This is a genomic window from Escherichia sp. B1147, from assembly GCF_001660175.1.
GTDB classification, from domain to species: Bacteria; Pseudomonadota; Gammaproteobacteria; order Enterobacterales; family Enterobacteriaceae; genus Escherichia; species Escherichia whittamii.
On the sequence record NZ_LFHY01000012.1, the window covers coordinates 1 to 230,686 of the forward strand.

Below are 230,686 nucleotides of genomic sequence, written 5' to 3' on the forward strand. Positions count from 1 at the left end.
GATTCGAACCTGCGACCAATTGATTAAAAGTCAACTGCTCTACCAACTGAGCTAACGACCCGAGTGGTGGGTGATGACGGGATCGAACCGCCGACCCCCTCCTTGTAAGGGAGGTGCTCTCCCAGCTGAGCTAATCACCCGATACTGCGCTGGATACTACAAACTATTTCCACCTAATCCACCGTAATTAGTGGTGGGTCGTGCAGGATGACTCGCTTCGCTCGCCCTACGGGCCGTTGCTGACGCAACGTTATCCTACACGCTTAACATCCGAGTTAGATGTTAAAATTGGTGGGTCGTGCAGGATTCGAACCTGCGACCAATTGATTAAAAGTCAACTGCTCTACCAACTGAGCTAACGACCCGGTGGTGGGTGATGACGGGATCGAACCGCCGACCCCCTCCTTGTAAGGGAGGTGCTCTCCCAGCTGAGCTAATCACCCGATACTACGCTGGATACTACAACTAACTATGTTAGTGGTGGGTCGTGCAGGATTCGAACCTGCGACCAATTGATTAAAAGTCAACTGCTCTACCAACTGAGCTAACGACCCACTTTTGCGTTGCTTTTGGTTTGTTTGATATCCCGTGGCAACGGCGGCATATATTACTGATTTCAGACTTGAGCGCAACAAAAATTTCGATGTAGATCACTCAACTGCTTATGATTCGCACGACACGACCAGAAATAATGCGACTTCTGGTCGCGTGTTATGCATTACATGGCGTTCAGACGTTTTTGCGCCTGTTTAGCGCCATCAGTACCAGGGTATTTACTGATAACCTGCTGATACACGGCTTTTGCTTTCGCAGTATCACCTTTATCCTGCATGATGACGCCAACTTTAAACATCGCATCTGCAGCCTTTGGTGACTTCGGATAGTTTTTCACCACCGAAGCAAAATAGTACGCCGCATCATCTTTCTTACCCTTGTTGTAGTTTAACTGACCCAGCCAATAATTGGCGTTGGGCAGGTAAGTTGAATCAGGATAATTTTTGATGAAATTCTGAAATGCCGCCATCGCGTCATCCTGGCGGGATTTATCCTGCACCAGCGCAATAGCTGCATTGTAATCAGTGTTTGCATCGCCGCTTTTCACCGGCGCACCAGCATTTGCAGCACCTGCATCAGCTGTCGGCGTCGTTGCCGCCGCCCCGCTTTGATCGCCGCTGGCTGATTGTGCCGCTGCGCCACCGCTGCTGAGGCTATCGATCTGCAACAGGATCTGCTTTTGCCGCTCCACGACCTGATTCAGTTGATACTGATTTTCCTGAATTTGACCACGCAGGGAATCAATATCGGACTGATTATCAGAGAGTTGTTGCTGGAGTTGGGTTAAAAGCTGGCTGTGAGCATTAGAAATACGCTCAAGTTGAGTGACACGGTCTTCGACCGAGCCTGAGCCGACACTACTGATTGGTGCCTGAGCAAAAGCGGCCCAGGGGGCCGCTATACCAACCAGTAACGACAGACTCAATAGTTGATGTCTGAAGTTACTGCTCATGCAATTCTCTTAGTAAACCAGTACCGCACGACGGTTTTTGGAGTATGCCGCTTCGTCATGACCCAGTACTGCAGGTTTTTCTTTACCGTAAGAAACGATGGAGATCTGGTCTGCAGAAACGCCTTTACCCTGCAGGTACATCTTAACGGCGTTCGCACGACGTTCACCCAGGGAGATGTTGTATTCCGGAGTACCACGTTCGTCCGCGTGACCTTCTACGGTGACTTTGTAAGACGGGTTGCTACGCAGGAAGTTTGCGTGTGCATCCAGCATTTGAGCGAAGTCAGAACGGATATCGTATTTGTCCAGATCGAAGTAAACGATGTTGTTCTGCTGCAGCTGTTGCATTTGCAGACGAGCCTGCTCTTCGGAAGACATGTTGCCATTTCCGCCGTTCGCATCCATACCAGTGCCGGCACCCAGCATGCCTTCGCTGCCGTCATTGCTGGCGTTCTTGTTGGAAGAACATGCCCCAATTGCCATAACAGGCAGAGCAATCATCAGCCCTTTCAGCACTTTGTTCAGTTGCATTTCAATGATTCCTTTACTATTCAATTAATTATTATCACAGATACGGCGACCAGGCAGGGAATTTGACCTGTCCATCAGTTGCCGGAAGACGCGCTTTGAAACGCCCATCTGTAGAAACCAAATTCAGCACGGATCCCATCCCCTGAGAAGAGCTGTAGATTACCATAGTGCCGTTAGGTGCCAGACTTGGCGTTTCATCCAGGAACGTTGAGGACAGAACTTGTACGCCTCCCGTTACCAGATCTTGTTTGGCAATGTGCTGCTGCCCACCATTGGAGCTGACCATTACCATAAATTTACCGTCGCTGCTGACATCCGCATCCTGGTTCTGCGAACCTTCCCAGGTAATACGTTGCGGCGCACCGCCGTTGATATTCACTTTATAAACCTGCGGACGACCGGCCTGGTCAGAGGTAAAGGCCAGGTTCTGACTGTCCGGGAACCAGGTCGGTTCGGTGTTGTTGCTGCGACCATCTGTCACCTGACGGATTTGACCAGAGGCTAAATCCATTACGTACAGATTCAGGCTACCGGTTTTAGACAGCGCGAAAGCCAGTTTGCTGCCGTCTGGCGAGAATGCAGGCGCACCGTTGTGACGCGGGAATGAAGCAACCTGACGCACCGCACCGTTAGCCAGCGTCTGGATAACCAGCGCGGAACGACCGCTTTCGAAGGTAACATATGCCAGTTTAGAACCGTCCGGTGACCACGCCGGAGACATCAGCGGCTGCGGAGAACGGTGAACCACAAACTGGTTGTAGCCATCATAGTCAGACACGCGCAACTCATACGGGAACTGGCCGCCATTGGTCTGAACAACATAGGCAATACGGGTACGGAACGCACCTTTAATGCCGGTCAGTTTTTCAAACACTTCATCACTGGCGGTATGACCAGCGTAACGCAGCCATTGCTTGTTTACTTTGTATGAGTTCTGAGCAAGTACAGTACCCGGTGCACCGCCGGTATCAACCAGCTGATAAGCGACATTATAAGAACCGTCCGGATTCGGAGTTACCTGACCTACTACGACAGCGTCAATGCCCAGCGCAGACCATGCAGCCGGTTGAACTTCCTGCGCGCTACCTGGCTGTTGAGGCAGACGAGCGCGATCTAACGGATTAAATTTACCGCTGTTACGCAAGTCAGCAGCAACGATGCCGCCAATATCTTCAGGTGCCGCACCTGGTCCCGCCCACTGGAATGGAACGACACCAATAGGACGACCGGAATCTACACCACTGTCGATCACAATGCGGACTTCAGCATGCAGAACTGACGCCCACAGTATGAGAAAACCAAATGCTACTCGTAATGCCTGCTTCATCATATCTCCCTTATCTGGACAGATAGCCCACGATAATTTAGCAGAATGTTAACAAACTCAAATACACAAAACTACCAGAACCCGACGATAACCGGTGTCTGATGTTGACCGCCGTGACGCCCAACATCGCGATTACGGTTTGAAGTCCAATGGTGCGTTCTTGAACACTTCATATACTGCCTGGCTTGGTGGTTTTGGGATCTTCGCAAGTTTAGCTGCTGCCAGTGCAGCCTGACAAAGTGCGGGATCGCCACCTTCAGGTTTGATATCCAGTAACATGCCATCTGGTGCCAGTTTTATGCGCAACGTACAGGTTTTACCTGCATAAGACGAAGCATCATAGAACTTACTTTCGATAGCAGATTTAATCTGCCCGGCATAGTTATTGATATCTGCGCCTGATGCGCCATTGTTTTTAGTATTACCACTCCCGGCAGGCGAAGCATTGTTCCCTTTCGCCCCTCCCCCCGTTTTCGGTGCATTCTTACCAGAGCTTAGTTCACCGAAAATATCATCTGCCTCTGCGGCAGCTTTTGCTGCAGCCGCTTTTTCAGCTGCTGCTTTTGCCGCTGCCGCTTTTTTGTCTGCGGCGGCTTTTTCTGCAGCGGCTTTCTTATCAGCGGCAGCCTTTTCAGCAGCCGCTTTTTCTGCCGCTGCTTTTTTCTCGGCTGCGGCTTTCTCTGCGGCTGCTTTCTTATCCGCAGCCGCCTTTTCAGCAGCCGCTTTCTTCTCAGCTTCTGCCTTCGCCTTTTCAGCAGCTTCAGCAGCTGCTTTCTTTCTTGCTTCCGCAGCGGCTGCTTCTGCCGCTTCCGCTTTCTTCTTCAGCGCCGCTGCAGCTTTGGCGGCTTCGGCCTCAGCTTTTTTCTGCGCTTCTGCTGCGGCTTTGGCGGCTTCTGCTTCTGCTTTTTTCTTCGCGTCCGCAGCTGCTTTCTTCGCTGCTTCTTCCGCAGCTTTAGCATCCGCTTCGGCCTTCGCTTTAGCATCTGCCGCAGCTTTCGCTGCCGCCTCTTCCGCTTGTTTTTGCTTTAACTCAGCTTGTTTAGCCGCTTCTTCAGCCTGCTTTTTCTGCTCCTGAGCTGCTAAACGTTCTTTTTCAATTTGCTTCAGGCGTTCCTGTTCTGCAGCTTGTTTCTCGCGCAACTCTTCAGCAGCCTGCTGCTCCTGTTTCTTACGCTGTTCTTCAGAACGCTGCGCACTTGATTCCTGGCTTTGCATGCGCTTGTACTGCTCAACTATTGCGCCTGAATCAACCATGACGGCGTCGATGGATGAACCACCGCCGCCACCGGCTGAAGCTTCTATGTTCTCATCGAACGAACTCCAGATCAGCGCCGCAAATAAAATGATATGCAGCACTGCTGAAATAATTATCGCCCGTTTGAGCTTGTCGTTTTGTTCGGTTGCCTTTGACACTCTCGGTTCCCAAAAACTGTTCGCCTGTTACCCGCTCTCTTAAAGCAAGGGAAACGCAGATGCTTAAATAGGCTGCGTCATTAAACCAACCGATTTCACACCCGCACTGTGTAACAAGTTCAGCGCTTTAATTATTTCATCGTAAGGCACATCTTTTGCGCCACCGATCAGAAAGACCGTTTTCGGGTTGGCCTTGAAACGGCTGGACACTTCCGCCACCACCTGCTCAGGTGGTAAACGCTCCAGACGATCTTTCTCAACCACCACGGTGTACTGACCAATACCAGACACTTCAACAATCACAGGCGGATTATCGTTACTGCTCACTGCCTGTGATTCAGTAGCGTCTGGCAGATCGACCTCCACGCTCTGGGTAATAATTGGCGCCGTTGCCATAAAGATCAGCAGCAGCACCAGCAGTACGTCCAGCAACGGTACGATGTTGATTTCGGACTTGAGATCGCGACGACCTCGTCCACGCGCTCTGGCCATGGCTTACCCCTTGTTGCTCTCGCTAACGGTAAACGCCTGGCGGTGCAGAATCGCGGTAAACTCTTCCATAAAGTTGTCGTAATTCAGTTCCAGTTTGTTTACGCGCTGGTTGAGGCGGTTGTAGGCCATAACCGCTGGAATAGCGGCGAACAGACCGATAGCTGTGGCAATCAACGCTTCTGCGATGCCTGGAGCAACCATTTGCAGTGTTGCCTGCTTCACCGCGCCGAGAGCGATAAAGGCATGCATGATCCCCCAGACTGTACCGAACAGACCGATATACGGGCTGATAGAACCCACCGTGCCGAGGAACGGAATGTGCGTTTCCAGACTTTCCAGCTCACGGTTCATGGAAATACGCATCGCGCGCGACGCACCTTCCACTACGGCTTCCGGTGCATGGCTGTTGGCACGATGCAGGCGCACAAATTCTTTGAACCCACTGTAAAAGATTTGTTCCGACCCCGAGAGATTATCTCGTTTTCCCTGGCTCTCCTGATAGAGGCGAGAAAGTTCGATTCCAGACCAGAATTTATCCTCAAACGCTTCTGCTTCACGAGCTGCGGCGTTAAGAATACGGGTCCGCTGGATAATAATGGCCCAGGATGCGATTGAAAAACCAATCAAAATCAACATGATAAGTTTAACCAGAAGGCTCGCCTTCAGGAACAAATCAAGGATATTCATGTCAGTCACTGCTTAAACTCCGCGACAATAGACTTGGGAAGCGCACGAGGCTTCATTTTGAGTGGGTCAACGCAAACAATCAGAACCTCGGCTTCATTCAGCAGAGTATTCTCAGCGTTGACAATACGTTGCGTGAAAACCAAAGAGGTGCCACGCATTGATGTTATTTCAGTCTGTATTTCGAGCATATCGTCGAGCCGCGCAGGTGCGTAATATTCCACCGTCATCTTACGCACCACGAAGGCAACGCGTTCAGCCATCAGCGCCTGTTGACTGAAGTGATGATGACGCAGCATCTCTGTACGTGCTCTTTCATAAAAAGCGATGTAACTGGCGTGGTACACCACACCACCGGCATCGGTATCTTCATAGTAGACGCGAACCGGCCATCGAAACAGCGTTGTATTCACTTTACATCCCGGTAATGCAACAAAAGTTAGAACTTTTAAACGCTGCTACTATACGCGTGCGATTGAGGTTTGGGAATGAGGGCAAGTTAAGGGAGCGTAAAAATTTATGGACTGTTGAAGGTCCATAAATTTTTAAAGAGAATTCTGATTTAAAAGAAGAAGAAAATCAGCCCGACAATGAGAACAATATCGGCAAGCAGTGGGCAAAAAATCCCTTGCCAAAGAACCTTCTGCGGACGAAAACCCACGCCGTGAATTACGCCTGCGCAGACGGCCCACATCAGCAATAATCCATGCCAGATTTCCAGTTCACTGGTCTTCGCGGCAAAACGTGATGGGTCCCAAAACATACATCCTGCTAACAGAAGTGCCATCACTAAGGAAAGCGCCCGCAAGGGGCGCTTTTCCATTACCGCATACAACGTTGCGATAATCTTACTCATTAGCTGTCTTCTTGACCGGCTTTACCTGATTCGACGTGCTCAAGCGCCAGCGCGGTGATTACCCCAAACGAACAGGCAAGAAGCGTTCCCAGAATCCATGCGAAATACCACATTATTAGCTCCTTACTTAGTACAGAGAGTGGGTGTTACGTTCAATGTCTTCTTTGGTGATACGTCCGAACATTTTCCAGTAACACCAGGTGGTGTAGAGAAGAATGATCGGAACCAGAACCACCGCAACCCAGGTCATAACGTTAAGCGTCAGCTGGCTGGAAGTTGCATCCCACATTGTCAGACTTGCATTCATCATGGTGCTGGACGGCATCACAAACGGGAACATTGCGACACCGGCAGTCAGGATGATGCAGGCCAACGTCAGGGAGGAGAACACAAACGCCCACGCGGCTTTATCCATACGTGCAGTCAGGATGGTCAGCAGCGGCAGAACAACACCCAGCGCCGGAATAGCCCACAGAATCGGCATATTGTTGAAGTTCACCAACCATGCGCCAGCTTCACGAACCACTTCTTTATTCAGCGGGTTAGAGGCTGCGTAATGGTCCATTGTCGATTTCACGACATAACCATCGATACCGTACATCACCCATACACCAGCCAGTGCGAAGCACACCAGTGTCACCAGCGCCGCCACCTGAGCCGTTGCACGGGTACGCAGGTGCAGTTCGCCCACGGTACGCATTTGCAGATAGGTTGCGCCCTGAGTGATGATCATCCCGACGCTCACCACACCAGCCAGCAGGCCGAACGGATTAAGCAGCTGGAAGAAGTTACCGGTGTAGTACAGACGCAGATATTCATCCACGTTGAACGGTACGCCCTGCAACAGGTTACCGAACGCCACGCCAATCACCAGCGGCGGAACGAAGCTACCAATGAAGATGCCCCAGTCCCACATGTTGCGCCAACGGGTGTCTTCAATCTTGGAACGATAATCAAAACCGACCGGACGGAAGAACAAAGACGCCAGCACGAGGATCATCGCGACATAGAAGCCGGAGAACGCAGCGGCATAGACCATCGGCCAGGCAGCAAACAGCGCGCCGCCCGCGGTGATAAGCCAAACCTGGTTACCGTCCCAGTGTGGTGCGATGGAGTTAATCATAATTCGACGCTCGGTGTCGTTACGACCGAGGAAACGGGTGAGCATGCCCACCCCCATGTCGAAACCGTCAGTGACTGCAAAACCAATCAGCAGAATGCCAACCAGCAGCCACCAGATAAAACGCAATACTTCATAATCGATCATTTGACGACTCCTGTCTTAGCGTGCCGGCTGAGTAGTCGTGGAAGACTGCTCAAAGTGATAGCGACCGGTTTTCAGGCTGCTTGGGCCAAGGCGTGCAAATTTGAACATTAAGAACAATTCTGCCACCAGGAACAGGGTATACAGACCGCAAATCAGTACCATCGAGAAGATGAGGTCGCCTGCGGTCAGTGACGAGTTCGCCACGGCGGTAGGCAGCACTTCACCGATAGCCCACGGTTGGCGACCATATTCAGCAACGAACCAGCCAGCTTCTACAGCAATCCACGGCAGCGGCATACCGTACAGCGCGGCGCGCAGCAGCCATTTTTTCTCGCCAATACGATTGCGGATGACACTCCAGAAGGAAAGCGCAATGATTGCCAGCAGCAGGAAGCCACACGCCACCATGATACGGAACGCGAAGTACAGCGGCGCTACACGCGGAATGGAGTCTTTGGTTGCCTGTTGAATCTGCGCTTCAGTCGCATCAGCCACATTCGGCGTATAGCGTTTCAGCAGCAGACCGTAGCCAAGGTCTTTCTTCATACTATTGAACTGGTCACGGACAGCCTGGTCGGTAGAACCAGAACGCAGTTGCTCGAGCAGAGAGTATGCCTTCATCCCGTTACGGATGCGTTCTTCATGCTGCACCATCAGCTCTTTCAGGCCGATAACCGGTGTATCCACGGAACGCGTTGCGATAATACCCAGAGCGTAAGGGATCTGGATCGCAAATTTGTTCGTCTGCTCATCCTGATCAGGAATACCGAACAGAGTAAAGGCAGCAGGCGCAGGTTGAGTTTCCCACTCGGCTTCAATTGCAGCCAGTTTGGTTTTCTGCACGTCGCCCATTTCGTAACCAGATTCATCACCCAGAACAATAACAGACAGAACGGCAGCCATACCGAAGCTGGCAGCGATAGCAAAGGAGCGTTTTGCGAAGGCGAAGTCACGGCCTTTCAGCATATACCATGCGCTGATACCGAGGATGAACATCGCGCCAGTCACATAACCAGACGCTACAGTGTGAACGAATTTCACCTGAGCAACCGGGTTAAGCACCAGCTCGGAGAAGCTCACCATCTCCATACGCATGGTTTCGAAATTGAAATCCGACGCGATTGGGTTTTGCATCCAGCCGTTCGCGACCAGAATCCACAGAGCGGACAGGTTTGAACCGAGCGCCACCAGCCAGGTGACACACATATGCTGAACTTTACCCAGACGATCCCAACCGAAGAAGAACAGACCTACAAAGGTGGATTCGAGGAAGAAGGCCATCAGACCTTCGATTGCCAGCGGCGCACCGAAGATATCCCCTACATAGTGGGAATAGTAAGACCAGTTAGTCCCGAACTGGAACTCCATGGTCAGACCGGTTGCCACGCCCAGAGCGAAGTTGATACCAAACAACTTGCCCCAGAACTTGGTCATATCTTTATAAATCTGTTTGCCGGAAAGGACGTAGACCGTTTCCATAATGGCCAGCAGGAACGCCATACCGAGCGTCAGTGGCACAAAAAGGAAGTGGTACATCGCGGTCAAGGCAAACTGTAAGCGCGACAGTTCGACTATATCTAACATCATGACTCCTTGCTCATCGCATGAAGACTCCGAGAGTGAACCCCGTTAGAAAGGGTCACACGCATGCCCCAATACAAATGTATTTGCTCGCCCCTATCGTTGCCACTTCATCAAAAGAGGAAAAGACAATGATAAAAAGTTACAAATATGTTAATGAATAAACCAAATTGATCCCGCAATTATATTACGCTGCAAAATCCTTACAATAAACAGGTTTTTATTGAGCAAATTTGCATTTTTCGACAGTGATCAATTTATAGCGAAATTGTCACTACCCCACCAATTTGATCTACAACAATTTATCGCATTTTACTGATTTTTTTCAAGATTTAAAAATTGATTTATATCAAAATCAATCAAATATGTTAATCACATGTAAACTATAGATTACTGATGATTTTATTGTTAATTTATTGTGATATATAAGTGCAAAATATTTATCCACCAGGAAAGATATAGATAAAAAACCAGTACTTTATTTAACAAAAGCACCTTGCCGACTTTTTATAATACTAATTGATTAGATTAGCCAATTTGTTTTCATTTTACATAACATATTTTTATCAAAGTTAATTGATTGTTGTCTTTATGAGCACCAATCTTTATCCCCGGAATGTTATTGTTTTCTTGCTAATAATCACATTAAAGGATTGATTTGTAGATTGCAGGGAGAAGAAAAGAAAATTTTTAAGCGAAATTGCATCTGATATAAGTATTTTTCCATTCTTATATTCAACGAACAGCTCAGTGACCCAACACCAAACAACATGAGATTCAATAACTAAGTTTATCCTGTGTTGTTATATGTAAATTATTTTTATTAGCCCAACTGCAAGGCGAGACAATGAAACGGTATTATATCTGAACGTTATTGAACACCAGCCCCCTCTAAGTAATACGCTCGACTGGTCCAGAATAATCATTTCATTAGAGATGATTAATTATGTCCAATGAATAGCCCCCCCAAATGAGTTATTAACCATTTGTTACTTTCAACATTACCGTTACAATTCTATGTTAATACGGCAGTAAATTGTATTAATAATGCACAGCCAACTTTATGGAACTGCTTTTATAACCAGCCCACTCTCACAAAAATGCAAATCAGATGTTGATCACAAATATATCAACACATTAAATCAATATAATTTGAAAAATTAAAATCAATAACAGCCATATATGTAAATAGTTGAAATAACTGTCATATTTAAAGCAACCACATAAACAAGCATTTTTCGAAAAATATTTTGAAAATAGATCAATTGCAACCTGACGACAGGACAAAGACACTCCAGTGTTATTAATCATGTGCCGCAGAAAACGGCCATAAATACGACGTGTGTAACTTATTTTACCCTCTCTCTGTCTTACAAAGGATTCCCCATGAAGAAAGCAACACTTGTGCTGGGCGTTATTGGTGCCGACTGCCATGCAGTTGGCAATAAAGTTCTGGATCGCGTTTTTACTTCCCACGACTTCAGAGTCATTAACCTGGGCGTAATGGTCAGCCAGGATGAATATATTGATGCCGCCATTGAAACTGGCGCTGACGCGATAGTGGTTTCCTCTATCTATGGACATGGTGATATCGACTGTCTGGGCATGCGTGAACGCTGCATCGAACGTGGACTTGGCGACATTCTGCTCTATGTAGGCGGTAACCTGGTGGTGGGTAAACATGACTTCGCCGACGTGGAAATCAAATTCAAAGAGATGGGTTTTGACCGCGTCTTCGCCCCCAGTCATGACTTAGAAGATGTCTGCCAGCTGATGGCCAACGATATCAACCAGCGTCATGGTGTTGAAACACGTATTTTCGAAGAGGCCATCTGATGCAAATCGTCTCTGTCGATATTGGATCGACGTGGACCAAAGCTGCCCTCTTTACCCGGGAGGGGGACGCGTTAACGCTGGTTAACCACGTTCTGACTCCAACCACCACGCGTCATCTGGCCGATGGTTTTTTCTCAAGCCTGAATCAGGTGTTAAACGTAAATAACGCCCTCCCCCTGTTAAAAAGTGGCGAAGTCGCATTGAAGTACTCCTCTTCAGCCAAAGGTGGACTGGCGGTTGCCGCAATGGGATTAGTGCCTTCTATTACCCTGGAATCCGCGAAAGTAACCGCTCACTCTGCTGGCGCTAAAATTGCGCAGAATTACTCCTACAAGCTGAACCGCCGTGATATTCAGGCGCTGGAAGAGTCACCACCCGATATCCTCTTGTTCACGGGCGGCACCGATGGCGGAGAAGAGAGTTACGGGCTAAATAACGCCCGTGTGCTGGCGGAATCAAAACTCGATTGCGCCATTATTTATGCCGGAAACCGGGATATTCAGGACAACATACAGGACATCCTCGGGCATAAAGATCTGACCATCGTCGATAACGTCCTGCCTGATCTTGAAAATCCCTCCCCTTTCGCCGCACGTCAGGCCATCTGCGACATTTTCCTCAAACGCATTGTTAAAGGAAAAGGGCTGGATGTAATTGTTGATGAAACGGGCGAAGAGCCGATGCCGACGCCGTGGACAGTTTTTGAACTGGTTAAGGCAATCAGTAATGTCGATAGCAGTTGGAAAGAGTTCATGCTGATCGACATGGGCGGCGCAACCACCGATATGTATTCTGCCTGTGCCAATAATCTTTCGCCCGACACCGTTTTACACGGCGTACCGGAACCATTCGTAAAACGGACCGTTGAAGGCGATCTGGGAATGCGCGTCTCAGCCATGGTGGTTGGTGAAAGCGCAAAAGACTTAGTTAATGTGCTCTTTTCTCAGCACCCCACACAGCAGGACGCTTTTTATCATTATCTCCGTCATTTAGTCGCACATCCCGATCATTTACCCACTAACGCAGAAGAAAAATATTTCGATACTGTGCTGGCCGGACTGTGCGTAGGTTACGCCACCGAGCGTCATGCCGGCACCAAAAAAGAGGTCTGCACCTGCGTCGGCAATGTCGATTTACAGATGGGACGCGACCTGACCACCGTGCGCAAAGTCGTTGGTTCCGGTGGATGGCTGTCGCGCGCCAGCCAGTTTGATATTCATCGTTGGTTGAAATACCGCGAGTTAAACGACGACGGCAAACGCATTCTCTTACCGACCGAATTTGAATATTACCGCGATTCACGGGGGCTATTTCCACTGCTGGCAAACGTCGCCAGAGTAGATCCACAGGCCGCCGCGCGTACCAGTATTCAATGCTTAACCCTATAACAATTAAGGCAGCAATCAATGGAACTTCGAAATAAGAAATTAACCCATGACGAATTCATGACCGAGCGGCAACAGGTACTGAAAACCTGGGAAACCGGCAAGGATGTTGAACACTTCGAAGATGGCTTTAAATATCAACAAACCATTCCTGATCATAAACGCTTTTCCCTTGCCCTACTGAAAGCAGACCTGGAAGGTAAAACACTTAGCCAACCGCGCGCAGGCGTGGCGTTGATGGACGAACACATCGAACTACTAAAAACTCTGCAAGATGAGTGTGATCTGCTGCCGAGCACCATCGATGTCTATACCCGTCTGAATCGTTACGAAGAAGCCGCGATAGGGATTAAGCCGGAACCTCTAAACTGAACGGTTTACCGGTGGTTAACCACGGCGTCGCAGCATGTCGTCGTCTGACCGAAACCCTGCAAAAACCGCTACAGATCCGCCACGGCACACCAGATGCGCGGCTGCTGGCTGAAATTTCAATGGCCAGCGGCTTCACCAGCTATGAAGGCGGTGGCATTTCCTACAATATTCCGTATGCCAAACGCGTGACACTGGAAAAATCGATCCGCGACTGGCAGTACTGCGACCGTTTAATGGGGCTGTATGAAGAGTACGGTATTCGCATCAACCGCGAACCGTTTGGCCCGCTTACAGATACCTTAATTCCACCGTTTATCTCGCACTCTATTGCGATAATCGAGGGCTTGCTGGCGCTGGAACAGGGCGTGAAATCTATCACCGTCGGTTATGGTCAGGTCGGAAGCCTGACGCAAGATATTGCGGCGATCCAGTCTTTGCGTGAACTCGCTCACGAATACTTCCAGAACCATGGCTATGCAGATTACGAATTAAGTACGGTGTTCCACCAGTGGATGGGCGGTTTCCCGGAAGACGAGTCAAAAGCGTTCGCGATTATCTCCTGGGGCGCGGCGGTTGCCGGAATGTCGGGCGCAACAAAAGTGATAACCAAGAGTCCGCATGAAGCCTGGGGCATCCCTACCGCTGCCGCCAACGTGCAGGGGCTGAAAGCCTCCCGCCAAATGCTCAATATGGTTAGCAATCAGAAATTCCCGCCGTGTCCTGCGGTGGAACTGGAAGTTGAGCTGATTAAGAGCGAAGTTCGCGCCGTGCTGAATAAAGTGTTCGAACTGGGGAATGGGGATATCGCGCGCGGTACGGTGCTGGCATTTGAAGCGGGCGTACTGGATGTGCCTTTTGCGCCAGCCGCCTGCAACGCGGGCAAAATTCTTCCGGTCCGCGACAACACCGGCGCAATACGCGTGCTGGAAGCTGGCGCCGTTCCGTTGCCAAAAGACATTCTCGACCTTCACCACGATTATGTTGCCGAACGCGCACGCGTTGAAGGACGCCAACCGACATTCCAGATGGTTGTAGATGACATCAATGCTGTATCCCACAGTAAATTAATAGGAAGACCATAATGAAAATAAAACAGGCCCTTTTCACCGCTGGCTACTCCTCATTCTATTTCGATGACCAGCAGGCGATAAAAAACGGAGCGGGTCACGACGGATTTTTTTATACCGGAGAGCCGGTTACGTCTGGTTTTAGCGCAGTACGTCAGGCTGGGGAATGCGTTTCAGTTCAGTTGATTCTGGAAAATGGTGCAGTCGCAGTTGGTGATTGTGCTGCGGTGCAGTACTCCGGGGCAGGCGGTCGCGATCCTCTGTTCCTCGCAGAGCATTTTATTCCTTTCCTTAATGACCATATCAAACCGTTACTGGAAGGCCGCGATGTGGATGCGTTTGTGCCGAACGCCCGTTTTTTCGACAAGCTGCGTGTTAACGGCAACTTGCTGCATACCGCCGTGCGCTATGGGTTATCGCAGGCGCTGCTTGACGCTACCGCACTGGCAACGGGTCGTCTGAAAACTGAAGTAATTTGCGATGAATGGCAGCTACCGCGCGTGGCGAAACCCATTCCTTTATTTGGCCAGAGCGGCGACGATCGGTATATCGCCGTCGATAAGATGATCCTCAAAGGGATCGACGTGCTGCCCCATGCACTGATTAATAACGTCGAAGAGAAGCTGGGCTTTAAGGGGGAAAAACTGCGCGAATATATCCGCTGGCTGTCAGATCGCATTCTGAGCAAACGCACCAGCGCTCGCTACCACCCTACCCTGCACATCGATGTATACGGCACCATCGGTCTGATCTTCGACATGGATCCTGTTCGCTGCGCGCAATACATCGCCAGCCTGGAAGAAGAAACACAAGGTCTGCCGCTGTACATTGAAGGTCCGATTGATGCCGGTAACAAGCCTGACCAAATTCGCCTGTTGACTGCCATCACCAAAGAGCTGACGCGCCTCGCTTCCGGCGTGAAAATTGTCGCTGACGAATGGTGTAACACCTACCAGGATATCGTTGATTTTACTGATGCAGCCAGTTGCCACATGGTGCAAATCAAAACGCCTGATCTGGGCAGTATTCACAACATCGTCGATGCGGTTCTGTACTGCAACAGCCACGGAATGGAAGCCTATCAGGGTGGCACCTGTAACGAAACCGATGTCAGCGCCCGTACTTGCGTCCACGTAGCTCTTGCCGCGCGTCCCATGCGGATGCTGGTGAAACCTGGGATGGGGTTTGACGAGGGCCTCGACATCGTGTTCAACGAAATGAATCGTACTATCGCGCTGATGCTGGCTAAGGATTAACAGATGGCTCGTTCTTTTAAAGTCTTATCACCTACTGCAATCCTCGGTTATGGCTTCCCTGAAGAGAGCTTCCGCAAAGCAATGGCGGAATCTCCCGACCTGATCGCCGTCGATGCCGGTTCTTCCGATCCTGGACCGCACTATCTGGGGGCGGGTAAGCCATTTACCGACCGCGCGGGGGTTAAACGCGACCTGCGCTATATGATAACCGCAGGGGTACAAAATAATATTCCGGTGGTGATCGGGACGGCAGGTGGTTCTGGTGCTGCCCCGCATCTTGAATGGTGTCGTCAAATTATTCACGAGATTGCGCAAGAGGAAAAACTTTCGTTCTCGATGGCGCTGATCCCGGCGGACGTTGACAAAGCCATCGTCCACCAGGCGCTGGATAACGGCAAAATCACGGCACTGGATTTTGTCCCGCCGTTAACACACGACGCGATTGACGAAAGTACCTATATCGTCGCGCAAATGGGTATTGAACCCTTCCAGCGGGCGCTGAAAGAAGGCGCACAGGTGGTGCTGGGCGGCCGGGCTTATGATCCGGCCTGTTTTGCCGCGCTACCAATCATGCAAGGCTTTGACGAAGGGCTGGCGCTGCATTGTGGGAAAATTCTTGAGTGCGCGGCAATCGCCGCAACGCCCGGTTCTGGCTCTGACTGTGCGATGGGCATCATTGATGACAACGGCTTTACACTAAAGACATTTAATCCGCAGCGTAAATTTACCGAAACGTCAGCAGCGGCACACACGCTGTATGAGAAATCCGATCCCTACTTCCTGCCGGGACCTGGCGGTGTTCTGAATCTGAAAGGCTGCACCTTCAAAGCCGTGAACGACGGTGAAGTTTATGTCAGCGGTTCTAAGCATGAAGAAACGCCATATGCACTGAAGCTGGAAGGCGCGCGGCAGGTGGGCTTCCGCTGCCTGACCATCGCTGGCACTCGCGACCCAATCATGATCGCCGGGATCGACAAAATCATTGAAGAGGTCAAAGCCAGCGTGACGCGCAACCTGTCACTGACCGATGACAGTATTCGAATGACATTCCACCTGTACGGTAAAAATGGTGTCATGGGCGACCACGAGCCCGTGGAAACTGCCGGACATGAACTGGGGATCGTCCTGGATGTGGTCGCACCGACGCAAGAAATCGCCAACAGTGTTTGCTCACTGGTGCGCTCCACTATGTTGCACTATGGCTATGAAAATCGCATCGCCACTGCGGGCAACCTGGCGTTCCCGTTCTCCCCTTCTGATATCCAGAGTGGCCCCGTATACGAGTTTTCTATCTATCACCTGATTGAAGCCAACGACGCACTGCGTTTTGATTTCCATATTGAACAGGTGACGCCAGAAGGAGTTCAGGCATGAAACAGTCTATTGTCTCACTGGCACAGGTTATCCGCTCGAAAAATGCCGGGCCGTACGAGCTGGTGTTAGATATTTTATTTAAAACGAAAGAAAACTATGAGCGCGTTAAATCATCCGGGCAATTAACCCCAGAACTGATTGCTGACTTATATCATGTTGAACCTGACTTTATTCATCGTATTGTCTGGTTTGATCCTTCTAATGCAGTAAAAATCGTCATGCCACGAGATATCATCTCCGGGAATGTGGGCGATAATGATGTTTATGGTGCGCAGCAGCACGCCCCTTTATTAAGCATTCATTTTGATATTTAGTAATTAATACTGTTTAGATTATCAATCCCATAAATGTACCTGCACAGATATTTATGTCAGGTGCATTTATCTAAACATATCAATAAAATAGATTACGATGCGCGCCAATATTATCACAGCAGGAATAAATAGTGGCCTACGTTCCCCTAAAAATCATAAAACAATCACTCGTAATTAAATAATACTTAAGTCAATACCGAATGACAACGTGATATAACTCATCCAGTCTCTGCGGGAAAAAAGGCCTGCCTTATCATTCGGTAAAAATAACCACAATGTGAGAACACATTATGTCTAAACCATTTATCTGGCAAGAACCGTTTTTACAATATAAAGACGCAACGGAATATAAATTAATCAGCAATCAATACATTACAGTAACGGAAATAGACGGCGAAGAAGTGATAAAAGTCGCCCCGGAAGCATTAACGTTGCTTGCCCGGGAGGCATTTTATGAAGCCTCTTTTTTCTTACGTCCCGCTCACCTGCAACAAGTCGCCAGCATTCTGAACGATCCGCAGGCCAGCAGTAATGACAGATATGTGGCCTTGCAGCTACTGCGCAATGCCGAAGTCTCAGCAAAAGGGATATTACCCAACTGCCAGGACACCGGCACCGCCACCATTGTCGCCAGCAAAGGGCAACACATCTGGACCGGAGGCAATGACGCCGAAGCCTTAAGCAAAGGTATTTACACCACTTTCCAGGAAAATAATCTGCGCTTTTCACAAAATGCGCCGCTGGATATGTATACCGAAGTCAATACACAAACCAATCTTCCGGCACAGATTGATATCAGCGCCGTCCCCGGCGACGAGTACCATTTTCTGTGTGTCAATAAAGGAGGTGGCTCCGCCAATAAAGCTGCGCTTTACCAGGAAACCAAATCTCTCCTGCAACCAGAAAAACTGACTGCGTTTTTAATCGAAAAAATGAAATCGCTGGGAACTGCCGCCTGTCCGCCCTACCACATCGCCTTTGTCGTCGGGGGACTTTCTGCCGATCAGGCGTTAAAAGTCGCCAAACTAGCGTCGACAAAATACTACGATAATCTGCCCACCAGCGGAAACGAGCAGGGACAAGCTTTCCGCGATGTTGAGCTGGAAAAAACCTTACTCGACGCCAGCCAACAATTTGGCATTGGTGCTCAGTTTGGTGGCAAATATTTCGCTCATGATATTCGTGTTATTCGTCTGCCGCGCCACGGTGGCTCCAGCCCAATTGCTATGGCGCTCTCCTGTTCCGCCGATCGTAATATTAAAGCCAAAATTAACAAGCACGGTATCTGGCTGGAAAAACTCGAACATAATCCGGGGCAATATATTCCAGCCTCAATGCGGGAAGAAAATCACGCACATAACGTACAGATTGATCTAAATCGTCCATTGCGTGAAGTAATGCATGATCTCGCCACATTACCGATCGGCACCCGTGTGTCGTTAAGCGGCCCCATTGTGGTGGAGCGTGATATCGCCCACGCCAAAATAAAAGAACGACTGGATAACGGCGAACCGATGCCGGATTACCTGAAGCATCATATCGTCTATTACGCTGGCCCTGCGAAAACACCGGAAAATATGGCCTGTGGTTCTCTTGGGCCAACTACGGGCGGTCGAATGGATGGTTATGTCGACGCCTTCCAGGCCGCTGGCGGCAGTCTGGTGATGTTATCGAAAGGCAACCGCAGCCAGCAGGTTACCGATGCCTGTCACAAACATGGCGGCTTTAATCTGGGAAGTATCGGCGGTGCGGCGGCGTTACTGGCGCAAGAATATGTCAAAAGCCTGCATTGCCTGGAATATCCGGAGTTGGGCATGGAAGCAGTGTGGATGATGGAGGTTGAAAACTTGCCCGCGTTCATTCTGGTGGATGATAAAGGCAATAATTTCTTTAGCCAGTTTGAGCAGCAACACCGCTGCGCCACTTGCCCTGCGGGGCATTAATGAAAGTGAACGTTACGATTTAGTCGTGCTGGATGAGCTGACCTTTATGCTGGCTTACCATTTTCTGGATACTGAAGAGGTGAACGCTTCACTGCCAAATCACCCGGTCAGGCACAGCCAGGTATCGACTGGTAATGACTGCGCCTGGCATCTCGCCAGGCGCAGGTTTTACATCTCCTCCGGTACGACCGATTTTGCAAACAACCACTCACGAAAGAGTTGCAAGTGCGGATAATCAGCCTTCTCTTCCCGCCACGTCATAATAAATCGATTGCCGGTGCGAATAGGCACATCACACGGGATCACCATATCACCGCTATCTAAATCGTGTTGAATTGCAAACCGAGGCAAAAGCGCCACACCGAGATTAGATCGCACGGCGGCAATCAGCATTGAAAGTAAATCAAAACGTGGCCCGTTATTCACCAACGGGCTACTAACGCCAGACAATGCAAACCACTCTTCCCAGCCAGTAATACGGGTACTTTGATGCAGCAGTGGTAGCTCACTTAATAGCTCTGCAACAGACAGTTTTTGGTCAGGAAGTGAAAGTAAACTGCCGCTGCATACCGGCAGGATCTCTTCCTCAAAGAGATATTCTACCTCCGACCAGGGCGCGCAAAAATTTTCACGCATAATGACGGCATCGTATTCCCGATTCAGAAAATCCCCGTTATTAGCCAATGAGTGAATATTGACAATAATATCGGGATACAATTTATTGAACTCACGTAAATTGGGGATCAACCAGTGCGTACTGAAAGTCGGATTGACAGCAAGCTCAATAACCTGAACCGTAGGCTGCCAGGTCATGATAGTATTTGTGTCACGTTCAAGCTTATTCAATGTTTCTTTAACAATTCCCAGATAATGCTTTCCGGCATCATTAAGAAATATTCTTCTTTTAGAATGCGCAAATAATGATATATGTAGAAACTCTTCCAGTGCGCTAACTTGCCTGAATACTGCACTTTGAGTTAACGCTAACTCCTCTGCCGCTCTGGTATAACTTTCATGGCGTGCGACTACCTCAAAAGTTACCAGCAATTCCGTTTTGGGTATTTTTCCTCTCATAATGCCGTCCCTTAAAAATAGTTTAAACTATCAAAAAATCATTACTTATTGCTAAGTAATGGCAACCAAAGCAGCGATAAATATTTTATAAAAATCATGAACGATATTTATAACCCACAAGCCCGGCGTGACAATTCTCTCAATCAGATAATAATAATCCGAAAAGCAAAGCGCCCTTCGGATTATTATGATTCGAGTTAAGTGAAGATTATTAAATTGATAGCAATTATCATATCTGTGGATATTATGATAAACAATCAACAAAAAATTTATTTTTGATTTATAGCATATCCTTCTAAGAATTTTTGCGAAGCTGCAATATCTGGGGTAAAGACCCGATCCTGGTCGACAAACGGCACGACTTTTCTATATTCGGTAAACATCGCTTTGGTGGATTTTCCTAATGCCAGTTGTGGATTGGCCTGCAACCGCAAATCGAGAGCCTGTGCGGAATGCATCAGTTCAATGCCATAAATCACGTTCAGATTATCGACAACCTGTTTCAATCTTCTGGCCGCGTGGTCGTTATTGGCACCGGTATCTTCAATACCTCCGGCAACGGGTTGAATATCGAAAGAAACAGGTAACGGGTACGCAGACGAAAGTCGATGCTACTTTGCTGTCACTCGATATTTAATGAACAAGTTTCCGCCAGAGTCACCGCCAGCGGTTGTGCGCGCCCATGCACCCCAGACCCGCAGTCAGGATCCATTTACCCATTATCCTTAAAATAATAAAAATTGGAGCGTGAGAGATAATTCGAAACAGAAAAAACAGGTATGCACAGAAAATTTTAAAATATGGTTCATGGAGAATATGAATTTTCATTTTCCACAAAATGACATCGTGAGGAAGCGCCTGTCGCTTTAAGGATATTGCTGCGGTTATCGACGCCCAGCAGAAAGCTGCCTGCGGTCAGATTTCAACCGTGGTAACGTTTAAGGCATAAAAAAAGGCCATCATAAGATGGCCAACCATGTCGAAACCGACAGCCCTTCGCCATTCCTGTAGAGGGAAGCGGCGAGGGCTATTTCTTATTACAGATATTTATTTCAGAACAGTTTTCAGTGCTTCACCGATGTCAGCCAGGCTGCGAACGGTTTTCACGCCTGCGGCTTCCAGGGCAGCAAATTTCTCATCCGCAGTCCCTTTCCCACCGGCAATGATGGCACCCGCGTGACCCATACGTTTGCCTTTCGGCGCAGTCACACCAGCGATGTAACCCACTACTGGCTTGGTAACGTGCTCTTTGATGTACGCCGCTGCTTCTTCTTCAGCGCTACCGCCGATCTCACCGATCATCACGATCGCTTCGGTCTGCGAGTCTTTTTCGAACATTTCGAGAATGTCGATAAAGTTAGAGCCAGGGATCGGATCGCCGCCGATACCAACACAGGTCGACTGACCGAAACCGTAATCCGTGGTCTGTTTAACCGCTTCATAGGTCAGTGTACCGGAACGGGAAACGATACCCACTTTACCCGGTTTGTGAATGTGACCCGGCTGGATACCGATTTTGCATTCACCCGGAGTGATTACGCCCGGGCAGTTCGGGCCGATCATACGAACGCCTGCTTCGTCCAGTTTCACTTTCACAGTCAGCATATCCAGCGTCGGGATGCCTTCAGTGATGGTGATAATCAGTTTGATGCCTGCATCGATAGCTTCCAGAATGGAGTCTTTGCAGAACGGAGCCGGTACGTAGATAACAGAAGCGGTAGCGCCAGTGGCAGCAACGGCTTCACGCACGGTGTTGAACACCGGCAGGCCGAGGTGGGTAGTACCACCTTTACCTGGGGTTACGCCGCCAACCATTTTGGTGCCGTATGCAATAGCCTGTTCAGAGTGGAAAGTTCCCTGGCTACCAGTAAAGCCCTGGCAGATAACCTTGGTGTTTTTATCAATTAAAATGGACATTATTTCCCCTCCACTGCAGCAACAACCTGCTGCGCTGCATCCGTCAGACCTTTTGCTGCAATAATATTCAGGCCGCTGTCAGCCAGTTTCTTCGCGCCGAGTTCGGCGTTGTTACCTTCAAGACGTACTACTACCGGTACGTTAACACCCACTTCCGCTACCGCACCGATGATACCGTCAGCGATCAGGTCGCAACGAACGATACCGCCGAAGATGTTAACCAGAACGGCTTTCACTTTGTCGTCAGAGAGGATGATTTTGAACGCTTCAGTTACGCGCTCTTTGGTTGCGCCGCCGCCAACGTCAAGGAAGTTAGCCGGTTCGCCACCGTGCAGTTTAACGATGTCCATCGTGCCCATCGCCAGACCTGCGCCGTTAACCATACAACCGATGTTGCCATCCAGCGCAACGTAGTTCAGTTCCCACTGTGCAGCCTGTGCTTCACGCGGATCTTCCTGCGACTGGTCGCGCATTTCGCGCAGATCAGGCTGGCGGAACAGGGCGTTGCCGTCAGCGCCCAGTTTGCCGTCGAGGCAGACCAGATCACCCTGTTTAGTGATGACCAGCGGGTTGATTTCGATAAGCGCCAGGTCGCGCTCCAGGAAAATGGTCGCCAGACCCATAAAGATTTTGGTGAACTGTTGAACCAGCTTACCTTCCAGACCCAGTTTGAACGCCAGCTCGCGCCCCTGATACGGCATCGGGCCAGTCAGCGGATCAAGCGCAACTTTGTGGATCAGGTGCGGAGTTTCTTCCGCCACTTTTTCGATTTCCACGCCGCCTTCGGTGGAGGCCATAAAGACCACGCGACGGGAACTACGGTCAACAACGGCACCGAGATACAGCTCTTTAGCGATATCGGTCGCTGCTTCAACCAGAATCTGGTTAACCGGTTGGCCATTGGCATCTGTTTGATACGTTACCAGACGCTTGCCCAGCCAGTTTTCTGCAAAAGCACGGATGTCTTCTTTGCTGTTTACAACTTTCACACCGCCCGCTTTACCGCGGCCACCAGCGTGAACCTGACATTTTACTACCCACGGACCGGCACCGATTTTTGAAGCGGCTTCTTCTGCTTCGCGCGGAGTAGTACAGGCATAACCCACTGGTGCTGGTAAGCCATAGCGGGCAAACAGTTGTTTTGCCTGATATTCATGTAAGTTCATGTGTTCTGTCCATCCTTCAGTAATCGTTATCTTTTAAACCGTAGACCGAATATGACGTATCGTTTCCGGGCATTGTCGGTCACCTGTAGGCCTGATAAAACGCGCAAGCGTCGTATCAGGCATCGCTTGTCGGATGCGGTGCGAGCGCCTTATCCGACCTACATTGGTGGTCCCCGTAGGCCTGATAAAACGCGCAAGCGTCGTATCAGGCATCGCTTGTCGGATGCGGTGCGAGCGCCTTATCCGACCTACATTGGTGGTCCCCGTAGGCCTGATAAGACGCGCAAGCGTCGCATCAGGCTTCAATTGCCGGAGAAGGCGATAATGTCTTATCCGGTCTACGGTGCAGGTGAAACTTAAACTACTACACGTCCAGCAGCAGACGCGTCGGATCTTCCAGCAACTCTTTGATCGTTACCAGGAAGCCCACAGATTCGCGACCATCGATCAAACGGTGATCGTAGGACAGCGCCAGGTACATCATCGGCAGGATCTCAACCTGACCATTCACTGCCATCGGACGATCTTTGATAGCGTGCATACCCAGAATTGCGCTCTGCGGCGGGTTGATGATAGGCGTAGACATCAGGGAACCGAACACACCGCCGTTAGTGATGGTGAAGTTACCACCGGTCAGATCTTCAACCGTCAGCTTGCCGTCACGGCCTTTAATTGCCAGTTCTTTGATTTTCTTCTCGATGTCTGCCATGCCGAGGGTATCGACATCACGCAGAACCGGCGTCACCAGACCACGCGGCGTAGAAACCGCCATGCTGACATCGAAATAGTTGTGGTAAACCACATCATCGCCGTCGATAGACGCGTTCACTTCCGGGTAACGTTTCAGGGCTTCAACCACCGCTTTCACGTAGAAGGACATAAAGCCCAGACGGATGCCGTGACGTTTTTCAAACGCTTCGCCGTACTGCTTACGCAGATCCATAATCGGCTTCATGTTGACTTCGTTGAACGTGGTCAGCATGGCGGTGGAGTTTTTCGCTTCCAGCAGACGCTCTGCCACACGCTTACGCAGACGAGTCATTGGTACACGTTTTTCGCTACGTGCAGCCAGTGCCGGTTGAGCAGTCGGGGCTGCTGCTGGTGCAGCGTCTTTCGCCGGAGCTTTCGCCAGATGTTTTTCCACATCTTCACGGGTCAGACGACCACCTACACCGGTGCCTTTAATGGCACTGGCATCGAGGTTGTGTTCAGCCAGCAGGCGACGGATCGCCGGGCTTAACGCATCGTTGTTTTGCTCTTCCAGAGAAGCCTGCTGGCGTTGCGCCGGAGTGGACGCTTTCTCTTCAGATTTGGCGCTGGTTTCTTTACCGGCGCTATTGCCTTCACGCAGGCGACCGAGGATCTGACGAGACGTTACGGTTGTACCTTCATCTTCCAGAACCGCATCCAGAATGCCGTCTGCTGATGCCGGTACTTCCAGTACCACTTTGTCAGTTTCGATTTCTACCAGCACTTCATCACGTACGACTGCGTCGCCGGGTTTTTTATGCCAGGTTGCGACGGTGGCATCGGCTACGGATTCAGGCAGGTCAGGGACCAGAATATCTACGCTACTCATTGTGTATCCTTTATTTATTCGACGTTCAGCGCGTCATTAACCAGATCTTGTTGCTGTTTCTGGTGAACGGACATATACCCTACCGCCGGGGAGGCGGAGGCCGGGCGGCCTGCATAACGCAGAGAAGCCCCAAATGGAATCACTTCACGGAAATGATGCTGGCTGCAGTACCATGCGCCCTGGTTGAGCGGCTCTTCCTGGCACCAGACAAAATCCTTGACGTGAGCATATTGCTGCAACACTTCCTGCATCGCTTTATGCGGGAACGGGTAGAGTTGCTCGATACGCACGATGGCGACATCGTGTTGATTGTTCTTACGACGTTGTTCCAGCAGGTCGTAATAAACCTTACCAGAACACATCACTACACGTTTAACGCCTTTCGGATCAAGTTCATCGACTTCACCGATGGCCGGCAGGAAGGTGCCGTTCGCCAATTCGTCCAGCGTAGAAACTGCCAGCGGATGACGCAGCAGCGATTTCGGCGACATGACCACCAGCGGACGACGCATCCCGCGCAGCGCCTGACGACGCAGCATGTGGTAAACCTGTGCCGGGGTCGACGGTACGCAAACCTGCATGTTTTGCTCGGCGCAAAGTTGCAGATAACGTTCCAGACGCGCGGAGGAGTGTTCCGGTCCCTGTCCTTCATAACCGTGCGGCAGCAGCATGACCAGACCACACATACGGCCCCACTTCTGTTCACCAGAAGAGATGAACTGGTCGATAACCACCTGAGCACCGTTAGCGAAGTCACCGAACTGCGCTTCCCAGATGGTCAGAGTGCGGGGTTCTGCAGTGGCATAACCGTATTCGAACGCCAGCACTGCTTCTTCAGACAGAACGGAGTCCCAGACGCGGAACGCGCCCTGACCGTTATGGATGTGTTGCAGCGGCGTGTAAGTGGAACCGTTAGACTGGTTATGGATCACTGCGTGGCGGTGGAAGAACGTACCGCGACCGGAGTCTTCGCCCGACAGGCGAACCGGGATGCCTTCATCAACCAGAGTGGCGTAAGCGAGGTTTTCCGCGCCGCCCCAGTCGAACAGTTTCTCACCAGCAGCCATTGCCTGGCGATCGCCATAAATCTTGGCAACGCGAGACTGCATTTCAATCGCTTCCGGCACCGTGCTGATGCGTTTAGCCAACTCCTGCAGGCGCTTCATCTCAACTTTATTCGGGTACTCTTCGTCCCATTCGTGGTTGAGGTATGGCGACCAGGTGAAGGAGTGCATGTTCATCGGACGCCACTCTGCCACTACGCAATCGCCAGCATCCAGCGCATCGCGGTACAGGTTAACCATCTCGGTGGCATCTTCCAGCGTCACCACTTTTTCCTGCTCCAGCTTGTCAGCGTAGATTTTGCGCGGCGTCGGATGTTTTTTGATTTTCTGATACATCAGCGGCTGGGTTGCGCTCGGCTCGTCGGCTTCGTTGTGGCCGTGACGGCGATAGCACACCAGGTCGATGAAGACATCACGTTTAAAGGTGTTACGGAAATCGAGCGCCAGACGGGTAACAAAGGCAACGGCTTCCGGATCGTCCGCGTTAACGTGGAAAATCGGCGCCTGCACCATCTTACCGATATCAGTACAGTACGGCGTAGAACGGGCATCCAGCGGGTTAGAGGTGGTGAAACCGACCTGGTTGTTGATAACGATACGTACCGTACCGCCAACTTCATAACCACGCGCTTTCGACATGTTCAGGGTTTCCTGAACCACGCCCTGCCCGGTCACTGCGGCGTCACCATGAATGGTGATTGGCAGCACTTTGTTGCTGCTCGGCTCATCAAGTCTGTCCAGACGGGCACGAACAGAACCGATAACTACCGGGCTTACAATCTCAAGGTGAGACGGGTTAAACGCCAGCGCCAGGTGAACCAGGCCGCCATCGGTCTGGAAGTCAGACGAGAAGCCCATATGGTATTTCACGTCGCCCGTGCCGAGGTGTTCTTTATGTTTACCGGCAAACTCGTCGAACAAGTCTTGCGGTTTTTTACCCAGCACGTTCACCAGCACGTTCAGACGACCACGGTGCGCCATCCCAAGAACCACTTCACGGGTGCCGCTGTTGCCAGCGTGGCGGATCATCTCTTTGAGCATCGGGATTAACGCGTCGCCGCCTTCCAGCGAGAAGCGTTTTGCGCCTGGGAATTTTGCGCCGAGGTAACGTTCAAGACCTTCAGCAGCGGTCAGTTCGCTTAAGAAGCGTTTTTTCTCTTCGCTGTTGAACGTCGAGCGACCGGACTCGATACGCTGTTGAATCCAGCGTTTTTCTTCGGTGCTGGTAATGTGCATATACTCGGCGCCAATCGGGCCGCAGTAGGTTTGCTTCAGGGCTTCCAGCAGTTCGCCGAGTTTCATGGTTTCTTTGCCGCTGGCAAATGAACCGACGTTGAAAGTCTCCTGGAAGTCAGCTTCGGTCAGATCGTGGAAAGACGGGTCCAGATCGGCCACTTTATCTTGCTGCCACAGTCCCAGCGGATCGAGATTCGCATGCTGGTGACCACGGAAGCGGTATGCGTTAATGAGCTGCAGGACTTTAACCTGCTTCACATTGGTGTCAGGGTCGGAGATCGTTGAAGAGTAACGTGAAGCATCTTTCGCCAGGCGGCGGAAATATTCACGCGTTTGAGAGTGAAATTGATCCGGTTTGACTCCCGTACCAGGTAACTGCTGGAACGTCGAACGCCAGTTAGCGTCAACCGAGTCAGGATCGGTTAAGAAGTCTTCATAGAGCTGTTCTATCCAGCTCTGGTTTGCGCCAGAGAGGTAAGAAGAGTCCAACCAGGCTTTCAAAGCGCTGTTCTGCATCGTGATCCCTTAAGCATCTTTTTTATGCTTACTTCGCCGTGGATACTACCACGCACATTTCACATCAGATGTGCGTGCCGGGGTTCACTTGTTGCGGACTTGTCGTGTTTTCTGCGTCCGCTAAGGAACCTTTAAAAACTGTCTTAGTGTCAGGGGCAGTTTTTAAAGATTTCCTGCATTTCTTTGTTACGCCTGATGCGCCGTGCTTATCAGGCCTACGGGTAATGACGTGTAGCTATGTAGGCCGGATAAGGCGTTCACGCCGCATCCGGCACTGGTTGCCTGATGCGACGCCTACGCGTCTTATCAGGCCTGGGGCTTACGCATTACGCTGCAATAACATCGACTTGATATGGCCGATGGCACGCGTCGGGTTCAGCCCTTTCGGGCATACACTGACGCAGTTCATGATGCTGTGACAGCGGAATACACTGAATGCATCGCTCAAACCGTCGAGCCGCTCGTCAGTCTCGGTATCACGGCTATCGATCAGGAAACGATACGCCGCTAACAAGCCTGCCGGACCGATAAACTTATCGGGATTCCACCAGAAAGACGGACAAGAGGTTGAACAGCATGCGCAGAGAATACATTCATACAACCCATCGAGTTTTTCGCGCTGCTCTGGCATCTGTAAATGCTCGCGAGCTGGCGGATTTTGCCCATTATTCAACAAGTAAGGCTTGATTTTCTCATATTGCGCATAGAATTGTCCCATGTCTACCACCAAATCGCGGACAACCGGTAAACCAGGTAACGGGCGAATTACAATTTTCTTACCCGGCTGGTTGAGTGCCGAAATCGGGGTAATACAGGCCAGACCATTCTTGCCGTTCATGTTCAGACCGTCGGAACCGCACACACCTTCACGGCAGGAGCGGCGGAACGACAGGCTGGGATCTTTCTCTTTCAACTGGATAAGCGCATCCAGCAGCATCATGTCGCGACCTTCATCCGCTTCCAGGGTGTAATCCTGCATACGCGGAGCATCATCAACATCCGGGTTATAGCGATAAATTGAAAACTCGAGTCTCATTTTCCTGTCTCCGCATTAGTAAGTACGAATCTTCGGCGGGAATGCCGGACGCAGTTTCGGTTCCATGTTGACTTGACGTCGCGTCATGGATTCCGACTCTGGCAGATACAGGGAGTGGCACAGCCAGTTTTCATCATCACGATCCGGGAAGTCGAAGCGGCTATGTGCGCCACGGCTTTCGGTACGGAAGTTGGCAGAAACAGCCGTTGCATACGCCGTTTCCATCAGGTTATCCAGTTCCAGGCACTCAACGCGCTGGGTGTTGAACTCGCTGGAAGTGTCATCCAGACGGGCATTTTTCAGACGCTCGCGGATCACTTTCAACTGCTCAAGACCTTTCGCCATCGCATCACCTTCACGGAAGACCGAGAAGTTATGCTGCATGCATTCTTGTAGTGCTTTACGAATCGCCACCGGATCTTCACCGTTACGGTTGTTGTTCCAGCGATTCAGACGATCGAGAGAAGCTTCTACATCAGACTCGCTGGCATCGCGCAGTGCGCCCTGCTCGGCGATAGACTCTTGCAGATGCAGACCTGCCGCACGACCAAATACCACCAGGTCCAGCAGCGAGTTGCCGCCCAGACGGTTGGCGCCGTGTACTGATACGCAGGCAATTTCACCTACCGCGAACAGGCCAGGGATCACCACATCTTCGCCCTTCTCGTTCACCGTCAGCGCCTGACCAGTCACTTTGGTCGGAATACCGCCCATCATGTAGTGACAGGTTGGGATAACCGGAATCGGCTCTTTCACCGGATCGACGTGAGCGAAGGTACGGGAGAGTTCCAGGATACCCGGCAGACGGGATTCGAGAACTTCTTTACCCAGGTGATCGAGTTTCAGTTTTGCGTGCGGTCCCCACGGACCATCACAGCCGCGACCTTCACGGATTTCGATCATGATGGAACGCGCCACCACATCACGCCCTGCCAGGTCTTTGGCGTTCGGCGCATAACGTTCCATAAAGCGTTCGCCATGTTTGTTCAGCAGATAACCGCCTTCACCACGGCAACCTTCGGTTACCAGTACGCCCGCACCTGCAATACCGGTCGGGTGGAACTGCCACATTTCCATATCCTGCACAGGTACGCCTGCACGGATAGCCATGCCGACGCCGTCGCCGGTGTTAATGTGGGCGTTAGTGGTGGACTGATAAATACGCCCTGCCCCGCCAGTCGCCAGCACGGTAGCGCGAGCTTTGAAGTAAACCACTTCACCAGTTTCAATGCACAGTGCGGTACAACCGACCACCGCGCCATCGGCGTTTTTCACCAGATCCAGCGCATACCACTCAGAGAAAATAGTGGTGTGGTTTTTCAGGTTCTGCTGATAAAGCGTGTGCAGCAGTGCGTGACCGGTACGGTCGGCAGCCGCCGCAGTACGTGCCGCCTGCTCGCCGCCGAAGTTTTTCGACTGGCCGCCAAACGGACGTTGATAGATACGACCATCATCAAGGCGCGAGAACGGCAGGCCCATGTGTTCCAGTTCCAGAATCGCTTCTGGCCCGGTTTTACACATATATTCAATCGCGTCCTGGTCACCGATATAGTCCGACCCTTTTACGGTGTCGTACATATGCCATTCCCAGTTATCTTCATGGGTGTTACCCAGCGCAACGGTAATGCCGCCCTGCGCAGAAACGGTATGGGAACGGGTCGGGAAAACTTTAGAGAGCAGCGCACAGGTCTGGCCGCTCTGGGAAATTTGCAGCGCCGCGCGCATACCTGCGCCTCCGGCACCAATCACAACTGCATCAAATTCTCTGACTGGCAATTTCATCACACACCCCACACCACAACGAATCCATAAATCACGTAAACCACCAGTGCAACGACAATCACCAGTTGCAGAATCAGGCGCACGGCCAGTGGCTTAACGTAGTCGGTCAACACCTGCCACATGCCTATCCAGGCATGGATCAAAATGGAAAACAGTGCCAACAGAGTGAAGACTTTAGTGAACGCAGAGGCAAAGAAACCAATCCAGACGTCATATGTCAGTTCGCCACTGATAGCAAAAAAACCGACCATATAAATGATGTAAAGCGTCAGGACGATAGCAGTAGCGCGAACGAGGATGAAATCATGTACGCCATTGCGTCCTAATGCGGAGGCGTTGCTTACCATACGAGGACTCCTGCAAGAATTGAAAGCACGACAGTAATGACAAAGGAGACTTTGGCAGAGCGTTTACCCGCTTCGAATGTTTCTTCCAGATGGCCAAAATCCATCATCATGTGGCGAATACCTACGACGACGTGATATGCCAGAGCGGTAAGGATGCCCCACATGATAAATTTCACGAAGAAGCTGCCCATAATGGCGGAAGCTTGCTCGAAACCTTCAGGGGAAGAGAGGCTGGTACCCAGAAGCCACAGTAGGATGCCCACTGCAACAAACGTAATCACACCGGAAACGCGATGAAGAATGGACGCTATCGCCGTGATGGGGAACCGGATGGTCTGTAGGTCCAGATTAACAGGTCTTTGTTTTTTCACATTTCTTATCATGAATAACGCCCACATGCTGTTCTTATTATTCCCTGGGGACTACGGGTACAGAGGATAACTTTCTGTTACCTGGAGACGTCGGGATTTCCTTCCTCCGGTCTGCTTGCGGGTCAGACAGCGTCCTTTCTATAACTGCGCGTCATGCAAAACACTGCTTCCAGATGCGAAAACGACACGTTACAACGCTGGGTGGCTCGGGATTGCAGGGTGTTCCGGAGACCTGGCGGCAGTATAGGCCGTTCACAAAATCATTACAATTAACCTACATATAGTTTGTCTGGTTTTATCCAGAACAGTGATCCGGGTCACGATAACAACATTTATTTAATTTTTAACCACCACATTTGACAATCATTCAACAAAGTTGTTACAAACATTACCGGGAAAAGCATATAATGCGTAAAAGTTATGGGGTCACTATTTCACCTAAGATTAACTTATGTAACAGTGTGGAAGTATTGACCAATACATTCGAGACAGTTATTAGTGATAGACAGGTTTAATAATTCGGATTGCTAAGTGCTTGATTCGCCGTTTATTCGTCATCAATGAATTCTTTACCTGCAAGCGCCCAGAGCTCTGTACCCAGGTTTCCTCTCTTCCACAGAGCGGCGAGCCAAATAACAAACGGGTAAAGCCAGGTTGATGTGCGAAGGCAAATTTAAGTTCCGGCAGTCTTATGCAATAAGGCGCTAAGGAGACCTTAAATGGCTGATACAAAAGCAAAACTCACCCTCAATGGGAACACAGCTGTTGAACTGGATGTGCTGAAAGGCACGCTAGGTCAAGATGTTATCGATATCCGTACGCTTGGTTCGAAAGGCGTATTCACCTTTGACCCTGGTTTCACTTCAACCGCATCCTGCGAATCTAAAATTACTTTTATTGATGGTGATGAAGGTATTTTGCTGCATCGTGGCTTCCCGATCGATCAGCTGGCAACCGATTCTAACTACCTGGAAGTTTGCTACATCCTGTTAAATGGTGAAAAACCAACGCAGGAACAGTATGACGAATTCAAAACCACAGTAACTCGTCATACCATGATCCACGAACAGATCACCCGTCTGTTCCACGCTTTCCGTCGTGACTCGCATCCGATGGCGGTCATGTGTGGTATTACTGGTGCGCTGGCGGCGTTTTATCATGACTCTCTGGACGTCAATAACCCGCGCCATCGTGAAATCGCTGCGTTCCGTCTGCTGTCGAAAATGCCGACCATGGCAGCGATGTGCTACAAATACTCCATCGGGCAGCCATTTGTTTACCCGCGTAATGACCTCTCCTACGCCGGTAACTTCCTGCACATGATGTTCTCCACGCCGTGCGAGCCGTATGAAGTCAATCCAATTCTGGAACGTGCTATGGACCGTATTCTGATCCTGCACGCTGACCACGAACAGAACGCCTCTACTTCTACCGTACGTACCGCAGGTTCTTCGGGCGCAAACCCGTTTGCCTGTATCGCGGCAGGTATTGCCTCTCTGTGGGGACCAGCACACGGCGGCGCCAACGAAGCTGCACTGAAAATGCTGGAAGAAATCAGCTCGGTTAAACACATTCCGGAATTTGTTCGTCGTGCGAAAGACAAAAATGACTCTTTCCGTCTGATGGGCTTCGGTCACCGCGTGTACAAAAACTACGACCCGCGCGCCACCGTAATGCGTGAAACCTGCCATGAAGTGCTGAAAGAACTGGGTACCAAAGATGACCTGCTGGAAGTGGCCATGGAGCTGGAAAACATCGCGCTGAACGACCCGTATTTTATCGAGAAGAAACTCTACCCGAACGTCGATTTCTACTCTGGTATCATCCTGAAAGCGATGGGTATTCCGTCTTCCATGTTCACCGTCATCTTCGCCATGGCCCGTACCGTTGGCTGGATTGCTCACTGGAGCGAAATGCACAGCGACGGCATGAAGATTGCCCGTCCGCGTCAGCTGTACACCGGTTATGAAAAACGCGACTTTAAAAGCGATATCAAGCGTTAATCGTTGATTGTCTGGCAGTAAATCTTTCTAACCCGTCTTTTCTATGGCGGGTTATTTTTTATATGCCTGCACGCAAAAAATTGTAAAGATGAAATCCATTATCGGACCAACATAGATATTGTAAAAAAATAACACCGTTCAATTTATAAGCAGACTAATTATTTTTTAATTACCCTCTCCTGATAGCAACATTTTTAACTCCATGAAAATGAGGAACATCTCTAATAATCCCGTCTCCTTTTTATTAAACAATTAATTCATCGCGTCAATTAATTAGACTTGCATTTAATAAAGTTAACAATATTTTAAAATAAAACTAAAAACATTTGATATTCAAATAAGTTATTCTGTATCGCTATATCTTTTTTTTATTTCCTCTAAGGACTCCGTTATGTTTAAAGGACAAAAAACACTGGCGGCACTGGCCGTATCTCTGTTAATTTCTGCCCCTGTTTATGCTGCTGATGAAGGCTCTGGTGAAATTCACTTTAAGGGCGAAATTATTGAAGCGCCTTGTGAAATTAAACAGGAAGACCTTGATAAACAAGTCAATCTTGGTGAGGTAACCAAGAGCCGCATCAACCAGGATCATCACAGCGCATTGACGCCTGTCGATATTCATTTAGTTAACTGTGACCTGCCAGGTTCAGATAACGGTTCAGGTACCCCAATATCAAAAGTCGCAGTAACCTTTGATAGTTCGGCGAAAACGACAGGAGCCTCCCCAATGCTCAGTAACACCAGCGCTGGTGAAGCCACAGGTGTTGGCGTGCGCTTAATGAACAAAGACCAGTCCAACATCACTCTGGGTACAGCAAGTCCTGATATTGGGCTGGAACCCACTGCCACAGAACAAACCCTGAACTTCTTCGCCTGGATGGAGCAGATTGATAACGGTACTCCTGTGACTGCTGGTGAAGTCACCGCTAACGCAACCTATGTTCTGGATTATAAATAATTATAGCGTTGTCATATTTTAGTCTATGCATATGACGGCTTGAGTGATTAAATGTATTATGGCGGCAAGTTAGCCGCCTTTCTTCAAATATTTACCAGGTATGGATGCCGTGAATATTTATCGATTTTCTGTTTTATCCTGCCTGACAATGACTATTTCATCTGCATTGGCGGTGGAGTTCAACCTTAACGTACTTGATAAATCGATGCGCGATAGCGTTGATATTTCTCTGCTCAATGAAAAAGGCGCTATCGTTCCCGGTGATTATTTTGTTAGCGTCGTTGTTAATAATATTCAAATCAGCAGCGGGCAAACTATTCACTGGCAAAAAAACAACGATCAAATAATTCCTTGTATCAATGATTCACTACTGGATAAATTTGGCCTTAAAGAAAAAATCCGCCAGACATTGCCGCAGGTTAATCAGTGTTTCGATTTTAGCAGCCTGCCGGAAATCAACTTTACGTTTGTTCAGACCAACCAACAGCTTAATATCACGATTCCACAAGCCTGGCTGGCATGGCATTCAGACAACTGGGCGCCGCCTGAAACATGGGATGCTGGCGTTTCGGGTATCTTGCTGGACTACAACCTGTTTGCCAGCACTTATCGTCCGCAAGAAGGGAGCAGTAATACCAATCTGAATGCTTACGGTACAACGGGTATTAACGCCGGAGCATGGCGGTTGCGTAGCGATTACCAACTCAACCAGTCCGACAACGGTGATGTGCACAATCAATCCGGGGCTATTTCCCGAACCTATCTGTTTCGCCCGCTACCACAAATAGGCTCCAGATTAACGCTTGGCGAAACCGATCTCAGCTCCAATATTTTTGACGGTTTTTCGTATACCGGTGCCGCCCTGACCAGCGATGACCGAATGCTTCCCTGGGAATTACGCGGATACGCACCGCAAATTAGCGGCGTGGCGCAAACTAACGCTACCGTCACCATAAGCCATACCGGACGCGTCATTTATCAGAAAAAAGTCCCACCGGGCCCTTTCATCATTGATGACATGAATCAGTCTGTTCAAGGCACACTGGATGTCAAAGTGACGGAGGAAGATGGCCGGGTTAATAATTTCCAGGTATCCGCAGCGTCAACGCCTTTTCTGACCCGCCAGGGGCAGGTGCGTTATAAACTTGCTGCGGGTCGTCCGCGCCCTTCTTTATCTCATCATACTGAAAACGAAACGTTTTTAAGTAATGAAGTTTCCTGGGGGATGCTCTCCAATACTTCACTGTATGGCGGGTTGATTCTCGCCGGGGACGATTATCATTCTGGCGCGCTGGGTATCGGGCAAAATATGCTGTGGCTGGGGGCGCTCTCCTTTGACGTGACCTGGGCTAAAAGTCGTTTTGATAATCAACCGGACGAGAAAGGTTACAGTTATCGCGTTAACTACAGTAAACGGATAGATGCCACCGACAGTCTTCTTTCGATAGCGGCGTATCGTTTCTCCGATCGCCATTTCCATAGCTACGCCAATTATATCGATCATAAATACAATGACGCTGATGCTCAGGATGAAAAAAAGACAATCAGCCTTTCCGCCGGGCAACCCATTGCACCGCTGAATCTCAACCTGTACGTCAACCTGTTGCGTCAAACCTGGTGGAATGCGGAGTCTTCCACAACCGCCAATATTACCGCTGGCTTCAACGTTGATATTGGTGACTGGAAAGATATTTCCGTCTCAACCTCGTTTAACACCACACATTACGAAGACAAAGCTCGTGATAACCAGATTTACCTGTCGATTTCATTGCCTGTTGGTAACGGTGGCCGCATTGGTTATGACATGCAGGACAGCAAAAATAGCACCTCACACCGCATGTCATGGAACGATACCCTGGATGACCGTAACAGTTGGGGAATATCAACCGGACTACAATCTGACCGCCCTGACAATGGCGCACAGGTTAGCGGCAATTATCAGCATTTTAGTTCTGCCGGCGAGTGGGATCTGTCTGGTACGTACGCCGCTAATGATTACAGCTCTGCCAGCACCAGCTGGAGTGGCTCCTTTACTGCTACACGCTATGGCGCTGCGTTTCATCGCCGTAGCTCCACCAACGAACCTCGTCTTATGGTCAGTACAGACGGTGTGGCCGACATTCCCATTCAGGGTAATCTCGACTACACCAACCGTTTTGGCATTGCGGTCGTACCGTTTGTTTCCAGCTACCAACCCTCAACTGTCACGGTCAATATGAACGACTTGCCCGACGGCGTCACGGTATCCGAAAACGTGGTCAAAGAAACCTGGACGGAAGGTGCAATCGGCTATAAAGCGCTGGCTTCACGTTCCGGAAAAGATGTTAACGTTATCATCCGTGACGCCAGCGGACATTTCCCGCCACTCGGCGCCGATATCCGGCAAGAAGAAAGCGGAATCAGCGTCGGAATGGTGGGGGAAGATGGCCACGCCTGGTTAAGTGGTGTGGGTGAAAGTCAGCGATTCACAATACGTTGGGGTGATCAACAGCGTTGTTTAATTCAGCTTCCTCAGCACCTGGAAGATATGAGTAAACGCCTGATTCTCCCCTGTCATTAATTAAGGAAAAGACAATGGCAATTTTTAAAGGAATGCCCCTTATTCTGCTGATCGTGAGCTTATGCAGCCATGCCGCCTTACAGCCCGATCGCACTCGTATTGTGTTTAACGCCAAAGATAAAGCGACCAGCCTGCGAATAGAAAATCGCAGCGATAAACTTCCCTATCTCGCATACTCATGGATAGAAAATGACAAAGGGGATAAAAGCGATGATTTCCTCGTCGCCTTGCCACCAATCCAACGTCTGGAAGCGAAAGCGACATCGCAGGCGCGTATCGTCAAGCAATCTTCCACCAGTCAATTGCCGACCGATCGTGAATCGCTATTTTACTATAACCTGCGTGAGATCCCCCCAGCCCCGGAAAAAGGAACCGGTCATGCCATCCTTCAGGTTGCTATCCAGAGCCGTATAAAGTTGTTCTGGCGGCCCGCCGGATTACGCAAAAAATCGGGCGAGCATGTGGAACTACAATTACAGGTCAGCCAGCAAAATAATCAGCTTACCCTGAAAAACCCAACGCCTTATTACCTGACCATCGCCTATCTTGGCCGCGACCAAAAAGGCATTTTGCCCGGTTTTAAAAGTACGCTCATAGCGCCTTTTTCTTCGGCAATCGCCAGTACGGGTAACTATAACGGCAACCAGTTTTATCTTGGTTATATGGATGACTATGGCGCGTTGCGTATGACTACGCTCAACTGTCAGGGGCAATGCAAAATGCAGCGCGTGGTGGAGAATAAACAATGAGTATAAGCAAAGGACTGTTACTCATTGCCTGTTTGTTATTTCTGCCCTTAAAAAACGCGTTGGCGATGGACTGTTATTTTGGCGCCTCAGGCGGCCCAGTGGAAAAATCAGAAACGATTATGTCATTCGCCGTCCCGGCTAACGCCAAACCGGGAGATAAAATCTGGGAATCCGATGATATTAAAATCCCCGTCTATTGTAATAACAATACCAACGGTGATTTCGAAAGTGAGCATGTTTATGCCTGGGTAAACCCCTACCCCGGCATGCAGGATCGTTACTATCAACTCGGCGTAACCTATAACGGTGCTGATTATGACGCCAGCCTCGGAAAAAGCCGTATCGATACTAACCAATGTATCGACAGTAAAAAAATTGACATGTATACACCAGAGCAAATTATCGCTATGGGATGGCAAAATAAAATTTGCTCTGGTGATCCTGCAGCTATCCATAAATCGCGAACGTTTATGGCGCGTATGCGACTATACGTCAAACTACGCGAAATGCCGCCGCACGATTACCAAAGCACCCTTAACGATTACACTATCGTACAATTTGATGGCGCTGGCAGCGTCAACGAAGATCCCTCGGCCAAAAACCTGAAATATCACATCTATGGGCTGGAAAATATTCGTGTTCTTGACTGTAGTGTCGACTTCGCCATTACTCCCGATAATCAGGTCATCGATTTTGGCAAATTTAACGTGCTGGATATTCGCCGTCACAATATGACAAAAACGTTTTCCATCAAAACGACCAAAACCCAAAATGGTGAGTGCACCGATGGCTTCAAAGTCAGTTCTTCGTTTTATACCGAAGAAACACTGGTGGAAGGCGATCAGGCGTTGCTCGTGGGTAATGGATTACGACTGCGTATGCTGGATGAAAATTCTTCACCCTATACATTCAATAAATATTCTGAATACGCCGACTTTACCAGCGACATGCTGGTCTATGAAAAAACCTATACGGCAGAACTGTCATCTATAAGCGGCACGCCAATTGATCCCGGCCCCTTTGATACCGTGGTGCTATTCAAAATTAACTACAACTGATTCTATTCACGCGGATAGAGCGTTGTATGTGTCACTGTCGTTATATTGTTATCAACGTTCTGGCCTTCTGGTCAGAACTTTTTTTAACCAGCAGAGTGAAAAACATACTCACCACCCTGCACTGCTTCCCTCGCGCGGAATTTTCTGATTTAGCCTATCTCTTTTTGCGCTCAGGTTGCTCATCGCAAGGAAATAGTACAAAAGTCTCTGGATAAAATGCCCCCGAAAAAAAATCACGGGGGTCATTCTCAATCAAAGCATATTACATTTATTATTCAAACCAGCAGCAAAGATATTGCCGGGATATAGGTAATAACCAACAGCAGTAAAATCAGACTTATCAGTAATGGCACCGCTTCACGCATAAATTGCCCGACAGAAACCTGCACGGTATTACATACCAGCAGCATCACTGTTCCGACAGGTGGTGATAACGTTCCTAACGATAAGTTGAGGATCATGATGATGCCAAAATGTACCGGATCAATGCCAAAATGAGCCACCACAGGTTTAAGTAATGGGACTAATATCAGCAGGATGGCGCTACCTTCAAGGAACATGCCAAGCACCAGCAGCAATAGATTGATAATCAATAAAAAGACATATTTATTATCGGTCAGAGTAGTGACAAACTCCGCAACCGTTATCCCTGCCCGCTCAAGAGAAAATATCCAGCCCAGCGCGGCACTTGCCATAATGATTAACATGACCGATGCCGTGGAACGCGCCGTCTCAGAGAGCGCAGTAAATACATGGCTGATTTTCAGTTCGCGATAAATCACAAAACCAATAAACATCACCAATAATACTGCTACGGCTCCGGCTTCTGTTGGCGTAAAGATATTTGCCCGAATACCACCGATAACCGCAACGATTAAGAACAGTGCTGGCCAGGCCTGCACCAGCGCCACTGACACTTCTTTCGGTTTTGGCCAGTGTTCGCTGGAAGGTTTTAAACCGCGCCGAATAGCCACCAGCCATACGGTGACAATCAACATCGCGGAGCACAGCAGGCCCGGCAGGATCCCGGCCATAAACATGGAACCGATGGAAACATCCGCTACCAGTCCATACAGGATCAGCGCAATACCCGGTGGAATGATTGGTGTAATCAGCGAACCACAAGCTGTTATTGCCGCCGCAAAGCCCCGGGAATATCCTTTCTGTTCCATTTCCGGCACCATCATGCGCGATAACATCGCGGCGTCCGCCAGGTTAGAAGCGCTGACACCGCCCATCATGGTACTGACCAGAATATTAGCCCCACCCAGACCACCGCGCATTCTGCCAATCAACACGTTGGCAATTTGCAAAATACGCGCGGCAATACCGGTATAGCTCATTAACGTGCCTAATAAGATAAAAAACGGAATAGCTAACAGCGAAGGGGTTTGTGTCGTGGCAATCAAACGCTGAATTGCCACCATTAACGGCACGTTTGAATAGCAAAGGAAGTAGGTCAGAATACCGCAAAACATCGCCAGCCATACCGGCATGTTGATAAATAAACAGATGAACATAAGCGGAATGATCATCAGCCAGTTATCCAGCCAGCTTCCTGCCAGTAATTCACTCAATGCTGTCATTATTCACATTCCTTGCGTGGAGTTTTCTTGATCAGGTGTAAGGCAGTAAAACAAGCGATACCGATAGCGCCAACCGTGACTGCAATATCGATCCAAAACCAGGATATTTTTAATATTTGCGTGGTCTTAAAGGCTGTCCCGGCAGCTAATTTCCATGCAGACAAGGCCATAACAATCAGTAAAACAATAGATATCAGAGAGACAAATAATGTTAAAACACGTTGCCCGCGTGGTGTCAGTGCATCAGCTAAAAATGGAATCGACAAATGGGTATTATCTCGTTCGGCAACGACCGCACCAAACATGACTACCCAAATCATTAATAAACCGGAAACTTCTTCTGTCCACTGCAATGGCATATTCAAACAGTAGCGCATTATTACCGCAGCAATGGTCATGATTACCAATATAAAGAGCGTTAATACCGCAGCAACTTCAATCACTTTCCCTAAAAGACGCATAAACACCTCTGCTCTTAACGGTCGGTGCCGAAACACCGACCTGTCCTTATGCCATGAAGTTATTTCAGCTGTTGCTGAATGGTGTCATATAAACCAGGGGTCCATTCCGGGAATTGTTGATAGACTTTTAACGCTTTTTCTTTGAAAGGGGACACGTCAGGGTAGATAATTTCCACGCCCTGCTCCTGCATGGTTTTCAACATTGCCGCATCTTGCTCAGTGGTAATTTTCTGGCTATATAAACCAGCTTCATACGCTGTCTGGTGAATAATATCTAGCTGCGCAGGTGTCAGGGTACTGAAAAACGCTTCGCCGCCCAACCATAATGATGTATTGGTCAGATAGTTCACCATTGACAGATATTTCGCCTGCTCATGCAGTTTTTGCCCATACAGAACAGAAACCGGGTTTTCCACACCATCGATCATCCCCTGCGTCAGCGCCGGATAAACGTCTCCCAGCGGCATTGGCGTTGGAGTTGCACCCATTGCTTCAATGGCTTTAATCTGCATGACGTTATTCGGCACGCGGATCTTCATCCCTTTCAGGTCTTCTGGTGTACGAATCGGTTTTTTAGCAATGATCTGTCGAGTGCCGTACAGATAGTTGCTCATGACAATATGCACACCTTTTTCCCGCAGTTTCTGTTCTTTTTGTTTAAACCAGTCACTGGCATAAATCGCAAACAGTTTCTGCGGATCTTCGGTTAAATATGGCCCAAACAATATACCCAGGTCTGCATCATAGTCAGTTAAAAAACCTACATCACTGATGGTGATAATATTCATCCCCATCAGTGCTTGTTCAGTAATATCTTGTTTTGAACCTAACTGTGAACTTGGGTAAAGTTCAAAAACAATATCTCCATTGCTTTTTTTCTTCACCAGTTCTGCCCAGTACTTCACTACTGTATCCGCTGGTTCGCCGGGGTTACTTTCATAGGCGATTTTGATAGTTACCGGTGCGGCATTCAGCATCGGACTTAATAAAGCGAAAAGAAATAAAAATGGTGCCAGTAATTTTTTCATTATTATTACCTGTAAGAGCTTTATCGATTAACGGGGATCTGCCCGACAGACTGCACTTTTGCTGTAATCAAATGCTTTATACGTTAAAACAAACTCCTGGTGTTCCAGTCGTTCTGCGGCACAATGTTTACCGTTGGCGACATTTTCAATCAATTGCATAATATCGTCTGCAATATCGTCGAGCGTTGCGCCTTCGCTAATAATACGTCCGGCATTAACGTCCATATCGTCAGATAAATGCTCCCACGTCTGCGGGTTATTACACACTTTAATAATGGGTGCGATCACGGAACCAATAACTGAACCGCGCCCCGTGGTAAATAACACCATATGACAGCCAGAGGCGATAAGTTCCAGTGCTTCTGAGGAGTCATTAATATTCGGATAACCAAAACGAGGTTCGCCATCAGGCACCACGTCCATCAACCAAAGCCCAGGAAAGGGCGTTTGTTGCGTCGGTAAAATAACGCCAGCAATCAGCGCATCGCCCGACTTGGTATAAGCCCCGAGGGATTTTTCTTCCTGAGTGGTTAAGCCACCTTCGGCATTACCGTTAGAAAAGCTCCCCAGCCCCATCAAACTGTAATAACGCTCTGCTTTTGCCATTGCCGCTTCGATGGCATCACGTGCTTGCGGACTACCCGCGCGCGACATCATATGTTGCTCACAGCCAAGCAACTCACCGCTTTCTTCAAAAATGCAGGTAGCCCCTTTCTCCAGCAACTGATTAAAGGCGCGCCCTACTGCCGGATTGCCCGTGATACCACTGGTGCCATCGGAACCACCGCAGATAGTGCCAACCACCAGGTCACTCCAGTTCAGGGTGCAACGCGGTGTATCCGCAAGCTGCTCCAGCATTCCAGCGACCAACTGCTTACCCAGCGTAATGGTGTTGGTCGTACCTTTATTTTCCTGAATGACCAGCGTATGGCACGGTCGCCCACTTTCTCGTACTTCTTGCTCCAGCCGACGGCGATCAAAATTCTCGCATCCCAGCGAAATAATCAGTACGCCGCCGACGTTGCTATGAGTCGCCAGATTTTTAACCAGCCGGTAGCCGTAATCACTGGGATAACAACCTGAAAAACCAAAATACTGCACATCATGACAAGGAAATCCCTCGGCAATCTTTTTAGCGACATGGCTGGCACACTCCACCATAAAGATTACCTGCACAGTATTACGAATACCCGGTCGGCCATTTTGCCGTACATAACCTTCCATTATGCTTTTTCCTCTGGCTGATAGCCGGCATCATCATGATGAAAAATGGCGATGGCATTGCTGGCAAGATTATGGGAATGCACGTGTTCACCCCGGGCAATATCGCGAGTGACATGGCCGATAATGGCGCCATATTTCAGAATCGAATCTCCCGTTTTCAGCGCTTCACTGGCCAGTTTGTGGCCCAGCGTCACGGAACTACAAGCCACCATTTCCCCCTCATCCCACCAGACAACATCGCCACTGGCGATGTCATTCAGCGCGACCACGCAATTATCTCTGGCATGAAGCTTTAACGCTCGTTTGCGCATAATTCCTCCGTACATCAGAAACCGATCAATGCGCCGCCATCAACCACCAGCACCTGACCACTGACAAACGCCGCTGCATCTGAAGCCAGATAAACCGCAGCCCAACCGATATCTTCCGGATTGCCGAATTTTTTCATCGGTGTACGACCAAGGATTTTGTTACGACGTTCGTCATCCCCCTCAATGGCCTTACGCAACATTGGTGTATCGATCCAACCAGGCGCAATGCCATTGACGCGAATCCCGTGTCCGGCAAGCTCCGTGGTCATACCGCGAATCATGCCGAGATAGGCTGATTTCGCAGCGCTGTAGCCAGTAACCAGAGGCTGCCCAAGAAATGAGGTCATAGAGGCGGTAAACAGAACACAACCTTGACCGCGTTGTTTCATATGCGGCACAAGGGCTTTGGTTAACGCAAATGCGCCGACTACGTGAACGTCGAGCACTGACTCAAAATCACTGACGCTCATCTCTTCAATCGGTTTTTTGCAGTGATTGCCTGCGTTATTGACCAGGATATCGATCGCCCCGTGTTCGCTAATAAGCGCATCAACTTTTTCCTGCGCGGCTGCGAAATCTCCGACATCCATTTGTATCCAACTCGCCTGCTCGCCCAGTGTTCCGGCTGTCTTTTGTGCCAGTTCACCGTTCAGGTCAGCAATAATGACTTTTGCACCACTGGCGATCATGCACTGTGCCATTGCCAGCCCCAGTCCACTGGCTGCACCGGTGATCAACGCGGTTTTGTTATGTAAAGAAAAAGCATTCATAGTGTCGCTCCTTAAAGGTCAATGAGGATTTTGGTATACGCGCCGGGATCACTTGCCCAGTCGCTAAAAGCGTGATCAGCTTGTTCCAGCGGGTAGTGAGCGCTCACCAGATTACTGACCGGATAACGCCCGGACTCCATCAATGCCAGCACGGCACGAAAATCCGCCACGGTGGCATTGCGGGAACCACGGATATCCAGCTCTTTCATCAGGAACTGCGCACTCTGATAACTCACAGGCTTTTTGGCGTAACCGACATAAACCACGCGACCGCTAAAGGCCACCAGCCCTGTAGCCTGTTCAATGGTTTGTTGATTACCCACCGCTTCAATCACCACTTCCGGACCGCGGCCGTCATTTAACAGCGCCAGTTCTGCCGCCACGTCACATTGCAGCGAATTAAGAAAACGTTGCGCGCCGCACTCCTGGGCAATGTTCTGCTTGCGATCATCAATATCGATAGCAATTACGCGCGCTCCCATAGCGGATGCAGCAGCAATAGCGCCAAGGCCAATTACCCCACAACCGATAACCGCTACCCATTCACCCACATTAATTTGCGCACGTCTGGCAGCATGTAGTCCCACCGCCAGCGGTTCTACCAGCGCTAACTCATCAACGCTTAAGGCATTACAGACAATGACTTTATGTGCAGGCATCGTTAGTTGTTGCGCCATCCCACCCTGACGTTGCACACCGAGAGTTTGGTTGTTCTTACAGGCGTTAGGGCGACCACTCAGACAGGAGCTGCACACGCCACACTCAGTGCAAGGCAGCACGACCACCCGGTCACCCGGCTTGACTGCACCTGCCATATCGCCAGTTGCCAGCACCGTGCCGCCAATTTCATGCCCCGGAATACAGGGATAATTAACCAGCGGATTCAGCCCCCGCCAGGTATTGAGGTCAGAGCCACACAGCCCGACACGCTCAACATTGATTAGCACTTCTCCTTTACCGCAGAGCGGTTCGGGGATATCAACAAATCGCGCCTGACTTCCCTGCTCAATTGTTAATGCCTTCATTCGTTGCTCTCCTTACATTACGCCGAAGGTTTCAAAGGCCTGTACCGTACTCATGCCATCACTGATGGCTTTGCGAACTTCGCTTTCGGTTGCCACTTTTTCCAGAGCCAGGGTAATAACTTCTTTCTCAACGGTCTGAGGAATGATCAGTAAGCCATCACGATCGCCAAACACGATATCGCCCGGATTCACCCGCACACCGTGAAATTCAATGGGTACGCCGAAGTCGATGACCTTGCCGCGCGGGCCTTGATCCTGGGCGTAAGTGCCATGACAAAAGGTGGGAAATTTCAGCTCAAGAATTTCAGCAGAGTCACGGGCGTAACCATCGAGTACCGCACCTGCTGCTTTCAGATGCATGGCACGGGTCGACATCAACCCGCCCCACAAGGCATAGCGCAGAGAGCTGCCAGTCGTGATGTAAACATCGTTCTCTTTGAGGGCGTCCAGCGCTTCAAACATGATGCCAAACGGTTTTTCGCCAATCGCCGTCTTACCCGACGTCGATTTGGTTTCGTAAACGTCGGACTCCAGCACCGGCATTGCCCGGCCTGCCACCACCATATTCACATCCAGCGGCTTGATCGCCGGAGAAACAAACTGGTGCATATAGCCCAGCGTGTCGAGAATATCGCCAACCACGGCGGTAAATAGCCGGGTTTTCATCAACGCAAATAGTTCGTTATCATTCTTCCACATTACTTTTACCTGTAAGCCTGTTTAACAGGTTTACAGGGTAAGGAGAAAAAGCGCACAATACTGCGAAGGGCGTCACGAAAAAATTGTGTATTTGCTATTTCTGCGTCACGCTTTGACGCAATATGTCTTTGATTCGTACTGCATGGCGGGCGCACAGGCGCATTAGTCTATTGATAATCAAGGGTTCTGGAGGAAAATATGAAGGATACAGCCCCGGCATTCTGGATTTTACCGGCCAGGAAAAAGTACAACAGGAGTAAAAATGAGTGAGAGTGCGTTATTGACCAGCGTAACGTTATCGTCACAGGTCAAAAATCATATTCTTAATCTGATCGCCGAACAAAAATTGACACCGGGGATGCCAGTTCCCAGTGAAGTCCAGTTGATTCAGAAACTGGGCGTCAGCCGGGGAATTGTGCGTGAGGCCTATCGTTCACTTGCTGCCCTGGGGATTCTGGAGACGCGCAGCGGTAAAGTGCCACGAATCAAAAAGTTTGATGATGAAGTGCTGCGTGTGGTGTTTGGATTTGCCCTGGCGACCGAACAAGTGACAACAGAGCAAATTCTGCAAGTACGCCGCTGGCTGGAGCTTGGGGTCGTGGAAGCGGCTGCCCGCAATGGCGAAGAGGAAGATTTTGCTAACCTACGGGCTGAAATGGCAAAAATCCGCGAACAGTTCGATGATGTCGAAAGCTTTATCACCCATGATATCCGTTTCCATCAGTTACTCGCCGTTGCCTCAAAAAATCCGCTTTTTATGATGTTATTGCAGGCATTGCATCAACAATTACGTCAATCCATCCAGGAGGGGTTAAACGCACAAAGCGATCAGAAAGAGTACGGTAATCACATCATCACACTACACCAGAAAATCTGCGACGCAGTGTGTGCCAGAGATGTCGAAACTGCGACTCAAGCCATGAAATCACACTTCGACAGCCCGGTCAGTGCACTGATCAATAATTCCTCGCCATAAGACTTATTTCAGTTCGATCGTTGACTCTTCCCTCTTTAACAAACGAGAGGGAGACAACGGTGCTTAATACGCCCTTTAGCCAAAATCTGTCTTTTTCTTGATTACCGCTATTTTTTCGTTAAGGCGCATTCTTTATGCTGTATCGATACACCAAAGGTAAGTTAAACAGGGAGTGATGGATGCCAGTGCTACAGTGGGGAATGTTATGCGTGTTGTCACTTCTCCTTTCTATTGGCTTCCTCGCTTTACATCTCCCGGCAGCGCTGCTGCTTGGACCGATGATCGCCGGGATCATCTTCAGTATGCGCGGGGTTACCCTGCAACTCCCCCGCTCCGCTTTTCTCGCCGCGCAAGCCATTCTTGGCTGCATGATTGCGCAAAACCTGACAGGTTCAATTCTCACCACGCTGGCGGTTAACTGGCCGATTGTGTTAGCTATTTTACTGGTGACGTTGCTTTCCAGCGCTATCGTGGGATGGTTACTGGTGCGCTATAGCTCACTGCCAGGAAATACTGGTGCCTGGGGTTCCTCGCCTGGCGGCGCGGCGGCAATGGTCGCAATGGCGCAGGATTACGGCGCAGATATCCGCCTGGTGGCGTTTATGCAGTATCTGCGGGTGCTGTTTGTCGCAGGCGCGGCTGTTCTGGTTACGCGGATGATGCTGGGCGACAACGCTGAAGCGGTTAACCAGCAGATCGTCTGGTTCCCGCCAGTCAGCATTAATCTCCTGCTTACGATTTTGCTCGCTGTCATTGCGGGTACAGCGGGATGCCTGTTGCGTATACCTTCCGGCACGATGCTTATACCGATGCTGGCAGGCGCGGTACTCCAGTCTGGTGAGTTCATCACGATTGAGTTACCGGAATGGCTGCTGGCAATGGCATATATGGCGATTGGCTGGCGGATTGGTCTTGGTTTCGATAAACAAATTCTTCTGCGAGCACTACGTCCGCTGCCACAAATTCTGCTGTCGATTTTTGCTCTGCTGGCTATTTGTGCGGGTATGGCGTGGGGACTGACCCGGTTTATGCACATTGATTTTATGACCGCCTACCTCGCTACCAGCCCCGGCGGGCTTGATACGGTGGCGGTCATCGCCGCAGGGAGTAATGCCGATATGGCACTCATTATGGCAATGCAGACCCTGCGTCTGTTCAGTATTTTGCTCACAGGACCAGCCATTGCGCGGTTTATTTCAACCTATGCGCCGAAGCGTACGGCCTAGTGCTGACAACCAGGGCACCAGTAAAACGGGCGCGATGACAGCGTGGTTTTCTCAATGATGCCGCCACAGCGTTCACACTTCTCGCCATCACGATGAAAAACCTTAAAGCGGAACAGCGCGCCGTGATGTTTATTTTCATCCACCTGCCCCCGCGTAGCATAAGAAAGACGCGGAATATCCAGTAGCGCGTGCGCGAGTGCATCCAGTTGCGCCGCGTTAAGATCTTTCGCTTTATGGCTTCCGGTCAACCCGACCAGCCAGAGGATCTCCACGCGCATGTAATTGCCAAGCCCTGCAAGAAACGCCTGGTCGAGCAGCAATCCGCCAAACTGACGGTTACGAAAGCGTGGCGACAATAACCGTTCTTTCACCACATCCGGCGTCAGATTCGGGTCGAGCACATCAGGGCCAACGCGTTGTAAGAACGGATGCGTTGTCAGTTGTTCCGCCGTCAACATCTCAATATCCGAGGCGCTATAAAGCAGAATGGTTTTGTCGGCAGTTTGCAGTTTTACCCGCAACACCCGCGTGGTCTGCGGCTCTTCGCCGGTATCAACTACGCGCCAGACGCCGTAAAGCTGATTATGGCTATAGAGCGTTAAACCGTCGGAAAAATGGGTCAGCAACGCTTTGCCGCGCGTTTCCACATAAGTGATATGCTGACCAATAAGTTGTGATTGATAAGGTTTTAACTGCGGGAAGGCAAACCAGACATCAGTTAGTGGTTTGCCTTTGATCGCCGCCTCCAGGTTATCCGCTGCACGGCGGATCTCCGGGCCTTCAGGCATGGTGATATCCTTTTTTCGTTCTTTGTTCAGTGGGATTATGCTGCGACAACAATCCCCTTTTTGGTAAATGTAGAGCGTAGTCGGCGGGCAAACGCCAGTGCATGCTTGCCGTCGCCATGCAGACAGACCGTTTGCGCCGTGACCTTTGCCCATTCTCCGGTGATACTTTTGACTCTGCCGTGTTGCACCATCTCCAGCGTTTGCGCCAGCGCCTGTTCTTCATCTTCAATCAACGCGCCCGGCTGGCTTCGCGGCACCAGCGAGCCGTCGGCCTGATATCCGCGATCGGCAAACACTTCCTCGCGCGTTGTCAGGCCATTACGCTTGCCTGCACGGATCAGCTCGCTTCCCGCCAGCCCAACAACAATCAATGTTGGATCGCAAGCGTAAATTGCTCTGGCGATGGCGTCCGCCAGTTGTGCGTCTTTCGCCGCCTGGTTGTATAACATGCCGTGGGGTTTAACATGACGCATTACGCCACCTTCCGCTCGGGCAATCGCTGCCAGGGCGCCAATCTGGTATAGCGTCTGGGCGTAAACCGTTTCCGGCAGCAGTTGCATGGCGCTACGCCCAAAATTTTCCCTGTCGGGAAAACTCGGGTGTGCGCCAATCGATACACCATTTTTTATTGCTTCACGCACGCAAGCCTGCATGGTTTGCGCGTCGCCTGCATGAAATCCACAGGCAATATTGGCCGAGGACACCAGCGTTAACAGTTCAGCGTCGCTGGCACAGCCTTCGCCCAGATCGGTGTTAAGATCAATCTTCATTGTGCAGCCGCCACGCTAATTGTTCGAAATAACGTTGCTGATCTTGCCGCGCTTTCAGTGCCTCTTCCAGTGAGCTCTGGACAAAATGAATGGGCTGACCGAGTGGAATTTGCGCCAGATGGTACATGTCGGCCTCAATGATGCAGGCAATGCGCGGATAACCGCCGGTAGTTTGCGCATCGTTCATCAGCACAATTGGCTGACCGTTATGCGGCACCTGCACCACGCCCGGCAGCAAACCGTGAGATAACAGTTCGCGATCGGTGGTGCGTTTTAAGATTTGCCCCTGTAAGCGATAGCCCATCCGGTTACTTTGTGGGCTAAGTTGCCAGGGCGAACGCCAGAATGCATCCTGCGAGGCGCGGTCAAATTCGTGATATTCCGGCCCCGGCAAGGCACGAATACGATTGCCCCACAGTAGCTGTTTAACGCCCTGTGCTTCCATAAAATCCCGCTTCGCTTTGCCAATGGGAAGCCTGTCACCATCCCTCAGTAAACGCCCTTCCAGCCCGCCAATCCCCACTTTGAGATCGGTACTACATGACCCCATCACTGGCGGGACATCAATACCGCCCGCCACCGCCAGATAGCTACGAACACCATGTTGCGGACGTTTAAGGGTTAAACGCTGGCCTGCTTTCATCGGCAAGCGCCAGCCAGTCCACACGGCGTTATCATCCAACCGCGCTTCGCAGCCTGCGCCAGTCAGGGCAAACCAGCCATCGCTTTCAAATTCAACCGTTAGCTGACCGAGCGTGATCTCAAGTGCAGGCGCGTTAGCATCATTGCCCACCAGCAGGTTAGCAATACGTAGCGCAGGCATATCCAGTGCACCGCAGTGGCTGATACCCGACTGACGAAAGCCGTGACGACCGCCATCCTGCACGGTGGTGTACATCCCCGCACGAATAATCTTCAGCATACTCCCCCCTTCTGCGGCACAAAGCGCACGCTGTCTCCCGGACGTAATAAGATAGGTTCGTCACGCGCCGGGTCAAACAAACTGAGCGAGGTATGGCCTATCAACTGCCAGCCACCCGGCGTTGCCAGCGGATAAACACCGGTCTGCGACCCGCCGATCCCGACAGAACCTGCCGGAACGAGCAAGCGCGGTTCAGCGCGTCGCGGCGTGTGTAGTTGTTCCGGCAAGTTCCCGAGATACGGGAAACCCGGTTGAAAACCTAAAAACCAGACCACGTATTCTACGGAGGAGTGCAGTTCAACGACCTGTTTTTCGCTCAACCCACAATGCGCCGCGACCACCGCCAGATCCGGCCCGCCTGCGCCGCCGTAAACCACCGGGATTTCGATATAGCGTGACTCTGGTTCCAGCGCCTCACTCTCCTCCCACCAGCGTTGCAAACGCTCAATGGCATCCAGCGCCAGCGACTCAGGATTACGCAAAATCACCGTGATATTGTTCATGCCAGGAATAGCTTCAACGACATTCGGCATATCCACCAGACGCTGGGCCAGCCGCCAGATCCGTTTCTGGCTGGCCAGCGTCACCGGCGGTTCCAGTTCCAGCACTACCGCCGTTTCACCTATCAGATAACAACGCGCTCGTTGCACTTTCGATCCCTCTGACTATTCGTTATGCAGGATTAGGAATATCAATAAAGGTCACATCAAGATCGGTATTTTCATTCAACCACTCACTCAACGCGCGAATACCGCCGCGTTCTGTAGCGTGATGACCCGCCGCATAAAAATGCAATCCTTGCTCGCGAGCCGAATGAATGGTCTGTTCAGAAACTTCGCCAGTAATAAAAGCATCCACGCCAAAACGGGCGGCGCTATCGATAAAACTTTGTCCGCCACCGGTGCACCAGGCGACGCGTTTCACCACCTCAGGTCCGGTATCGCCACACCACAACGGCTTGCGTCCCAGACGCGCTTCAATCCATGATGCCAGTTCCAGCCCCGGCACCGGCATCGTCAGTTCGCCCCACGGCACCAGTGGTTCGATCTCGCCCATTACCGTAATCCCCAGCAATGCCGCCAGCTGTGCGTTATTGCCAAGCTCAGGATGCGCGTCCAACGGCAGATGCCAGCCATACAGGTTGATATCATTCGCCAACAATGTTTTTAAGCGGTTACGCTTCATACCGCGAATTACTGGCGATTCCCCTTTCCAGAAATAACCATGATGCACAATGACCGCATCCGCGCCCAGGCGTACCGCTTCATCGAGTAGCGCCTGGCTGGCGGTGACACCGGTAACAATTTTTTGCACCGTCTCTTTGCCTTCCACCTGCAAACCATTCGGCGCGTAATCACTTATCGCCGCGCTGTTCAATTTCTCATTAATCAGTTGTTCCAGTTCGGTGTTTTTCATCATTGCGCCTTCCATATTCTGATAGCTACTCCGTTAACATAGCGTTACCTCGCCTGTTCGTCGATAGTCAATCTTTCGACATATTAAGAAACAAACCCATCGCCAAAAGGCGCAAATTGTTTATCTCATAAATGCATAGTTCATGTATATTTATGCAATCAGACAGCATATTGCATAAATAATCAGATCTGTATCAAAGTTTTAACTTTAAGGAAACACACGCACGCCGCGCAACTATTACGTGGTGTCGCATCCAACCGCGGAATTACTATGAATAAACACGCATCACAGCCGCGCGCTATCTACTACGTTGTCGCGCTGCAAATCTGGGAATATTTTAGCTTTTACGGCATGCGTGCCTTGCTGATTCTCTATCTCACCAATCAACTGAAATACAACGACACCCACGCTTACGAGCTATTTAGCGCCTACTGTTCGCTGGTGTATGTCACGCCGATCCTCGGCGGTTTTCTGGCGGACAAAGTGCTCGGCAACCGCATGGCGGTAATGCTGGGGGCATTGTTGATGGCTGTCGGGCATGTGGTGCTGGGTGCCAGTGAAATCCACCCGACATTCCTCTATCTGTCGCTGGCGATTATCGTTTGTGGCTATGGCTTGTTTAAATCCAACGTCAGTTGTCTGCTTGGTGAACTGTATGAACCGACCGATCCACGTCGTGATGGCGGTTTCTCGCTGATGTATGCGGCGGGTAACGTGGGGTCAATTATCGCCCCTATCGCCTGTGGCTACGCTCAGGAAGAGTACAGCTGGGCAATGGGCTTTGGCCTGGCAGCGGTTGGGATGATCGCGGGTCTGGTCATTTTCTTATGTGGCAATCGTCATTTTGCTCATACCCGCGGCGTTAACAAAACGGTGCTGCGTGCGACAAACTTTCTTCTGCCAAACTGGGGATGGTTGCTGGTTCTGCTGGTCGCAACGCCTGCGCTGATTACCGTGTTGTTCTGGAAAGAGTGGTCGGTATACGCCTTAATTGTCGCTACTATTATTGGCCTTGGCGTACTAGCGAAAATTTATCGTAAAGCAGAAAACCAGAAACAGCGTAAAGAGCTGGGGCTGATTGTGACGATCACCTTCTTCAGTATGTTGTTCTGGGCCTTCGCGCAACAGGGCGGCAGCTCAATCAGCCTCTATATCGACCGTTTCGTTAATCGCGATATGTTTGGTTATACCGTTCCGACCGCTATGTTCCAGTCGATTAATGCCTTCGCGGTCATGCTGTGCGGAGTGTTCCTGGCGTGGGTGGTAAAAGAGAGCGTCGCGGGTAATCGTACCGTGCGCATTTGGGGGAAGTTTGCTCTTGGCCTCGGCCTGATGAGCGCCGGGTTCTGCATTCTGAGCTTAAGCGCCCGCTGGTCTGCAATGTATGGTCATTCTTCTCTGCCACTGATGGTGTTAGGCCTGGCGGTGATGGGCTTTGCGGAACTGTTTATCGACCCGGTTGCCATGTCGCAAATTACGCGCATTGAAATCCCCGGCGTGACCGGCGTATTAACCGGCATTTACATGCTGCTTTCCGGCGCGATTGCTAACTATCTGGCGGGCATCATTGCCGATCAGACATCGCAAGCTTCGTTTGATGCTTCCGGGGCGCTCAATTACTCCATCAATGCATATATTGAAGTGTTTGATCAAATCACCTGGGGTGCGCTGGCGTGCGTGGGACTGGTACTAATGATTTGGCTGTATCAGGCGCTTAAGTTCAGAAACCGCGCACTGGCACTGGAGTCTTAATAAGTCAACACCGATGCCTGATGCGACGCTGACGCGTCTTATCAGGCCTACAAACACGTTGAAATTTCAGGTTTTGTAGGCCGAATAAGGCATTCACGCCGTATCCGGCATCTGGGCACGATTGCCTGACGCATCTGTTATTTCCCCTTCCTCGCCGCCTCATACGCTGCCAGCGTTCGCAGCCTTACCTCTTTGTGATCGACAATGGGTTGCGGATAATCCAGCTTCACGCCTGTTTTCTCCGCCCACTTCCACGGTTCATGCACCGCTTTCCCTGGCACATCGCGCAACTCCGGTAACCACAGGCGGATAAACTCGCCTTCGCGGTCAAATTTCTCGCCCTGAGTTGTCGGATTAAAGATACGGAAATAAGGGGCCGCATCGGTTCCGGTAGAAGCAGCCCACTGCCAGCCGCCATTATTGGCAGCCAAATCACCATCAATCAGCTGCGACATGAAATACCGCTCCCCTTCCCGCCAGTCGATCAACAAATCTTTCACCAGAAAGCTGGCTGTGATCATCCGCAGACGGTTATGCATCCAGCCAGTGCTGTTAAGCTGACGCATGGCGGCATCGACAATCGGGTATCCGGTTTTACCTTCCTGCCAGGCCTTTAAATGCGCGGGATTGCTTTGCCACTGTACGCGGTCGGTCCAGGCAATAAACGGATGATGTTTACACAGCGATGGGTGATACGTTATCAGGTGACGGTAAAACTCGCGCCATATCAACTCATTAAGCCAGACACTACCCGGTCCACCTTCCAGCGCCTGCGGTTGTTCCGCCAACAGGCGATGCAAGCACTGGCGAGGCGATAACCCGCCCGTTGCCAGGCTGGCGGACAAACGGCTGGTACCATCCACTGCCGGAAAATCTCTCTGTTGCTCGTACTCTCCAGCACCGTTCTGGCAAAACTGGCGTAATTGCGCAATCGCTGCTTTTTCTTCCACCGGAAAATGTGCGGTTTCGAAAGACTGACGGGGATAATTCAGCGCAATTGGCGCGCCTGCTGCTATCGCCCCGCATGGGCGCACTTTTGGTGCAGTGACACACTCCGGGAGCCCTTCCCGCAGCCGTTTCAACCAGGCGTTTTTAAATGGCGTAAAGACTTTGTACATCTCGTGATTGCCGGTCATCACCGCGCCTGGCGACAGGATCACGCTGTCATCAAATCCTTCACACACCACGTTACGCAGCGCTCTCTCAACCTGCACATCCCGCGCCCGCTCATTCACTTCATACTGATAGTTATAAAAAAGATGGGTAACGCGGTTTTCCTCGCACACCTGTTTAACTATTTCGACGCTGGCGGCAAAGTCATCCACTTCACGGAATAATAAAGGAATACTTTTTTCCGCCAGTGCAATTTGCAGTGCATTAAGTTGAGCATTGATAAATTCAGCCTGACGCGGCGACATGTTATGCGCTGCCCACTGACGTGGTGTGGCGATATACAGCGCCACCACACGTGCAGACGAATTACGGCAGGCGGCAGCCAGCGCGAGATTATCGTGCAGACGTAAATCCTGGCGAAACCAGACCAGATGGGTGGTCATAAAACTCCTGCATGGCGCAAGTTAATAACACGCGGCCAAAGTTCGAAATAACGCTGCCCTGAAAGCCAGGCGTTAGGGTAAAGCGCCATATAGTGTTTGATACGCATCAGCGGCGCAAGAAGAGGTTGCTCGCCACGGCGATAACTGTCGATAAGCGCAGCCAGGTGCTGCCGTTCCGTGGAGTCAAGATGGGGACGGAAATAACCCTGAACGTGCATCAAAACGTTGGTGTGATCGCGCGAGTTGGCGGAGTGAGAAAGCAAAACAATTACGCGCTGGCGGTACTGATTGTAATAGTCATTAAGATTTTGCCACTGGTGAATATCAGCCACAAACGGGCCAAGTTTGCGGTACTCAGGCTGGGAATGAGCCAGAAATACGAGCTTATAGCGGCTGTGATAATCGAGAAGCGCCCCGCGCGTTAAGCCTCGCTCTTTGAGATTATGTAACTCATGCAAAACAAAAATGCGGATAAGGGTGCTGTCATCTAATAGTTGGTGATCCATTACTGCTCCTGAACGGTTTACAGGAGTAAGTGTAGACGATGGGGAATGAGATTTGTGGGGCTAATCCTGTTGTAGGAATGCGTGAGTGTGCTAAACGAGAATTAAATAATAAAAATCCGGGAAGATTTAATTTCTTACCCCAGGGCAAGATTACGAAAGCCCGCACCCCGCAAGGACTGACGCGAGGTAGTCTATGTCCATAGATGCTTTTCTCATCTTACGTCTTAACCCAGCCTTGAATACCTTATCTTTCGCCAAAATATTAATAGCGATGTGCCGTATACCTGAAAATAATTCTGCTGCGTTTCCTCTTCTTATTTTGCAGTCGTCTTCATTCATTACCTCGTCAAGGCGCCAGTGCAGCTTATTCTCCACGTTCCAGTGATTTCGAATCGCTGTCGCAATCTTCTCTGCGGTTAAATCAGCAGATCTGATATAATATCTGACCATCATTTCGGGCTCTTTCTTTTGTTCTGTTGTTATTGAGCGAAATGAGACTGCCATGCATAATTTCTTCAGCCCTTTCCATTCAAACGTGAAATCAATAAGTTCATCCGGGACGTCGCAAACAATATGAAGATGGGTTTCTTCTCTATCGTGACTCTTTTCACTTATTGCATAACTGTCATATTCAGGATTATTTAATTCTTTAAGCGGAAATTTTCCCTCAAAGGCTTTCTTGAGCCGTCCCTGATTTCCTTTTACAGCGAATAAGTAATCGGCCACCTTGTTGTTGTATCTTCGCTGCAATATCTTTCTGGCATCCCATTGCATCAGTTGTGATGATTTTTTCCTTAATATCCATCATGTTAAGAAGTTCAGGAATCGCTGTAATCTCATTGGATTTCTCATCCGTCTTGATCTGCCCGAGAACCAGACTATGCATTGTTGAGAACGCACTAATAACGTGAATAGCTCCCCTGCGACGACTTTTATCATGCGAGTGCCGGAGTGTTTTTCCATCAATTGCAATGACGTCTTTATCATTTGATGAATGGCAGTCACGCATCCAGTTAATAAAGCACTCGTGAAATTTTGCAGGACTGATACAGGATACAACTCTGGCAATGATATCGTGAACAGGAATACCATTTTCAAAATCACCATATTGTTTTAAAAAATCGAGATGTGTTTCCCCAAAATCCTCTATATCTTCCCAACCTTCTGCCCCAGAAATGACGGCACAAATAGTCAACAGTAGAATATCTGACAATTTATGTTCCACTTTCCAGGCTTGTCTGTAATCGGGGATAATAGAAATATGTTCCATCAATTTTTTAAGTTCCATTTTGCTCTCCTTATTTATGTAAGGAGTATTTGATTATATATAAGCTATGAAAAACAGTTTTAGGTAATAAGGAATATCTCAATTATTGAACATAAAATGCGAATCATTTAGTACAATAAAGCAGCGTTACGTGATCTTTCCCTGACTCATCTCCCTGTTCTGCTGCACGGCTTATTGAGTCAAACGCTTCCGGCACCCATCCTTCGTACGGGCTGTACGTCATATCACCGCTGCTGTTCTCCTCCAGCGGCTGAAAACCCAGCTTCAGTAAATCGTACTGCCCGGCCTCTTCAACATCCTTCTGTGGCAGCCAGCCGGTTCCGGTGATATTAAACCACCACTGCTGCGATTCATCCGTAACCGGTGTCGTGGCTTCCCGCGGAAGAACGCGCTGAGCACCCAGTGTGGCTGCGGTTGCGGTAAATACCTCCTGTCCCGAAACGGCCTGACGGGTGTATAAAATTATCCCTTTTGGTGCCAGAACAGTCCGTTTTTCTCCCTTAACGCCTGCCGGGTTGGATAAGAACTTTGGCATATTCGGGTCTGTACTCAGAACCTCCAGATGGACGAACCACTCGCACTCAATTTCACCGCTTCCCTCGCCGGGATAATCCTCACATCCCATAAATCCGACCGGTGTTCCGGCACTGACCTTCCACTCTTCCGTTTCGTCGACCGTCTGTACCGAGTCAAAAATGCCTTTCGCCTTCGCCTTCTGCATCCACTCAGGCATCAGCATCTGTATTTCGCCATCTGACTCCATCAGTTCCGGAGCCAGGGTCACCCAGTACTGCTCATTCCCCGGTTTATCGCCTTCCAGCAGGCGAACCAGTCCGAATGTCGTCAGAACCGGCTGGCCGTTATTGGTCACGTAAAAACGTCCGGTCCGGGATGACACAAACCGATCTCCCGCATTAAGCGTCCTGTTTCCGCTGATTTTCGGGGGTATCCGGTACGTGGCATGATCTCCGCTTTCCTGCCCTTCCGGAAGACCGTTCTTTCCCGGGACGTATTGATGCAGCAATATGCCGCCATGCCCGGTTTTAACTTTATAACAGGGGGAGCCGGGATAATCGTTCACCGGGGCCAGATGCATATAGAGGCAGTAAAAATCCAGCCAGCTTTCTTCCTTTTGCGGGTCTGGCTGGCACTGCGATTTCACCAGAACAAATGTGCTGCTGTAACGGAGCTCCTGCCCTTTATAGGAGGCCTTCAGATAATCATTGTTTATCCGGTATGCCGCAATAGTGCCATCGACCATAAACTGAAGAGGAACCGGCTCCCCGGTAGCGGCGGTATCCGGTTTCAGGGCTGATAACGGATTAGACACGTCACTGATATGTATCCCGCCGTGCCACAGCCCGTTTCCACCCAGCAGCTAGGTTCCGTGCGCTTCTGCGTCAATAAGCCGCATTATCTCATCCAGTGAGCGGAACTCTTTGCCTTCTTTATCCCTGATGGGATAGCTGATTTTCATGTTCAGTCCTTATCGTGAGAATCTTCCAGGCCGTTGTGGCGGTACCTTATCCTGCCGGGGAGGATCAAAGGCTTCCTGTACATTTTTCCGTGGCGGCTCCGCCCCTTCAGTTCCAGGTCCGCCATTATCATCTTCTTTCAGCGCCTTCAGCACCGCCGGTCGTAACGTCGGCACCGGCGTTCCCGGACTACCACCGCTATTGAGATTGATTTTCGGCCCGACGATGTCCACTCCGCCTGAATGGATGACCACAAACGAACCACCCACTTTCAGCGTGATTTTACCGACGCTCTCCAGTACGATTTCATCCCGGACCTTCATTCCCAGCGCACCGCTCACCTTTTCCGCCAGGTCGCCCTTCACCTCCAGGCTGTGCTTCCCCTCCACCAGGCTGATATGGTTCCCCGTCGTTTTGTGCTCCTGCTTCCCTTCTACTGTCACCTTACGGTCATTTCTGACATACAGTCCGTCATCGTGACTCACGCTCACCGTCCGGTCATTCGTCGCCTTCAGCGTCTGGTCATTACGTATCGTGATACACCGGTCATTCGCCACCGTTACCAAAGCCTGCCACCACGCCTGTGACATAACGCAGCGGGATGACGCCCTGCCAGATGGTCAGCATCGCCTTCTTCTCCAGCAGCATCTCCGCCGTCTGCATAAACGAGTCGCTGGCAACATCCACACTCATCACAAACGGATAAGACTGGTTCTGGATTAACCTGAAATTCACCACTGCAAAGGTGTCCGGCTCCTGACCGTCAACCTCCAGCGTAAAGCGAAGACCTTTTAAGGACATAAATACCTCTCAGACATATCAGCCTATATTTACCGTACCGCACCGATAACCCCCCCCCACAGTCGATGGCATCGCCGGTTCTGGCGGCGGGCAGGCCGTCAATAAAGACGGTTGAAGAACCTCTGGCGATTTTACGGGGATGAGGGGGATGCTTCGGTTTATCATGCGGCGTCAGCGGATCTCCCTGACGGGCTGCGGGGAGACCATCGATAAAAACGGTGGATGACCCGGCAGTGATGACGGTCTCATAATAACCGTCATGCCGGGTACCTTTGTCGGTGAGTTTGGCGGCTAAGGGCATTCTGGTTCTCCAAAATTAAATAACGGGCACAAATTCCCCATTAATTAAAGAAAATATTGGTGCGAAGTAGTTTATTGCATTGTTACCTTTTTTGTTAACATAATGGTATGTTAAAGGAGAATATCTTGGCTCAGATTTATTATATAGCTGAACCATTCTTCCATTATTCATGACTCTAACTTCATAATTATCCCATTTTATAGGATCGATTTTAGCTATGCCTCCCTCTAGTTTATCTTTAGGGTAGAGTGATAGTAGTATATCATCCTCACTATCCCCTGTGGTTGTAGACCATGCCTTAAGAGCTATTTGGCTGATTTTTTTTAATTTTTCTCGATCTCTATTATTAATGACATCAGCCATTTTTATATATGCCACACGTAATTTTTGCATTTGCTCATCGCTACCATTAAATGGGGTCGCGTGTATCCACTGCCATTCTGGTATGCCGCTTATATTGATTTTTTTTGTAAATTGATAAACTATCATTTGGGGTGGGTAATATTTTTCCCAATAAAATTTAGGTTCTATATGGCCAGGTATCGCTTGTTCTGCAAATATCTTCTTCCGTATAATCGTACTCTTATCGTTTGAGTTAACTTCAGGAATACCATCTTTGTTGATAGTTACATTTATTGATGCTAGATTTACTTGGTTTTGTTTATCTATTCGTACTAAATCTACTTTACATCCAGATTGTGTGTTGAAATGTGAACGTTCTTGATCGCTAATGTTTTCTCTTGAAAACCACCCTAATGCACCAATTTCCAAGCTTATCTCATTCTCACCATTTTCAAGAAACATCATAGCATTAGTGCTGGAACTCCCCCCTCCTCTACCCGCATATGCAGATTTACGATTATCCATTCCTAAAACACCATTGGTTTTTATAGAACAAAAAGCATATTTTATATCAAAAAGACTACGAATTTTCTTTTCACTTCCAATTGCATCGCTAGACGAAATCATGACGCCTCCAGTTAATAAATACATTAATAATGGCAATATGGTTTTCATATTTTTCCTTTTCATATACATGATTGATGAGTTCAGTAATTTTCCTTGGTTGAATTAAAATATTAATTTGAGGGAGGTGTTATAGCTGGTTTGGAAATTTGTCGGATTTTTCCATATAGGTTAGCCCGCAATGGAGATTCACTCGCTTTGAGGGGATCTGCCAACTGCCACTCTGTTTCTGTTTTATTTTCATGAGTAGAGGTGCCTTGTTCTTCTTTTCCATCGTCGCCATCGGCAAATGCCACATCGTACGAAAACGCAAAATATCCTTTAATACCATCGTGATAGCCTACAAGGTCAATTCCATCATCATGAGAGTCTACCTCAAATCCAGCCTTGGCCTCGATGCGGCCTTCGGCCCCGAGACTTAATTCGACACACATTACTTCTGCTTCAAATGTTGCACTAACAACCCCTTTTATACCTAAGTAAAGCTGGTTTTTTTCTAATATACCAATGGACCATTCATCATTTTTACTTTTATATGAAACACCTAAGTTAATATTAATACCTAAAAGTATTTCAATATAACACTCGACGCTAACACCATGCTTGTCTAAGTATTTTCTGCATTTATTTGCAAGATGATCTATTTTACAATAAGCACATATAAACTGAATGATATCAAACCTTAAACCACCTTCTAATAAGGGTTCTCCATATAGACCAAAAAAATGACAAGGACCATCATGAACATCTGTATATTGATAAGCATATGAGACCCCCAATGTTACCGGCTCTAGATTTGTACTAAATACTTCATATTCACGAGTTTTATTGTTATTATCAGGATCTGGTGCAAAATATTTATTTACACAACCCAATAGTTTATCAATCGAACTGGAGTGTATTGATGATGCTGTTGTAATTTTATTTTTGATATTTTTTTTATATTCTTCTGTATATTCAGTGTTACATATTTTTAATCCATAATCAAAAGTCATATCTAATGAATTAGTTAACTTAAATTTATCTGTTGCATATGTCCAGCCATCACGTAGTTTATTACCATTTTTAGGTTTTGTGTTTTCCATCGTTAAGCGAGACTTTATCCGTTCATCTCTGCGTTCTTTGATGCTCCTCTCTTTTATATCAGCGCCTAATTCATAACTTAAACCTAAACTCGCACGGAGTTCAATAGTTGGCTGAACATATATTGTAACATACTGCCCCCACTCGTAACATCCATTTGCAACCACAATATATGTGGCTGGCCCCTCTGAAAAACTTGCTGGAGGGATGATTGAAGTTAAATAATAATATGGCGGAAAAAAACAATCTATTATATCTGTTATATTTGTTAAGCATGACTCTTGTCCTTTGTAAGATAACTTGACTTTATTCGGAACTCCATCAGATGTCAGTGATTCAGATGTTCCTCCTGCAATCTCCTCCATCCATGCCACCGGACATCCACTTTTATTGCATTTACTAATGATAGTAATAGTTCCATCACATCCATCGCCTTCATCCAGTAAATTTAAATAAATAGAACCTTCTTTTGACCATGTATGATGTTCTTTATTGTTGGGGAAATCAGTAATTATATCCAGTAAGCATGTGTCTGGTATATTGCACTCCACACAGACCTTTCCGGCAGTTGCTGAAGGTGTTGTCATATAGTTCCCTTACTGAGGTATAAATCCCAGCTCCTGTAAAAGTAACATTTCAACCCGGTTGTATGCGGGCCTTTCCTTATTATTCAGTATATCCAGCCATTGCTGGGGAATATTGGTACTATCGGTTATGGTGTTTTTTAATAGTAAAAATACAATCCCTCTGACAGAACGATCGTCGGTAATATCCAGAGACTGACAAAGTAAAAAATAATCTTCAGCCTGTCGATTTATGCATGCGTAATCTTTGTCAGAAAAATAATTGGATGATGTATAATAATTATGAATATACCGAGTTAATTTCTGAATGTAATTATTCTGAGCCTGCCTGTTAAGGTTTTCATATTGTCTGTGGCTGAATGTCAGTATGGTGTTATTTTTCGATGGTATTCTTCTGGCATCAGGTCGACGAAGTGATGAAAAGTTATCTTCCCGCTCTTCTCCTGCATACCAGGTGCTGATTTTATCTATTGGGTCAATAAACAAAAGTAACTCCCGTGGGGTCAGTACGCTGACCAGCGACCATATGTTCCGTGGGTCATAAAACCGGAACAAAACTGGTTTGCTTCTTTCAGGTATATTAACCCACAGATAACGGCGAAAATGCTGCAGCACTACATGGATTTTACTGTATGAGGAGACATATATTCCCCACGGTGTATCTTTCGTACCCAGCCACGCAGTCACTTCCGGCGTTACCTCCACCAGCCAAGGAGCCAACGCCTCTAAATCTGGTTGTACAGGCGGCGGAAATAAGCAGCAGTGTGGAGGTTTTTTTTCCTGTAAAAAATCCAGCAGTCCTTCCTCCACAGCACCATCAACAATGGCGTACTGTATGGGTGCCGTTTTCATCACTTATCCTCCTTCGGGCAGTGCGCCACAAACATCGAACCACTCCCGGCTGCGGCTTTCAGGATCACCGGGCGCATCGGTAGGATCACGTCACCCGGACTGCCTCCGCCGTTAAGATTGATTTTCGCGCCCTTAATATCCACGCCACCGGAATGGATCACCACAAATGAACCGCCCACCCGCAGACTGATTTTGCTGTCGCTCTGTAACACAATATCGCCCTGTACGCTGATACCCAGTGCGCCGCTTATTTTCTGTGCCAGATCGCCTTTCACCTCCACTCCCTGATTGCCCTCTGTCAGGCTGACATGGTCTTTGGTGGTTTTATGGTCCTGTTTACCTTCAACCGTCACTTTCCGGTCATTTGCCACCACCAGGGATTCATCATGCCCGATGCTGACCGTCCGGTCATAGTTGACCCGCTTGTCTTTACTGTTCAGCACAACGACCTGCATATTTTTCTGTGCATGGATATACACCAGCTCACTGTCCGTGGCGTCTTCAAACCGCAGCTCGTTAAAGCCGCTTCCTTTATAGGTCTTCGACCGGATGGTCATCTGCGTCTTCGTCCCCGGCAGGTCTCCCGGCGAACGGTTGTCCTCATGGTAGGTCCGGCCCATGATTATCGGCTGGTCCGGGTCACCGTTCAGAAAGTCCACTATCACTTCCTGACCCACCCGCGGTATCGCCAGGTTGCCGAACCCCGGTCCCGCCCACGCCTGCGACACCCGTATCCAGCATGAACTCTCCTCCGTCATACCGTGATAACGGTCCCAGTGAAACTTCACCCGCACCCGGCCATGTTCGTCGCAGAATATCTCCTTGCCCTTCGGACCGGTGACGATGGCACTCTGCGGGCCGTCCACCTTCGGCTTCGGCAGCGGTGCGTGACGCCACGTCCTGTCTGCCGGTATCACCTCAAACTGGTTTATCAGCGTCGTTCCCTTTCCCTGACTCCCGTGCAGCGCCTGCGGCTGTTCTCCCAGCAGCGTACTTCCCACAACCTGCCATTCCCGGTTCAGCATCTTCTGCGGATGCCCCGTCAGCGTGAACCGCGTTCCCGGCCACAGCCGTGCCGTGTTACACACCCCGCTTGCCGTCTCCGACCCGTTCCGCCACCCTTCCGTCTGGTAACGCGCAAAGTCCCGCCCGTGCTGCTCATCCTTGAACCGTCCCGGATAATCAAATATCTCGTACTCCGTGTGCTGCCCGTTCAGGCTCTCCCCGTCATGGCGGTAGTACCCCGGCCACCCCGGCGTTTTGAACGTATAATCCTGCGTCTCCACCGACGCCACGCTTATCTGCGCCCGGTAACGGAACTCGCTGATATACTCCGTCGTTCCCCCGGTCGTGGTGTTCGGGTTAAACGCCAGCGCCCCCATTCCCGTCAGCCCCGCCACATCATCACACACCGCCAGCTTCTGCTCCGGCCCTTCCTTTGCGCAGCGCTCATAAAAGAAGATGCCTTCCTCCGCCCACAGTCGTGTCAGAAACGCCAGGTCGCTCTCTCCGTACTGCACGCAGAACTCCCGCGCCGGATGCTCCTCATAGAACAGCGGCATCCATGCCGTCACCCCGTTCTCGTCAAGAAGCTGGGCTGATATTGTCCGGATGTCCTGCTGCTGGAAGATACGGAAGTTCTGCCGTAACCCTGCCCGCCACAGCGGCGGGCTGATGCTCAGGGAATAACGCATCTGCCAGCCGTTATTCACCCCCGGCGACACCCCGTTCACGATACCGCTGACGTAACGCTGCGGGATATCACCCTGCCAGACCGTCAGCACCGTCTTCTTCTCCAGAAAATCCTCCGCCGTCAGGTCGGAACAGCCCGCTGGCAATCTCCACTTCCAGGATGAACGGGGTGCAGTGGTGCTGGTACAGACGGAAGCTCACCACCGCCGTCGCCATCTCCACAATGCCGTCCACCGACAGGGTGAAACGTAATCCTTCTGAGGACATATAAACCCCATAGCTACCGCACTCATGGTTCTCACTCTAAAGACTTATAAGAAAGCCTTAAGTGAGATACCCGTCAGATAGCAGCAATTAGGAAAATATTTATATATATTTCATGAATATATATTTCAGTTGGGTAATGCAGTGTATAAATATTTATCTGAACGTCTTCCTGATACAAAAAAACCGCCAGCGTTTCCGCTGGCGGTTTTCAATGTATTCAAGATTCAGCAATCAATAAAAATCACCGGTTGCCTTTTCGGCCTGATCCATCCACACCGGTTTATCGCTGGTTTTCGACCAGACGCGGTGCAGGTAGCTGTAAAAGCGGGCGCGGTCTTTCCAGAAAAGCATGAAAGGCAGCGCCAGAACGCCCGCAGCAACCGCATAAGTACGGCGTAAAAAGATAAGCCATGCAGGATATTCTTTATAGAGTTCCATACTTTTCTCCCCCTTTCTTGTATCTACCCGGTGAATGGCACCGGCAAAATGAATATGTTTATCTGATGAAAATAGTACCGCCTTTTGTGTAATTTTACCACTCATCCGACCACTTATTTTTGCTTATTGATGGTTTATTTACATTCACCGCGTAATTAAGTTACAAAAAAGTTAAAACAATACTAACCATTAGTTAGATTATGGCTTTTGCCATTTTTATACTTTTTTTACACCCCATCCGCAGATTTTTGCGAAATCTTTGCAGCCAGAATTCTACCCTTCCGGTATCACTTTTAGGCCACTGGAGGTGCACTGTGAGTGCAGGCGTGATAGCCGGCGTGTTGCTGGTGTTTTTATTACTGGGTTATCTGGTTTATGCCCTGATCAATGCGGAGACGTTCTGATGGCTGCGCAAGGGTTCTTACTGATCGCCACGTTTTTACTGGTGCTAATGGTGCTGGCGCGCCCTTTAGGCAACGGGCTGGCACGGCTTATTAATGACATTCCTCTTCCCGGTACGGCGGGCGTTGAGCACGTACTCTTTCGTGTACTTGGCGTCTCTGACCGAGAGATGAACTGGAAGCAATATCTCTCTGCCATTCTCTGTCTGAATATGTTGGGGCTGGCGGTGCTGTTTTTTATGTTACTCGGTCAGCACTATCTGCCGCTTAATCCGCAGCAGTTGCCGGGGCTGTCGTGGGATCTGGCGCTCAATACTGCCGTCAGCTTTGTCACCAATACCAACTGGCAAGCTTACAGCGGTGAAACGACGTTGAGCTATTTCAGCCAGATGGCGGGCTTAACGGTGCAAAACTTTCTTTCTGCCGCCAGCGGGATTGCGGTGATTTTTGCCCTCATCCGCGCATTTACCCGCCAGAGCATGTGCACGCTCGGCAATGCCTGGGTCGATCTGCTACGCATTACGTTATGGGTGTTAGCCCCTGTGGCGTTGTTGATCGCCCTGTTTTTTATTCAACAAGGTGCGCTGCAAAACTTTCTGCCCTATCAGGCGGTGACGACCGTCGAAGGAGCACAACAACTGTTACCAATGGGTCCGGTGGCTTCTCAGGAAGCGATCAAGATGCTCGGTACTAACGGCGGTGGCTTCTTTAATGCCAACTCATCGCATCCGTTTGAAAACCCGACCGCACTGACCAACTTCGTGCAAATGCTGGCGATCTTCTTGATCCCAACGGCACTGTGCTTTGCCTTTGGCGAAGTGGCAGGCGATCGTCGTCAGGGACGCATGTTTCTATGGGCGATGTCGGTCATTTTTGTCATCTGTGTGGCCGTGGTGATGTGGGCAGAAGTTCAGGGTAATCCACATCTGCTGACGCTCGGCGCGGACAGTAGCATCAATATGGAAGGTAAAGAGAGCCGTTTTGGCGTGCTGGTCAGCAGCCTGTTTGCAGTCGTGACTACGGCGGCTTCCTGCGGCGCGGTGATTGCGATGCATGATTCGTTTACCGCTCTCGGCGGCATGGTGCCAATGTGGCTGATGCAGATTGGTGAAGTGGTATTCGGCGGTGTCGGTTCTGGTCTTTACGGCATGATGCTGTTCGTCCTGCTGGCGGTGTTTATTGCCGGACTGATGATTGGTCGCACACCGGAATATCTGGGTAAAAAAATCGACGTGCGCGAGATGAAACTGACCGCGCTGGCGATTCTGGTCACTCCAATGCTGGTGTTGATGGGCGCGGCGCTGGCGATGATGACCGACGCCGGACGTAGCGCCATGCTCAACCCTGGCCCGCACGGTTTTAGCGAAGTGCTGTACGCCGTGTCGTCCGCCGCTAACAACAACGGCAGCGCCTTTGCCGGATTAAACGCTAACTCTCCGTTCTGGAACTGTTTGCTGGCGTTGTGCATGTTTGTCGGGCGCTTCGGGGTGATTATCCCGGTAATGGCGATTGCCGGTTCGCTGGTGAGTAAAAAGAGCCAACCCGCCAGCTCCGGCACACTGCCAACGCACGGCCCGCTGTTTGTTGGCCTGTTAATCGGCACCGTGTTGCTGGTTGGCGCACTGACCTTTATCCCTGCCCTGGCGCTTGGTCCGGTGGCTGAATATCTCTCCTGATGATATTGAGTGAGTACTGAATATGAGTCGTAAACAACTGGCGCTATTCGAACCAACACTTGTCGTTCAGGCGCTAAAAGAAGCGGTGAAAAAATTAAATCCGCAGGCGCAATGGCGCAATCCGGTGATGTTTATCGTCTGGATCGGCAGTCTGCTGACTACCTTTATTAGCATCGCGATAGCGAGCGGCGCGATGCCTGGCAATGCGCTGTTTAGTGCGGCAATTAGCGGCTGGCTGTGGGTCACCGTACTGTTCGCTAATTTCGCCGAGGCGCTGGCAGAAGGCCGCAGTAAAGCACAGGCCAACAGTCTGAAAGGGGTGAAAAAAACCGCCTTTGCCCGCAAGCTGCGCGAGCCGAAATATGGCGCTGCGGCAGACAAAGTTCCTGCCGATCAACTGCGTAAAGGCGACATCGTGCTGGTAGAAGCAGGCGATATTATCCCCTGCGATGGTGAAGTTATTGAAGGTGGCGCATCGGTCGATGAGAGCGCCATCACCGGGGAATCGGCACCGGTTATTCGTGAATCCGGCGGCGATTTTGCCTCCGTCACTGGCGGTACACGTATTCTTTCTGACTGGCTGGTGATTGAGTGCAGCGTTAACCCTGGCGAGACATTTCTGGATCGGATGATCGCGATGGTGGAAGGCGCACAGCGACGCAAAACACCGAACGAGATTGCCCTGACCATCCTGCTGGTTGCCCTGACCGTCGTCTTTTTACTGGCAACCGCAACGCTGTGGCCATTTACCGCCTGGGGCGGCAACGCGGTCAGCGTGACGGTACTGGTGGCGCTGCTGGTCTGCCTGATCCCTACCACCATCGGCGGCCTGTTGTCGGCGATCGGCGTCGCCGGGATGAGTCGAATGCTGGGCGCGAATGTAATTGCCACCAGCGGGCGTGCAGTTGAAGCGGCGGGTGACGTTGACGTTCTGCTGCTGGATAAAACCGGCACCATCACGCTAGGTAACCGTCAGGCATCGGAGTTTATCCCCGCGCAGGGCGTAGAGGAAAAAACGCTGGCCGACGCCGCGCAGCTGGCTTCGCTGGCCGATGAAACGCCGGAAGGCCGCAGCATTGTGATCCTCGCAAAGCAGCGTTTTAACCTGCGCGAGCGCGATGTGCAGTCGCTCCATGCCACCTTTGTGCCATTTACTGCGCAAAGTCGAATGAGCGGGATCAATATCGACAACCGTATGATCCGTAAAGGTTCTGTCGATGCCATTCGCCGCCACGTTGAAGTTAACGGTGGTCACTTCCCTGCCGATGTTGATCAAAAAGTCGATCAGGTTGCGCGTCAGGGGGCCACGCCACTGGTAGTAGTAGAAGGTTCCCGCGTACTGGGCGTTATTGCGCTGAAAGATATCGTCAAAGGCGGCATTAAGGAGCGCTTCGCCCAGCTGCGCAAAATGGGCATTAAAACGGTGATGATTACCGGCGATAACCGTCTGACAGCCGCCGCGATTGCTGCGGAAGCGGGCGTCGATGATTTCCTCGCCGAAGCGACACCGGAGGCCAAGCTGGCGTTGATTCGTCAGTATCAGGCGGAAGGCCGTTTAGTGGCGATGACCGGCGACGGCACTAACGATGCTCCGGCGCTGGCGCAGGCCGATGTCGCGGTAGCGATGAACTCCGGCACTCAGGCGGCGAAAGAAGCAGGCAATATGGTGGATCTCGACTCCAACCCGACCAAGTTGATCGAGGTGGTGCACATTGGCAAACAAATGTTGATGACCCGTGGCTCACTCACCACCTTCAGTATCGCCAATGATGTGGCGAAATACTTCGCCATTATTCCGGCGGCGTTCGCGGCAACGTATCCGCAGTTAAATGCGCTGAACATCATGCGCCTGCATTCGCCCGACTCCGCCATTCTCAGTGCGGTGATTTTCAACGCCTTGATTATCGTCTTTTTGATTCCCCTGGCGTTAAAAGGCGTGAGTTATAAACCGCTAACGGCTTCTGCCATGTTGCGCCGTAACTTATGGATTTACGGTCTGGGTGGGCTGCTGGTGCCGTTTATCGGTATCAAAGTGATTGATTTACTGCTGACCGTTTGCGGTCTGGTGTGAGGATTACCATGAGTGGATTACGTCCGGCATTATCGACATTTCTCTTTCTGTTACTGATTACCGGCGGTGTGTACCCGCTGCTGACCACCGCGCTGGGGCAATGGTGGTTTCCCTGGCAGGCCAATGGTTCATTGATTCGTGAAGGTGATACGGTGCGCGGCTCGGCGTTAATCGGGCAGAATTTTACCGGCAACGGCTATTTTCATGGCCGCCCGTCGGCAACGGCAGAAATGCCCTATAATCCACAGGCTTCTGGCGGGAGCAATCTGGCAGTCAGTAATCCGGAGCTGGATAAACAAATAGCTGCACGCGTTGCTGCATTACGGGCAGCTAACCCGGACGCCAGCACGAGCGTTCCGGTTGAACTGGTGACGGCGTCGGCAAGCGGGCTGGACAATAACATTACCCCGCAAGCAGCGGCCTGGCAGATCCCACGCGTGGCGAAAGCGCGTAATCTCAGCGTTGAACAGCTCACGCAACTGGTCGCAAAATACAGCCAACAACCGCTGGTGAAATATATCGGCCAGCCGGTCGTCAACATTGTCGAACTCAACCTGGCGCTGGATAAGCTTGATGAATAACGAACCCTTACGTCCCGACCCCGATCGTCTGCTGGAACAAACTGCCGCGCCGCATCGGGGAAAGCTAAAAGTTTTCTTCGGTGCCTGTGCTGGCGTCGGAAAGACCTGGGCGATGCTGGCAGAAGCCCAGCGGCTGCGGGCGCAAGGGCTGGATATTGTGGTTGGCGTGGTAGAAACCCACGGTCGGAAAGATACCGCCGCAATGCTGGAAGGTCTGGCTGTTCTACCACTGAAACGCCTGGCGTATCGTGGGCGGCATATCAGCGAGTTTGATCTCGATGCCGCCCTCGCCCGCCGTCCGGCACTGATCTTAATGGACGAACTGGCGCACAGTAATGCGCCAGGTTCCCGTCATCCTAAACGCTGGCAGGACATTGAAGAGCTGCTGGAAGCTGGCATTGATGTTTTCACTACCGTCAACGTTCAGCATCTGGAAAGCCTGAACGATGTGGTCAGCGGCGTCACCGGAATTCAGGTGCGGGAAACCGTGCCCGATCCTTTTTTCGATGCCGCCGACGACGTAGTACTGGTGGACCTGCCCCCGGACGATCTGCGTCAAAGGCTGAAAGAAGGCAAAGTCTACATTGCCGGGCAAGCGGAACGCGCCATTGAGCATTTTTTCCGCAAAGGCAATCTGATCGCCCTGCGCGAGCTGGCGCTGCGCCGTACTGCCGATCGCGTAGATGAACAAATGCGTGCCTGGCGGGGACATCCTGGCGAAGAGAAAGTCTGGCACACGCGAGACGCGATCCTTTTATGCATCGGGCATAATACCGGCAGCGAAAAACTGGTCCGCGCGGCGGCGCGGCTGGCGTCACGGTTGGGGAGCATCTGGCACGCGATATATGTTGAAACCCCTGCCCTGCACCGCTTACCGGAGAAAAAACGCCGGGCAATTCTCAGCGCCTTGCGTCTGGCGCAGGAGTTAGGCGCAGAGACGGCAACGCTTTCTGAGCCGGCGGAAGAAAAAGCGGTTGTCCGTTATGCCCGTGAACATAATCTCGGCAAGATTATTCTCGGTCGCCCGGCCTCGCGCCGCTGGTGGCGTCGGGAAACTTTTGCTGACCGACTGGCACGTATCGCCCCCGATCTCGATCAGGTACTGGTCGCGCTTGATGAACCACCCGCTCGCACCATTAATAACGCGCCGGATAGCCGCTCTTTTAAAGATAAGTGGCGCGTACAGATTCAGGGATGCATGGTTGCCGCCGCGTTATGTGCCGTTATCACCTTAATTGCCATGCAGTGGCTGATGGCGTTTGATGCCGCAAACCTGGTGATGCTGTATCTGCTTGGTGTCGTGGTGGTGGCGCTGTTTTATGGACGCTGGCCTTCGGTGGTCGCCACGGTCATTAACGTGGTGAGTTTCGATCTCTTTTTTATCGCCCCACGCGGTACGCTCGCCGTCTCTGATGTGCAATATCTGCTGACTTTCTCGGTGATGCTAACCGTCGGGCTGGTGATCGGCAATCTCACCGCTGGCGTGCGTTATCAGGCACGGGTAGCCCGTTACCGCGAGCAACGCACGCGACACTTATATGAAATGTCAAAAACGCTGGCGGTGGGCCGTAGTCCGCAAGATATCGCCGCCACCAGTGAACAGTTTATTGCTTCTACTTTTCATGCCCGCAGCCAGGTGTTGCTGCCTGATGACAACGGTATATTACTACCGCTAACGCATCCGCAGGGGATGACGCCGTGGGACGATGCTATCGCTCGCTGGAGTTTTGACAAAGGCCAACCGGCTGGTGCTGGCACCGACACCTTACCCGGCGTGCCGTACCAGATTTTGCCGTTAAAAAGCGGTGAGAAAACCTACGGTCTGGTGGTGGTAGAACCGGGGAATTTGCGCCAGTTGATGATTCCGGAACAGCAGCGCCTGCTGGAGACGTTTACGCTGTTAGTTGCCAATGCTCTGGAACGCCTAGCGCTGACCGCCAGCGAAGAACAGGCGCGGATGGCCAGCGAACGGGAACAGCTCCGCAACGCTCTGCTGGCGGCGCTTTCACATGATTTACGCACTCCGCTTACCGTGCTGTTTGGTCAGGCAGAAATTTTAACGCTCGATCTGGCGAGCGAAGGTTCTCCGCACGCTCGCCAGGCCAGCGAAATTCGCCAGCATGTGCTGAATACCACCCGACTGGTGAATAATTTGCTCGATATGGCGCGAATTCAGTCCGGCGGCTTTAATTTGAAGAAAGAGTGGTTAACGCTGGAAGAAGTGGTCGGTAGTGCGCTGCAAATGCTGGAGCCGGGATTATCATCGCCTATCAACCTTTCGCTGCCAGAACAGCTGACCTTAATCCACGTTGACGGGCCATTGTTTGAACGGGTACTGATTAATCTGCTGGAGAACGCGGTGAAATACGCCGGCGCGCAGGCTGAAATTGGTATCGATGCCCATGTAGAGGACGAGAAACTTCAACTGGATGTCTGGGATAACGGCCCCGGAATTCCACATGGCAAAGAGCAAACTATTTTCGATAAGTTTGCCAGAGGGAATAAGGAATCGGCAGTACCGGGCGTCGGGCTTGGGCTGGCAATTTGTCGGGCGATTGTAGAAATACACGGTGGCACGATTACTGCGTTCAACCGACCGGAAGGTGGCGCCTGTTTTCGTGTTACACTTCCCCAGCAAAACGCCCCTGAACTTGAAGAATTTCATGAGGATATGTGACAAACGTTCTGATTGTTGAAGATGAACAGGCTATTCGTCGCTTTCTGCGCACAGCGCTGGAGGGCGACGGTATGCGCGTCTTTGAGGCCGAAACGCTGCAACGCGGTTTGCTGGAAGCGGCGACCCGCAAACCAGATTTGATTATTCTCGATCTCGGCTTGCCCGATGGCGATGGGATTGAGTTTATCCGCGACCTGCGTCAGTGGAGCGCAGTGCCGGTGATTGTGCTTTCCGCACGTAGTGAAGAGAGCGACAAAATCGCCGCGCTGGATGCCGGAGCTGATGATTACCTAAGTAAGCCGTTTGGTATTGGCGAATTGCAGGCCCGTCTGCGCGTCGCCTTACGTCGCCACTCTGCTACCGCCGCGCCCGATCCGGTGGTGAAATTTTCCGATGTGACCGTCGATTTAGCCGCCCGGGTGATTCACCGTGGCGAAGAAGAAGTGCATTTAACGCCGATAGAATTCCGTCTGCTGGCCGTGCTGCTCAACAACGCCGGAAAAGTACTCACCCAGCGCCAGTTACTCAACCAGGTGTGGGGACCAAACGCGGTCGAACACAGTCACTATTTGCGTATTTATATGGGGCATCTGCGTCAAAAACTGGAACAAGATCCGGCTCGTCCTCGCCATTTTATTACCGAAACCGGGATTGGGTATCGGTTTATGCTTTAGGGGGCTGAATTGCCGGATGCGGCGAAAATGCCTTATCCGGCTTACAAAATCTCGCAAATTCAATATATTGCACTATCTTCGTAGGCCTGGTAAGCGTAGCGCATCAGGCAGTTATGTGTTTGTTATAAGTAAAAAGGGCGATCTTCCGACCGCCCTTTTTTATTACTTTCTGTGATTACGCGTTTTTCAGAACTTCGCTAACAATCTCAACCGCTTCTTTCTCGATCTGCTTGCGATGTTCCTCACCAAGGAAGCTTTCGCAATAAATCTTGTATGCGTCTTCCGTGCCTGACGGACGCGCGGCGAACCAGCCGTTGTCGGTCATCACTTTCAGGCCGCCGATAGAAGCACCGTTGCCAGGCGCTGCGGTCAGGCGCGCGGTGATCGGGTCGCCTGCCAGAGTGCTGGCGCTCACCATTTCTGGAGACAGCTTAGACAGTGCCGCTTTTTGTGCAGAAGTCGCGGCTGCCTGCAAACGGTTGTAGCTCGGCGCACCAAAGCGTTTTGCCAGTTCGTTGTAGTGTTCCTGCGGGTTCTTACCGGTGACAGCGGTGATTTCCGCCGCCAGCAGACACATGATGATGCCGTCTTTATCGGTTGACCACGGCGTACCGTCGAAACGCAGGAACGACGCGCCCGCGCTCTCTTCGCCGCCAAAGCCAAAGCTGCCGTCGAACAGACCATCAACAAACCATTTGAAACCTACCGGGACTTCTACCAGCTTGCGGCCCAAGTCATTGACCACGCGGTCAATCATCGCAGAAGAAACCAGCGTTTTACCGACGGCAACATCTTTGCCCCACTGCGGACGATGCTGGAACAGGTAGTTGATTGCCACCGCCAGGTAGTGGTTCGGATTCATCAAACCTGCTGGAGTGACGATACCGTGACGGTCATAATCCGGGTCGTTAGCAAACGCCAGGTCGAACTTATCACGCAGTGCCAGCAGGCCCGCCATCGCACACTCGGAGGAGCAGTCCATACGGATCGCACCGTCTTTATCAAGGTGCATAAAGCGGAACGTTTGATCGACCTGATCGTTAACGATGGTCAGGTTGAGGTTGTAATACTCGCCAATGCGCTTCCAGTATTCGATACCTGAACCGCCCAGCGGATCGACTCCCAACGTCAGGCCCGCTTTCTGAATCGCCGCCATATCGACGATATCCGCCAGACCTTCTACGAACGGTTGCACCAGATCTTGCTCTTTCACATGACCGGATGCCATCGCTTCGTCGAGGGAGATACGCTTCACGCCTTTCAGGCCATCGGTCAGCAGTGCGTTAGCTCTGTCTTCCACCACTTTGGTGACGTTGGTATCAGCCGGGCCGCCATTTGGCGGGTTGTATTTGATACCACCATCTTCCGGCGGGTTATGGGACGGCGTAATCACGATACCATCGGCCAGCGGCCCACCTTTTTTATTGTGAACCAGAATGGCGTTAGAGACGGCAGGCGTCGGAGTGAAGCCATTGTTTTCCTGCACAATAACGTCTACCCCGTTCGCTGCCAGCACTTCCAGTACAGAAATAAACGCAGGTTCGGACAGGGCGTGAGTATCTTTACCCACATAGCAAGGGCCAGTGATGCCGTTTTTCGCCCGTTCTTCGGCAATCGCCTGAGCAATAGCCAGAATGTGCGGCTCGTTAAAGCTATGGCGCGCTGCACTGCCACGGTGACCGGAAGTACCGAATTTCACCGCGTGCTCCGCATTCCCTGCTTCTGGTTTCAGTACATAATATTGCGCCGTCAGTTGGGCGACGTTTATCAAATCACTCTGCTGTGCAGGTTGACCTGCACGATTGTGGATTGCCATTGCTTTGTCCTTTATCTGCAACGTTGTTTTAAATTGTCCCGCAAACCTTTTCAATCAATTCCGCCGGGAATTGCATCGACTGCATGATGTGTTCAATCATGCTGCATTTACGGCCAGTGTTAGTGTTGGTGATCACCCAATACGGCGTGCCTGGCACATGCTTCGGCTTGGTCTGATTACCATTTTTCAGCAGCGTCTGTTCATCTGCTGCAAAGTAAACGCGCGTGCGGCCGTGCAACGATTCCGTTGCCTCGGCAAACGCCTGGGCGTCAAGAGAATATAGTGTAGACAACAACAGCATAAAGCGGTTGACCGCGCGCTTCTGCTCTGCGTATTCATCGGAAAGCAGAAGTTCACGCATTGCGCGTACTTTGTCTTTAATCGTTTTGATCGGCTTCGCTTCGACGATAGCAGGCGACGCAATGCGAACCTCTTTCGTCACCGGAGCAGCAGGCTGTGATGCGGCGGAAAATTTCAACATACGCCGTAAAATGTCGGATGCGCTCTCGCCGATATGCTTAGTGTGGCTGGCAATATAGCTGTAGAGTTCATCATCAACTTCAATCGTTTTCATCTTAATCCAGTGCGGTGTCTTAGCTGAATACAAGTCGCCGGGAGTATATGAATAAATCCCGGCAGCGGATAGCGTCAAGCCTGGCGTGCAGAAAAAATCGGATTAAACCTTATTTATTGCAGCCCTGTGGCACAATGGTCAACATAATACCCTAACCCAACTACACGAAAAAAAGAACTTTGCCATGAAATTGAATATCCGCGCGCAATCTGCACAAAATCAGCATAATAATTCTCCCATCGTCCTCGTCCACGGGTTGTTTGGCAGCCTTGACAATCTCGGCGTGCTGGCGCGCGACCTGGTAAACGATCACAATATCATCCAGGTTGATATGCGTAACCACGGACTTTCGCCTCGAGATCCGCACATGAATTACCCGGCGATGGCCCAGGATCTTGTTGATACTCTGGATGCGCTGCAGATCGATAAGGCGACATTTATTGGTCATTCAATGGGTGGTAAAGCTGTGATGGCACTGACCGCGTTGGCGCCCGACCGCATCGAGAAACTGGTAGCGATCGATATCGCGCCGGTGGATTATCACGTACGCCGTCATGATGAAATTTTCGCAGCTATCAACGCGGTCAGTGGCTCCGACGCGCAAACGCGCCAACAGGCCGCTGCTGTGATGCGCCAATATATTAATGAAGAGGGCGTGATTCAATTCCTGCTGAAATCTTTTGTTGACGGTGAGTGGCGTTTTAACGTGCCAGTATTATGGGATCAGTATCCACATATTGTTGGCTGGGAGAAAATTCCGGCATGGAACCACCCAGCTCTGTTTATTCCTGGCGGCAATTCCCCGTATGTTACTGAACAGTATCGTGATGATTTGCTGGCGCAATTCCCGCAAGCACGAGCGCATGTTATTGCAGGCGCGGGTCATTGGGTACACGCAGAAAAACCAGATGCTGTGCTGCGGGCTATCCGTCGCTATCTTAATGATTAACGCAACTGATTAAAAACCCAGCGTCCGCGCGGCATTCCGCGCGTGGGCGTTGGCGAGATTCCTCACGCTGTTGTATTATGGCGGGCTATCCATCCGGGCAGGCGCCTGGCTGATTGTTTCCCCCGAAGTCACCAAGATCATGGCCAAAGAACAAACGGACCGTACGACATTAGATCTGTTCGCGCACGAGCGTCGACCGGGACGACCGAAAACCAATCCGCTTTCGCGCGATGAACAGCTGCGTATTAATAAACGCAATCAGCTAAAACGCGACAAAGTACGTGGCCTTAAGCGTGTCGAACTGAAGCTGAATGCGGAAGCTGTCGAGGCGCTGAACGAGCTGGCGGAGTCACGTAATATGAGCCGTAGCGAACTGATCGAAGAGATATTGATGCAGCAACTGGCGGCGCTGCGTAATCAGGGCATCGTTTAATTATCCACTTTCGTGTAGCACAGTGTGCAGTCCTGCTCGTTTGCTGATTCCGCAAGACTGCCTGTTCTGCTATGATTGCCTTTATCCGTGGGCAATTTGCCACCCCCATTTCAATAAGTTTCAAGAGGTTATTTCACTCATGGCTATCACTGGCATCTTTTTCGGCAGCGACACCGGTAATACCGAAAATATCGCAAAAATGATTCAAAAACAGCTTGGTAAAGACGTTGCCGATGTCCATGACATTGCAAAAAGCAGCAAAGAAGATCTGGAAGCTTATGACATTCTGCTGCTGGGCATCCCAACCTGGTACTATGGCGAAGCACAGTGTGACTGGGACGACTTCTTCCCGACTCTCGAAGAAATTGATTTCAATGGTAAACTGGTTGCACTGTTTGGCTGTGGCGACCAGGAAGATTACGCAGAATATTTCTGCGACGCCTTAGGCACCATTCGTGACATCATTGAACCGCGCGGCGCGACCATCGTCGGTCACTGGCCAACTGCGGGCTACCATTTCGAAGCATCAAAAGGTCTGGCGGATGATGACCATTTTGTCGGCCTGGCTATCGACGAAGACCGTCAGCCAGAACTGACCGCCGAGCGTGTAGAAAAATGGGTAAAACAAATTTCTGAAGAACTGCATCTCGACGAAATTATCAATGCCTGATGTACTGCGGTGTAGACTCATGTCTACGCCGTATTAATAGATAATGCCAATCAAAATAATTGCTACAAATTTGTAACTTTTGCCGGTGTGCCTGTACAATGTCCCGGTATTCAAGTGGCCTTGCCAACGTAAATGTAAGCTATGCCACGTTTTTATTAACAATATTTGCCAGGGACTTGTGGTTTTCATTTAGGCGTGGCAAATCTATAATGATACGCATTATCTCAAGAGCAAATTCTGTCACTTCTTTTAATGAAGTGAACCGCTTAGTAACAGGACAGATTCCGCATGACTGATAACAATACCGCCCTAAAGAAAGCTGGCCTGAAAGTGACGCTTCCACGTTTAAAAATCTTGGAAGTTCTTCAGGAGCCGGACAACCATCACGTCAGTGCGGAAGATTTATACAAACGACTGATCGATATGGGTGAAGAAATTGGTCTGGCTACGGTATATCGCGTACTGAACCAGTTTGACGACGCCGGTATCGTCACCCGCCACAATTTTGAAGGCGGTAAATCCGTATTTGAACTGACCCAACAACATCACCACGATCACCTGATCTGCCTCGACTGCGGAAAGGTTATTGAATTTAGTGATGAATCTATCGAAGCGCGTCAGCGTGAAATCGCCGCGAAGCATGGCATTCGCCTGACTAACCACAGTCTTTATCTCTACGGTCACTGCGCCGAAGGCGATTGCCGCGAAGATGAGCACGCGCACGAAGGCAAATAAGTCAGCCTGAATGAGAAAAAGCCAACCTGCGGGTTGGCTTTTTATTATTGGCATAGTGCGATTTGTTCGTGCCGGATGCGGCGTGAACGCCTTATCCAGCCTACAAATCCTCTCAAATTCAATATATTGCACGAAAAGGTAGGCCTGATAAGCGCAGCGCATCAGGCAATTTAGCATTTACCATAAGTCTCAAGCCAACCTGCGGGTTGGCTTTTTTATACAAAGGAAATAAGAAAAGCGAGAGTTACAGTCTGCGTTTTTTTCTTTACTGTGTAGCGTTATTACTGCGAATTTCCTGCCAGACCTTATCACAATCGGCTTTCACCGCCTGGTCGTTGCCAGTTTGCGTCGCGCGTAGGCACTCCTGATAATCCAGCACGCGTACACTTTCCTGGTTGGCAAACTGCTGATGCTGTTTCTCTTTCTTCAGCTCATTTAACACACTCTGGCAGGCTTCAATTTTTTCTGGCGAGCCTTGTGCGGTGTTGATACAGGCGCTGTACGCCTCTTTCAGGCGGCTATCTTCCTGTGGCGCGGTTGATTGCGCACAAGCCACCAGACCCGATGCCATCATGGCGATGAGAATCAGTTTTTTCATAGCGAATTCCTCAAACGTGCGGCAGGCAAAAAACCTGCCGCGTCTGGCATCAGAAAATGGTGAACGGAGCGATAACCATAAATTTCACGTCACGCTCATCCTGGAATATGTTGCCGTAACCGCCGCCCCAGCTTGGGATATCGGAGTGATTGTCGTATTCGGTGAAGTGCAGTTTGAACATCGTGCCTTTAGCGCGACCATCCTGAATGGTGTAGACCGCATCCAGACTGTAAGCAGACTCTTCGATAGTCCGGTTCTTGTCATAATACGCATCCGGACTGCTCTGCCAGGTTGCAGGTTTCGCATCCCACGCATAAACATAAGAAGCGCCGATGGCGAAGCCGGGAAGATTCCAGTTTTTCAGATCATACATCGCACCAAAGAAGACCGCTTTTTCGCCGTTGGCGTTAAAGTCAGAGCGGTTATCCCACCAGATATCCAGGCGACCGTTTGAAGAGGCGTAAGTTGGGGTCATACGTTGCAGGAAGTATCCCTGCTGCCCATCGGCTTTCACCCAGGTGCCTTCCAGGCGCAAGTCCACCACGTCAGCAGCCCGGTAGCCAAAGGTCAACGCCTGCAACCAGGCGGTGCCGTCGTAAAGATCGTTGACGCTGCGATCGTCAACTTTGTCGCGCGTACCGTAGAATTGGTAGCTGGTGGTTAACGGGCTACCGGCGATATCAAATTTGTAGCTGGCTTTGGCAAAATACTGATCGATATAACCTTCAGCCTGACCAAATGCCGCTTCCAGCACGAAGTTATTTTTGAAGTTGTATTTCGCGCCGAGGGAGTGCAGATAATCAACTTTGGTGGTTTTATCGTTCTGATAAAACTCATCCATTTCCAGATGCCACGGCGCTTTGTATTCGTTGGTCCACATGTAGGAAAAACTCAACGCTCCGGCATCGCCGTAATCAAAATTGGCACCGGCTTCTGCGCCCTGATAGGTACCCGGCATAAAGCTCCAGTGCGGCGCTAACAGCGTTTGACCCGTTGGCTGAATGTAACCTGCCCTCGCCCACACCGGGCCGTATTTAAATTTGGCCGCTGCTTTATACAGGCTTATACCGCTTTTGTCGCCGGACCAGTCTTCGTCATAGGCTTTATTACTTTTCGAAAACGCGATTTCGTTCGGGTGTGAGCTGTCGCCGTTTTCTGCCATTTCAATCGCCGTAAACGCGGCAATATCGAGCCCGAACATATCAGCAGCATAACCAGACTGAAAATCGAGGTTGGCGTTCCAGGTGGAGTGAGAAAGGTTGGTTTTGTATTTGTCCCCGTCGGTAACATCTTTACGGTCACGTTCACGCTGCCAGTAATAGATACCGCCGGTTAAGGTTGAATCGTCGATGAATCCTTCGGCGCGAGCCTCCGGCATTGCCATAAAGCCCGACATTGCTGTAACACCGGCGATAGCCAGCGCCAGCGTACTACGTTTGCCACTAAACGTACGCATGGGTTAATCCTCTTTGACGTATAAATTGCTGCACCAAAGGTGAACAGCGAAAAAAATAAAAATTAAAAAAGTAGCGTTGAGAAAAGTCTCGCTGACTACAGGAACAGACTATTTTTCGCGACGCGAATTATCAATCTCTTTCTGTAACGAGAATGTAAGAACATGAGCAACCGCACATATTTTGATGATTTTTGTTACAAGCTTTAAGTGTGAACCAGGAGAGCATGTAGAAGAAAAAATATGTGGCTTTCCAGTAAGATGAAAGCGGTTACATTTTAATTAATTATGATTTGTGATTTTAAATTTTTTTTATGGATAAATTACGATGTGGAATTAATTCGCGATGATAAGCAGAAAAAACGCCGCAGAGCGCGGCGTTTGGGATTGTTTGCATGTTTCTTGCCGGATGCGGCGTAAACGCCACATCCGGCCTGGCGAAACTTAAAATTACTCGCCAACCTTCGCCCAGGTATCACGCAGACCAACAGTGCGGTTAAATACCGGTTTTTCCGCTGTGGAATGGCGGCTGTCGAGGCAGAAGTAGCCTTCACGCTCAAACTGGAATGCTTTACCTGCCACCGCATCTTTCAGAGACGGTTCAGCAAAGCCCTGTTTGATGACCAGAGAATCCTGGTTAATCACCGACAGGAAATCATCCGCAGCGCCTGGATTCGGCACGCTGAACAGACGATCGTACAGGCGGATTTCAACCGGCAGCGCATGTGCCGCGCTTACCCAGTGAATAACGCCTTTGACTTTACGACCATCTGCCGGATCTTTGCTTAAAGTGTCGGCATCATAAGTACAGAAGATGGTGGTGATATTGCCTTCGGCATCTTTCTCCACGCGTTCCGCTTTAATCACGTAAGCATTACGCAGGCGCACTTCTTTACCCAGCACCAGACGCTTGTACTGCTTGTTGGCTTCTTCGCGGAAATCGGCGCGATCGATCCAAATCTCACCGCTAAACGGCACCTGACGGCTGCCCATTTCTGGTTTGTTCGGATGATTCGGCATGGTGACCATTTCGCCTTCGCCCTGATAGTTTTCGATAACCAGTTTCACTGGATCGATAACTGCCATTGCGCGCGGTGCGTTCTCGTTGAGATCTTCACGGATGCAGGATTCCAGCGACGCCATCTCAATGGTGTTGTCCTGCTTGGTCACGCCAATGCGTTTACAGAACTCACGAATAGAAGCCGCGGTGTAACCGCGACGACGCAGACCCGAAATGGTCGGCATACGCGGATCATCCCAACCTTCTACGTGCTTGTCGGTGACCAGCTGGTTCAGCTTACGCTTGGACATCACGGTGTATTCCAGATTCAGGCGCGAGAATTCGTACTGGCGCGGATGAACAGGAATGGTGATGTTGTCCAGTACCCAGTCGTACAGACGACGGTTGTCCTGGAACTCCAGCGTACACAGAGAGTGCGTAATGCCTTCCAGGGCATCGCTGATGCAGTGGGTGAAGTCGTACATCGGGTAGATGCACCACTTGTTGCCGGTCTGATGGTGTTCAGCAAACTTAATGCGGTACAGCACCGGATCGCGCATCACGATAAACGGCGAAGCCATGTCGATTTTCGCGCGCAGGCAGGCTTTACCTTCTTCAAAACCACCGGCACGCATTTTTTCGAACAGCGCCAGGTTCTCTTCAACGCTACGATCGCGGTACGGGCTGTTTTTACCCGGCTGAGTCAGGGTGCCACGATATTCGCGGATCTGTTCCGGCGTCAGCTCATCGACATACGCCAGGCCTTTATTGATCAGTTCAACAGCATAGGCGTGGAGTTGATCAAAATAATCCGAGGAGTAACGGACGTTACCAGACCAGTGAAAACCTAACCACTCAACATCGTTTTTGATCGACTCGACGTACTCGATATCTTCTTTTACCGGGTTAGTGTCGTCGAAACGCAGGTTGCACTGGCCTTTATAGTCCTGGGCGATCCCGAAGTTCAGGCAGATAGATTTCGCATGGCCAATATGCAGATAGCCATTCGGCTCCGGCGGGAAACGGGTGTGTACTGTGGTGTGCTTACCACTGGCCAGATCTTCATCGATGATCTGACGAATAAAGTTAGTCGGGCGGGCTTCTGCCTCACTCATCGTGGATTCCTCAAAGCGTAAACAACGTATAACGGCGTATGATCTTATAAGCGGGACAGGCTGACAACTGTTAGTTTTTTAAAATTGATAATCTAACAGAGATTATGGGGATGATTGATGAAAAAAAAAGCGGCAGAGAAGATCTCCACCGCTTGTCATTGTTGGATGCGACACTTAACGCGTCTTATCCAACCTACAGGCCTGATAAGAGGCATCAGGCATGAAGCAGATTACTTTTTGATTTCATACAGCGGCGTTTGCCCCGCCACAACATGACCCTGAGCTTTAATGATAAGGCCGCTGAAATCATCGATATTGCTGCAAACCACCGGGCTAATCATCGAACGGGCGTTAGCGTTCAGGTAATCCAGATCCATTTCCAGAATCGGTTGCCCTGCACTCACCTGCGCGCCCTCTTCCACCAGGCGTTTAAAGCCTTTACCTTCCAGCGCCACGGTGTCGATACCCATGTGGACTACGATCTCTGCACCTTTTTCGGTTTCCAGACAGAACGCGTGGTTGGTGTTGAAGATTTTCACGATAGTCCCTGCGGCTGGCGACACAACGATTTTATCCGTCGGTTTCACCGCCACACCGTCACCCACCGCTTTGCTGGCGAATGCTTCGTCTGGCACCTGATCCAGCGCCACAACATCGCCGGTAATTGGTGATACTAGTTCAACAATAGACACTGCATTTGATACAGCCTGTGGTTTCGCTACCGGAGTGGCAGTTGTCGGTGCAGCTTCAGCAGAAGCAGCAGCTACCGGGCCACGAGCAACGACTTTCTTCATCGCATCGCCGATGGATTCTGCTTTTGCACCAACAATCACCTGGATGGTCTGCTTGTTCAGTTTCACCACACCAGAGGCACCCAGACGTTTACACATTGCATCGTTGACGCGAGCTGAGTCAGCCACAGTCAAGCGCAGACGAGTAATGCAGGCATCAATCGCTTTCAGGTTGTCACTACCGCCAACCGCAGCAATATAGTTGGTCGCCAGTTGAGTCAGACCTTCTTCAGTGTTGCTGTTAGCTTCTTCAGTAACGATCTCGTCATCTTTATCTTCACGACCTGGCGTTTTCAGGTTGAACATGCGGATAACTGCACTGAACACCACGAAGTAGATAACGAAGAAGATAACGCCCATCACCAGCAGCATCCAGACGTTCTGGCTGGCTGCCGGCAGGTTATACATCAACGCATAGTCGATAGCGCCCGCAGAGAAGGAGAAACCCGCGTGGATCCCCAGCAACGTTGCCACAAACAGGCTGATACCCGTCAGCAGTGCGTGCAGGAGGTACAGCAACGGAGCAAGGAACATGAACAGGAATTCCAGCGGCTCAGTCACACCGGTCAGGAACGCGGTGATTGCCACAGAAAGCAGCATCCCGCCAACCATCGGGCGACGCTCTTTCGGTGCAGCGAAGTACATCGCCAACGCCGCACCTGGCAGACCGAACATCATGATCGGGAAGAAGCCGGACATGAACATCCCCGCAGTACCGTCACCGGCATAGAAGCGGTTGATGTCACCATGGAAAACCGTACCCGCCGAGTTGGTGAATTCACCAATCTGGAACCAGGCGATGGTGTTCAGTACCTGATGCAAACCGGTTGGGATCAGCAGACGGTTGATGAAGCCGAAGATACCAGAACCCAGCGCGCCCGCAGAAACGATCCATTCGCCACCTGCATGAATAGCGTGCTGCACCGGTGGCCAGACGTAACCAAAAATGGCCGCCAGCACCAGACAGAAGAAACCAGTGGCAATAGGTACAAAACGTTTTCCGCCGAAGAAACTCAGGAAGTCAGGCAGTTTAATATCGGACCAACGGTTATAGACTGCACCACCGACCAGACCGGTAATGATACCTGCCAGAACACCCATGTTAATTTCTGGGTTGATGGTCACCATCGCTTTAGTTAACACAAAGTAACCAACCGCACCCGCCAGCGCCGCTGCGCCTGCACTGTCTTTGGACCAGCTGGATGCCACGCCGATGGCGAAGATTAATGCGAGGTTATCAAAAATCGCGCCGCCTGCCTGGGCAATAAACGCAACGTTAAGTAAATCTGGCTGACCGAATCGCAGCAACAGCGCCGCCACCGGCAGCACCGCGATAGGGAGCTGTAACGCCCTACCTAGTCGCTGGAAAAAACCTAAAATATTCATCTTATTCCCCCTACGAAACCCCTATTTGGCTCGTTTAAAGCCGTATTTTTATTTTGCTGCACATTGTACTGCCCAATGCTCTGTAATCAGATTATTAGATCATCTGTTACAGAGTTTGTGAAAATTTAATTCGTATCGCAAATTAAAAGCGTGCTTTTTGTGAGTTTTGTCACCAAATATCGTTATCACCACTCCCTTTGACTGGCTAAACCAGAAAACTTATTTTATCATTCAAAAAATCAGGTCGGATTGACGCCTGTCTGCGCAAATCCAGGTTACGCTTAAAGATGCCTAATCCGCCAACGGCTTACTTTTTACTTACTTGAGGTGAATAATGAGACTGATCCCCCTGACTACTGCTGAACAGGTCGGCAAATGGGCTGCTCGCCATATCGTTAATCGTATTAATGCGTTCAAACCGACTGCCGATCGTCCGTTTGTTCTGGGCCTGCCGACTGGCGGCACGCCGATGACCACCTACAAAGCGTTAGTCGAAATGCATAAAGCAGGCCAGGTCAGCTTTAAGCACGTTGTCACCTTCAACATGGACGAATATGTCGGTCTGCCGAAAGAGCATCCGGAAAGCTACTACAGTTTTATGCACCGTAACTTCTTCGATCACGTTGATATTCCAGCAGAAAATATCAACCTGCTCAACGGAAATGCCCCAGATATCGACGCCGAATGCCGCCAATATGAAGAAAAAATCCGCTCTTACGGCAAAATCCACCTATTTATGGGCGGTGTAGGTAACGACGGTCACATTGCATTTAACGAACCAGCCTCTTCTCTCGCCTCTCGCACCCGTATCAAAACCCTGACACATGACACTCGCGTCGCAAACTCTCGTTTCTTTGATAATGATGTTAATCAGGTGCCAAAATATGCGCTGACCGTAGGTGTGGGTACGCTGCTGGATGCCGAAGAAGTGATGATTCTGGTGCTGGGCAGTCAGAAAGCTCTGGCACTGCAGGCTGCAGTTGAAGGTTGCGTTAACCACATGTGGACCATCAGCTGTCTGCAGCTGCATCCGAAAGCCATCATGGTGTGCGATGAACCTTCCACCATGGAGCTGAAAGTTAAGACTTTAAGATATTTCAATGAATTAGAAGCAGAAAATATCAAAGGTCTGTAATTGTTATCCCTGCCCTGACGCCTTGCTCAGGGCATTATTATTTTTGAAATCGGGGGTCGGAATGTATGCATTAACCCAGGGCCGGATTTTTACCGGTCATGAATTTCTTGATGACCATGCGGTTGTTATCGCTGATGGCCTGATTAAAAGCGTCTGCCCAGTAGCGGAACTGCCGCCAGAGATCGAACAACGTTCACTGAACGGGGCCATTCTCTCCCCCGGTTTTATCGATGTGCAGTTAAACGGCTGCGGTGGCGTGCAGTTCAACGATACCGCTGAGGCGGTCAGCGTGGAAACTCTGGAAATCATGCAGAAAGCCAATGAGAAATCAGGCTGTACTAACTATTTGCCGACGCTTATCACCACCAGCGATGACCTGATGAAGCAGGGCGTTCGCGTAATGCGTGAGTACCTGGCAAAACATCCGAATCAGGCATTAGGTCTGCATCTGGAAGGCCCGTGGCTGAATCTGGTGAAAAAAGGTACCCATAATCCGAATTTCGTACGTAAGCCGGACGCCGCGCTGGTCGATTTCCTGTGTGAAAATGCCGATGTCATTACTAAAGTGACGCTGGCACCGGAAATGGTTCCAGCAGAAGTCATCAGCAAACTGGCAAATGCCGGGATTGTGGTGTCTGCCGGTCACTCCAATGCAACGTTAAAAGAAGCGAAAGCCGGTTTTCGCGCAGGCATTACCTTTGCTACCCATCTGTACAACGCGATGCCGTATATTACGGGCCGTGAGCCGGGTCTGGCGGGCGCGATCCTCGACGAAGCAGACATTTATTGCGGTATTATTGCCGATGGCCTGCACGTTGATTACGCCAACATTCGCAACGCCAAACGTCTGAAAGGTGACAAACTGTGCCTGGTCACTGACGCGACTGCGCCAGCAGGTGCCAACATTGATCAGTTCATTTTTGCGGGTAAAACAATATACTACCGCAACGGACTTTGTGTGGATGAGAATGGTACGTTAAGTGGTTCATCCTTAACCATGATTGAAGGCGTGCGTAATCTGGTTGAACATTGCGGTATCGCACTGGATGAAGTACTGCGTATGGCGACGCTCTATCCGGCGCGTGCGATTGGCGTTGAGAAACGCCTCGGCACGCTCGCCGCAGGTAAAGTAGCCAACCTGACTGCATTCACACCTGATTTTAAAATCACCAGGACTATCGTTAACGGTAACGAGGTCGTAACCCAATAAGAGAAAGTATGACACCAGGCGGACAAGCTCAGATAGGTAATGTTGATCTCGTAAAACAGCTTAACAGCGCGGCGGTTTATCGCCTGATTGACCAGCATGGGCCAATCTCGCGGATTCAGATTGCCGAGCAAAGCCAGCTTGCTCCCGCCAGCGTAACTAAAATTACACGTCAGCTTATCGAACGCGGGCTGATCAAAGAAGTTGATCAGCAGGCCTCCACCGGGGGCCGCCGCGCTATCTCTATCGTCACCGAAACCCGCAATTTCCACGCTATCGGCGTACGTCTCGGTCGCCACGATGCCACTATCACCCTGTTCGATCTCAGCAGTAAAGTGCTGGCAGAAGAACATTATTCGCTACCAGAGAGTACCCAACAGACGCTGGAACATGCTCTGCTGAATGCCATTGCTCAGTTTATTGATAGCTACCAGCGCAAACTGCGGGAGCTGATCGCCATTTCCGTGATCCTGCCAGGGCTTGTTGACCCTGACAGCGGCAAAATTCATTACATGCCGCATATTCAGGTGGAAAACTGGGGGCTGGTAGAAGCACTGGAAGAGCGTTTTAAAGTGACCTGTTTTGTCGGCCACGATATCCGCAGTCTGGCGCTGGCAGAGCACTACTTCGGTGCAAGTCAGGATTGCGAAGACTCCATTTTGGTGCGCGTGCATCGCGGAACCGGGGCCGGGATTATCTCAAACGGCCGCATTTTTATCGGCCGCAACGGCAACGTCGGTGAAATTGGTCATATTCAGGTTGAACCGCTGGGTGAACGCTGCCATTGCGGAAACTTTGGCTGCCTGGAAACTATCGCTGCCAACGCCGCCATTGAACAGCGGGTGCTGAATCTGTTAAAGCAGGGCTATCAAAGTCGTGTACTGCTGGATGACTGCACTATCAAAACAATCTGCAAGGCCGCAAACAAAGGCGACAGCCTGGCGTCGGAAGTGATTGAGTATGTCGGTCGCCATCTGGGAAAAACCATCGCCATCGCTATCAACTTATTTAACCCGCAAAAAATTGTCATTGCCGGGGAGATAACTGAAGCCGATAAAGTGCTGCTCCCTGCTATTGAAAGCTGCATTAATACCCAGGCGCTGAAGGCGTTTCGCACTAATCTGCCGGTGGTACGTTCTGAACTGGATCACCGCTCGGCAATCGGCGCTTTTGCGCTGGTAAAACGCGCCATGCTCAACGGTATTTTGCTCCAGCATTTGCTGGAAAATTAATGTGCTTTTATAGTGGCGCTTATTGTTGTCAATATTCTGGGTAGTCCATGACCATTAAAAATGTAATTTGCGATATCGACGGCGTGCTGATGCACGATAACGTCGCCGTACCGGGTGCAGCGGAATTTTTGCACGGGATTATGGATAAAGGCCTGCCGCTGGTGTTGCTGACCAACTATCCTTCACAGACCGGGCAAGATCTGGCGAACCGCTTTGCCACTGCCGGTGTCGATGTGCCGGATAGCGTGTTTTATACCTCCGCGATGGCGACCGCCGATTTCCTGCGTCGCCAGGAAGGCAAAAAGGCGTATGTGGTGGGCGAAGGCGCTCTGATTCATGAACTGTACAAAGCTGGTTTTACTATTACCGATGTGAACCCTGATTTTGTGATTGTTGGCGAAACGCGTTCCTACAACTGGGACATGATGCATAAAGCGGCCTATTTCGTCGCCAACGGTGCACGTTTTATCGCTACCAACCCGGATACTCACGGACGCGGTTTTTATCCAGCCTGCGGCGCGTTGTGCGCGGGGATCGAGAAAATCTCCGGACGTAAACCGTTCTATGTAGGTAAGCCGAGTCCGTGGATCATCCGCGCAGCATTAAACAAAATGCAGGCGCACTCGGAAGAAACAGTGATTGTCGGCGATAACTTGCGCACCGACATTCTGGCGGGCTTCCAGGCGGGTCTGGAGACGATTCTTGTGCTCTCTGGTGTGTCATCGCTTGACGATATCGACAGCATGCCGTTCCGCCCCAGTTGGATTTATCCGTCGGTCGCTGAAATCGACGTTATCTGAATACCAACCACGTCCCAGGACGTGGTTGGTTCTGATGACAAATGCCAAACTGCCTGATGCGCTACGCTTATCAGGCCTACGCCGCCCCTGCAATGTATTTAATTTTCATGCTTTTGTAGGCCGGATAATGCGTTCACGCCGCATCCGGCATGAACAAATCGCACTTTGTCAGCAATTTGGCCCACGTAAAATATAACCATTCAATAAAACCCGCTAAAAATTATCGATCCATCAATAAATACATCTCCACACCAGGTCTTTTTTCACTAATCGACAATCGCTATTACGTTTTTTATTTTTTCACCGCCAAATCTCTTGCGCACATTGCTGCTTTACGGCATTTTTTAAACAAGCAAACACAACAAGCAGCAAACACCAGGTTAACGGAGAAGGTTATGTGTTCAATTTTTGGCGTATTCGATATCAAAACAGACGCAGTTGAGCTGCGGAAGAAAGCACTCGAGCTGTCACGCCTGATGCGTCATCGTGGCCCGGACTGGTCCGGTATTTATGCCAGTGATAACGCCATTCTCGCCCACGAACGCCTGTCAATTGTTGACGTTAACGCGGGGGCGCAACCTCTCTACAACCAACAAAAAACCCACGTACTGGCCGTAAACGGTGAAATCTATAACCACCAGGCACTGCGCGCTGAGTATGGCGATCGTTACCAGTTCCAGACCGGGTCTGACTGCGAAGTGATCCTCGCGCTGTACCAGGAAAAAGGGCCGGAATTTCTCGATGATTTACAAGGCATGTTCGCCTTTGCCCTGTACGACAGCGAAAAAGATGCATATCTGATTGGTCGCGACCATCTGGGGATCATCCCGCTGTATATGGGCTATGACGAACACGGTCAGCTGTATGTGGCCTCAGAAATGAAAGCCCTGGTGCCGGTTTGCCGCACGATTAAAGAGTTCCCGGCGGGAAGCTATTTGTGGAGTCAGGACGGCGAGATCGACTCTTACTATCACCGTGACTGGTTCAACTATGATGCGGTGAAAGATAACGTGACCGACAAAAACGAACTGCGTCAGGCACTGGAAGATTCCGTGAAAAGCCATCTGATGTCTGACGTGCCTTACGGCGTGCTGCTCTCGGGTGGTCTGGATTCCTCAATTATTTCCGCTATCACCAAGAAATATGCCGCCCGTCGCGTGGAAGATCAGGAACGCTCGGAAGCATGGTGGCCGCAGTTGCACTCCTTTGCTGTTGGTCTGCCTGGTTCACCGGATCTGAAAGCAGCCCAGGAAGTGGCAAACCATCTGGGCACTGTGCACCACGAAATTCACTTCACTGTACAGGAAGGTCTGGATGCCATCCGCGATGTGATTTACCACATCGAAACCTATGACGTGACCACTATTCGCGCTTCAACACCGATGTATTTAATGTCACGTAAGATCAAAGCGATGGGCATTAAAATGGTGTTGTCCGGTGAAGGTTCTGACGAAGTGTTCGGCGGTTATCTTTATTTCCACAAAGCGCCAAACGCTAAAGAGCTGCATGAAGAAACGGTGCGCAAACTGCTGACCCTGCATATGTATGACTGCGCGCGCGCCAACAAAGCGATGTCAGCCTGGGGCGTGGAAGCGCGCGTTCCGTTCCTCGACAAGAAATTCCTCGACGTGGCGATGCGCATTAACCCGCAGGATAAAATGTGCGGCAACGGCAAAATGGAAAAACACATCCTGCGTGAATGTTTTGAGTCGTATCTGCCTGCAAGCGTTGCCTGGCGGCAGAAAGAGCAGTTCTCTGATGGCGTCGGTTACAGTTGGATTGACACACTGAAAGAAGTGGCGGCACAGCAGGTTTCTGATCAGCAACTGGAAACAGCCCGCTTCCGCTTCCCATACAACACGCCAACCTCAAAAGAAGCGTATTTGTATCGGGAAATCTTTGAAGAATTGTTCCCGCTTCCGAGCGCCGCAGAGTGCGTACCGGGCGGTCCTTCCGTTGCCTGTTCTTCTGCTAAAGCGATTGAGTGGGATGAAGCGTTCAAGAAAATGGACGATCCATCTGGTCGCGCGGTTGGCGTTCACCAATCAGCGTATAAATAAGAAATACGGTAACGCCCCGGAAAAAACTGGGTCGTTTGAGAGTGATGACAAACGCAAAACAGCCTGATGCGCTACACTTATCAGGCCTACGCAGACTATGCAATGCATTGTATTTTCACGATTTTGTAGGCCAGATAAGGCGTTCGCGCCGTATCCGGCATGAACAAAGCGCACCTTGTCAGCAATCTGTGACGCCCCGGAGAAATCCGGGGCGTTTTTAGTTATTGAGGAGCTTGTTGATTCTGATACGCGGTAAAGAAATGTTCCGGATTTGCCACATCGCTGTCAGATAACTCACTACTGTAAGCGACTGACCAGGTTGCCTGTTCATCCGGGATATGCAGGCTTCCATTTCCTTCTTTCAGACGTAATAACTCAAATGATTCACCTTTAATTACGGTGGTATAAGATTTTTCACCTTCCTGTAATGCTTTCACTTTGCAGCGAAAAATCTGACCATCAATATCATTATCAACATGCGATATCTGAACGAGTGCTTCATTTGTCGCTTTCGGGCCTATCCTCATCATCCACACCACCGCGCCTTCCTGTCCACGATAGCCAAAGACATACTTACCGATTTCCGGTCGGGCCGTATCGGCAAACGCGGATTGTATAAGTAATAAGGCCCCCATCAACACCGTTATAAAACGCAGCATATTATTCCCTCAATAAATCGCCTGAAGTGGTAGCAGAGATGCAGGCGTAGCGATCCCTGCCCTGTCCTATCGTAACGGTGCAGTGTTTCATGAGATAATTCTTCGGCGCTATTGTTGAATTCCGAATTTCATCCTGCATAGCAAAACAACAGAGAAAAACACAAAGTAAACAATAATTGACGAATATAGCGCCATGCTGTTCGCAACCTAACCAAACAGTCATTTTCGAGCAATTTTCCTTGAAAAAGATGTTGACGCTGCAAGGCTCTATACGCATAATGCGCCCCGCAACGCCGATAAGGTAACGCGAAAAAAAGATGGCTACGTAGCTCAGTTGGTTAGAGCACATCACTCATAATGATGGGGTCACAGGTTCGAATCCCGTCGTAGCCACCATCTTTTTTTGCGGGAGTGGCGAAATTGGTAGACGCACCAGATTTAGGTTCTGGCGCCGCAAGGTGTGCGAGTTCAAGTCTCGCCTCCCGCACCATTCACCAGAAAGCGTTGTACGGATGGGGTATCGCCAAGCGGTAAGGCACCGGTTTTTGATACCGGCATTCCCTGGTTCGAATCCAGGTACCCCAGCCATCTTCTTCGAGTAAGCGGTTCACCGCCCGGTTAATGGGGTATCGCCAAGCGGTAAGGCACCGGTTTTTGATACCGGCATTCCCTGGTTCGAATCCAGGTACCCCAGCCATCGAAGAACAATCTGGCTACGTAGCTCAGTTGGTTAGAGCACATCACTCATAATGATGGGGTCACAGGTTCGAATCCCGTCGTAGCCACCAAATTCTGAATCTGTCGAATAGATTCGGCAAATTCAAAAACAAATTTGTTGGGGTATCGCCAAGCGGTAAGGCACCGGATTCTGATTCCGGCATTCCGAGGTTCGAATCCTCGTACCCCAGCCAATTTATTCAAGACGCTTACGTTGTAAGTGCACCCTGTTGGGGTATCGCCAAGCGGTAAGGCACCGGATTCTGATTCCGGCATTCCGAGGTTCGAATCCTCGTACCCCAGCCACATTAAAAAAGCTCGCTTCGGCGAGCTTTTTGCTTTTCTGTGGACTTTAATGTCGAATGTAATGCTGACTCGTCTTATCCTTCAATGTCGGATGCGACGCTGGCGCGTCTTATCCGACCTACGGTTAGCATGCGTCCGGAAATGTGGTGAGGCTACAACCCTAACGCATACTTCAGCGCCTGCCGTTTCAGTACGCCAGCACGTTCCGCCGCCATCAAACCAAGATTACGAACAAAACGCAGCGGCGGTAGATTATTGCTGAATCCGGCATAAAACAGATCCATACCACTTTGCATAATGAAGTTATCCGCCATGCGCCGCATCTGGTAACGCTTGAGGACTGGATAACTGGCCCACGCTTCGCCATAACTGCGCGCGTTCACCAGAACGTCAATCAGGGCATCGACATCGCGATAACCTAGATTTACCCCCTGACCCGCCAGCGGATGGATGGTATGCGCGGCATCGCCCACCAGCGCCAGCCCTGGCTGAACATACTGCAACGCATGGCGGCGCGTCAGCGGAAAAGCCCCTGCGGAAAGCGGTGTTACATAACCCAGACGCGACGGGAAATTTTTCGCTATTTCCGCCTGTAACTGCGCCATATTCATACTCTGCAACTGGCGGATGCGTGCCGGAGAGTCATACCACACCAGCGACGCCCAGTTATCAAACAGCGGTAAAAACGCACGCGGACCGTCCGGGGTAAACTGCTGCCAGGTGCTATCGCCAGGATCGTTCTCACACTGTACGCTAATCAGCATGCAAGACTGCGCATACTGCCAGGCATGAACGCCAATTCCCGCCATCTGCCGTACCTGCGAATTTGCCCCGTCGGCACCAATCACCAGCTTCGCGCGGATCACTTCACCGCCCTTCAGTTCCAGCTCCTGAAGATCATTATCGCGATGCAGCGCAATCAGCGAGGTCGGCACACGTAACGTCACGTTCGAATGCGCTTCCAGTGCCTGCCACAGCGCCTGTTGCAGGACAGTGTTTTCCACCATATAACCAAGCAACGGCAGCTTGAGTTCAGCGGCATCAAACACCACATGCGCCGTTTCCCACTCCCAGGTTTCCAGTCTGCGGTAAGGATGGCAACGCATAGCCTGTACCGCATCCCAGACACCTAAACCTTTTAGCAATGATACCGAAGCCGCGCTGATCGCCGAGATCCGCACGTCCGGCTGGCTGTCGGCCACAAACGGCGCGGGCTCTGCATGCTCGATTACCGTTACCGAAAATCCGTGCTGCGCCAGTCCCAGCGCCAGTGCACCGCCGACCATTCCTCCGCCGACAATGGCAATTTCCGTTGGTTGATTTGTCATGGTCAATCATCCTGTTAGCAATATGCTTTAAGTTTACAGGATTTTTACCCCCAAGGGCTGATAACGCTCATACTGGTCACAACGCCAGCAAAGCATTACACTATGCGCCCTGCATTCCTGGCTACTATTTCGCAAGAGCAAGTCGATGACCAAAAAACTCCATATTAAAACCTGGGGCTGTCAGATGAACGAGTACGATTCATCGAAGATGGCCGATCTGCTGGATGCCACCCACGGCTATCAACTGACCGACGTGGCGGAAGAAGCGGATGTGCTGCTGCTGAACACCTGCTCAATCCGCGAGAAGGCTCAGGAAAAAGTCTTCCATCAGTTGGGGCGCTGGAAACTGTTAAAAGAGAAGAATCCGGACCTGATTATCGGCGTCGGCGGCTGCGTGGCTTCGCAGGAAGGCGAACATATTCGTCAGCGCGCCCACTATGTCGATATTATTTTTGGGCCGCAAACGCTGCACCGCCTGCCGGAGATGATCAACTCCGTGCGCGGCGACCGCAGCCCGGTTGTAGATATCAGCTTCCCGGAAATCGAGAAGTTTGACCGTCTGCCAGAACCGCGCGCCGAAGGACCGACCGCGTTTGTCTCCATCATGGAAGGCTGTAATAAATATTGCACCTACTGCGTGGTGCCTTACACCCGTGGTGAAGAGGTAAGCCGCCCGTCCGACGATATTCTGTTTGAGATTGCCCAGCTTGCGGCACAGGGCGTGCGTGAAGTTAACCTGCTCGGCCAGAACGTGAACGCCTGGCGCGGTGAGAACTACGACGGCACCACCGGATCGTTTGCCGACCTGCTGCGTCTGGTTGCCGCCATCGACGGGATCGATCGCATTCGCTTTACCACCAGCCATCCGATCGAATTCACCGACGATATCATCGAGGTGTATCGCGATACGCCGGAACTGGTGAGCTTCCTGCATCTGCCGGTACAGAGCGGTTCCGATCGCATCCTCAACCTGATGGGCCGTACCCATACAGCGCTGGAGTACAAAGCGATCATCCGTAAACTGCGTGCGGCGCGCCCGGATATTCAGATAAGTTCTGACTTCATCGTCGGCTTCCCGGGCGAAACCACCGATGACTTCGAGAAGACCATGAAGCTGATTGCCGACGTCAATTTCGACATGAGCTACAGCTTTATCTTCTCCGCGCGTCCGGGTACGCCAGCTGCCGATATGGTTGATGATGTTCCGGAAGAAGAGAAGAAGCAGCGTCTGTATATTCTACAAGAGCGCATTAATCAGCAAGCGATGGCATGGAGCCGCCGGATGCTCGGCACCACCCAGCGCATTCTGGTAGAAGGTACTTCGCGTAAGAGCATCATGGAACTTTCCGGTCGTACTGAAAATAACCGCGTGGTTAACTTCGAAGGTACACCAGATATGATCGGTAAATTCGTCGATGTGGAAATTACCGACGTCTACCCGAACTCCCTGCGCGGTAAAGTGGTGCGTACTGAAGATGAAATGGGTCTGCGCGTGGCAGAAACGCCGGAATCGGTGATTGCCCGTACCCGCAAAGAAAACGATCTTGGCGTGGGTTATTATCAGCCGTAATTCTCTGGCCCGCCGTTCGGGTGGGCCTTGTTTTTTCTCTCTTTATCCCCATTTTTATTGCAATGCTTGCGCCTTTTTCCTGTGGCGTGAATAATTTCCTTATAGGCCGGTGAATGTTCAGCTTCCGGCGGCATACAGATAAGAGGAACAGTTTGAACATAGACACTCGCGAAATCACCCTTGAGCCAGCAGACAACGCGCGTCTGTTGAGCCTGTGCGGCCCGTTTGATGACAACATCAAACAGCTCGAACGCCGTCTCGGCATCGAGATCAATCGCCGCGATAACCACTTTAAACTGACTGGCCGTCCGATTTGCGTCACCGCTGCGGCAGATATTCTGCGCAGCCTGTATGTCGATACCGCCCCGATGCGCGGTCAGATTCAGGATATCGAGCCGGAACAAATCCACCTTGCGATTAAAGAAGCGCGCGTGCTGGAGCAAAGCGCAGAGAGCGTGCCGGAGTACGGCAAAGCGGTCAATATCAAGACCAAACGCGGCGTGATTAAACCGCGCACGCCAAACCAGGCGCAGTACATCGCTAATATTCTCGACCATGACATCACCTTCGGCGTTGGCCCGGCGGGTACGGGTAAAACCTACCTGGCAGTGGCAGCAGCGGTTGATGCGCTGGAGCGTCAGGAAATCCGTCGCATTTTGCTGACCCGTCCGGCGGTTGAAGCCGGTGAGAAACTGGGCTTCCTGCCCGGCGATTTAAGCCAGAAAGTAGACCCGTATCTGCGCCCACTGTACGACGCGCTGTTCGAGATGCTGGGCTTTGAAAAAGTCGAGAAGTTGATTGAGCGCAACGTCATTGAAGTCGCACCGCTGGCCTATATGCGTGGTCGTACGCTGAACGACGCGTTTATCATTCTCGATGAGAGCCAGAACACCACCATCGAACAGATGAAGATGTTCCTGACCCGTATCGGTTTTAACTCAAAAGCGGTTATTACCGGCGACGTCACCCAGATCGACCTGCCGCGCAACACCAAGTCAGGCCTGCGTCATGCCATCGAAGTGCTGGCTGAAGTCGAAGAAATTAGCTTTAACTTCTTCCACAGTGAAGACGTTGTTCGTCACCCAGTGGTGGCGCGTATCGTTAACGCTTATGAAGCCTGGGAAGAAGCCGAACAAAAACGTAAAGCGGCGCTGGCGGCAGAACGCAAGCGCGAAGAACAGGAACAAAAATGAGTCAGGTGATCCTCGATTTACAACTGGCATGTGAAGATAATTCCGGGTTGCCGGAAGAGAGCCAGTTTCAGACATGGCTGAATGCGGTGATCCCGCAGTTTCAGGAGGAGTCGGAAGTGACCATTCGCCTGGTCGACACCGCCGAAAGCCACAGTCTCAATCTGACCTATCGCGGTAAGGATAAGCCGACTAACGTGCTCTCCTTCCCGTTTGAAGTGCCGCCAGGCATGGAAATGTCGCTGCTGGGCGATCTGGTTATCTGCCGTCAGGTCGTTGAGCAGGAAGCACAGGAACAAGGCAAACCACTGGAGGCGCACTGGGCGCATATGGTGGTGCACGGCAGTCTGCATTTGTTAGGTTACGATCACATCGAAGATGACGAAGCAGAAGAAATGGAAGCCCTCGAAACAGAGATTATGCTTGCTCTGGGCTATGAGGATCCGTACATTGCCGAGAAAGAGTAATTTGCCAGGCGTTTGACTGGCAGACGTCCCCGCCGTTGGTGATTAACGACGGCGTTTTGATTAACTAACATGAGAACCCATACGACGCCATGAGCGACGACAATTCACACAGTAGTGACACGATAAGCAACAAGAAGGGATTTTTCTCCCTGTTACTCAGCCAACTTTTCCACGGTGAACCGAAAAACCGTGACGAACTGCTGGCGCTGATCCGTGATTCCGGGCAGAACGACCTTATCGACGAAGATACGCGCGATATGCTCGAAGGGGTAATGGACATCGCAGACCAACGCGTTCGCGACATCATGATCCCCCGTTCCCAGATGATTACCCTGAAACGCAACCAGACGCTGGATGAATGCCTTGATGTCATCATCGAGTCTGCCCACTCACGTTTCCCGGTGATCAGCGAAGACAAAGATCACATTGAAGGGATTCTGATGGCGAAAGACTTGCTGCCATTTATGCGCAGCGATGCTGAAGCCTTCAGCATGGACAAAGTGTTACGTCAGGCGGTTGTCGTTCCTGAAAGTAAGCGCGTAGACCGGATGCTGAAAGAGTTTCGCTCTCAGCGTTACCACATGGCGATCGTCATTGACGAATTCGGCGGTGTTTCCGGTCTGGTGACCATTGAAGACATCCTGGAACTGATTGTTGGTGAGATTGAAGATGAGTATGACGAAGAAGATGATATCGACTTCCGTCAACTTAGCCGTCACACCTGGACCGTGCGCGCGCTGGCTTCCATCGAAGATTTCAACGAAGCGTTCGGCACCCACTTTAGCGATGAAGAGGTCGACACCATCGGTGGTCTGGTGATGCAGGCGTTTGGGCATCTTCCGGCGCGTGGTGAAACCATCGACATCGACGGTTACCAGTTCAAAGTGGCGATGGCCGACAGTCGGCGTATTATTCAGGTTCATGTCAAAATTCCGGATGACTCACCCCAGCCGAAGCTGGATGAATAAAACCGAAACTGGATAGATAACTACATGGCTTTTGCCTCATTAATTGAACGCCAGCGCATTCGCCTGCTGCTGGCGTTATTATTCGGTGCCTGCGGAACGCTGGCCTTCTCTCCTTATGACGTCTGGCCTGCGGCGATTATTTCGCTGATGGGGCTTCAGGCGTTAACCTTTAACCGCCGCCCACTCCAGTCTGCCGCTATTGGCTTCTGCTGGGGATTTGGCCTGTTTGGCAGCGGTATTAACTGGGTCTATGTCAGCATCGCCACCTTTGGCGGAATGCCTGGCCCGGTTAACATCTTCCTGGTGGTGCTGCTGGCGGCGTATCTGTCGCTGTATACCGGACTGTTTGCTGGCGTGCTGGCGCGACTGTGGCCGAAAACCACCTGGCTACGCGTGGCGATTGCCGCCCCTGCCCTCTGGCAAGTGACCGAGTTTCTACGCGGTTGGGTACTGACTGGCTTCCCGTGGCTACAGTTCGGCTATAGCCAGATTGACGGCCCGTTAAAAGGGCTGGCACCGATAATGGGCGTGGAAGCCATTAACTTCCTGCTGATGATGGTAAGCGGCCTGCTGGCGCTGTCGCTGGCTAAACGCAACTGGCGTCCGCTGGTGGTAGCCGTCGTGCTGTTTGCTCTTCCCTTCCCGCTGCGCTACATCCAGTGGTTTACCCCGCAACCAGAGAAAACCATTCAGGTTTCGATGGTTCAGGGTGATATTCCGCAATCGCTGAAGTGGGATGAAAGCCAACTTCTTAATACGCTGAAAATTTATTACAACGCAACGGCACCGCTGATGGGCAAATCGTCGCTGATTATCTGGCCGGAGTCGGCGATAACCGATCTGGAAATTAATCAGCAACCGTTCCTCAAAGCACTGGACGATGAGTTGCGTGAGAAAGGCAGCTCGCTGGTAACCGGGATTGTCGACGCGCGTCTCAATAAGCAGAATCGCTACGATACCTACAACACCATCATCACGCTGGGTAAAGGTGCGCCGTACAGCTACGAATCAGCCGATCGCTATAACAAAAACCATCTGGTGCCGTTTGGCGAGTTTGTCCCGCTGGAGTCGATTCTGCGTCCGTTAGCGCCGTTCTTTGATCTGCCGATGTCGTCGTTCAGCCGTGGGCCATATATCCAGCCGCCGCTGTCGGTAAATGGTATTGAGCTTACTGCAGCTATTTGCTACGAGATCATTCTTGGCGAGCAGGTGCGCGATAACTTCCGACCGGATACCGATTATCTGCTGACCATCTCTAACGATGCATGGTTTGGTAAGTCTATTGGTCCGTGGCAGCACTTCCAGATGGCGCGAATGCGTGCGCTGGAACTGGCTCGCCCGCTACTGCGCAGCACCAATAACGGCATTACAGCGGTGATTGGCCCGCAAGGGGAGATTCAGTCGATGATCCCGCAATTCACTCGCGAAGTGTTAACCACCAACGTGACGCCGACCACCGGACTCACACCGTACGCACGTACCGGCAACTGGCCGTTGTGGGTACTTACGGCACTGTTTGGTTTTGCCGCTGTGTTGATGAGTCTGCGTACTCACAAACGTTAATGTGCCTGATGCGCTACGCTTATCAGGCCTACAAAGTTTGTGCAATGTATTGAATTTGCGCGATTTTGTAGGCCGGATAAGGCGCTCACGCCGCATCCGGCATAAACAAAGCGCACGTTGTCACAATCGGTGGGGCGTGATCATCATGCCCCTTTTTCTTACCGTTCAGGGACACAAGCTACATCGCCATATTGGGGATGCCGAATAATTACCTGCGGATCTAGCGAGTGCGTCCTGTCCATTTGGATTAACCCGTTCTTCGCCATAACAAATATCTTTCTGCCATCCGCCGAAAAACGAAGGTTATTAACATAGCTGGCAGGATAAACACCAATAATCTGCCCTGCATTAATGTTGAGCAGGATGACATAACCTTCCAGGCCATATGACACCAACGCTAAATACTGACCGTCCGGGCTAATACCCTCAACGGAATAAACGCTCCTGCTACACCATTGCGTCATAACACTGGCTTGTTGATCCCCTGCGCTTATACGCGAAATACCCTGACTATCGGCAAAAATAATCTCGTCATTTTCTGATTTGAATCCCATCGCAGAAACCACGCCACGCGCATCACCGGCGGGAAAGCCTTCTTTCTGATGCGTGATGGTATTGATGCGTACAATGTCACCTCTGCCCATTCCCGGAACCAGTAATGTTTTTTCATCCGGGGAAAGAGCCATAACCCATGCACCTGGTTTACCACTCGTCCCCGTTCCGTCGTATTTCTCCAGCGGGATATCCGCCACATGCTGATAAGCCACCAGATCAATGGCTGACACACTATTACTGGTGCGATTCATCACCCAGGCTTTTGTGCCATCGCGCGAGAGGATAAGGCTGTCAGGATGTGCGCCGGTGGTAATCGACTGAATAATCTTCCCCGTAGCCACGTTAATGACCGATAACGCATTCGCTTCAAATGAAGTTGCATACAGCAACTTTTCATCGGGACTTAACACCAGCGATCTGACGCCCTGATCTTTACAGCCACCACAATGTTTGACTGACTTTTCTTTCGCTATGGGCGCAGTAAAGGTATGCAGGATTTTCTTTTGTCCGAGGTCGAAAACAACAATGCTGTTCGTGTTTTCAATTGCGGCATACAACGTATTACCATCCCGACTGATCGCCATATCATGGATATCGGTAATCTCAGCGAGCAAATCACCACTGGCCTGCTCACGACTTACCGGAGCGGATAATGTTTCCCTAAGGGCGTTACGCTCCTCCACTAACTGCTGCTTTTTTTGTCGTCGCTCTTGTTCAATCTCCTGCGGATAAAACTCTTCACGCAGGCTTTGCCTGACCTGTAAAACTGATTCATCAATCTGCTGCTGCGCAATCCAGATAGCCCCGGTCAGAAGAATACTGCCCACAACCATAATCCCAACGACCGTAACAAGTTTGTTTTGACCAGGTAAACGTGCGCTCAACCAACCTAAGGCGCCACCCGCAATCAGTCCACCAATATGGCAAGCATTGTCTATTCCTGTTTGCCGGGCACCGTACAACAGTGTCAGCACAACCATACCCAACAGAGGAAATACTCGCCGCTGGTTTTTATGGTGTGTGCCCACACCTGAAGCAAGCTGTGTTGCTATCGCAGCGCCAGCTATTCCCATAATTGCCCCGGATGCCCCAACGCTGATGACTATCTGCTCACTTTCGCGTAACGCATAACAGGCGCTGATTAGCCCACCAAAGACGCCAGAGAATAGCCAGACAATCAGGAGTCGCCATTTTCCCAGAATCCGTTCCGCCACTCCCCCTACCACCAGGAGTGCAAACATATTCATCAGCAAATGAGAAACACTGCTGTGCAGAAAGACACTGCTCAATAAGCGCCAGGATTCACCCGACAACGTGAGAGAAGCAACGTTAGCACCAAGATGGATGAGTGCGGATTGATCGACTTCTTCATAACTCATCCATTGTGCGAGATAACAAAATATCCCAACACAGAGCGCAAAAAGGATAAGAGTTATTGCGGGTAATTGAACATTTAACGGCTTAACCGAAGATGCATACATGAGGTAATTCTTCCTTGAAAAGACAGGTAAAAAGCATTTTTCTCGTGTGCAGTTATCATCCCGGCAAACGTCCCATACCGAAAAGTTAACCCTGTCCGAAATATGACTTTTTCAGCCTAAAATTACAATCGTAATTAATTCACCCCTAATTATTTTTTGGCATGTAAGTTGCTTTATTTATTGTGGAAACAAGGAAATCAGCCGAAGTACAACCGGGTTGCACCACCACAAATCAGCGGTAGCACCAAAAAGGTGCGGTTTAAGAATTTTGCTTCGGAATGGTGCGGTGCATCTCGCAAAAACAAACAATAAAACAGCAATATCTTTACATTTAGCCAAACTAAATGTTACCTAACAAGCACAACACTGCACAATAAAGTTGCAGATGATAACAACACAAACACTCACAACGGGTATCCATGCGTTCTTAACGCAGAAGATAAAGGAGTTGGATATGCAATTACGTAAACCTGCCACAGCAATCCTGGCCCTGGCGCTTTCCGCAGGCCTGGCACAGGCAGATGACGCCGCCCCGGCAGCAGGTAGTACTCTGGACAAAATCGCCAAAAACGGCGTGATTGTCGTCGGCCACCGTGAATCTTCGGTGCCTTTCTCTTATTACGACAATCAGCAAAAAGTGGTGGGTTACTCACAGAATTACTCCAACGCCATTGTTGAAGCAGTGAAAAAGAAACTTAACAAACCGGACTTGCAGGTGAAACTGATTCCGATCACCTCACAAAACCGTATTCCGCTGCTGCAAAACGGCACTTTCGATTTTGAATGTGGCTCTACTACCAACAACCTCGAACGCCAGAAACAGGCGGCTTTCTCCGACACTATTTTCGTGGTCGGTACACGCCTGCTGACCAAAAAAGGCGGCGATGTTAAAGATTTTGCCGATCTAAAAGATAAAGCCGTAGTCGTCACTTCCGGCACCACCTCTGAAGTTTTGCTCAACAAACTTAATGAAGAGCAAAAAATGAACATGCGCATCATCAGCGCCAAAGACCACGGTGACTCTTTCCGCACGCTGGAAAGCGGTCGTGCCGTTGCCTTTATGATGGATGACGCCCTACTGGCCGGTGAACGTGCAAAAGCGAAGAAACCAGACAACTGGGAAATCGTCGGCAAGCCGCAGTCTCAGGAAGCCTACGGTTGCATGCTGCGTAAAGATGATCCGCAGTTCAAAAAGCTGATGGATGACACCATCGCTCAGGTGCAGACCACCGGTGAAGCGGAAAAATGGTTTGATAAGTGGTTCAAAAACCCAATTCCGCCGAAAAACCTGAACATGAATTTCGAATTGTCAGACGAAATGAAAGCGCTGTTCAAAGAACCGAATGACAAGGCACTGAACTAATTACAAGAACCAGGGGCGGAAATTCCAGCCCTCTCGATTGTTACGTAGCACGGACAGACTATACGCCTGATGGTCGTTCCCCATCGGGCCTGAAAACCGCAATACGCTGGGTAACAATCTTCGAGGGTAGCAGTTAACGCTGCTACCCTCTTTTTTCTGGAGTAGATTTATGTCTATAGACTGGAACTGGGGTATTTTTTTACAACAAGCCCCGTTCGGCAACACCACCTATCTCGGCTGGATCTGGAGCGGCTTTCAGGTCACTATCGCTCTGTCGATCTGCGCCTGGATTATCGCTTTCCTCGTCGGCTCGTTATTCGGTATTTTACGTACCGTTCCAAACCGTTTTCTCTCCGGTCTGGGTACGTTATATGTCGAGCTGTTCCGCAACGTGCCGTTGATTGTGCAGTTTTTTACCTGGTATCTGGTGATCCCGGAACTACTGCCGGAAAAAATCGGCATGTGGTTTAAGGCCGAGCTGGATCCCAATATCCAGTTTTTCCTCTCCTCCATGCTCTGCCTGGGGCTGTTTACTGCGGCTCGTGTTTGCGAACAGGTACGCGCCGCAATCCAGTCACTACCGCGCGGGCAGAAGAATGCCGCACTGGCAATGGGGTTGACACTACCGCAGGCCTACCGCTACGTGCTGCTACCAAACGCTTATCGCGTTATCGTCCCGCCGATGACTTCCGAGATGATGAACCTGGTGAAAAACTCCGCCATCGCCTCGACTATCGGTCTGGTAGATATGGCGGCACAGGCCGGTAAATTGCTCGATTATTCGGCCCACGCCTGGGAGTCGTTTACCGCCATCACACTGGCGTATGTGTTGATTAACGCGGTTATCATGCTGGTGATGGCGCTGGTTGAACGTAAAGTGCGCCTGCCCGGCAATATGGGGGGCAAATAATGTACGAGTTTGACTGGAGTTCTATTGTCCCTTCCCTGCCGTATCTGCTGGATGGGCTGGTGATCACCCTGAAAATCACCGTCACAGCGGTAGTGATTGGCATTTTGTGGGGTACGATGCTGGCGGTGATGCGCTTGTCCAGCTTTGCGCCTGTTGCGTGGTTTGCCAAAGCCTACGTTAACGTATTCCGTTCAATCCCACTGGTGATGGTTCTGCTGTGGTTTTACCTGATTGTGCCGGGTTTTCTGCAAAACGTGCTGGGATTATCGCCGAAAACCGATATCCGCCTAATTTCTGCAATGGTGGCGTTTTCGATGTTTGAAGCGGCCTACTATTCAGAGATTATCCGCGCCGGTATTCAAAGTATTTCTCGTGGGCAGTCGAGCGCCGCGCTGGCGTTGGGCATGACTCACTGGCAGTCGATGAAACTGATTATTTTGCCGCAGGCATTCCGCGCGATGGTGCCGTTACTGCTCACCCAGGGCATTGTACTGTTTCAGGATACCTCACTGGTGTATGTGTTATCTCTGGCCGATTTCTTCCGTACCGCTTCAACCATTGGTGAGCGTGATGGTACGCAGGTCGAGATGATCCTGTTTGCCGGATTTGTTTATTTCGTTATTAGCCTTAGCGCGTCGTTGTTGGTCAACTACTTGAAAAGAAGGACGGCATAATGATTACCCTGAAAAATGTTTCAAAATGGTATGGTCACTTTCAGGTGCTGACCGACTGCTCAACCGAAGTGAAAAAAGGCGAAGTGGTGGTGGTTTGCGGACCGTCCGGCTCTGGCAAATCAACGCTGATAAAAACCGTCAACGGCCTCGAACCGGTGCAGAAAGGTGAAATCACCGTCGATGGCATCGTGGTTAACGATAAGAAAACCGATCTGGCAAAGCTGCGTTCCCGCGTCGGGATGGTGTTCCAGCATTTCGAGTTGTTCCCCCATTTGTCGATTATTGAAAACCTGACGCTGGCGCAGGTGAAAGTGCTTAAACGCGATAAAGCGCCTTCGCGTGAAAAGGCCCTGAAACTGCTGGAGCGCGTGGGACTTTCCGCACATGCCAATAAGTTTCCGGCGCAGCTTTCCGGTGGTCAGCAGCAGCGTGTGGCGATCGCTCGCGCGTTGTGCATGGATCCTATTGCCATGCTGTTCGACGAACCGACATCGGCACTGGACCCGGAGATGATCAACGAAGTGCTGGACGTGATGGTTGAACTGGCGAACGAAGGAATGACCATGATGGTGGTGACCCACGAAATGGGCTTTGCCCGTAAGGTGGCGAATCGGGTGATCTTTATGGATGAGGGAAAAATTGTCGAAGACTCACCGAAAGACGCTTTCTTCGATGATCCGAAATCGGACCGCGCAAAAGACTTCCTCGCGAAAATCCTGCATTAATCCTTCCGGCGCGCATACCCAGGTGCGCGCCATCTCACGCTTTATCGTTTCGCCCCTCGTATCTGTTACATTCCGGCGTTACCCTTGTCGCTAAGAAACACACACAACAAGGAGCAACAATGGCACTGCCAATTCTGTTAGATTGCGACCCAGGTCATGACGACGCTATCGCAATAGTTCTCGCCCTCGCCTCACCAGAGCTTGATGTCAAAGCCATCACATCTTCAGCCGGAAACCAGACGCCCGATAAAACATTACGCAATGTTCTGCGTATGCTGACCTTGCTTAATCGCACCGATATTCCGGTAGCAAGCGGTGCGGTAAAACCGTTAATGCGTGAGTTGATTATCGCGGACAACGTACACGGCGAAAGTGGACTTGACGGCCCGGCACTACCGGAACCGACGTTCGCACCGCAAAACTGCACGGCGATGGAATTGATGGCCAAAACGCTGCGCGAAAGTGATGAACCTGTCACGATTGTGTCCACCGGACCGCAAACTAACGTTGCCTTGCTGCTCAATAGCCATCCGGAACTGCATAGCAAAATCGCCCGTATCGTAATTATGGGCGGCGCAATGGGGCTTGGTAACTGGACGCCAGCCGCTGAGTTTAATATTTACGTGGACCCGGAAGCGGCGGAAATTGTCTTCCAGTCAGGGATTCCGGTGGTGATGGCCGGTCTGGATGTCACTCACAAAGCACAAATCCACGTTGAAGACACCGAGCGTTTCCGCGCTATTGGTAACCCAATTTCCACCATTGTTGCCGAACTGCTGGATTTCTTCCTCGAGTATCACAAAGACGAAAAATGGGGCTTTGTCGGCGCGCCGCTGCACGACCCGTGCACCATTGCCTGGCTGTTAAAACCAGAGTTGTTTACCACCGTGGAGCGCTGGGTCGGCGTTGAAACACAGGGGAAATATACCCAGGGGATGACAGTTGTTGATTATTACTATCTGACAGGCAATAAACCAAATGCCACCGTAATGGTCGATGTTGATCGGCAGGGCTTTGTTGATTTACTGGCTGAACGTCTGAAATTTTACGCTTAATACTCCTTATTGATTAAGATCACCATGTTTTACCAGGGTGGTCTTAATCTGGTTATCTCTTTTTCTTTCAAGATATAAATGCAATGGATAATGCAGAACTCGCCATTGGTATCGATCTCGGTACTACCAATAGTTTAATTGCTGTCTGGAAAGACGGTGCCGCACAATTAATTCCAAATAAATTCGGTGAATATTTAACGCCATCCATAATTAGCATGGATGAAAATAACCATATTCTGGTCGGTAAACCGGCTGTATCCCGGCGCACATCACATCCTGATAAAACCGCAGCGTTATTTAAGCGCGCGATGGGCAGTAATACCAACTGGCGTTTAGGTGGTGACACTTTTAATGCACCGGAATTGTCCTCTTTGGTGTTGCGTTCATTAAAAGAAGACGCTGAAGAATTCCTGCAACAACCGATTAAAGATGTGGTGATCTCTGTTCCGGCTTATTTCAGTGATGAACAACGCAAGCATACCCGTTTAGCAGCAGAGTTATCTGGGCTAAATGCAGTGCGCCTGATTAATGAGCCAACGGCAGCCGCAATGGCATACGGCCTGCATACGCAGCAAAATACCCGCTCGCTGGTTTTTGATCTCGGTGGCGGCACGTTTGACGTCACGGTGCTCGAGTACGCCACGCCGGTGATTGAAGTTCACGCCTCCGCGGGCGATAACTTCCTCGGTGGCGAAGATTTTACTCATATGCTGGTCGATGAGGTTTTAAAACGCGCGGAAGTCGCCAAAACAGCCCTTAACGAGAGCGAACTGGCAGCCTTGTACGCCTGCGTGGAAGCGGCAAAATGTAGCAATCAAACGCCAATGCACATTCGCTGGCAGTACCTGGAAGAAACGCGGGAGTGCGAATTTTACGAGAACGAACTGGAAGATTTGTGGTTACCGCTACTCAACCGCTTGCGTGTGCCGATTGAACAGGCGTTGCGCGATGCGCGTCTGAAGCCGAGTCAAATCGACAGCCTGGTACTGGTCGGCGGCGCGTCGCAAATGCCCCTGGTGCAGCGAATCGCCGTGCGTCTGTTTGGCAAATTACCGTATCAAAGTTACGATCCGAGTACCATCGTCGCGCTGGGCGCAGCGATCCAGGCCGCCTGCCGCTTACGCAGCGAAAACATTGAAGAAGTGATCCTCACCGATATTTGCCCCTACTCCTTAGGCGTTGAAGTTAACCGTCAGGGCGTTTCCGGCATTTTCTCGCCGATTATTGAACGAAACACCACGGTGCCGGTGTCGCGTGTAGAAACTTACTCGACCATGCACCCGGAGCAGGATTCAATTACGGTTAATGTCTATCAGGGGGAAAATCACAAAGTTAAGAATAATATTCTGGTTGAATCCTTTGATGTTCCGCTGAAGAAAGCCGGGGCTTATCAGTCTATCGATATTCGCTTTAGTTATGATATCAACGGGTTGCTTGAAGTTGATGTGCTACTGGAAGACGGTAGCGTTAAGTCCAGAGTCATTAACCACAGCCCGGTGACGTTGAGTGCACAGCAGATTGAAGAGAGTCGTGCTCGGTTATCCGCATTGAAAATTTATCCGCGGGATATGCTCATTAACCGAACCTTTAAAGCCAAACTGGAAGAGTTATGGGCGCGGGCGCTGAGTGATGAGCGAGAAGAAATTGGCCGGGTGATCACCGATTTTGATGCGGCGTTGCAGTCAAACGATATGGCCCGCGTCGATGAAGTTCGTCGACGGGCGAGCGATTATTTGGCCATTGAGCTCCCTTAAACACGACTGCCGGATGCGGTGTAAACGCCTTATCCGGCCTACACATACGTTCCGCGTAGGTCGGATAAGATGCGACAGCATCGCATCCGACGTTAAAGGATAAGATGCGTTAGCATCGCATCTAACTGAACAACATAGCGATTTTACCCAGCGCGTAGCCTATCACCAGAACCGTTAAGCTGATTTTGATAATACTGGCAATGCTCTGTGGTTTTTCACTCTCATTATTCTTCTCTTCGTGTTTTTCAGGTGCTGGCTCGTCGATATCTTCATCCACCGGCTCGAGTTTCACTTTCGTCAACAGCATATGAGTAATAATTGCTTCTAACGGATGTGCTTCTCCACGTTCCAGTCGCACATTCAGGCGGGCAAGCATCTCTTGTTTCGGAAACGCTTCCAGTACTACCTGTTCCGCTACCCGATACAAATCCAGCAATGGTGAATTGTCTTCTGTCCCGCTACCAACTCTCGATTTCCACCATGCCCATGCTTTGCGTTTGAAGAATAACGACTCGATAAACGATTGACCTAACGGCGATAATTTTCCGCTATGTAAAATTTCCGCCCATAGCAGTCGCGTCCGGGCGCTCTCGCCAGATACATATTTCAGCGGCTTACCTTGCGCATCAATCATGCTTCGCGCTTCGATAACCATCACTAATAACGCGAAGTAATCCGGGCAATGGCGCTTGCTCCACTGCAATAACAAATTATCAGCTTGTGTAGATGGGTAACTCTCCCGGTATGCACAGAGATCGGCAAGCAGACTTTCTCCCTCACCGCAGTACAACCGTTGTGCACACGAGTAATATCGGGCATCTTCGCTTTCTGGTTCTTCCGCTTGCCACTGTTGGGCTACAGGAATGAGTTCCGCCATGCCTGTTTGCACCGAGCTGTACCAGCGCAACAGTTTACGATGCAACTTCGCATCATCAGGAATTAACCTCGGACCTGCCATCGCCAAAAATGCAGTGACATAGTCAGGATGGTAACGACAGCAACGTTCCAGCGCGAAGTAATATTCAACAGTCTGGTTCTGTAACGCGACGGGATATTCCTGAAGGCTGAGAAAATCGAAACAATCCCCAGCCTGAATGGCCTCAAGAAAAGCCTCCCGCTCTTCTTCATCCATTCCTTCGCTGTCACTAAATGAATGCCAGTTCAAACGTTCTGCCAACAAAGATGCACAATTCAATGAAAGATATCGCGCCTTCATAGCGATTGCGCATAGCGGCCAGCGTAAGTGATCGACATCCTCCATGTTGTAGGTATTCAACTGCTGAATAAATTTCTGCCAGGCGGAAGGTTGAAAACGCTCACTTTCCGAAGCCAGTAAGGTTCTGAACGCTTTCAGTGCCTCATGCTCTTCTGCAAGATCTTTCTCGTCATCAGCATTTTTTTCGTCTGGATTGACCGCCAGTCGCAGCGCCTCTTCATAGGCCTGACGTAACGCTTTAAACCCCTGCGGATCGGTTTCTGGATGGTATAACGGTAAGCGAGCAAGATAAGCCTGACGGATAATATCAACTTGTGTTGTGCTCTCGATTTCGAGGATTTGCCAACATGTTTTCATAGGTCGCTCACATCCTTAAGCGTTGCCGGGCATTCAGGCTGGGCAGTTAATGGCCGCCAGGGAAGCGTGGCATAGAAACGATCACCTCCTGCCACCAGTTCTTCAAACATCCGGCTCCCGGCGCTATCGTATTTGTACAGGGTCAGCGCCTCGCGTAGCGAAGCATCGTCTTCACACTGAGAGGATTGCCAGTAGAGACGTCCTAATGAATAGGCGGAAAAATAGTGCATCCAGCTGTGATAGTAATGGTGGGCACGTACATAGACGCGCGATTGCAGCCATAAACTCTCTTCTTCCGTCAGCCAATTGTTGAGCACACCGACCCGCGACAGAAACCCCATTCGAACATAATCCCAGGCTTTGATTCCCCCTTCCCCGCAGCACATAGCGGTTTGGGCAACGAATTGGGCATAAATCACCCCTCTCTCCGAGCCGCCAGCAATTAGTGCTTCCCACTCTTCAGGTGAAGAGCGATACCATGCCAGATATAATCCAGCTAAATTATTTGCGTGCCCATCATCGGTCATTTGGTAAATTGTCTGAATTAAATCATCACGATTATTTATTCCCCAGGATGATGAGAGATCAAATTCTTTTATTCCGGTATACATTTTTGGCGAGTCATGTGCAGGCTTGCATCCCTGATTAAGAATTTCCATTGGCGTAGAAAGCGCAAATAGAAGGTGTTGTTCTTCCTTATCCATTTATTAACAATCCTTTAAGTTCATTAACTGACTACTTTTTTATTAATAATGAGTATAAACTTGACGCTTTCAAAATAAAAAGAAAATCGAAGTATTGATAAATGAACAAAAAAATATATTTTATATTCGCAATATTTATAGTTGCGGCTATCACTTGTATTAGCCAACCTAAGAAAACGACCTTGCGCGATAAAGCTATGGCGCATTATGTCTTTGATTATTTAAGCTCACCGGGCAGTCTTCCGTTTACCACGGCAGCAACGGAGCTTTCCGCGATTCATGGTCACTCAACGTCGCAATATCGCCTTGGCGAATTTTATCTTCATGGTAGCGACGGTAAACCACTGGATTATACAAAGGCGAGATACTGGTATGAGCAATCAGCGGAACAGGAAAATCCACGCGCGCAAAGTAAACTGGGATGGATCTACCTGAAAGGTCTGGGAGTCAAACCCGATACCCGTAAAGCAATTCTCTGGTATAAGGAAGCTGCGGGACAAGGGCATGTCCATGCCCAATATACGCTGGGATTGATTTACAGAAATGGCACGGGCATTAACGTCAACAATTATGAAGCTCGCAAATGGTTAAAACTGGCGGCGGAGCAACATTATAAAAATGCGGAAAGATTGCTTGCAGAGCTTCCCGCACATTAAGGTCGACTTTCACCCGAGCAGATGGAATATTTTTCCTATCAAACCAGCAAAGACAAAAATATAGAAAATAATTTTAATGACGCCCAGACAGCCCGGCCCACCATCATCAATGGGCATTGGCTGTGGCTCCGGCTCGACGGTTTGTTGCCCGGCAAAATTCGCCGACTGAATTAATAATCGACGAATTATTAATGCTTCCAGTGGACAACGATCTTCTGCATCAAGACGGGCGACGATCGGCATTAATGATTCTTCTGTCGGTTGGCTGGCCTGCACTAATTGCTTTGCGACTAAATATAATGGCCATAAGGGATGCTGTATATCACGCGTGAGTGAGATTCGCGGCTTACGCCCTTTGTGCAACACCATCTCAACCAAAGAACGCCCCAGCGCAGAGAGTTTTTCATCACTGAGTATTTCGTATAATTGAAAGCGCGTACGGGCGCTGTCGCCGGGGACATAAAGTAGCGGTTTACCCTGATCGTTAACCAGTTCACGAGCTTCAATCATCATCACCACTAACGGGTAATAATCGACCCGATGCTGACGGCACCATTGCAACATTAAAGCATCCGCCTGGGTAGAGGGAGACTCGCGCCAGAAGTCACAAAGTTCTGCCAGAAGGCTTTCGCCTTCTCCACAATAGACGCGTTGCGCGTATTCATAATAACGCGCATCTTCGTTATCAGGTTCAGCTTCCCGCCATAACCGGGCGTAATCCAGAAGTTCGGGTATATCCAGGCGGCCTGCGCTATACCAGCGCAGTAAATTTCTGTGTAATTTTGCATCATCGGGGATAATCACCGCACGATGTTGCGATAAATACAGTACCAACCATTCTGGATGAGATGACCAAATCCGCGCAAACATCTGATAAAAATCAATGGTTTCATTTTGCACGACAACGGGTAGGTGCAGGATGGTCTGGAAGTTAAAAACATTGCCTTTCGCAATGGCATATAAAAAGGATTCCAGTTCTTCTTCGTCTATTACCCCGGTATTTTCCTCCTGTAGCCACCGCAATCTTTCTGCTAATAAAGCCACGCACTCGAAGGATAAATGGGCAGTGTTCATGGCTATTGTGCACAGCGACCAGCGTAATTCATCAATCTCTTCCATCGAGCAATAATTTAATTGCTGAATGAATCGCTGCCAGGCGGAGGGCATAAAACGTTCGCTATCAGAGGCAAGTAACCCACGAAAGGCGAGCAGAATTTCATGTTCTGCAACTTCATGTTCTTCTGGTTGCCAAACAGATTTAGCAGGCGACTGCGCAATCCGTAGCGCATCTTCATACGCCTGACGCAGTTGTTTAAAGCCCTGTGGATCGGTTTCTGGATGAAAGGACGGTAACAGCGCCAGATAAGCGCGACGGATAATGTCGATGTCAGTCGTTTGCGATACATCGAGGATTTGCCAGCAAGTTTTCATAGGTCGCTCATATCCTTAAGCGTTTCCGGGCATGTAGGGTAATCAGCCAGTGGTTGCCAGGGTAAGGTTGGGTAATACGCATCGTCACTGGCAAATAAATGATAAAACATATCATTGCCGGAATCGTCGTATTCTTTACGAGCTAAGAATTCACGTAATAACGGCAGATTATCATCCTCAGGAGACTGCCAATATTGCCGCCCAAAGGTATAACCGGCAAAGTATTGCCGCCAGTTACTATAATAACGTAGCGCCCGTAGATGAATGCGCGACTGGATCCATAGGCTTTCTTCTTCACTTAACCAGTTATTAAGTACGCCCATCCGGCTTAAAAAGCCCATACGGACATAATCCCAGGCTTTTATTCCGCCTTCGCCACAACATTCGGCAGTGCTGGCGACAAATTGCGCGTAAGCCTGCCCCTCCTCATTTAATTCAGTGATGTAGCTACGCCATTCACATGGCGAATAACGAAACCAACGGTGATAAAACCCCGCCAGCCGCGCAGCATGGCCGTTATCCATCATTCGATGAATTGTCCGCAACAAGTCTTCACGATCATCAATTCCCCAGGAGGAAGAAAGGTCAAAAAAGCGGGTGCCTAAATACATTTTGGCTGACGAGTGAGAAGGTAAACAACCTTCATTACGTATTTCCATCGGGGTAGACAGGGCAAACAGTAATTTTTGCGACTCCATATCCATGGTAATTTATCCTTAAATATTCACAAAATGAATATTAAAACATTATGAATGTTCATTTATTTATACTTCCCTGATGCGATATAATACGCATAAAATAAATCTTACGCAAAAAAGCAATACATAAAAAAGAAATATACTTTATTCGCAACCATAAGGAAATGATAATGATTTATACGTCGAGTTGCTGCGATAATTTATCGATAGATGAAATTATCGCACGTGCTGAAAAAGGAGATGGTGAGGCACAATATGTTATTGGTATTGATTATAATTACAATAGTTCAGTAGATTCCCCCGACGACGAAAAAGCCTTTTACTGGTTGAAACTTGCCGCTGAACAAGGGCATTGTGAAGCGCAATATTCTTTAGGTCGGAAATATACCGAAAATAACAGCCGATATAAAGATAATGAAAAAGCTATCTCCTGGTTAAAGAAAGCAGCCTTACAAGAACATGCATTAGCAGCCAATTTGCTGGGATGCATACTCGGCAATACAGAAAACTCTAAATATGAAGAAGCTGTTTCCTGGTATCGGAAGGCGGCAGAGCAGGGTTTAAAATATGCGCAAAATAATCTGGGGATAATGTATAAAAATGGCACTGGCGTTACGCAAGATTATGACCAGGCTTTCTTTTGGTATAAACAAGCCGCACTCCAGGGTCATAATCCCGCACAGAAGAATCTCGCTGACCTGTATGAAGAGGGTAAAGGTGTCCCCCAAAACATGACACTTGCAGCATTCTGGTATTTGAAAAGCGCCCTGCAAGGTAATCAGCACGCCCAATTTCAAATAGCGTGGGATTATAACGCTGGCGAAGGGGTAGAGCAGGACTATAAGCAAGCGATGTACTGGTATCTGAAGGCTGCCGACCAAGAAAGCGTCGGCGCTTACGTTAACATCGGCTATATGTATAAGCATGGGCAAGGCGTTGAGAAGGATTATCAAGCTGCCTTTGAATGGTTTACGAAAGCCGCTGAATGCAATGACGCCACTGCCTGGTATAACCTGGCCATTATGTACCACTATGGCGAAGGAAGACCTGCCGATCTCCGACAGGCTCTCGACTTATACCGTAAGGTTCAGTCATCCGGTACAAGAGATGTCAGTCAAGAAATCCGTGAGGTTGAAGATTTACTGTAGAGATAAAAACAAGCAAGGGCCGGACGATTTTCATTCGACCCAAATTATCTTTATTGCTGTGCGAAATCAGACTATTACGGCTCGAACGGGCGTCTCTGGAACTGGTCGTGACCGCATTTAGGGCATAGTGTCAAGACTTCCGGCGTGTAGATCGGGAGATGGAAGTGACATTTCTCGCAGACCAGATTCCCCAGACCTACGACTTCCCCGCTGTGGTAAACCCCGTGATGATTGAGATCCTGGAAAACTTCACGCCATTCCAGTTGCGTTTTATCGGTGATGTCCGCCAGTTCCTGCCAGAGGCTTTCTTTAATCACCCGCATAAAAACGCTGTCGGACTCTTCCTTCAGGCTCTCTTCATAACTCATGGCGAACTCTTCCAGGTCACGTCTGACGGCCCGGGTCAGTTCATCGACCTCGGTCCGCGTTAACTCCCCTGTTTTTATTACACGCTCACGTGCCTGTTCTACCAGTGCGTCGATATCGCGTTCGCCATTACGCAGTCGCTCGCTTAATGACGCCACCAGTTCACGGTAATATTGAGCAACCTTGTTCATCATTTCATCTCCCGTGTCGTTAACTGGCTATAATAATAGACGTTATTTATGCTCAACTTTGCAAGACTGCCCACAGAGTGTGTAAATTCGTGCAAGGATTACCGCAGTGCGATTTCAACGTCGAGTGCGCGAAAGGCTGTTTTGACGCGGACGTTTGGGCTATGCTATGCGGATCTGAAAAACCACCTCTAACGCTACTTTTGTAGCCGTATTGAAAACAGGACCACTGGCTGCCATGCAAGAGCAATACCGCCCGGAAGAGATAGAATCCAAAGTACAGCTTCATTGGGATGAGAAGCGCACATTTGAAGTAACCGAAGACGAGAGCAAAGAGAAGTATTACTGCCTGTCTATGCTTCCCTATCCTTCTGGTCGACTACACATGGGCCACGTACGTAACTACACCATCGGTGACGTGATCGCCCGTTACCAGCGTATGCTGGGCAAAAACGTTCTGCAGCCGATCGGCTGGGACGCGTTTGGTCTGCCTGCGGAAGGCGCGGCGGTAAAAAACAATACCGCTCCGGCACCGTGGACGTATGACAACATTGCGTACATGAAAAATCAGCTGAAAATGCTGGGCTTTGGTTATGACTGGAGCCGCGAGCTGGCGACCTGTACGCCGGAATACTACCGTTGGGAACAAAAATTCTTCACCGAGCTGTATAAAAAAGGCCTGGTGTATAAGAAGACCTCTGCGGTCAACTGGTGCCCGAACGACCAGACCGTACTGGCAAACGAACAGGTTATCGACGGCTGCTGCTGGCGCTGCGATACCAAAGTTGAACGTAAAGAGATCCCGCAGTGGTTTATCAAAATCACCGCTTACGCTGACGAGTTGCTCAACGATCTGGATAAACTGGATCACTGGCCAGACACCGTTAAAACCATGCAGCGTAACTGGATTGGCCGTTCTGAAGGCGTGGAAATCACCTTCAACGTTAACGACTATGACAACACGCTGACTGTTTACACTACTCGCCCGGACACCTTTATGGGTTGTACCTACCTGGCGGTAGCGGCAGGTCACCCACTGGCACAGAAAGCGGCAGAAAATAATCCGGAACTGGCGGCCTTTATTGATGAATGCCGTAACACCAAAGTTGCCGAAGCTGAAATGGCAACGATGGAGAAAAAAGGCGTCGATACAGGCTTTAAAGCGGTTCACCCATTAACTGGCGAAGAAATTCCAGTTTGGGCAGCAAACTTCGTATTGATGGAGTACGGCACTGGCGCAGTAATGGCGGTTCCGGGTCACGACCAGCGCGACTACGAGTTTGCCTCTAAATACGGCCTGAACATCAAACCAGTTATCCTGGCGGCTGACGGTTCTGAACCAGACCTTTCTCAGCAGGCACTGACTGAAAAAGGTGTGCTGTTCAACTCTGGCGAGTTCAATGGCCTTGACCATGAAGCAGCCTTTAACGCCATTGCCGACAAACTGACTGAAATGGGCGTTGGCGAACGTAAAGTTAACTATCGCCTGCGTGACTGGGGTGTTTCCCGTCAGCGTTACTGGGGCGCGCCAATTCCGATGGTAACACTGGAAGATGGCACTGTAATGCCGACCCCGGATGACCAACTGCCGGTGATCCTGCCGGAAGATGTGGTGATGGACGGCATTACCAGCCCGATCAAAGCAGATCCTGAGTGGGCGAAAACCACCGTTAACGGTATGCCAGCGCTGCGCGAAACCGACACTTTCGACACCTTTATGGAGTCCTCCTGGTACTATGCGCGCTACACTTGCCCAGAGTACAAAGAAGGTATGCTGGATTCCAAAGCGGCTAACTACTGGCTGCCGGTAGATATCTACATTGGTGGTATCGAACACGCCATCATGCACCTGCTCTACTTCCGCTTCTTCCACAAACTGATGCGTGATGCAGGTATGGTGAACTCTGACGAACCAGCGAAACAGTTGCTGTGTCAGGGTATGGTGCTGGCAGATGCCTTCTACTATGTTGGCGAAAATGGCGAGCGTAACTGGGTTTCCCCAGTTGATGCTATCGTTGAACGTGACGAGAAAGGCCGTATCGTGAAAGCGAAAGACGCGGCAGGCCATGAACTGGTTTATACCGGCATGAGCAAAATGTCCAAGTCGAAGAACAACGGTATCGACCCGCAGGTGATGGTTGAACGCTACGGCGCGGACACCGTTCGTCTGTTTATGATGTTCGCTTCCCCGGCAGATATGACGCTCGAATGGCAGGAGTCCGGTGTGGAAGGGGCTAACCGCTTCCTGAAACGTGTCTGGAAACTGGTTTACGAGCATACTGCGAAAGGTGATGTAGCGGCACTGAACGTTGATGCACTGACTGAAGATCAGAAAGCGCTGCGTCGTGATGTGCATAAAACTATCGCTAAAGTGACCGATGATATTGGCCGTCGTCAGACCTTTAACACCGCGATTGCGGCGATTATGGAACTGATGAACAAACTGGCGAAAGCACCGACCGATGGCGAGCAAGATCGCGCACTGATGCAGGAAGCGCTGCTGGCGGTAGTCCGTATGCTTAACCCGTTCACTCCGCACATCTGTTTCACGCTGTGGCAGGAGCTGAAAGGCGAAGGCGATATCGACAACGCGCCGTGGCCGGTGGCTGACGAAAAAGCGATGGTGGAAGACTCCACGCTGGTTGTTGTTCAGGTTAACGGTAAAGTCCGTGCCAAAATCACCGTTCCGGTGGATGCAACGGAAGAACAGGTTCGCGAACGTGCTGGCCAGGAACATCTGGTAGCAAAATATCTTGATGGTGTTACCGTGCGTAAAGTGATTTACGTACCAGGTAAACTCCTCAATCTGGTCGTTGGCTAAGCGCGGGAGGAAGCGTGCGATATCTGGCAACATTGTTGTTATCTCTGGCGGTGTTAATCACCGCCGGGTGTGGCTGGCATCTGCGTGATACCACGCAGGTTCCTTCCACAATGAAGGTTATGATCCTGGACTCTGGTGACCCGAACGGGCCGTTAAGCCGTGCGGTGCGTAACCAATTGCGTTTGAACGGCGTCGAGTTGCTCGATAAAGAAACCACGCGTAAGGATGTTCCATCCCTGCGTTTGGGCGCTGTATCAATCTCACAGGATACCGCGTCGGTTTTCCGTAATGGTCAAACTGCGGAATATCAGATGGTGATGACTGTTAGCGCATCGGTATTGATTCCTGGACGAGATATCTACCCGATTAGCGCCAAAGTCTTCCGTTCGTTCTTCGATAACCCGCAAATGGCGTTAGCGAAAGATAACGAGCAGGACATGATCATTAAAGAGATGTACGACCGTGCCGCCGAACAGCTGATTCGTAAGCTGCCAAGCATTCGCGCTGCGGACGTCCGTTCCGACGAAGAAACGTCGACAACAACGGATACCACAGCAACGCCTGCACGCGTCTCCACCACGCTGGGTAACTGATGATTCGGTTGTACCCGGAACAGCTCCGCGCGCAGCTCAATGAAGGGCTGCGCGCGGCCTATCTTTTGCTTGGTAACGATCCCCTGTTGTTGCAAGAAAGCCAGGACGCCATTCGTCAGGTCGCCGCCGCACAAGGGTTTGAAGAACACCATACTTTTTCCATTGATCCCAACACGGACTGGAACGCAATATTTTCGCTATGCCAGGCAATGAGCCTGTTTGCCAGTCGGCAAACCTTGTTGTTAGTGCTACCTGAAAATGGGCCGAATGCGGCGATCAATGAACAACTCCTCACGCTCACCGGATTGCTGCATGACGATCTGTTGTTGATCGTACGCGGTAATAAATTAAGCAAAGCGCAGGAAAATGCCGCCTGGTTTACCGCGCTTGCAAACCGTAGCGTGCAGGTTACTTGCCAGACCCCAGAACAAGCCCAGCTTCCTCGCTGGGTTGCCGCGCGTGCAAAACAGCTCAATTTAGAACTGGATGACGCAGCGAATCAGGTGCTCTGCTACTGTTATGAAGGAAACCTGCTGGCACTGGCACAGGCACTGGAGCGTTTATCGCTACTCTGGCCGGATGGCAAACTGACACTGCCGCGCGTTGAGCAAGCGGTGAATGATGCCGCACATTTCACACCTTTTCATTGGGTTGACGCTTTGTTGAGCGGCAAAAGCAAGCGCGCGTTGCATATTCTTCAGCAACTGCGCCTGGAAGGCAGTGAACCAGTGATTTTGTTGCGTACTTTGCAACGTGAGCTATTGCTGCTGGTTAATCTGAAGCGTCAGTCTGCTCATACTCCGCTGCGTACGCTGTTTGACAAGCATCGGGTATGGCAGAACCGTCGTAACATGATTAGCGAAGCGTTAAATCGCCTGAGTCAGCCACAATTACGTCAGGCCGTACAACTCCTGACACGAACGGAACTTACTCTCAAACAAGATTACGGTCAGTCCGTGTGGGCAGAACTGGAGGGATTATCTCTTCTTTTGTGCCATAAACCACTGGCAGACGTATTTATCGACGGTTGATATGAAATCTTTACAAGCTCTGTTTGGCGGCACCTTCGACCCGGTGCATTATGGCCATCTAAAACCCGTGGAAACGCTGGCGAATCTGATTGGTCTGACGCGGGTAACGATTATCCCTAACAACGTTCCTCCGCATCGCCCCCAGCCTGAAGCGAACAGCGTGCAGCGAAAACACATGCTTGAACTGGCAATTGCCGACAAGTCGCTGTTTACCCTTGATGAACGCGAGTTAAAGCGTAATGCCCCCTCTTACACGTCGCAGACGTTAAAAGAGTGGCGACAGGAACAAGGCCCTGATGTGCCGCTGGCGTTTATTATCGGCCAGGATTCGCTGCTGAACTTTCCGACCTGGTATGAATACGAAACGATTCTCGACAATGCACATTTGATAGTCTGTCGACGTCCTGGTTATCCGCTGGAAATGGCACAACCGCAGTACCAGCAGTGGCTGGAAGATCATTTAACGCATAATCCGGAGGATCTGCATCTTCAGCCTGCGGGTAAAATTTATCTCGCCGAAACGCCGTGGTTTAACATCTCGGCGACAATCATCCGCGAGCGTTTGCAAAACGGCGAATCTTGTGAGGAATTGTTACCAGAATCGGTACTGACTTACATTAACCAACAAGGCTTGTATCGCTGATATCTGCCGTCACGGAGGGAATGATGCGACTGTGGTTAATTCGTCACGGTGAAACGCAAGCAAATGTCGACGGATTATACAGCGGTCATGCGCCTACACCACTTACGGCGCGCGGTATCGCGCAGGCGCAAAGTTTGCGTACCCTGCTGCGTGATGTTCCCTTCGATAGAGTTTTATGCAGTGAACTGGAACGGGCGCAGCACACCGCGCGCCTGGTTCTTGATGCCCGTCAACTCCCCGTGCGAATCATTCCTGAACTCAACGAAATGTTTTTTGGTGACTGGGAAATGCGGCATCATCGCGAGCTGATGCAAGAAGATGCCGAAAACTATAGTGCCTGGTGCAATGACTGGCAGCATGCCGTCCCTACTGGCGGTGAAGGCTTTCAGGCATTTTCACAGCGGATAGAAAGGTTTATTGCCGGACTTGGTGAGTATCAGCAGCACAAAAACGTATTAATCGTTAGTCACCAGGGTGTGTTGAGTCTGTTGATTGCCCGCTTAATCGGCATGCCCACCGAGGCAATGTGGCATTTTCGTGTAGATCAGGGCTGCTGGAGCGCCATTGATATCAATGACGGGTTCGCAACTCTACGCGTCCTCAATAGCCGCGCCATCTGGTGCGAAGATGCATGACTTTTCTGTTTTTTTTCAGGTAAGCAGCAACGAACATTGACAGGCCCGGACAGGCTGATATTCTCCGCAACCTGACTTTTCCGCCATACACGACTTTGTAGAAATTGTTTTACAAAAATGGCGATGCAATCTGTGACGCGGGGTGGGATGATAGCCCACTTTCAAGAGCCGATTTGGTGACATTTGTCCCGAAATCGCCTCTGCTTCAGGTATACTGACAGACCATTTTTATCTTTTTTATTTCACCCAGGGGGAAAACTTGCAGGGTAAAGCACTCCAGGATTTTGTTATCGACAAAATTGATGACCTCAAAGGTCAGGACATCATCGCCTTAGACGTTCAGGGTAAATCCAGTATTACCGACTGTATGATCATCTGTACGGGTACATCCAGCCGTCATGTTATGTCCATTGCCGACCACGTGGTTCAGGAATCTCGCGCGGCGGGTTTGTTGCCCCTCGGCGTTGAAGGTGAAAACGGCGCGGACTGGATTGTGGTCGATCTGGGTGATGTTATTGTCCATGTTATGCAGGAAGAGAGCCGTCGCCTGTATGAGCTGGAAAAACTCTGGAGTTAATGCGTGAAGCTGCAACTTGTCGCCGTGGGAACGAAAATGCCGGACTGGGTACAAACCGGTTTTACCGAGTACCTGCGTCGTTTTCCGAAAGATATGCCTTTTGAACTGATTGAAATTCCGGCGGGAAAACGCGGCAAGAACGCGGATATCAAGCGCATACTCGACAAAGAGGGTGAGCAAATGCTGGCTGCAGCCGGTAAAAACCGCATTGTCACCCTCGATATCCCAGGCAAGCCCTGGGACACGCCGCAGTTAGCCGCTGAACTGGAACGCTGGAAGCTGGATGGCCGCGATGTCAGCTTGCTGATTGGCGGGCCGGAAGGGTTATCGCCTGCCTGTAAAGCGGCGGCAGAACAAAGCTGGTCACTTTCGGCGCTTACCCTCCCCCATCCGCTGGTTCGCGTACTGGTCGCAGAGAGTCTGTACCGGGCGTGGAGCATTACCACCAACCATCCTTATCACCGTGAGTGATAAGGTAGCCTTAAGTAGAAAACGCAGCGGATGAAATTACAGAACTCTTTTCGCGACTATTCGGCAGAGTCCGCGCTGTTTGTGCGCCGGGCGCTGGTCGCCTTTTTGGGGATTTTGCTGCTAACCGGCGTGCTTATCGCCAACTTGTATAATCTACAAATTGTTCGCTTTACCGATTACCAGACCCGTTCTAATGAAAACCGCATTAAGCTGGTGCCTATCGCCCCCAGCCGCGGCATTATCTACGACCGTAACGGTATCCCTCTGGCGCTCAACCGAACTATCTATCAGATAGAGATGATGCCGGAGAAAGTCGATAACGTGCAGCAGACTCTGGACGCCCTGCGCAGCGTGGTCGACCTGACCGATGACGATATCGCGGCGTTTCGAAAGGAGCGTGCACGTTCGCACCGTTTTACCTCCATTCCGGTGAAAACCAACCTGACTGAAGTTCAGGTGGCGCGTTTCGCCGTTAACCAGTACCGTTTTCCTGGTGTGGAAGTTAAAGGCTATAAACGTCGTTACTACCCCTATGGTTCAGCGCTGACCCACGTTATCGGTTATGTCTCGAAAATTAACGATAAAGACGTCGAGCGACTGAATAATGACGGCAAACTGGCCAACTATGCCGCAACACATGATATCGGCAAGCTGGGGATTGAACGTTACTACGAAGATGTTCTGCACGGCCAGACGGGTTATGAAGAAGTTGAAGTTAACAACCGTGGTCGCGTCATCCGTCAGTTAAAAGAAGTATCGCCGCAGGCCGGGCATGATATTTACCTGACGATTGATCTCAAACTCCAGCAGTATATTGAAACACTGCTGGCGGGTAGCCGTGCCGCTGTCGTGGTCACCGATCCGCGTACAGGTGGCGTGCTGGCGCTGGTTTCCACGCCAAGTTACGACCCTAACCTGTTTGTTGACGGTATCTCCAGCAAAGATTATTCCGCGCTGCTGAACGACCCGAACACACCACTGGTGAACCGCGCCACGCAGGGGGTTTATCCGCCTGCGTCGACGGTTAAACCTTATGTGGCGGTTTCGGCATTAAGTGCCGGAGTAATCACTCGCAATACGACGCTGTTTGACCCAGGCTGGTGGCAGCTGCCTGGTTCGGAAAAACGTTACCGTGACTGGAAAAAATGGGGCCACGGACGTCTGAATGTCACAAGATCGCTGGAGGAATCTGCGGATACCTTCTTCTATCAGGTGGCCTACGATATGGGGATCGATCGCCTCTCCGAGTGGATGGGTAAATTCGGTTATGGTCATTACACCGGTATCGACCTTGCGGAAGAACGTTCCGGCAACATGCCGACCCGTGAATGGAAACAGAAACGCTTTAAAAAACCATGGTATCAGGGTGACACCATTCCGGTTGGTATCGGTCAGGGTTACTGGACAGCGACTCCTATCCAGATGAATAAGGCACTGATGATCCTGATTAACGACGGTATTGTGAAAGTTCCGCATTTGCTGATGAGCACCGCCGAAAATGGCAAACAAGTGCCGTGGGTACAGCCGCATGAACCGCCGGTAGGTGATATTCATTCTGGTTACTGGGAACTGGCGAAAGACGGCATGTTTGGTGTTGCTAACCGCCCTAACGGTACGGCACATAAATACTTTGCCAGCGCGCCATACAAAATTGCGGCGAAATCCGGTACCGCGCAGGTCTTCGGTCTGAAGGCGAACGAAACCTATAATGCGCACAAAATTGCCGAGCGTCTGCGCGACCACAAACTGATGACCGCGTTTGCGCCGTATAACAATCCACAAGTCGCTGTCGCTATGATTCTGGAAAACGGTGGTGCTGGCCCGGCGGTCGGTACCCTGATGCGCCAGATCCTCGACCACATTATGCTTGGTGATAACAACACCGATCTGCCTGCAGAAAACCCGGCGGTTACTGCTGCGGAGGACCAATAATCATGACGGATAATCCGAATAAAAAAACATTCTGGGATAAAGTCCATCTTGATCCCACAATGCTACTGATCTTGCTGGCATTACTGGTCTACAGCGCCCTGGTCATCTGGAGCGCCAGCGGCCAGGACATCGGCATGATGGAACGTAAAATCGGCCAGATCGCGATGGGGCTGGTCATTATGGTAGTGATGGCCCAAATTCCGCCGCGCGTTTATGAAGGCTGGGCGCCCTATCTCTATATCATCTGTATTATTTTGCTGGTAGCGGTAGATGCCTTTGGCGCCATCTCCAAAGGTGCTCAACGTTGGCTGGATCTCGGTATCGTCCGTTTCCAGCCTTCGGAAATCGCCAAAATAGCCGTGCCGCTCATGGTGGCACGCTTTATCAACCGTGACGTTTGCCCGCCATCGTTAAAAAATACCGCCATCGCGCTGGTACTGATTTTTATGCCCACGTTGCTGGTAGCTGCGCAGCCTGACCTGGGGACGTCAATCCTCGTTGCGCTTTCCGGTCTGTTTGTATTGTTTCTCTCCGGACTTAGCTGGCGCTTGATTGGCGTTGCGGTGGTACTGGTGGCAGCATTTATCCCTATTTTGTGGTTCTTCCTGATGCATGATTACCAGCGCCAGCGCGTAATGATGCTACTCGACCCGGAATCAGACCCACTTGGCGCGGGCTATCACATTATTCAGTCTAAAATTGCTATTGGCTCCGGTGGATTGCGCGGCAAGGGCTGGCTGCACGGTACCCAGTCACAGCTTGAATTTCTACCCGAACGCCATACCGATTTTATCTTCGCGGTACTGGCGGAAGAGTTGGGATTAGTCGGTATTTTGATTCTGCTTGCTCTCTATATTCTGCTAATCATGCGCGGACTGTGGATTGCGGCCAGAGCGCAAACTACCTTTGGTCGCGTCATGGCTGGCGGCTTAATGCTGATATTATTCGTTTATGTCTTCGTAAATATTGGTATGGTAAGCGGTATTCTGCCGGTTGTAGGGGTTCCACTCCCGCTGGTCAGTTATGGAGGATCGGCGCTCATAGTGCTGATGGCTGGGTTTGGGATTGTGATGTCAATCCACACCCACAGGAAAATGTTGTCGAAAAGCGTGTAAGAGGTGCGAATGCGTAAGCAGTGGCTCGGGATCTGCATCGCGGCAGGAATGCTCGCGGCATGTACTAGCGATGATGGTCAGCAACAGACGGTAAGTGTGCCGCAGCCTGCGGTATGTAACGGCCCTATAGTTGAAATTAGCGGGGCGGAACCACGTTTCGAACCACTGAACGCGACGGCAAATCAGGATTATCAGCGCGACGGCAAAAGCTACAAAATCGTGCAAGACCCTTCACGCTTTAGCCAGGCGGGCCTTGCTGCCATCTATGATGCCGAACCTGGCAGCAATCTGACGGCATCTGGCGAAGCATTTGATCCAACGCAGCTGACGGCGGCGCATCCAACGCTACCCATCCCCAGCTACGCCAGAATCACCAATCTGGCTAACGGGCGGATGATCGTGGTGCGTATTAACGATCGTGGTCCCTACGGTAACGACCGTGTGATTTCACTTTCACGCGCGGCAGCTGACCGTCTTAACACGTCGAACAATACAAAAGTTCGTATCGATCCAATTATCGTCGCCCAGGATGGTTCATTTTCTGGCCCAGGCATGGCTTGTACTACCATTGCTAAACAGACTTACGCCCTGCCTGCGCCGCCCGATTTAAACGGCGGCAGCGGAACAAATTCAATGCCTGTCCCGCAGGGTGATATTCTCCCGGTCAGCAACTCGACGCTGAAAAGCGAAGATCCGACCGGCGCGCCGGTAACCAGCAGTGGTTTCCTCGGCGCGCCAACTACCCTGGCGCCCGGCGTACTGGAAGGCAGCGAACCAACGCCTGCACCACAGCCAGTTGTCACCGCACCTGCAACAACACCTGCAATGGTGACACCACAATCCGCCTCGCAAAGCGCCAGCGGTAACTTTATGGTGCAAGTCGGGGCCGTTAGCGATCAGGCTCGCGCGCAACAGTATCAACAGCAACTGGGACAAAAGCTCGGCGTACCCGGTCGCGTGACCCAAAACGGCGCGGTCTGGCGTATCCAGCTTGGCCCGTTTACCAGCAAAGCTGAAGCCAGTGCCTTACAGCAACGTTTACAAACCGAAGCCCAATTACAGTCATTTATTACCACCGCGCAATAACGTAAAGCAGGCATCTGAAGTGTCAATTTCTGTAAATGACGTTAACAAAGTCACGCGGAAAGTCAGATGCCTGGCGGTAGTGCATTTGCTATAGTAGGGCACTTATTTTAAATTCCATCACGGATGTCGTAGTTCAGACCATGAATACCATTTTTTCCGCTCGTATCATGAAGCGCCTGGCGCTCACCACGGCTCTTTGCACAGCCTTTATCTCTGCTGCACATGCCGATGACCTGAATATCAAAACTATGATCCCGGGTGTACCGCAGATCGATGCGGAGTCTTACATCCTGATCGACTATAACTCCGGCAAAGTGCTCGCCGAGCAAAATGCGGATGTCCGTCGCGATCCTGCAAGCCTGACCAAAATGATGACCAGCTACGTTATCGGTCAGGCAATGAAAGCAGGTAAATTCAAAGAATCTGATTTAGTGACCATCGGTAATGACGCCTGGGCCACCGGTAACCCGGTGTTCAGAGGTTCTTCGCTGATGTTCCTCAAACCTGGCATGCAGGTACCAGTTTCTCAGCTTATCCGTGGTATCAACCTGCAATCTGGTAACGATGCTTGTGTTGCCATGGCTGACTTCGCCGCCGGTAGCCAGGATGCTTTCGTTGGCCTGATGAACAGTTACGTTAACGCACTGGGCCTGAAAAATACCCACTTCCAGACTGTACACGGTCTGGACGCTGACGGTCAGTACAGCTCCGCGCGTGATATGGCGCTGATCGGTCAGGCTCTTATTCGTGATGTTCCTAACGAATACGCTATCTATAAAGAGAAAGAGTTTACCTTTAACGGTATTCGCCAGCTCAACCGTAACGGCCTGCTATGGGATAACAGCCTGAATGTCGACGGTATCAAAACTGGCCATACTGACAAGGCGGGCTACAACCTTGTCGCCTCTGCAACGGAAGGTCAGATGCGTCTGATCTCCGCAGTCATGGGCGGACGCACGTTCAAAGGCCGTGAAACCGAAAGTAAAAAACTGCTGACCTGGGGCTTCCGCTTCTTCGAAACAGTTAACCCACTGAAAGTTGGCAAAGAGTTCGCCTCTGAACCGGTATGGTTTGGTAATACTGACCGCGCTTCATTAGGGGTTGATAAAGACGTTTACCTGACCATTCCGCGTGGCCGCATGAAAGACCTGAAAGCCAGCTACGTGCTGAACAGCAGTGAACTGCATGCGCCGCTGCAAAAGAACCAGGTCGTTGGCACCATCAACTTCCAGCTTGATGGCAAAACTATCGAACAACGCCCGCTGGTGGTGTTACAGGAAATTCCGGAAGGTAACTTCTTCGGCAAAATCATTGATTACATTAAATTAATGTTCCATCACTGGTTTGGCTAAAAATTGAACACTTGAAAGTGTAATTTCCGCCCCCATATACTAAGCATCAGTAAAAACTCCCGCCCTCTGGCGGGAGTTGCTATTTAATTACGTTACGCCGGAGCTGACATGAAGACCAAACTTAACGAACTGCTTGAATTCCCTACCCCTTTTACCTACAAAGTAATGGGGCAGGCGTTACCTGAGCTGGTTGATCAGGTGGTTGAAGTGGTACAGCGCCATGCGCCAGGTGACTACACCCCAACGGTAAAACCAAGCAGCAAAGGCAACTACCACTCGGTATCTATCACTATCAACGCCACTCATATCGAGCAGGTTGAAACTCTGTACGAAGAACTGGGCAAAATCGATATCGTTCGTATGGTTCTGTAATTCGCTTCTCCGTTACCCGGCCTCTGGTCGGGTAACTCCCCTTCCCTCGCTGTGATATAATTTTCCCCACTTTTACTCATTCTCCACGGAGATGCCGTTTTGTATCAGGATAAAATTCTTGTCCGCCAGCTCGGCCTTCAGCCTTACGAGCCTATTTCTCAGGCTATGCATGAATTCACCGATACTCGTGATGAAAATACCCTTGATGAAATCTGGCTGGTTGAACACCCTCCTGTATTCACCCAGGGGCAAGCAGGTAAAGCGGAACATATTTTAATGCCGGGCGATATTCCGGTGATCCAGAGCGATCGCGGCGGCCAGGTAACTTATCACGGACCGGGGCAACAGGTGATGTATGTGTTGCTTAACCTCAAACGCAGGAAGCTGGGCGTGCGTGAACTGGTGACCTTACTCGAACAAACGGTAGTGAATACCCTGGCCGAGCTGGATATTGAAGCGCACCCTCGGGCTGATGCTCCAGGTGTCTACGTTGGGGAAAAGAAAATTTGTTCGCTGGGATTACGTATTCGCCGCGGTTGTTCATTCCACGGACTGGCATTAAACGTCAATATGGATCTTTCGCCATTTTTACGTATCAACCCTTGTGGTTATGCCGGGATGGAAATGGCAAAAATATCGCAATGGAAACCTGATGCGACCACCGATAATATTGCACCGCGCTTACTGGCAAATATTTTAGCACTACTCAAAAATCCTGCCGTAGAATATATCCCTGCTTAATTCCCCTCTTAAATGACCCAAATCATATTGGGTCATTGCAGTCAGCGTGTTCCAATACTCCGCGGTCAACTGATGCTATCGAAATGTGTTTTGAAAAAGTATCGTTACATAGAGTTCACAGCGTAGAACGATAAAATGGCACAAACCAACAACAATTTTACATTTTCGCGACCGCTTTGGCTGCTTTCTGGGCCGTTTCAATGATATACTGCCAGTCGTTAATTCAAAAATAGTTGATAATTACAACAATCTATTGAATTGAAACGCTTTCCTTCGTAATTCGCAACTGGAACACGCACGCTATGAGTAAACCCATTGTGATGGAACGCGGTGTTAAATACCGCGATGCCGATAAGATGGCCCTTATCCCGGTTAAAAACGTGGCAACAGAGCGCGAAGCCCTGCTGCGCAAGCCGGAATGGATGAAAATCAAGCTTCCCGCGGACTCTACACGTATCCAGGGCATCAAAGCCGCAATGCGCAAAAATGGCCTGCATTCTGTCTGTGAGGAAGCCTCCTGCCCTAACCTGGCAGAATGCTTCAACCACGGCACAGCAACGTTTATGATCCTCGGCGCCATTTGTACCCGCCGTTGTCCGTTCTGTGACGTTGCCCACGGTCGCCCGGTCGCCCCGGATGCCAACGAGCCGGTAAAACTGGCGCAGACCATCGCTGATATGGCGCTGCGTTATGTGGTTATCACCTCCGTTGACCGCGATGACCTGCGCGATGGCGGAGCCCAGCACTTTGCGGATTGCATTACTGCCATCCGGGAAAAAAGCCCGGAAATCAAAATTGAAACTCTGGTGCCGGATTTCCGTGGTCGTATGGATCGCGCGCTGGATATTCTGACCGCCACTCCGCCAGATGTGTTCAACCACAACCTGGAAAACGTACCGCGTATTTACCGTCAGGTACGCCCGGGCGCGGATTACAACTGGTCGCTAAAACTGTTGGAACGCTTTAAAGAGGCGCATCCGGAGATCCCGACCAAATCCGGTTTGATGGTGGGACTGGGTGAAACCAATGAAGAGATTATTGAAGTCATGCGCGATCTGCGTCGTCATGGTGTAACCATGTTGACGCTGGGGCAATATCTGCAGCCAAGTCGCCATCACTTGCCGGTGCAACGCTACGTTAGCCCGGATGAGTTTGATGAAATGAAGGCCGAAGCGCTGGCGATGGGCTTTACCCATGCAGCATGCGGTCCGTTTGTCCGCTCTTCGTATCACGCCGACTTGCAGGCGAAAGGGATGGAAGTTAAGTAATCGTGTAATAATTGCTTACATCTGTCTGATAAAAAACCCGCTATCTGAAGCGGGTTTTTTTATCGAACAAGATATTGAGGGAGCGTCCTGCTCGCCACGTCACTCTTTATGAGAGAGCTTTTCAGCCTGAATATCAACGTCTGCGCCTTTTTTAGCCGCAGCGTCGTCATCATTCATCGCTTTCTTGAACCCTTTAATGGCCGCTCCCAGGTCTCCGCCCAGCGTACGTAACTTCTTAGTCCCAAACAGCAGAACGACCAGCGCCGCAACTACCAGTAGTTTGGTAATACTAATCTCACCCATAGATACCTTCTTGACATAAAACCGGCAACAGAACGCGCCTTAAAAACCAGAGAATATTAACGGTCATTCGACGCGCGCACACAATAGCAATCTGTAACAAGGTGAATCAAGCGCCGAGTAAAAAAACATCATAATAATTGCGGCGGCGCAAACCGGCGGTTGTTTAAAACAGGTAACTGCGCGCGCACCTGACGCACACGTTCAGCCGTCACTTCCGCCATGATTAACGCGGGCATTTCCGCTGCCGCAGCAATGGTGATGCCAAAAGGATCGATAATTCGACTTTGCCCAATGTTTTTGTTGCCACACTCCCCCGCCGCCACCATATAACAGGTGGTATCCAGAGCACGAGCGGCGAGCAAAGTTGACCAGTGGTGCTCTTTGAGTGGCCCGCGAACCCAGGCCGCTGGCAGGATCAGGATTTCCGCGCCCTGTAACGCCAGGGCCATTGCCAACTCCGGAAAGCGTAAGTCATAGCAGGTCATCAGCCCCACTTTCATGCCTTCAACCTCCAGTAAAGGGGCTATTTCATCACCTGCATCCACATGGCGCGATTCCTGAATGGCAAACGCATCATAGAGATGCAATTTGGCATACTGGGCGACAATTTTCCCCGCCTGCAGCGCCACCAGCATATTCCACGCGCGCCCAGGGGTTGAGGGAACATGAATCGTCAGAATCGTCGTCATCATGTTACGTTTACTTTCCCGCAGTAAACGTCCGAGGAATTCCCCTTCCAGCAACTGTGCCGATTTCACTGACAAATTCGGGTCAAGATCGTCGCGCGCCAGAAGCGCTTCCGGCAGGACAAACAGCGATACGTCGTTTTCCGCCGCCTGTGCCATTAACGAGGCGCAAACCTCTGCGTTCTTTTCCCATATTGATGTAACAGCAAATTGTCCTGCGGCAACAAGCATTGCCCCTCCTGTCAGAGTTGTAAAATTCGCCAACGACGAATATTCGGCGTTAAACTTATCACTCATACAAATCAAATAGCAGGATTTAGCTGTGTTACAACTCCTTTTAGCAGTTTTTATTGGTGGTGGTACGGGAAGCGTGGCGAGATGGATGTTAAGTATGCGGTTTAACCCGCTGCATCAGGCGATCCCTTTGGGAACACTGGCCGCAAACCTGATCGGTGCATTCATCATAGGTATGGGATTTGCCTGGTTCAGTCGGATGACGAACATTGATCCTATGTGGAAAGTGTTAATCACCACCGGATTTTGTGGCGGATTGACAACCTTCTCAACATTTTCAGCAGAAGTGGTGTTTTTATTGCAGGAAGGGCGTTTTGGCTGGGCGTTACTGAACATCTTCGTAAACCTGTTAGGTTCCTTTGCCATGACTGCACTGGCTTTTTGGCTATTTTCAGCCTCAACCGCACACTAAAGACCAAAAAAAACCCGCTGAATAAGCGGGTTTTGAATTCTTGCTGACGTATCTTACAGAGCGATTACGTTTGCAGCAGAAGGGCCTTTGGCACCGTTAGTGATTTCGAACTCTACGCGCTGACCTTCAGCAAGAGTTTTAAAACCATTAGTCTGGATTGCAGAGAAGTGTACGAACACATCTTTGCTGCCGTCTTCCGGAGTAATGAAACCGAATCCTTTGGACTCATTAAACCACTTAACGTTACCTTTAATCTTAGACATCAAAATTACCTTTACATGAAAAATAGACACAAATGCTGTGTCGGTTACCAGTACACCAATTGTGGTACGTTTTGTCCAGTGCAACTTTACTAAAAAGTGATAAAAGTCGCGTTATTTTTGATGTTAATACCATTATATACTGATTTTTAAGGTTTTTATTAAAACGTGACTTGTCTAAAACTGGAACCGCATCCAGGCAAAGTAAACATTGCCATTGTTGTAGGTGCCAGGGATGTAGGTCATCTGGAAAGTCGCTGGGCCATAGCCCACAGAAGCCAATGGCAGTAACAGCGGAACAGGTATGTAGTTCCAGTTATCACGCGCTGTCACACCAGCGGTGAATCCCAGACCGACATGAAAGTTTTCATCTGCCAGCGGTCGCCAGGTACTTTCCCAACCGTATCCGGCAATGGGCTCCCATTTATTCCATGAATCCTTAAACGCCATCGCGTACAAACCGTGCCAGTTGCCTTTCTCATCCCAACGTGACTGACCAAAACCACCACCCCACGGTCTTTCGTTATAGCGATCGGTTTTTTCTTTGTCATATGCGAAACGCGCATGCCAGGTGATGGCGGGAATATACAGATCATAATGCTCTGGCCGCTGCCAGGTTTCTGCAACATTCTCTCTAAATGTCGCAATCCATTGCTCTGCACTAGCTGAAACTTCTTCAACGCCAATTAACTGAATAAAAACAAAGGAAAATACGGAAACACATTTACTAGCGCCCATTAGCGACCACAGAAGACTTATCAAAATATATTGCCAGCATAGCCAAAGAAAAATAAATACAACCTTAACAAGGCAAACATAAAGAATAATCCGAGTGCTTGAAAATTTATTTCATGAAATTCACTAATAAAACCATCGGATGTTTCCGGAGACTTAAGTAGCATTCTTCGGCTAAAGAAAAGCTCATTTAAATAAAACACATACCCATGCAAACACTTAGCATCCATTTAATTTTCAATCAGATACAATGAAACCATCAATAAAATCATTGTTTGCATTGCCACATAATGCGCATACAAGAATATTTTGGGGACGGACAACACATCATAAAGAAATTAACAAAATTGCATCAATTATTCATCACTTCACAAACATCATCATGTTGTAATTACTCCCCCTAAAATAAATTTTGTTATCCAGGTATAAAAACAACAACATCAATGTCTTAATGACAGCTTTCTTGATTTCAATCAGCGTCTGATGTCAATTTATTCGGCATATTTTTTTCTTATTTTAGGACTTTTTTATTATTTTTGTAGATTCCGGAGACAGGAAAGAATATGCAGACATTTATTGAACTCCTTATTGGGGTTGTCGTTATTGTGGGTGTAGCTCGCTACATCATTAAAGGGTATTCCGCCACCGGGGTGCTATTTGTTGGCGGCCTGCTACTGCTGATCATCAGCGCTATAATAGGACACAAGGTTTTACCCTCCAGCCAGACGTCCACTGGCTACAGCGCCACAGATATCGTTGAATACATTAAAATATTACTGATGAGCCGTGGCGGCGATCTCGGTATGATGATTATGATGCTGTGTGGCTTTGCCGCTTACATGACCCACATTGGCGCGAACGATATGGTTGTCAAGCTGGCATCAAAACCGCTGCAGTACATTAACTCCCCTTACCTGCTGATGATTGCCGCCTACTTTGTCGCCTGTCTGATGTCGCTGGCAGTCTCTTCCGCAACCGGTCTTGGCGTTTTACTGATGGCAACGTTGTTCCCGGTGATGGTGAACGTTGGTATCAGTCGCGGCGCGGCAGCTGCCATTTGTGCCTCACCTGCAGCAATTATTCTCGCACCAACATCTGGTGATGTGGTGCTGGCGGCACAGGCTTCTGAAATGCCGCTGATTGACTTCGCCTTCAAAACAACACTACCTATCTCGATTGCCGCGATTATCGGCATGGCGATTGCCCACTTTTTCTGGCAGCGTTATCTGGATAAAAAAGAGCACATCTCTCATGAAATGTTAGATGTCAGCGAAATCACGACCACTGCGCCCGCGTTTTACGCCATTCTGCCGTTTACACCGATCATTGGCGTGCTATTTTTTGACGGAAAATGGGGTCCGCAATTGCACATCATCACCATTCTGGTGATATGTATGCTGATTGCCTCTGTTCTGGAATTTATTCGCGGCTTTAATACGCAAAAAGTCTTTTCGGGCCTCGAGGTGGCTTATCGCGGCATGGCTGATGCCTTCGCTAACGTAGTAATGTTATTAGTTGCCGCTGGGGTTTTCGCTCAGGGTCTTAGCACTATCGGCTTTATCCAGAGCCTGATCTCAATCGCCACCTCGTTCGGTTCGGCGAGCATTATCCTGATGCTGGTGCTGGTTATCCTGACAATGCTGGCAGCGGTCACCACTGGTTCCGGCAATGCGCCTTTCTATGCCTTTGTTGAGATGATCCCGAAACTGGCGCACTCTTCCGGCATTAACCCAGCGTACCTGACTATTCCGATGCTGCAGGCGTCAAACCTGGGGCGCACGCTTTCGCCAGTCTCTGGCGTGGTGGTTGCCGTTGCCGGGATGGCTAAAATATCACCTTTTGAAGTGGTTAAACGCACCTCGGTGCCGGTGCTTGTTGGGCTGGTGATTGTCATTGTGGCTACAGAGTTGATGGTACCTGGTACTTCCGCCGCGGTTACTGGTAAGTAATTTCCCAGGCCGGAGGAGCACGTCCTCCGGCACTCTCTTCATCCACTGTGGTAAATGCGCTGCGGCCTGCCGACTTTGCCGTGAACAATCTCGGCGATAATCAGATGACGGCTGGCGCAATATTCAAGATAACGTCTCGCGGTGGTGCGACTTATGGTCAAAGCCTGCGCCACTGTCTCAGCCGTATGTTGCACACCAGGCTCTTTGAACAGTTTTCTCACTGCGTTTAGCGTCAACGCGTCAATGCCTGTTGGCAGTTCATCCTTTGGTTCACCGCGAGCGTAAGCGTTGAACATCTCATCAATTTGCTTCTGACTGGCGCTATCAATACTTTCCAGCATGTGTTTACGCTGGCGATAACGAGTTAATGTCTGCCCCAGACGCTCATAAGCGATTGGCTTGATTAAATAATCAAACACACCGCAGCGCACAGCCTCAGACACCGTTTCCATATCGCTGGCGGCAGTGGTAAACACCACGTCACCGGGGTAATGTGTCTGCACCAACTCATGCAACAAATTAATGCCTCTACCATCAGGGAGATAGTTATCCAGCAAGATAAGCCCCGGCTTAAAACGCTCGATCATCATTCGGGCCTGCGCCAGGTTTCCCGCCAGTAATATCTGACTGAAGCCGGGAATGTGACGAATATATTCCGCATGCATTTCTGCCAACGGTGTTTCGTCCTCAACGATCAATAGGGTTAATGGAGCTGTCATCAGGTTTCACTTTCGGAATATAGATTGAAAATAAAGTACCGCAGGGATCATTCTCTTCGAGAGTGATAACTCCACCGCAGCGCGTTACATAGCTGGCAATAAGATACAACCCAATGCCATGCTCACCGGGTTCGTCAGCACGCGTACTGACACCCTGCTCAAATATTTTGTCTCGTAGAGACTCTGGAACGCCGCAGCCCTGATCGGCGACTTCAATCACCACATCATCGCCTTCATCGCTGAGGAATAATTCAACGATCTTGTTTCCTTCATCGCTACGCAGGCTGGCTTCGAAGGCGTTATCAAGTAAGTTACCAACAATGGCTGCAAACTCAGTGCTGTCCAGTCCTGGCGGCAATTGTGAAAGCTGGCTACCGGGGACGATGGTCATTTTTAGCCCCAGTTCGCGGGCGCGCTGCACTTTGCCAAAAAGCAGTCCCGCCACCTGGCGATCGGCAAACGCCTCGCGCAGGTTGTCAATAAGCTGTTGCTGGGCCAGGGACTCCCCCTGCACCATCGCCAACACGCGATCATACTCTTTCATCTGCAACAGACCATTGAGCGTCGACATCCAATTGAGATGTTCGTGACGCAATGTGCGCAGGCTCTCGACGTATTGTTTAATTTGCGTCAATTGTGCATTAAGGGTAGATATTTCATCTTTACTACGAAAACTAATAATTGCACCCAGCAAATCATCACCAGAACGAATAGCCTCGCGGTTAGCAATAACGCTCAGACCATTAAAATTCGCCACTACATCCTGACGTTTTTCATCAATTTGTTCGGTAAAGAAATCTGCCGGTCTGACAACCTCTGCAATAGGTCTGCCCAGCCACTGCCGTCCGGGGGAACTCAGCCCCAACATTTTTCTTGCATTGCGGTTGATGGCAGTAATATGCCCATACGGGTCCACCGCAATCAGTCCTTCATAAACTGAACTAAAAAGCGCCTCTTGCTGGCGGACCACGCGTGCAATCTGCTTTGGTTCCATCCCCATCATCTGGCGGCGGATATGTGCAGCTAAGAACCACGACAACAGCATCAGAATGCCTAACAGCACGACGAACACACCCACCATCGGTAATAAAAACTCAGCCCGCCAGCTATCGATTTTACTCACCAGATATCCCACAGACACCACGCCGATGACTTTGCCATCGTCGTCAAAGATCGGCGTTTTGGCGCGCATTGCCATACCTATCGACCCTTTGCCGGTGATGAAGTAACTCTCCCCTCTTTCCAGCGCCCCCGGTTTGGTAAACTGCATGGGGTAGCCAATCTTTTCCGGATTAGGATGGTAAAGGCGGATCGAATCCCGGTCACCAATCACCACATAATCGAAGTCGGTATCTCTTTGCAATTTGTTGGCGATAGTAGCCAGCCGTTTGTAGTCACGCGTTTTCACTGCGGTGATGATACTGTCATTGGAGGCAATAATTTTCGCCTGATTCATTGCCATGTCACGAACATGAAGCGTTAAATAGTCCTCAAAGCTGGCAGTAAAATATTGCGCCAACGCAGCGATGACAAATATCGAGAACACCAAAATCAGCAAAAAAATACGCAGCGGGAACGCCAGTCGTTGGAAAAAAGCAAACTGTTTATTCTCATTAAGCTGCAACATTGTTTTCCTTGCGGGGTAAGCCCTGTTTTTTGGTGGATGTAATTAAAATGTTGAATCTCGATTTATAAATATCAAATATGATCGTGGCAAATTTCATTCATTAAATCAATTAAATCACTTAAACCTACGGGTCAATTCGCAATTACATTAATTAAAAAACTTAAAACCATTAAATAAATAAAAAACCAGTAACTCTATGTGAAATAAATCAAAATTTCACGATGCAATACTCCTTAGGATGTATGGCGAAAGGAGAAAAAGAAATACCTCACTCACAGCCCTTTCTCTAAACTGAAAATAAAAGGTTATCAATTTGCTACACCGAACAACATTTGTTGCAAACCGATAACAACATACACCTTCAGGATACTATTTATTATGTTCGGCAATGATATTTTCACCCGGGTAAAACGTTCAGAAAATAAAAAAATGGCAGAAATTGCCCAATTTCTGCATGAAAATGATTTGAGCGTTGACACAACAGTCGAAGTATTTATTACCGTAACCCGCAATGAAAAGCTTATCGCTTGCGGTGGAATAGCCGGAAATATTATTAAGTGCGTCGCTATCAGCGAATCTGTTCGCGGTGAAGGGCTGGCGCTGACATTAGCCACCGAACTGATAAACCTCGCCTATGAACGGCACAGCACGCATCTGTTTATTTATACCAAAACCGAATACGAGGCGCTGTTCCGCCAGTGCGGTTTCTATACGTTAACCAGCGTACCTGGCGTGATGGTGTTGATGGAAAACAGCGCCACACGGCTGAAACGCTATGCCGAATCGCTGAAGAAATTCCGCCATGAAGGGAAGAAGATTGGCTGTATTGTCATGAACGCCAATCCCTTTACTAACGGCCACCGTTATCTGATTCAACAAGCTGCGGCACAGTGCGACTGGTTGCATCTATTTTTAGTCAAAGAAGATTCTTCACGCTTTCCCTATGACGACCGGTTGGATCTGGTGTTGAAAGGCACCGCCGATATTCCGCGCCTGACCGTGCATCGCGGCTCTGAGTACATCATCTCCCGCGCCACGTTCCCCTGTTACTTCATTAAAGAACAGAGCGTCATCAACCATTGTTACACCGAAATTGACCTGAAAATTTTCCGTCAGTACCTCGCGCCCGCACTGGGCGTTACTCATCGCTTTGTTGGTACTGAACCCATTTGTCGCGTGACCGCCCAGTACAACCAGGATATGCGCTACTGGCTGGAAACACCGACCATCTCCGCACCGCCCATCGAACTGGTTGAAATTGAGCGACTGCGTTACCAGGAACTGCCGATATCCGCTTCCCGGGTACGTCAACTGCTGGTGAAAAACGATCTCACGGCTATCGCGCCACTGGTCCCGGCAACCACTCTGCATTACTTGCAGAATCTGCTTGAACACGCCCGCCAGGACGCGGCAGTTCGTCAAAAGACCCCCGCATAAGAAACAGGTGAAAAATGAAAATAAACCAGCCCGCCGTTGCAGGCACCCTTGAGTCTGGGGATGTGATGATACGCATCGCCCCTCTCGATACGCAGGATATCGACCTGCAGATCAACAGCAGCGTTGAGAAACAGTTTGGCGATGCGATTCGCACCACCATTCTGGACGTTCTCGCCCGCTATAACGTGCGCGGCGTACAGCTGAATGTCGATGACAAAGGCGCACTGGACTGCATTTTACGTGCACGACTGGAAGCCCTGCTGGCGCGCGCCAGCGGTATCCCGGCTCTGCCATGGGAGGATTGCCAATGATTTCCGCTTCGCTGCAACAACGTAAAACCCGCACCCGCCGCAGCATGCTGTTCGTGCCTGGTGCTAATGCCGCGATGGTCAGCAACTCCTTCATCTACCCGGCTGATGCTCTGATGTTCGACCTCGAAGACTCCGTGGCACTGCGTGAAAAAGACACCGCACGTCGCATGGTCTACCACGCGCTGCAACATCCGCTGTATCGCGATATTGAAACCATCGTACGTGTTAACGCACTGGATTCTGAATGGGGCGTTAACGACCTGGAAGCCGTCGTTCGCGGCGGCGCAGACGTTGTGCGTCTGCCGAAAACCGATACCGCTCAGGACGTTCTGGATATCGAAAAAGAGATCCTGCGTATTGAAAAAGCCTGCGGTCGTGAACCTGGCAGCACGGGGCTACTGGCGGCGATTGAATCTCCGCTGGGCATTACCCGCGCGGTGGAAATCGCTCACGCTTCCGAGCGTTTGATCGGGATCGCCCTTGGCGCAGAAGACTACGTGCGCAACCTGCGTACAGAACGCTCTCCGGAAGGTACGGAACTGCTGTTCGCTCGCTGCTCTATTTTGCAGGCCGCGCGCTCTGCGGGTATTCAGGCGTTCGATACCGTCTATTCCGACGCCAACAACGAAGCCGGATTCCTGCAAGAAGCCGCCCACATCAAACAACTGGGCTTTGACGGCAAATCGCTGATCAACCCGCGTCAGATTGATCTGCTGCACAACCTCTACGCACCAACCCAGAAAGAAGTGGATCACGCACGCCGCGTTGTAGAAGCCGCTGAAGCCGCCGCTCGCGAAGGCCTCGGCGTCGTTTCCCTGAACGGCAAGATGGTTGACGGTCCGGTTATCGATCGCGCCCGTCTGGTGCTCTCCCGTGCAGAACTTTCCGGCATCCGCGAAGAATAAGGCAATCAAAATGACGCAGAAAATTGAACAATCTCAACGACAAGAACGGGTAGCGGCCTGGAATCGTCGCGCTGAATGCGATCTTGCCGCTTTCCAGAACTCGCCAAAGCAAACCTACCAGGCTGAAAAAGCGCGCGATCGTAAACTGTGCGCCAACCTGGAAGAAGCGATTCGTCGCTCTGGTTTGCAAGATGGTATGACCGTCTCCTTCCACCACGCTTTTCGTGGCGGTGACCTGACCGTCAATATGGTGATGGACGTCATCGCTAAGATGGGCTTTAAAAACCTGACCCTGGCGTCCAGCTCCCTGAGTGATTGCCATGCGCCGCTGGTGGAACATATTCGTCAGGGTGTAGTTACCCGTATTTATACTTCCGGCCTGCGCGGCCCACTGGCGGAAGAAATCTCCCGTGGTCTGCTAGCTGAACCGGTGCAAATCCACTCCCACGGCGGTCGCGTGCATCTGGTACAGAGCGGCGAACTGAACATCGACGTGGCTTTCCTCGGCGTCCCGTCCTGTGACGAATTCGGTAATGCCAACGGCTACACCGGAAAAGCCTGCTGCGGCTCCCTCGGTTATGCAATGGTCGATGCCGACAATGCGAAACAGGTGGTGATGCTCACCGAAGAACTACTGCCTTATCCGCATAACCCGGCGAGCATTGAACAGGATCAGGTTGATCTGATCGTCAAAGTTGAGCGTGTCGGCGATGCCGCGAAAATCGGCGCAGGCGCGACCCGTATGACCACTAACCCGCGCGAACTGCTGATTGCCCGCCGCGCCGCGGATGTGATTGTCAACTCTGGCTACTTTAAAGAAGGTTTCTCCATGCAAACCGGTACTGGCGGCGCTTCGCTGGCGGTAACCCGTTTCCTGGAAGACAAAATGCGCAGCCGCGATATTCGCGCTGACTTCGCCCTCGGCGGCATTACCGCCACGATGGTTGATCTGCATGAAAAAGGGCTGATCCGCAAACTGCTGGACGTCCAGAGCTTTGACGGTCAAGCCGCACAGTCACTGGCGCGTAATCCGAACCACATCGAAATCAGCGCCAACCAGTACGCTAACTGGGGCTCTAAAGGTGCATCGGTTGATCGTCTCGACGTGGTGGTACTGAGCGCGCTGGAAATTGACACTCAGTTCAACGTTAACGTGCTGACTGGTTCTGATGGCGTGCTGCGTGGCGCTTCCGGCGGTCACTGCGATACCGCAATTGCCTCTGCGCTTTCCATCATTGTTGCACCGCTGGTGCGCGGTCGTATCCCGACTCTGGTGGATAACGTGCTGACCTGCATTACCCCGGGGTCCAGCGTCGATATTCTGGTCACCGACCACGGCATCGCTGTTAACCCGGCACGTCCGGAACTGGCAGAACGTCTGCAGGAAGCTGGCATTAAAGTGGTTTCCATTGAGTGGCTGCGCGAACGTGCGCGTCTGCTGACCGGTGAACCACAGCCGATTGAATTCACCGATCGCGTCGTTGCCGTCGTGCGCTACCGCGATGGCTCGGTGATTGACGTTGTGCATCAGGTGAAGGAATAAGCCATGCACCTGCTCCCTGAACTCGCCAGCCACCATGCGGTTTCAATTCCCGAGCTGCTCGTCAGCCGGGATGAAAGGCAAGCGCGGCAACACGCCTGGCTCAAGCGCCATCCTGTTCCACTGGTTTCCTTTACTGTGGTTGCGCCGGGTCCGATTAAAGACAGCGAGGTCACACGCCGAATTTTTAATCATGGCGTAACTGCCCTGCGCGCTTTAGCCGCAAAACAGGGCTGGCAAATTCAGGAGCAGGCTGCACTGGTTTCCGCCAGCGGGCCAGAGGGCATGTTGAGCATTGCCGCTCCAGCTCGCGACCTCAAGCTCGCAACCATTGAGCTTGAGCATAGTCATCCTCTCGGGCGTTTATGGGATATCGATGTCCTGACGCCCGAAGGCGAAATTCTCTCCCGCCGCGATTATTCGCTGCCGCCTCGCCGCTGCCTGCTGTGCGAGCAAAGTGCAGCCGTCTGTGCGCGTGGGAAGACCCACCAACTGACCGATTTACTCAACCGCATGGAGGCGCTGCTGAACGATGTCGATGCCTGCAACGTCAACTAAAACCACAAAGCTTGCTGCGTCATTAATCAATGACTACGCCCTGTTGGGCTGGCGCGCCATGCTGACTGAAGTCAATCTGTCACCGAAACCAGGCCTGGTGGATCGCATTAACTGCGGTGCGCACAAAGATATGGCGCTGGAAGATTTCCACCGTAGCGCACTGGCGATCCAGGGTTGGTTACCCCGTTTTATCGAATTTGGTGCCTGTAGTGCAGAAATGGCACCCGAAGCAGTACTCAACGGATTACGCCCAATTGGTATGGCCTGTGAAGGCGATATGTTCCGCGCCACTGCGGGCGTAAACACCCATAAAGGCAGCATTTTCTCTTTAGGGCTGGTATGCGCAGCAATTGGCCGTTTGCATCAGCTCAACCAACCGGTAACGCCAGCCACCATTTGTGCGACGGCGGCAAGTTTCTGCCGTGGTCTGACCGAGCGCGAACTGCGTACCAATAATCAACAACTGACCGCAGGTCAACGGTTGTACCAGCAACTTGGCCTTACCGGTGCGCGCGGTGAAGCTGAAGCGGGTTATCCGCTGGTTATCAAGCACGCCCTGCCGCACTACCTCACTCTGCTGGATCAGGGGCTAGATCCTGAACTGGCATTGCTCGATACCTTACTGCTACTGATGGCGATGAACGGCGATACCAACGTTGCATCGCGCGGTGGCGAGGGGGGCCTGCGCTGGCTACAGCGCGAGGCGCAAACATTATTGCAAAAAGGGGGCATCCGAACCCCCGCCGATCTCGATTATCTCCGGCAGTTCGACAGGGAGTGTATCGAACGAAATCTCAGCCCCGGCGGCAGCGCCGACCTGCTGATTCTTACCTGGTTTTTAGCACAGATTTAATAATTTAAGCACTTGATAAATTTGGAAATATTAATTTTCGGAGAACCCGTATGTCTTTAGCAAAAGATAATATATGGAAATTATTGGCCCCACTGGTGGTGATGGGTGTCATGTTTCTTATCCCTGTCCCCGACGGTATGCCGCCGCAGGCATGGCATTATTTCGCTGTGTTTGTGGCAATGATTGTCGGAATGATCCTCGAGCCAATCCCGGCAACAGCGATCAGTTTTATTGCAGTAACCATTTGCGTTATTGGCAGTAATTACCTGCTTTTTGACGCCAAAGAATTGGCTGACCCAGCGTTTAATGCCCAAAAACAGGCGCTAAAATGGGGACTGGCTGGTTTTTCCAGTACCACCGTCTGGCTGGTATTTGGCGCATTTATCTTTGCGTTAGGATATGAAGTTTCTGGATTAGGCCGTCGTATTGCCCTTTTTCTGGTGAAATTCATGGGTAAACGCACGCTGACGTTAGGTTATGCGATTGTCATTATCGACATTCTGCTGGCGCCGTTTACACCGTCTAACACTGCGCGTACCGGCGGAACCGTTTTCCCGGTCATTAAAAACCTGCCGCCGCTGTTTAAATCATTCCCCAACGATCCGTCTTCCCGACGCATTGGCGGTTATTTAATGTGGATGATGGTCATCAGTACCAGTCTTAGCTCCTCCATGTTTGTCACCGGCGCGGCGCCGAACGTGCTGGGCCTGGAATTCGTCAGCAAAATTGCCGGTATCCAGATTAGCTGGTTACAGTGGTTCCTCTGCTTCCTGCCGGTTGGGGTTATCTTACTCATCATTGCGCCGTGGCTTTCCTACGTGCTGTACAAACCGGAAGTTACCCATAGTGAAGAAGTCGCCACCTGGGCAGGCGATGAGCTGAAAACCATGGGGCGTCTGACACGCAGAGAATGGACGCTGATTGGCCTTGTATTACTCAGCTTAGGTTTGTGGGTATTTGGCAGCGAAGTGATTAATGCCACTGCGGTTGGCCTGCTGGCAGTTTCGCTGATGCTGGCGCTGCACGTTGTACCGTGGAAAGACATTACCCGTTATAACAGCGCATGGAACACGCTGGTTAACCTGGCAACACTTGTCGTCATGGCTAATGGCCTGACTCGTTCCGGATTTATCGACTGGTTCGCCAGCACCATGAGTACGCACCTGGAAGGTTTTTCGCCGAACGCGACGGTTATCGTCCTCGTGCTGGTGTTCTATTTTGCTCACTACCTGTTTGCCAGCCTGTCTGCGCACACTGCAACCATGCTGCCAGTTATTCTGGCCGTCGGTAAAGGTATTCCCGGTGTTCCGATGGAACAACTGTGTATTCTGCTGGTGCTGTCTATCGGTATCATGGGCTGTCTGACCCCATATGCTACTGGCCCAGGTGTGATTATTTACGGCTGTGGCTATGTGAAATCGAAAGATTACTGGCGTCTTGGCGCTATCTTCGGGGTCATCTACATTTCAATGTTGTTGCTCGTAGGCTGGCCAATTCTCGCCATGTGGAACTAATACGTTCGGCAAACGCTGAATAAATCACCGCGCCCGCCAGGTTAGCCAACCAGGCGGGCTTTTTTATGATTTAATAGATAGTATTCAGTGTATGTATGAGTCCACACCCATTATGAAAGCATTCTGGCGTAACGCCGCTTTACTGGCGGTTTCTCTACTTCCCTTCTCTTCTGCCAACGCCATTGCGTTGCAAGCAAAACAGTATGGCGATTTTGATCGTTACGTTTTAGCGCTTTCCTGGCAAACCGGCTTTTGCCAGAGTCAGCACGATCGAAATCGTAACGAACGCGATGAGTGTCGCCTGCAAACCGAAACGACCGACAAGGCCGATTTCCTGACCGTACACGGCCTGTGGCCCGGACTGCCTAAATCGGTTGCTGCTCGTGGTGTTGATGAACGCCGCTGGATGCGCTTCGGCTGCGCCACTCGCCCAGTCCCAAACCTGCCGGAAGCGCGCGCCAGCCGGATGTGTTCTTCACCGGAAACCGGATTATCGCTGGAAACAGCAGCTAAATTGAGTGAAGTTATGCCGGGCGCAGGTGGCCGTTCCTGTCTGGAACGTTATGAATACGCGAAACACGGCGCCTGCTTTGGTTTTGATCCGGATGCTTACTTCGGTACGATGGTACGACTGAATCAAGAGGTAAAAGAGAGCGCAGCCGGAAAATTCCTCGCGGATAACTATGGTAAAACCGTGAGCCGCAGTGACTTTGACGATGCCTTTGCCAAAAGCTGGGGGAAAGAGAACGTCAAAGCGGTCAAGTTAACGTGCCAGGGTAATCCGGCATATTTGACTGAAATCCAGATTTCAATCAAAGCTGATGCCATCAATGCGCCGCTCTCGGCAAGCTCATTCTTGCCACAACCTCACCCAGGCAACTGTGGCAAAGCCTTTGTGATTGATAAAGCTGGTTATTAATCCTCTGATTTACAAAACATGCTAATTCGTCTTCCATAAACCATGACGATTAAGATTTATACATAATGCGCTGCATTGAGGAATTCCCTGAATGTGACGCAAATCACTTCAAAGAGTGAGCAACAGTCAGTATCATCATATGAGTTAAACCCTCGCCGCCTGACGGTGAGGGTTTTCTTTTGGGTATGTTTATCTGCGACACTCGCAGTACCGACGACATGGAGTAAAAATGTCCAGACCAACAATCATCATTAACGACCTGGATGCCGAACGCATCGATATTCTGCTGGAGCAACCTGCCTATGCCGGTTTGCCAATCGCCGACGCGTTAAACGCAGAGTTGGATCGCGCCCAAATGTGTTCGCCAGAAGAGATGCCACACGATGTGGTGACGATGAACAGCCGGGTTAAATTCCGCAATCTTAGCGATGGCGAAGTCCGTGTGCGTACACTGGTGTATCCGGCAAAGATGACCGACAGCAATACTCAACTTTCCGTTATGGCTCCAGTTGGCGCTGCACTGTTGGGGCTGCGCGTTGGCGATACCATCCACTGGGAACTTCCGGGCGGTAGCGCAACTCACCTTGAAGTGCTGGAACTCGAATACCAGCCTGAAGCCGCTGGCGACTACCTGCTTTAATCCCATCTGCACAAGCGTTATTCGCTTTGCCCAGAGGATGCTTCTGCATCCTCTTTCCGCTTAAATATCAACCAGACTTATCATTTTCCTCTTCACCGCTGCGTTCTAATCTGAACAAGTTATTCACCTGCGGATCCCCCTATGAGCGAAGCTCTCGGTATTACTGCGTTTTATATATTCATTGCAGCAATTATTGTTGTGGCAGTGCTATATCTTGAACAACGCTGGTAGTGGCTGACTTAATTCATTTTCCAGATCAATTGCTATTCCAGATCAAATCAACTTCGCAAATCATAGAATCATAATCAATAATGTGCTGTTATATGTTCATGCAATAGCAAGGAGGGAATGCTTATGTACAAAACAATCATTATGCCAGTAGACGTATTTGAAATGGAATTGAGCGACAAAGCAGTTCGTCACGCTGAATTTCTCGCCCAGGATGATGGCGTAATTCATTTACTCCATGTATTACCGGGCGCCGCAAGCCTTAGTCTGCACCGTTTTGCTGCTGATGTGCGTCGTTTCGAAGAGCATTTGCAACATGAAGCCGAAGAACGCCTACAGACAATGGTCGGCCATTTCAATATTGATCCATCCCGTATCAAAACACATGTCCGTTTTGGTAGCGTGCGAGATGAAGTGAACGAGTTAGCTAAAGAACTGGATGCGGATGTCGTGGTTATCGGTTCACGAAACCCATCGATTTCAACCCATCTGTTAGGTTCCAACGCTTCCAACGTGATCCGCCACGCCAATCTGCCGGTATTAGTTGTTCGTTAACAAATTAACGCATTTATGACGCCCTGCCCTGAGCAATCCTGGCAGGGCGTTTTTTTATAAAAAAAGCCGCCAGGTTTGACCCCAGCGGCTAAACAATTGCAGGTGAATCTTACTTCTTCTTATGCAGTTTTGGTGCGAATCAGGTAGTCAAAAGCACTCAGAGAGGCTTTAGCACCTTCGCCAGTAGCGATGATGATCTGTTTGTACGGAACAGTCGTACAGTCACCGGCAGCGAACACACCTTTAACGTTGGTTTCGCATTTCGCATCGATGATTATCTCGCCCATACGATTACGTTCTACTGCGCCTTCCAGCCAGTTGGTGTTCGGCAGCAAACCAATCTGGACGAAAATACCGGCCAGTTCGATGTTGTGAATATCGCCGCTGACACGATCACGGTATTCCAGACCTACGACTTTACTGCCGTCGCCTTTCACTTCCGTGGTTTGCGCGTTCAGAATGATGTCGACGTTTTTCAGGCTACGCAGCTTGTCCTGCAGAACCTGGTCGGCTTTCATTTCTGGGGCAAATTCCAGCAGGGTTACGTGCTCAACGATACCCGCCAGGTCGATTGCCGCTTCAACACCGGAGTTACCGCCGCCGATGACCGCCACGCGTTTTCCTTTAAACAGTGGGCCGTCGCAGTGCGGACAATAGGTTACGCCTTTGGTGCGATACTGATCTTCACCCGGAACGTTCATGTTGCGCCATTTTGCACCGGTCGCCACGATAATGCTGCGAGCTTTCAGTACCGCGCCAGAAGCCGTTTCAATCTGATGTAAGCCGCCTTCAACCGCCGCCGGAATCAGTTTGCTCGCGCTCTGGCTGTCGATCACATCAACATCGTATTCATCAACGTGAACCTTCAGCGCGCCTGCCAGTTTCTGGCCTTCGGTTTTCGGTACAGAAATGTAGTTTTCGATATCAACAGTATCAAGGATCTGACCGCCGAAACGTTCGCCCATCAGACCAGTACGGATACCTTTACGTGCGGAGTAAATTGCTGCCGCTGCGCCCGCCGGGCCAGAGCCAACGATTAATACGTCATAAGCATCACGCTTATTCAGCTCTTCTGCCGCACGTTTTTCAGCGCCAGTATCGATTTTGGCAACGATTTCGGAAATGGTCATTCGGCCCTGACCAAACTCTTTACCGTTTACGAACACTGCAGGAACACCCATCACGTTACGATCGGTGATCTCGTTCTGGAACGTGCCGCCATCAATCGCCGTGTGCTTAATACGCGGGTTCAGTACGCTCATCAGGTTCAGCGCCTGCACCACGTCCGGGCAGTTGTGACAGGAGAGCGAGTAATAAGTTTCGAATTCAAAATCACCGTCAATATGGCGAATCTGCTCCAGCAGAGACTGCGCTTCTTTCGACGGATGACCACCGGTCCATAGCAGTGCCAGTACCAGCGAGGTGAACTCATGACCCAGCGGGGAGCCTGCAAAACGCGGCCCCTGGTTAGAGCCTGGGTTGGTGATCAGGAAAGACGGCTTACGCACCGGTAAGTTGTTATCTTCTTTAAAGGTGACTTTGTCTGACAGTTCTGCGATTTCAGCCAACAGTTCCTTGATTTCTGCCGATTTAGCGCTGTCATCCAGCGTGGCAATCAACTCAACAGGCTTAGTCAATTTCTCAAGGTAAGCCTTGAGTTGAGTTTTCATATTTGTGTCGAGCATGTTTATCTCCTGGGCTTTAAACATCATCATGCAAGCGGCCTCTGCGGCTACCTGGATGCAGCTTGCATCATGGTGCGGGGAAGAAAATCGGGTGCCGCAGCACCCGATTAATTAGGTGAATTTCCTAAGTATTTCGTGTCAGAGCAAGGTGGCTAGCCTGTGAATCCCCGGGAGCTTACACAAGTAAGTGACCGGGGTGAACGGGCGACGCCAACGCCGCTATGGCACGAAAGACGAAGGAAATTTAGATTTTACCAACCAGGTCCAGAGATGGAGCCAGAGTTGCTTCACCTTCTTTCCATTTAGCCGGGCAAACTTCACCTGGGTGAGAAGCTACATACTGAGCTGCTTTGATTTTACGCAGCAGGTCAGACGCGTCACGGCCAATGCCTTCAGCGGTAACTTCGATTGCCTGGATGATACCCTGCGGGTCAACTACGAAGGTAGCACGGTCAGCCAGACCTTCATCTTCACGCATGTTGTCGAAGTTACGGGTCAGGGCGCCAGTCGGGTCGCCGATCATCGCATATTTGATTTTAGCGATAGTTTCAGAGCTGCTGTGCCATGCTTTGTGAGTGAAGTGAGTATCGGTAGATACTGCGTATACGTCTACGCCCAGTTTCTGCAGTTCTTCGTAGTGGTCAGCAACGTCACCCAGTTCGGTCGGGCATACGAAAGTAAAGTCAGCCGGGTAGAAGAAGAAGACGCTCCAGCGGCCTTCGGTGTCTTTCTCGGTGATTTCGATGAATTCGCCGTTTTTGAATGCCTGGTTTTTAAAAGGTTTAATTTTGGTGTTAATCAAGGACATCTATACTTCCTCCGTGTTTTCGATGAGATGTAAGGTAACCAATTTTTGCCGATTCGGCTAATGCGTTTCCATTATCAAATCGATAAGTTTTACCTTACAACCTTCGTAAGACAACTTTGTGAACTTTGCACCGCCAGCGGCGATAAAAAGTAAAATGGGCCCCCTTTCCAGGTGGCCGCGTAACCTGAACTACCCTTTGGTATCTTCAGCGCCTGTTCACCAGGCTGCGGTGTTGCGATGACGACCGCAACGACGAGAGGGATTACAACACCCCCATAAACAAAGGGCAATCACCTGTTCTAAGCTCTTACCTATGACAGTGATAGGTTATGCCTTTTACTCAAATTTTGCACTGACTGAAAAGGACAAATTAATGTTAAAAAAGATACTTTTACTGGCACTGCTTCCTGCAGTCGCCTTCGCAGAGGAACTCCCGGCCCCAGTAAAAGCGATTGAGAAACAGGGCATTACGATTATCAAATCGTTCGATGCCCCCGGAGGAATGAAAGGTTATCTCGGAAAGTATCAGGATATGGGGGTCACCATCTACCTGACTCCAGATGGTAAGCACGCTATCTCTGGTTACATGTACAACGAAAAAGGTGAAAACCTGAGTAACACGCTTATCGAAAAAGAGATTTATGCGCCAGCCGGTCGTGAAATGTGGCAACGGATGGAGCAATCCCACTGGATCCTCGACGGTAAAAAAGACGCGCCGGTCATTGTCTACGTCTTCGCCGATCCATTTTGTCCGTATTGTAAACAATTCTGGCAACAGGCTCGCCCGTGGGTTGAGGCTGGCAAAGTTCAGCTTCGCACACTACTGGTTGGCGTAATCAAACCGGAAAGCCCAGCCACTGCTGCGGCAATCCTCTCGGCTAAAGATCCGGCTAAAGCATGGCAAGAGTATGAAGCATCAGACAAGAAGCTAAAGCTAAACATCCCTGCCACCGTTGGCGTAGAGCAGATGAAAATCTTAAGCGCCAATGAAAAACTGATGGATGAACTTGGCGCAAACGTCACGCCTGCTATTTATTACATGAGTCCGGAGAATACACTGCAACAGGCGGTCGGATTACCAGATAAAAAGACCTTAAATATCATCATGGGAAATAAATAACATCAAATCATGGATAACTGAAATATATACAGTTTTTCAGTTATCCTGAAAACCGCAATAATTGATCACAAACAATAAACCGACTATGCTATTTTAGAAAAACTTAATTATGAATTAAGTAAAAAAAACATAACAAATAAAAATATATGACTTCACATTATTAGTTTAATGAATATTACGATAAGTGCAATGATATAAATGGAGTGCATCATGGCCAATCTTTACGACTTAAAAAAATTTGATTTGAATTTACTGGTGATTTTCGAGTGCATTTACCAACATCTCAGCATTAGTAAGGCTGCAGAATCACTATATATAACGCCCTCTGCTGTTAGTCAGTCTCTACAACGCTTACGTACGCAATTTAATGATCCTTTGTTTATTCGTGCCGGAAAAGGTATTGCGCCAACAACTACTGGGTTAAATCTTCATCATCATCTTGAGAAAAACCTTAGAAACCTGGAACAAACAATAAATATCGTCAATAAATCTGAATTAAAGAAAAAATTTATAATCTATGGTCCACAATTCGTCTCTGCGACAAACAGCAGCCTTTTGATCAATAGTCTGCGCCAGGATGCGGTTGTCGACATTGAACATCATGACATTATGATGGCGGTAGAAAGCGCCGAAGATTTACTGGCTTACCGTAAAGCAGATCTCGTAGTGACATTGACACCGGTTATCAGCCGTTCTGTGAGCTGTGTTCCTTTTCAGTCAATTCGTAATACACTCATCTGTAGCACTACCCATCCGAGAATAAATGAACGGAGTACCCATGCACAAATTCTTGATGAAGAATTTACCTTTCTGATATCTAAAATTCCTGGATTTGAAGATTTTCAGATGGAAATAGATGCACTCATGGCAAACCGTAAAATATCGTTTCGTAGCTCCTCTCTGTTTACCATTATTAATACAATTGCAGTTACCGATTTAATTGGTATTGTGCCTTACGAATTATACCGCAGTTACCATAAAATACTTCAACTGAAACAAATAAAACTTGAACAGCCATTGCCATCAAACACGCTTTATATGTCCTATAATAAAACATCATTAAATAACCTTGCCTTCTCACGATTCATTGATCGTTTGAATGACAACTTATAATAAACATCTATCTGCTAGCAAAATGTTTTTCAATGGAAAATTCACAATGTAAATACATAAAATAATATATCTTATTTGAATTTATTTACTTTATAATTAAAAAACTATCGCATTATCTACCTGTAAGGTTCAGAGAGCATCTTTAGATGTCCATTTATAAAATCCCGCTTCCCCTTAATATTTTGGAAGCAGCTCATGACCGTATTACCTGGACACTCAGCACTCTGCCCCGCGTATGTGTCTCTTTTTCTGGGGGTAAAGATTCAGGTTTAATGCTCCATCTAACCGCAGCTCTCGCCAGAAAAATGGGCAAAAAAATATACGTTCTGTTTATAGACTGGGAAGCACAGTTTTCTTGCACTATTGACTATGTTCAATCGCTACGGGAGCAGTATGCAGATGTCATCGAAACGTTTTATTGGGTGGCACTACCGTTAACAACACAAAATTCATTATCCCAATATCAACCCGAATGGCAGTGCTGGGAACCTGATGTCGAATGGGTGCGCCAGCCCCCGGAAGATGCGATAACCGATCCTGACTTTTTCCCCTTTTACCAGCCAGGCATGACTTTCGAACAATTTGTGCGCGAGTTTGCCGAATGGTTTTCGCAAAAACGTCCGGCGGCGATGATGATCGGCATCCGTGCGGATGAGTCCTATAACCGTTTTGTCGCCATCGCCAGTTTAAATAAACAACGTTTTGCCGATGATAAGCCCTGGACCACTGCCGCACCAGGCGGTCATAGCTGGTACATTTACCCTATCTACGACTGGAAAGTGGCCGATATCTGGACCTGGTATGCTAACCATCAATGCCTCTGTAACCCACTGTATAACCTGATGTATCAAGCAGGTGTTCCTCTGCGTCATATGCGAATTTGCGAACCTTTTGGCCCGGAGCAACGGCAAGGATTATGGCTCTATCACGTTATCGAACCGGATCGCTGGGCTGCCATGTGCGCACGTGTCAGCGGGGTAAAAAGCGGTGGCATTTACGCCGGGCATGACAACCATTTTTATGGTCATCGGAAAATCCTCAAACCAGAGCATTTAAACTGGCAAGAGTATGCATTATTGCTGCTCAACAGCATGCCGGAGAAAACAGCTGAACATTACCGCAATAAAATCGCCATTTATTTACACTGGCATCAGAAAAAGGGCATCAAGGTTCCACAAACACAGCAAGGGGACATTGGCGCAAAAGATATCCCCTCCTGGCGGCGAATATGCAAAGTGTTGCTTAATAACGATTACTGGTGTCGGGCATTATCATTTAGCCCCACAAAAGCGAAAAATTATCAGCGTTATAACGAACGGATTAAAGGAAAACGTCAGGAATGGGGGATACTATGCAACAACGATTAACGCAGGATTTAACCCAATTTCTCGCCAGCTTGCCGGAAGACGATCGCATCAAAGCGATTAATGAAATCCGCATGGCGATCCATCAGGTGAGTCCTTTTCGGGAAGAGCCGGTGGATTGTGTTTTGTGGGTGAAAAATAGCCAGATCGTGCCGAATGATTACAACCCAAATAACGTGGCACCACCCGAAAAAAAACTGCTGCAAAAATCCATTGAAATAGATGGTTTTACCCAACCCATTGTGGTCACGCATACGGATAAAAATGCCCTGGAAATCGTGGATGGTTTTCACCGCCATGAAATAGGTAAAGGCTTATCATCGTTAAAATTACGCTTAAAAGGTTATTTGCCGGTGACTTGTCTGGAAGGTACGCGTAATCAGCGCATCGCCGCAACTATTCGTCATAACCGCGCTCGTGGACGCCACCAAATCACTGCCATGTCGGAAATTGTTCGTGAACTCAGCCAGTTGGGATGGGACGATAATAAAATTGGCAAAGAGCTGGGAATGGATAGCGACGAAGTGTTGCGCCTGAAGCAAATTAACGGCCTGCAAGAACTGTTTGCCGACCGCCAATATTCCCGCGCCTGGACGGTTAAATAACTACAGCTGGCACAGGCGTTCAGCCGCCACCAGCAGCGTCGATTCCTTCTTGGCAAAACAGAGACGAATGAGTTTATGCGGAAAGGGATCGGCGCAAAACACCGACAGCGGAATCGCCGCCACGCCGTGCTCCCGCGTCAACCACAGGCAAAACTCAACATCATCCAGCGTAGAAACCGCGCTGTAATCCACCAGCAAAAAGTAAGTACCTTCGCAGGGTAAAATCTCCAGCCTGCTTTCACTTAAGGCGTTCACCAGAATATCGCGCTTCTGACGATAGAAGTCCGGTAACGCAAGATAATGTTCAGGTTGTGCTCGCAGCATATCGGCAAGCGCCAGTTGCGCCGGGGTATTGACCGAAAAAGTCAGATACTGATGCACCTTGCGGATCTCGGCACTGATGGGCGCTGGCGCAATGCAATACCCCACTTTCCAGCCAGTCATATGATAGGTCTTACCAAACGAAGAAACCGCCACCGCCCGCTCACGCAGCTGCGGATGCGCCAGTACGCTGGCATGGCCCTGATGTGAAAAGTTGATGTGCTCGTATACTTCATCGCTAATGACAAAAATCTCGTGCCCGGCAATCGCCTGCCACAAAGCGGCGAAATCAGCCTGCTGCCAGACAGTGGCGCTGGGATTATGCGGCGTGTTGAGGATAACCAGCCGGGTGCGCTCGCTTAACAATGCGGCAAATTCCTGCCAGTCAACGCGAAAATGCGGTGGTTGCAGCGCAATACGTTTCACTATTCCACCCGAAAGCGCGATGGCGGGGGCGTAACTGTCATAGCTGGGATCAAAGCAAATCACTTCATCGCCATTGCGCACCAACGCGGTAATCGCCGCGTATAACGCCTCCGTCGCCCCTGCCGTTACGGTGATATCGCTATCGGCATCTGGTTGATAGCCATACAGATGTTTCGTTTTCTGAGCAATCTCCTCGCGTAATGCCTGCACGCCGGTCATGGGTGCGTATTGGTTTGCCCCCCTGGGCAACGTGGTACGCCAGCCGCTCCTGTAAATAGCGCGGACCATCAAAATCAGGAAAGCCTTGCGACAGGTTAATCGCCTGGTGTTGCTGCGCCAGCGCGCTCATCTGGGTGAAAATAGTGGTGCCAAGTTGTGGAAGTTTGCTTTGTGGAATCAGAGGGTTATTTGTCATTTTTATTGTACCTGACGAAGTTGCGTGTTGAAGGCACTATAACACGATGCTAGTATTTGGCAATCAAGACGTTTAGATGTCTAAATAAAACAATAAGGACAACACAACATGCCTCACAATCCTATCCGCGTGGTCGTCGGCCCGGCTAACTACTTTTCACATCCCGGAAGTTTCAATCACCTGCACGATTTTTTCACTGATGAACAACTTTCTCGCGCGGTGTGGATCTACGGCGAACGCGCCATTGCTGCGGCACAAACCAAACTGCCGCCTGCGTTTGAACTGCCAGGGGTAAAGCATATTTTGTTTCGTGGTCATTGCAGCGAAAGCGATGTGCAACAACTGGCGGCGGAGTCCGGTGACGATCGCAGCGTGGTGATTGGCGTCGGCGGCGGCGCACTACTCGACACCGCGAAAGCCCTCGCCCGCCGTCTCGGTCTGCCGTTTGTTGCCGTTCCGACGATCGCCGCTACCTGCGCCGCCTGGACACCGCTCTCCGTCTGGTATAACGATGCCGGACAGGCGCTACATTATGAAATTTTCGACGACGCCAATTTTATGGTGCTGGTGGAACCGGAGATTATCCTCAATGCACCGCAACAATATCTGCTGGCGGGGATCGGTGACACGCTGGCGAAATGGTATGAAGCGGTGGTGCTGGCCCCGCAGCCAGCAACGTTGCCGCTAACCGTGCGACTGGGGATCAATAACGCGCAGGCCATTCGCGACGTCTTGTTAAGCAGTAGCGAACAGGCGCTTGCCGATCAGCAAAATCGCCAACTAACGCAATCATTTTGCGATGTGGTGGATGCGATTATCGCCGGAGGCGGAATGGTGGGTGGCCTGGGCGATCGTTTTACTCGCGTTGCAGCAGCCCATGCCGTGCATAACGGTCTGACCGTGCTACCGCAAACCGAGAAATTTCTCCACGGCACCAAAGTCGCTTACGGTATTCTGGTGCAAAGTGCCTTGCTGGGTCAGGATGATGAGCTGGCGCAATTAACCGGGGCGTATCAGCGTTTTCATCTGCCGACCACGCTGGCGGAGCTGGAAGTGGATATCAATAATCAGGCGGAAATCGACAAAGTAATTGCCCACACCTTGCGTCCGGTGGAATCCATTCATTACCTGCCGGTCACGCTGACACCAGATACCTTGCGTGCAGCGTTCGAAAAAGTGGAATCATTTAAAGTCTGACATGCAGATTTAGCAACAGCGCGCGCCGCCTTTTCCACCGTAGCGCGCGTCCTGCCGCTCACGGAAAAACTCTTCATAAGTCATCGGCGTCTGGTCGGGATGGTTTACCCGCATATGTTCGACATAGTTATCGTAATCGGGCATGCCAATCATCAGCTTCGCCGCCTGACCTAAATATTTTCCAGCTTTTGCCAGTGAATCAAACATCTTTAACTCCGGTAATCAGATTGCAGAGATAGTGCCGGATGCGACGCGGACGCCTTACCCGGCCTGGAAATGCTGAGGATGAGGGGAACCATCGGCACTATGCCAACATTCCCCCTCAATCTGACTTTAGTGCGCGCCCTTCGCCTGCGCCACGATCTCTTCAACGTTTTCCGGCATTGGCTCATACGGCGTTTCTTTCGCCGTCGGCTTCGGCTCTTTCAACGCCGCCAGTGCTGTCTTAATCGAGAACAGCGCCAGTACCACCACAACCACCATAAAGAAGATGGTCAATCCAGCATCCAGACGGTTGTTGAACACCAGCTGCGCCAGCTGTGATTCGGTGTACTGCGACGGAATATTGCCGCTGTCGATCATTGCCTGGAACTTGTTAGCAATCGCCAGGAAGCCGACTTTCGCATCCGGGCTAAACGCTTTCTGCCAGCCTGCGGTCAGGGTACAAATCAGCAGCCATGCCGTTGGCACCAGCGCCACCCAGGCGTAACGTTGACGTTTCATTTTGAACAGCACCACGGCACAGAGCATCAGCGCCATCCCTGCCAGCATCTGGTTGGCAATACCAAACAGCGGCCACAGGGTATTAATACCGCCCAGCGGATCAACCACGCCCTGATGCAGGAAGTAGCCCCACGCCAGCACGCACAGCGCCGTTGCCAACAGGTTAGCAGGCAGTGAATCCGTCCGTTTCAGGCCCGGAGAAACCACGCCAAGCAGATCCTGCAACATAAAGCGCGCAGCACGCGTACCCGCATCCACCGCCGTCAGAATAAACAGTGCTTCAAACAGAATGGCGAAGTGATACCAGAACGCCACATCCATCATGCCGCCCAGCGCGCCGTGCAGAATGTAGGCCATCCCCACCGCCAGCGTCGGCGCACCGCCCGCACGGGAAATGATCGACTGTTCACCGACTTCACTGGCAATCTGGTTTAACGTATCTGGGGTAATAGCAAAGCCCCAGCTACTCACCACTTGCGCCGCAGAAGCCACGACATCCGTCGTACCTGCCGGAGCCAATACCGCCATCGGGCTGTTCATAGCAAAGTACACGCCCGGATCGATGATACAGGCAGAAACCAGCGCCATAATCGCCACGAAGGATTCCATTAACATCCCGCCGTAGCCGATAAAGCACGCCTGCCCTTCGTTCGCCAGCATCTTCGGCGTAGTACCAGAAGAGATCAGCGCATGGAAGCCAGATACCGCACCACAGGCGATAGTGATAAACAGGAACGGGAACAGGTTACCGGTCCATACCGGGCCAGTGCCATCGACAAATTTGGTCAACGCAGGCATGGTCAGCGTCGGACGCATAATCAAAATACCCACCGCCAGACCGACGATAGTCCCGATTTTCAGGAAGGTAGAGAGGTAGTCACGCGGAGCCAGCAGCAACCACACCGGCAGCACCGCCGCCACGAAACCGTAACCCACCAGCATCCAGGTCAGCTGCACGCCGGTAAAGTCAAAGTACGGTGCCCAGGTCGGGCTTTCTGCCACCCAGCCGCCAGAGATAATGGCGAAAATCAGGAACACCAGGCCAATCACCGACACTTCGCCAATACGCCCCGGACGCAGATAGCGCAGGTAGATCCCCATAAACAGCGCCAGCGGAATGGTGAACGCAACGGTATACGTTCCCCACGGGCTATGAGTCAGGGCTTTCACCACGATCATCGCCAGAACGGCAAGGATAATGACCATGATCATAAAGCAGGCCACCAGCGCAATCACCCCGGCGGTTGGCCCCATCTCTTCTTTGACCAGCTCACCCAGCGAGCGACCGTCGCGGCGCGTGGAAACAAACAGCACCATGAAATCCTGTACCGCACCGGCGAGAACCACCCCGGCAAGCAGCCAGATCATCCCCGGCAGGTAGCCCATCTGTGCTGCCAGCACCGGCCCCACCAGCGGGCCTGCTCCAGCAATGGCCGCAAAATGGTGACCGAACAGCACTTTCTTATCCGTCGGCACATAGTCCAGCCCGTCGTTATGGCGCACCGCTGGCGTCATACGCGTCGGGTCAACCGCCAGCACATTTTTGGCGATATACAGACCATAAAAACGATAAGCGATCAGATAGATACAGACCGACGCCACCACAATCCACAGCGCGTTGATCTGTTCCCCACGATTTAAAGCAATGTATCCCAGAGCAAATGCTCCCATTACAGAGAGCACTGTCCAGACGAGGTATTTCCCTGATTTGTTCATAATTGTTATCCGTGTGCGTGTCCATAGAGATGTTACATTTTGTTTCTATAACATCTTTGCGGAATTTAACAACACGATAACCAAACAAATAAGAGTTAAAACCAATAATTAACTTAACAGTGTTAACTCGGTCACTCCGTTAACCGGGTTTTCCTGCAATCTCATTTTATTTTGTCGTGTTCATCCCAAAACCGCCGTACCCAGTCGACAAGTGCAACAACGTCGCCCCTGTTCATCGAAAACGACGATTTCCCAACTCTGATTTTGCCGCCCAAGATGCAGCGGCTGGCAGACACCGCGCACCTTGCCTTCAGACACCGGGCGATGATGTGTGGCGTTAAGTTCCGTTCCTACCACGCACTGACCGTCACGAGTCATCATAAATCCGGCCATCGATCCCAAAGTTTCCGCCAGCGCTGCCGACGCGCCGCCATGCAGCAGGCCAAACGGCTGATGAGTTCGCGTATCGACCGGCATTTCGGCTTCCAGCACATCATCGCCCAGACGGGTATAAATAATTCCCAGATGCGCCACCATCGTGTTATGGCTGGTGGCGTTCAATTCATCCAGGGTCAAATGGCGTTTCCAGATCATACTTATGCCCCCAGCGTCGAGCCGCCATCTACCACGATATCCTGTAGCGTGATATGGCTGGCGAGGTCAGAGGCGAGGAACAAAATCGTGTTGGCGATCTCCTGTGGACGGGCAATTTTTCCCAGAGGAATGCCGAGTTTGAACTGCTCGCCAAAGCCGCGAATACGCTGCTCTTCGGCGTCATCGCTCACCCACAGCGTGCGTTGCATATCAGTATCGGTGGAACCAGGGGAAACCACATTACAGCGCACGCCGCTACCCGCCAGTTCCAGCCCGACGCTCAACGCCAGGCTTTTCAGCGCCGCTTTCGACGCACCGTAAGCACTCATACCTATACGCGGCGTGTGCGCAGCGTCGGACGCCACAGTGACAATAGCCCCGCCCCGCTGACGGCGAAACTGGTTCATGGTCTGCTGAAACAGGTTAAACGCGCCACCGACGTTAACCGCAAAAGTCTGCTGCCAGTCCTCTTTACTAAGCTGATCGGTCGCGCCCATACGCAAAATTCCCGCCGCATTGACCAGCACGTCCAGTCGCTCCGTTTGCGCTAACAGTCGCTGACAAACCTGCGCGACCTGCGCAGCATCGGCAACATCCATCACTTCGGTCGTAAAGGGATAATTCTCCTGCGCAAAGATCCGATCAAAGCCGATAACCTTCGCTCCCGCTTCAACAAACGCCAGCGCCGTGGCGTAGCCGATACCTTTCCCCGCGCCGGTTACCCAGACATTTTTGCCGCTGAAATCCATCATTTCACCTCGCGGGAGAGTAGCTTCCACCATGCGTCGATGGTCGGATTTTTCGCCAGCATGACAAAATCGATATCGCCATGCATTTTGCGCCAGCGCGCCGCCAGTGCCATCATGCGCACCGAATCCAGACCGTAGTCGATCAGGTTGTCGTCATCGAACGGCTCATCGGATTCATCCAGCAATGGCAGGATCACCTCACGCAGCGCCGCTTTGCTGGCGGGAATTGGCGTCGGCAGCAGTTCCTCGGTCATCACCACCCGACCGGAACGCCCGGCCACATATTTCAGCGACATCAAATGCTCGTCACGGCTGAAATCGGCCAGCGCATCCGCCACCATAAACGGTTTTATATCACGCATAAACGCGTCGGTGGCGGTGGTCATACAGCCAATATGCGCGTATACCCCGGTGATAATCAGTTGGTTACGTCCGCTCTCTTTGAGCATTTGCTCCAGCGGGGAGCGATGAAACGCACTGTAGCGCCACTTCACCAGCACCGTGTCGTCGGCATCTGGTGCCAGGCGATCCACCACCTTTTGTTGCTCCGGCGAACGGGTCAGGCCCGGCCCCCACATATCATTCAGCAGCGCCCGATCTTCATCGCTTTGCTCTTTCGGCTGGGCGGTGTAATAAACCGGAATATTGTGCTGTTTGCAGTAGTCGCGCAGCGCCGCAATATTCGCGATCACCTGCTCCATCATCGGGCAGTTCTCACCCCAGAAGCTGACGAAATAGTCCTGCATATCATGAATTAACAGCGCGGCGCGTTGCGGTTCAAATGCCCAGTCGACTTTATTTTGAGGAATATCGTGAGACTCCGGCAGTGCGTAAGCCTGTAATTTTGGAATAGCCATCGTGTTCTCTCCTTCAGGCTGAAGCGCGTGACGCCAGCCACTGACGTAATTGTTTTTTATCGACTTTCCCGACCGCCGTCAGCGGAAGTGAATCCACACACTCCACGCGATCCGGTAATTTAAATTCGGCGATGCCCTGCTCACGCAGGAAACGACGCACCTGCACCGCGCGCAGCGGCTCTTTCACCACCAGATAAGCGCAGCTTTTTTCGCCCATCAGCTCATCTTCCATGCTCACCAGTGCGGCATAGATCACCGCCGGATGGCGCAGCAGCAGGTTTTCGATCTCTTCGGCAGCGATCTTCTCGCCGCCACGGTTGATCTGATCTTTCTCGCGCCCCTGCACGGTGATGTAACCCTCCGGATCAATGGAGATCAGATCGCCGGAACAGTAAAAACCGTTGGCATCAAAGGCGCTCGCATTGTGCTGCGGGCTTTTGTAATAGCCGCGGAAGGTATACGGCCCGCGCGTCATCAGGCGCCCGACTTCCCCTTGCGGCAGTGGATTTCCGTCAGCATCGGCGACCCACACTTCATCGTCCGGACACATTGGATAGCCCTGGGTATGGATAATTTTCTCCGCGCTATCATCAAGACGGGTGTAGTTCACCAGCCCTTCCGCCATGCCGAACACTTGCTGCAACTGGCAGCCAATCTCTGCGGGAATACGCGCCGCAAGCGTTACAGAAAGACGTGCGCCGCCGACCTGTAACAGTTTTAGCGAGGCAAGCTGCGCCCGGTTTTCGCCTTCGGTCAGCGCCTGCAACCACAGACTTACTGCCGGCGGAACCAGCGCGGTAACGTTAACCTGATGTTTTTCAATCAATGGGAAGCAGAGCGTGGCGCTGGGATCGACCGCCAGAACGACGGTGCCGCCAGCGAGAAACACACCCAGCGATCCAGGCGAACTCATGGCGTAGTTGTGGGCCGCAGGGATCGCACACAGGTAGCGTGTCTGCTGCGTGAACTGACAAATCTCGACGCTACGGCGCACGCTGTAGTAGTAGTCATTGTGAGTTCGCGGAATCAGTTTTGGCGTGCCAGTGGTGCCGCCGGAAAGCTGGAAATACGCAACTTCATCGGCAGGTGACGGCGTGGCAGTAAAATCCTCTGCCGGATGGTTAATTGCATCCTGCAAATTATGCTCGCCGCTATCGTTCAGCAGTTGCACCACGCGAATGGAGGAATGCCCTGCAACAAACGTGTTGAGGAAATCATCCCCGCTAAACAGCGGATGTTGGCGATCGGCAATCAGTAACGCCGGTTCAATCTGGCTGGCATAGGCGTTCAGTTCGCTACGCTGATGGCTGAATAGCGCCAACACTGGCGCAACGCCCAGTTTCAGCAACGCGAAAAAGGTGATGTAAAGTTCAGCGACGTTACCCAGGTGTACCAGCGCGGTTTCACCCGATTTAATTCCCTGGCGGCGCAGGCTACAGGCAAGATTATCCGCCGCCTGATTCAGCTCCCGATAACTTAACTGTCGCTCGCCATCTATAACCGCGATGCTTTCACTCGCGGCGTGACGAGTCAGAATGTCGGTCAGCGGCAAATCCTGCCAGTAGCCTTTTTCCCGATAGCGACGGGCAAACTCTTCCGGCCAGCGGGTAAATGGAATGCTCATCCTCACTCCTTAATGCAGTCCAAAAACGTTCAACATGGTAGAAAGCTTGACGCCCGTTTCACGCCACTCGCCCAACGGTGATGACGCAGGCACAATTCCCGCTCCGGCAAACAGACGTACCTGATTTTCCCGCAGCTTCGCGCAACGGATAGTCACCACCCATTCGCCGTTACCTTCGCTGTCACACCAACCAACAATGCCGCCAAACAGTTCGCGGTCGAACGGTTCCAGTTCAGCAATAACCTGAGTCGCGGCCTGATGCGGGAAACCACTCAGTGCAGGAGTCGGATGCAGCAGGCAGGCCAGGGTCAGCGCGTTTTCTTGCGAATGAGCTTTGCCTTCAAATGGCGTCGCGAGATGCCACAGCGTCGGCGTGGTAATCAGTTGTGGAGAGGAGGGAACGTGTAACTCACTGCTGCGCTCGCGTAGCACTTCTTTCATCGCCTGGGTCACCAGTTCATGTTCATGGCGATCTTTTTCTGACGCCAGAAGACGATTACCCGCTTCCCTGTCCAGCACTTCATCTGGCTGGCGACGCGCAGAACCGGCTAACGGAATGGAGCTAAAACGCTCACCGTCTTTACGCAGCAGCAGTTCCGGGCTGGCCCCCAACAGGACGCCACCATCGGCCAGTGGGACATGGAAGTTGTAACTAACCGGGTTTTGCGCAATCAAGCGTTCCAGCAGTACGCCGCTGTCAATGGCGGCGTCGGTGGTGATATCAATCAACCGAGATAACACCACTTTGTCGACCTGCGGCGTGGCGGTAAGTGCGGCGGCGCGGGCAACCATCTGTTCAAAAGTGGCTTGTTCCGGAATTGCCTGGCGTTTCACCACATTCAGCGCCTGGCTGCGGGTGAAACGGCGCGCGGAAGCTTGTTTTTCTTTACGGGAGAATGGCTGCCAGGATTCGGGAATATACAGCGACGAAGGTTGACGCGGATCGAAGGGGATCGCCCCGACCAGCACCGGATTTTTAATGCCCTGCGATTTGGCATCGGCAAACAGTGTGGCGAGTTTTTGCTGGAAGGGACTGTCGGGCGAATCCCCGTTCACAGCCGGTTCATCGAAGCGGGCGAAACATCCTGACGTCGTAAAACTGCGGTACGGCGACATAAAGAAAAAGCGATTGGGCGCAAGTGTTGCCATGGTCTGCTGTACTTCCTCAGCCAGTGACGTATCCATATCATCCTCCACAAACGATAAAGGCTTTAATAATGATTATCATTTATATTTTCGGTCGCTAACCTAAAAGCAAACGAGCACTATGTCAACTCTTGCAGCAACACAATCTGCGACTCGGGGTTGCATCTGCTTGTGGTTACAATGAAAATGAGAAGCATTATTGATGAATTTGGATGAGCGCAATATGCTGTTCTGCGCCCCTCGAAAGTTGGGGCGAGGGGATAGATTGTGCGCTTTGTCGAATTTGTCATTACTCCCTTAACCTTATAAATAACAGGAAGCTGATTCGTGAGACTCGCCCCGCTCTACCGCAACGCCCTTCTATTAACTGGACTTTTGCTTTCAGGAATATCCGCAGTGCAGGCCGCCGACTGGCCGCGTCAGGTGACTGACAGCCGCGGCAGCCATACGCTGGAAAGCCAGCCACAGCGCATCGTATCAACCAGCGTAACCCTGACCGGATCACTGCTGGCGATAGATGCTCCGGTCATCGCCAGTGGCGCAACTACGCCGAATAACCGCGTCGCGGATGACCAGGGATTCTTGCGTCAGTGGAGCGAGGTGGCGAAAAAACACAAACTGCAACGCCTCTATATAGGAGAGCCGAACGCCGAAGCGGTAGCCGCACAAATGCCGGATCTGATTTTAATTAGCGCGACTGGCGGCGATTCGGCACTGGCGCTGTACGATCAGCTTTCCACTATCGCGCCAACGTTAATCATCAATTACGACGACAAAAGCTGGCAGTCGCTGTTAACGCAGCTTGGCAAAATTACCGGGCATGAGAAACAAGCGGCAGAGCGGATTGCGCAGTTTGATAAGCAACTGGCGGCGGCGAAAGAGCAAATCAAATTACCACCGCAGCCAGTCACTGCCATTGTTTATACTGCTGCCGCGCACAGTGCCAATCTCTGGACGCCGGAATCAGCACAAGGGCAAATGCTGGAACAACTCGGCTTTACGCTGGCGAAGTTGCCAGCAGGGTTAAACGCCAGCCAAAGCCAGGGCAAACGCCATGACATCATTCAACTTGGTGGGGAAAATCTGGCGGCCGGATTAAATGGCGAGTCACTATTCCTGTTCGCAGGTGATCAGAAAGACGCTGATGCTATTTATGCCAACCCGCTGCTCGCGCACCTGCCTGCAGTACAAAACAAGCAGGTTTATGCGCTGGGAACCGAGACGTTCCGTCTGGATTACTACAGCGCCATGCAAGTGCTGGAACGACTTAAGGCGCTGTTTTAAGTATTAACTGTCAGACGCTGTCACCTGCGGCGGCGTCTGGCGAAAACGCCGTAACTCTACCAACACCAGCAGCAGCAACACGCCGATAATCAACAAACCAAAACCGCTTACACTTGCGGATGCCACCGGCGTCATCATCGCCCCCAGACCGCCCAACAGCGCCGCGCCTATGGCATCGCCCGTCACGTTCTGCGCCGTCCACAAACCGTTAATCCGCCCTAACATGGCTTCCGGGGTTTGCGTTTGCAGCATTGTGTATTGCAGCAACGAACTGACAGCACTCAGCCAGCCGAACAGCGCCAGACAAAACACGCCTAAAATCCACATCGGCATCAGGCCAAATAGACCAATGGCAAGAAACGATCCCAACGTGGCGAGCAACATCAACAATCCTGGTCGCTCGCTATGCGCCAGTTTCCCGCTGGTTAACGCCCCAATAGCCGCACCGAGCGGGATCGCCGCATAGAGAAAACCAATCTGTGCCGCCGACATCTGCCAGTTGATAGCCAGCGCCGGATACAGTACCCGCACCGCGCTCGCCATCGTCAACAAACCGCCCAGCAGCGCAATGCCGCCCACCAGCGGGCTGGCGAGCAGAAAACGTAACGCTGCCAGAAGCGATTTCAACGGATGCTCACGCGGCTGCGGTGGCGGTGGCAGCGCTGGAAGGCTTAACAACGGCAGCAGGGTAATAAACGTTCCTGCTGCCGCCAGCCCGTAGTTCCAGGCCACGCCCCCGGTCGCCAGCAGTAAGCCGCCAATCATGGGCGAAATCACCGATCCCAGGCGCACGGTCAACATAGTGATCGCCCCTGCCTGCATTAAGTTTTCACGCCCTACCAGGGCCGGAGTCGCCGCCAGCAGCGCTGTAACGCCAAGCGACGCGAAAAAACCATCCCATAAACCAAGCAAATAGATTGCCAGCAATGACGGCTCTGGCAACAGCGCATTCAGACACAGGCCAATAAAACCAATGCCACAGGTACCGCGCGCCAGCAAAATCACTTTTTTGCGCTCATAACGATCCGCCAGCACGCCGCCAACCATCAGGCCAACAAACATAGCGCCGCCGGTCAGCGTCACCGAAAGTCCCACCTGCCAGGTCGAATGCGTCATCATCTGGATTTGTACCGGCACCGCGACGCCGAGCAACCCCAGAGAAACAATAGAGATAAAACGAGCGAGGAATACTGCGCGAAACGCCGGGTGCGTTTTCAACAGGCTGAGGTTAAGCAGCCAGGATTGTTTATTCATTACAATGCCTTGCCATCAAATATTTTAAATACCTATTCTTAGGCTGCACATGCTAACATATCCAAATAAGATCGATAACGATAATTAATTTCATTATCATGGAAGTTCGTATGTCTGGTTCTGTTACCGTGACACGCGCCATTGCCGTGCCCGGATTGTTGTTATTACTGATTATCGCGACGGCATTAAGCCTGCTCATTGGGGCAAAATCACTCCCCGTCTCCGTGGTGCTGGAGTCCCTCTCCGGTACCTGCCAGAGCGCCGATTGCACCATCGTGCTCGACGCGCGACTGCCGCGTACCCTTGCCGGTTTACTGGCAGGCGGCGCGCTTGGCCTTGCCGGGGCGTTAATGCAAACTCTCACCCGAAACCCACTTGCCGATCCTGGTTTGCTTGGCGTAAACGCCGGTGCCAGCTTTGCCATTGTGCTGGGCGCGGCGCTGTTTGGTTACTCTTCCGCCCAAGAACAACTGGCGATGGCCTTCGCCGGGGCGCTGGTGGCCTCGTTGATTGTTGCCTTTACCGGCAGCCAGGGCGGCGGCCAGTTAAGTCCGGTGCGTTTAACCCTGGCGGGCGTGGCGCTGGCAGCGGTGCTGGAAGGGCTGACCAGCGGCATCGCCCTGCTTAATCCTGACGTCTACGATCAGCTACGTTTCTGGCAAGCCGGTTCGCTGGACATTCGTAATCTCCACACCTTAAAAGTGGTGCTGATCCCGGTATTGATAGCCGGAGCAACCGCGCTATTACTGAGCCGCGCACTGAACAGTTTGAGCCTCGGCAGCGACACGGCGACGGCGCTGGGCAGTCGCGTGGCACGGACGCAGTTAATTGGCCTGCTGGCGATTACCGTGCTTTGCGGTAGTGCGACGGCGGTGGTTGGGCCAATTGCCTTTATTGGTCTGATGATGCCGCACATGGCGCGCTGGCTGGTGGGTGCCGATCATCGCTGGTCGCTGCCCGTTACGCTACTCGCTACCCCTGCCCTGCTGCTGTTTGCCGACATCATCGGACGTGTGATTGTTCCCGGTGAGTTGCGCGTTTCCGTGGTCAGCGCCTTTATTGGCGCGCCGGTGTTGATCTTCCTCGTGCGACGTAAAACGCGAGGTGGCGCATGATTTACGTCTCTCGCCGATTAATCATCACCTGTTTGCTGCTAATTACCACCTGTGTGGTTGCAGGTATCTGGGGATTACGCAGTGGTGCCGTCACGCTGGAAATCTCGCAGGTATTCGCCGCACTGATGGGTGACGCGCCGCGCAGTATGACGATGGTGGTCACCGAATGGCGTTTACCGCGCGTGCTGATGGCGCTGTTAATTGGCGCGGCGCTGGGCGTCAGCGGCGCGATTTTTCAGTCGCTGATGCGTAACCCACTCGGCAGTCCTGACGTAATGGGCTTTAACACAGGAGCGTGGAGCGGCGTGCTGGTGGCGATGGTGCTGTTTGGTCAGGACCTGACGGCTATCGCCCTGGCAGCAATGGCGGGCGGTATTGTCACTTCTCTACTGGTCTGGCTGCTCGCCTGGCGCAACGGTATCGACACTTTTCGTCTGATTATTATCGGTATCGGCGTTCGCGCCATGCTGGTGGCTTTTAATACCTGGCTGTTGCTGAAAGCGTCCTTAGAAACGGCACTAACGGCGGGTTTGTGGAATGCCGGTTCACTTAATGGCCTGACGTGGGCGAAAACCTGGCCTTCCGCACCAATCATTGTGCTGATGTTAATCGGCGCGGCGCTGCTGGTACGGCGGATGCGCTTGCTGGAGATGGGCGATGACACCGCCTGCGCGCTGGGCGTCAGCGTTGAACGCTCGCGTCTGTTAATGATGCTGGTGGCGGTGGTGCTTACTGCCGCTGCTACTGCCCTTGCCGGGCCGATTTCTTTTATTGCATTGGTCGCGCCGCATATTGCCCGACGCATTAGCGGCACCGCTCGCTGGGGGCTGACCCAGGCGGCGCTGTGTGGCGCGCTGTTACTGCTGGCAGCCGATCTGTGCGCCCAACAACTGTTTATGCCGTATCAACTTCCGGTTGGCGTCGTTACCGTCAGCCTCGGCGGTATTTACCTTATCGTCTTGTTAATTCAGGAGTCTCGCAAAAAATGACCGAATCAGTAGCCCGTTTGCGCGGCGAACAGTTAACCCTGGGCTATGGCAAATATACCGTTGCGGAAAATCTGACCGTGGAGATCCCTGACGGTCATTTCACGGCGATTATCGGGCCAAACGGCTGCGGAAAATCAACATTACTGCGCACGTTAAGCCGCTTGATGACGCCTGCTCACGGGCATGTCTGGCTGGATGGCGAACAGATTCAGCGTTTCGCCAGTAAAGAGGTCGCACGCCGAATTGGTCTGCTGGCGCAAAATGCTACCACGCCCGGTGATATCACCGTTCAGGAACTGGTAGCGCGTGGGCGTTATCCACATCAACCGCTGTTTACCCGCTGGCGGAAAGAAGATGAAGAGGCAGTCACAAAAGCGATGCAGGCCACCGGAATTACCCATCTGGCGGATCAAAGCGTGGATACCCTCTCCGGTGGGCAACGACAACGAGCATGGATTGCAATGGTGCTGGCCCAGGAAACAGCGATTATGCTGCTCGACGAACCCACAACCTGGCTGGATATCAGTCATCAGATTGATTTACTGGAGTTGTTAAGCGAGCTGAATCGTGAGAAAGGCTATACCCTGGCGGCGGTACTGCACGATCTCAATCAGGCATGTCGTTACGCCAGTCATTTGATTGCGCTGCGGGAAGGAAAAATTGTCGCTCAGGGAGCGCCAAAAGAAATTGTCACTGCCGAACTGATTGAACGCATTTACGGTCTGCGCTGCATGATAATTGACGATCCGGTAGCCGGAACGCCGCTCGTGGTGCCGCTCGGACGAACGGCACCTTCAACCGAGAAAATTTAAACTAACCGGCCGTCCATCTCTATCATGGCATCCCGTTTTCTGGATGCCATCGCATAATGTAAAAGCACGCCACCGCAGGCAACTATGCCACCCATTAAGGCAGAAAGAATCACGATAATCGCCTTACCCGGACCATCCTTTTTAACCGGTAATGACGGGCTTAATTGATATTTAAACGGAGTAAATTTAATGTCATCGACATTTGCTTTTGTTAATTTCTCAACAAGATATTGACGATTACGCAACTCACCATTCAATTCCGCAACATCCGTGACTGACTTTTCAATCTCCAGCTTACGCGCTATACCGTCAGCACCGAGCGAAATAGAAAAATCAGGGTCATCTTTAACGGCCTGGCCATTGCTGTATACGGGCTTTTTTATTCCAGCAGCATTCGCAATATCCAGTGAATAATTGAGGCGCTGAATATCAGCATCAAGTTGGTTTTTTGTTTTAATGCGATCCTGGGCCAGTTTTTCTTTTTCAAACTGGGTCTTAAGTTCCAGTTTATTGCGCACATTTTCTATCGACTCTTTAACCACCAGAGCAGAGATGTAATCGATATAACCTGCCAATACTGTCTGCGCCTCTTCACGGTTTGGCGCGGTGAAACTTAACGTCCAGGAGGTATATAACGCGGACGGCTCATTTTTCTTACTGCCGTTGTCATCAACCGCTTTCATCTTCTCGCTCAATGTGACAATAGCCCGATGTAACTCCTGTTCATCAATTTTCGCCTCTTTTAATTGGTCCATCACATAAGGTGATGAGCGCAGGTACTCTTCCAGCAAGCTAATTGACTGAAATTTCTTGATAAACAGATTAAATACATCGTCACGTCCAATATTCACGTCAAGATCCAACACCCGCAGTTTGGTGAAGGTTTTCTCCAGGTCTTGCCACTGAACAGCCTCAGCGGGCGTGATAGCTGCCGAGCTGGTCCACTTTTGCGGCAGGATGAAAGACACCAGTAATCCGATGCAGGCAAAGACAAAAGCCACCGCTATTATCCGCGTTTTTGCGTACCACAAAACTTCGATAAGTTTAAGTAAATCAATTTCATTATTGCTGGGCGGCGCCAGATGATAATCGGGAAAATGAGAATCGCTTCCCTGCTTAATATTCAGTGATGACATGTAGTTGAACCTGAGATTTTAGTCCATAAAAGCACAACGTTGTATATAACATTCTAACAGTATCTGAGAATTATCCGAAAGAACTCTTTCACTATTATTATCCAAAAATGAATAACAAACTCAGCAATCCCAGCAATGGTGCAGCTCTCAGAGAAATAAATAATTTTTAAGAATAAAAAAACCATAATCATTTAGTCGGATTATGGTTTTGCATGAGGTTATAGCAAATTCGTTACTAACGTACGGTTAGTTATTAATCAGCGTATTTATTAATGGTCCTATTTCTTTAAAATAATCCGGAGAAATAATATCCACATGCGCGCAATCCTGGCGATAAATATCCAGCTCTGCTATCCACGGCGACCAGGCGCGTTCGGGGCTCATACCTTCCTGAAGTGTACGCTCCGCAACAAACAGCGTAGCTTTGCCATCAAACGGTTCACTATGGGCGGTGGTTAATAGCCGCACTGCATCGGCATAATTGCCTTCAATGGTGGTAAACAGCTCTGTCGACGCCGTTCCCTGCTGGGCTGCCATGAAGGCTTCGCGTTCGCGGTTAATCTCCGCCAGCACTTCCGGGTCCAGACCGTTAGCTTCTTTTTCCTGCCAGTTTTGCGTTTCTGGCGGCCAGGTATCCAGCAAACCAAGAAATGCCACCTGTTCGCCACGGGCACGCAGTCGCGCCGCGATGCCCTGTGCCAGCGTACCACCCAGCGAATAACCCAGCAGGTAATAAGGACCGTGCGGTTGTTGTGCCAGCAACGTTGCCAGATGCGCTTCGCAGACTTCATCCAGGTTCGTCGCCGTCTGCATGGGGCCATTGGGGCGCGGCGACTGAATGCCGATAATCGACCATTGTGGTTCGAGATAACGCGAGAGCACACTAAACTGCCAGGCAAAACCGGACGCCGGATGGAAACAGAACAGCGTCGGACCAGAACCTTCACGCAGCGGAATAACTGTTTCAAATCCCAGATGCCGGGCGTTTTCTTCTTCACCATCAATAATCGTTGCGAGTTTGGCGACGGTTGACGCGACCATCACCTGCCCCGGAGTCACCTGACGGGCAAACTGTCGACTAAGTTGTGCCGCAAGTTTCATTGCCAGTAGAGAATGACCACCAAGCGCGAAGAAATCAGCGTCGGCATCCTGCACGTCACAACCCAGCAATGACGAGAACGCCGCGGCGATAATCGTTTCACTGCCCGCTTTCAGCGCACGACCTGGCGTTTGTGCTTTCAACTCCGGCAACGGTAAGGCTTTTCGATCCAGTTTGCCATTAGCGCTTAGTGGCAATTGCGATAGTTGCAGCAGAACGACGGGAACCATATGTGGCGGCAATGTTTCGCGCAGTTGCGCCTGCAATGCGGTTAAATCCAGCGGCAGGCCTGATTGCGACACCAGATAGCCCACCAGTTGACGCGCGTCGCCGCCGGTTGCTGTCGCCTGGTTAATGACACAAGCATGAGTAACAGCCTGCTCGACATCCGGCAGCGCCTGCATCACGCGATCGATTTCGCCCAGTTCAATTCGCTGACCACGAATTTTTAGCTGATCGTCACTGCGCCCGAGATACTCCACCGCGCCGTTATCCAGCCAGCGGGCAACGTCTCCAGTACGGTACATCCGTTCACCAGGGGCAAAAGGATCGGCAATAAAGCGGCTGGCGGTCAGATCGGGTCGTCCAAGATAACCCTGCGCCAGTTGAATACCGGTGAGATAGAGATCTCCCGCCACACCCGGCGGCACCGGATGCATCATCGCATCAAGAATACGCAGACCCGTATTCCACACCGGATAACCAATCGGCACGCTGCTGCCGCGCACCTGTGCCAGTTCCTCGCCAAAAGCCGGATACCAGCTGACATCCACCGCCGCTTCCGTTGGGCCATACAGATTATGTAGCGGCGCACCGGTTAACTGTTGCCATTCGCGGCATAAATCGGCCGGTAAGGCTTCACCACTACAGAACACCTGTTTCAGCGTCGCACAACTTTGGCGAGCGCTTTCCGGCGTCAGCGAAGCAACAAACGCCGCCAGCATCGAGGGAACAAAGTGCGTGGTCGTTACGCCATATTCAGCAAAGAACTGCTGCATAGCGAGCGGATCGCGGTGCGCTTCCGGCTCGGCCATCACCAGCTTCGCCCCAGCAATAAACGGCCAGAAAAACTCCCACACCGAGACATCAAAACTGCACGGCGTTTTTTGGGCGACAACATCTTCGCCCGTGAGCGGGTAATGGTTTTGCATCCATAACAGACGGTTAGCGATAGCCTTCTGACCGACCATCACCCCTTTCGGCCTGCCGGTGGAACCGGAGGTGAAAATGATATAAGCCGTGTGGTGCGGCTGCGAAAGTTGCAGCGGCGCACTGCCCTGTGGGGTAAGCGGGGCGTTATAGCAAAAGCTGGTTAAATTGGGGACATCGCTAAAGCGTGGCAGTTGATCGTCGGTGGTGATTAACAGCGACGGGCGCGCATCTTCCAACATCATTTTCAGGCGCTCGTCCGGATACCCCGTATCCAGCGGTAACCAGGCCGCGCCTGCTTCAACTATCGCATGTAGCGCCAGGGTCAAAAAGACCGAACGCGGTAGCGCCACCGCCACACTGTCTCCCGGTTTGACGCCTCGCTCACGCAGCAGATTTGCCAGCGCCAGCACCTGCTCACGCATTTCCCGATAGCTGAACTGGTAATGCGCATCTGCCAGTGCCGGAGCATCCGGTGTTTTTGCCGCCTGTTGTGCCACCAGCGTGCTCAACGTAGTTTCAGGGATTTCTACCTGGGTGGTGTTGATCTGCGCCAGCCGCGCATATTCATCTGGCAGCATAATATCGACATCGCCACACAACAGCGCCGGATCCGCGGCGAACTGCGCTATCAGCATTTTCAGGCGTTCGGCGTGCTGGATTAACGTTGGCTCATCGTAACGCTCTTTATTGGCGAGGATCTCAATACTCAAACCACCATGTTCATCCGGGAAAAGCGCCAGTTCAAGGTCATTAACCGGACCGGTCGCCAGAGTGTGGGTTTTGGCCTGTACACCAGGAATATCCAGTTGATAATCAAATACCTTGATATTGAGTACCGGACCGAACAGCGGTTCCTCTCCTGCCGCTCGCCCGCTGTCACGGACAATTTGTTCGGCGTCGTAACGTTGATGGCGGCGCATTTTTTTCAACTGATCAGCCAGTCGTGCTGCCAGTTGCGGCAATGTTTCTTGCGCTTCAATGTGAATACCCAACGGTAAAACGTTGAGCACGGGTCCGGTAGCCGTCAGCGCTGCCGAGCCCAGTCGACGCATGAAGATAAATCCGGCGGCGTAGTCCATGCGATTGCACAATCGCCCCAGCCACAATGATGCCAGCGCAAGAGCTAAGTCGGTACGCTGTACGGTCGGCAGTTGTGTAGCCAGCTGGCGGAAATCCCCGTCGGTAAATTCCAGTTTCAGGCGCAGAATATCTGCCGTGGCGCTGCGCCCCAGTAAAGGCGAAGGAGAAAGTGACGCGGGCGGCGGCAGTTGACGGCGTTGTTCCGCCCAGAAAGCCGCATCACGCTGCCAGGCTTCGCTTTCGCGGTATTGCTGGTACTCTTCCACTACGTCAGCGAAAGGCGTAAACGGCGAAACAGGCGTTGGTTCGCCACGCAGCCATGTACAGTAAATGTTGGCTGTGTGGCGGGTAATGGCCGGAAAACTGAAGCCATCAACCAGCAAATGGTGGTAACGCTGATACCAGTACCAACGGTTATCCGCTATCTGAATGAGCCGATGAAAGACCAACGCTTTACCGCTATCGACGCGCAGATCTTGTTGTAAATCTGCCTGCATTAATGCCAGCGCGGTACCGTGAGGATCAATGTTAGTACGCAGGTCGATAATTTCTGGCTGTTCGAACGTCAGCGCATCGTCGACCCATTGCCAGACTTCGCCGTTATCTTCTATAAAACGCATCCGCAGAGTGTCCGCTTGCGCTAATCCGGCAACCACAGCCTGGGCCAGCAGCGGTGCATCAATATCTCCGGTTAACTCAACGTAATGGGCCACGCTCCAGGCGGAGGGTAAATCCGACAGTTTTTCAGCCATCCAGATGCCGGGTTGTGCGGCGACCAAAGGTAAATGCTGGCTCATTGCGCCTCCTGCTGCTGGGTATAATTCGCGGGTGTCAGAGTACGCCAGTGGGCTTCCAGCCACTGCTGGCAGGACTCCTGTAACTGCGGCTGACACACAACGTCCCAGCCTGCCGGTAACGCGCACTGCTGCGGCCACAGACTGAATTGCCCCTGCGCATTGCGCAAAATGTAAAACGCTCCCTGCGGATCATCGAAGGGATTACTGAATGCCATATTCAACTCCTGTCATGGAAAAGCGGTTGCCAGAGGTCGATTAGCCCCTGCATCAAACCACCGCGCCAACAAAGCGCATCATGTCCGCCGTCAACCTGACGCCAGAAAATGGATTCTTTTATAGGGTGTAATTGCGCGTATAGCGCCTGATTGGCCCGCATAATCAGCGGCTCGCGAACTCCTGCTTCAAGCACAATGCGCAGACCTTCGGCGCTAACTTCACCTGCTTTAAGCTGTTCAAGTAACACGCCCTCTTGCTGCCCGCCCCGATGCGGCCACCAGTATGATCCTGACTGGCTTAATACACAGCCAAAGCGTTCCGGCCAGTGCAGTCCGGCATACAGTGCGGAAAGGCCGCCAAAACTTTGCCCGGCAACAATGGTGCTTTTCGGGCTGTCGCTGAAAGGAGTGATAGCTTTCACCTGGGGTAATAACTCTTGCTGAACTGCCAACCAGAAATCAGCATTACACGGCAATTCATGGGCGCGGTGCGTAGTATCGATGGCGTCAATCAATACATATACCGCAGGAGGAAGTTGTTGACGGCGGGTTAGCGAAGTCAGCGCAGGCCAGACGGGCATACTTTGCGCCCAAAATTCGCCATCAAGCAAAATAGCTAACGGACGCTCCTCGACTAGCGCATTACCAGTGGTAAAAATCCATACACGACGGGAATTTCCCAACCGTTCACTTTTCCAGGTAATTTCTGTGGCACCGCTATCGGGCGTTTGCGGACAATCCCAACCAGGTTGTATTGGCGCTTGCGGCATTTCAAGAGCAGAAACCGCGTGCCCTCGCCCTCCTTTCCAGCTTTGCGGATTCAACGGATCGGCTATCGCCTGGGGTAATAGTTTTTGCCAGCCTTCACGTAATTCGAGGCGATCAGGTGATGGTGTAGAAAAAACGTCGTCACGTTCGGTGGGAGTAAAACAGTAGCTGCCGCGCCAGTTGGCATTGAGTTGTGTCGTCCACTGCCAGACATCAGTGCCAACTATTCGCTGCATCGACCGGGGCTGGCTGTTCTGATGGTGATCGGTCACGCCAGTGATGTAAACCCATACGCGCTTTATCGTCGAGTACTCTTCAGAACCTTGTGGATCACGCCACCAAAAAGTGACCTGATACATTTCATCATTCAGACGCTGCAATTCCGGGCCATGTTTCGACTGCCACCAGCTCTCACTTCCCACTTTTAACACCGCCACACCATAACCCCATGTTTATTGTGTAATTTTTTATTAATTACAGAAATATATTGATAATATTATTGATAACTATTTGCATTTGCAATAGCGTAATGGCGCGCCGTGGGAAGCGCGGACATTTATTAACCAACTGCACTGCGTGTCTTTCAGGATCAAAGGTTTTCGCAGTAGCGGGCAACGTCATGCTGATGACGACTATGCCCGACAGTTGCAATTCGTGGCAAAAATGCAGGAATAAAACAATGAACAAGAAGATTCATTCCCTGGCCTTGTTGGTCAATCTGGGGATTTATGGGGTAGCGCAGGCACAAGAGCCAACCGATCCCCCTGTTTCACATGACGATACCATTGTCGTTACCGCCGCCGAGCAGAACTTGCAGGCCCCCGGCGTTTCGACCATCACCGCAGATGAAATCCGCAAAAACCCGGTTGCCCGCGATGTATCGGAGATAATCCGTACCATGCCTGGCGTTAACCTGACTGGCAACTCCACCAGTGGTCAGCGCGGCAACAACCGCCAGATTGATATTCGCGGCATGGGGCCGGAAAACACGTTGATTTTGATTGACGGTAAGCCTGTCAGCAGCCGTAACTCGGTACGTCAGGGCTGGCGCGGCGAGCGCGATACCCGTGGTGATACCTCCTGGGTGCCGCCGGAGATGATCGAACGTATTGAAGTCCTGCGTGGCCCGGCAGCGGCCCGTTATGGCAACGGCGCGGCGGGCGGTGTGGTTAACATCATCACCAAAAAAGGCAGCGGTGAGTGGCACGGCTCCTGGGATGCGTATTTCAATGCGCCCGAACATAAAGAAGAAGGTTCTACCAAACGCACTAACTTTAGCCTCACCGGCCCGCTGGGTGATGAATTCAGCTTCCGTTTGTATGGCAACCTCGACAAAACCCAGGCCGATGCGTGGAACATAAACCAGGGGCATCAGTCTGCACGCGCCGGTACATATGCGGATACGCTGCCAGCCGGACGCGAAGGGGTGATCAACAAGGATATTAATGGCGTAGTTCGCTGGGACTTCGCGCCTCTGCAATCACTTGAACTGGAAGCGGGCTACAGCCGCCAGGGTAACCTGTATGCGGGTGATACCCAAAACACCAACTCCGATTCCTATACTCGCTCGAAATATGGCGATGAAACCAACCGCTTGTATCGCCAGAACTACTCGCTGACCTGGAACGGCGGCTGGGATAACGGCGTGACCACCAGCAACTGGGTACAGTACGAACACACGCGAAACTCGCGTATTCCGGAAGGTCTGGCGGGCGGCACCGAAGGGAAATTTAACGAAAAAGCGACGCAGGATTTCGTCGATATCGATCTTGATGACGTCATGCTACACAGCGAAGTCAACCTGCCGATTGATTTCCTCGTTAACCAGACGCTGACACTGGGTACGGAGTGGAACCAGCAGCGAATGAAGGATTTAAGTTCCAACACCCAGGCGCTGACCGGGACGAACACCGGCGGTGCTATTGTTGGTGTGAATGCCACCGACCGTAGCCCGTATTCAAAAGCGGAAATTTTCTCGCTGTTTGCCGAAAACAACATGGAGCTGACTGACAGCACCATCGTGACACCGGGGCTACGTTTCGATCATCACAGCATTGTTGGCGATAACTGGAGCCCGGCGCTTAACATTTCGCAAGGGTTAGGCGATGACTTCACGCTGAAAATGGGCATCGCCCGTGCCTATAAAGCGCCGAGCCTGTACCAGACTAACCCGAACTATATTCTCTACAGTAAAGGCCAGGGCTGCTATGCCAGTGCGGGCGGTTGCTATCTGCAGGGTAACGATGACCTGAAAGCGGAAACCAGTATCAACAAAGAGATTGGTCTGGAGTTCAAACGCGACGGCTGGCTGGCGGGTGTGACCTGGTTCCGCAACGATTATCGCAACAAGATTGAAGCGGACTATGTGGCTGTAGGACAAAACGCAGTCGGCACCGATCTCTATCAGTGGGATAACGTACCGAAAGCGGTGGTTGAAGGTCTGGAAGGATCGTTAAACGTACCGGTTAGCGAAACAGTGATGTGGACCAACAACATCACCTATATGCTGAAGAGTGAAAACAAAACCACGGGCGACCGTTTGTCGATCATCCCGGAATATACGTTGAACTCAACGTTGAGCTGGCAGGCGCGGGAAGATTTGTCGATGCAAACGACCTTCACCTGGTACGGCAAGCAGCAGCCGAAGAAGTACAACTACAAAGGCCAGCCAGCGGTTGGGCCGGAAACCAAAGAAATTAGTCCGTACAGCATTGTTGGCCTGAGCGCGACCTGGGATGTGACCAAGAACGTCAGTCTTACTGGCGGCGTGGACAACCTGTTCGACAAACGTTTGTGGCGTGCAGGTAATGCCCAGACCACGGGTGATTTGGCTGGAGCCAACTATATCGCGGGTGCCGGGGCGTATACCTATAATGAACCGGGACGTACGTGGTATATGAGCGTTAATACTCACTTCTGATGCTAACGTCAGATTGTTGACAAAGTGCGCGTCGTTCATGCCGGATGCGGCGTGAACGCCTTATCCGGCCTACAAAGTCTTGCCAATTCAATATATTGCAGAACCACGTAGGCCTGATAAGCGTAGCGCATCAGGCAGTTTTGCGTTTGTCATCAGTCTCTAATATGGTCGACATGCAAACTACACATACCTCCCTCCCCTTTGCCGGACATACGCTGCATTTCGTTGAGTTTGATCCGGCGAGTTTTCGCGAACAGGATTTACTCTGGCTACCGCATTACGCACAACTGCAACATGCCGGGCGTAAGCGCAAAGCCGAACATTTAGCCGGAAGGGTTGCGGCTGTTCATGCCTTGCGGGAATATGGCTATAAATGTGTACCCACAATCGGCGAGCTACGCCAACCTGTGTGGCCTACGGGGTTATATGGCAGTATCAGCCACTGCCAGAATACGGCATTAGCCGTAGTATCTCGTCAACCAATTGGCGTTGATATCGAAGAAATTTTTTCTGCGCAAACAGCGGAAGAACTGACAGACAACATCATTGCCCCCACAGAACGCGAGCCTCTTGCAGGCTGCGATTTACCCCTTTCTGTAGCGCTGACACTGGCATTCTCCGCCAAAGAGAGTGCATTTAAAGCTAGCAAGATACAGACCACGCCTGGTTTTCTGGATTATCAGATAATTAGCTGGAGTAAACAGCGGATCATCATTCGTCGAGAGGATGAGCAGTTTGCTGTGCACTGGCAGATTAAAGAAAAGAGAGTCATAACGCTGTGCCAACACGATTAACTGATAACACCTGGTGCGATTCGCCCGCAGCCATCACTGACTGCGGGCGAAAGTGTAAAGCAGGTGCCTTACCACCCTGACCTGACAACCGGATATGCGGGGATTACTCCCCGCACAACGGCTACTTCTTCGGTTCGTAAGCGAGAACAGCCTTAAACTCAATATTACGTTCCTTTACGGTGAACTCACACAACGAGTCTCCGACCAGAAGCGTAAATCCCAGCACCGTTAAACACAGTACTATGACTGCCACAAGGGCATATTTCGTCAGCATGTTTATATTGCCTCCATGCGAAGAAGGGACTACCATCCAAATTGTTCGGGTTGGGAGTGGCAGCCCCAGGGTTGATAGAAATATCTCCCGGGGCTTCATCTTTCCAGACCTCAGAGTTTACCTGAAACCGGAAAGCTTCAGGCACCCGCAGTTATCTTACCCTTCCTTAGCAAAATGGCTGTTTATTTATACAGTTAATCCTGTTTCGGACTTCTGTCGACAAAACTCATCATTGCTCTTAAAACGAAATCGCCCGTAGCCATTGCTGACCACGGGCGAAAGTATAAAACAGGTGCCTTACCACCCTGACCTGACAACTGGATATGCGGGGATTACTCCCCGCACAACGGCTACTTCTTCGGTTCGTAAGCGAGAACAGCCTTAAACTCAATATTACGTTCCTTCACCGTAAACTCACACAGCGAGTCGCGGACCAGAAGCGTAAATCCCAGCGCCGTTAAACACAGCACTATGACTGCCACAAGGGCATATTTCGTCAGCATGTTTATATTGCCTCCATGCGAAGAAGGGACTACCATCCAAATTGTCTGGTTTGGAGTGGCAGCCCCAGGGTTGATAGAAATATCTCCCGGGGCTTCATCTTTCCAGACCTCAGAGTAAACCTGAAACCGGAAAGCTTCAGGCACCCGCAGTTATCTTACCCTTCCTTAGCAAAATAGCTGTTTATTTATACAGTAAATCCTGTTTCGGACTTTCCGTTATTCATTATCCGATCCGCAACTGGGCCAGGCTTTTTTTCTGCCTCCCCTGCTCGTCAAAATTCTCCTCCGCCAGCCAACTCTGCAACACCTTGTCACATTGCGGCCATTCGCTATCAATAATCGATAACCAGTCGCTGTCACGGTTGCGCCCTTTGCGCACAATTTTCTGCCGGAAACGACCTTCAAAAACAAAACCTAAACGTTCAGCGGCGCGGCGTGATGCCTGGTTAAGAGAATCACATTTCCATTCCACGCGACGATAGCCATGCGTAAAGGCACATTGCAACAGTAACCAAATCGCTTCAGTACCGAGCACACTATTTTTCATACTCGGCGACCAGGTAACATGGCCGATTTCAACCGAACCATGTTCGCGTTCGATTGCCATAAAACAGACCAGCCCAACGGCCCGCGCTGAACGATTATCAACCACTGCAAATGGCACCAGTGAAAGGTCATTCACTTTGCCAGCAACCCATGACTCGGTAGCTGCAACACTTGCCGGACGACTGCTGGCAAGCCACGTCCAGTCACGCTCGTCTGGCGCCTGAGCATATGCATCAAACAAATCGCCAGCATGACGTTGCGCGTCCAGTGGCTCCAGTCGACACCATTGTCCTTCCAGTAAACAACGCGGTAAAACCGCCGCGCCCTGCCAGTCCGCTAGCGCATCGCCTACCGTCTGTCCATATTGATTAATTTCCGGCACGACCTTCCCCTTTTGCTGATGTTTTAAACTGTTATATCAGTTCGCAACCACAATCAGATAGAAACATTCCAGAACTTCCGCATCTCAGCCAGCCACTCCCACTTCTATACTGAATAGAACATACCAACATAAGAGAAACCTATGCCATTACCCGACTTTCATGTTTCTGAACCCTTTACTCTCGGTATTGAACTGGAAATGCAGGTGGTTAATCCGCCGGGATATGATTTAAGCCAGGACTCTTCAACACTGATTGACGCGGTTAAAAGTAAGATCACTGCCGGGGAAGTGAAGCACGATATCACCGAAAGTATGCTGGAACTGGCGACTGGCGTTTGTCGTGATATCAACCAGGCTGCCGGACAATTTTCAGCGATGCAGAAAGTTGTATTGCAGGCAGCCGCAGACCATCATCTGGAAATTTGCGGCGGTGGCACGCACCCGTTTCAGAAATGGCAGCGTCAGGAGGTATGCGACAACGAGCGTTATCAACGAACGCTGGAAAACTTTGGCTATCTCATTCAGCAGGCGACGGTTTTTGGTCAACACGTGCACGTTGGCTGCGCCAGTGGCGATGATGCTATTTATTTGCTGCACGGCCTATCGCGGTTTGTACCGCACTTTATCGCCCTTTCCGCCGCGTCGCCGTATATGCAAGGAACGGATACACGCTTTGCCTCCTCAAGACCGAATATTTTTTCCGCCTTTCCCGATAATGGCCCAATGCCGTGGGTCAGTAACTGGCAGCAATTTGAAGCCCTGTTTCGCTGCCTGAGTTACACCACGATGATCGACAGCATTAAAGATCTACACTGGGATATTCGCCCCAGTCCCCATTTTGGCACGGTGGAGGTCCGGGTGATGGATACTCCGTTAACTCTTAGCCATGCGGTAAATATGGCGGGATTGATTCAGGTTACCGCCCAGTGGTTACTGACGGAACGCCCGTTCAAACATCAGGAGAAAGATTACCTGCTGTATAAATTCAACCGTTTCCAGGCCTGCCGCTATGGGCTGGAAGGCGTCATTACCGATCCGCACACTGGCGATAGTCGGCCACTAACGGAAGACACCTTGCGTTTACTGGAAAAAATCGCCCCTTCCGCACATAAAATTGGCGCATCGAGCGCGATTGAAGCACTGCACCGCCAGGTTGCCAGCGGTCTGAATGAAGCACAGTTGATGCGCGATTTCGTCGCCGATGGTGGCTCGCTGATTGGGCTGGTGAAAAAGCATTGTGAGATCTGGACCGGAGACTAAGCCGGGAATTGCCTTACAGAAGAATATCCCTGACAATGGTGTTTTAACTTACATTTAACAATGTTATGAAACACCCTTTAGAAACCTTGACCACCGCAGCAGGCATTTTGCTGATGGCTTTTCTCTCCTGCCTGCTGCTGCCCGCCCCCGCACTGGGGCTGACGCTGGCACAAAAACTGGTGACCACGTTCCATCTGATGGATCTGAGTCAGCTTTACACTTTATTGTTTTGCCTGTGGTTTTTAGTGCTGGGCGCTATTGAGTATTTTGTTCTTAGATTTATCTGGCGACGCTGGTTCTCTCTGGCGGATTAAACGTCGATTATCGCCGTACTTCGCGGCATACTTTGCTTATTCTCCTTCGCCTAAAGGAACGTTTATGGATAAGCAATCACTGCACGAAACGGCGAAACGCCTGGCCCTTGAGCTACCTTTTGTCGAACTTTGCTGGCCGTTCGGCCCGGAGTTTGATGTGTTTAAAATTGGCGGCAAGATTTTTATGCTGTCGTCGGAGCTGCGCGGCATCCCTTTTATCAATTTGAAGTCCGATCCACAAAAATCCCTGTTAAATCAGCAGATATACCCGAGCATTAAGCCTGGATATCACATGAATAAAAAGCACTGGATTTCGGTCTATCCCGGTGAGGAAATCGCCGAAGCGTTACTTCGCGATCTGATCAACGATTCATGGAATCTGGTGGTTGATGGTCTGGCCAAACGCGATCAAAAAAGAGTGCGTCCTGGCTAAAACGAAAATCTATAGAGCATTTTTCTCGCTTACCATTTTACTTCGATCCTTGTAATCTGCTGGCACGCAAAATTACATACACATGGAGTCTTTATGGATATCATTTCTGTCGCCTTAAAGCGTCATTCCACTAAGGCATTTGATGCCAGCAAAAAACTTACCCCAGAACAGGCAGAGCAGATCAAAACCCTGCTGCAATACAGCCCATCCAGCACCAACTCCCAGCCGTGGCATTTTATTGTTGCCAGCACCGAAGAAGGCAAAGCGCGTGTTGCTAAATCCGCCGCCGAAAATTACGTGTTCAACGAGCGCAAAATGCTTGATGCCTCGCACGTCGTGGTGTTCTGCGCGAAAACTGCGATGGACGATGCCTGGCTGAAACTGGTTGTTGACCAGGAAGATGCCGATGGCCGCTTTGCCACGCCGGAAGCGAAAGCCGCCAACGATAAAGGTCGCAAGTTCTTTGCCGATATGCACCGTAAAGATCTGCATGATGATGCAGAGTGGATGGCAAAACAGGTTTATCTCAATGTTGGTAACTTCCTGCTGGGTGTTGCAGCACTGGGTCTGGACGCGGTACCAATCGAAGGTTTTGATGCCGCCATCCTCGATGAAGAATTTGGTTTGAAAGAGAAAGGCTACACCAGTCTGGTGGTTGTTCCGGTCGGTCATCACAGCGTTGAAGATTTTAACGCTACGCTGCCGAAATCTCGTCTGCCACAAAGTATCACCTTAACCGAAGTGTAATTCTCCTGACAGCCGGGAGTCGATCCCGGCTCAGATTGCTGACAAAGTGCGCTTTGTTTATGCCAGATGCGGCGTGATCGCCTTATCCGGCCTGTAAAATCTTGCCAATTCAATATATTGCAGAACCACCCAGGCCTGATAAGCGTAGTGCATCAGGCAATTTTATATTTGCCATCAGCCCTCGCAGGAAATTCTCCCTCAGATTCTCCTGATTTGCATAACCCTGTTTCAGCCGTCATCATAGGCCGCTGTTGTATAAAGGAGATGTTATGCAGGATTTAATATCCCAGGTTGAAGATTTAGCGGGTATCGAGATTGATCACACCACCTCGATGGTGATGATTTTCGGTATTATTTTTCTGACCGCCGTTGTCGTGCATATTATTTTGCACTGGGTGGTACTACGTACCTTCGAAAAACGCGCCATCGCCAGTTCAAGACTGTGGTTGCAAATCATTACCCAGAATAAACTCTTCCACCGTTTAGCTTTTACCCTGCAGGGGATTATCGTCAATATTCAGGCGGTATTCTGGCTGCAAAAAGGCACCGAAGCGGCTGATATTCTGACCACCTGCGCGCAGTTGTGGATCATGATGTATGCGTTGCTTTCGGTCTTCTCTTTGCTGGATGTTATTTTAAATCTGGCGCAGAAATTCCCGGCGGCAAAGCAGTTACCGTTGAAAGGAATATTTCAGGGGATCAAACTGATCGGCGCAATTCTGGTCGGCATATTGATGATCTCGCTGCTGATTGGCCAGTCGCCAGCAATTCTGATCAGTGGTCTTGGCGCAATGGCCGCTGTGCTGATGTTGGTGTTTAAAGATCCGATCCTCGGTCTGGTGGCCGGCATTCAGCTTTCCGCAAACGATATGCTGAAACTGGGCGACTGGCTGGAGATGCCAAAATATGGCGCGGATGGTGCAGTAATTGATATTGGTTTAACCACCGTCAAAGTGCGCAACTGGGACAATACCATTACCACCATTCCCACCTGGTCTTTGGTTTCTGACTCCTTTAAAAACTGGAGCGGGATGTCAGCATCCGGTGGGCGGCGTATTAAGCGCAGTATCAGTATTGATATCACCAGTATTCGTTTTCTTGATGAAGACGAAATGCAACGTCTGAATAAAGCGCATTTGTTAAAGCCTTATTTAACCAGCCGCCATAAGGAAATTAATGAGTGGAATCGCCAGCAAGGTTCTACGGAGTCGATATTAAACCTGCGGCGGATGACCAATATTGGAACATTTCGCGCCTATCTGAATGAATATCTGCGCAACCATCCGCGGATTCGTAAAGATATGACCTTAATGGTGCGCCAACTGGCACCGGGAGATAATGGTTTACCGCTTGAGATCTATGCGTTTACCAACACCGTGGTGTGGCTGGAATATGAAAGTATTCAGGCTGATATTTTCGACCACATATTTGCTATCGTCGAAGAGTTTGGTCTGCGGCTTCATCAGTCACCAACCGGCAATGATATTCGCTCCCTGGCAGGTGCATTTAAGCAGTAATTAAAAAACCGCTCTCATCAAATGGATGAGAGCGGCTTCAGACTGTTGACATCGTTTTGTCGGATGCGGCGTGAACGCCTTATCCGACCTACGCTACTACACTATTATTTCGCTTTCCGACGCAGCGTTTTAAACGCCACAAACAGGAACACAATCCACACCGGCAGCAAAATTGCAGACAGGCGCATATCATCCATCGTGCACATCAGCAGCAAAATCATGCCGAGGAAAGCAATGCAAAGATAGTTGCCGAACGGATAGAGCAGCGCCTTAAACTGTGTTTCTCGTCCCTGACGTCGCATCGCCGCGCGAAAACGCAGATGCGCCAGGCAGATCATAATCCAGTTCAACAGCAACGTTGCTACCACCAGCGCCATCAGCAGACCAAACGCTTTTTGCGGCAGCAGATAGTTAATCAGCACCACCAGCGAAGTGATCGCTCCGGAAAGCATCAGCGAGTTGATCGGCACGCCGCGATGGCTAACACGGGTAAGAAACTTCGGTGCATTACCCTGCACAGAAAGGCCAAACAGCATGCGGCTGTTGGAGTATACCCCGCTGTTATACACCGACAACGACGCCACCAGAATGACGAAGTTCAGCGCAGAAGCCACCACGTTGCTGTCGAGGTTATGGAAAATCATCACAAACGGGCTACTGTTAGATTTCACTTCCACCCACGGGTAGAGCGCCAGTAAAACCACCAGTGAACCGATATAAAACAGCAGGATACGATAAACCACCTGATTTACCGCTTTCGGAATACTTTTTTCCGGATCGCGTGCTTCAGCGGCTGTAATACCAATCAGTTCCAGACCGCCGAAGGAGAACATAATCACCGCCAGCGACAAAATCAACCCATTCCAGCCGGTGGCAAAGAAGCCGCCGTAGCGCCAGAGGTTGTCGATACTGGCTTTCTCACCGCCGTGACCAGAAAACAATAGCCACAGGCCAAAACCGATCATGCCGATGATCGCCAGCACTTTAATCAGCGCGAACCAGAACTCGGTTTCACCATACAAGCGCACGTTCACCAGGTTAACGGCGTTGATGATAATAAAGAAGGCAGCAGCCCAGATCCAGGTAGGTACATCCGGGAACCAGTACTGCATATAGATGCCCGCAGCAGTCAGCTCTGCCATTCCCACCAGCACGAACATCACCCAGTAGTTCCAGCCGGAAAGGAAGCCCGCAAACGGTCCCCAGTATTTATAGGCAAAGTGGGCAAATGAACCGGATACCGGCTCTTCGACCACCATCTCGCCAAGCTGGCGCATAATCAGGAAAGCGATGATCCCGGCGACGCCGTAGCCCAGCAACACCGCCGGACCTGCCATCTGAATGGCCGGACCAATGCCAAGAAACAGACCAGTACCAATAGCGCCACCCAGCGCAATCAGCTGAATATGACGGTTATGTAATCCCCGATGAAGCGTCGGTTCTTGATTCGACGCAGTATCTTCCGATACGGTTGACGCGTTTTTCACGCCTTTCCCCTGTGTGTCTTTTTTATTGAGGGGCTCCTTTTAACATTTAGTGCTGGTCGTCGCAAGACACAATCCACACAGTTAAACCGGGTATCCCTCCCCGGCTCTGCTTTTATTTCCGCACCTGATGTCGATTCAACCACATCAACTTATACGCCGCCGGAATAATAAACAGCGACAGCAGCGGTGCGGTGATCATGCCGCCAATCATCGGCGCGGCAATGCGGCTCATCACTTCTGAACCCGCCCCCGTTCCCCACAAAATCGGCAGCAGGCCAGCGATAATCACCGCCACCGTCATCGCTTTCGGGCGCACGCGCAGCACCGCGCCGTGATATAACGCTTCATCCAGCTTCTGCTCACTGAATGTTTGCGGATTATTCAGCGACGGATCTGCCTCTATGGCATGACGTAAATACATCAGCATCACCACGCCAAACTCGGCGGCGACTCCGGCGAGGGCGATAAAGCCGGTCCCCGTCGCCACGGAAAGATGAAAGCCCATCCACCACAGGAACCAGATGCCGCCCACCAGCGCAAACGGTACGCTACTGATAATCAGCAGCGCTTCGCCCACGCGACGGAACGCCAGATACAACAACACAAAGATGATCATCAGCGTCATCGGCACCATGAGTTTCAGCTTATGATTGGCACGCTCCAGCAGTTCAAACTGCCCGGAGAACGCCACGCTGGTGCCTGGTTTCAATTGCACTTTTTCGGCTATTGCTTTTTGCAGATCGTGAACCACCGACACCATGTCACGGTCGCGGGCATCGATATAAATCCAGCTCGTCGGTCGCGCATTCTCGGTTTTCAGCATCGATGGTCCGGTGGAGACTTTAACGTCGGCAACGTCCGCAAGGGTGATTTGCTGTTTCATCGGCGTCAGGATCGGCAGCTGTCGCAGCGCCTGCGGGCTATCGCGCCAGCTTTGCGGATAACGCAGATTAATTGGATAACGGGCAATCCCTTCCACCGTTTCGCCAACCATCGCCCCGCCCACGGCAGAAGTCACAAACAACTGCACATCCGCCACCGTCATACCGTAACGCGCGGCTTTTTCACGGTTAATCTCAACGTTGATATAGCGCCCACCTTCCAGGCGCTCGGCTAGAGCAGAAACCACGCCAGGCACCGTTCGCGCCACCTCTTCAATTTGCTCCGCCATCGCGTCGATATCCGCCAGCACGTTGCCAGACACTTTAATACCGATAGGACTTTTAATGCCGGTGGAAAGCATATCGATACGGTTACGGATTGGCGGCACCCACAGATTCGCCAGCCCCGGCAGCCGCACGGTGTTATCCAGCTCTTCGATGATTTTGTCCATCGTCATGCCAGGCCGCCACTGATCCTGCGGCTTAAGCTGAATAGTCGTTTCTACCATCTCTAGCGGTGCAGAGTCGGTGGCGGTTTCCGCTTTCCCGGTTTTGCCAAACACCCGTGCCACTTCCGGCACACTCATAATCAGCTTGTCGGTTTTTTGCAGCATACTCGCCGCCTCTGCCGCGGAAATCCCCGGCAGCGTTGAAGGCATATACAGCAAGTCGCCTTCATTGATCTGCGGTAAAAATTCCCCGCCGACTTTATTAAGCGGCCAGAGAACCGTCAGCACCGAAAGTACAGCCACCAGCAACGTGGTTTTCGGCCAGTGCAGTACTTTCAACAGCAGCGGATGGTAAATACGAATCAAAAAACGATTGAGCGGGTTACTGCTTTCCGCCGGAATTTTGCCACGTATCCAGTAGCCCATCAGGATCGGGATCACCACGATCGCCAGTAGCGCCGCGCCTGCCATGGCATAGGTTTTGGTAAACGCCAGCGGACCAAACAAACGTCCTTCCTGCCCTTCCAGAGTGAAGATCGGGATAAACGACAACGTGATAATCAGCAGACTGATAAACAGCGCCGGCCCCACTTCAACAGATGCATCGGTAATCACCTGCCAGCGCGTTTTATTATCCAGCGTGGTGCCAGGATGCTGGTGCTGCCACTCTTCCAGCCGTTTATGCGCATTCTCGATCATGACGATAGCGGCATCGACCATCGCCCCGACGGCAATCGCAATACCGCCCAGCGACATAATATTGGCGTTCAATCCCTGGAAGTGCATGACAATAAAAGCAATACACAGCCCCAACGGCAACGAAATAATCGCCACCAACGCCGAGCGCACATGCCAGAGGAACAGCGCACAGACAATCGCCACCACAATAAACTCTTCCAGCAACTTGCCGCTAAGGTTGTCGATGGCGCGGTCAATGATCTGGCTGCGATCGTATGTTGTAACTATCTCCACGCCTTCCGGCAGACTGCTTTTTAGCGTTTCCAGCTTGTCCTTCACGGCAGCGATAACTTCACGGGCGTTTTTGCCGGAACGCAGGATCACCACCCCGCCAGCCACTTCGCCTTCGCCGTTCAGTTCGGCAATGCCCCGGCGCATTTCCGGGCCAATCTGGACCTTAGCAACATCACGCAAATAAACGGGTACACCATTTTCACTGGCTTTTAAAACGATGTGATTAAAGTCGTCGAGCGTTTGCAGATAGCCACTGGCGCGCACCATATATTCCGCTTCCGCCAGTTCAATCGACGAACCGCCCGCTTCCTGGTTTGAAGCATCCAGCGCGCTTTTCACTTCGGCGAGACTGATGCCATATTGCGCCAGGCGCTGGGGATCGATAACCACCTGATACTCTTTCACCACGCCGCCCACCGACGCCACTTCCGCAACGTTAGGGATGGTTTTTAGCTCATATTTAAGAAACCAGTCCTGCAATGAGCGTAGATCGGCCAGATCGTGCTTACCGCTGCGATCCACCAGCGCGTATTCATAGATCCAGCCAACGCCCGTGGCGTCTGGTCCCAGCTCGGCGCTGACACCCGCAGGCAGCTTACTCTGCACCTGGTTAAGGTACTCCAGCACCCGCGAGCGCGCCCAATACGGATCGGTGCCATCTTCGAAAATGACATACACATAAGAGTCGCCAAACTGCGAGAAACCGCGCACGGTCTTCGCGCCAGGTACCGACAACATGGTGGTAGTCAGCGGATAAGTGACCTGATTTTCGACGATTTGCGGCGCCTGGCCAGGATAGCTGGTTTTAATAATTACCTGCACATCAGAGAGGTCCGGCAACGCATCCACTGGCGTATTAATGATGGTCCAGGTTCCCCAAATGCTCAGAAACAACGCGCCCATCAGTACCAGAAAACGGTTCGCCACCGAGCGACGAATAATCCATTCAATCATTGGTTATTCCTTCAATGCGCGTGGGCGGCACTTTCAGAGCGCATCCGCTCCAGTGCGCCAGAAATATTGGCTTCGGAATCAATCAGGAACAGGCCGCTGGAAACCACCTTTTCACCTTCCGCCAGACCCGAGCGTAGCGCGGTGACACCTTGCGATGCCTGAAAAACGGCAACGCGTTTAGGTACAAAGCGCCCGTCGGTATCAACGGTAATCACCCGCTGTTCGCTGCCGGTGTCGATCAGCGCCTGTGACGGAATGAGCAGCATCGGTTCGCTGGCAGTGTTGAGTTGCAACCAGGCGTTCATTCCCGGCTTGAGCGCCTCGTCGGCGTTGTCGACTTCCAGACGCAGTTGTAGCGTGCGGGTCGCAGCATCCACGCCGGGTAGCAGAGTCCATTTGCGGATGGTGAGTGTTTTATCAGGTCGCGCCGGAACGGTGAGCGTAAACTGCGAGGCATCTTTCACCAGCCAGGCGATGGACTCCGGGATCGCGGCAGTGACCCACACCGGGTCCATACCCTGGATTTTCGCTACCACGTTATCTTTGGCGATATTCATACCCGCGCGCAGATCAAACGCGGTGATTACACCATCAATGGGCGCTTTGAGCGTAAAGCGAGTCTGGATTTTTTGCGTGGCGATCAGGCGGCGAATATCGGCCTCCGGCATTCCCGCCAGTCGCAGGCGTTCAAGAATGCCTTCAGTCTGGGTCGCCGTACCGCCGGTTTCGCGCAGCAGTAAATACTCACTCTGCGCTTCCACCCAGTCGGGAATGGTCAGGTCGAGAAGCGGTGCGCCTTTTTTCACTTTATCGCCCACAGTAAGCGGATACACCTTGTCGATAAACCCGGCAGCGCGAGCCTGCACAATGGCAAACTGATACTCGTTGTAACTAACATTCGCCGGGAAACTCTGGGCAAAAGTCAGCGGCCCGCGCGTGACGGTAGCCGTTTTCACCCCCAGATTCTGCGTCTGGGTCGGGTCAATGCGCACACCAGACGCAGAACTCTCTTCATCGGCATATTTCGGCACCAGATCCATATCCATAAACGGCGATTTACCTGGTTTATCGAACCGCGTATTGGGATACATCGGGTCGTACCAGAATAAGATTTTACGTTCTGCGGTTGGCGTTTTTTCCACTGGCGGTTCAGCCTTTGCAAACCAGGTAAAACCTGCCGCAGAAATAATACCGCCCGCGATCATGCTGCCGATAATAAGCGCGATTTTTTTCATTGAATTAAACCTGGGTTACTGGCTGACTTTAATATCCTGCAATAAAGAGAGATTGCCCTGCTGGACAAAATTAAACGCCACTTTGTCGCCGTTTTTTATTTCGCTCATTTTCGTCTGCGGAGTGATGGTAAAGCGCATAGTCATCTCCGGCCAGTTCACTGCGGCAATCGGATCGTGATGGATGGTGATTTTTTTGCTTTCCAGATCAACGCCTTTTACCACGCCAGTTGCGCTAATAACCTGTGGTTGTGCTTCGCTCATGGTTTCATGATGATGTTCGTTAGCCTGGGCATTAAAGCCAATAACGGTAAACAAACTGAACATTGCGACTTGCAGTGCTTTTTTCATTTATTCTCTCCTGAAGTTAAAAATTATTGCTGCCAACCGCCACCAAGTGCGGCATATAAAGAAATTTCGTTAACCTGACGGGCATAATTCAGGTCAAGTAAAGTTTGTCGGGTTGCAAATAAAGAACGCTCGGCATCCAGCACTTCCAGATAACTGACCGCGCCGTGCTGATATAATGCCCGTGCCCGTTGCAGGGTAATTTGTAGCGACGCCAGATAACGCTGCTGGGCGCTAATTTGATCATTCAGGCTTTGACGTAATGCCAGCGCATCTGCCACTTCTTTAAAGGCATTCTGGATTTTCTGTTCATAATTCACCACCGACTGCTGCTGGCGAATTTCGGCGATATCCAGATTGGCCTGGTTGCGTCCGGCATTAAAAATAGGGATCTCAATTTTGGGAATAAAATTCCACATCCCGCTGCTGGCGTTAAATAATGATGACAGATCGCTGCTGGCGGTCGATATACCGCTGGTCAGGCTGATAGACGGGAAAAATGCCGCGCGTGCGGCGCCAATATTGGCATTAGCCGCCATTAACGCGTGTTCAGCTTCCATAATATCCGGACGCTGCAATAAGATTTGCGACGACAATCCCGCCGGTAATTTAACGCTTTGCAGGCTGTCGCTGTTTACTGTCTGCGCTTGCGGCAGCTTGCCGTAGCTTCCCAGTAACAGTTGCAATGCATTATTCGCCTGCGCCAGTTCGCCCTGACGTTTAGCAATATCGCTGCGGGTACTTTCAATCACCCCGCGAGCCTGTTCCAGCGCCAGAACATTGCTGCTGCCGGTTAACAGTTGTTTTTCGACAAATGCATATGACTGCTGGTAATTACGCAGCGTTTCTTCGGCTATTTGTAATTGCGCATAGGCCAGTTGCTGATTGAAATAGCTTTGCGCAACATTAGAAACCAGCAGAATATGCACCGCACGCCGGGCTTCCTCAGTTGCTAAATAATTTTGTCGCTCGGCTTCGCTCATGTTCTTTAAGCGACCGAAAAAATCGAGATCAAAGCTGGCGTTAAGGCCAGTCGAAAACTCCCGCGTCGTGGCTGAATCGCCTTTAAGATTGCCGCTCCAGCTGCCGCTGCCCTCGCCATTGAGTTGTGGATAGCGGTCGGCATCGGTCAGACGATATTGCGCCCGTGCCTCCTGCACTTTCAGCGTCGCCATGCGCAAATCCCGGTTATTCACCAGCGCCTCGCCAATCAGCGTTTTCACCTGATTATCAACAAAAAAAGTGCGCCATCCCGCGTTCTGGTAGTTATCTGCCGCGTTAACCAGGCCGTTCTGGCTGAGTGAGAACTGTTGCGGCACAGGCATTGCCGGACGCTGATAATCCGGTGCCAGCGAACAACCGGTTAACGCAAGGGCCACACAAAATGTCAGAAGTTTACAAGGAGACATAGGCACATAATTTCTGGTTATTTTATGCCGCCAACTTTACCCGCCAGGCTCTGATTTTACGGTGACAGGAAAATGACAAAATTGTCATTTTGCCAATAAGCGATTGCCATCTGATCCCGCTACTCTAGAATTGGCCGGGCAACATGCGGAGGGAATATGAAACTGTTGATTGTCGAAGATGAAAAGAAAACCGGCGAATACTTAACCAAAGGGTTAACCGAGGCCGGTTTTGTGGTCGATTTGGCCGATAACGGGCTGAATGGCTACCATCTGGCGATGACCGGAGATTACGACCTGATAATCCTCGATATTATGCTGCCAGACGTGAACGGCTGGGATATCGTGCGCATGTTGCGTTCCGCCAATAAAGGGATGCCGATTCTGCTACTTACTGCGCTGGGAACCATTGAACATCGCGTCAAGGGGCTGGAGCTGGGGGCAGATGACTACCTGGTGAAGCCATTCGCTTTTGCTGAACTGCTGGCGCGAGTGCGCACCTTACTGCGGCGCGGGGCGGCGGTGATTATCGAAAGTCAGTTTCAGGTTGCCGACCTGATGGTTGATCTCGTCAGCCGCAAAGTCACCCGCAGCGGCACACGCATCACTCTGACCAGTAAAGAATTTACCCTGCTGGAGTTTTTTCTCCGCCATCAAGGCGAAGTGCTGCCCCGCTCGCTTATCGCCTCACAGGTGTGGGACATGAATTTCGACAGCGACACCAACGCCATTGATGTGGCAGTGAAGCGGCTGCGCGGCAAAATCGACAACGATTTTGAACCAAAGCTGATTCAAACCGTGCGCGGCGTAGGCTATATGCTTGAGGTGCCGGATGGCCAGTAAGCTGTTTCAGCGCCCGTTTTCGCTGGCAACCCGCCTGACCTTTTTTATCAGCCTTGCCACCATCGCGGCGTTTTTCGCCTTCGCATGGATCATGATCCACTCGGTAAAAGTGCATTTTGCCGAGCAAGATATTAATGATTTAAAAGAGATTAGCGCTACCCTTGAACGGGTACTTAATCACCCTGACGAGACGCAAGCCCGACGCTTAATGACGCTGGAAGACATTGTCAGTGGTTATTCCAATGTGTTGATTTCCCTGGCCGATAGCCACGGTAAAACGGTATATCACTCGCCCGGTGTGCCGGATATCCGCGAATTTGCACGTGATGCCATACCCGATACAGACGCCCGGGGTGGCGAAGTGTTTCTCCTCTCCGGCCCGACGATTATGATGCCGGGTCACGGTCACGGGCATATGGAACACAGCAACTGGCGGATGATTAGCTTGCCGGTAGGCCCGCAGGTGGACGGCAAACCGATTTATACGCTCTACATCGCGCTGTCGATCGATTTTCATCTTCATTACATAAATGATTTGATGAATAAACTTGTCATGACCGCATCGATCATCAGCATCCTGATCGTCTTTATCGTGCTGTTGGCAGTACATAAAGGCCACGCGCCGATCCGCAGCGTCAGCCGTCAGATCCAGAACATTACCTCGAAAGATCTCGACGTTCGCCTCGACCCGCAAACCGTGCCGATTGAGCTGGAGCAGCTGGTACTGTCGTTCAATCATATGATCGAACGTATTGAGGATGTTTTTACCCGCCAGTCAAACTTCTCGGCGGATATCGCCCATGAAATTCGCACGCCAATTACTAACCTCATTACGCAAACGGAAATCGCCCTCAGTCAGTCACGCAGCCAGAAGGAGCTGGAAGATGTGCTCTACTCGAATCTCGAAGAGCTGACGCGAATGGCGAAAATGGTCAGCGATATGCTGTTTCTCGCCCAGGCCGATAACAACCAGTTAATCCCCGAAAAGAAAATGCTCAACCTGGCGGATGAAGTCGGAAAAGTGTTCGATTTTTTCGAGGCGTTAGCGGAAGATCGCGGCGTGGAGCTGCGGTTTGTTGGCGATAAGTGTCAGGCTGCGGGCGATCCGCTGATGCTGCGTCGGGCGTTAAGCAACCTGCTTTCTAACGCTCTGCGTTATACGCCAACCGGAGAGGAAATTGTAGTGTGCTGCCAGACTGCCGATGACAAAGTACAGATCACAGTCGAAAATCCTGGTACGCCGATCCCACCCGAGCACTTACCGCGATTGTTTGACCGCTTCTACCGCGTGGACCCTTCCCGCCAGCGAAAAGGCGAAGGCAGCGGCATTGGTCTGGCGATAGTGAAATCGATTGTCGTCGCGCATAAAGGCACGGTTGCGGTAACGTCAGATACGCGGGGAACAAGGTTTGTGATCACATTACCCGCTTAATCATTCAGCAATCAGTAACTTTTATAACCAGTGTAAAAATAACGTGCCGCAACAGTCATACCTATTAATGGTAAAAAGCTGTCACAATCCATAAAAAACCTTAATATACGCCACCCAAAACATAACCAGCGTTAATGTAAGGCTTTTTTGTGAACTGGCTTCTTGATGTTTTTGCTACCTGGCTCTATGGCTTAAAAGTAATCGCGATAACGTTAGCGGTCATAATGTTCATCAGCGGACTGGACGATTTTTTCATTGATGTCGTCTACTGGGTACGCCGCATTAAGCGCAAGTCGAGTGTTTATCGCCGCTACCCGCGAATGAGTTACCGCGAACTGTATAAGCCGGATGAAAAACCCTTAGCGATTATGGTTCCGGCGTGGAATGAAACGGGCGTCATCGGCAATATGGCCGAACTGGCGGCAACCACGCTCGACTACGAAAACTATCATATCTTTGTTGGCACTTACCCGAACGACCCTGATACCCAGCGTGATGTTGACGAAGTGTGCGCTCGCTTCCCGAACGTGCATAAGGTGGTCTGTGCGCGTCCTGGCCCCACCAGTAAAGCAGACTGTCTGAACAATGTGCTGGACGCCATCACCCAGTTTGAACGTAGCGCCAATTTTGCCTTTGCTGGTTTTATTCTGCATGATGCTGAAGACGTGATTTCGCCAATGGAATTGCGTCTGTTCAACTATCTGGTGGAACGTAAAGATCTGATTCAGATCCCTGTCTATCCGTTTGAACGCGAGTGGACACACTTCACCAGCATGACCTATATCGATGAATTTTCAGAACTACATGGCAAAGATGTTCCAGTGCGAGAAGCTCTCGCCGGACAAGTGCCTAGCGCAGGCGTCGGCACCTGCTTCAGCCGCCGTGCCGTGACCGCACTGTTAGCCGACGGTGACGGTATCGCTTTCGACGTGCAGAGTCTTACTGAAGATTACGACATTGGTTTCCGCCTGAAAGAAAAAGGTATGACGGAAATTTTTGTCCGTTTTCCAGTGGTGGACGAAGCCAAAGAACGCGAGCAGCGTAAATTTTTACAGCACGCGCGGACGTCAAACATGATCTGCGTGCGCGAATATTTCCCCGATACCTTTTCCACCGCCGTTCGACAAAAGTCTCGCTGGATCATCGGCATTGTTTTCCAGGGCTTTAAAACCCACAAATGGACCTCCAGCCTGACGTTGAACTACTTTTTGTGGCGCGATCGCAAAGGGGCAATCAGTAACTTTGTCAGCTTCCTCGCGATGCTGGTGATGATCCAGCTTTTGCTGTTGATGGCGTATGAAAGTTTGTGCTCCGATGCCTGGCATTTTCTTTCTATTTTCAGCGGCAGCGCATGGTTAATGACCCTGCTGTGGCTAAACTTTGGCTTGATGATCAACCGCATTGTGCAGCGAGTGATTTTTGTCACTGGCTACTACGGCCTGACGCAAGGCTTACTGTCCGTCCTGCGGCTATTCTGGGGCAACCTGATTAACTTTATGGCCAACTGGCGCGCGCTGAAACAGGTTCTTCAGCACGGCGATCCGCGTCGCGTGGCATGGGATAAAACGACGCACGATTTCCCCAGCGTGACTGGTGATACCCGTTCGTTGCGCCCGTTAGGTCAAATTCTGCTGGAAAATCAGGTCATCACCGAAGAGCAACTCGATACAGCACTGCGTAATCGTGTTGAAGGTTTACGTCTCGGCGGTTCGATGCTTATGCAAGGATTGATTAGCGCCGAACAACTGGCGCAAGCGCTGGCTGAACAAAACGGCGTGGCGTGGGAGTCCATCGATGCCTGGCAGATCCCTTCCTCACTGATTGCCGAGATGCCAGCCTCCGTGGCGCTGCATTATGCGGTGCTGCCGCTGCGCATGGAAAATGAAGAGTTAATTGTCGGCAGTGAAGACGGCATCGACCCTGTTTCGCTGGCGGCGCTGGCGCGTAAGGTCGGACGAAAAGTACGTTACGTCATTGTTCTGCGTGGACAAATTGTCACCGGATTACGTCACTGGTATGCTCGCCGACGCGGCCATGACCCGCGGTCAATGTTGCACAATGCGGTTCAGCATCAGTGGCTCACGGAACAACAAGCCAGCGATATCTGGCGGCAATATGTGCCGCATCAGTTCCTGTTCGCTGAAATACTGACTACGCTCGGTCATATTAATCGTTCAGCAATTAACGTGTTGTTGCTGCGCCATGAACGCAGCTCTCTGCCGCTCGGCAAATTTTTGGTCACCGAAGGCGTTATCAGCCAGGAAACGCTGGATCGCGTACTGTCAATTCAGCGCGAATTACAAGTTTCAATGCAATCACTATTACTAAAAGCAGGTTTAACCACCGAACAGGTTGCGCAACTGGAGTCCGAAAATGAAGGAGAATAACCTTAATCGCATCATCGGATGGTCTGGTTTGCTGCTGACGTCCTTATTGAGTACCAGCGCACTCGCAGACACTATCGGCACCAGCGCAGAAGAGCTGGGGCTTAGTGACTATCGCCATTTTGTTATTTACCCCCGTCTCGATAAGGCGCTGAAGGCACAGAAAAATAACGACGAAGCAACCGCCATCCGTGAATTTGAATATATACATCAGCAGGTGCCGGATAACATTCCGTTGACGTTATATCTGGCGGAAGCTTATCGCCATTTTGGTCATGATGACCGCGCGCGATTATTGCTTGAGGATCAACTGAAACGTCATCCTGGAGATGCCCGACTTGAGCGAAACCTGGCGGCAATTCCAGTGGAAGTTAAAACCGTGACTACTGTTGAAGAACTGCTCGACCAGCAAAAAGCGTGCGATGCTGCGCCGACCCTGCGTTGTCGCAGCGAAGTCGGGCAGAATGCGCTGCGGCTGGCGCAGTTGCCTGTCGCCAGAGCACAACTGAACGATGCAAAGTTTGCCGCGTCGCCGGAAGGAAAAACGTTGCGGACCGATCTGCTACAACGGGCAATCTACCTGAAACAATGGTCGCAGGCAGATACGCTATACAATGAAGCACGCCAGCAGAACACATTAAGCGCGACGGAGCGCCGCCAGTGGTTTGACGTGCTTCTTGCCGGACAACTGGACGATCGGATCCTGGCACTGCAATCGCTGGGGATCTTCACCGATCCACAGTCGTATATTACTTACGCGACCGCGCTGGCTTATCGTGGCGAAAAAGCACGTCTCCAGCGTTATCTGGCTGAAAATACGCCGCTATTTACCACTGATGCACAAGAAAAAAGCTGGCTCTATCTGTTATCAAAATACAGTGACAACCCGGTGCAGGCATTGGCGAATCATCAGGTACAGTTTGCCGATAACCGCCAGTATGTTGTTGGCGCGACGCTACCAGTGCTGTTAAAAGAAGGCCAATACGACGCAGCGCAAAAACTGCTCGCTACCCTCCCCGCCGATGAAATGCTTGAAGAGCGTTATGCCGTCAGCGTGGCGACACGTAATAAAGCAGAAGCGCTGCGTCTGGCACGATTGTTATATCAACGAGAACCGACAAATCTTACGCGTCTGGATCAACTGACCTGGCAACTGATGCAGGCCGGGCAGTCACGCGAAGCTGCCGATTTATTGCTGCAACGCTATCCCTTCCAGGGTGATGCGACCGTCAGTCATACTTTAATGACTCGACTGGCTTCTCTACTGGATAGTCATCCTTACCTGGCAACACCTGCAAAGGTGGCGATTTTATCAAAGCCCTTGCCGCTGGCGGAGCAGCGTCAGTGGCAAAGCCAGTTACCGGGTATTGCGGATAATTGCCCGGCAATCGTTCGTTTACTTGGGGATATGTCACCTTCCTACGATGCTGCCGCCTGGAACCGTCTGGCAAAGTGTTATCGGGAAACTCTCCCCGGCGTGGCGTTATATGCCTGGCTTCAGGCGGAAAAAAGGCAACCGAACGTCTGGCAACATCGCGCTGTGGCTTATCAGGCATACCAGGTGGAAGACTACAATACCGCCCTGGCGGCCTGGCAGAAAATCAGCTTACGCGACATGAGCAATGAGGACCTGCTCGCCGCTGCCAATACCGCCCAGGCAGCAGGAAATGGCGCAGCTCGCGATCGCTGGCTGCAACAAGCAGAACAACGTGGGCTGGGAAACAATGCCCAATACTGGTGGCTGCATGCGCAACGTTATATTCCTGGTCAGCCGGAGCTCGCACTGAACGATCTTACTCGCTCAATCAATATTGCCCCTTCAGCCAAAGCATACGTCGCACGGGCAACGATTTACCGGCAACAGCATAATATTCCTGCAGCGGTGAGCGATCTGCGCGCCGCGCTTGAGCTGGAACCGAATAACAGCAACACCCAGGCGGCGCTCGGTTACGCCTTGTGGGATAGCGGTGATATCGCGCAGTCGCAGGAAATGCTGGAACAGGCACATAAAGGATTACCGGACGATCCGGCACTGATCCGACAACTGGCCTACGTGAATCAGCGTCTGGATGATATGCCTGCGACGCAGCACTACGCCCGGCTGGTAATTGATGACATTGATAACCAGGCGCTGATAACCCCACTGACGCCGGAGCAAAATCAGCAACGCTTCAATTTCCGTCGCTTGCATGAAGACGTTGGTCGCCGCTGGACGTTCAGTTTCGATTCCTCCATCGGCTTGCGTTCTGGCGCAATGAGTACCGCTAACAACAATGTCGGCGGCGCAGCACCGGGGAAAAGCTATCGTAGCTACGGGCAACTGGAAGCCGAATACCGCATTGGACGCAATATGCTGCTGGAAGGCGACTTGCTTTCAGTTTACAGCCGCGTATTTGCCGATACCGGAGAAAACGGTGTGGCAATGCCGGTGAAAAATCCAATGTCCGGTACTGGCCTGCGCTGGAAACCGCTGCGCGATCAGATCTTTTTCCTTGCCGTTGAACAACAGTTCCCGCTGAACGGGCAAAATGGCGCATCCGACACTATGCTGCGCGCCAGTGCTTCATTCTTTAACGGCGGTAAATACAGCGACGAGTGGCACCCGAACGGTCCGGGCTGGTTTGCCCAAAACCTGTATCTCGATGCGGCACAATATGTTCGCCAGGATATTCAGGCATGGACGGCAGATTACCGCGTGAGCTGGCATCAGAAAGTAGCAAACGGGCAAACCATTGAACCTTATGCTCACATTCAGGGTAACGGCTACCGGGATAAAGGTACTCAGGGCGCGCAGCTTGGCGGTGTTGGCGTGCGCTGGAATATCTGGACTGGTGAAACGCATTACGATGCTTGGCCGCATAAAGTGAGCCTTGGCGTCGAATATCAGCATACCTTTAAGGCGATTAATCAACGTAGCGGAGAACGCAACAACGCGTTTCTCACCATTGGAGTGCACTGGTAAATGCGTAAGTTATTTTTCGTAATGCTGACACTGCTGTTAGTCAGCCCTTTTTCTTTTGCGATGAAAGGTATTATCTGGCAACCACAAAATCGTGACAGTCAGGTCACCGACGCCCAGTGGCAGGGACTGATGAGTCAGTTGCGTCTCCAGGGCTTCGACACCCTGATTCTGCAATGGACCCGTTATGGCGATGCCTTCACTCAGCCAAAAGATCGTGCATTATTGTTCAGTCGCGCAGCGGCAGCGCAACACGCAGGCCTGAAGCTGATTGTTGGTCTGAATGCCGATCCGGAATTTTTCATGCATCAGAAGCAGTCCTCCGCAGCGCTGGAGAGCTATCTTAATCGCCTGCTGGCCGCCGATCTCCAGCAAGCCAGATTATGGAGCGCCGCGCCTGGCGTGACGCCGGATGGCTGGTACATCAGTGCGGAAATTGACGACCTGAACTGGCGCAGCGAAGCCGCCCGTCAGCCATTGCTGAAATGGTTAAACAATTCGCAGCGGCTGATTAGCAATGTTTCGGCAAAACCGGTTTATATCAGTAGTTTCTTTGCCGGAAATATGACGCCCGATGGCTATCGGCAACTGCTGGAACAAGTTAAAGCAACCGGCGTTAATGTCTGGGTACAGGATGGCAGCGGCGTGGATAAACTCACCGCCGGACAGCGTGAGCGTTATCTGCAAGCCAGCGCAGATTGCCAGGCTTCCTCACCCGCCAGCGGTATTGTTTATGAACTGTTTATCGCGGGCAAAGGTAAAACATTTGAAGCTAAACCAAAACCGAATGCGGAGATCGCCTCGTTGTTAGCGAAGCGTTCCGCCTGCGGCAAAGACACGCTTTATTTCTCCCTACGCTATTTGCCCGTCGCGCGTGGCATCCTCGAGTATTAATTGTTTAAGGGAGCAACTTTGCTTGCTCCCTTCCTTTTCACTTTCCTAATCAGAATCCTGTCTGTATTAATTGTTTAGCTGGCTCTCTGTTTTCAACGCATTTTATGCGTCTGGCGTGTTTCGATTATTTAGAAAAACCGCGACAAAAAAGTGATGGTTTAATTTGCGAAAGAGGAGGCGTTAAAGGAAGAATATAGGTAAAACCAATTTCATCGACTAACTGTTTGTTCTGGATGCCTTCATTTTCCTCCCAGTCAATAGATGACAGGAAGGTTTTAAACTGCTGTTTGTCTTAAAACTTCAAAGCTCATTCTTTCATACGTTCTCTTTTAATTATCTGTCCTCCAATCAAATATTCTTATCAGCGGTTACACCATTATATTCACAATAAACATTATTACCCGCTTTACCATTTGTCACCACATGATAGTTGCCATCAGATCTTGCAATGCTTCGGCTCAGGCTTACACTTGCGGCGATTTGGCACTTTCTAGATATTCCCGTACAAGACACAAATAATCGGCGTAGCCACTACTCAGAGGGGGTATATAATAATATTCATACCACTATATAAATTTTAAATAAGAATAATAATTCATTGACTGCATTAATATCAGCATATTCCTTTACACAGGAATAAACTCTTCCATTTAATAAACAAAGAGAGTCAATGATGAGTAAAATTACAGGTGTTTTAGTTGATAACCATATCTATGATATTAGCAATGATATGAAGTTTGGTTACAATTTTCCTAACAACTTGTTCCCTGGAGCCACCTTCAAGATGGTCATTGATAATGCCCCTGTTAATAATGATAAGGTAACATGGAGCTGTGGCACTGAAGCAGACAACAATATTCTGGCGGTTAGTCAGGATGGCACAGTGACTTTTCCGAACGTAGATGAAAAGTGCGTTTGGAAGTTATTTTCTATTATCGCTACTGATAAAATAACAAATCAATTTGCCGATGGTTATATATTTATCGTGAAGCGTTTTTTCAAATACAGCACTGAAACTTATCATTCAGTTAAAGATATTTTACCGTGGAATAAAAAATGAACGGGGAATTTCCTGAAGCGCAGAATATCGATAGTTATGATTATGATGATAATTATGCAACACATATTATCAAGCGAGAAGTTAACGCAAGACTTTACCAGGAATGGGGTAATATAGCTAATAGTGGATGGAACACAATTAATGAGGACTCCGGTGTGTGTGGCATTTACGCCTTTAATAAAGATAATAATTCTTATTATTATCTTAGCAATGATGGGTTCAGACAGAAATTTGGGGCAGGTTACCATGCTCAGGCAGTTGCATCCTACAGTGAACGCATCGTCTGATTGTGCTTTTTGTCCACTATCATTTGCATTATTGCAGCGTAAACATTCACTAAAATTATAAAATTTAACTTACGCATAACCACCCGTTCAGCGGGTGGTTCTCATATTTATCCACAATGTGGATGAAGTTTAAAAAATAAACAGTTTTTTATACTGCTATAAACAATTAATTCTCGGCAGCTAATAACTACAGCCCCTGTTTCCCCATTTACCACCAATCTCCGTTTCATCACAAAATGTTGGCGGCATTTCTCGCTGAAAACTTTATTACTATTGTTCAGAACACAAATATGGTAATCCCCTGCTCCACTAACCTAAAAACATTTACCAGCAGTATAAAAAGCAGTCCGTATAAAGATACGGGCTGCTTTATGTTTATACGATTCAAAAGTAATTATTTTTAATGTGGTGTGCTTCGTGACAACAGGTTAATTACCAACACTCCGGCACAAATCAACATCATGCCTATAATGGCTGGCAGATCCAGCCGTTGGCCGAAAAATCCCCAGGAAAGTAAGCTAATCAGGACGATACCGACGCCTGACCAGATAGCATAAGCAATCCCTGTAGGAATATAAGCCAGCGTCTGAGCTAATAACCAGAATGATGTACAGTAACAAATAATCGTACCAACAGAGGGCCATAACCGTGTAAACCCCTCTGAAAACTTCATTAAGGTTGTACCAATGACCTCTGCAAGTATTGCGCCACCAAGATAAATATAAGGGTTCATAGCATATTCTTTCCTGTTAATACCGAAGAGAATTGTACTACAGTTTGAACTTAACTCACCGGATTCATTCTGGTGCATTCATTGATGTTCTTCATCAGTGCTTGAGGAAATGGGCGGATGGGAATCCATTGAAATGGTGCGTAGATATGCTCACTTTGCGCCTAATCATTTGACGGAGCACGCGAGGAAAATAGACGACATTTTTGGTAATGATGTCCCAAATACGTCCACTCTGAAATTATGAAGGAAATAAAGAAGGCGTAACTAATTGAATTGTAATGGCGCGCCCTGCAGGATTCGAACCTGCGGCCCACGACTTAGAAGGTCGTTGCTCTATCCAACTGAGCTAAGGGCGCATTGATGCTGTGATGCAGTTCAACCGCGTGAATTATACGGTCAACCCTTGCTGAGTCAATGGCTTTTGAACTGGTTGCTGAACAAGTGTACGACCACATCAGATTTAGCTCACTACGGCGGCAAACCAACGACGGTTATCATTATCGCCAGGTACAGAAGGTTTTACTTTCCTGAAAACGAAAACTGACATCACGCCCCGCTTCTGACAAAATAGACGCATCCCCTTCGACCTACGTAACAGATGGAATCCTCTCTCTGATGGCAGCAAAGATTATAGATGGTAAAACGATTGCGCAGCAGGTGCGCTCTGAGGTTGCTCAAAAAGTTCAGGCGCGTATTGCAGCCGGACTGCGGGCGCCGGGACTGGCCGTTGTGCTGGTGGGCAGCAACCCTGCATCGCAAATTTATGTCGCAAGCAAACGCAAAGCTTGCGAAGAGGTGGGATTCATCTCCCGCTCATACGATCTTCCGGAAACTACCAGCGAAGCAGAGCTGCTGGAGCTTATCGATGTACTGAATGCCGACAACACCATCGATGGCATTCTGGTGCAACTGCCATTACCGGCGGGAATTGATAACGTCAAAGTGCTGGAACGTATTCACCCGGACAAAGACGTGGACGGTTTCCATCCTTACAACGTCGGTCGTCTGTGCCAGCGCGCTCCGCGTCTGCGTCCTTGCACCCCGCGCGGTATCGTCACGCTGCTTGAGCGTTACAACATTGATACCTTTGGCCTCAACGCCGTGGTGATTGGCGCATCGAACATCGTTGGCCGCCCGATGAGCATGGAACTGCTGCTGGCAGGTTGCACCACCACCGTTACCCACCGTTTCACTAAAAATCTGCGTCATCACGTAGAAAACGCCGATCTGCTGATCGTCGCCGTCGGCAAGCCGGGCTTTATTCCTGGTGACTGGATCAAAGAAGGCGCAATTGTGATTGATGTCGGCATCAACCGTCTGGAAAATGGCAAAGTTGTGGGCGACGTTGTGTTTGAAGACGCGGCTAAACGCGCCTCGTACATTACGCCTGTTCCCGGCGGCGTTGGCCCGATGACGGTTGCCACGCTGATTGAAAACACGCTACAGGCGTGCGTTGAATATCATGATCCACAGGGTGAGTAACATGGCGACATTTTCTTTAGGTAAACATCCGCACGTTGAGCTGTGCGACTTACTGAAACTGGAAGGCTGGAGCGAAAGCGGCGCGCAGGCGAAAATCGTCATTGCTGAAGGCCAGGTAAAAGTCGACGGCGCGGTCGAAACGCGCAAACGCTGCAAAATCGTCGCCGGGCAGACAGTAAGTTTTGCAGGTCACAGCGTACAGGTTGTTGCCTGATCCCTTTCCCGGCCTGTATCAACAGGCCGGTTCTCTTTTCAGACTTTTGCCCTCTACGCCCCGTTCAGCCATGCTGATAGCATCGACATTTTGCCGAAGCGATCATCATGCCAACCGTTATTACTCACGCCGCAGTCCCCCTTTGTCTGGGCTTAGGACTGGGGTCGAAAATCATCCCGCCACGTCTGTTATTTGCCGGAATTGTCCTGGCGATGCTGCCCGATGCCGACGTATTGTCGTTTAAATTTGGCGTTGCTTACGGCAATGTTTTTGGTCATCGCGGGTTTACCCATTCGCTGGCGTTTGCGTTTGTTGTCCCGCTGCTATGCGTACTTATTGGTCGACGATGGTTCAGGGCTGGGCTGATTCGCTGCTGGCTGTTTTTAACCGTCTCGTTGCTCTCGCACAGTTTGCTGGATTCGGTAACCACTGGCGGTAAAGGCGTTGGCTGGCTATGGCCGTGGTCAGATGAACGCTTTTTCGCTCCCTGGCAGGTGATTAAGGTCGCACCGTTTGCGTTGTCTCGTTACACCACGCCGTACGGACATCAGGTGATTATTTCTGAATTGATGTGGGTATGGTTGCCGGGAATGGTGCTGATGGGAATGTTGTGGTGGAGCAGGCGATAACCGGATGCGAGAGAACTCGCATCCGGCAATAGCGCAATTACTTACGACGCCAGGTGGTCCCTTGTGGGCCATCCTCCAGCACGATCCCCATCTCGTTAAGACGGTCACGCGCCGCATCTGCCGCCGCCCAGTCTTTCGCTTTACGGGCATCCAGACGCTGTTGAATTAACGCTTCAATCTCAGCCACTTCGCTGTCGTCTGCCTGCGCGCCGCTTTGCAGGAATGCTTCTGGTTCTTGCTCCAGCAGACCCAGCACGGCAGAAAGTTTACGCAGGTGAGACGCCATTGCGTTCGCCGCTGCCATATCTTCTGCTTTCAGACGGTTCACTTCACGTGCCATATCGAACAGCACGGAATACGCTTCCGGGGTGTTGAAGTCGTCGTCCATCGCTTCAATAAAGCGCGCTTCAAACGCTTCGCCACCGGCAGGCGCGACGGTTTTGTCTGTGCCACGCAGCGCAGTGTAGAGACGCTCCAGCGCCGCACGTGCCTGCTTCAGGTTCTCTTCGCTGTAGTTCAACTGACTGCGATAGTGACCCGACATTAAGAAGTAACGCACGGTTTCCGCGTCGTAGTATTTCAGCACATCGCGCACGGTGAAGAAGTTACCCAGCGATTTCGACATCTTCTCGCGGTCAACCATCACCATGCCGGAGTGCATCCAGTAGTTCACATACTGACCATCATGCGCACAGGTGGACTGGGCGATTTCGTTCTCGTGGTGCGGGAACATCAGGTCAGAACCACCGCCGTGGATATCAAAGTGGTTACCCAGTTGTTTGCAGTTCATTGCCGAACACTCAATGTGCCAGCCTGGACGGCCCGCGCCCCACGGAGACGGCCAGCTCGGTTCCCCCTCTTTCGACATCTTCCACAGTACGAAGTCCATCGGGTTGCGTTTGTCATCGACCACGTCAACGCGCGCCCCTGCCTGCAGCTGGTCGAGATCCTGACGCGACAGCACGCCATAAGTCGGATCGGTCGGTACGTCGAACATCACGTCGCCGTTATCCGCCACATAAGCGTGACCTTTGGCGATCAGTTGTTCAGTGAGTTCAATAATTTCTGCGATATGGTGCGTCGCACGCGGCTCCATATCCGGGCGCAGAATGTTCAAAGCATCAAAATCTTTGTGCATTTCGGCGATCATGCGATCCACCAGCGCCACAAAGCTTTCGCCATTTTCATTGGCGCGCTTGATGATTTTGTCGTCGATATCAGTAATGTTGCGCACATACTTCAGCTTGTAGCCGAGGAAACGCAGGTAGCGTGCGACCACGTCAAAGGCAACAAAGGTACGCCCGTGACCGATATGACAGAGGTCGTAAACGGTGATTCCACACACGTACATGCCGACTTCCCCGGCGTGAATAGGCTTAAATTCCTCTTTTTGGCGTGTCAGAGTATTGAAGATTTTTAGCATCGAAGATTCCGTTTAGACATGTGTGGGTAATTGAGTTGCGTATAATACCCATATTTCCCGCGCGATTCAGCATACATTGCGAGATGATCCGATCGTGCGGTTATGCTATAACACCACCCTATATATGACCCGAACTGGGTTGAAGCACCAATCAAACGGAACAGGATGCAAAAATGGTTACTTTCCACACCAATCACGGCGATATTGTCATCAAAACTTTTGACGATAAAGCACCTGAAACAGTTAAAAACTTCCTGGACTACTGCCGCGAAGGTTTTTACAACAACACCATTTTCCACCGTGTTATCAACGGCTTTATGATTCAGGGCGGCGGTTTTGAACCGGGCATGAAACAAAAAGCAACCAAAGACCCGATCAAAAACGAAGCCAACAACGGTCTGAAAAACACCCGTGGTACGCTGGCAATGGCCCGTACTCAGGCGCCGCACTCTGCAACTGCGCAGTTCTTCATCAACGTAGTTGATAATGACTTCCTGAACTTCTCTGGCGAAAGCCTGCAAGGTTGGGGCTACTGCGTGTTTGCTGAAGTGGTTGAAGGCATGGACGTAGTAGACAAAATCAAAGGTGTTGCAACCGGTCGTAGCGGTATGCACCAGGACGTGCCAAAAGAAGACGTCATCATTGAAAGCGTGACCGTTAGCGAGTAATCGTGGCGACACTCTTTATTGCAGACCTTCATCTCTGCGTGGAAGAACCGGCGATCACCGCCGGTTTTCTGCGTTTTTTAGCGGGAGAAGCCCGCAAGGCCGACGCGCTATATATTCTTGGCGATCTGTTTGAAGCATGGATTGGCGACGACGATCCCAGCCCGTTTCATCGCCAGATAGCAGCGGCAATCAAAGCGCTATCCGATTCCGGCGTTCCCTGTTATTTCATTCATGGCAACCGTGATTTTCTGCTCGGCAAGCGCTTTGCCCGTGAAAGCGGCATGACGTTATTGCCGGAAGAAAAAGTGCTCGAACTTTATGGTCGTCGGGTGCTGATTATGCATGGCGACACGCTGTGTACCGATGACGTGGGTTATCAGGCATTTCGCGCCAAAGTCCACAAACCGTGGCTACAAACGCTATTCCTCGCCCTGCCGTTATTTGTGCGCAAACGTATTGCCGCAAGAATGCGCGCGAACAGTAAAGAAGCCAACAGCAGTAAATCGCTGGCGATCATGGATGTAAACCAAAACGCGGTGGTCAGTGCGATGGAAAAGCATCAGGTACAGTGGCTGATCCACGGGCATACCCATCGCCCGGCAGTCCATGAACTCATCGCCAATCAACAACCTGCTTTCCGCGTCGTGCTGGGTGCCTGGCATACCGAAGGTTCGATGGTGAAAGTCACGGCGGATGACGTTGAGTTGATTCATTTTCCTTTCTGACCGCGAATGAACAGATTCTGAAAAAGCGCCAGACTACCGCAACCTGTATATCTTTTTCTGAGCCAGCAAGGTAATAAATCCCTGAGTGAAATAACAACAGGGAATATTATTATGCAACGCTGCAACGGATTTTTGATTTCTGGTATCGCCCTTACGGCAGGAGCGCCTCTGTGTATTAGCTGGTTTGGCCTTGTCGGCTTCTATTTTGGCGCATTGTCACTGGTGGCGGCGGCGGTCATTTCGTGGATAGCCTATTTCTGGCTCATTTACTTAGTACTCACCCGCCCCCATAACCAACGTTTTGTCGAAAGATTTGTATTGATTGTCGGTATTTGCTTTTTTCCGTGGAGCATTGTGCTGATATGGGCATTCTTTGCCAGTTCATCCAGAGCGCATAATCAACACGCAGATCAGATTAAAAACTCAACAAATGACGGTTAATCCCGCCTACGCAACCGTTTTCCTTGTTCTCTTTCCGTGCTATTCTCTGTGCCCTCTAAAGCCGAGAGTTGTGCACCACAGGAGTTTTAAGACGCATGTCTTCCCGCAATAATCCGGCGCGTGTCGCCATCGTGATGGGGTCCAAAAGCGACTGGGCTACCATGCAGTTCGCCGCCGAAATCTTCGAAATCCTGAATGTCCCGCACCACGTTGAAGTGGTTTCTGCTCACCGCACCCCCGATAAATTGTTCAGCTTCGCCGAAAGCGCCGAAGATAACGGTTATCAGGTGATTATTGCGGGCGCGGGCGGCGCAGCGCACCTGCCGGGCATGATTGCCGCCAAAACGCTAGTGCCAGTGCTGGGCGTACCAGTACAGAGCGCCGCACTGAGCGGTGTCGATAGCCTCTACTCCATCGTGCAAATGCCGCGCGGCATTCCGGTAGGTACGCTGGCGATTGGTAAAGCGGGCGCGGCAAACGCAGCCTTACTGGCAGCACAAATTCTTGCGACTCACGATAAAGAACTGCACCAGCGCCTTAGCGACTGGCGCAAAGCCCAGACCGACGAAGTGCTGGAAAACCCGGACCCGCGAGGTGCGGCATGAAACAGGTTTGCGTGCTCGGCAACGGGCAGTTAGGCCGTATGTTGCGTCAGGCCGGTGAACCGTTAGGTATTGCTGTCTGGCCGGTCGGACTGGACGCTGAACCGGCAGCGGTACCTTTTCAACAAAGCGTGATTACCGCTGAGATCGAACGCTGGCCAGAAACCGCATTAACCCGCGAGCTGGCGCGCCATCCGGCCTTTGTGAACCGCGATGTGTTCCCGATTATTGCCGACCGTCTGACTCAGAAGCAGCTTTTCGACAAGCTCCACCTGCCGACCGCACCGTGGCAGTTACTTGCCGATCGCAGTGAGTGGCCTGCTGTGTTTGAGCGTTTAGGTGAGCTGGCGATTGTTAAACGTCGCACTGGCGGCTATGACGGTCGCGGTCAATGGCGCTTACGTGCCGCTGAAACCGAACAGTTACCGGCTGAATGCTACGGCGAATGTATTGTCGAACAGGGCATTAACTTCTCTGGTGAAGTGTCGCTGGTTGGCGCGCGCGGCTTTGATGGCAGCACAGTGTTTTATCCGCTGACGCATAACCTGCATCAGGACGGTATTTTGCGCACCAGCGTCGCTTTCCCGCAGGCCAACGCGCAGCAACAGGCGCAGGCCGAAGAGATGCTGTCGGCGATTATGCAGGAACTGGGCTATGTAGGCGTGATGGCGATGGAGTGTTTTGTCACCCCGCAAGGTCTGCTGATCAACGAACTGGCTCCGCGTGTGCATAACAGTGGTCACTGGACGCAAAACGGCGCCAGCATCAGCCAGTTTGAGCTGCACCTGCGGGCGATTACCAATCTGCCGTTACCGCAACCAGTGGTCAATAGCCCGTCGGTGATGATCAACCTGATTGGTAGCGATGTGAATTATGACTGGCTGAAACTGCCACTGGTACATCTGCACTGGTACGACAAAGAAGTCCGCCTGGGGCGTAAAGTGGGGCATCTGAATTTGACCGACAGCGACACATCGCGTCTGACCGCGACGCTGGAAGCATTAATCCCGCTGCTGCCGACGGAATATGCCAGTGGCGTGATTTGGGCGCAGAGTAAGTTCAGTTAACCTGGTGCTCATTGTCTTGCCGGATGCGGCGTGAACGCCTTATCCGGCATACCGATCCGGCACCGATTGTAGGCCTGATAAGATGCGCCAGCATCGCATCAGGCATCGTACGCCAATTGCAGGATGCGGCGTGAACGCCTTATCCGGCCTACCAGTCCGGCACCAATTGTAGGCCTGATAAGACGCGTCAAGCATCGCATCAGGCATCGTGCGCCAATTGCCGGATGCGGCGTGAACGCCTTATCCGGCCTACCAGTCCGGCACCCATTGTAGGCCTGATAAGATGCGCCAGCATCGCATCAGGCATCGTACGCCAATTGCCGGATGCGGCGTGAACGCCTTATCCGGCCTACCAATCCGGCACCGACTGTAGGCCTGATAAGATGCGCCAGCATCGCATCAGGCATCGTGCGCCGATTGCCGGATGCGGCGTGAACGCCTTATCCGGCCTACCAATCCGGCACCCATTGTAGGCCTGATAAGATGCGCCAGCATCGCATCAGGCATAAATGCCTACGACTACAGCGAAATACAGGTCCCCGCCTCGCCCGCCAGCGTCTCTTCAATCCGCGATAACGCCCCAATCCACGCAGGTTTACCACAGCTCCTGACATAACCACTCACCGCCGTCACCTTCGGCCCCATCGAACCATCGGCTTTGACAAATGGCGCTAGCTCATCCGGTGTAGCACGGCGAATGGCGCGTTGCTGCGGCGTTCCCCAGTTTTCATAAACCGCGTCAGCATCGGTGAGGATCACCAGTCCATCGGCATTAATCTGCCCGGCAAGCAGCGCGGCAGCGAGATCTTTATCAATCACTGCTTCACTCCCTGCCCCGTCATCCGTCACCGGCACACCGCCGCCACCGCTGCAAATCACCACATGCCCTTCTTTGAGCAACAGTTCGATGGCTTCGCTGTCGAGAATTTTACGCGGCTGGGGAGACGCCACCACCCGGCGCACATATTTGCCGTCACGTTTCATCTGCCAGCCATAAGCCGCTTCCAGTGCCTCTTGTTCTTCTGGCTGATAAACCGGGCCGATAAATTTCTCCGGCTGCATAAACGCCGGATCATCAGGCGATACTTCAATGCGTGTCAGCACCGTCGTCACAGGCGGCATCTGCGGCTGCGCGCGCAAACTTTGCGCCAGCATATAGCCAATCATCCCCTGACTTTCCGCCACCAGCACATCCAGCGGATACGGCTCCACCTCTTTCCACGCCAGATTCTGTAACGCCAGCAGCCCCACCTGCGGCCCGTTGCCGTGGACAATCGCCAGCCGATAAGAACGGGCCAGGCGTGCCAGCGCAGGTACAGCACTGGCGATATTGCGATACTGATTTTCTGCCGTCAGCGCCTCACCGCGCTGGAGTAATGCGTTGCCCCCAAGAGCTACAACCAGTGTTTTCATGATTTTCCTTGTAATAATTGTTGACCAAGCCAGAACCCCAGCAGCGTATCGGCCCCTGACGTATGCCCCAGCGCCAGTAGCGAATCAGTCGCCGCAGCGGTACGTTTCGTGCAACTCAGGGCATGAACAAAGTGCAGGAGTGGCGAGGCGAAATAGCCTTGCGCGGCGTAACGTAAATAACAGACGCTCACCGCCGTGGTAACGAGTTGAAGATTGTCGGAACAGGAAAAAAACTGGCCACCAGAGCACAAATCTATAGCGCCAAAATACCAGGCCGCCAGCAGCATTCCGGTCAGCGTGTCATCATGACTTGGCGTTAAGCCAGGACCTTTGCCCAGCCAGTGCCGCCAGTCGGTCTTAACGCCATTGAGCGCGGTCTGAAAACAGTGGCGAAACTGGCGTAATTCAGCAGGTAGCGGCTCGCTTACCGCCAACGCCAGTGGCCCAAAAAGTCCGGTTTCTTCCGCACGTTGCATCCATGCAGCTGCAAGCGGTTGAGGATGCGCAGGCGGCGTAATACGCAGCAAACAATAACGCTGTGGCTGATTAACCGTGAAACGCCCAAGGCGAATCCCTTGTGCCACAACCTGCGGTCGTTCATTGCCGCATAATCCACCGCATAACGCATCGAATTGCTCGCGGCGAAGCACCCATCCTCCGGGACCGAAACCACTTCCCTGACGATGCAGCGTTAACAGTTCGCCGCTTTCCGTCATCAGGTTAATCGCCCGCCGCCACACTCCCGCTAACCTCCAGGACTGGCGATAGTCCAGTGCGCTACGACTGGCAAGCAGAGGATGGATGATCGTCATTGCGCATTCCTCAACCAATACCCATGCTTTCAGCCAGTGCTTCCAGCGCCTGTTCAAAACAGGCCAGCGGTGCACGCACGGTGCCTGCGCCAATCTGCCCGATCCCCGCCTCTTTATGGGCGATGCCAGTGTTGATAAGCGGCGTAATACCGGTTTCCACCACGCGACGAATATCCAGCCCCAGACACGCGCCCTGGAAATCCCAGCCGGGGATCTGCAACTGCATATTGCGCTCAAGGAAGATTTCCGCCATCTCTTCAGAAACGGTTCTGGCTGCGTCCATGCCACCCGCACCGACAAAGCGCGTTACGCCAGGTGCGGCGATCATTGCCGCGCCACCGATACCAAAGGTTTCGGTAATCGCGCTATCGCCCATATCCGGATTCGCCTGTTCCTGCGAGAAGCCGGAGAAAAATAGCCCCTGCGGAGTGTTTACTGGGGCTGTAAACCAGCGATCGCCAAGCCCACTCACCCGAATCCCGAACATATTGCCGTTGCGGGTCATTGCCGTAACGATGCTGCCCGCGCGGATCATCGCGCCTGCATCCATTGCCGCCTTGCAGTAGGCCATCGCGAGGTTGAGGAAGAACTGATCGGTCACGCTGAGGAAATCCATCACTTCAGCAATGTGCTGTTTATCGTGGTCGAGACGGGCAATTTGTGGTGCCAGCGTACGCATCAGCAGTGCCGAGGAAGCAATATTACGCTGATGGAACTCATCGCCCATCGTAATGCCCTGCGCCATCATCGCGGTGAGATCGATACCCCGCTCCATGCGCCCTAATGCGGCACTTAATACCGGCATCAACACATCGCGCATCCAGCGATGGCGAGTCAGGACATCTTCGCCGTAAGCGCCAAAACGCATCACTTTGCCGATACCTTCGTTGAGGTTGCAGTATGCCCGGTTGCCATCGGTTACGTTCTCGACCACCAGCATCGGCATACTGGCAGAAGTAATGCCGCCCATTGGCCCGACGGCATTCACATGATGGCAAGGGACAAAGTTCACTTCCCCCTGCTCAAGCATCGCCAGTGCCTGCGCTTCATCTTTCGCCCAGCCTTCAAACAGACACGCGCCCACGCATGCCCCTTTCATTGGCCCGGTCATCTCCTGCCAGCGCATCGGCGGCCCGGCGTGAAGCAGTGTTTTACACTGATTTAATTCGTTAATAAGTGAAGATGCCAGTTGCACATCCAGCCAGTGTGGACGAGCACGACGAATTTGTTCGATAACCGCAGCATTGGCTTGCGCCACTGATGTAAACATGGGAACCCCTTATTGCAAACGTTCTAATAAACGAGCCAGTTTTTTATTGCCGCCAGCGACTGGCGCCCATTGGTAATGCACAACCGGTTTGCTGGCGCTTTGTAGTTCCAGCGCAAAACTGCGTAATCCAGCGTTTATGACAGCGACGTTTTCCAGTAATGACGGTGTATGTTGATGTGCGTCGGGAGAAAGCGGGCGAATCAGCGCCGCTGCCAGTAATGTGGCTTCCGGCAGCGAACTCACTACCGCGATCCCCGCATCTTCCAGCGTGGCGATTTGCTGCGAGCGGCATTGCGGGTCACGTTCGGTGCCTGTCACCGTGGCAATGGCGTACAGCGGTTGGTTGTCTGAACGCGCGGCACAGGCTTTCTGCCAGGCGCTCACCAGCGAGGCGGCAGGATCGGCGGTCGCGCCGAAGCCAATCACCACATCGAGCAGCAACACGCGCACCTGCGGTTTTGCGCCAAGATCGGCAATTAGCAGGTTGCGTAAGGTTGGGTCGATCATTGGATGGGGACGCCCGACGGTGTAGAAATCATCGCCCAGGTCGAGGATCTGATGCCCGTCGGCATCCAGCATCATGCCATGTTGATGGGTAGCGTCAGTCGCCACAGCAAGATATCCGGCAAGTAATCCCGCCGCTTCGGCAGCCAGCGTACCGCCAGTATACAAACCACAAATAAAACCTTTGTTGGCAGGCGCTAGCGCATTACGTCGCGCAGTAACCCGCGAAAGCAGGCAAGCCAGGCGCGCTGCGTCATCCAGCGAGGAGGCAAACCAGACATTTTCGTCGCGGGCTACCGCCGGGGTATAACCTAAAAACAGCGCCACTGTTGGTTTACCTGTCGCTTTCATCGCGTTAACGATACGCAGGCGCACAGCTTCGGCAGGTGGCTTTGAGACAAACGCCAGCACTTCGCTTTTCTCGTCTGCACTGAGCATTTCCAGCGCCGTTAGCGCACTGATACCACCCACTTCACGGCTGAGATCGCGCCCGCCAAGGCCAATCGCGTGAGTAATTCCCTCACCAGCCAGCGCAATCTGCGAGCACAGTTCCTGAATCCCGGTACCAGAAGCGCCAATGACGCCAATGTTGCCTTCCGGCATCACGTTGGCGAAAGCCAGCGGCGTGGCGGCAATCATCGACGTACCGCAGTCCGGCCCCATCACCAGCAAGCCTTTTCCCCGCGCACGGGTTTTGAGTTGGATTTCATCTTCCAGCGTGACGTTATCGGAGAACATCATCACGTTAAGATTGCAATCCAACGCCTGATTCGCCAGCTCCGCTGCGTATTCACCAGCCACTGATATCAGCGCCAGATTGGCGTCGGGTAATTTTTGGCAGGCGCTATCCCAGCGACGCACCTGCGTTAACGCCTGGCAACTGCCCATACCCTGCGCCAGTTGCTTTAGCGCCTCTTCAAGCTGCTGCATAATCGCCTGCGCGATCCCCGCATCCGCCGCTTCGCTACGAATTGCCACGCAAATATCGTTCGGCGTGGCATTATTAAAATCGTCATGCCAAAAACCTGTGGTATCTAATAACGCTTTATTAGCGGGCGTACCCATCATGACGGAAACATCATCAACATTTTCTGATTCGCTGAGTTTTCGTGAAATAATCATTAAACTGACCGAATCCTGAAAACACCCTTTTTTAATAAAGGCGTGGACCATAACAACTCCTTAAAAATTGCACCCATGGCAATTGCACGAGCAGTGTTAATGTGCTCATTACGGTATCGATGGACGGTGACAAATAAGGTGATGAATATCACACAGGGATTATTAGCAAAAGAATTCAAACAACCGCCAGACTATTACTTGTTATTTTTTAACAAGTGGCGTTATTTTAAAAATCAGGTTAAAAGCAGGCAGATTATCAAATAAATTCTAACTATATTTTTTTGCCTGTCTGGATCACATAATCCAGTTATTTTCCCTGTATGTTAATTGCAGTCATGCTTCACACCGTCGTTAAAAAGGAAGACAGATGAAAATCAGTCGGGAAACACTCCACCAGCTAATTGAGAATAAACTTTGCCAGGCTGGCTTGAAACGTGAGCACGCTGCAACCGTTGCTGAAGTATTGGTTTACGCCGATGCCAGAGGGATCCACTCTCATGGCGCGGTACGCGTGGAATACTACGCAGAACGCATTTCAAAAGGCGGCACCAACCGCGAACCGGAGTTTCGTCTTGAGGAAACCGGGCCATGTTCGGCAATTTTGCATGCCGACAATGCCGCCGGGCAAGTGGCCGCAAAAATGGGCATGGAACATGCCATTAAAACCGCCCAACAAAATGGCGTTGCCGTCGTCGGTATCAGCCGAATGGGCCACAGCGGCGCAATCTCTTACTTTGTGCAGCAGGCAGCACATGCCGGATTGATTGGTATTTCAATGTGCCAGTCCGATCCGATGGTTGTGCCGTTTGGCGGCGCGGAAATTTACTACGGCACCAATCCGCTGGCCTTTGCCGCGCCGGGAGAAGGCGACGACATTCTGACCTTTGATATGGCGACTACCGTCCAGGCATGGGGAAAAGTGCTCGACGCGCGCTCGCGCAATATGTCTATTCCAGATAGCTGGGCAGTCGATAAAAACGGCGCACCAACCACCGATCCATTCGCGGTACATGCTCTGCTTCCCGCCGCCGGACCGAAAGGTTATGGCCTGATGATGATGATTGACGTGCTCTCAGGGGTGTTGCTTGGCTTACCGTTCGGGCGTCAGGTCAGTTCGATGTATGACGATTTACACGCCGGACGTAATTTGGGGCAGTTACATCTGGTAATTAACCCGAACTTTTTCTCCTCCAGCGAATTATTCCGTCAACATCTTAGCCAGACCATGCGCGAATTAAATGCCATTACCCCCGCGCCCGGTTTTAACCAGGTTTATTATCCCGGACAGGATCAGGATATTAAACAACGCAAAGCCGCCGTCGAAGGCATCGAAATTGTTGATGATATTTACCAGTATTTAATTTCCGACGCGCTTTATAACACGTCATACGAAACGAAAAATCCCTTTGCGCAATAATTATTGAGACAGGACTTTCCTATGATTACACATTTTCGTCAAGCCATAGAAGAAACGCTACCCTGGCTTTCCTCTTTTGGTGCTGACCCAACGGGCGGAATGACCCGTTTACTTTATTCGCCGGAATGGCTGGAAACCCAGCAGCAATTTAAAAAAAGAATGGCAGCAAGTGGGCTGGAAACACGTTTCGATGAAGTGGGAAATTTATATGGTCGCCTGAGCGGCGGCGAATATCCACAGGAAGTGATTCTGAGCGGTTCGCATATTGATACCGTGGTTAACGGCGGTAACCTCGACGGGCAATTCGGCGCACTGGCGGCGTGGCTGGCAATTGACTGGCTGAAAACGCAATACGGCGCACCGCTGCGTACGGTCGAAGTGGTGGCGATGGCGGAAGAAGAAGGCAGTCGCTTCCCGTATGTTTTCTGGGGCAGCAAAAACATTTTCGGTCTGGCGGATCCTGACGACGTGCGAAATATCTGTGATGCCAAAGGCAACAGCTTCCTCAATGCCATGCTCGCCTGCGGATTTGCTCTGCCAAACGCGCCACTGCCACCGCGCGAGGACATTAAAGCCTTTGTCGAACTGCATATCGAACAGGGCTGTGTGCTGGAAAGTAATGGTCAGTCAATTGGCGTCGTGAATGCGATTGTCGGGCAGCGTCGTTATACGGTGACGCTGAACGGCGAATCAAACCATGCAGGCACCACGCCGATGGGCTATCGTCGTGATACGGTTTACGCTTTCAGTCGCATTTGCCATCAGTCGGTTGAGAAAGCGAAAAAGATGGGCGATCCGCTGGTGCTGACCTTTGGCAAGGTGGAGCCGCGCCCGAATACGGTTAACGTGGTGCCGGGGAAAACCACTTTCACCATTGATTGTCGCCATACCGACGCCGCCGTGCTGCGCGATTTCTCCCAACAGTTAGAAAATGACATGCGGGTGATTTGCGATGAAATGGACATTGGTATTGATATCGATTTATGGATGGATGAAGAACCGGTGCCAATGAACAAAGAGCTGGTCACTACCCTGACGGAACTGTGCGAAAGTGAGGCACTAAACTATCGGGTGATGCACAGTGGCGCCGGACACGACGCGCAAATTTTCGCGCCTCGCGTGCCAACCTGCATGATTTTCATTCCCAGCATTAACGGCATCAGCCATAACCCGGCGGAACGCACCAATATTAACGACCTTGCTGAAGGGGTCAAAACGTTGGCACTCATGCTTTATCAACTTGCCTGGCAGAAATAAGGAGTCATAAATGGGATATTTAAATAACGTCACGGGTTACCGCGATGATTTACTGGCTAACCGCGCGATTGTGAAACACGGTAATTTCGCACTGTTAACCCCGGATGGTCTGGTAAAAAATATTATTCCGGGCTTTGAAAATTGTGACGCGACAATCCTGTCCACGCCAAAGCTGGGTGCCTCTTTTGTCGATTATCTGGTGACGCTGCATCAACATGGCGGTAATCAGCAGGGATTCGGCGGAGAAGGAATTGAAACTTTTCTGTATGTGATTTCTGGAAATATCACTGCCAAAGCCGAAGGGAAAACATTTGCCTTAAGTGAAGGCGGTTATCTTTATTGCCCGCCAGGTTCCTTAATGACATTCGTTAACGCGCAGGCCGAGGACAGCCAAATCTTCTTGTATAAGCGTCGCTATGTTCCAGTAGAAGGTCATGCGCCGTGGCTGGTTTCTGGTAACGCCAACGAACTGGAACGCATTCATTATGAAGGCATGGACGATGTTATCCTGCTGGATTTTCTGCCCAAAGAGTTAGGCTTTGATATGAACATGCATATCCTCTCTTTTGCGCCAGGTGCCAGCCACGGTTATATCGAAACCCACGTTCAGGAACACGGTGCCTATATTCTTTCCGGCCAGGGCGTTTATAACCTCGACAATAACTGGCTCCCGGTGAAAAAAGGCGATTACATCTTTATGGGCGCATATTCCTTGCAGGCCGGTTATGGCGTAGGGCGTGGTGAAGCGTTTAGCTATATTTACTCGAAAGATTGCAACCGCGACGTTGAGATTTAAGTCATACCGCTCGCCTGATTATTTTTAGCTATGTTGGATTTTGCCACGGTTTATACCGTGGCTTTTTTTGCAACATTGCCTGATGCGCTTCGCTTATCAGGCCTGCATGATAATTTACGCGATTTCCAGGACGGTTCAGGCATAAACAACCCGCACGTTGTCAGCAATCTGAAGCGGATGCGATATGAACCGCATCCGCTTTAAAGGTAAGAGTCAGAGTTTAATTCCCTGACCTATTTTAATGGCGCAGGCAATATTACGCGCGCTGTTGAAGAGATTGGCTTCACCACTGGCGAGCACTTCGGCTAAAGGCGCCAGACGCGGCAGAATACTGAAAACAGCATTGATACCGTACTGGTGCACCACGTCTACGCCTTCGCCTAATACGCCAGCAATCCCAATCACCGGGACGTTTAATTTCTTCGCCACCGACGCCACGCCCAGCGGCGCTTTACCGCCCGCCGTCTGCGAGTCGATGCGCCCTTCCCCGGTGATCACCAGTGCCGCGCCCTGCACTGCCTGCTCAAGGTTAACCGCCCGCAGTACAATCTCAATCCCCGGTTTGATATCTGCATTGAGGAACACCGCCGCCGCAATGCCCATTCCACCCGCCGCGCCGCCGCCCGCCATCTGACAGACGTTGATTTCAGTTTGCTGTTGTAAAACACGGGCAAAATTTTGCAGCCCATGCTCCAGCTCTTCGACCATTTCCGGCGTTGCCCCTTTTTGTGGGCCAAACACCACCGCCGCACCGCGTGGCCCCACCAGCGGATTATCGACATCGCACGCTACTTCGATATGACAGTTCGCCAGACGCGGATCGCATTCATCCATCTCAATGCTTGCCACACGCGCTAAATTACTGCCGTTAGCTGCCAGCGCCTGACCTTCAGCATCAAGAAAACGCACACCGAGCGCCTGCGCCATGCCCATACCTCCGTCTACCGTCGCGCTACCGCCAATGCCGAGAATAATATGGCGAATACCGTTATCCAGCGCATGACGAATCAGCTCTCCCGTGCCGTAGCTTGACGCCAGCAACGGATTACGCTTTTCAGGCGCGACCAGCATCAGGCCACTTGCCGCCGCCATCTCAATCACCGCCGTTTTCCCGTCTCCGGTAAGACCATAAAAAGCATTCACTTTTTCGCCCATCGGCCCACAGACTTCAAGCGTCACGATGTTACCGCCGGTCGCGGCGACCATCGCATCCACCGTCCCTTCGCCGCCATCCGCTATCGGTAAACAGATATAGTGCGCATCGGGAAAGAGGGTCGAAAATCCGGCTTTAATTGCCTGACAACATTTTTCTGCACTTAAGCTCTCTTTAAAAGAGTCTGGCGCAATGACAATTTTCATTATCAATCCTTTTTCAATTCATTATTTAATGCGTTCCCACGGAATAAGATTATCCATAAGAACAGCCAGTAAAATTCCGACCAGTAAGCCGTTACTGAGCAGAGGACGAAGCGTTAATGGAAGGTCTTGCAGATACACAGGCGGTAATGCCATTAAAAATATGCCGACAAATAACGGCAATGCGAGGCGATAAATATTGCGTGCGGTAAAGGTTATTTGCTGGCTAAACACCAGTGCAGAAAAGAGCAAAGGCAGATAAGACACCAGCATGACGGCGCTACTCACCGGTAAGGGAATACTACAGAACAGTCGCGTGAGCGCCGGAACCAGCGCCACCAACAGGCAAATAACGCTGCCATAAATAAACGAGCGCCGCGTGTAATCGCCGGTCTGAGTCAATAAGCCGATAGATGAAACAAACGGTGAGAATGGAATTACCGCCAGCGGTACGGTTATCAGCGTCATAAATCCTGTCGCTACAAAACTGCGGCGATAACGCGTATTCCCGGCACCCTGTTGCGGATAAAAAACGTCCGTGCCGCGAATGGCGCCGTAGGTATTGCTGATATTTACCAAGCCGGTAATCACCGCTGTCAGAATAATTCCGGGCGACAACGTACCGCCACTGCCGAGCGGAAACCATTGCCAGTGCAATTCACCAGAAAGCAAGTGCGAAGAAGGAAAGCAAAAGCGCCATAACAACCAGCCGGTTATCGTGCCGACCAGCAAGCCGTAACGCGCAAAACGTTGTGGCAGGAAAATAATCATCGCCAGCACCAGGCTCATCACCGCAACCGCGAGCGCGAACGGCGGTAACTGAATTTTAAAATTGGGATCAGCTATGCCAAATGGCAGCCCGAGCATACCTTTAAAAAAGATACTGGTAAGCTGCGCGCCGAGCATCAGCATAAACAGAACCATCACCGTCGGGGTGAATAGCCGCGCCAGGCGATGACCTAATCCGCTAAGGCCAATCAATATCGTCAACACTCCAGAGAGTGCTATCCCCACCGCCAGACTGGTAGCGATATCGTTGACAGGCGTTCCGCGCGACGCTTCGCCGAGAGTAATCGTGAGGATGGTTCCCCACCACAGGCCGCCAGGCCCTTCCATAATTGCGCGCCGATGCCCGCAGAACGCCTGAGCGAAACAGGCCAGCGCGGTAGAGAGAAATGCATATTGTGTGAGCGTAAGCAGGCTACTTTGCGGCAACTGAAAAGCCGAAAGCAGCGTAGGAGGAACCACAACGGTGTTGCAAAAAATAAAGAAAAACCACTGAAATCCTGATAACAGGCTTTCGCGGCTGACTGCAAAATTGAACATAAACACACCTTAACCGGAGAATGCCCGCCGCAAGGACGGGCATTGCAGGGGCCAGATTACTGCTGATGTTTAAGGATAAATTGACCTTTCGGCGCAACAGGGAAGCCCTGTTCGATGTCGTAAATCACATCACCACGTAAGAGGGTTTTCGTGATACGTGCGCCAATGGTACGGCCAACATACGGGCTGACTTTGTGGCGATATTCCAGATCGTCATTGGTAAGAACATAGCTGCTATTCGGCTGAATGAAGACGAAGTCGGCATCTTTTCCTGGGGCGATACGGCCTTTTTGCTGCAGACCGAAAATATCTGCTGCGTTAGTCGCCATTAATTTGCCGAACATTGCCAGAGACATACCGCGTTTCTGTACTGCTTCATCGAACATCACGTCCATGCAGCTTTGCAGACCGGCGATACCGCCCCATGCTTTCATGATGTTGCCAGCTTTCATTTCCGGCGGGCATGGAGAGTGGTCGGAAACCAGGCAGTCGATTTCACCGTTAAACAGTTTTTCCCACATGCCTTTCTGGTTTTCCAGATCGCGGATCGGCGGTGAACACTTCGCCAGGGTGCCAATTTCTTCGAACTGATCGGTATCCAGCACAAAGTAATGCGGACAGGATTCACAGGTAACGTCCTGACCTTCCTGACGTGCACGAGTCACTTCTTCAACGCCTTCCGGGCTGCTGATGTGGCAAACGTGCAGACGGCAACCAGCAACTTTCGCCAGGTACAGTACGCGGCGAATCGCTTCCACTTCGGTAAATACCGGACGCGAAGCGACATAGTCATGTGCGGTTACGCGGCCTTCACGCTTCGCTTCTTCGCCCAGTTCGTCACAGATCAGCGCGTTCTCGCAGTGCACCAACACCGGCTGACCCAGTTCGCCCAACTTCTGCGCACCTTTGAAGAACTGCCAGTCGTTTACATCACGGAAGTCGTTGTCGATACCGCGATCGCCACAGGTTGCAACGAAGCATTTGAAGCCCACTACGCCCACTTCATCCAGCTCATGCAGACGGTCGATGTTGTAAGACACCAGGCCACCGAGTTGTGCCGCATCGATAGTCAGTTTGCCTTTAGCGGCATCGAACTTCAGTTCAATCGATGCACGGTCAACCGTTGCTGGCAGCTGGTTGAGCGGCATTTCGATCATGGTGGTGATTCCGCCTTTTGCCGCTGCGCGAGTACCGGTTTCATAACCTTCCCAGTGGCTACGACCCGGTTCAGAAATATGGGTGTGCGCATCGACCATACCCGGTGAAACCACCAGACCAGACGCATCCATGACTTCTTTCGCATCGCCCAGATCCTGACCGATAGCGGCAATTTTTCCGCCTTTAACGGCGATATCGACAACGCGAGCTTCGTTTTCTAAAATAACGGTGCCGTTTTTAATAATTAAATCAAAAGACATAACAAACTCCTTGTAAAATACAGATTGGTTTTTCTAACTCAATTTTGAATATCGGGATTAATTAACCTGTGACTTTTTGCTCTCCTGTTTTTTCGACTGCTGTGCGTTTTTTTAATAAAGCGTAGGCCGCAAAGGCGACGATGACGCCGACAAACCATGAAACACGCGATAACGGTTCCATGACCGGAATAAATTTACCGCCGAGGGATAAAATAACCGCCACCAGAGTTACTGAGAATGCAGTGAGGTTAAAACCATTATCGTAATATTTAAAATCACCTGATGCGGTGTACAGCTCGTCGAGATTAATTTGCCCACGCATGACCACAAAATAATGCGCCATCATCACGCCAATTACTGGACCGAGCATTCCGCCGATAATATCGAGGAACAGATAAATACTGTCCTGGTTCTCCATTAATTTCCACGGGCAGATCAGCAGGCTGATAATACTGGCAATCAGTACGCCGTTTTTATAGGTCAGTTTCGTTGGTGCGATAGCGGCAATCTGATAACCGGCCGGAATAATATTACCGGTGGCGTTCGTGGAAATGGTGGTCATCAGAATAACCAGTACCGCAAAGAACGAGGCAAACAAGCTATCCCAACGCTGAACAATATCCAGCACGTTCCAGGTGTCAGCGCCGTAATGAATGCTGGCTCCGGCAATAATACTCACCCCGGCAACGGCAAACAGGATATAAGCGACCACTAAACCCAGCGTTTGTCCAAGCGCCTGTTCACGGAAGGAGTGCGCGTTTTGCGTAAAGTCGGATGCGCTCACCGCCGGTGCAGCCCATACCGCGACCACTGCGTTAATCACTACCAGGAACAGGAAACCACTGTTTTCTGCTTTCTGTACACCACTCGGGATGTAGTCGAGGATTGGGCCGATTCCGACCAGCGAAATCGCCCAAATCGCCATGCCGCCGAAAACGATATAGATGCACGGATTAAGGATAGCGGTGAATTTATTTAATACTTTGCCACCGCCGAAGCCGATACCGACGTTCACCAGCCAGAAGAGTAAGAACGTAATCAGGCCTGGCAGTGAAAGCCCTAACAGGGTGAAATCGCCGCCAAGAGTTAAAAATCCCGGCCAGATTTTGCCAATCAGAATTAAGCAGGCCAGTGACCCCGCGTAACATTGCAGGCCAAACCACATAATGGCAGCAATACCGCCTCTTAATAATCCGGGAAACAGAGCGCCACGCACGCCATAAGAAGCACGCAGGATCATGGCAAAAGGCACACCGTATTTACTGCCCGCAGCACCGTTTAATACCATTACCGCAGCAATAAAAAAGGCGCTAAGGATAATTGCCAGCATTATACTAAAGGTAGACAAGCCGAGAATAAAAAAGCCGCCAACCATCACATAATTGGGAACGTTGTGAACCGAACCCATCCATAAGGTAAAATAGTTAAATGTTTTCCAGGTCCGCTGATTTTGCGTTTTCGGTAATAAATCTTCACTATAGCCGCGTTGCTGGAATAGTTTTCTCTGATGTTCCATAAATCCCTCTTAATTTCACGTATCGGATAACGCTGTTTTAATCTAGCTATGAGGAACTAATAAAATAAAAAATATTTTTTAATGCTGAAGCAACATCTTTGGCTGCTTTCTATGTTTAATACTGCGGGCCGAATCATTTGCTGATATCGGCCATTTTTATTACGGGCATCAGGCCAGTTTATGATTCGCCATTAATTCCAGCGCCTGCACTAACGCAGAGTGATCCAACTGACTGCCGCCGTTTGCCGCACAGGTATTAAATAATTCCTGACAGGTCGCAGTGTTTGGCAGATTCAGCGCCAGTGCTTTCGCACTTTGTAGCGCCAGGTTGAGATCTTTCTGGTGTAGCGCAATTTTAAAACCAGGATTAAAGGTGCGTTTAATCATGCGCTCACCATGAACTTCCAGAATGCGCGAGGAAGCAAAGCCGCCCATCAGCGCCTGGCGTACACGTACCGGGTCCGCTCCGGCTTTTGAAGCAAACAGCAGGGCTTCAGAAACCGCTTCAATATTGAGCGCCACGATAATCTGGTTTGCCACTTTGCAGGTTTGACCGTCGCCATTACCGCCCACAAGAGTGATATTTTTACCGAGCAGTTCAAACAGCGGTTTCACACTTTCAAATACCGCTTCGTCGCCGCCAACCATAATTGATAACGTCCCTTCCCGGGCGCCAATTTCGCCGCCGGAGACTGGCGCGTCGAGATAATCGCCGCCCAGTTCATTTACCTGACGGGCAAAACGTTTAGTTTCAATCGGTGAAATGGAGCTCATATCTACAATGGTTTTGCCCTTCAGCGAGGCTTTGGTACAACCATTTTCAGCAAACAGAACTTCTTCAACGTGCGGCGTATCCGGCACCATAATAAAAATGATGTCTGATGCTTCCGTTACCTGACGCGCGGTGTCGACATTAACGGCGCCGAGTGACAGTAATTCATCAGCAACCGGACCAATGGTTGTGACATGCAATTGATGACCGGCACGGGCCAGATTAATGGCCATCGGAGTACCCATAATGCCTAAGCCAATAAATCCCAGTTTCATAATTAACCTCTTTTTAAATATCGCTATTCCTGAATTCAGACAACACGATCCCCTGCCGACGTTGCGGCCTAAAAAAGCATTGTCTGAACAGCGTTACGTTTTAACGGTACGGTGCCATCCAGCCTAAACCGGCTTCCGTGGTGGTTTTAGGTTTATATTCACAGCCAACCCAACCGTTGTAGTCAGAATTTTCAATTACCTTAAAGAGATAATCGTAATTAATTTCTCCGGTCCCCGGTTCGCCGCGATGCGGATTATCGGCGATTTGCAGGTGCCCAATTTTATCGGCCCATTGGATCATGGTGTTGGTTAATTCACCTTCCATCCGCTGCATGTGATAAATGTCATACTGAATTTTCAAATTGCAGCAACCAACATCGTCAATCAGTTTCAGCGCCTGCTGAGTTCCGGTGAGATGGAAACCAGGAATATCGAAATGGTTGATAGGTTCAATCAGTAATAAAATATCTTCTTTCATCAACATATTCGCGGCATAACGTAGGTTTTCCACAAGCGTCGAGTGAATCTGTTCACTACTGAAACCTGCTGGCGTTTTACCAACCAGACAGTTAATTTTTTTATTACCCAGCGCACGGGCATAACGAATCGCCGCTGCTACGCCATCACGAAACTCTTCTTCACGACCCGGAATACAGGCAATACCGCGCTCGCCCGCCGCCCAGTCACCCGCAGGTAAATTATGCAGCGTATGTTCGAGTTTATTACTCGCCAGCACCTGTTTTAATTCTTCAATGTCGTAATCATAAGGGAACATAAATTCAACGCCGCGAAAACCACACTGCGCGGCTTTCTCAAAACGGGCGAGAAAATCATATTCGCCAAATAACATCGATAAATTAGCAGAGAAACGTAACATTATTTACCTCCCTTATTCATAGTGCATGAAGCAGGTTTCAGTCGGCGCGTCCGTAGCGTTATCAGCGATATCTTCAAATTCCATGACGTTATCCAGTTCGCTGCCCATCGAAATATTCGTCACACGCTCCAGCATAATTTCCACCACCACCGGAACACGGTATTGCGCCATTAACGCTTTCGCCTGTTCAAAGGCCGGAGCAATATCTTCCGGTTTGAAAACGCGAATCGCTTTACAGCCTAAACCTTCCACCACTTTCACGTGGTCAACGCCATAACCATTCACATCACTGGAGTTAATATTTTCAAACGCGAGCTGTACGCAGTAATCCATATCAAACGCGCGCTGCGACTGGCGAATCAGACCCAGATAGGCGTTGTTAACCAGCACATGGATGTAAGGAATATTGAACTGTGCGCCAACGGCTAATTCTTCAATCAGGAACTGGAAGTCGAAGTCGCCGGAAATCGCCACCACATTACGCTCTGGATCAGCGGCACACACTCCCAGCGCCGCCGGAATGGTCCAGCCCAGCGGGCCTGCCTGACCACAGTTGATCCAGTGACGGTCTTTAAAGACGTGCAGCATTTGTGCCGCAGCAATTTGCGACAGACCGATGGTGGTGACATAGCAAACATCGCGACCAAAGGCTTTATTCATCTCTTCATACACGCGCTGCGGTTTCACCGGCACATTGTCGAAGTGAGTTTTGCGCAGCAGCGTGCGTTTGCGCTGCTGGCAGTCGGCGACCCACTCTTTACGGCATGGCAGACGACCCGCTTTTTGCATCTCCTGGGCCACTTCAACCAGCAGCATCAGCGCCGCTTTGGCGTCGGAGACAATGCCGAGATCCGGACACAGTACGCGGCCAATTTGCGTCGGCTCAATATCGATGTGGATGATTTTGCGCCCTTCGGTGTATTTCTCTACTGACCCGGTATGACGGTTGGCAAAACGGTTACCGATGCCAAACACCATGTCGGAAGCCAGCAGCGTTGCGTTACCGTAGCGATGCGCGGTTTGCAGCCCCACCATCCCGGCCATCAGTTCGTGGTCATCCGGGATACATCCCCAGCCCATCAGCGTTGGGATCACCGGAACGCAGGTCAGTTCAGCAAACTGTTGTAACAGTGCGGCAGCATCGGCGTTGATCACCCCGCCCCCGGCAACAATCACCGGACGCTCGGCCTGGATTAACATTTCTACGGCTTTTTCGATCTGCATACGGCTGGCAGCAGGTTTGTAGACTGGCAGCGGCTCGTACATGTCAGGATCAAACTCGATTTCCGCAACCTGAACGTCGAACGGTAAATCCACCAGTACCGGCCCCGGACGACCAGAACGCATCAGGTGAAATGCCTGTTGCAGCACACGAGGCACCAGCGCCGCTTCACGTACTGTAACCGCCATTTTGCTGACCGGTTTAGCAATTGCTTCGATATCAACAGCCTGGAAATCTTCTTTATGCAAACGAGCACGCGGTGCCTGGCCGGTAATGCACAGAATAGGAATGGAATCAGCAGAAGCAGAATAGAGCGCGGTGATCATATCAGTACCCGCCGGACCAGAAGTCCCCAGACAAACGCCGATATTCCCTGCCGTTGCGCGGGTATAGCCTTCCGCCATGTGCGAAGCGCCTTCTACGTGACGCGCCAGAATGTGACGAATACCGCCGTGCTTACGCATCGCTGAATAGAAAGGATTGATTGCTGCTCCCGGAACGCCGAAGGCGGTGGTGATACCTTCTTTCTCCAGCACATACATTGCCGCGTCAACGGCTCTCATTTTTGCCATTTTATTCCTACCTCTATTAATTGGAAAAATTTTCCAACTTTCAAATTTTGTCAAAAAAACCCGCTCCTCAGAGCGGGATGCGACAGACACTATGGATGTGCTTTCAGCCCCAACGCCGTGCTGATATCGCGGGCGGTGTCTCTGACCAGCTCACCCTGACTGACAAAACGATCTTCTGTCAGTCTTGATGAAGGCCCGGAGATGGAGATAGCGGCAACAACACTACCCACATCATCGTAAATTGCTGAAGCTATGCAATTCAGGCCTACAACATGCTCTTCTTTATCTACGGTATAGCCCAGTTCACGCGCTTGTTCCAGGTCCTTCAGCAAAGTGGGCATATCCACTAGTGTGGTTGGCGTAAACTGCTGTAAACCGGTTTGCAGGATGATGCTCATCAGCTCCTCTTCCGCCAACGGATAAAGCAGCGCCTTGCCCGCACCGGAAGCATGCAGCGGCAGACGACTGCCCAGCGGCGCGCACATCCTGACCATCGATTTACACTCTAACTGACCAATTAATACCGCTTCATTGCCGTTACGAATCGCGACATTGACTGTCTCGCCGGAAAGCAGCATCAGGCGGCGCATAAACGGCCCGGCGACGGAGAGGACATCACGGTTATGGATGTACGCCGCGCCGACATTAAAGACACCTAATCCTATATGCCACCAGCCTAACTGACTGTCCTGATAGACAAAATCCGCTGCCTGTAAAACCTTTAACAGGCGAAAGGTCGTTGAAAGCGGCAAATCCAGATTGAGAGAAATATCGCTAACCGACGAACTTCCCCCACTTTTTTCCAGATATTGCAGAATCGCAATTCCCCGCTCTAATGCCTGTGCGCCTTTCTGTGCCACAGGCTCCGCCTGTCCGGGCCTGCCGCGCCGTCTAACTTCAGTCATACCTACGTTAACTCCGACCTACAAGTGAGCATAAACAATGAACAATTAGTTTATCTTATGCAAGTCGGTTACAGGCGTCACGCAAAACAGAGTTCCTGTTCAGGAATACTTTCAACATCACAGTTGTCACTGCCGCCGCGATCGATGGTCAGAAAATCGGTGACGCGCTGCCAGGCGAAAAGCGGATGATGCCAGACGTTACGATGATAATTCACTCCCTGCTCACCGTTGGTGATAAACGCCCGCAGCGTTGACAGGTCTGGTTTATCGTCACCTGACGCCACAACCACCACAAACACTTCGCCTTTCATCGGGATAAACGCCTGGGTACCGAGCGGATGACGCTCAAGTTCGTGGATGGTCAGCGGCAGCCTGGCCGGTTGTGCGCGGTTAATGCTGATAAGCGTACGGTCTTGCTCAAGAATCTCAACCAGCGCCAAATCGTGATAACGCTCCACCAGGCCATTGTTAATATGGAAAAAATCCCGTTTCTGCGTCTCGATTACGTCGCCATAAGCACTGAAAGCTTCCTGACTTAACGGTAATACCTGAAGTTTCATCTTTTTGTCCTTGTAACATAATTCCGTTCAACCAGCGCCGACCGGTCAGCTTGGTTTCAATAACAGGCAATCTAAAACCTTAAGAGAACAACATCAACACAAAAGTTGGAATATTTTTCCAAAACTAGATTTAGCCCACAATTCACGCAGGGTTATCATGTAAAAATACAGGTAAATCAAAGGACAGGAAATCACGCAACTTGCTGATTTAAAAAGGGGATACCTGAAGATGTTCGATCCAGAAACCTTGCGGACTTTCATTGCGGTTGCAGAAACAGGAAATTTTTCAAAAGCGGCAGAACGATTATGTAAAACCACGGCGACCATCAGTTATCGCATTAAACTTCTGGAAGAGAATACCGGGGTGGTACTGTTTTTTCGCACCACTCGCAGCGTGACGTTGACAGCGGCAGGCGAACATCTGCTTTGTCAGGCCAGAGACTGGCTAAGTTGGCTCGAAAGTATGCCCGGCGAGCTGCAACAGGTGAACGATGGCGTGGAACGCCAGGTAAATATCGTCATCAACAACCTGCTCTATAACCCCCAGGCCGTTGCCAGGCTGCTGGCGTGGCTGAATGAACGTTACCCGTTTACCCAGTTTCACATCTCCAGGCAAATCTATATGGGCGTCTGGGACTCGCTATTGTACGAAGGTTTTTCACTGGCTATTGGCGTCACGGGAACCGAGGCGCTGGCAAATACGTTTAGTCTTGATCCCTTAGGATCGGTGCAATGGCGCTTTGTCATGGCGGCAGATCATCCGCTGGCGAACGTTGAAGAGCCACTAACAGAAGCACAGTTGCGGCGCTTTCCGGCGGTCAATATTGAAGACAGCGCCCGCACCTTAACCAAACGCGTCGCCTGGCGATTGCCGGGGCAAAAAGAGATTATTGTTCCTGATATGGAAACGAAAATCGCCGCCCATCTGGCAGGCGTTGGTATTGGTTTTTTGCCAAAATCACTTTGCCAGTCAATGATTGATAATCAACAACTGGTCAGCCGGGTCATTCCAACGATGCGCCCTCCTTCGCCATTGAGTCTGGCATGGCGTAAATTTGGCAGCGGCAAAGCGGTGGAAGATATTGTGGCCTTGTTTACCCAGCGCAGACCGGAAATTAGTGGATTTTTAGAAATTTTCGGCAACTCACGCAGTTAAAAATCAAGTTTCCTTGCGCGTTGGCGCGTAAAATAGCGCGCAAGCTGATTTGAGGTTCACTTTTAACTATGCAAGAGAGATACACGGAACAGGACTATCGCGCCCTGCTGATTGCTGATACGCCCATAATTGATGTTCGCGCCCCCATTGAGTTTGAGCAAGGCG

General features: G+C 50.9%; 205 protein-coding genes, 12 tRNA genes and 10 pseudogenes (1 of these 227 cut by a window edge). 118 read left to right on the plus strand and 109 right to left on the minus strand.

Annotation, left to right across the window (positions count from 1 at the left end):
• Positions 1 to 64: 64 nt before the first annotated feature.
• The 15 genes from A9180_RS11205 to cydA all read right to left on the minus strand — a co-directional run bounded on the left by A9180_RS11205 (position 65) and on the right by cydA (position 9,661).
• Positions 65 to 140 (minus strand) — tRNA-Val (locus A9180_RS11205).
• Between the two features lie 149 nt (positions 141 to 289).
• Positions 290 to 365, minus strand: a tRNA-Lys gene (locus tag A9180_RS11215).
• Between the two features lie 2 nt (positions 366 to 367).
• Positions 368 to 443 (minus strand) — tRNA-Val (locus A9180_RS11220).
• A gap of 35 nt (positions 444 to 478) precedes the next feature.
• Positions 479 to 554 (minus strand) — tRNA-Lys (locus A9180_RS11225).
• Between the two features lie 164 nt (positions 555 to 718).
• The gene (cpoB, locus tag A9180_RS11230; RefSeq protein ID WP_064528845.1) at positions 719 to 1,507 is read right to left on the minus strand and encodes a cell division protein CpoB; all 789 of its coding nucleotides are present in this window, start codon (positions 1,505 to 1,507) and stop codon (positions 719 to 721) included.
• A 9-nt stretch (positions 1,508 to 1,516) separates the two neighbouring features.
• Positions 1,517 to 2,038: a peptidoglycan-associated lipoprotein Pal gene (gene pal, locus A9180_RS11235; RefSeq protein WP_064528848.1), complete on the minus strand. Its 522-nt coding sequence runs from the start codon at positions 2,036 to 2,038 to the stop codon at positions 1,517 to 1,519.
• A gap of 34 nt (positions 2,039 to 2,072) precedes the next feature.
• Complete coding sequence (gene tolB / locus A9180_RS11240; protein ID WP_010352214.1) at positions 2,073 to 3,365, minus strand: Tol-Pal system beta propeller repeat protein TolB; 1,293 nt, start codon at positions 3,363 to 3,365, stop codon at positions 2,073 to 2,075.
• A gap of 132 nt (positions 3,366 to 3,497) precedes the next feature.
• Positions 3,498 to 4,778, minus strand: coding sequence for a cell envelope integrity protein TolA (gene tolA, locus A9180_RS11245; RefSeq protein ID WP_064528850.1), 1,281 nt, complete (start codon positions 4,776 to 4,778; stop codon positions 3,498 to 3,500).
• Positions 4,779 to 4,841: 63 nt separating this feature from the next.
• Complete coding sequence (tolR, locus tag A9180_RS11250) at positions 4,842 to 5,270, minus strand: colicin uptake protein TolR (RefSeq protein ID WP_000090097.1); 429 nt, start codon at positions 5,268 to 5,270, stop codon at positions 4,842 to 4,844.
• Between the two features lie 3 nt (positions 5,271 to 5,273).
• Positions 5,274 to 5,966, minus strand: a complete 693-nt coding sequence (tolQ, locus tag A9180_RS11255) for a Tol-Pal system protein TolQ (protein WP_074399532.1) — start codon at positions 5,964 to 5,966, stop codon at positions 5,274 to 5,276.
• Positions 5,963 to 6,367 (minus strand): tol-pal system-associated acyl-CoA thioesterase, encoded by a 405-nt coding sequence (gene ybgC, locus A9180_RS11260; protein ID WP_001098372.1) that lies wholly within the window; start codon positions 6,365 to 6,367, stop codon positions 5,963 to 5,965. The genes tolQ and ybgC overlap by 4 nt, the downstream gene beginning before the upstream one ends.
• A gap of 149 nt (positions 6,368 to 6,516) precedes the next feature.
• The gene (ybgE, locus tag A9180_RS11265; protein ID WP_064528854.1) at positions 6,517 to 6,810 is read right to left on the minus strand and encodes a cyd operon protein YbgE; all 294 of its coding nucleotides are present in this window, start codon (positions 6,808 to 6,810) and stop codon (positions 6,517 to 6,519) included.
• Positions 6,810 to 6,923: a cytochrome bd-I oxidase subunit CydX gene (gene cydX, locus A9180_RS11270; RefSeq protein WP_000270283.1), complete on the minus strand. Its 114-nt coding sequence runs from the start codon at positions 6,921 to 6,923 to the stop codon at positions 6,810 to 6,812. The genes ybgE and cydX overlap by 1 nt, the downstream gene beginning before the upstream one ends.
• A gap of 14 nt (positions 6,924 to 6,937) precedes the next feature.
• Positions 6,938 to 8,077 carry a cytochrome d ubiquinol oxidase subunit II gene (gene cydB, locus A9180_RS11275; protein WP_064528856.1) on the minus strand — a complete coding sequence of 380 codons (1,140 nt, stop codon included), beginning with the start codon at positions 8,075 to 8,077 and terminating at the stop codon, positions 6,938 to 6,940.
• 15 nt (positions 8,078 to 8,092) lie between these two features.
• Positions 8,093 to 9,661 (minus strand): cytochrome ubiquinol oxidase subunit I, encoded by a 1,569-nt coding sequence (gene cydA / locus A9180_RS11280; protein ID WP_064528858.1) that lies wholly within the window; start codon positions 9,659 to 9,661, stop codon positions 8,093 to 8,095.
• A gap of 1,383 nt (positions 9,662 to 11,044) precedes the next feature.
• On the opposite strand from cydA, the gene glmS reads away from it, so the two are divergent.
• The 8 genes and pseudogenes from glmS to A9180_RS25015 all read left to right on the plus strand — a co-directional run bounded on the left by glmS (position 11,045) and on the right by A9180_RS25015 (position 19,440).
• The gene (glmS, locus tag A9180_RS11285) at positions 11,045 to 11,494 is read left to right on the plus strand and encodes a methylaspartate mutase subunit S (protein WP_064528860.1); all 450 of its coding nucleotides are present in this window, start codon (positions 11,045 to 11,047) and stop codon (positions 11,492 to 11,494) included.
• Positions 11,494 to 12,882 (plus strand): methylaspartate mutase accessory protein GlmL, encoded by a 1,389-nt coding sequence (glmL, locus tag A9180_RS11290; protein WP_064528862.1) that lies wholly within the window; start codon positions 11,494 to 11,496, stop codon positions 12,880 to 12,882. Before glmS ends, glmL begins: the two co-directional genes overlap by 1 nt.
• A gap of 18 nt (positions 12,883 to 12,900) precedes the next feature.
• Positions 12,901 to 14,333 (plus strand): annotated as a pseudogene (locus tag A9180_RS11295) (methylaspartate mutase subunit E).
• The gene (locus A9180_RS11300) at positions 14,333 to 15,574 is read left to right on the plus strand and encodes a methylaspartate ammonia-lyase (protein ID WP_064528864.1); all 1,242 of its coding nucleotides are present in this window, start codon (positions 14,333 to 14,335) and stop codon (positions 15,572 to 15,574) included. Before A9180_RS11295 ends, A9180_RS11300 begins: the two are co-directional and overlap by 1 nt.
• A gap of 3 nt (positions 15,575 to 15,577) precedes the next feature.
• On the plus strand, positions 15,578 to 16,948 hold the full coding sequence (locus tag A9180_RS11305) for an acyclic terpene utilization AtuA family protein (protein WP_064528867.1): 1,371 nt from the start codon (positions 15,578 to 15,580) through the stop codon (positions 16,946 to 16,948).
• Positions 16,945 to 17,262 carry a DUF4387 domain-containing protein gene (locus tag A9180_RS11310; RefSeq protein WP_064528869.1) on the plus strand — a complete coding sequence of 106 codons (318 nt, stop codon included), beginning with the start codon at positions 16,945 to 16,947 and terminating at the stop codon, positions 17,260 to 17,262. The genes A9180_RS11305 and A9180_RS11310 overlap by 4 nt, the downstream gene beginning before the upstream one ends.
• Positions 17,263 to 17,549: 287 nt before the next feature.
• Positions 17,550 to 19,205, plus strand: a complete 1,656-nt coding sequence (locus tag A9180_RS11315) for a class I fumarate hydratase (RefSeq protein WP_074399533.1) — start codon at positions 17,550 to 17,552, stop codon at positions 19,203 to 19,205.
• Between the two features lie 46 nt (positions 19,206 to 19,251).
• Entirely contained in the window at positions 19,252 to 19,440 is a 189-nt protein-coding gene (locus tag A9180_RS25015) for a hypothetical protein (protein WP_404825906.1), read from the plus strand.
• On the opposite strand, the gene A9180_RS11320 is transcribed toward A9180_RS25015, so the two are convergent.
• The 10 genes and pseudogenes from A9180_RS11320 to sdhC all read right to left on the minus strand — a co-directional run bounded on the left by A9180_RS11320 (position 19,374) and on the right by sdhC (position 31,320).
• Positions 19,374 to 20,279 carry a LysR family transcriptional regulator gene (locus tag A9180_RS11320; RefSeq protein ID WP_064528873.1) on the minus strand — a complete coding sequence of 302 codons (906 nt, stop codon included), beginning with the start codon at positions 20,277 to 20,279 and terminating at the stop codon, positions 19,374 to 19,376. The two genes, A9180_RS25015 and A9180_RS11320, sit on opposite strands and share 67 nt — an antisense overlap.
• A 269-nt stretch (positions 20,280 to 20,548) precedes the next feature.
• Positions 20,549 to 20,854, minus strand: a pseudogene (locus A9180_RS22950) (aromatic amino acid lyase); the annotation flags it as partial.
• A gap of 472 nt (positions 20,855 to 21,326) precedes the next feature.
• Positions 21,327 to 22,196 (minus strand): succinate--CoA ligase subunit alpha, encoded by an 870-nt coding sequence (gene sucD / locus A9180_RS11330; RefSeq protein WP_064528877.1) that lies wholly within the window; start codon positions 22,194 to 22,196, stop codon positions 21,327 to 21,329.
• Positions 22,196 to 23,362, minus strand: coding sequence for an ADP-forming succinate--CoA ligase subunit beta (gene sucC / locus A9180_RS11335; protein ID WP_001048608.1), 1,167 nt, complete (start codon positions 23,360 to 23,362; stop codon positions 22,196 to 22,198). Before sucC ends, sucD begins: the two co-directional genes overlap by 1 nt.
• 364 nt (positions 23,363 to 23,726) lie before the next feature.
• On the minus strand, positions 23,727 to 24,941 hold the full coding sequence (odhB, locus tag A9180_RS11340) for a 2-oxoglutarate dehydrogenase complex dihydrolipoyllysine-residue succinyltransferase (protein ID WP_064528879.1): 1,215 nt from the start codon (positions 24,939 to 24,941) through the stop codon (positions 23,727 to 23,729).
• 14 nt (positions 24,942 to 24,955) lie between these two features.
• Positions 24,956 to 27,757 carry a 2-oxoglutarate dehydrogenase E1 component gene (gene sucA / locus A9180_RS11345; protein ID WP_064528881.1) on the minus strand — a complete coding sequence of 934 codons (2,802 nt, stop codon included), beginning with the start codon at positions 27,755 to 27,757 and terminating at the stop codon, positions 24,956 to 24,958.
• Between the two features lie 319 nt (positions 27,758 to 28,076).
• Positions 28,077 to 28,793 (minus strand): succinate dehydrogenase iron-sulfur subunit SdhB, encoded by a 717-nt coding sequence (gene sdhB / locus A9180_RS11355; RefSeq protein WP_064528883.1) that lies wholly within the window; start codon positions 28,791 to 28,793, stop codon positions 28,077 to 28,079.
• Positions 28,794 to 28,808: 15 nt separating this feature from the next.
• Positions 28,809 to 30,575, minus strand: coding sequence for a succinate dehydrogenase flavoprotein subunit (sdhA, locus tag A9180_RS11360; protein WP_064528885.1), 1,767 nt, complete (start codon positions 30,573 to 30,575; stop codon positions 28,809 to 28,811).
• Positions 30,575 to 30,922 (minus strand): succinate dehydrogenase membrane anchor subunit, encoded by a 348-nt coding sequence (sdhD, locus tag A9180_RS11365; RefSeq protein ID WP_064528887.1) that lies wholly within the window; start codon positions 30,920 to 30,922, stop codon positions 30,575 to 30,577. Before sdhD ends, sdhA begins: the two co-directional genes overlap by 1 nt.
• Positions 30,916 to 31,320, minus strand: a complete 405-nt coding sequence (gene sdhC / locus A9180_RS11370) for a succinate dehydrogenase cytochrome b556 subunit (protein WP_064528889.1) — start codon at positions 31,318 to 31,320, stop codon at positions 30,916 to 30,918. The genes sdhD and sdhC overlap by 7 nt, the downstream gene beginning before the upstream one ends.
• Before the next feature lie 380 nt (positions 31,321 to 31,700).
• On the opposite strand from sdhC, the gene A9180_RS24250 reads away from it, so the two are divergent.
• The 6 genes from A9180_RS24250 to A9180_RS11400 all read left to right on the plus strand — a co-directional run bounded on the left by A9180_RS24250 (position 31,701) and on the right by A9180_RS11400 (position 38,621).
• Complete coding sequence (locus A9180_RS24250; RefSeq protein ID WP_123057984.1) at positions 31,701 to 31,808, plus strand: hypothetical protein; 108 nt, start codon at positions 31,701 to 31,703, stop codon at positions 31,806 to 31,808.
• A 204-nt stretch (positions 31,809 to 32,012) separates the two neighbouring features.
• Positions 32,013 to 33,296, plus strand: a complete 1,284-nt coding sequence (gltA, locus tag A9180_RS11380) for a citrate synthase (RefSeq protein ID WP_064528891.1) — start codon at positions 32,013 to 32,015, stop codon at positions 33,294 to 33,296.
• A 391-nt stretch (positions 33,297 to 33,687) separates the two neighbouring features.
• Positions 33,688 to 34,254: a fimbrial protein gene (locus A9180_RS11385; protein WP_064528893.1), complete on the plus strand. Its 567-nt coding sequence runs from the start codon at positions 33,688 to 33,690 to the stop codon at positions 34,252 to 34,254.
• Between the two features lie 100 nt (positions 34,255 to 34,354).
• On the plus strand, positions 34,355 to 36,814 hold the full coding sequence (locus tag A9180_RS11390) for a fimbria/pilus outer membrane usher protein (RefSeq protein WP_074399538.1): 2,460 nt from the start codon (positions 34,355 to 34,357) through the stop codon (positions 36,812 to 36,814).
• 14 nt (positions 36,815 to 36,828) lie between these two features.
• Positions 36,829 to 37,563 carry a molecular chaperone gene (locus A9180_RS11395; RefSeq protein WP_064528895.1) on the plus strand — a complete coding sequence of 245 codons (735 nt, stop codon included), beginning with the start codon at positions 36,829 to 36,831 and terminating at the stop codon, positions 37,561 to 37,563.
• Positions 37,560 to 38,621 (plus strand): fimbrial protein, encoded by a 1,062-nt coding sequence (locus A9180_RS11400; protein WP_064528897.1) that lies wholly within the window; start codon positions 37,560 to 37,562, stop codon positions 38,619 to 38,621. Before A9180_RS11395 ends, A9180_RS11400 begins: the two co-directional genes overlap by 4 nt.
• A gap of 275 nt (positions 38,622 to 38,896) precedes the next feature.
• Here A9180_RS11400 and A9180_RS11405 read toward each other — a convergent pair whose 3' ends face one another.
• The 8 genes from A9180_RS11405 to A9180_RS11440 form a co-directional block, all read right to left on the minus strand.
• Entirely contained in the window at positions 38,897 to 40,207 is a 1,311-nt protein-coding gene (locus A9180_RS11405) for a TRAP transporter large permease (RefSeq protein WP_064528899.1), read from the minus strand.
• Positions 40,207 to 40,668, minus strand: a complete 462-nt coding sequence (locus A9180_RS11410) for a TRAP transporter small permease (RefSeq protein WP_064528901.1) — start codon at positions 40,666 to 40,668, stop codon at positions 40,207 to 40,209. Before A9180_RS11410 ends, A9180_RS11405 begins: the two co-directional genes overlap by 1 nt.
• 59 nt (positions 40,669 to 40,727) lie before the next feature.
• Positions 40,728 to 41,645: a C4-dicarboxylate TRAP transporter substrate-binding protein gene (locus A9180_RS11415; RefSeq protein ID WP_410402964.1), complete on the minus strand. Its 918-nt coding sequence runs from the start codon at positions 41,643 to 41,645 to the stop codon at positions 40,728 to 40,730.
• 78 nt (positions 41,646 to 41,723) lie between these two features.
• A complete protein-coding gene (locus A9180_RS11420) occupies positions 41,724 to 42,920 on the minus strand; it encodes a UxaA family hydrolase (RefSeq protein WP_074399539.1) in 1,197 nt (398 codons plus the stop codon).
• Positions 42,920 to 43,231 carry a UxaA family hydrolase gene (locus A9180_RS11425; RefSeq protein WP_074399540.1) on the minus strand — a complete coding sequence of 104 codons (312 nt, stop codon included), beginning with the start codon at positions 43,229 to 43,231 and terminating at the stop codon, positions 42,920 to 42,922. Before A9180_RS11425 ends, A9180_RS11420 begins: the two co-directional genes overlap by 1 nt.
• 14 nt (positions 43,232 to 43,245) lie before the next feature.
• Positions 43,246 to 44,001, minus strand: a complete 756-nt coding sequence (locus tag A9180_RS11430) for an SDR family NAD(P)-dependent oxidoreductase (protein ID WP_064528909.1) — start codon at positions 43,999 to 44,001, stop codon at positions 43,246 to 43,248.
• Between the two features lie 11 nt (positions 44,002 to 44,012).
• Positions 44,013 to 45,026 (minus strand): zinc-binding alcohol dehydrogenase family protein, encoded by a 1,014-nt coding sequence (locus A9180_RS11435; protein ID WP_064528911.1) that lies wholly within the window; start codon positions 45,024 to 45,026, stop codon positions 44,013 to 44,015.
• Between the two features lie 12 nt (positions 45,027 to 45,038).
• Positions 45,039 to 45,725, minus strand: coding sequence for an RraA family protein (locus tag A9180_RS11440; protein ID WP_064528917.1), 687 nt, complete (start codon positions 45,723 to 45,725; stop codon positions 45,039 to 45,041).
• 262 nt (positions 45,726 to 45,987) lie between these two features.
• On the opposite strand from A9180_RS11440, the gene A9180_RS11445 reads away from it, so the two are divergent.
• Both A9180_RS11445 and A9180_RS11450 read left to right on the plus strand, forming a co-directional pair.
• A complete protein-coding gene (locus tag A9180_RS11445; protein ID WP_064528919.1) occupies positions 45,988 to 46,701 on the plus strand; it encodes a FadR/GntR family transcriptional regulator in 714 nt (237 codons plus the stop codon).
• A gap of 179 nt (positions 46,702 to 46,880) precedes the next feature.
• Positions 46,881 to 47,927, plus strand: coding sequence for an AbrB family transcriptional regulator (locus A9180_RS11450; RefSeq protein WP_064528921.1), 1,047 nt, complete (start codon positions 46,881 to 46,883; stop codon positions 47,925 to 47,927).
• On the opposite strand, the gene nei is transcribed toward A9180_RS11450, so the two are convergent.
• The 5 genes from nei to ybgI are packed head-to-tail and all read right to left on the minus strand — an operon-like array spanning position 47,924 to position 51,823.
• Positions 47,924 to 48,715, minus strand: a complete 792-nt coding sequence (gene nei, locus A9180_RS11455; RefSeq protein ID WP_064528922.1) for an endonuclease VIII — start codon at positions 48,713 to 48,715, stop codon at positions 47,924 to 47,926. The genes A9180_RS11450 and nei overlap by 4 nt on opposite strands.
• 35 nt (positions 48,716 to 48,750) lie before the next feature.
• Positions 48,751 to 49,485: a 5-oxoprolinase subunit PxpA gene (gene pxpA, locus A9180_RS11460; RefSeq protein ID WP_064528923.1), complete on the minus strand. Its 735-nt coding sequence runs from the start codon at positions 49,483 to 49,485 to the stop codon at positions 48,751 to 48,753.
• Complete coding sequence (gene pxpC / locus A9180_RS11465) at positions 49,475 to 50,407, minus strand: 5-oxoprolinase subunit PxpC (RefSeq protein ID WP_064528924.1); 933 nt, start codon at positions 50,405 to 50,407, stop codon at positions 49,475 to 49,477. Before pxpC ends, pxpA begins: the two co-directional genes overlap by 11 nt.
• Positions 50,401 to 51,057: a 5-oxoprolinase subunit PxpB gene (gene pxpB, locus A9180_RS11470; protein ID WP_064528925.1), complete on the minus strand. Its 657-nt coding sequence runs from the start codon at positions 51,055 to 51,057 to the stop codon at positions 50,401 to 50,403. The genes pxpC and pxpB overlap by 7 nt, the downstream gene beginning before the upstream one ends.
• Before the next feature lie 22 nt (positions 51,058 to 51,079).
• Complete coding sequence (gene ybgI / locus A9180_RS11475; RefSeq protein WP_064529092.1) at positions 51,080 to 51,823, minus strand: radiation resistance protein YbgI; 744 nt, start codon at positions 51,821 to 51,823, stop codon at positions 51,080 to 51,082.
• Between the two features lie 270 nt (positions 51,824 to 52,093).
• On the opposite strand from ybgI, the gene dtpD reads away from it, so the two are divergent.
• Complete coding sequence (dtpD, locus tag A9180_RS11480; protein WP_064528926.1) at positions 52,094 to 53,575, plus strand: dipeptide permease DtpD; 1,482 nt, start codon at positions 52,094 to 52,096, stop codon at positions 53,573 to 53,575.
• Between the two features lie 137 nt (positions 53,576 to 53,712).
• Here the strand turns inward: dtpD and phrB are convergent, their stop codons facing one another.
• From phrB to A9180_RS11540, 12 genes and pseudogenes are all read right to left on the minus strand, one after another.
• The gene (phrB, locus tag A9180_RS11485) at positions 53,713 to 55,131 is read right to left on the minus strand and encodes a deoxyribodipyrimidine photo-lyase (RefSeq protein WP_064528927.1); all 1,419 of its coding nucleotides are present in this window, start codon (positions 55,129 to 55,131) and stop codon (positions 53,713 to 53,715) included.
• Complete coding sequence (locus tag A9180_RS11490; protein WP_064528928.1) at positions 55,128 to 55,637, minus strand: YbgA family protein; 510 nt, start codon at positions 55,635 to 55,637, stop codon at positions 55,128 to 55,130. The genes phrB and A9180_RS11490 overlap by 4 nt, the downstream gene beginning before the upstream one ends.
• Positions 55,638 to 55,787: 150 nt before the next feature.
• A pseudogene (locus A9180_RS11495) lies at positions 55,788 to 56,925 on the minus strand (ISAs1 family transposase).
• Positions 56,926 to 57,028: 103 nt separating this feature from the next.
• Positions 57,029 to 58,255, minus strand: coding sequence for a hypothetical protein (locus A9180_RS11500; RefSeq protein ID WP_241957063.1), 1,227 nt, complete (start codon positions 58,253 to 58,255; stop codon positions 57,029 to 57,031).
• Between the two features lie 156 nt (positions 58,256 to 58,411).
• A pseudogene (locus tag A9180_RS11505) lies at positions 58,412 to 58,963 on the minus strand (bacteriophage T4 gp5 trimerisation domain-containing protein); the annotation flags it as partial.
• Positions 58,962 to 59,201 (minus strand): annotated as a pseudogene (locus tag A9180_RS11510) (type VI secretion system tip protein VgrG); the annotation flags it as partial. The pseudogenes A9180_RS11510 and A9180_RS11505, both read right to left, overlap by 2 nt.
• Positions 59,202 to 59,219: 18 nt before the next feature.
• A pseudogene (locus A9180_RS11515) lies at positions 59,220 to 59,502 on the minus strand (type VI secretion system PAAR protein).
• A gap of 15 nt (positions 59,503 to 59,517) precedes the next feature.
• Positions 59,518 to 60,519 (minus strand): hypothetical protein, encoded by a 1,002-nt coding sequence (locus tag A9180_RS11520; protein ID WP_064529093.1) that lies wholly within the window; start codon positions 60,517 to 60,519, stop codon positions 59,518 to 59,520.
• Positions 60,520 to 60,581: 62 nt separating this feature from the next.
• Positions 60,582 to 62,138 carry a hypothetical protein gene (locus tag A9180_RS11525; protein WP_064528931.1) on the minus strand — a complete coding sequence of 519 codons (1,557 nt, stop codon included), beginning with the start codon at positions 62,136 to 62,138 and terminating at the stop codon, positions 60,582 to 60,584.
• A gap of 9 nt (positions 62,139 to 62,147) precedes the next feature.
• Entirely contained in the window at positions 62,148 to 62,987 is an 840-nt protein-coding gene (locus A9180_RS11530) for a DUF4123 domain-containing protein (RefSeq protein ID WP_064528932.1), read from the minus strand.
• A pseudogene (tssI, locus tag A9180_RS11535) lies at positions 62,987 to 64,946 on the minus strand (type VI secretion system tip protein TssI/VgrG). Before tssI ends, A9180_RS11530 begins: the two are co-directional and overlap by 1 nt.
• Before the next feature lie 231 nt (positions 64,947 to 65,177).
• A complete protein-coding gene (locus tag A9180_RS11540) occupies positions 65,178 to 65,384 on the minus strand; it encodes a YbfA family protein (RefSeq protein ID WP_000424791.1) in 207 nt (68 codons plus the stop codon).
• 314 nt (positions 65,385 to 65,698) lie between these two features.
• On the opposite strand from A9180_RS11540, the gene kdpF reads away from it, so the two are divergent.
• The 6 genes from kdpF to kdpE are packed head-to-tail and all read left to right on the plus strand — an operon-like array spanning position 65,699 to position 73,464.
• Positions 65,699 to 65,788, plus strand: coding sequence for a K(+)-transporting ATPase subunit F (gene kdpF / locus A9180_RS11545; RefSeq protein ID WP_064528933.1), 90 nt, complete (start codon positions 65,699 to 65,701; stop codon positions 65,786 to 65,788).
• Positions 65,788 to 67,461, plus strand: a complete 1,674-nt coding sequence (kdpA, locus tag A9180_RS11550) for a potassium-transporting ATPase subunit KdpA (RefSeq protein ID WP_064528934.1) — start codon at positions 65,788 to 65,790, stop codon at positions 67,459 to 67,461. Before kdpF ends, kdpA begins: the two co-directional genes overlap by 1 nt.
• Positions 67,462 to 67,483: 22 nt before the next feature.
• Positions 67,484 to 69,532 (plus strand): potassium-transporting ATPase subunit KdpB, encoded by a 2,049-nt coding sequence (gene kdpB, locus A9180_RS11555; RefSeq protein WP_064528935.1) that lies wholly within the window; start codon positions 67,484 to 67,486, stop codon positions 69,530 to 69,532.
• A gap of 8 nt (positions 69,533 to 69,540) precedes the next feature.
• Positions 69,541 to 70,113: a K(+)-transporting ATPase subunit C gene (gene kdpC, locus A9180_RS11560; protein WP_064528936.1), complete on the plus strand. Its 573-nt coding sequence runs from the start codon at positions 69,541 to 69,543 to the stop codon at positions 70,111 to 70,113.
• On the plus strand, positions 70,106 to 72,790 hold the full coding sequence (kdpD, locus tag A9180_RS11565; protein WP_064528937.1) for a two-component system sensor histidine kinase KdpD: 2,685 nt from the start codon (positions 70,106 to 70,108) through the stop codon (positions 72,788 to 72,790). The genes kdpC and kdpD overlap by 8 nt, the downstream gene beginning before the upstream one ends.
• Positions 72,787 to 73,464 carry a two-component system response regulator KdpE gene (gene kdpE, locus A9180_RS11570; protein WP_000186069.1) on the plus strand — a complete coding sequence of 226 codons (678 nt, stop codon included), beginning with the start codon at positions 72,787 to 72,789 and terminating at the stop codon, positions 73,462 to 73,464. The genes kdpD and kdpE overlap by 4 nt, the downstream gene beginning before the upstream one ends.
• Positions 73,465 to 73,639: 175 nt before the next feature.
• Here kdpE and pgm read toward each other — a convergent pair whose 3' ends face one another.
• Complete coding sequence (pgm, locus tag A9180_RS11580; protein ID WP_064528938.1) at positions 73,640 to 75,280, minus strand: phosphoglucomutase (alpha-D-glucose-1,6-bisphosphate-dependent); 1,641 nt, start codon at positions 75,278 to 75,280, stop codon at positions 73,640 to 73,642.
• Between the two features lie 28 nt (positions 75,281 to 75,308).
• Positions 75,309 to 75,854, minus strand: coding sequence for a replication initiation negative regulator SeqA (gene seqA, locus A9180_RS11585; protein WP_001515978.1), 546 nt, complete (start codon positions 75,852 to 75,854; stop codon positions 75,309 to 75,311).
• Between the two features lie 184 nt (positions 75,855 to 76,038).
• Between seqA and ybfF the strand changes: the two genes are divergently transcribed.
• The 5 genes from ybfF (at position 76,039) to fur (ending at position 78,641) form a co-directional block, all read left to right on the plus strand.
• Positions 76,039 to 76,803: an esterase gene (gene ybfF / locus A9180_RS11590; RefSeq protein WP_064528939.1), complete on the plus strand. Its 765-nt coding sequence runs from the start codon at positions 76,039 to 76,041 to the stop codon at positions 76,801 to 76,803.
• Between the two features lie 139 nt (positions 76,804 to 76,942).
• Positions 76,943 to 77,236: a LexA regulated protein gene (gene ybfE, locus A9180_RS11595; protein WP_064528940.1), complete on the plus strand. Its 294-nt coding sequence runs from the start codon at positions 76,943 to 76,945 to the stop codon at positions 77,234 to 77,236.
• Between the two features lie 139 nt (positions 77,237 to 77,375).
• Positions 77,376 to 77,906, plus strand: a complete 531-nt coding sequence (gene fldA / locus A9180_RS11600; RefSeq protein ID WP_010346538.1) for a flavodoxin FldA — start codon at positions 77,376 to 77,378, stop codon at positions 77,904 to 77,906.
• A 209-nt stretch (positions 77,907 to 78,115) separates the two neighbouring features.
• Positions 78,116 to 78,202 carry a fur leader peptide gene (gene uof, locus A9180_RS11610; RefSeq protein WP_010380762.1) on the plus strand — a complete coding sequence of 29 codons (87 nt, stop codon included), beginning with the start codon at positions 78,116 to 78,118 and terminating at the stop codon, positions 78,200 to 78,202.
• On the plus strand, positions 78,195 to 78,641 hold the full coding sequence (gene fur / locus A9180_RS11615; RefSeq protein WP_000131706.1) for a ferric iron uptake transcriptional regulator: 447 nt from the start codon (positions 78,195 to 78,197) through the stop codon (positions 78,639 to 78,641). Before uof ends, fur begins: the two co-directional genes overlap by 8 nt.
• A 265-nt stretch (positions 78,642 to 78,906) precedes the next feature.
• On the opposite strand, the gene chiQ is transcribed toward fur, so the two are convergent.
• The 4 genes from chiQ to nagE all read right to left on the minus strand — a co-directional run bounded on the left by chiQ (position 78,907) and on the right by nagE (position 84,984).
• Positions 78,907 to 79,239 carry a ChiQ/YbfN family lipoprotein gene (gene chiQ, locus A9180_RS11620; protein ID WP_064528941.1) on the minus strand — a complete coding sequence of 111 codons (333 nt, stop codon included), beginning with the start codon at positions 79,237 to 79,239 and terminating at the stop codon, positions 78,907 to 78,909.
• Between the two features lie 49 nt (positions 79,240 to 79,288).
• Complete coding sequence (chiP, locus tag A9180_RS11625; RefSeq protein WP_064528942.1) at positions 79,289 to 80,695, minus strand: chitoporin ChiP; 1,407 nt, start codon at positions 80,693 to 80,695, stop codon at positions 79,289 to 79,291.
• 447 nt (positions 80,696 to 81,142) lie between these two features.
• A complete protein-coding gene (gene glnS, locus A9180_RS11630; RefSeq protein WP_064528943.1) occupies positions 81,143 to 82,807 on the minus strand; it encodes a glutamine--tRNA ligase in 1,665 nt (554 codons plus the stop codon).
• A 230-nt stretch (positions 82,808 to 83,037) separates the two neighbouring features.
• Positions 83,038 to 84,984, minus strand: a complete 1,947-nt coding sequence (gene nagE, locus A9180_RS11635) for a PTS N-acetyl glucosamine transporter subunit IIABC (RefSeq protein WP_064528944.1) — start codon at positions 84,982 to 84,984, stop codon at positions 83,038 to 83,040.
• 334 nt (positions 84,985 to 85,318) lie between these two features.
• Here nagE and nagB point away from each other — a divergent pair, with 334 nt between their 5' ends.
• The 5 genes from nagB to asnB all read left to right on the plus strand — a co-directional run bounded on the left by nagB (position 85,319) and on the right by asnB (position 91,418).
• Positions 85,319 to 86,119, plus strand: a complete 801-nt coding sequence (nagB, locus tag A9180_RS11640; RefSeq protein ID WP_001237072.1) for a glucosamine-6-phosphate deaminase — start codon at positions 85,319 to 85,321, stop codon at positions 86,117 to 86,119.
• Between the two features lie 61 nt (positions 86,120 to 86,180).
• The gene (gene nagA / locus A9180_RS11645) at positions 86,181 to 87,329 is read left to right on the plus strand and encodes an N-acetylglucosamine-6-phosphate deacetylase (RefSeq protein WP_064528945.1); all 1,149 of its coding nucleotides are present in this window, start codon (positions 86,181 to 86,183) and stop codon (positions 87,327 to 87,329) included.
• A gap of 8 nt (positions 87,330 to 87,337) precedes the next feature.
• Complete coding sequence (gene nagC, locus A9180_RS11650; protein WP_064528946.1) at positions 87,338 to 88,558, plus strand: DNA-binding transcriptional regulator NagC; 1,221 nt, start codon at positions 87,338 to 87,340, stop codon at positions 88,556 to 88,558.
• A 47-nt stretch (positions 88,559 to 88,605) separates the two neighbouring features.
• A complete protein-coding gene (nagD, locus tag A9180_RS11655) occupies positions 88,606 to 89,358 on the plus strand; it encodes a ribonucleotide monophosphatase NagD (protein WP_000153129.1) in 753 nt (250 codons plus the stop codon).
• Positions 89,359 to 89,753: 395 nt separating this feature from the next.
• A complete protein-coding gene (gene asnB, locus A9180_RS11660; RefSeq protein WP_064528947.1) occupies positions 89,754 to 91,418 on the plus strand; it encodes an asparagine synthase B in 1,665 nt (554 codons plus the stop codon).
• Positions 91,419 to 91,639: 221 nt separating this feature from the next.
• On the opposite strand, the gene A9180_RS11665 is transcribed toward asnB, so the two are convergent.
• Positions 91,640 to 92,077, minus strand: a complete 438-nt coding sequence (locus A9180_RS11665) for a hypothetical protein (protein ID WP_064528948.1) — start codon at positions 92,075 to 92,077, stop codon at positions 91,640 to 91,642.
• A gap of 319 nt (positions 92,078 to 92,396) precedes the next feature.
• On the opposite strand from A9180_RS11665, the gene A9180_RS11670 reads away from it, so the two are divergent.
• The 7 genes from A9180_RS11670 (at position 92,397) to A9180_RS11700 (ending at position 93,100) form a co-directional block, all read left to right on the plus strand.
• Positions 92,397 to 92,473, plus strand: a tRNA-Met gene (locus A9180_RS11670).
• A 9-nt stretch (positions 92,474 to 92,482) separates the two neighbouring features.
• Positions 92,483 to 92,567, plus strand: a tRNA-Leu gene (locus A9180_RS11675).
• A 23-nt stretch (positions 92,568 to 92,590) separates the two neighbouring features.
• A tRNA-Gln gene (locus tag A9180_RS11680) sits at positions 92,591 to 92,665 on the plus strand.
• A gap of 34 nt (positions 92,666 to 92,699) precedes the next feature.
• Positions 92,700 to 92,774 (plus strand) — tRNA-Gln (locus A9180_RS11685).
• A gap of 14 nt (positions 92,775 to 92,788) precedes the next feature.
• Positions 92,789 to 92,865 (plus strand) — tRNA-Met (locus tag A9180_RS11690).
• Positions 92,866 to 92,913: 48 nt separating this feature from the next.
• Positions 92,914 to 92,988: transfer RNA gene (locus A9180_RS11695), tRNA-Gln, on the plus strand.
• Positions 92,989 to 93,025: 37 nt separating this feature from the next.
• Positions 93,026 to 93,100, plus strand: a tRNA-Gln gene (locus tag A9180_RS11700).
• Positions 93,101 to 93,252: 152 nt separating this feature from the next.
• On the opposite strand, the gene ubiF is transcribed toward A9180_RS11700, so the two are convergent.
• Entirely contained in the window at positions 93,253 to 94,428 is a 1,176-nt protein-coding gene (gene ubiF / locus A9180_RS11705; protein ID WP_064528949.1) for a 3-demethoxyubiquinol 3-hydroxylase, read from the minus strand.
• 145 nt (positions 94,429 to 94,573) lie between these two features.
• Between ubiF and miaB the strand changes: the two genes are divergently transcribed.
• The 5 genes from miaB to lnt all read left to right on the plus strand — a co-directional run bounded on the left by miaB (position 94,574) and on the right by lnt (position 100,186).
• Entirely contained in the window at positions 94,574 to 95,998 is a 1,425-nt protein-coding gene (gene miaB, locus A9180_RS11710) for a tRNA (N6-isopentenyl adenosine(37)-C2)-methylthiotransferase MiaB (protein WP_000162737.1), read from the plus strand.
• Between the two features lie 152 nt (positions 95,999 to 96,150).
• A complete protein-coding gene (locus A9180_RS11715) occupies positions 96,151 to 97,191 on the plus strand; it encodes a PhoH family protein (protein WP_002430212.1) in 1,041 nt (346 codons plus the stop codon).
• A complete protein-coding gene (gene ybeY, locus A9180_RS11720) occupies positions 97,188 to 97,655 on the plus strand; it encodes an rRNA maturation RNase YbeY (protein WP_000084458.1) in 468 nt (155 codons plus the stop codon). The genes A9180_RS11715 and ybeY overlap by 4 nt, the downstream gene beginning before the upstream one ends.
• Positions 97,656 to 97,744: 89 nt before the next feature.
• Positions 97,745 to 98,623, plus strand: coding sequence for a CNNM family magnesium/cobalt transport protein CorC (gene corC, locus A9180_RS11725; RefSeq protein WP_001278605.1), 879 nt, complete (start codon positions 97,745 to 97,747; stop codon positions 98,621 to 98,623).
• A 24-nt stretch (positions 98,624 to 98,647) separates the two neighbouring features.
• Positions 98,648 to 100,186, plus strand: a complete 1,539-nt coding sequence (lnt, locus tag A9180_RS11730) for an apolipoprotein N-acyltransferase (protein ID WP_064528950.1) — start codon at positions 98,648 to 98,650, stop codon at positions 100,184 to 100,186.
• A gap of 158 nt (positions 100,187 to 100,344) precedes the next feature.
• On the opposite strand, the gene A9180_RS11735 is transcribed toward lnt, so the two are convergent.
• Complete coding sequence (locus A9180_RS11735) at positions 100,345 to 102,222, minus strand: rhomboid family intramembrane serine protease (protein ID WP_064528951.1); 1,878 nt, start codon at positions 102,220 to 102,222, stop codon at positions 100,345 to 100,347.
• 454 nt (positions 102,223 to 102,676) lie between these two features.
• On the opposite strand from A9180_RS11735, the gene gltI reads away from it, so the two are divergent.
• From gltI to hscC, 6 genes are all read left to right on the plus strand, one after another.
• On the plus strand, positions 102,677 to 103,585 hold the full coding sequence (gene gltI / locus A9180_RS11740) for a glutamate/aspartate ABC transporter substrate-binding protein GltI (RefSeq protein ID WP_064528952.1): 909 nt from the start codon (positions 102,677 to 102,679) through the stop codon (positions 103,583 to 103,585).
• Between the two features lie 169 nt (positions 103,586 to 103,754).
• Positions 103,755 to 104,495 carry a glutamate/aspartate ABC transporter permease GltJ gene (gltJ, locus tag A9180_RS11745; protein ID WP_064528953.1) on the plus strand — a complete coding sequence of 247 codons (741 nt, stop codon included), beginning with the start codon at positions 103,755 to 103,757 and terminating at the stop codon, positions 104,493 to 104,495.
• Positions 104,495 to 105,169 (plus strand): glutamate/aspartate ABC transporter permease GltK, encoded by a 675-nt coding sequence (gltK, locus tag A9180_RS11750; protein ID WP_064528954.1) that lies wholly within the window; start codon positions 104,495 to 104,497, stop codon positions 105,167 to 105,169. The genes gltJ and gltK overlap by 1 nt, the downstream gene beginning before the upstream one ends.
• Positions 105,169 to 105,894 (plus strand): glutamate/aspartate ABC transporter ATP-binding protein GltL, encoded by a 726-nt coding sequence (gene gltL / locus A9180_RS11755; RefSeq protein WP_064528955.1) that lies wholly within the window; start codon positions 105,169 to 105,171, stop codon positions 105,892 to 105,894. Before gltK ends, gltL begins: the two co-directional genes overlap by 1 nt.
• Before the next feature lie 119 nt (positions 105,895 to 106,013).
• A complete protein-coding gene (rihA, locus tag A9180_RS11760; protein ID WP_064528956.1) occupies positions 106,014 to 106,949 on the plus strand; it encodes a pyrimidine-specific ribonucleoside hydrolase RihA in 936 nt (311 codons plus the stop codon).
• An 83-nt stretch (positions 106,950 to 107,032) separates the two neighbouring features.
• On the plus strand, positions 107,033 to 108,703 hold the full coding sequence (gene hscC, locus A9180_RS11765; RefSeq protein WP_064528957.1) for a molecular chaperone HscC: 1,671 nt from the start codon (positions 107,033 to 107,035) through the stop codon (positions 108,701 to 108,703).
• Between the two features lie 121 nt (positions 108,704 to 108,824).
• On the opposite strand, the gene A9180_RS11770 is transcribed toward hscC, so the two are convergent.
• Together A9180_RS11770 and A9180_RS11775 are read right to left on the minus strand one after the other, a co-directional pair.
• Positions 108,825 to 110,276, minus strand: a complete 1,452-nt coding sequence (locus A9180_RS11770) for a J domain-containing protein (RefSeq protein ID WP_064528958.1) — start codon at positions 110,274 to 110,276, stop codon at positions 108,825 to 108,827.
• A complete protein-coding gene (locus tag A9180_RS11775) occupies positions 110,273 to 110,980 on the minus strand; it encodes a DUF1266 domain-containing protein (RefSeq protein WP_064528959.1) in 708 nt (235 codons plus the stop codon). The genes A9180_RS11770 and A9180_RS11775 overlap by 4 nt, the downstream gene beginning before the upstream one ends.
• Before the next feature lie 101 nt (positions 110,981 to 111,081).
• Here A9180_RS11775 and A9180_RS11780 point away from each other — a divergent pair, with 101 nt between their 5' ends.
• Entirely contained in the window at positions 111,082 to 111,636 is a 555-nt protein-coding gene (locus A9180_RS11780; protein ID WP_064528960.1) for a tetratricopeptide repeat protein, read from the plus strand.
• A gap of 9 nt (positions 111,637 to 111,645) precedes the next feature.
• Here A9180_RS11780 and A9180_RS11785 read toward each other — a convergent pair whose 3' ends face one another.
• Both A9180_RS11785 and A9180_RS11790 read right to left on the minus strand, forming a co-directional pair.
• Positions 111,646 to 113,067, minus strand: a complete 1,422-nt coding sequence (locus A9180_RS11785; RefSeq protein ID WP_064528961.1) for a J domain-containing protein — start codon at positions 113,065 to 113,067, stop codon at positions 111,646 to 111,648.
• Positions 113,064 to 113,771 carry a DUF1266 domain-containing protein gene (locus A9180_RS11790; RefSeq protein ID WP_064528962.1) on the minus strand — a complete coding sequence of 236 codons (708 nt, stop codon included), beginning with the start codon at positions 113,769 to 113,771 and terminating at the stop codon, positions 113,064 to 113,066. Before A9180_RS11790 ends, A9180_RS11785 begins: the two co-directional genes overlap by 4 nt.
• A 158-nt stretch (positions 113,772 to 113,929) precedes the next feature.
• Here A9180_RS11790 and A9180_RS11795 point away from each other — a divergent pair, with 158 nt between their 5' ends.
• Positions 113,930 to 114,913, plus strand: coding sequence for an SEL1-like repeat protein (locus A9180_RS11795; RefSeq protein ID WP_074399543.1), 984 nt, complete (start codon positions 113,930 to 113,932; stop codon positions 114,911 to 114,913).
• 74 nt (positions 114,914 to 114,987) lie between these two features.
• Here A9180_RS11795 and A9180_RS11800 read toward each other — a convergent pair whose 3' ends face one another.
• Positions 114,988 to 115,470, minus strand: coding sequence for a zinc ribbon-containing protein (locus A9180_RS11800; RefSeq protein ID WP_001044880.1), 483 nt, complete (start codon positions 115,468 to 115,470; stop codon positions 114,988 to 114,990).
• Positions 115,471 to 115,705: 235 nt separating this feature from the next.
• On the opposite strand from A9180_RS11800, the gene leuS reads away from it, so the two are divergent.
• From leuS to lipA, 14 genes are all read left to right on the plus strand, one after another.
• Positions 115,706 to 118,288 (plus strand): leucine--tRNA ligase, encoded by a 2,583-nt coding sequence (leuS, locus tag A9180_RS11805; RefSeq protein ID WP_064528964.1) that lies wholly within the window; start codon positions 115,706 to 115,708, stop codon positions 118,286 to 118,288.
• Between the two features lie 14 nt (positions 118,289 to 118,302).
• Complete coding sequence (lptE, locus tag A9180_RS11810; RefSeq protein ID WP_064528965.1) at positions 118,303 to 118,881, plus strand: LPS assembly lipoprotein LptE; 579 nt, start codon at positions 118,303 to 118,305, stop codon at positions 118,879 to 118,881.
• Positions 118,881 to 119,912: a DNA polymerase III subunit delta gene (gene holA, locus A9180_RS11815; RefSeq protein ID WP_064528966.1), complete on the plus strand. Its 1,032-nt coding sequence runs from the start codon at positions 118,881 to 118,883 to the stop codon at positions 119,910 to 119,912. The genes lptE and holA overlap by 1 nt, the downstream gene beginning before the upstream one ends.
• Before the next feature lies 1 nt (position 119,913).
• Positions 119,914 to 120,555, plus strand: coding sequence for a nicotinate-nucleotide adenylyltransferase (gene nadD, locus A9180_RS11820; RefSeq protein WP_064528967.1), 642 nt, complete (start codon positions 119,914 to 119,916; stop codon positions 120,553 to 120,555).
• Between the two features lie 23 nt (positions 120,556 to 120,578).
• Entirely contained in the window at positions 120,579 to 121,190 is a 612-nt protein-coding gene (locus tag A9180_RS11825; protein ID WP_064528968.1) for an adenosylcobalamin/alpha-ribazole phosphatase, read from the plus strand.
• A 259-nt stretch (positions 121,191 to 121,449) separates the two neighbouring features.
• A complete protein-coding gene (gene rsfS, locus A9180_RS11830; RefSeq protein ID WP_001161662.1) occupies positions 121,450 to 121,767 on the plus strand; it encodes a ribosome silencing factor in 318 nt (105 codons plus the stop codon).
• A gap of 3 nt (positions 121,768 to 121,770) precedes the next feature.
• Positions 121,771 to 122,238: a 23S rRNA (pseudouridine(1915)-N(3))-methyltransferase RlmH gene (gene rlmH / locus A9180_RS11835; RefSeq protein WP_000776104.1), complete on the plus strand. Its 468-nt coding sequence runs from the start codon at positions 121,771 to 121,773 to the stop codon at positions 122,236 to 122,238.
• A 30-nt stretch (positions 122,239 to 122,268) separates the two neighbouring features.
• Positions 122,269 to 124,170 (plus strand): peptidoglycan DD-transpeptidase MrdA, encoded by a 1,902-nt coding sequence (mrdA, locus tag A9180_RS11840; RefSeq protein ID WP_064528969.1) that lies wholly within the window; start codon positions 122,269 to 122,271, stop codon positions 124,168 to 124,170.
• A 2-nt stretch (positions 124,171 to 124,172) separates the two neighbouring features.
• The gene (gene mrdB, locus A9180_RS11845) at positions 124,173 to 125,285 is read left to right on the plus strand and encodes a peptidoglycan glycosyltransferase MrdB (protein WP_000131717.1); all 1,113 of its coding nucleotides are present in this window, start codon (positions 124,173 to 124,175) and stop codon (positions 125,283 to 125,285) included.
• 9 nt (positions 125,286 to 125,294) lie between these two features.
• Entirely contained in the window at positions 125,295 to 126,371 is a 1,077-nt protein-coding gene (gene rlpA, locus A9180_RS11850) for an endolytic peptidoglycan transglycosylase RlpA (protein WP_064528970.1), read from the plus strand.
• A 140-nt stretch (positions 126,372 to 126,511) separates the two neighbouring features.
• Complete coding sequence (dacA, locus tag A9180_RS11855; RefSeq protein ID WP_064528971.1) at positions 126,512 to 127,723, plus strand: D-alanyl-D-alanine carboxypeptidase DacA; 1,212 nt, start codon at positions 126,512 to 126,514, stop codon at positions 127,721 to 127,723.
• A gap of 108 nt (positions 127,724 to 127,831) precedes the next feature.
• Entirely contained in the window at positions 127,832 to 128,095 is a 264-nt protein-coding gene (gene ybeD / locus A9180_RS11860; protein ID WP_000850550.1) for a DUF493 family protein YbeD, read from the plus strand.
• Positions 128,096 to 128,194: 99 nt separating this feature from the next.
• The gene (lipB, locus tag A9180_RS11865; protein ID WP_064528972.1) at positions 128,195 to 128,836 is read left to right on the plus strand and encodes a lipoyl(octanoyl) transferase LipB; all 642 of its coding nucleotides are present in this window, start codon (positions 128,195 to 128,197) and stop codon (positions 128,834 to 128,836) included.
• 302 nt (positions 128,837 to 129,138) lie between these two features.
• Complete coding sequence (lipA, locus tag A9180_RS11870) at positions 129,139 to 130,104, plus strand: lipoyl synthase (RefSeq protein WP_000042625.1); 966 nt, start codon at positions 129,139 to 129,141, stop codon at positions 130,102 to 130,104.
• A gap of 99 nt (positions 130,105 to 130,203) precedes the next feature.
• On the opposite strand, the gene tatE is transcribed toward lipA, so the two are convergent.
• Both tatE and A9180_RS11880 read right to left on the minus strand, forming a co-directional pair.
• Positions 130,204 to 130,407 carry a twin-arginine translocase subunit TatE gene (tatE, locus tag A9180_RS11875; RefSeq protein WP_064528973.1) on the minus strand — a complete coding sequence of 68 codons (204 nt, stop codon included), beginning with the start codon at positions 130,405 to 130,407 and terminating at the stop codon, positions 130,204 to 130,206.
• Between the two features lie 128 nt (positions 130,408 to 130,535).
• The gene (locus A9180_RS11880; RefSeq protein WP_064528974.1) at positions 130,536 to 131,324 is read right to left on the minus strand and encodes a deaminated glutathione amidase; all 789 of its coding nucleotides are present in this window, start codon (positions 131,322 to 131,324) and stop codon (positions 130,536 to 130,538) included.
• Positions 131,325 to 131,415: 91 nt separating this feature from the next.
• Here A9180_RS11880 and crcB point away from each other — a divergent pair, with 91 nt between their 5' ends.
• Entirely contained in the window at positions 131,416 to 131,799 is a 384-nt protein-coding gene (crcB, locus tag A9180_RS11885) for a fluoride efflux transporter CrcB (protein WP_064528975.1), read from the plus strand.
• A gap of 53 nt (positions 131,800 to 131,852) precedes the next feature.
• On the opposite strand, the gene cspE is transcribed toward crcB, so the two are convergent.
• Together cspE and pagP are read right to left on the minus strand one after the other, a co-directional pair.
• A complete protein-coding gene (cspE, locus tag A9180_RS11890; RefSeq protein ID WP_000034825.1) occupies positions 131,853 to 132,062 on the minus strand; it encodes a transcription antiterminator/RNA stability regulator CspE in 210 nt (69 codons plus the stop codon).
• 174 nt (positions 132,063 to 132,236) lie between these two features.
• Complete coding sequence (gene pagP, locus A9180_RS11895) at positions 132,237 to 132,797, minus strand: lipid IV(A) palmitoyltransferase PagP (RefSeq protein WP_064528976.1); 561 nt, start codon at positions 132,795 to 132,797, stop codon at positions 132,237 to 132,239.
• 560 nt (positions 132,798 to 133,357) lie between these two features.
• Here pagP and dcuC point away from each other — a divergent pair.
• Positions 133,358 to 134,743 (plus strand): anaerobic C4-dicarboxylate transporter DcuC, encoded by a 1,386-nt coding sequence (dcuC, locus tag A9180_RS11900; RefSeq protein ID WP_064528977.1) that lies wholly within the window; start codon positions 133,358 to 133,360, stop codon positions 134,741 to 134,743.
• A gap of 38 nt (positions 134,744 to 134,781) precedes the next feature.
• Here the strand turns inward: dcuC and dpiA are convergent, their stop codons facing one another.
• Positions 134,782 to 135,462 (minus strand): two-component response regulator DpiA, encoded by a 681-nt coding sequence (dpiA, locus tag A9180_RS11905; protein ID WP_064528978.1) that lies wholly within the window; start codon positions 135,460 to 135,462, stop codon positions 134,782 to 134,784.
• Complete coding sequence (gene dpiB / locus A9180_RS11910) at positions 135,431 to 137,089, minus strand: sensor histidine kinase DpiB (RefSeq protein ID WP_064528979.1); 1,659 nt, start codon at positions 137,087 to 137,089, stop codon at positions 135,431 to 135,433. The genes dpiA and dpiB overlap by 32 nt, the downstream gene beginning before the upstream one ends.
• 378 nt (positions 137,090 to 137,467) lie before the next feature.
• On the opposite strand from dpiB, the gene citC reads away from it, so the two are divergent.
• From citC to uspG, 11 genes are all read left to right on the plus strand, one after another.
• Entirely contained in the window at positions 137,468 to 138,526 is a 1,059-nt protein-coding gene (gene citC, locus A9180_RS11915) for a [citrate (pro-3S)-lyase] ligase (RefSeq protein ID WP_064528980.1), read from the plus strand.
• A 14-nt stretch (positions 138,527 to 138,540) separates the two neighbouring features.
• Positions 138,541 to 138,837, plus strand: coding sequence for a citrate lyase acyl carrier protein (citD, locus tag A9180_RS11920; protein ID WP_000700703.1), 297 nt, complete (start codon positions 138,541 to 138,543; stop codon positions 138,835 to 138,837).
• A complete protein-coding gene (gene citE / locus A9180_RS11925) occupies positions 138,834 to 139,742 on the plus strand; it encodes a citrate (pro-3S)-lyase subunit beta (RefSeq protein WP_000622357.1) in 909 nt (302 codons plus the stop codon). The genes citD and citE overlap by 4 nt, the downstream gene beginning before the upstream one ends.
• A 10-nt stretch (positions 139,743 to 139,752) precedes the next feature.
• Positions 139,753 to 141,285 (plus strand): citrate lyase subunit alpha, encoded by a 1,533-nt coding sequence (citF, locus tag A9180_RS11930; RefSeq protein ID WP_064528981.1) that lies wholly within the window; start codon positions 139,753 to 139,755, stop codon positions 141,283 to 141,285.
• 3 nt (positions 141,286 to 141,288) lie between these two features.
• Entirely contained in the window at positions 141,289 to 141,840 is a 552-nt protein-coding gene (citX, locus tag A9180_RS11935; RefSeq protein WP_000550408.1) for a citrate lyase holo-[acyl-carrier protein] synthase, read from the plus strand.
• Positions 141,815 to 142,693, plus strand: coding sequence for a triphosphoribosyl-dephospho-CoA synthase CitG (citG, locus tag A9180_RS11940; RefSeq protein WP_064528982.1), 879 nt, complete (start codon positions 141,815 to 141,817; stop codon positions 142,691 to 142,693). The genes citX and citG overlap by 26 nt, the downstream gene beginning before the upstream one ends.
• Positions 142,694 to 142,743: 50 nt before the next feature.
• On the plus strand, positions 142,744 to 144,207 hold the full coding sequence (gene citT / locus A9180_RS11945; protein WP_064528983.1) for a citrate/succinate antiporter CitT: 1,464 nt from the start codon (positions 142,744 to 142,746) through the stop codon (positions 144,205 to 144,207).
• Positions 144,208 to 144,319: 112 nt separating this feature from the next.
• Complete coding sequence (gene rna, locus A9180_RS11950) at positions 144,320 to 145,126, plus strand: ribonuclease I (protein WP_064528984.1); 807 nt, start codon at positions 144,320 to 144,322, stop codon at positions 145,124 to 145,126.
• Between the two features lie 229 nt (positions 145,127 to 145,355).
• Positions 145,356 to 145,766: a nucleoside diphosphate kinase regulator gene (rnk, locus tag A9180_RS11955; RefSeq protein ID WP_064528985.1), complete on the plus strand. Its 411-nt coding sequence runs from the start codon at positions 145,356 to 145,358 to the stop codon at positions 145,764 to 145,766.
• Between the two features lie 141 nt (positions 145,767 to 145,907).
• Positions 145,908 to 145,997, plus strand: a complete 90-nt coding sequence (yldA, locus tag A9180_RS25020) for a small membrane protein YldA (protein WP_368027512.1) — start codon at positions 145,908 to 145,910, stop codon at positions 145,995 to 145,997.
• Positions 145,998 to 146,120: 123 nt separating this feature from the next.
• A complete protein-coding gene (gene uspG, locus A9180_RS11960; protein WP_064528986.1) occupies positions 146,121 to 146,549 on the plus strand; it encodes a universal stress protein UspG in 429 nt (142 codons plus the stop codon).
• A 119-nt stretch (positions 146,550 to 146,668) separates the two neighbouring features.
• Here the strand turns inward: uspG and ahpF are convergent, their stop codons facing one another.
• Together ahpF and ahpC are read right to left on the minus strand one after the other, a co-directional pair.
• Complete coding sequence (gene ahpF, locus A9180_RS11965; protein ID WP_064528987.1) at positions 146,669 to 148,234, minus strand: alkyl hydroperoxide reductase subunit F; 1,566 nt, start codon at positions 148,232 to 148,234, stop codon at positions 146,669 to 146,671.
• A 244-nt stretch (positions 148,235 to 148,478) separates the two neighbouring features.
• Positions 148,479 to 149,042 carry an alkyl hydroperoxide reductase subunit C gene (gene ahpC, locus A9180_RS11970; protein ID WP_000052796.1) on the minus strand — a complete coding sequence of 188 codons (564 nt, stop codon included), beginning with the start codon at positions 149,040 to 149,042 and terminating at the stop codon, positions 148,479 to 148,481.
• Between the two features lie 373 nt (positions 149,043 to 149,415).
• Between ahpC and dsbG the strand changes: the two genes are divergently transcribed.
• The 4 genes from dsbG (at position 149,416) to A9180_RS11990 (ending at position 153,244) form a co-directional block, all read left to right on the plus strand.
• Positions 149,416 to 150,162 carry a thiol:disulfide interchange protein DsbG gene (gene dsbG, locus A9180_RS11975; protein ID WP_064528988.1) on the plus strand — a complete coding sequence of 249 codons (747 nt, stop codon included), beginning with the start codon at positions 149,416 to 149,418 and terminating at the stop codon, positions 150,160 to 150,162.
• Between the two features lie 210 nt (positions 150,163 to 150,372).
• Positions 150,373 to 151,275, plus strand: a complete 903-nt coding sequence (gene citR, locus A9180_RS11980; protein WP_064528989.1) for a DNA-binding transcriptional repressor CitR — start codon at positions 150,373 to 150,375, stop codon at positions 151,273 to 151,275.
• Positions 151,276 to 151,421: 146 nt separating this feature from the next.
• On the plus strand, positions 151,422 to 152,642 hold the full coding sequence (locus A9180_RS11985; protein WP_064528990.1) for a phosphoadenosine phosphosulfate reductase: 1,221 nt from the start codon (positions 151,422 to 151,424) through the stop codon (positions 152,640 to 152,642).
• Positions 152,615 to 153,244 (plus strand): IbrB-like domain-containing protein, encoded by a 630-nt coding sequence (locus A9180_RS11990; protein WP_074399545.1) that lies wholly within the window; start codon positions 152,615 to 152,617, stop codon positions 153,242 to 153,244. Before A9180_RS11985 ends, A9180_RS11990 begins: the two co-directional genes overlap by 28 nt.
• On the opposite strand, the pseudogene ybdL reads toward A9180_RS11990, so the two are convergent.
• Positions 153,245 to 154,406: pseudogene (gene ybdL, locus A9180_RS11995) on the minus strand (methionine-oxo-acid transaminase).
• A gap of 108 nt (positions 154,407 to 154,514) precedes the next feature.
• Here ybdL and hcxA point away from each other — a divergent pair.
• The gene (gene hcxA / locus A9180_RS12000; protein WP_064528992.1) at positions 154,515 to 155,603 is read left to right on the plus strand and encodes a hydroxycarboxylate dehydrogenase HcxA; all 1,089 of its coding nucleotides are present in this window, start codon (positions 154,515 to 154,517) and stop codon (positions 155,601 to 155,603) included.
• A 9-nt stretch (positions 155,604 to 155,612) separates the two neighbouring features.
• Here the strand turns inward: hcxA and A9180_RS12005 are convergent, their stop codons facing one another.
• The 7 genes from A9180_RS12005 to entC form a co-directional block, all read right to left on the minus strand.
• Positions 155,613 to 155,810 (minus strand): YbdD/YjiX family protein, encoded by a 198-nt coding sequence (locus tag A9180_RS12005; protein WP_000460431.1) that lies wholly within the window; start codon positions 155,808 to 155,810, stop codon positions 155,613 to 155,615.
• 126 nt (positions 155,811 to 155,936) lie between these two features.
• Complete coding sequence (gene cstA / locus A9180_RS12010; RefSeq protein ID WP_001043161.1) at positions 155,937 to 158,042, minus strand: pyruvate/proton symporter CstA; 2,106 nt, start codon at positions 158,040 to 158,042, stop codon at positions 155,937 to 155,939.
• A gap of 180 nt (positions 158,043 to 158,222) precedes the next feature.
• Positions 158,223 to 158,636, minus strand: coding sequence for a proofreading thioesterase EntH (gene entH / locus A9180_RS12015; protein ID WP_064528993.1), 414 nt, complete (start codon positions 158,634 to 158,636; stop codon positions 158,223 to 158,225).
• 2 nt (positions 158,637 to 158,638) lie between these two features.
• Positions 158,639 to 159,385 carry a 2,3-dihydro-2,3-dihydroxybenzoate dehydrogenase EntA gene (gene entA, locus A9180_RS12020; protein ID WP_064528994.1) on the minus strand — a complete coding sequence of 249 codons (747 nt, stop codon included), beginning with the start codon at positions 159,383 to 159,385 and terminating at the stop codon, positions 158,639 to 158,641.
• Positions 159,385 to 160,242, minus strand: a complete 858-nt coding sequence (gene entB, locus A9180_RS12025) for an enterobactin biosynthesis bifunctional isochorismatase/aryl carrier protein EntB (RefSeq protein WP_064528995.1) — start codon at positions 160,240 to 160,242, stop codon at positions 159,385 to 159,387. The genes entA and entB overlap by 1 nt, the downstream gene beginning before the upstream one ends.
• Before the next feature lie 13 nt (positions 160,243 to 160,255).
• Positions 160,256 to 161,866: a (2,3-dihydroxybenzoyl)adenylate synthase EntE gene (entE, locus tag A9180_RS12030; protein WP_064528996.1), complete on the minus strand. Its 1,611-nt coding sequence runs from the start codon at positions 161,864 to 161,866 to the stop codon at positions 160,256 to 160,258.
• Positions 161,867 to 161,875: 9 nt separating this feature from the next.
• Positions 161,876 to 163,051 carry an isochorismate synthase EntC gene (entC, locus tag A9180_RS12035; RefSeq protein WP_064528997.1) on the minus strand — a complete coding sequence of 392 codons (1,176 nt, stop codon included), beginning with the start codon at positions 163,049 to 163,051 and terminating at the stop codon, positions 161,876 to 161,878.
• 288 nt (positions 163,052 to 163,339) lie between these two features.
• Between entC and fepB the strand changes: the two genes are divergently transcribed.
• On the plus strand, positions 163,340 to 164,296 hold the full coding sequence (gene fepB, locus A9180_RS12040; protein WP_064528998.1) for a Fe2+-enterobactin ABC transporter substrate-binding protein: 957 nt from the start codon (positions 163,340 to 163,342) through the stop codon (positions 164,294 to 164,296).
• Between the two features lie 3 nt (positions 164,297 to 164,299).
• Here the strand turns inward: fepB and entS are convergent, their stop codons facing one another.
• Complete coding sequence (gene entS, locus A9180_RS12045; protein ID WP_064528999.1) at positions 164,300 to 165,550, minus strand: enterobactin transporter EntS; 1,251 nt, start codon at positions 165,548 to 165,550, stop codon at positions 164,300 to 164,302.
• A gap of 110 nt (positions 165,551 to 165,660) precedes the next feature.
• Here entS and fepD point away from each other — a divergent pair, with 110 nt between their 5' ends.
• The 3 genes from fepD to fepC are packed head-to-tail and all read left to right on the plus strand — an operon-like array spanning position 165,661 to position 168,466.
• Positions 165,661 to 166,665: a Fe(3+)-siderophore ABC transporter permease gene (gene fepD, locus A9180_RS12050; RefSeq protein WP_064529000.1), complete on the plus strand. Its 1,005-nt coding sequence runs from the start codon at positions 165,661 to 165,663 to the stop codon at positions 166,663 to 166,665.
• Positions 166,662 to 167,654 carry an iron-enterobactin ABC transporter permease gene (fepG, locus tag A9180_RS12055; RefSeq protein ID WP_064529001.1) on the plus strand — a complete coding sequence of 331 codons (993 nt, stop codon included), beginning with the start codon at positions 166,662 to 166,664 and terminating at the stop codon, positions 167,652 to 167,654. The genes fepD and fepG overlap by 4 nt, the downstream gene beginning before the upstream one ends.
• Entirely contained in the window at positions 167,651 to 168,466 is an 816-nt protein-coding gene (gene fepC / locus A9180_RS12060; protein ID WP_064529002.1) for an iron-enterobactin ABC transporter ATP-binding protein, read from the plus strand. The genes fepG and fepC overlap by 4 nt, the downstream gene beginning before the upstream one ends.
• Here the strand turns inward: fepC and wzz(fepE) are convergent.
• The 4 genes from wzz(fepE) to fes form a co-directional block, all read right to left on the minus strand.
• Complete coding sequence (gene wzz(fepE), locus A9180_RS12065; RefSeq protein ID WP_064529003.1) at positions 168,463 to 169,602, minus strand: LPS O-antigen length regulator Wzz(fepE); 1,140 nt, start codon at positions 169,600 to 169,602, stop codon at positions 168,463 to 168,465. The two genes, fepC and wzz(fepE), sit on opposite strands and share 4 nt — an antisense overlap.
• Before the next feature lie 246 nt (positions 169,603 to 169,848).
• Positions 169,849 to 173,730, minus strand: a complete 3,882-nt coding sequence (gene entF / locus A9180_RS12070; RefSeq protein WP_064529004.1) for an enterobactin non-ribosomal peptide synthetase EntF — start codon at positions 173,728 to 173,730, stop codon at positions 169,849 to 169,851.
• Positions 173,727 to 173,945 (minus strand): MbtH family protein, encoded by a 219-nt coding sequence (locus tag A9180_RS12075; RefSeq protein ID WP_064529005.1) that lies wholly within the window; start codon positions 173,943 to 173,945, stop codon positions 173,727 to 173,729. The genes entF and A9180_RS12075 overlap by 4 nt, the downstream gene beginning before the upstream one ends.
• Positions 173,946 to 173,947: 2 nt before the next feature.
• Positions 173,948 to 175,150 (minus strand): enterochelin esterase, encoded by a 1,203-nt coding sequence (fes, locus tag A9180_RS12080; RefSeq protein ID WP_064529006.1) that lies wholly within the window; start codon positions 175,148 to 175,150, stop codon positions 173,948 to 173,950.
• Between the two features lie 242 nt (positions 175,151 to 175,392).
• Here fes and fepA point away from each other — a divergent pair, with 242 nt between their 5' ends.
• Positions 175,393 to 177,633, plus strand: a complete 2,241-nt coding sequence (fepA, locus tag A9180_RS12085) for a siderophore enterobactin receptor FepA (protein WP_064529007.1) — start codon at positions 175,393 to 175,395, stop codon at positions 177,631 to 177,633.
• A 173-nt stretch (positions 177,634 to 177,806) separates the two neighbouring features.
• Positions 177,807 to 178,427: an enterobactin synthase subunit EntD gene (gene entD / locus A9180_RS12090; protein WP_077883523.1), complete on the plus strand. Its 621-nt coding sequence runs from the start codon at positions 177,807 to 177,809 to the stop codon at positions 178,425 to 178,427.
• A gap of 121 nt (positions 178,428 to 178,548) precedes the next feature.
• Here the strand turns inward: entD and hokE (A9180_RS12095) are convergent, their stop codons facing one another.
• A complete protein-coding gene (gene hokE / locus A9180_RS12095) occupies positions 178,549 to 178,701 on the minus strand; it encodes a type I toxin-antitoxin system toxin HokE (RefSeq protein ID WP_000956465.1) in 153 nt (50 codons plus the stop codon).
• Positions 178,702 to 179,051: 350 nt separating this feature from the next.
• Positions 179,052 to 179,204, minus strand: coding sequence for a type I toxin-antitoxin system toxin HokE (gene hokE / locus A9180_RS12100; RefSeq protein WP_064529094.1), 153 nt, complete (start codon positions 179,202 to 179,204; stop codon positions 179,052 to 179,054).
• On the opposite strand from hokE (A9180_RS12100), the pseudogene A9180_RS24930 reads away from it, so the two are divergent.
• Positions 179,173 to 179,428 (plus strand): annotated as a pseudogene (locus A9180_RS24930) (hypothetical protein); the annotation flags it as partial. The gene hokE (A9180_RS12100) and the pseudogene A9180_RS24930 sit on opposite strands and share 32 nt — an antisense overlap.
• Here the strand turns inward: A9180_RS24930 and A9180_RS12105 are convergent.
• The gene (locus A9180_RS12105) at positions 179,428 to 180,132 is read right to left on the minus strand and encodes a GNAT family N-acetyltransferase (protein ID WP_064529009.1); all 705 of its coding nucleotides are present in this window, start codon (positions 180,130 to 180,132) and stop codon (positions 179,428 to 179,430) included. The pseudogene A9180_RS24930 and the gene A9180_RS12105 overlap by 1 nt on opposite strands.
• Before the next feature lie 141 nt (positions 180,133 to 180,273).
• On the opposite strand from A9180_RS12105, the gene A9180_RS12115 reads away from it, so the two are divergent.
• The 5 genes from A9180_RS12115 to ybdG all read left to right on the plus strand — a co-directional run bounded on the left by A9180_RS12115 (position 180,274) and on the right by ybdG (position 184,403).
• Entirely contained in the window at positions 180,274 to 181,392 is a 1,119-nt protein-coding gene (locus A9180_RS12115; protein WP_064529010.1) for a YbdK family carboxylate-amine ligase, read from the plus strand.
• A 65-nt stretch (positions 181,393 to 181,457) separates the two neighbouring features.
• A complete protein-coding gene (locus A9180_RS12120) occupies positions 181,458 to 181,706 on the plus strand; it encodes a DUF1158 domain-containing protein (RefSeq protein ID WP_000682524.1) in 249 nt (82 codons plus the stop codon).
• A 64-nt stretch (positions 181,707 to 181,770) separates the two neighbouring features.
• Entirely contained in the window at positions 181,771 to 182,139 is a 369-nt protein-coding gene (locus A9180_RS12125) for an MmcQ/YjbR family DNA-binding protein (protein ID WP_064529011.1), read from the plus strand.
• Between the two features lie 93 nt (positions 182,140 to 182,232).
• Positions 182,233 to 182,886 (plus strand): oxygen-insensitive NAD(P)H nitroreductase, encoded by a 654-nt coding sequence (gene nfsB, locus A9180_RS12130; protein ID WP_064529012.1) that lies wholly within the window; start codon positions 182,233 to 182,235, stop codon positions 182,884 to 182,886.
• 269 nt (positions 182,887 to 183,155) lie between these two features.
• Complete coding sequence (gene ybdG / locus A9180_RS12135) at positions 183,156 to 184,403, plus strand: mechanosensitive ion channel YbdG (protein ID WP_064529013.1); 1,248 nt, start codon at positions 183,156 to 183,158, stop codon at positions 184,401 to 184,403.
• Between the two features lie 104 nt (positions 184,404 to 184,507).
• Here the strand turns inward: ybdG and pheP are convergent, their stop codons facing one another.
• The 5 genes from pheP to cusC form a co-directional block, all read right to left on the minus strand.
• Entirely contained in the window at positions 184,508 to 185,890 is a 1,383-nt protein-coding gene (gene pheP / locus A9180_RS12140) for a phenylalanine transporter (RefSeq protein WP_064529014.1), read from the minus strand.
• Positions 185,891 to 186,002: 112 nt separating this feature from the next.
• Positions 186,003 to 189,146 (minus strand): Cu(+)/Ag(+) efflux RND transporter permease subunit CusA, encoded by a 3,144-nt coding sequence (gene cusA / locus A9180_RS12145; protein WP_064529015.1) that lies wholly within the window; start codon positions 189,144 to 189,146, stop codon positions 186,003 to 186,005.
• An 11-nt stretch (positions 189,147 to 189,157) separates the two neighbouring features.
• On the minus strand, positions 189,158 to 190,381 hold the full coding sequence (cusB, locus tag A9180_RS12150) for a Cu(+)/Ag(+) efflux RND transporter periplasmic adaptor subunit CusB (protein WP_064529016.1): 1,224 nt from the start codon (positions 190,379 to 190,381) through the stop codon (positions 189,158 to 189,160).
• A 15-nt stretch (positions 190,382 to 190,396) separates the two neighbouring features.
• Positions 190,397 to 190,729, minus strand: a complete 333-nt coding sequence (gene cusF, locus A9180_RS12155) for a Cu(+)/Ag(+) efflux RND transporter periplasmic metallochaperone CusF (RefSeq protein WP_064529017.1) — start codon at positions 190,727 to 190,729, stop codon at positions 190,397 to 190,399.
• A gap of 23 nt (positions 190,730 to 190,752) precedes the next feature.
• Entirely contained in the window at positions 190,753 to 192,135 is a 1,383-nt protein-coding gene (cusC, locus tag A9180_RS12160; protein ID WP_064529018.1) for a Cu(+)/Ag(+) efflux RND transporter outer membrane channel CusC, read from the minus strand.
• Positions 192,136 to 192,291: 156 nt separating this feature from the next.
• Here cusC and cusR point away from each other — a divergent pair, with 156 nt between their 5' ends.
• From cusR to A9180_RS24755, 7 genes are all read left to right on the plus strand, one after another.
• A complete protein-coding gene (cusR, locus tag A9180_RS12165; protein ID WP_000770953.1) occupies positions 192,292 to 192,975 on the plus strand; it encodes a copper response regulator transcription factor CusR in 684 nt (227 codons plus the stop codon).
• Positions 192,965 to 194,407, plus strand: coding sequence for a Cu(+)/Ag(+) sensor histidine kinase CusS (gene cusS / locus A9180_RS12170; protein WP_064529019.1), 1,443 nt, complete (start codon positions 192,965 to 192,967; stop codon positions 194,405 to 194,407). Before cusR ends, cusS begins: the two co-directional genes overlap by 11 nt.
• A gap of 149 nt (positions 194,408 to 194,556) precedes the next feature.
• The gene (gene nrfB, locus A9180_RS12175; protein ID WP_064529020.1) at positions 194,557 to 196,794 is read left to right on the plus strand and encodes a cyclic di-3',5'-guanylate-activated glycosyltransferase NrfB; all 2,238 of its coding nucleotides are present in this window, start codon (positions 194,557 to 194,559) and stop codon (positions 196,792 to 196,794) included.
• On the plus strand, positions 196,781 to 199,753 hold the full coding sequence (gene nfrA, locus A9180_RS12180; protein ID WP_064529021.1) for a bacteriophage adsorption protein NfrA: 2,973 nt from the start codon (positions 196,781 to 196,783) through the stop codon (positions 199,751 to 199,753). Before nrfB ends, nfrA begins: the two co-directional genes overlap by 14 nt.
• On the plus strand, positions 199,754 to 200,644 hold the full coding sequence (locus A9180_RS12185) for a DUF4434 family protein (protein WP_064529022.1): 891 nt from the start codon (positions 199,754 to 199,756) through the stop codon (positions 200,642 to 200,644). It abuts the gene before it with no gap.
• Positions 200,645 to 201,314: 670 nt separating this feature from the next.
• On the plus strand, positions 201,315 to 201,704 hold the full coding sequence (locus tag A9180_RS24750; RefSeq protein WP_241957066.1) for a hypothetical protein: 390 nt from the start codon (positions 201,315 to 201,317) through the stop codon (positions 201,702 to 201,704).
• Positions 201,701 to 201,991: a hypothetical protein gene (locus A9180_RS24755; protein WP_241957067.1), complete on the plus strand. Its 291-nt coding sequence runs from the start codon at positions 201,701 to 201,703 to the stop codon at positions 201,989 to 201,991. The genes A9180_RS24750 and A9180_RS24755 overlap by 4 nt, the downstream gene beginning before the upstream one ends.
• A 400-nt stretch (positions 201,992 to 202,391) precedes the next feature.
• On the opposite strand, the gene emrE is transcribed toward A9180_RS24755, so the two are convergent.
• Complete coding sequence (gene emrE / locus A9180_RS12195) at positions 202,392 to 202,724, minus strand: multidrug efflux SMR transporter EmrE (RefSeq protein ID WP_064529023.1); 333 nt, start codon at positions 202,722 to 202,724, stop codon at positions 202,392 to 202,394.
• A gap of 94 nt (positions 202,725 to 202,818) precedes the next feature.
• On the opposite strand from emrE, the pseudogene A9180_RS12200 reads away from it, so the two are divergent.
• A pseudogene (locus A9180_RS12200) lies at positions 202,819 to 202,988 on the plus strand (integrase); the annotation flags it as partial.
• Between the two features lie 15 nt (positions 202,989 to 203,003).
• Here A9180_RS12200 and A9180_RS12205 read toward each other — a convergent pair.
• Positions 203,004 to 203,080, minus strand: a tRNA-Arg gene (locus A9180_RS12205).
• A gap of 259 nt (positions 203,081 to 203,339) precedes the next feature.
• Between A9180_RS12205 and folD the strand changes: the two genes are divergently transcribed.
• The 3 genes from folD to A9180_RS12225 all read left to right on the plus strand — a co-directional run bounded on the left by folD (position 203,340) and on the right by A9180_RS12225 (position 205,049).
• Entirely contained in the window at positions 203,340 to 204,206 is an 867-nt protein-coding gene (gene folD, locus A9180_RS12215) for a bifunctional methylenetetrahydrofolate dehydrogenase/methenyltetrahydrofolate cyclohydrolase FolD (RefSeq protein ID WP_064529024.1), read from the plus strand.
• 1 nt (position 204,207) lies between these two features.
• On the plus strand, positions 204,208 to 204,420 hold the full coding sequence (gene ybcJ / locus A9180_RS12220; RefSeq protein ID WP_000190295.1) for a ribosome-associated protein YbcJ: 213 nt from the start codon (positions 204,208 to 204,210) through the stop codon (positions 204,418 to 204,420).
• 107 nt (positions 204,421 to 204,527) lie between these two features.
• Positions 204,528 to 205,049: a metal-dependent hydrolase gene (locus tag A9180_RS12225; RefSeq protein WP_064529025.1), complete on the plus strand. Its 522-nt coding sequence runs from the start codon at positions 204,528 to 204,530 to the stop codon at positions 205,047 to 205,049.
• A gap of 37 nt (positions 205,050 to 205,086) precedes the next feature.
• Here A9180_RS12225 and cysS read toward each other — a convergent pair whose 3' ends face one another.
• Positions 205,087 to 206,472 (minus strand): cysteine--tRNA ligase, encoded by a 1,386-nt coding sequence (gene cysS / locus A9180_RS12230; protein ID WP_000912345.1) that lies wholly within the window; start codon positions 206,470 to 206,472, stop codon positions 205,087 to 205,089.
• Between the two features lie 173 nt (positions 206,473 to 206,645).
• Here cysS and ppiB point away from each other — a divergent pair, with 173 nt between their 5' ends.
• From ppiB to purK, 5 genes are all read left to right on the plus strand, one after another.
• On the plus strand, positions 206,646 to 207,140 hold the full coding sequence (gene ppiB, locus A9180_RS12235; protein ID WP_000255987.1) for a peptidylprolyl isomerase B: 495 nt from the start codon (positions 206,646 to 206,648) through the stop codon (positions 207,138 to 207,140).
• A gap of 2 nt (positions 207,141 to 207,142) precedes the next feature.
• Positions 207,143 to 207,865: a UDP-2,3-diacylglucosamine diphosphatase gene (gene lpxH, locus A9180_RS12240; protein ID WP_064529026.1), complete on the plus strand. Its 723-nt coding sequence runs from the start codon at positions 207,143 to 207,145 to the stop codon at positions 207,863 to 207,865.
• A 111-nt stretch (positions 207,866 to 207,976) separates the two neighbouring features.
• Positions 207,977 to 208,306, plus strand: coding sequence for a hypothetical protein (locus A9180_RS12245; RefSeq protein WP_064529027.1), 330 nt, complete (start codon positions 207,977 to 207,979; stop codon positions 208,304 to 208,306).
• Between the two features lie 95 nt (positions 208,307 to 208,401).
• Positions 208,402 to 208,911, plus strand: coding sequence for a 5-(carboxyamino)imidazole ribonucleotide mutase (gene purE / locus A9180_RS12250; protein WP_064529028.1), 510 nt, complete (start codon positions 208,402 to 208,404; stop codon positions 208,909 to 208,911).
• Positions 208,908 to 209,975 (plus strand): 5-(carboxyamino)imidazole ribonucleotide synthase, encoded by a 1,068-nt coding sequence (gene purK, locus A9180_RS12255; RefSeq protein ID WP_064529029.1) that lies wholly within the window; start codon positions 208,908 to 208,910, stop codon positions 209,973 to 209,975. The genes purE and purK overlap by 4 nt, the downstream gene beginning before the upstream one ends.
• Positions 209,976 to 210,494: 519 nt before the next feature.
• On the opposite strand, the gene A9180_RS12260 is transcribed toward purK, so the two are convergent.
• From A9180_RS12260 to A9180_RS23930, 4 genes are read right to left on the minus strand one after another with little or no spacing between them, the layout of a single operon-like run.
• Positions 210,495 to 211,388, minus strand: a complete 894-nt coding sequence (locus A9180_RS12260; protein ID WP_064529030.1) for a carbamate kinase — start codon at positions 211,386 to 211,388, stop codon at positions 210,495 to 210,497.
• Positions 211,385 to 212,200 carry a DUF2877 domain-containing protein gene (locus A9180_RS12265; RefSeq protein ID WP_064529031.1) on the minus strand — a complete coding sequence of 272 codons (816 nt, stop codon included), beginning with the start codon at positions 212,198 to 212,200 and terminating at the stop codon, positions 211,385 to 211,387. Before A9180_RS12265 ends, A9180_RS12260 begins: the two co-directional genes overlap by 4 nt.
• Positions 212,201 to 212,210: 10 nt before the next feature.
• Positions 212,211 to 213,470, minus strand: coding sequence for a DUF1116 domain-containing protein (locus A9180_RS23925; RefSeq protein WP_064529032.1), 1,260 nt, complete (start codon positions 213,468 to 213,470; stop codon positions 212,211 to 212,213).
• Positions 213,471 to 213,479: 9 nt separating this feature from the next.
• A complete protein-coding gene (locus tag A9180_RS23930; protein ID WP_064529033.1) occupies positions 213,480 to 215,147 on the minus strand; it encodes an acyl-CoA synthetase FdrA in 1,668 nt (555 codons plus the stop codon).
• A gap of 316 nt (positions 215,148 to 215,463) precedes the next feature.
• Here A9180_RS23930 and allD point away from each other — a divergent pair, with 316 nt between their 5' ends.
• The 3 genes from allD to allE are packed head-to-tail and all read left to right on the plus strand — an operon-like array spanning position 215,464 to position 218,566.
• Complete coding sequence (gene allD / locus A9180_RS12280; protein WP_064529034.1) at positions 215,464 to 216,513, plus strand: ureidoglycolate dehydrogenase; 1,050 nt, start codon at positions 215,464 to 215,466, stop codon at positions 216,511 to 216,513.
• A gap of 21 nt (positions 216,514 to 216,534) precedes the next feature.
• On the plus strand, positions 216,535 to 217,770 hold the full coding sequence (allC, locus tag A9180_RS12285; RefSeq protein ID WP_064529035.1) for an allantoate deiminase: 1,236 nt from the start codon (positions 216,535 to 216,537) through the stop codon (positions 217,768 to 217,770).
• 10 nt (positions 217,771 to 217,780) lie between these two features.
• Entirely contained in the window at positions 217,781 to 218,566 is a 786-nt protein-coding gene (gene allE, locus A9180_RS12290; protein WP_064529036.1) for a (S)-ureidoglycine aminohydrolase, read from the plus strand.
• 213 nt (positions 218,567 to 218,779) lie between these two features.
• On the opposite strand, the gene glxK is transcribed toward allE, so the two are convergent.
• From glxK to allA, 9 genes are all read right to left on the minus strand, one after another.
• Positions 218,780 to 219,925 (minus strand): glycerate 3-kinase, encoded by a 1,146-nt coding sequence (gene glxK / locus A9180_RS23935; protein WP_064529037.1) that lies wholly within the window; start codon positions 219,923 to 219,925, stop codon positions 218,780 to 218,782.
• 21 nt (positions 219,926 to 219,946) lie between these two features.
• Complete coding sequence (locus tag A9180_RS23940; RefSeq protein WP_064529038.1) at positions 219,947 to 221,248, minus strand: uracil/xanthine transporter; 1,302 nt, start codon at positions 221,246 to 221,248, stop codon at positions 219,947 to 219,949.
• Positions 221,249 to 221,304: 56 nt separating this feature from the next.
• Positions 221,305 to 222,666 (minus strand): allantoinase AllB, encoded by a 1,362-nt coding sequence (allB, locus tag A9180_RS12305; RefSeq protein WP_064529039.1) that lies wholly within the window; start codon positions 222,664 to 222,666, stop codon positions 221,305 to 221,307.
• A gap of 61 nt (positions 222,667 to 222,727) precedes the next feature.
• Entirely contained in the window at positions 222,728 to 224,182 is a 1,455-nt protein-coding gene (locus A9180_RS12310) for an allantoin transporter (RefSeq protein WP_064529040.1), read from the minus strand.
• Between the two features lie 168 nt (positions 224,183 to 224,350).
• Positions 224,351 to 225,229 (minus strand): 2-hydroxy-3-oxopropionate reductase, encoded by an 879-nt coding sequence (gene glxR / locus A9180_RS12315; RefSeq protein ID WP_064529041.1) that lies wholly within the window; start codon positions 225,227 to 225,229, stop codon positions 224,351 to 224,353.
• 100 nt (positions 225,230 to 225,329) lie between these two features.
• A complete protein-coding gene (gene hyi / locus A9180_RS12320) occupies positions 225,330 to 226,106 on the minus strand; it encodes a hydroxypyruvate isomerase (RefSeq protein WP_064529042.1) in 777 nt (258 codons plus the stop codon).
• Between the two features lie 12 nt (positions 226,107 to 226,118).
• Complete coding sequence (gcl, locus tag A9180_RS12325) at positions 226,119 to 227,900, minus strand: glyoxylate carboligase (protein WP_064529043.1); 1,782 nt, start codon at positions 227,898 to 227,900, stop codon at positions 226,119 to 226,121.
• 89 nt (positions 227,901 to 227,989) lie between these two features.
• Positions 227,990 to 228,805, minus strand: a complete 816-nt coding sequence (gene allR / locus A9180_RS12330) for an HTH-type transcriptional repressor AllR (RefSeq protein WP_000141275.1) — start codon at positions 228,803 to 228,805, stop codon at positions 227,990 to 227,992.
• 77 nt (positions 228,806 to 228,882) lie between these two features.
• The gene (allA, locus tag A9180_RS12335; RefSeq protein WP_064529044.1) at positions 228,883 to 229,365 is read right to left on the minus strand and encodes an ureidoglycolate lyase; all 483 of its coding nucleotides are present in this window, start codon (positions 229,363 to 229,365) and stop codon (positions 228,883 to 228,885) included.
• A gap of 229 nt (positions 229,366 to 229,594) precedes the next feature.
• Between allA and allS the strand changes: the two genes are divergently transcribed.
• Positions 229,595 to 230,521: an HTH-type transcriptional activator AllS gene (allS, locus tag A9180_RS12340; protein WP_064529045.1), complete on the plus strand. Its 927-nt coding sequence runs from the start codon at positions 229,595 to 229,597 to the stop codon at positions 230,519 to 230,521.
• Between the two features lie 68 nt (positions 230,522 to 230,589).
• Positions 230,590 to 230,686, plus strand: the start of a protein-coding gene (mnmH, locus tag A9180_RS12345; protein WP_064529046.1) for a tRNA 2-selenouridine(34) synthase MnmH. It continues 1,010 nt past the right edge of the window; only the first 97 of its 1,107 coding nucleotides appear in the window; the start codon lies at positions 230,590 to 230,592; the stop codon falls past the right edge of the window.

Bases quoted from the DNA above. Each gene is read 5' to 3' on its own strand.
- A9180_RS11985 (WP_064528990.1), top strand. From the start codon at position 151,422: ATGTCCATTTATAAAATCCCGCTTCCCCTTAATATTTTGGAAGCAGCT.
- rna (WP_064528984.1), top strand. From the start codon at position 144,320: ATGAAAGCATTCTGGCGTAACGCCGCTTTACTGGCGGTTTCTCTACTT.
- A9180_RS11430 (WP_064528909.1), bottom strand. From the start codon at position 44,001: ATGAATGCTTTTTCTTTACATAACAAAACCGCGTTGATCACCGGTGCA.
- phrB (WP_064528927.1), bottom strand. From the start codon at position 55,131: ATGACCACCCATCTGGTCTGGTTTCGCCAGGATTTACGTCTGCACGAT.
- seqA (WP_001515978.1), bottom strand. From the start codon at position 75,854: ATGAAAACGATTGAAGTTGATGATGAACTCTACAGCTATATTGCCAGC.
- cusA (WP_064529015.1), bottom strand. From the start codon at position 189,146: ATGATTGAATGGATTATTCGTCGCTCGGTGGCGAACCGTTTTCTGGTA.
- A9180_RS11490 (WP_064528928.1), bottom strand. From the start codon at position 55,637: ATGGATCACCAACTATTAGATGACAGCACCCTTATCCGCATTTTTGTT.
- sdhD (WP_064528887.1), bottom strand. From the start codon at position 30,922: ATGGTAAGCAACGCCTCCGCATTAGGACGCAATGGCGTACATGATTTC.
- entH (WP_064528993.1), bottom strand. From the start codon at position 158,636: ATGATCTGGAAACGCCATTTGACCCTGGATGAATTGAACGCCACCAGC.
- citC (WP_064528980.1), top strand. From the start codon at position 137,468: ATGTTCGGCAATGATATTTTCACCCGGGTAAAACGTTCAGAAAATAAA.
- A9180_RS12115 (WP_064529010.1), top strand. From the start codon at position 180,274: ATGCCATTACCCGACTTTCATGTTTCTGAACCCTTTACTCTCGGTATT.
- entB (WP_064528995.1), bottom strand. From the start codon at position 160,242: ATGGCTATTCCAAAATTACAGGCTTACGCACTGCCGGAGTCTCACGAT.
- A9180_RS12265 (WP_064529031.1), bottom strand. From the start codon at position 212,200: ATGACGATCATCCATCCTCTGCTTGCCAGTCGTAGCGCACTGGACTAT.
- fldA (WP_010346538.1), top strand. From the start codon at position 77,376: ATGGCTATCACTGGCATCTTTTTCGGCAGCGACACCGGTAATACCGAA.
- allE (WP_064529036.1), top strand. From the start codon at position 217,781: ATGGGATATTTAAATAACGTCACGGGTTACCGCGATGATTTACTGGCT.
- uof (WP_010380762.1), top strand. From the start codon at position 78,116: ATGATACGCATTATCTCAAGAGCAAATTCTGTCACTTCTTTTAATGAA.
- nagE (WP_064528944.1), bottom strand. From the start codon at position 84,984: ATGAATATTTTAGGTTTTTTCCAGCGACTAGGTAGGGCGTTACAGCTC.
- cspE (WP_000034825.1), bottom strand. From the start codon at position 132,062: ATGTCTAAGATTAAAGGTAACGTTAAGTGGTTTAATGAGTCCAAAGGA.
- kdpA (WP_064528934.1), top strand. From the start codon at position 65,788: ATGGCTGCGCAAGGGTTCTTACTGATCGCCACGTTTTTACTGGTGCTA.
- A9180_RS11420 (WP_074399539.1), bottom strand. From the start codon at position 42,920: ATGGAAGGTTATGTACGGCAAAATGGCCGACCGGGTATTCGTAATACT.
- A9180_RS11385 (WP_064528893.1), top strand. From the start codon at position 33,688: ATGTTTAAAGGACAAAAAACACTGGCGGCACTGGCCGTATCTCTGTTA.
- holA (WP_064528966.1), top strand. From the start codon at position 118,881: ATGATTCGGTTGTACCCGGAACAGCTCCGCGCGCAGCTCAATGAAGGG.
- glnS (WP_064528943.1), bottom strand. From the start codon at position 82,807: ATGAGTGAGGCAGAAGCCCGCCCGACTAACTTTATTCGTCAGATCATC.
- sdhB (WP_064528883.1), bottom strand. From the start codon at position 28,793: ATGAGACTCGAGTTTTCAATTTATCGCTATAACCCGGATGTTGATGAT.
- tolB (WP_010352214.1), bottom strand. From the start codon at position 3,365: ATGAAGCAGGCATTACGAGTAGCATTTGGTTTTCTCATACTGTGGGCG.
- hcxA (WP_064528992.1), top strand. From the start codon at position 154,515: ATGCCTCACAATCCTATCCGCGTGGTCGTCGGCCCGGCTAACTACTTT.
- sucC (WP_001048608.1), bottom strand. From the start codon at position 23,362: ATGAACTTACATGAATATCAGGCAAAACAACTGTTTGCCCGCTATGGC.
- A9180_RS23930 (WP_064529033.1), bottom strand. From the start codon at position 215,147: ATGGTCCACGCCTTTATTAAAAAAGGGTGTTTTCAGGATTCGGTCAGT.
- cydB (WP_064528856.1), bottom strand. From the start codon at position 8,077: ATGATCGATTATGAAGTATTGCGTTTTATCTGGTGGCTGCTGGTTGGC.
- pagP (WP_064528976.1), bottom strand. From the start codon at position 132,797: ATGGGCGCTAGTAAATGTGTTTCCGTATTTTCCTTTGTTTTTATTCAG.
- pgm (WP_064528938.1), bottom strand. From the start codon at position 75,280: ATGGCAATCCACAATCGTGCAGGTCAACCTGCACAGCAGAGTGATTTG.
- cusB (WP_064529016.1), bottom strand. From the start codon at position 190,381: ATGAAAAAAATCGCGCTTATTATCGGCAGCATGATCGCGGGCGGTATT.
- hyi (WP_064529042.1), bottom strand. From the start codon at position 226,106: ATGTTACGTTTCTCTGCTAATTTATCGATGTTATTTGGCGAATATGAT.
- pxpA (WP_064528923.1), bottom strand. From the start codon at position 49,485: ATGAAGATTGATCTTAACACCGATCTGGGCGAAGGCTGTGCCAGCGAC.
- ybgI (WP_064529092.1), bottom strand. From the start codon at position 51,823: ATGAAAAACACCGAACTGGAACAACTGATTAATGAGAAATTGAACAGC.
- ahpF (WP_064528987.1), bottom strand. From the start codon at position 148,234: ATGCTCGACACAAATATGAAAACTCAACTCAAGGCTTACCTTGAGAAA.
- A9180_RS11790 (WP_064528962.1), bottom strand. From the start codon at position 113,771: ATGGATATGGAGTCGCAAAAATTACTGTTTGCCCTGTCTACCCCGATG.
- rlpA (WP_064528970.1), top strand. From the start codon at position 125,295: ATGCGTAAGCAGTGGCTCGGGATCTGCATCGCGGCAGGAATGCTCGCG.
- odhB (WP_064528879.1), bottom strand. From the start codon at position 24,941: ATGAGTAGCGTAGATATTCTGGTCCCTGACCTGCCTGAATCCGTAGCC.
- nei (WP_064528922.1), bottom strand. From the start codon at position 48,715: ATGCCTGAAGGCCCGGAGATCCGCCGTGCAGCGGATAACCTGGAGGCG.
- nagB (WP_001237072.1), top strand. From the start codon at position 85,319: ATGAGACTGATCCCCCTGACTACTGCTGAACAGGTCGGCAAATGGGCT.
- A9180_RS11735 (WP_064528951.1), bottom strand. From the start codon at position 102,222: ATGTATGCATCTTCGGTTAAGCCGTTAAATGTTCAATTACCCGCAATA.
- gltI (WP_064528952.1), top strand. From the start codon at position 102,677: ATGCAATTACGTAAACCTGCCACAGCAATCCTGGCCCTGGCGCTTTCC.
- A9180_RS12245 (WP_064529027.1), top strand. From the start codon at position 207,977: ATGCAACGCTGCAACGGATTTTTGATTTCTGGTATCGCCCTTACGGCA.
- A9180_RS11410 (WP_064528901.1), bottom strand. From the start codon at position 40,668: ATGCGTCTTTTAGGGAAAGTGATTGAAGTTGCTGCGGTATTAACGCTC.
- nfrA (WP_064529021.1), top strand. From the start codon at position 196,781: ATGAAGGAGAATAACCTTAATCGCATCATCGGATGGTCTGGTTTGCTG.
- dpiB (WP_064528979.1), bottom strand. From the start codon at position 137,089: ATGTTGCAGCTTAATGAGAATAAACAGTTTGCTTTTTTCCAACGACTG.
- A9180_RS11320 (WP_064528873.1), bottom strand. From the start codon at position 20,279: ATGAGAGGAAAAATACCCAAAACGGAATTGCTGGTAACTTTTGAGGTA.
- A9180_RS11450 (WP_064528921.1), top strand. From the start codon at position 46,881: ATGCCAGTGCTACAGTGGGGAATGTTATGCGTGTTGTCACTTCTCCTT.
- pxpC (WP_064528924.1), bottom strand. From the start codon at position 50,407: ATGCTGAAGATTATTCGTGCGGGGATGTACACCACCGTGCAGGATGGC.
- gltK (WP_064528954.1), top strand. From the start codon at position 104,495: ATGTACGAGTTTGACTGGAGTTCTATTGTCCCTTCCCTGCCGTATCTG.
- citG (WP_064528982.1), top strand. From the start codon at position 141,815: ATGTCGATGCCTGCAACGTCAACTAAAACCACAAAGCTTGCTGCGTCA.
- kdpD (WP_064528937.1), top strand. From the start codon at position 70,106: ATGAATAACGAACCCTTACGTCCCGACCCCGATCGTCTGCTGGAACAA.
- ybfF (WP_064528939.1), top strand. From the start codon at position 76,039: ATGAAATTGAATATCCGCGCGCAATCTGCACAAAATCAGCATAATAAT.
- rihA (WP_064528956.1), top strand. From the start codon at position 106,014: ATGGCACTGCCAATTCTGTTAGATTGCGACCCAGGTCATGACGACGCT.
- glmS (WP_064528860.1), top strand. From the start codon at position 11,045: ATGAAGAAAGCAACACTTGTGCTGGGCGTTATTGGTGCCGACTGCCAT.
- A9180_RS11785 (WP_064528961.1), bottom strand. From the start codon at position 113,067: ATGAAAACTTGCTGGCAAATCCTCGATGTATCGCAAACGACTGACATC.
- A9180_RS24750 (WP_241957066.1), top strand. From the start codon at position 201,315: ATGATGAGTAAAATTACAGGTGTTTTAGTTGATAACCATATCTATGAT.
- ppiB (WP_000255987.1), top strand. From the start codon at position 206,646: ATGGTTACTTTCCACACCAATCACGGCGATATTGTCATCAAAACTTTT.
- corC (WP_001278605.1), top strand. From the start codon at position 97,745: ATGAGCGACGACAATTCACACAGTAGTGACACGATAAGCAACAAGAAG.
- ahpC (WP_000052796.1), bottom strand. From the start codon at position 149,042: ATGTCCTTGATTAACACCAAAATTAAACCTTTTAAAAACCAGGCATTC.
- A9180_RS11990 (WP_074399545.1), top strand. From the start codon at position 152,615: ATGGGGGATACTATGCAACAACGATTAACGCAGGATTTAACCCAATTT.
- cusF (WP_064529017.1), bottom strand. From the start codon at position 190,729: ATGAAAAAAGCACTGCAAGTCGCAATGTTCAGTTTGTTTACCGTTATT.
- asnB (WP_064528947.1), top strand. From the start codon at position 89,754: ATGTGTTCAATTTTTGGCGTATTCGATATCAAAACAGACGCAGTTGAG.
- dcuC (WP_064528977.1), top strand. From the start codon at position 133,358: ATGCAGACATTTATTGAACTCCTTATTGGGGTTGTCGTTATTGTGGGT.
- allB (WP_064529039.1), bottom strand. From the start codon at position 222,666: ATGTCTTTTGATTTAATTATTAAAAACGGCACCGTTATTTTAGAAAAC.
- A9180_RS11400 (WP_064528897.1), top strand. From the start codon at position 37,560: ATGAGTATAAGCAAAGGACTGTTACTCATTGCCTGTTTGTTATTTCTG.
- cstA (WP_001043161.1), bottom strand. From the start codon at position 158,042: ATGAACAAATCAGGGAAATACCTCGTCTGGACAGTGCTCTCTGTAATG.
- gltL (WP_064528955.1), top strand. From the start codon at position 105,169: ATGATTACCCTGAAAAATGTTTCAAAATGGTATGGTCACTTTCAGGTG.
- tolR (WP_000090097.1), bottom strand. From the start codon at position 5,270: ATGGCCAGAGCGCGTGGACGAGGTCGTCGCGATCTCAAGTCCGAAATC.
- sucD (WP_064528877.1), bottom strand. From the start codon at position 22,196: ATGTCCATTTTAATTGATAAAAACACCAAGGTTATCTGCCAGGGCTTT.
- nagA (WP_064528945.1), top strand. From the start codon at position 86,181: ATGTATGCATTAACCCAGGGCCGGATTTTTACCGGTCATGAATTTCTT.
- mrdA (WP_064528969.1), top strand. From the start codon at position 122,269: ATGAAATTACAGAACTCTTTTCGCGACTATTCGGCAGAGTCCGCGCTG.
- cysS (WP_000912345.1), bottom strand. From the start codon at position 206,472: ATGCTAAAAATCTTCAATACTCTGACACGCCAAAAAGAGGAATTTAAG.
- A9180_RS11770 (WP_064528958.1), bottom strand. From the start codon at position 110,276: ATGAAAACATGTTGGCAAATCCTCGAAATCGAGAGCACAACACAAGTT.
- hokE (WP_000956465.1), bottom strand. From the start codon at position 178,701: ATGCTGACGAAATATGCCCTTGTGGCAGTCATAGTACTGTGTTTAACG.
- allR (WP_000141275.1), bottom strand. From the start codon at position 228,805: ATGACTGAAGTTAGACGGCGCGGCAGGCCCGGACAGGCGGAGCCTGTG.
- entF (WP_064529004.1), bottom strand. From the start codon at position 173,730: ATGAGCCAGCATTTACCTTTGGTCGCCGCACAACCCGGCATCTGGATG.
- ybeY (WP_000084458.1), top strand. From the start codon at position 97,188: ATGAGTCAGGTGATCCTCGATTTACAACTGGCATGTGAAGATAATTCC.
- allC (WP_064529035.1), top strand. From the start codon at position 216,535: ATGATTACACATTTTCGTCAAGCCATAGAAGAAACGCTACCCTGGCTT.
- A9180_RS11395 (WP_064528895.1), top strand. From the start codon at position 36,829: ATGGCAATTTTTAAAGGAATGCCCCTTATTCTGCTGATCGTGAGCTTA.
- A9180_RS11305 (WP_064528867.1), top strand. From the start codon at position 15,578: ATGGCTCGTTCTTTTAAAGTCTTATCACCTACTGCAATCCTCGGTTAT.
- mrdB (WP_000131717.1), top strand. From the start codon at position 124,173: ATGACGGATAATCCGAATAAAAAAACATTCTGGGATAAAGTCCATCTT.
- A9180_RS11530 (WP_064528932.1), bottom strand. From the start codon at position 62,987: ATGAAAACGGCACCCATACAGTACGCCATTGTTGATGGTGCTGTGGAG.
- citX (WP_000550408.1), top strand. From the start codon at position 141,289: ATGCACCTGCTCCCTGAACTCGCCAGCCACCATGCGGTTTCAATTCCC.
- fepC (WP_064529002.1), top strand. From the start codon at position 167,651: ATGACCGAATCAGTAGCCCGTTTGCGCGGCGAACAGTTAACCCTGGGC.
- A9180_RS11415 (WP_410402964.1), bottom strand. From the start codon at position 41,645: ATGCTGAATGCCGCACCGGTAACTATCAAAATCGCCTATGAAAGTAAC.
- fur (WP_000131706.1), top strand. From the start codon at position 78,195: ATGACTGATAACAATACCGCCCTAAAGAAAGCTGGCCTGAAAGTGACG.
- A9180_RS12260 (WP_064529030.1), bottom strand. From the start codon at position 211,388: ATGAAAACACTGGTTGTAGCTCTTGGGGGCAACGCATTACTCCAGCGC.
- hokE (WP_064529094.1), bottom strand. From the start codon at position 179,204: ATGCTGACGAAATATGCCCTTGTGGCAGTCATAGTGCTGTGTTTAACG.
- gltJ (WP_064528953.1), top strand. From the start codon at position 103,755: ATGTCTATAGACTGGAACTGGGGTATTTTTTTACAACAAGCCCCGTTC.
- A9180_RS11445 (WP_064528919.1), top strand. From the start codon at position 45,988: ATGAGTGAGAGTGCGTTATTGACCAGCGTAACGTTATCGTCACAGGTC.
- citD (WP_000700703.1), top strand. From the start codon at position 138,541: ATGAAAATAAACCAGCCCGCCGTTGCAGGCACCCTTGAGTCTGGGGAT.
- citE (WP_000622357.1), top strand. From the start codon at position 138,834: ATGATTTCCGCTTCGCTGCAACAACGTAAAACCCGCACCCGCCGCAGC.
- A9180_RS24250 (WP_123057984.1), top strand. From the start codon at position 31,701: ATGCGTAAAAGTTATGGGGTCACTATTTCACCTAAGATTAACTTATGT.
- citR (WP_064528989.1), top strand. From the start codon at position 150,373: ATGGCCAATCTTTACGACTTAAAAAAATTTGATTTGAATTTACTGGTG.
- A9180_RS11440 (WP_064528917.1), bottom strand. From the start codon at position 45,725: ATGTGGAAGAATGATAACGAACTATTTGCGTTGATGAAAACCCGGCTA.
- A9180_RS11825 (WP_064528968.1), top strand. From the start codon at position 120,579: ATGCGACTGTGGTTAATTCGTCACGGTGAAACGCAAGCAAATGTCGAC.
- ybcJ (WP_000190295.1), top strand. From the start codon at position 204,208: ATGGCGACATTTTCTTTAGGTAAACATCCGCACGTTGAGCTGTGCGAC.
- chiP (WP_064528942.1), bottom strand. From the start codon at position 80,695: ATGCGTACGTTTAGTGGCAAACGTAGTACGCTGGCGCTGGCTATCGCC.
- purE (WP_064529028.1), top strand. From the start codon at position 208,402: ATGTCTTCCCGCAATAATCCGGCGCGTGTCGCCATCGTGATGGGGTCC.
- cusR (WP_000770953.1), top strand. From the start codon at position 192,292: ATGAAACTGTTGATTGTCGAAGATGAAAAGAAAACCGGCGAATACTTA.
- entD (WP_077883523.1), top strand. From the start codon at position 177,807: ATGCAAACTACACATACCTCCCTCCCCTTTGCCGGACATACGCTGCAT.
- entS (WP_064528999.1), bottom strand. From the start codon at position 165,550: ATGAATAAACAATCCTGGCTGCTTAACCTCAGCCTGTTGAAAACGCAC.
- pal (WP_064528848.1), bottom strand. From the start codon at position 2,038: ATGCAACTGAACAAAGTGCTGAAAGGGCTGATGATTGCTCTGCCTGTT.
- allD (WP_064529034.1), top strand. From the start codon at position 215,464: ATGAAAATCAGTCGGGAAACACTCCACCAGCTAATTGAGAATAAACTT.
- citT (WP_064528983.1), top strand. From the start codon at position 142,744: ATGTCTTTAGCAAAAGATAATATATGGAAATTATTGGCCCCACTGGTG.
- A9180_RS11520 (WP_064529093.1), bottom strand. From the start codon at position 60,519: ATGAAAACCATATTGCCATTATTAATGTATTTATTAACTGGAGGCGTC.
- sdhA (WP_064528885.1), bottom strand. From the start codon at position 30,575: ATGAAATTGCCAGTCAGAGAATTTGATGCAGTTGTGATTGGTGCCGGA.
- A9180_RS11665 (WP_064528948.1), bottom strand. From the start codon at position 92,077: ATGCTGCGTTTTATAACGGTGTTGATGGGGGCCTTATTACTTATACAA.
- emrE (WP_064529023.1), bottom strand. From the start codon at position 202,724: ATGAACCCTTATATTTATCTTGGTGGCGCAATACTTGCAGAGGTCATT.
- nadD (WP_064528967.1), top strand. From the start codon at position 119,914: ATGAAATCTTTACAAGCTCTGTTTGGCGGCACCTTCGACCCGGTGCAT.
- A9180_RS12120 (WP_000682524.1), top strand. From the start codon at position 181,458: ATGAAACACCCTTTAGAAACCTTGACCACCGCAGCAGGCATTTTGCTG.
- nfsB (WP_064529012.1), top strand. From the start codon at position 182,233: ATGGATATCATTTCTGTCGCCTTAAAGCGTCATTCCACTAAGGCATTT.
- uspG (WP_064528986.1), top strand. From the start codon at position 146,121: ATGTACAAAACAATCATTATGCCAGTAGACGTATTTGAAATGGAATTG.
- chiQ (WP_064528941.1), bottom strand. From the start codon at position 79,239: ATGAAAAAACTGATTCTCATCGCCATGATGGCATCGGGTCTGGTGGCT.
- cpoB (WP_064528845.1), bottom strand. From the start codon at position 1,507: ATGAGCAGTAACTTCAGACATCAACTATTGAGTCTGTCGTTACTGGTT.
- fepG (WP_064529001.1), top strand. From the start codon at position 166,662: ATGATTTACGTCTCTCGCCGATTAATCATCACCTGTTTGCTGCTAATT.
- A9180_RS11525 (WP_064528931.1), bottom strand. From the start codon at position 62,138: ATGACAACACCTTCAGCAACTGCCGGAAAGGTCTGTGTGGAGTGCAAT.
- cydX (WP_000270283.1), bottom strand. From the start codon at position 6,923: ATGTGGTATTTCGCATGGATTCTGGGAACGCTTCTTGCCTGTTCGTTT.
- A9180_RS12005 (WP_000460431.1), bottom strand. From the start codon at position 155,810: ATGTTTGATTCACTGGCAAAAGCTGGAAAATATTTAGGTCAGGCGGCG.
- ybdG (WP_064529013.1), top strand. From the start codon at position 183,156: ATGCAGGATTTAATATCCCAGGTTGAAGATTTAGCGGGTATCGAGATT.
- allS (WP_064529045.1), top strand. From the start codon at position 229,595: ATGTTCGATCCAGAAACCTTGCGGACTTTCATTGCGGTTGCAGAAACA.
- dacA (WP_064528971.1), top strand. From the start codon at position 126,512: ATGAATACCATTTTTTCCGCTCGTATCATGAAGCGCCTGGCGCTCACC.
- cydA (WP_064528858.1), bottom strand. From the start codon at position 9,661: ATGTTAGATATAGTCGAACTGTCGCGCTTACAGTTTGCCTTGACCGCG.
- rnk (WP_064528985.1), top strand. From the start codon at position 145,356: ATGTCCAGACCAACAATCATCATTAACGACCTGGATGCCGAACGCATC.
- ybgE (WP_064528854.1), bottom strand. From the start codon at position 6,810: ATGAGTAAGATTATCGCAACGTTGTATGCGGTAATGGAAAAGCGCCCC.
- cusS (WP_064529019.1), top strand. From the start codon at position 192,965: ATGGCCAGTAAGCTGTTTCAGCGCCCGTTTTCGCTGGCAACCCGCCTG.
- A9180_RS12310 (WP_064529040.1), bottom strand. From the start codon at position 224,182: ATGGAACATCAGAGAAAACTATTCCAGCAACGCGGCTATAGTGAAGAT.
- dtpD (WP_064528926.1), top strand. From the start codon at position 52,094: ATGAATAAACACGCATCACAGCCGCGCGCTATCTACTACGTTGTCGCG.
- fepA (WP_064529007.1), top strand. From the start codon at position 175,393: ATGAACAAGAAGATTCATTCCCTGGCCTTGTTGGTCAATCTGGGGATT.
- miaB (WP_000162737.1), top strand. From the start codon at position 94,574: ATGACCAAAAAACTCCATATTAAAACCTGGGGCTGTCAGATGAACGAG.
- A9180_RS23925 (WP_064529032.1), bottom strand. From the start codon at position 213,470: ATGTTTACATCAGTGGCGCAAGCCAATGCTGCGGTTATCGAACAAATT.
- A9180_RS12125 (WP_064529011.1), top strand. From the start codon at position 181,771: ATGGATAAGCAATCACTGCACGAAACGGCGAAACGCCTGGCCCTTGAG.
- yldA (WP_368027512.1), top strand. From the start codon at position 145,908: ATGAGCGAAGCTCTCGGTATTACTGCGTTTTATATATTCATTGCAGCA.
- entA (WP_064528994.1), bottom strand. From the start codon at position 159,385: ATGGATTTCAGCGGCAAAAATGTCTGGGTAACCGGCGCGGGGAAAGGT.
- A9180_RS11390 (WP_074399538.1), top strand. From the start codon at position 34,355: ATGGATGCCGTGAATATTTATCGATTTTCTGTTTTATCCTGCCTGACA.
- kdpC (WP_064528936.1), top strand. From the start codon at position 69,541: ATGAGTGGATTACGTCCGGCATTATCGACATTTCTCTTTCTGTTACTG.
- tatE (WP_064528973.1), bottom strand. From the start codon at position 130,407: ATGGGTGAGATTAGTATTACCAAACTACTGGTAGTTGCGGCGCTGGTC.
- A9180_RS11800 (WP_001044880.1), bottom strand. From the start codon at position 115,470: ATGAACAAGGTTGCTCAATATTACCGTGAACTGGTGGCGTCATTAAGC.
- hscC (WP_064528957.1), top strand. From the start codon at position 107,033: ATGGATAATGCAGAACTCGCCATTGGTATCGATCTCGGTACTACCAAT.
- A9180_RS25015 (WP_404825906.1), top strand. From the start codon at position 19,252: ATGCTGGCTTACCATTTTCTGGATACTGAAGAGGTGAACGCTTCACTG.
- sucA (WP_064528881.1), bottom strand. From the start codon at position 27,757: ATGCAGAACAGCGCTTTGAAAGCCTGGTTGGACTCTTCTTACCTCTCT.
- dpiA (WP_064528978.1), bottom strand. From the start codon at position 135,462: ATGACAGCTCCATTAACCCTATTGATCGTTGAGGACGAAACACCGTTG.
- A9180_RS11540 (WP_000424791.1), bottom strand. From the start codon at position 65,384: ATGGAACTCTATAAAGAATATCCTGCATGGCTTATCTTTTTACGCCGT.
- allA (WP_064529044.1), bottom strand. From the start codon at position 229,365: ATGAAACTTCAGGTATTACCGTTAAGTCAGGAAGCTTTCAGTGCTTAT.
- entC (WP_064528997.1), bottom strand. From the start codon at position 163,051: ATGGATACGTCACTGGCTGAGGAAGTACAGCAGACCATGGCAACACTT.
- A9180_RS11405 (WP_064528899.1), bottom strand. From the start codon at position 40,207: ATGACAGCATTGAGTGAATTACTGGCAGGAAGCTGGCTGGATAACTGG.
- A9180_RS11425 (WP_074399540.1), bottom strand. From the start codon at position 43,231: ATGCGCAAACGAGCGTTAAAGCTTCATGCCAGAGATAATTGCGTGGTC.
- leuS (WP_064528964.1), top strand. From the start codon at position 115,706: ATGCAAGAGCAATACCGCCCGGAAGAGATAGAATCCAAAGTACAGCTT.
- kdpB (WP_064528935.1), top strand. From the start codon at position 67,484: ATGAGTCGTAAACAACTGGCGCTATTCGAACCAACACTTGTCGTTCAG.
- A9180_RS11780 (WP_064528960.1), top strand. From the start codon at position 111,082: ATGAACAAAAAAATATATTTTATATTCGCAATATTTATAGTTGCGGCT.
- folD (WP_064529024.1), top strand. From the start codon at position 203,340: ATGGCAGCAAAGATTATAGATGGTAAAACGATTGCGCAGCAGGTGCGC.
- lipA (WP_000042625.1), top strand. From the start codon at position 129,139: ATGAGTAAACCCATTGTGATGGAACGCGGTGTTAAATACCGCGATGCC.
- dsbG (WP_064528988.1), top strand. From the start codon at position 149,416: ATGTTAAAAAAGATACTTTTACTGGCACTGCTTCCTGCAGTCGCCTTC.
- gcl (WP_064529043.1), bottom strand. From the start codon at position 227,900: ATGGCAAAAATGAGAGCCGTTGACGCGGCAATGTATGTGCTGGAGAAA.
- A9180_RS11435 (WP_064528911.1), bottom strand. From the start codon at position 45,026: ATGAAGGCATTAACAATTGAGCAGGGAAGTCAGGCGCGATTTGTTGAT.
- entE (WP_064528996.1), bottom strand. From the start codon at position 161,866: ATGAGCATTCCATTTACCCGCTGGCCGGAAGAGTTTGCCCGTCGCTAT.
- gltA (WP_064528891.1), top strand. From the start codon at position 32,013: ATGGCTGATACAAAAGCAAAACTCACCCTCAATGGGAACACAGCTGTT.
- cusC (WP_064529018.1), bottom strand. From the start codon at position 192,135: ATGTCTCCTTGTAAACTTCTGACATTTTGTGTGGCCCTTGCGTTAACC.
- A9180_RS24755 (WP_241957067.1), top strand. From the start codon at position 201,701: ATGAACGGGGAATTTCCTGAAGCGCAGAATATCGATAGTTATGATTAT.
- nagC (WP_064528946.1), top strand. From the start codon at position 87,338: ATGACACCAGGCGGACAAGCTCAGATAGGTAATGTTGATCTCGTAAAA.
- ybeD (WP_000850550.1), top strand. From the start codon at position 127,832: ATGAAGACCAAACTTAACGAACTGCTTGAATTCCCTACCCCTTTTACC.
- glxK (WP_064529037.1), bottom strand. From the start codon at position 219,925: ATGAAAATTGTCATTGCGCCAGACTCTTTTAAAGAGAGCTTAAGTGCA.
- A9180_RS23940 (WP_064529038.1), bottom strand. From the start codon at position 221,248: ATGTTCAATTTTGCAGTCAGCCGCGAAAGCCTGTTATCAGGATTTCAG.
- A9180_RS11300 (WP_064528864.1), top strand. From the start codon at position 14,333: ATGAAAATAAAACAGGCCCTTTTCACCGCTGGCTACTCCTCATTCTAT.
- fepD (WP_064529000.1), top strand. From the start codon at position 165,661: ATGTCTGGTTCTGTTACCGTGACACGCGCCATTGCCGTGCCCGGATTG.
- A9180_RS12185 (WP_064529022.1), top strand. From the start codon at position 199,754: ATGCGTAAGTTATTTTTCGTAATGCTGACACTGCTGTTAGTCAGCCCT.
- sdhC (WP_064528889.1), bottom strand. From the start codon at position 31,320: ATGTGGGCGTTATTCATGATAAGAAATGTGAAAAAACAAAGACCTGTT.
- A9180_RS11310 (WP_064528869.1), top strand. From the start codon at position 16,945: ATGAAACAGTCTATTGTCTCACTGGCACAGGTTATCCGCTCGAAAAAT.
- A9180_RS12075 (WP_064529005.1), bottom strand. From the start codon at position 173,945: ATGGCATTCAGTAATCCCTTCGATGATCCGCAGGGAGCGTTTTACATT.
- glmL (WP_064528862.1), top strand. From the start codon at position 11,494: ATGCAAATCGTCTCTGTCGATATTGGATCGACGTGGACCAAAGCTGCC.
- glxR (WP_064529041.1), bottom strand. From the start codon at position 225,229: ATGAAACTGGGATTTATTGGCTTAGGCATTATGGGTACTCCGATGGCC.
- nagD (WP_000153129.1), top strand. From the start codon at position 88,606: ATGACCATTAAAAATGTAATTTGCGATATCGACGGCGTGCTGATGCAC.
- ybfE (WP_064528940.1), top strand. From the start codon at position 76,943: ATGGCCAAAGAACAAACGGACCGTACGACATTAGATCTGTTCGCGCAC.
- purK (WP_064529029.1), top strand. From the start codon at position 208,908: ATGAAACAGGTTTGCGTGCTCGGCAACGGGCAGTTAGGCCGTATGTTG.
- A9180_RS11880 (WP_064528974.1), bottom strand. From the start codon at position 131,324: ATGCTTGTTGCCGCAGGACAATTTGCTGTTACATCAATATGGGAAAAG.
- A9180_RS12225 (WP_064529025.1), top strand. From the start codon at position 204,528: ATGCCAACCGTTATTACTCACGCCGCAGTCCCCCTTTGTCTGGGCTTA.
- lnt (WP_064528950.1), top strand. From the start codon at position 98,648: ATGGCTTTTGCCTCATTAATTGAACGCCAGCGCATTCGCCTGCTGCTG.
- citF (WP_064528981.1), top strand. From the start codon at position 139,753: ATGACGCAGAAAATTGAACAATCTCAACGACAAGAACGGGTAGCGGCC.
- A9180_RS11795 (WP_074399543.1), top strand. From the start codon at position 113,930: ATGATAATGATTTATACGTCGAGTTGCTGCGATAATTTATCGATAGAT.
- A9180_RS11775 (WP_064528959.1), bottom strand. From the start codon at position 110,980: ATGGATAAGGAAGAACAACACCTTCTATTTGCGCTTTCTACGCCAATG.
- ubiF (WP_064528949.1), bottom strand. From the start codon at position 94,428: ATGACAAATCAACCAACGGAAATTGCCATTGTCGGCGGAGGAATGGTC.